This is a genomic window from Paraburkholderia sp. J94 (assembly GCF_905220285.1).
Lineage (GTDB): Bacteria > Pseudomonadota > Gammaproteobacteria > Burkholderiales > Burkholderiaceae > Paraburkholderia > Paraburkholderia tropica_A.
In genome coordinates, this window is sequence record NZ_CAJMZH010000005.1 from 228,591 (window position 1) to 459,276 (window position 230,686).

At 64.8% G+C, this 230,686-nt stretch carries 196 protein-coding genes, 2 pseudogenes and 1 riboswitch (2 of these 199 only partly in view); of the genes and pseudogenes, 77 read left to right on the forward strand and 121 right to left on the reverse strand.

Going from position 1 to position 230,686, the window contains the following annotated elements:
- Window positions 1–449, reverse strand: partial view of an MFS transporter gene (locus U4Y88_RS12255; RefSeq protein WP_321784171.1) — the 5' portion only. It extends 790 nt beyond the left edge of the window; 449 of the gene's 1,239 nt are visible here — the first part of the coding sequence; its start codon is at window positions 447–449; its stop codon lies off the left edge, out of view.
- Between the two features lie 2 nt (window positions 450–451).
- On the reverse strand, window positions 452–1,648 hold the full coding sequence (locus U4Y88_RS12260; protein ID WP_321784173.1) for a serine hydrolase domain-containing protein: 1,197 nt from the start codon (window positions 1,646–1,648) through the stop codon (window positions 452–454).
- A 127-nt stretch (window positions 1,649–1,775) separates the two neighbouring features.
- Between U4Y88_RS12260 and U4Y88_RS12265 the strand changes: the two genes are divergently transcribed.
- The 7 genes from U4Y88_RS12265 to U4Y88_RS12295 all read left to right on the forward strand — a co-directional run bounded on the left by U4Y88_RS12265 (window position 1,776) and on the right by U4Y88_RS12295 (window position 10,919).
- Window positions 1,776–2,684, forward strand: coding sequence for a LysR family transcriptional regulator (locus tag U4Y88_RS12265; RefSeq protein ID WP_224013464.1), 909 nt, complete (start codon window positions 1,776–1,778; stop codon window positions 2,682–2,684).
- Window positions 2,685–2,831: 147 nt separating this feature from the next.
- Window positions 2,832–5,048, forward strand: a complete 2,217-nt coding sequence (locus U4Y88_RS12270; RefSeq protein WP_321784175.1) for an FUSC family protein — start codon at window positions 2,832–2,834, stop codon at window positions 5,046–5,048.
- A gap of 77 nt (window positions 5,049–5,125) precedes the next feature.
- Complete coding sequence (locus U4Y88_RS12275; protein ID WP_321784177.1) at window positions 5,126–6,613, forward strand: efflux transporter outer membrane subunit; 1,488 nt, start codon at window positions 5,126–5,128, stop codon at window positions 6,611–6,613.
- Window positions 6,597–6,797: a DUF1656 domain-containing protein gene (locus tag U4Y88_RS12280; RefSeq protein ID WP_224013467.1), complete on the forward strand. Its 201-nt coding sequence runs from the start codon at window positions 6,597–6,599 to the stop codon at window positions 6,795–6,797. The genes U4Y88_RS12275 and U4Y88_RS12280 overlap by 17 nt, the downstream gene beginning before the upstream one ends.
- Window positions 6,798–6,853: 56 nt before the next feature.
- Window positions 6,854–7,816 carry a biotin/lipoyl-binding protein gene (locus U4Y88_RS12285; protein WP_415774427.1) on the forward strand — a complete coding sequence of 321 codons (963 nt, stop codon included), beginning with the start codon at window positions 6,854–6,856 and terminating at the stop codon, window positions 7,814–7,816.
- A gap of 195 nt (window positions 7,817–8,011) precedes the next feature.
- A complete protein-coding gene (locus U4Y88_RS12290) occupies window positions 8,012–9,613 on the forward strand; it encodes a Na+/H+ antiporter (RefSeq protein ID WP_321784178.1) in 1,602 nt (533 codons plus the stop codon).
- Window positions 9,614–9,785: 172 nt separating this feature from the next.
- Window positions 9,786–10,919: an NADH:flavin oxidoreductase/NADH oxidase gene (locus U4Y88_RS12295; protein WP_321784180.1), complete on the forward strand. Its 1,134-nt coding sequence runs from the start codon at window positions 9,786–9,788 to the stop codon at window positions 10,917–10,919.
- A 76-nt stretch (window positions 10,920–10,995) separates the two neighbouring features.
- On the opposite strand, the gene U4Y88_RS12300 is transcribed toward U4Y88_RS12295, so the two are convergent.
- Window positions 10,996–12,042: a LacI family DNA-binding transcriptional regulator gene (locus U4Y88_RS12300; protein ID WP_321784182.1), complete on the reverse strand. Its 1,047-nt coding sequence runs from the start codon at window positions 12,040–12,042 to the stop codon at window positions 10,996–10,998.
- A gap of 209 nt (window positions 12,043–12,251) precedes the next feature.
- On the opposite strand from U4Y88_RS12300, the gene hisD reads away from it, so the two are divergent.
- Both hisD and U4Y88_RS12310 read left to right on the forward strand, forming a co-directional pair.
- Window positions 12,252–13,565, forward strand: coding sequence for a histidinol dehydrogenase (gene hisD / locus U4Y88_RS12305; protein ID WP_321784184.1), 1,314 nt, complete (start codon window positions 12,252–12,254; stop codon window positions 13,563–13,565).
- 226 nt (window positions 13,566–13,791) lie between these two features.
- On the forward strand, window positions 13,792–15,183 hold the full coding sequence (locus U4Y88_RS12310) for a GntP family permease (protein WP_321784186.1): 1,392 nt from the start codon (window positions 13,792–13,794) through the stop codon (window positions 15,181–15,183).
- 88 nt (window positions 15,184–15,271) lie between these two features.
- Here U4Y88_RS12310 and flhC (U4Y88_RS12315) read toward each other — a convergent pair whose 3' ends face one another.
- Entirely contained in the window at window positions 15,272–15,877 is a 606-nt protein-coding gene (gene flhC, locus U4Y88_RS12315) for a flagellar transcriptional regulator FlhC (protein WP_321784518.1), read from the reverse strand.
- A 21-nt stretch (window positions 15,878–15,898) separates the two neighbouring features.
- Window positions 15,899–16,216 (reverse strand): flagellar transcriptional regulator FlhD, encoded by a 318-nt coding sequence (gene flhD, locus U4Y88_RS12320; protein WP_224013473.1) that lies wholly within the window; start codon window positions 16,214–16,216, stop codon window positions 15,899–15,901.
- A gap of 375 nt (window positions 16,217–16,591) precedes the next feature.
- Between flhD and U4Y88_RS12325 the strand changes: the two genes are divergently transcribed.
- Together U4Y88_RS12325 and U4Y88_RS12330 are read left to right on the forward strand one after the other, a co-directional pair.
- Window positions 16,592–17,173, forward strand: a complete 582-nt coding sequence (locus U4Y88_RS12325) for a GNAT family N-acetyltransferase (RefSeq protein WP_321784188.1) — start codon at window positions 16,592–16,594, stop codon at window positions 17,171–17,173.
- Between the two features lie 27 nt (window positions 17,174–17,200).
- Window positions 17,201–17,722, forward strand: coding sequence for a GNAT family N-acetyltransferase (locus U4Y88_RS12330; RefSeq protein ID WP_321784190.1), 522 nt, complete (start codon window positions 17,201–17,203; stop codon window positions 17,720–17,722).
- Between the two features lie 25 nt (window positions 17,723–17,747).
- On the opposite strand, the gene U4Y88_RS12335 is transcribed toward U4Y88_RS12330, so the two are convergent.
- On the reverse strand, window positions 17,748–18,590 hold the full coding sequence (locus tag U4Y88_RS12335; protein WP_321784192.1) for a helix-turn-helix transcriptional regulator: 843 nt from the start codon (window positions 18,588–18,590) through the stop codon (window positions 17,748–17,750).
- Between the two features lie 258 nt (window positions 18,591–18,848).
- Here U4Y88_RS12335 and U4Y88_RS12340 point away from each other — a divergent pair, with 258 nt between their 5' ends.
- From U4Y88_RS12340 to U4Y88_RS12370, 7 genes are all read left to right on the forward strand, one after another.
- On the forward strand, window positions 18,849–21,056 hold the full coding sequence (locus U4Y88_RS12340) for a TonB-dependent siderophore receptor (protein ID WP_310631909.1): 2,208 nt from the start codon (window positions 18,849–18,851) through the stop codon (window positions 21,054–21,056).
- A gap of 26 nt (window positions 21,057–21,082) precedes the next feature.
- Window positions 21,083–21,946: an ATP-binding cassette domain-containing protein gene (locus U4Y88_RS12345; protein WP_415774436.1), complete on the forward strand. Its 864-nt coding sequence runs from the start codon at window positions 21,083–21,085 to the stop codon at window positions 21,944–21,946.
- 1 nt (window position 21,947) lies between these two features.
- A complete protein-coding gene (locus U4Y88_RS12350) occupies window positions 21,948–22,940 on the forward strand; it encodes an ABC transporter substrate-binding protein (RefSeq protein ID WP_321784195.1) in 993 nt (330 codons plus the stop codon).
- Window positions 22,937–25,000 (forward strand): Fe(3+)-hydroxamate ABC transporter permease FhuB, encoded by a 2,064-nt coding sequence (gene fhuB / locus U4Y88_RS12355; RefSeq protein ID WP_321784197.1) that lies wholly within the window; start codon window positions 22,937–22,939, stop codon window positions 24,998–25,000. Before U4Y88_RS12350 ends, fhuB begins: the two co-directional genes overlap by 4 nt.
- 49 nt (window positions 25,001–25,049) lie before the next feature.
- Entirely contained in the window at window positions 25,050–26,789 is a 1,740-nt protein-coding gene (locus tag U4Y88_RS12360) for a cyclic peptide export ABC transporter (RefSeq protein ID WP_321784199.1), read from the forward strand.
- A gap of 75 nt (window positions 26,790–26,864) precedes the next feature.
- Window positions 26,865–27,749 carry a hypothetical protein gene (locus U4Y88_RS12365; RefSeq protein WP_321784201.1) on the forward strand — a complete coding sequence of 295 codons (885 nt, stop codon included), beginning with the start codon at window positions 26,865–26,867 and terminating at the stop codon, window positions 27,747–27,749.
- A gap of 295 nt (window positions 27,750–28,044) precedes the next feature.
- Window positions 28,045–28,332: a hypothetical protein gene (locus U4Y88_RS12370; protein WP_321784203.1), complete on the forward strand. Its 288-nt coding sequence runs from the start codon at window positions 28,045–28,047 to the stop codon at window positions 28,330–28,332.
- Between the two features lie 101 nt (window positions 28,333–28,433).
- On the opposite strand, the gene U4Y88_RS12375 is transcribed toward U4Y88_RS12370, so the two are convergent.
- The 6 genes from U4Y88_RS12375 to U4Y88_RS12400 all read right to left on the reverse strand — a co-directional run bounded on the left by U4Y88_RS12375 (window position 28,434) and on the right by U4Y88_RS12400 (window position 33,469).
- The gene (locus U4Y88_RS12375) at window positions 28,434–28,769 is read right to left on the reverse strand and encodes a ribbon-helix-helix domain-containing protein (protein WP_310631902.1); all 336 of its coding nucleotides are present in this window, start codon (window positions 28,767–28,769) and stop codon (window positions 28,434–28,436) included.
- A 134-nt stretch (window positions 28,770–28,903) separates the two neighbouring features.
- A complete protein-coding gene (locus U4Y88_RS12380) occupies window positions 28,904–29,482 on the reverse strand; it encodes a DJ-1/PfpI family protein (RefSeq protein WP_310631901.1) in 579 nt (192 codons plus the stop codon).
- Between the two features lie 132 nt (window positions 29,483–29,614).
- The gene (locus tag U4Y88_RS12385) at window positions 29,615–31,150 is read right to left on the reverse strand and encodes a glycosyltransferase family 39 protein (protein WP_321784205.1); all 1,536 of its coding nucleotides are present in this window, start codon (window positions 31,148–31,150) and stop codon (window positions 29,615–29,617) included.
- Between the two features lie 47 nt (window positions 31,151–31,197).
- Window positions 31,198–31,497 (reverse strand): GtrA family protein, encoded by a 300-nt coding sequence (locus tag U4Y88_RS12390; RefSeq protein WP_321784207.1) that lies wholly within the window; start codon window positions 31,495–31,497, stop codon window positions 31,198–31,200.
- A gap of 89 nt (window positions 31,498–31,586) precedes the next feature.
- Complete coding sequence (locus U4Y88_RS12395) at window positions 31,587–32,576, reverse strand: glycosyltransferase family 2 protein (protein WP_321784209.1); 990 nt, start codon at window positions 32,574–32,576, stop codon at window positions 31,587–31,589.
- 569 nt (window positions 32,577–33,145) lie between these two features.
- Window positions 33,146–33,469 carry a hypothetical protein gene (locus tag U4Y88_RS12400; RefSeq protein WP_321784211.1) on the reverse strand — a complete coding sequence of 108 codons (324 nt, stop codon included), beginning with the start codon at window positions 33,467–33,469 and terminating at the stop codon, window positions 33,146–33,148.
- A gap of 276 nt (window positions 33,470–33,745) precedes the next feature.
- Here U4Y88_RS12400 and U4Y88_RS12405 point away from each other — a divergent pair, with 276 nt between their 5' ends.
- The 6 genes from U4Y88_RS12405 to U4Y88_RS12430 all read left to right on the forward strand — a co-directional run bounded on the left by U4Y88_RS12405 (window position 33,746) and on the right by U4Y88_RS12430 (window position 40,483).
- A complete protein-coding gene (locus U4Y88_RS12405; RefSeq protein ID WP_224013585.1) occupies window positions 33,746–34,828 on the forward strand; it encodes an ABC transporter ATP-binding protein in 1,083 nt (360 codons plus the stop codon).
- The gene (locus U4Y88_RS12410; protein WP_321784213.1) at window positions 34,818–35,744 is read left to right on the forward strand and encodes a sugar ABC transporter permease; all 927 of its coding nucleotides are present in this window, start codon (window positions 34,818–34,820) and stop codon (window positions 35,742–35,744) included. Before U4Y88_RS12405 ends, U4Y88_RS12410 begins: the two co-directional genes overlap by 11 nt.
- A complete protein-coding gene (locus tag U4Y88_RS12415; protein WP_224013494.1) occupies window positions 35,741–36,604 on the forward strand; it encodes a carbohydrate ABC transporter permease in 864 nt (287 codons plus the stop codon). Before U4Y88_RS12410 ends, U4Y88_RS12415 begins: the two co-directional genes overlap by 4 nt.
- A gap of 137 nt (window positions 36,605–36,741) precedes the next feature.
- On the forward strand, window positions 36,742–38,073 hold the full coding sequence (locus U4Y88_RS12420; protein WP_224013495.1) for an extracellular solute-binding protein: 1,332 nt from the start codon (window positions 36,742–36,744) through the stop codon (window positions 38,071–38,073).
- A 107-nt stretch (window positions 38,074–38,180) separates the two neighbouring features.
- Window positions 38,181–39,692 (forward strand): alpha-N-arabinofuranosidase, encoded by a 1,512-nt coding sequence (locus U4Y88_RS12425; RefSeq protein ID WP_224013496.1) that lies wholly within the window; start codon window positions 38,181–38,183, stop codon window positions 39,690–39,692.
- Between the two features lie 17 nt (window positions 39,693–39,709).
- Window positions 39,710–40,483 (forward strand): FadR/GntR family transcriptional regulator, encoded by a 774-nt coding sequence (locus tag U4Y88_RS12430; protein WP_224013497.1) that lies wholly within the window; start codon window positions 39,710–39,712, stop codon window positions 40,481–40,483.
- A 58-nt stretch (window positions 40,484–40,541) separates the two neighbouring features.
- Here the strand turns inward: U4Y88_RS12430 and U4Y88_RS12435 are convergent, their stop codons facing one another.
- Together U4Y88_RS12435 and U4Y88_RS12440 are read right to left on the reverse strand one after the other, a co-directional pair.
- Window positions 40,542–41,468: a hypothetical protein gene (locus U4Y88_RS12435; RefSeq protein WP_321784216.1), complete on the reverse strand. Its 927-nt coding sequence runs from the start codon at window positions 41,466–41,468 to the stop codon at window positions 40,542–40,544.
- 219 nt (window positions 41,469–41,687) lie between these two features.
- The gene (locus U4Y88_RS12440) at window positions 41,688–41,870 is read right to left on the reverse strand and encodes a helix-turn-helix domain-containing protein (protein ID WP_224013499.1); all 183 of its coding nucleotides are present in this window, start codon (window positions 41,868–41,870) and stop codon (window positions 41,688–41,690) included.
- 334 nt (window positions 41,871–42,204) lie between these two features.
- Between U4Y88_RS12440 and U4Y88_RS12445 the strand changes: the two genes are divergently transcribed.
- Entirely contained in the window at window positions 42,205–42,519 is a 315-nt protein-coding gene (locus tag U4Y88_RS12445; protein ID WP_065060806.1) for a DUF4148 domain-containing protein, read from the forward strand.
- Window positions 42,520–42,629: 110 nt separating this feature from the next.
- Here U4Y88_RS12445 and U4Y88_RS12450 read toward each other — a convergent pair whose 3' ends face one another.
- Window positions 42,630–44,360 (reverse strand): DHA2 family efflux MFS transporter permease subunit, encoded by a 1,731-nt coding sequence (locus U4Y88_RS12450; protein ID WP_321784219.1) that lies wholly within the window; start codon window positions 44,358–44,360, stop codon window positions 42,630–42,632.
- A 205-nt stretch (window positions 44,361–44,565) separates the two neighbouring features.
- Between U4Y88_RS12450 and U4Y88_RS12455 the strand changes: the two genes are divergently transcribed.
- Together U4Y88_RS12455 and U4Y88_RS12460 are read left to right on the forward strand one after the other, a co-directional pair.
- The gene (locus U4Y88_RS12455) at window positions 44,566–45,006 is read left to right on the forward strand and encodes a hypothetical protein (protein WP_224013501.1); all 441 of its coding nucleotides are present in this window, start codon (window positions 44,566–44,568) and stop codon (window positions 45,004–45,006) included.
- 63 nt (window positions 45,007–45,069) lie between these two features.
- Window positions 45,070–45,567 carry a GNAT family N-acetyltransferase gene (locus tag U4Y88_RS12460; protein ID WP_321784220.1) on the forward strand — a complete coding sequence of 166 codons (498 nt, stop codon included), beginning with the start codon at window positions 45,070–45,072 and terminating at the stop codon, window positions 45,565–45,567.
- Window positions 45,568–45,575: 8 nt separating this feature from the next.
- On the opposite strand, the gene U4Y88_RS12465 is transcribed toward U4Y88_RS12460, so the two are convergent.
- A complete protein-coding gene (locus U4Y88_RS12465) occupies window positions 45,576–46,463 on the reverse strand; it encodes a LysR family transcriptional regulator (RefSeq protein WP_321784222.1) in 888 nt (295 codons plus the stop codon).
- 117 nt (window positions 46,464–46,580) lie between these two features.
- Between U4Y88_RS12465 and U4Y88_RS12470 the strand changes: the two genes are divergently transcribed.
- Together U4Y88_RS12470 and U4Y88_RS12475 are read left to right on the forward strand one after the other, a co-directional pair.
- Window positions 46,581–47,192, forward strand: a complete 612-nt coding sequence (locus tag U4Y88_RS12470; protein WP_321784224.1) for an NIPSNAP family protein — start codon at window positions 46,581–46,583, stop codon at window positions 47,190–47,192.
- A 325-nt stretch (window positions 47,193–47,517) separates the two neighbouring features.
- Entirely contained in the window at window positions 47,518–48,474 is a 957-nt protein-coding gene (locus U4Y88_RS12475) for a dienelactone hydrolase (RefSeq protein WP_321784226.1), read from the forward strand.
- A 92-nt stretch (window positions 48,475–48,566) separates the two neighbouring features.
- Here U4Y88_RS12475 and U4Y88_RS12480 read toward each other — a convergent pair whose 3' ends face one another.
- Both U4Y88_RS12480 and U4Y88_RS12485 read right to left on the reverse strand, forming a co-directional pair.
- The gene (locus tag U4Y88_RS12480) at window positions 48,567–49,022 is read right to left on the reverse strand and encodes a GNAT family N-acetyltransferase (protein ID WP_321784228.1); all 456 of its coding nucleotides are present in this window, start codon (window positions 49,020–49,022) and stop codon (window positions 48,567–48,569) included.
- A gap of 146 nt (window positions 49,023–49,168) precedes the next feature.
- Window positions 49,169–50,038, reverse strand: coding sequence for a LysR family transcriptional regulator (locus U4Y88_RS12485; protein WP_321784230.1), 870 nt, complete (start codon window positions 50,036–50,038; stop codon window positions 49,169–49,171).
- Window positions 50,039–50,177: 139 nt separating this feature from the next.
- Here U4Y88_RS12485 and U4Y88_RS12490 point away from each other — a divergent pair, with 139 nt between their 5' ends.
- A complete protein-coding gene (locus U4Y88_RS12490) occupies window positions 50,178–51,359 on the forward strand; it encodes a multidrug effflux MFS transporter (RefSeq protein ID WP_321784232.1) in 1,182 nt (393 codons plus the stop codon).
- A gap of 49 nt (window positions 51,360–51,408) precedes the next feature.
- Here the strand turns inward: U4Y88_RS12490 and U4Y88_RS12495 are convergent, their stop codons facing one another.
- On the reverse strand, window positions 51,409–51,693 hold the full coding sequence (locus U4Y88_RS12495; protein WP_224013509.1) for a DUF1330 domain-containing protein: 285 nt from the start codon (window positions 51,691–51,693) through the stop codon (window positions 51,409–51,411).
- Window positions 51,694–51,878: 185 nt separating this feature from the next.
- On the opposite strand from U4Y88_RS12495, the gene U4Y88_RS12500 reads away from it, so the two are divergent.
- From U4Y88_RS12500 to U4Y88_RS12535, 8 genes are all read left to right on the forward strand, one after another.
- Window positions 51,879–52,481: an amino acid synthesis family protein gene (locus U4Y88_RS12500; protein WP_224013510.1), complete on the forward strand. Its 603-nt coding sequence runs from the start codon at window positions 51,879–51,881 to the stop codon at window positions 52,479–52,481.
- Window positions 52,450–53,268: an alpha/beta hydrolase gene (locus tag U4Y88_RS12505; RefSeq protein WP_321784234.1), complete on the forward strand. Its 819-nt coding sequence runs from the start codon at window positions 52,450–52,452 to the stop codon at window positions 53,266–53,268. Before U4Y88_RS12500 ends, U4Y88_RS12505 begins: the two co-directional genes overlap by 32 nt.
- Window position 53,269: 1 nt before the next feature.
- Window positions 53,270–54,193: a flavin reductase gene (locus U4Y88_RS12510; protein ID WP_310631882.1), complete on the forward strand. Its 924-nt coding sequence runs from the start codon at window positions 53,270–53,272 to the stop codon at window positions 54,191–54,193.
- 11 nt (window positions 54,194–54,204) lie between these two features.
- A complete protein-coding gene (locus U4Y88_RS12515) occupies window positions 54,205–55,242 on the forward strand; it encodes an LLM class flavin-dependent oxidoreductase (RefSeq protein ID WP_321784236.1) in 1,038 nt (345 codons plus the stop codon).
- 12 nt (window positions 55,243–55,254) lie between these two features.
- Window positions 55,255–56,724 carry an aldehyde dehydrogenase gene (locus U4Y88_RS12520; protein WP_224013514.1) on the forward strand — a complete coding sequence of 490 codons (1,470 nt, stop codon included), beginning with the start codon at window positions 55,255–55,257 and terminating at the stop codon, window positions 56,722–56,724.
- Window positions 56,725–56,853: 129 nt separating this feature from the next.
- The gene (locus tag U4Y88_RS12525) at window positions 56,854–58,266 is read left to right on the forward strand and encodes a purine-cytosine permease family protein (RefSeq protein ID WP_321784238.1); all 1,413 of its coding nucleotides are present in this window, start codon (window positions 56,854–56,856) and stop codon (window positions 58,264–58,266) included.
- A gap of 313 nt (window positions 58,267–58,579) precedes the next feature.
- The gene (locus U4Y88_RS12530; RefSeq protein ID WP_321784240.1) at window positions 58,580–59,044 is read left to right on the forward strand and encodes a hypothetical protein; all 465 of its coding nucleotides are present in this window, start codon (window positions 58,580–58,582) and stop codon (window positions 59,042–59,044) included.
- Entirely contained in the window at window positions 59,041–59,892 is an 852-nt protein-coding gene (locus U4Y88_RS12535) for a DUF2145 domain-containing protein (RefSeq protein ID WP_321784242.1), read from the forward strand. The genes U4Y88_RS12530 and U4Y88_RS12535 overlap by 4 nt, the downstream gene beginning before the upstream one ends.
- Before the next feature lie 58 nt (window positions 59,893–59,950).
- Here the strand turns inward: U4Y88_RS12535 and U4Y88_RS12540 are convergent, their stop codons facing one another.
- The 9 genes from U4Y88_RS12540 to U4Y88_RS12580 all read right to left on the reverse strand — a co-directional run bounded on the left by U4Y88_RS12540 (window position 59,951) and on the right by U4Y88_RS12580 (window position 69,906).
- Window positions 59,951–61,111, reverse strand: a complete 1,161-nt coding sequence (locus U4Y88_RS12540) for a porin (RefSeq protein WP_321784244.1) — start codon at window positions 61,109–61,111, stop codon at window positions 59,951–59,953.
- A 157-nt stretch (window positions 61,112–61,268) separates the two neighbouring features.
- Window positions 61,269–61,976 carry a GntR family transcriptional regulator gene (locus tag U4Y88_RS12545; protein WP_321784246.1) on the reverse strand — a complete coding sequence of 236 codons (708 nt, stop codon included), beginning with the start codon at window positions 61,974–61,976 and terminating at the stop codon, window positions 61,269–61,271.
- A gap of 12 nt (window positions 61,977–61,988) precedes the next feature.
- Window positions 61,989–63,113, reverse strand: coding sequence for an ABC transporter ATP-binding protein (locus U4Y88_RS12550; protein ID WP_321784248.1), 1,125 nt, complete (start codon window positions 63,111–63,113; stop codon window positions 61,989–61,991).
- 31 nt (window positions 63,114–63,144) lie between these two features.
- Window positions 63,145–63,939: an ABC transporter permease gene (locus tag U4Y88_RS12555; protein ID WP_310631876.1), complete on the reverse strand. Its 795-nt coding sequence runs from the start codon at window positions 63,937–63,939 to the stop codon at window positions 63,145–63,147.
- Between the two features lies 1 nt (window position 63,940).
- Window positions 63,941–64,822: an ABC transporter permease gene (locus tag U4Y88_RS12560; protein WP_224013522.1), complete on the reverse strand. Its 882-nt coding sequence runs from the start codon at window positions 64,820–64,822 to the stop codon at window positions 63,941–63,943.
- Between the two features lie 86 nt (window positions 64,823–64,908).
- Window positions 64,909–65,940: an ABC transporter substrate-binding protein gene (locus tag U4Y88_RS12565; protein WP_415774428.1), complete on the reverse strand. Its 1,032-nt coding sequence runs from the start codon at window positions 65,938–65,940 to the stop codon at window positions 64,909–64,911.
- 172 nt (window positions 65,941–66,112) lie between these two features.
- Window positions 66,113–67,069, reverse strand: coding sequence for a flavin reductase family protein (locus U4Y88_RS12570; protein ID WP_224013523.1), 957 nt, complete (start codon window positions 67,067–67,069; stop codon window positions 66,113–66,115).
- Between the two features lie 484 nt (window positions 67,070–67,553).
- On the reverse strand, window positions 67,554–68,240 hold the full coding sequence (locus U4Y88_RS12575) for a GntR family transcriptional regulator (protein ID WP_224013524.1): 687 nt from the start codon (window positions 68,238–68,240) through the stop codon (window positions 67,554–67,556).
- Window positions 68,241–68,652: 412 nt separating this feature from the next.
- Window positions 68,653–69,906 carry an NAD(P)/FAD-dependent oxidoreductase gene (locus U4Y88_RS12580; RefSeq protein ID WP_321784250.1) on the reverse strand — a complete coding sequence of 418 codons (1,254 nt, stop codon included), beginning with the start codon at window positions 69,904–69,906 and terminating at the stop codon, window positions 68,653–68,655.
- Window positions 69,907–70,052: 146 nt separating this feature from the next.
- Here U4Y88_RS12580 and U4Y88_RS12585 point away from each other — a divergent pair, with 146 nt between their 5' ends.
- Window positions 70,053–70,841, forward strand: coding sequence for a class I SAM-dependent methyltransferase (locus tag U4Y88_RS12585; protein WP_321784252.1), 789 nt, complete (start codon window positions 70,053–70,055; stop codon window positions 70,839–70,841).
- A 66-nt stretch (window positions 70,842–70,907) separates the two neighbouring features.
- On the opposite strand, the gene U4Y88_RS12590 is transcribed toward U4Y88_RS12585, so the two are convergent.
- The 18 genes from U4Y88_RS12590 to U4Y88_RS12675 are packed head-to-tail and all read right to left on the reverse strand — an operon-like array spanning window position 70,908 to window position 88,088.
- Entirely contained in the window at window positions 70,908–71,348 is a 441-nt protein-coding gene (locus U4Y88_RS12590) for an excinuclease ABC subunit A (protein ID WP_224013527.1), read from the reverse strand.
- A 19-nt stretch (window positions 71,349–71,367) separates the two neighbouring features.
- Window positions 71,368–71,817: a signal peptidase gene (locus U4Y88_RS12595; RefSeq protein WP_321784254.1), complete on the reverse strand. Its 450-nt coding sequence runs from the start codon at window positions 71,815–71,817 to the stop codon at window positions 71,368–71,370.
- A 46-nt stretch (window positions 71,818–71,863) separates the two neighbouring features.
- Entirely contained in the window at window positions 71,864–73,108 is a 1,245-nt protein-coding gene (locus U4Y88_RS12600; RefSeq protein WP_321784256.1) for a beta-ketoacyl synthase N-terminal-like domain-containing protein, read from the reverse strand.
- A 2-nt stretch (window positions 73,109–73,110) separates the two neighbouring features.
- Window positions 73,111–74,337, reverse strand: coding sequence for a beta-ketoacyl-ACP synthase (locus U4Y88_RS12605; RefSeq protein ID WP_321784258.1), 1,227 nt, complete (start codon window positions 74,335–74,337; stop codon window positions 73,111–73,113).
- Window positions 74,337–75,086, reverse strand: a complete 750-nt coding sequence (locus U4Y88_RS12610; RefSeq protein ID WP_224013531.1) for a 3-ketoacyl-ACP reductase FabG2 — start codon at window positions 75,084–75,086, stop codon at window positions 74,337–74,339. The genes U4Y88_RS12605 and U4Y88_RS12610 overlap by 1 nt, the downstream gene beginning before the upstream one ends.
- Window positions 75,083–75,574, reverse strand: a complete 492-nt coding sequence (locus U4Y88_RS12615) for a hotdog family protein (RefSeq protein WP_321784260.1) — start codon at window positions 75,572–75,574, stop codon at window positions 75,083–75,085. Before U4Y88_RS12615 ends, U4Y88_RS12610 begins: the two co-directional genes overlap by 4 nt.
- Complete coding sequence (locus tag U4Y88_RS12620) at window positions 75,571–76,800, reverse strand: beta-ketoacyl-ACP synthase (RefSeq protein ID WP_224013533.1); 1,230 nt, start codon at window positions 76,798–76,800, stop codon at window positions 75,571–75,573. Before U4Y88_RS12620 ends, U4Y88_RS12615 begins: the two co-directional genes overlap by 4 nt.
- Window positions 76,800–79,238, reverse strand: a complete 2,439-nt coding sequence (locus U4Y88_RS12625; RefSeq protein ID WP_415774429.1) for an MMPL family transporter — start codon at window positions 79,236–79,238, stop codon at window positions 76,800–76,802. Before U4Y88_RS12625 ends, U4Y88_RS12620 begins: the two co-directional genes overlap by 1 nt.
- Window positions 79,238–79,912 carry an outer membrane lipoprotein carrier protein LolA gene (locus U4Y88_RS12630; RefSeq protein WP_321784262.1) on the reverse strand — a complete coding sequence of 225 codons (675 nt, stop codon included), beginning with the start codon at window positions 79,910–79,912 and terminating at the stop codon, window positions 79,238–79,240. Before U4Y88_RS12630 ends, U4Y88_RS12625 begins: the two co-directional genes overlap by 1 nt.
- A complete protein-coding gene (locus tag U4Y88_RS12635) occupies window positions 79,900–80,334 on the reverse strand; it encodes a thioesterase family protein (RefSeq protein ID WP_321784264.1) in 435 nt (144 codons plus the stop codon). The genes U4Y88_RS12630 and U4Y88_RS12635 overlap by 13 nt, the downstream gene beginning before the upstream one ends.
- Window positions 80,331–81,908: an aromatic amino acid ammonia-lyase gene (locus U4Y88_RS12640; protein ID WP_321784266.1), complete on the reverse strand. Its 1,578-nt coding sequence runs from the start codon at window positions 81,906–81,908 to the stop codon at window positions 80,331–80,333. Before U4Y88_RS12640 ends, U4Y88_RS12635 begins: the two co-directional genes overlap by 4 nt.
- A complete protein-coding gene (locus tag U4Y88_RS12645; RefSeq protein ID WP_321784268.1) occupies window positions 81,895–83,622 on the reverse strand; it encodes a glycosyltransferase family 2 protein in 1,728 nt (575 codons plus the stop codon). The genes U4Y88_RS12640 and U4Y88_RS12645 overlap by 14 nt, the downstream gene beginning before the upstream one ends.
- Window positions 83,619–85,385 (reverse strand): AMP-binding protein, encoded by a 1,767-nt coding sequence (locus U4Y88_RS12650; protein ID WP_321784270.1) that lies wholly within the window; start codon window positions 85,383–85,385, stop codon window positions 83,619–83,621. Before U4Y88_RS12650 ends, U4Y88_RS12645 begins: the two co-directional genes overlap by 4 nt.
- A complete protein-coding gene (locus tag U4Y88_RS12655) occupies window positions 85,382–86,020 on the reverse strand; it encodes a hypothetical protein (protein ID WP_224013539.1) in 639 nt (212 codons plus the stop codon). The genes U4Y88_RS12650 and U4Y88_RS12655 overlap by 4 nt, the downstream gene beginning before the upstream one ends.
- Window positions 86,021–86,028: 8 nt before the next feature.
- Window positions 86,029–86,280, reverse strand: a complete 252-nt coding sequence (locus U4Y88_RS12660; protein ID WP_065060839.1) for an acyl carrier protein — start codon at window positions 86,278–86,280, stop codon at window positions 86,029–86,031.
- 3 nt (window positions 86,281–86,283) lie between these two features.
- Window positions 86,284–86,583 (reverse strand): phosphopantetheine-binding protein, encoded by a 300-nt coding sequence (locus U4Y88_RS12665; protein ID WP_224013540.1) that lies wholly within the window; start codon window positions 86,581–86,583, stop codon window positions 86,284–86,286.
- Entirely contained in the window at window positions 86,558–87,352 is a 795-nt protein-coding gene (locus tag U4Y88_RS12670) for a lysophospholipid acyltransferase family protein (RefSeq protein WP_321784272.1), read from the reverse strand. Before U4Y88_RS12670 ends, U4Y88_RS12665 begins: the two co-directional genes overlap by 26 nt.
- Entirely contained in the window at window positions 87,336–88,088 is a 753-nt protein-coding gene (locus U4Y88_RS12675; RefSeq protein WP_321784275.1) for a beta-ketoacyl synthase chain length factor, read from the reverse strand. The genes U4Y88_RS12670 and U4Y88_RS12675 overlap by 17 nt, the downstream gene beginning before the upstream one ends.
- Window positions 88,089–88,368: 280 nt before the next feature.
- On the opposite strand from U4Y88_RS12675, the gene U4Y88_RS12680 reads away from it, so the two are divergent.
- On the forward strand, window positions 88,369–89,223 hold the full coding sequence (locus tag U4Y88_RS12680; protein WP_321784277.1) for a LysE family translocator: 855 nt from the start codon (window positions 88,369–88,371) through the stop codon (window positions 89,221–89,223).
- A gap of 76 nt (window positions 89,224–89,299) precedes the next feature.
- Here the strand turns inward: U4Y88_RS12680 and U4Y88_RS12685 are convergent, their stop codons facing one another.
- From U4Y88_RS12685 to U4Y88_RS12745, 13 genes are all read right to left on the reverse strand, one after another.
- Window positions 89,300–90,337: a WYL domain-containing protein gene (locus tag U4Y88_RS12685; protein WP_321784279.1), complete on the reverse strand. Its 1,038-nt coding sequence runs from the start codon at window positions 90,335–90,337 to the stop codon at window positions 89,300–89,302.
- A gap of 61 nt (window positions 90,338–90,398) precedes the next feature.
- Window positions 90,399–90,692, reverse strand: a complete 294-nt coding sequence (locus tag U4Y88_RS12690) for a YkgJ family cysteine cluster protein (RefSeq protein WP_321784281.1) — start codon at window positions 90,690–90,692, stop codon at window positions 90,399–90,401.
- A 28-nt stretch (window positions 90,693–90,720) separates the two neighbouring features.
- Window positions 90,721–91,713: a hypothetical protein gene (locus U4Y88_RS12695; RefSeq protein WP_321784283.1), complete on the reverse strand. Its 993-nt coding sequence runs from the start codon at window positions 91,711–91,713 to the stop codon at window positions 90,721–90,723.
- Window positions 91,714–91,723: 10 nt separating this feature from the next.
- Window positions 91,724–92,368: a hypothetical protein gene (locus U4Y88_RS12700; RefSeq protein WP_321784285.1), complete on the reverse strand. Its 645-nt coding sequence runs from the start codon at window positions 92,366–92,368 to the stop codon at window positions 91,724–91,726.
- A 48-nt stretch (window positions 92,369–92,416) separates the two neighbouring features.
- A complete protein-coding gene (locus U4Y88_RS12705; RefSeq protein WP_321784287.1) occupies window positions 92,417–94,021 on the reverse strand; it encodes a hypothetical protein in 1,605 nt (534 codons plus the stop codon).
- Window positions 94,022–94,134: 113 nt separating this feature from the next.
- Window positions 94,135–95,103, reverse strand: coding sequence for a helix-turn-helix transcriptional regulator (locus U4Y88_RS12710; protein WP_321784289.1), 969 nt, complete (start codon window positions 95,101–95,103; stop codon window positions 94,135–94,137).
- A gap of 398 nt (window positions 95,104–95,501) precedes the next feature.
- Window positions 95,502–95,834 (reverse strand): hypothetical protein, encoded by a 333-nt coding sequence (locus U4Y88_RS12715; RefSeq protein WP_321784291.1) that lies wholly within the window; start codon window positions 95,832–95,834, stop codon window positions 95,502–95,504.
- Window positions 95,835–95,865: 31 nt separating this feature from the next.
- Window positions 95,866–96,192: a hypothetical protein gene (locus U4Y88_RS12720; protein WP_224013550.1), complete on the reverse strand. Its 327-nt coding sequence runs from the start codon at window positions 96,190–96,192 to the stop codon at window positions 95,866–95,868.
- Window positions 96,165–96,323: a hypothetical protein gene (locus U4Y88_RS12725; RefSeq protein ID WP_224013551.1), complete on the reverse strand. Its 159-nt coding sequence runs from the start codon at window positions 96,321–96,323 to the stop codon at window positions 96,165–96,167. Before U4Y88_RS12725 ends, U4Y88_RS12720 begins: the two co-directional genes overlap by 28 nt.
- A 347-nt stretch (window positions 96,324–96,670) precedes the next feature.
- Window positions 96,671–97,552, reverse strand: a complete 882-nt coding sequence (locus tag U4Y88_RS12730) for an NAD(P)H-binding protein (RefSeq protein WP_321784293.1) — start codon at window positions 97,550–97,552, stop codon at window positions 96,671–96,673.
- Window positions 97,553–97,665: 113 nt separating this feature from the next.
- The gene (locus tag U4Y88_RS12735; RefSeq protein WP_321784295.1) at window positions 97,666–98,238 is read right to left on the reverse strand and encodes a TetR/AcrR family transcriptional regulator; all 573 of its coding nucleotides are present in this window, start codon (window positions 98,236–98,238) and stop codon (window positions 97,666–97,668) included.
- 125 nt (window positions 98,239–98,363) lie between these two features.
- Window positions 98,364–100,889 carry a response regulator gene (locus U4Y88_RS12740; protein ID WP_321784524.1) on the reverse strand — a complete coding sequence of 842 codons (2,526 nt, stop codon included), beginning with the start codon at window positions 100,887–100,889 and terminating at the stop codon, window positions 98,364–98,366.
- Between the two features lie 17 nt (window positions 100,890–100,906).
- Window positions 100,907–102,130 carry a hypothetical protein gene (locus U4Y88_RS12745; RefSeq protein WP_224013554.1) on the reverse strand — a complete coding sequence of 408 codons (1,224 nt, stop codon included), beginning with the start codon at window positions 102,128–102,130 and terminating at the stop codon, window positions 100,907–100,909.
- A gap of 392 nt (window positions 102,131–102,522) precedes the next feature.
- On the opposite strand from U4Y88_RS12745, the gene U4Y88_RS12750 reads away from it, so the two are divergent.
- On the forward strand, window positions 102,523–103,032 hold the full coding sequence (locus tag U4Y88_RS12750; RefSeq protein WP_321784297.1) for a GNAT family protein: 510 nt from the start codon (window positions 102,523–102,525) through the stop codon (window positions 103,030–103,032).
- Between the two features lie 9 nt (window positions 103,033–103,041).
- Here the strand turns inward: U4Y88_RS12750 and U4Y88_RS12755 are convergent.
- The 5 genes and pseudogenes from U4Y88_RS12755 to U4Y88_RS12775 all read right to left on the reverse strand — a co-directional run.
- Window positions 103,042–103,273: pseudogene (locus U4Y88_RS12755) on the reverse strand (LysR family transcriptional regulator); the annotation flags it as partial.
- A 39-nt stretch (window positions 103,274–103,312) separates the two neighbouring features.
- Window positions 103,313–104,500: a M20 aminoacylase family protein gene (locus U4Y88_RS12760; RefSeq protein WP_321784299.1), complete on the reverse strand. Its 1,188-nt coding sequence runs from the start codon at window positions 104,498–104,500 to the stop codon at window positions 103,313–103,315.
- Window positions 104,501–104,575: 75 nt separating this feature from the next.
- Window positions 104,576–105,910, reverse strand: coding sequence for a DUF3100 domain-containing protein (locus U4Y88_RS12765; protein ID WP_321784301.1), 1,335 nt, complete (start codon window positions 105,908–105,910; stop codon window positions 104,576–104,578).
- Between the two features lie 37 nt (window positions 105,911–105,947).
- Window positions 105,948–107,456: an aldehyde dehydrogenase family protein gene (locus U4Y88_RS12770; RefSeq protein WP_321784303.1), complete on the reverse strand. Its 1,509-nt coding sequence runs from the start codon at window positions 107,454–107,456 to the stop codon at window positions 105,948–105,950.
- Between the two features lie 48 nt (window positions 107,457–107,504).
- Window positions 107,505–108,386: an NAD(P)-dependent oxidoreductase gene (locus U4Y88_RS12775; RefSeq protein ID WP_224013559.1), complete on the reverse strand. Its 882-nt coding sequence runs from the start codon at window positions 108,384–108,386 to the stop codon at window positions 107,505–107,507.
- A 162-nt stretch (window positions 108,387–108,548) separates the two neighbouring features.
- Between U4Y88_RS12775 and U4Y88_RS12780 the strand changes: the two genes are divergently transcribed.
- Complete coding sequence (locus tag U4Y88_RS12780; RefSeq protein ID WP_224013560.1) at window positions 108,549–109,457, forward strand: LysR family transcriptional regulator; 909 nt, start codon at window positions 108,549–108,551, stop codon at window positions 109,455–109,457.
- A 4-nt stretch (window positions 109,458–109,461) separates the two neighbouring features.
- Here U4Y88_RS12780 and U4Y88_RS12785 read toward each other — a convergent pair whose 3' ends face one another.
- A complete protein-coding gene (locus U4Y88_RS12785) occupies window positions 109,462–110,673 on the reverse strand; it encodes a phytanoyl-CoA dioxygenase family protein (RefSeq protein WP_415774430.1) in 1,212 nt (403 codons plus the stop codon).
- A gap of 106 nt (window positions 110,674–110,779) precedes the next feature.
- Here U4Y88_RS12785 and U4Y88_RS12790 point away from each other — a divergent pair, with 106 nt between their 5' ends.
- The gene (locus U4Y88_RS12790; RefSeq protein WP_321784305.1) at window positions 110,780–111,835 is read left to right on the forward strand and encodes a LacI family DNA-binding transcriptional regulator; all 1,056 of its coding nucleotides are present in this window, start codon (window positions 110,780–110,782) and stop codon (window positions 111,833–111,835) included.
- Here U4Y88_RS12790 and U4Y88_RS12795 read toward each other — a convergent pair.
- From U4Y88_RS12795 to U4Y88_RS12825, 7 genes are all read right to left on the reverse strand, one after another.
- A complete protein-coding gene (locus U4Y88_RS12795) occupies window positions 111,817–112,731 on the reverse strand; it encodes an ABC transporter ATP-binding protein (RefSeq protein WP_321784307.1) in 915 nt (304 codons plus the stop codon). The two genes, U4Y88_RS12790 and U4Y88_RS12795, sit on opposite strands and share 19 nt — an antisense overlap.
- 75 nt (window positions 112,732–112,806) lie before the next feature.
- Entirely contained in the window at window positions 112,807–113,778 is a 972-nt protein-coding gene (locus U4Y88_RS12800) for an ABC transporter permease (protein WP_224013563.1), read from the reverse strand.
- Window positions 113,779–113,824: 46 nt separating this feature from the next.
- Window positions 113,825–114,823, reverse strand: a complete 999-nt coding sequence (locus tag U4Y88_RS12805) for an ABC transporter substrate-binding protein (protein WP_321784309.1) — start codon at window positions 114,821–114,823, stop codon at window positions 113,825–113,827.
- Between the two features lie 74 nt (window positions 114,824–114,897).
- The gene (gene atzF / locus U4Y88_RS12810) at window positions 114,898–116,733 is read right to left on the reverse strand and encodes an allophanate hydrolase (RefSeq protein WP_321784528.1); all 1,836 of its coding nucleotides are present in this window, start codon (window positions 116,731–116,733) and stop codon (window positions 114,898–114,900) included.
- On the reverse strand, window positions 116,730–120,341 hold the full coding sequence (locus U4Y88_RS12815) for a 5-oxoprolinase/urea amidolyase family protein (protein WP_321784311.1): 3,612 nt from the start codon (window positions 120,339–120,341) through the stop codon (window positions 116,730–116,732). Before U4Y88_RS12815 ends, atzF begins: the two co-directional genes overlap by 4 nt.
- Window positions 120,341–120,994, reverse strand: coding sequence for an urea amidolyase associated protein UAAP2 (locus U4Y88_RS12820; protein ID WP_310633959.1), 654 nt, complete (start codon window positions 120,992–120,994; stop codon window positions 120,341–120,343). Before U4Y88_RS12820 ends, U4Y88_RS12815 begins: the two co-directional genes overlap by 1 nt.
- Window positions 120,995–121,003: 9 nt before the next feature.
- Window positions 121,004–121,777, reverse strand: coding sequence for an urea amidolyase associated protein UAAP1 (locus U4Y88_RS12825; protein WP_321784313.1), 774 nt, complete (start codon window positions 121,775–121,777; stop codon window positions 121,004–121,006).
- 56 nt (window positions 121,778–121,833) lie between these two features.
- Window positions 121,834–121,974, reverse strand: a riboswitch (guanidine-I (ykkC/yxkD leader).
- 579 nt (window positions 121,975–122,553) lie between these two features.
- On the opposite strand from U4Y88_RS12825, the gene U4Y88_RS12830 reads away from it, so the two are divergent.
- Window positions 122,554–122,955, forward strand: a complete 402-nt coding sequence (locus U4Y88_RS12830) for a hypothetical protein (protein ID WP_224013570.1) — start codon at window positions 122,554–122,556, stop codon at window positions 122,953–122,955.
- 33 nt (window positions 122,956–122,988) lie between these two features.
- Here the strand turns inward: U4Y88_RS12830 and U4Y88_RS12835 are convergent, their stop codons facing one another.
- Window positions 122,989–123,201, reverse strand: coding sequence for a DUF1059 domain-containing protein (locus U4Y88_RS12835; protein ID WP_224013571.1), 213 nt, complete (start codon window positions 123,199–123,201; stop codon window positions 122,989–122,991).
- A 456-nt stretch (window positions 123,202–123,657) separates the two neighbouring features.
- Between U4Y88_RS12835 and U4Y88_RS12840 the strand changes: the two genes are divergently transcribed.
- Together U4Y88_RS12840 and U4Y88_RS12845 are read left to right on the forward strand one after the other, a co-directional pair.
- Complete coding sequence (locus U4Y88_RS12840) at window positions 123,658–125,052, forward strand: FAD-binding oxidoreductase (RefSeq protein WP_321784315.1); 1,395 nt, start codon at window positions 123,658–123,660, stop codon at window positions 125,050–125,052.
- Between the two features lie 56 nt (window positions 125,053–125,108).
- Window positions 125,109–125,402 (forward strand): GYD domain-containing protein, encoded by a 294-nt coding sequence (locus tag U4Y88_RS12845; RefSeq protein WP_224013573.1) that lies wholly within the window; start codon window positions 125,109–125,111, stop codon window positions 125,400–125,402.
- A 21-nt stretch (window positions 125,403–125,423) separates the two neighbouring features.
- Here U4Y88_RS12845 and U4Y88_RS12850 read toward each other — a convergent pair whose 3' ends face one another.
- Window positions 125,424–126,452, reverse strand: a complete 1,029-nt coding sequence (locus tag U4Y88_RS12850; RefSeq protein ID WP_321784317.1) for a hypothetical protein — start codon at window positions 126,450–126,452, stop codon at window positions 125,424–125,426.
- A gap of 225 nt (window positions 126,453–126,677) precedes the next feature.
- Here U4Y88_RS12850 and U4Y88_RS12855 point away from each other — a divergent pair, with 225 nt between their 5' ends.
- Together U4Y88_RS12855 and U4Y88_RS12860 are read left to right on the forward strand one after the other, a co-directional pair.
- Window positions 126,678–126,983 carry a hypothetical protein gene (locus U4Y88_RS12855; protein ID WP_321784319.1) on the forward strand — a complete coding sequence of 102 codons (306 nt, stop codon included), beginning with the start codon at window positions 126,678–126,680 and terminating at the stop codon, window positions 126,981–126,983.
- A 133-nt stretch (window positions 126,984–127,116) separates the two neighbouring features.
- Window positions 127,117–127,773, forward strand: coding sequence for a helix-turn-helix domain-containing protein (locus U4Y88_RS12860; RefSeq protein WP_224010649.1), 657 nt, complete (start codon window positions 127,117–127,119; stop codon window positions 127,771–127,773).
- A gap of 51 nt (window positions 127,774–127,824) precedes the next feature.
- Here the strand turns inward: U4Y88_RS12860 and U4Y88_RS12865 are convergent, their stop codons facing one another.
- The 7 genes from U4Y88_RS12865 to U4Y88_RS12895 all read right to left on the reverse strand — a co-directional run bounded on the left by U4Y88_RS12865 (window position 127,825) and on the right by U4Y88_RS12895 (window position 134,623).
- Window positions 127,825–128,850: a substrate-binding domain-containing protein gene (locus U4Y88_RS12865; RefSeq protein WP_224010510.1), complete on the reverse strand. Its 1,026-nt coding sequence runs from the start codon at window positions 128,848–128,850 to the stop codon at window positions 127,825–127,827.
- A gap of 281 nt (window positions 128,851–129,131) precedes the next feature.
- Entirely contained in the window at window positions 129,132–130,115 is a 984-nt protein-coding gene (rbsB, locus tag U4Y88_RS12870; RefSeq protein ID WP_224010511.1) for a ribose ABC transporter substrate-binding protein RbsB, read from the reverse strand.
- An 84-nt stretch (window positions 130,116–130,199) separates the two neighbouring features.
- Entirely contained in the window at window positions 130,200–131,156 is a 957-nt protein-coding gene (locus U4Y88_RS12875) for an ABC transporter permease (RefSeq protein WP_224010513.1), read from the reverse strand.
- 53 nt (window positions 131,157–131,209) lie between these two features.
- Window positions 131,210–132,727, reverse strand: a complete 1,518-nt coding sequence (locus U4Y88_RS12880) for a sugar ABC transporter ATP-binding protein (RefSeq protein WP_321784320.1) — start codon at window positions 132,725–132,727, stop codon at window positions 131,210–131,212.
- Window positions 132,728–132,734: 7 nt separating this feature from the next.
- Window positions 132,735–133,133, reverse strand: coding sequence for a D-ribose pyranase (gene rbsD / locus U4Y88_RS12885; protein ID WP_224010515.1), 399 nt, complete (start codon window positions 133,131–133,133; stop codon window positions 132,735–132,737).
- Between the two features lie 6 nt (window positions 133,134–133,139).
- Window positions 133,140–134,030, reverse strand: coding sequence for a ribokinase (rbsK, locus tag U4Y88_RS12890; protein ID WP_321784322.1), 891 nt, complete (start codon window positions 134,028–134,030; stop codon window positions 133,140–133,142).
- Between the two features lie 302 nt (window positions 134,031–134,332).
- Window positions 134,333–134,623: a hypothetical protein gene (locus U4Y88_RS12895; protein ID WP_321784324.1), complete on the reverse strand. Its 291-nt coding sequence runs from the start codon at window positions 134,621–134,623 to the stop codon at window positions 134,333–134,335.
- 111 nt (window positions 134,624–134,734) lie between these two features.
- Here U4Y88_RS12895 and U4Y88_RS12900 point away from each other — a divergent pair, with 111 nt between their 5' ends.
- On the forward strand, window positions 134,735–135,700 hold the full coding sequence (locus U4Y88_RS12900; RefSeq protein ID WP_321784326.1) for a GlxA family transcriptional regulator: 966 nt from the start codon (window positions 134,735–134,737) through the stop codon (window positions 135,698–135,700).
- Window positions 135,701–135,726: 26 nt separating this feature from the next.
- On the opposite strand, the gene U4Y88_RS12905 is transcribed toward U4Y88_RS12900, so the two are convergent.
- From U4Y88_RS12905 to U4Y88_RS12930, 6 genes are all read right to left on the reverse strand, one after another.
- Entirely contained in the window at window positions 135,727–137,127 is a 1,401-nt protein-coding gene (locus U4Y88_RS12905) for a sensor domain-containing diguanylate cyclase (protein ID WP_321784329.1), read from the reverse strand.
- Window positions 137,128–137,237: 110 nt separating this feature from the next.
- Window positions 137,238–140,183 carry an EAL domain-containing protein gene (locus tag U4Y88_RS12910; RefSeq protein ID WP_321784331.1) on the reverse strand — a complete coding sequence of 982 codons (2,946 nt, stop codon included), beginning with the start codon at window positions 140,181–140,183 and terminating at the stop codon, window positions 137,238–137,240.
- The gene (locus tag U4Y88_RS12915; protein ID WP_321784334.1) at window positions 140,180–141,469 is read right to left on the reverse strand and encodes an ABC transporter substrate-binding protein; all 1,290 of its coding nucleotides are present in this window, start codon (window positions 141,467–141,469) and stop codon (window positions 140,180–140,182) included. Before U4Y88_RS12915 ends, U4Y88_RS12910 begins: the two co-directional genes overlap by 4 nt.
- 557 nt (window positions 141,470–142,026) lie before the next feature.
- Window positions 142,027–142,536 carry a hypothetical protein gene (locus U4Y88_RS12920; RefSeq protein WP_321784336.1) on the reverse strand — a complete coding sequence of 170 codons (510 nt, stop codon included), beginning with the start codon at window positions 142,534–142,536 and terminating at the stop codon, window positions 142,027–142,029.
- A 98-nt stretch (window positions 142,537–142,634) separates the two neighbouring features.
- Window positions 142,635–147,305, reverse strand: a complete 4,671-nt coding sequence (locus U4Y88_RS12925) for an RHS repeat-associated core domain-containing protein (protein WP_321784338.1) — start codon at window positions 147,303–147,305, stop codon at window positions 142,635–142,637.
- 47 nt (window positions 147,306–147,352) lie between these two features.
- Window positions 147,353–150,514 carry a type VI secretion system Vgr family protein gene (locus tag U4Y88_RS12930; RefSeq protein WP_321784340.1) on the reverse strand — a complete coding sequence of 1,054 codons (3,162 nt, stop codon included), beginning with the start codon at window positions 150,512–150,514 and terminating at the stop codon, window positions 147,353–147,355.
- Window positions 150,515–150,742: 228 nt separating this feature from the next.
- Between U4Y88_RS12930 and U4Y88_RS12935 the strand changes: the two genes are divergently transcribed.
- Window positions 150,743–151,486, forward strand: coding sequence for a transporter substrate-binding domain-containing protein (locus U4Y88_RS12935; protein WP_321784342.1), 744 nt, complete (start codon window positions 150,743–150,745; stop codon window positions 151,484–151,486).
- 6 nt (window positions 151,487–151,492) lie between these two features.
- Here U4Y88_RS12935 and U4Y88_RS12940 read toward each other — a convergent pair whose 3' ends face one another.
- The gene (locus U4Y88_RS12940) at window positions 151,493–151,927 is read right to left on the reverse strand and encodes a cupin domain-containing protein (RefSeq protein ID WP_224010531.1); all 435 of its coding nucleotides are present in this window, start codon (window positions 151,925–151,927) and stop codon (window positions 151,493–151,495) included.
- Window positions 151,928–152,016: 89 nt separating this feature from the next.
- On the reverse strand, window positions 152,017–152,844 hold the full coding sequence (locus U4Y88_RS12945) for an AraC family transcriptional regulator (protein ID WP_310634473.1): 828 nt from the start codon (window positions 152,842–152,844) through the stop codon (window positions 152,017–152,019).
- 232 nt (window positions 152,845–153,076) lie between these two features.
- Between U4Y88_RS12945 and U4Y88_RS12950 the strand changes: the two genes are divergently transcribed.
- Together U4Y88_RS12950 and U4Y88_RS12955 are read left to right on the forward strand one after the other, a co-directional pair.
- Window positions 153,077–154,456, forward strand: a complete 1,380-nt coding sequence (locus U4Y88_RS12950; RefSeq protein ID WP_321784344.1) for a hypothetical protein — start codon at window positions 153,077–153,079, stop codon at window positions 154,454–154,456.
- A 107-nt stretch (window positions 154,457–154,563) separates the two neighbouring features.
- Window positions 154,564–156,921 (forward strand): diguanylate cyclase domain-containing protein, encoded by a 2,358-nt coding sequence (locus U4Y88_RS12955; protein ID WP_321784346.1) that lies wholly within the window; start codon window positions 154,564–154,566, stop codon window positions 156,919–156,921.
- Between the two features lie 121 nt (window positions 156,922–157,042).
- Here U4Y88_RS12955 and U4Y88_RS12960 read toward each other — a convergent pair whose 3' ends face one another.
- From U4Y88_RS12960 to bcsD, 7 genes are all read right to left on the reverse strand, one after another.
- Entirely contained in the window at window positions 157,043–161,782 is a 4,740-nt protein-coding gene (locus tag U4Y88_RS12960) for a cellulose synthase subunit BcsC-related outer membrane protein (protein WP_415774437.1), read from the reverse strand.
- A 35-nt stretch (window positions 161,783–161,817) separates the two neighbouring features.
- On the reverse strand, window positions 161,818–163,023 hold the full coding sequence (gene bcsZ, locus U4Y88_RS12965; protein ID WP_321784350.1) for a cellulose synthase complex periplasmic endoglucanase BcsZ: 1,206 nt from the start codon (window positions 163,021–163,023) through the stop codon (window positions 161,818–161,820).
- Window position 163,024: 1 nt separating this feature from the next.
- Window positions 163,025–165,601, reverse strand: coding sequence for a cellulose biosynthesis cyclic di-GMP-binding regulatory protein BcsB (gene bcsB / locus U4Y88_RS12970; protein WP_415774438.1), 2,577 nt, complete (start codon window positions 165,599–165,601; stop codon window positions 163,025–163,027).
- A gap of 125 nt (window positions 165,602–165,726) precedes the next feature.
- Window positions 165,727–167,943: a UDP-forming cellulose synthase catalytic subunit gene (gene bcsA, locus U4Y88_RS12975; RefSeq protein WP_321784354.1), complete on the reverse strand. Its 2,217-nt coding sequence runs from the start codon at window positions 167,941–167,943 to the stop codon at window positions 165,727–165,729.
- Window positions 167,940–168,731, reverse strand: coding sequence for a cellulose biosynthesis protein BcsQ (bcsQ, locus tag U4Y88_RS12980; protein WP_224010553.1), 792 nt, complete (start codon window positions 168,729–168,731; stop codon window positions 167,940–167,942). The genes bcsA and bcsQ overlap by 4 nt, the downstream gene beginning before the upstream one ends.
- Window positions 168,728–169,738, reverse strand: a complete 1,011-nt coding sequence (bcsP, locus tag U4Y88_RS12985; protein ID WP_321784356.1) for a cellulose biosynthesis protein BcsP — start codon at window positions 169,736–169,738, stop codon at window positions 168,728–168,730. The genes bcsQ and bcsP overlap by 4 nt, the downstream gene beginning before the upstream one ends.
- A gap of 166 nt (window positions 169,739–169,904) precedes the next feature.
- Window positions 169,905–170,360 carry a cellulose biosynthesis protein BcsD gene (gene bcsD, locus U4Y88_RS12990; protein WP_321784530.1) on the reverse strand — a complete coding sequence of 152 codons (456 nt, stop codon included), beginning with the start codon at window positions 170,358–170,360 and terminating at the stop codon, window positions 169,905–169,907.
- An 883-nt stretch (window positions 170,361–171,243) separates the two neighbouring features.
- Between bcsD and U4Y88_RS12995 the strand changes: the two genes are divergently transcribed.
- Entirely contained in the window at window positions 171,244–171,690 is a 447-nt protein-coding gene (locus U4Y88_RS12995; protein WP_224010558.1) for a cupin domain-containing protein, read from the forward strand.
- A 19-nt stretch (window positions 171,691–171,709) separates the two neighbouring features.
- Here U4Y88_RS12995 and U4Y88_RS13000 read toward each other — a convergent pair whose 3' ends face one another.
- On the reverse strand, window positions 171,710–173,104 hold the full coding sequence (locus U4Y88_RS13000; protein ID WP_321784358.1) for a polyhydroxyalkanoate depolymerase: 1,395 nt from the start codon (window positions 173,102–173,104) through the stop codon (window positions 171,710–171,712).
- A 368-nt stretch (window positions 173,105–173,472) separates the two neighbouring features.
- On the opposite strand from U4Y88_RS13000, the gene U4Y88_RS13005 reads away from it, so the two are divergent.
- Window positions 173,473–174,144: a glutathione S-transferase family protein gene (locus U4Y88_RS13005; protein ID WP_321784360.1), complete on the forward strand. Its 672-nt coding sequence runs from the start codon at window positions 173,473–173,475 to the stop codon at window positions 174,142–174,144.
- Between the two features lie 144 nt (window positions 174,145–174,288).
- Entirely contained in the window at window positions 174,289–175,761 is a 1,473-nt protein-coding gene (locus U4Y88_RS13010) for a circularly permuted type 2 ATP-grasp protein (RefSeq protein WP_224010565.1), read from the forward strand.
- 60 nt (window positions 175,762–175,821) lie between these two features.
- Here the strand turns inward: U4Y88_RS13010 and U4Y88_RS13015 are convergent, their stop codons facing one another.
- Entirely contained in the window at window positions 175,822–176,937 is a 1,116-nt protein-coding gene (locus U4Y88_RS13015) for a putative zinc-binding metallopeptidase (protein ID WP_321784362.1), read from the reverse strand.
- A 158-nt stretch (window positions 176,938–177,095) separates the two neighbouring features.
- Here U4Y88_RS13015 and U4Y88_RS13020 point away from each other — a divergent pair, with 158 nt between their 5' ends.
- The 3 genes from U4Y88_RS13020 to U4Y88_RS13030 all read left to right on the forward strand — a co-directional run bounded on the left by U4Y88_RS13020 (window position 177,096) and on the right by U4Y88_RS13030 (window position 184,383).
- Complete coding sequence (locus tag U4Y88_RS13020; protein ID WP_321784364.1) at window positions 177,096–180,641, forward strand: transglutaminase family protein; 3,546 nt, start codon at window positions 177,096–177,098, stop codon at window positions 180,639–180,641.
- Between the two features lie 101 nt (window positions 180,642–180,742).
- Entirely contained in the window at window positions 180,743–183,490 is a 2,748-nt protein-coding gene (locus tag U4Y88_RS13025; RefSeq protein ID WP_321784366.1) for a circularly permuted type 2 ATP-grasp protein, read from the forward strand.
- Window positions 183,487–184,383, forward strand: a complete 897-nt coding sequence (locus U4Y88_RS13030) for a transglutaminase family protein (RefSeq protein WP_321784367.1) — start codon at window positions 183,487–183,489, stop codon at window positions 184,381–184,383. The genes U4Y88_RS13025 and U4Y88_RS13030 overlap by 4 nt, the downstream gene beginning before the upstream one ends.
- 16 nt (window positions 184,384–184,399) lie before the next feature.
- On the opposite strand, the gene U4Y88_RS13035 is transcribed toward U4Y88_RS13030, so the two are convergent.
- On the reverse strand, window positions 184,400–184,687 hold the full coding sequence (locus U4Y88_RS13035; protein ID WP_224010575.1) for a PAAR domain-containing protein: 288 nt from the start codon (window positions 184,685–184,687) through the stop codon (window positions 184,400–184,402).
- 220 nt (window positions 184,688–184,907) lie between these two features.
- On the opposite strand from U4Y88_RS13035, the gene U4Y88_RS13040 reads away from it, so the two are divergent.
- Window positions 184,908–186,629 (forward strand): phospholipase D-like domain-containing protein, encoded by a 1,722-nt coding sequence (locus tag U4Y88_RS13040; protein WP_321784369.1) that lies wholly within the window; start codon window positions 184,908–184,910, stop codon window positions 186,627–186,629.
- A 20-nt stretch (window positions 186,630–186,649) separates the two neighbouring features.
- Here the strand turns inward: U4Y88_RS13040 and U4Y88_RS13045 are convergent, their stop codons facing one another.
- Window positions 186,650–187,939: a PD-(D/E)XK nuclease family protein gene (locus U4Y88_RS13045; RefSeq protein WP_321784371.1), complete on the reverse strand. Its 1,290-nt coding sequence runs from the start codon at window positions 187,937–187,939 to the stop codon at window positions 186,650–186,652.
- Between the two features lie 1,014 nt (window positions 187,940–188,953).
- Here U4Y88_RS13045 and U4Y88_RS13050 point away from each other — a divergent pair.
- The 4 genes from U4Y88_RS13050 to U4Y88_RS13065 all read left to right on the forward strand — a co-directional run bounded on the left by U4Y88_RS13050 (window position 188,954) and on the right by U4Y88_RS13065 (window position 191,070).
- A complete protein-coding gene (locus U4Y88_RS13050; RefSeq protein WP_224010577.1) occupies window positions 188,954–189,136 on the forward strand; it encodes a hypothetical protein in 183 nt (60 codons plus the stop codon).
- Entirely contained in the window at window positions 189,133–189,378 is a 246-nt protein-coding gene (locus U4Y88_RS13055; RefSeq protein WP_224010655.1) for a DUF6726 family protein, read from the forward strand. Before U4Y88_RS13050 ends, U4Y88_RS13055 begins: the two co-directional genes overlap by 4 nt.
- 223 nt (window positions 189,379–189,601) lie before the next feature.
- The gene (locus U4Y88_RS13060; protein ID WP_321784373.1) at window positions 189,602–190,291 is read left to right on the forward strand and encodes a hypothetical protein; all 690 of its coding nucleotides are present in this window, start codon (window positions 189,602–189,604) and stop codon (window positions 190,289–190,291) included.
- A gap of 53 nt (window positions 190,292–190,344) precedes the next feature.
- Window positions 190,345–191,070 (forward strand): flagellar basal body L-ring protein FlgH, encoded by a 726-nt coding sequence (locus U4Y88_RS13065; protein ID WP_224010581.1) that lies wholly within the window; start codon window positions 190,345–190,347, stop codon window positions 191,068–191,070.
- A gap of 126 nt (window positions 191,071–191,196) precedes the next feature.
- Here U4Y88_RS13065 and U4Y88_RS13070 read toward each other — a convergent pair whose 3' ends face one another.
- Together U4Y88_RS13070 and U4Y88_RS13075 are read right to left on the reverse strand one after the other, a co-directional pair.
- Complete coding sequence (locus tag U4Y88_RS13070; RefSeq protein ID WP_321784375.1) at window positions 191,197–191,967, reverse strand: response regulator; 771 nt, start codon at window positions 191,965–191,967, stop codon at window positions 191,197–191,199.
- 81 nt (window positions 191,968–192,048) lie between these two features.
- Window positions 192,049–192,636 (reverse strand): hypothetical protein, encoded by a 588-nt coding sequence (locus U4Y88_RS13075; RefSeq protein ID WP_224010585.1) that lies wholly within the window; start codon window positions 192,634–192,636, stop codon window positions 192,049–192,051.
- Between the two features lie 393 nt (window positions 192,637–193,029).
- On the opposite strand from U4Y88_RS13075, the gene U4Y88_RS13080 reads away from it, so the two are divergent.
- The 3 genes from U4Y88_RS13080 to U4Y88_RS13090 all read left to right on the forward strand — a co-directional run bounded on the left by U4Y88_RS13080 (window position 193,030) and on the right by U4Y88_RS13090 (window position 196,173).
- Complete coding sequence (locus U4Y88_RS13080) at window positions 193,030–193,929, forward strand: lysozyme inhibitor LprI family protein (protein WP_224010587.1); 900 nt, start codon at window positions 193,030–193,032, stop codon at window positions 193,927–193,929.
- Between the two features lie 210 nt (window positions 193,930–194,139).
- Window positions 194,140–194,898: a response regulator gene (locus tag U4Y88_RS13085; RefSeq protein WP_224010589.1), complete on the forward strand. Its 759-nt coding sequence runs from the start codon at window positions 194,140–194,142 to the stop codon at window positions 194,896–194,898.
- A gap of 12 nt (window positions 194,899–194,910) precedes the next feature.
- Complete coding sequence (locus U4Y88_RS13090; protein WP_321784376.1) at window positions 194,911–196,173, forward strand: ATP-binding protein; 1,263 nt, start codon at window positions 194,911–194,913, stop codon at window positions 196,171–196,173.
- 91 nt (window positions 196,174–196,264) lie between these two features.
- Here the strand turns inward: U4Y88_RS13090 and U4Y88_RS13095 are convergent, their stop codons facing one another.
- Window positions 196,265–197,197: a tyrosine-protein phosphatase gene (locus tag U4Y88_RS13095; RefSeq protein WP_321784378.1), complete on the reverse strand. Its 933-nt coding sequence runs from the start codon at window positions 197,195–197,197 to the stop codon at window positions 196,265–196,267.
- 481 nt (window positions 197,198–197,678) lie between these two features.
- On the opposite strand from U4Y88_RS13095, the pseudogene flhC (U4Y88_RS13100) reads away from it, so the two are divergent.
- Window positions 197,679–198,251: pseudogene (gene flhC / locus U4Y88_RS13100) on the forward strand (flagellar transcriptional regulator FlhC); the annotation flags it as partial.
- A 247-nt stretch (window positions 198,252–198,498) separates the two neighbouring features.
- On the opposite strand, the gene U4Y88_RS13105 reads toward flhC (U4Y88_RS13100), so the two are convergent.
- Complete coding sequence (locus U4Y88_RS13105) at window positions 198,499–198,912, reverse strand: hypothetical protein (protein WP_224010596.1); 414 nt, start codon at window positions 198,910–198,912, stop codon at window positions 198,499–198,501.
- Window positions 198,913–199,015: 103 nt separating this feature from the next.
- On the opposite strand from U4Y88_RS13105, the gene U4Y88_RS13110 reads away from it, so the two are divergent.
- Together U4Y88_RS13110 and U4Y88_RS13115 are read left to right on the forward strand one after the other, a co-directional pair.
- Complete coding sequence (locus U4Y88_RS13110) at window positions 199,016–199,540, forward strand: hypothetical protein (RefSeq protein ID WP_321784380.1); 525 nt, start codon at window positions 199,016–199,018, stop codon at window positions 199,538–199,540.
- Window positions 199,541–199,697: 157 nt separating this feature from the next.
- Window positions 199,698–200,825 (forward strand): hybrid sensor histidine kinase/response regulator, encoded by a 1,128-nt coding sequence (locus tag U4Y88_RS13115; protein ID WP_224010600.1) that lies wholly within the window; start codon window positions 199,698–199,700, stop codon window positions 200,823–200,825.
- 13 nt (window positions 200,826–200,838) lie between these two features.
- Here U4Y88_RS13115 and U4Y88_RS13120 read toward each other — a convergent pair whose 3' ends face one another.
- The 3 genes from U4Y88_RS13120 to U4Y88_RS13130 form a co-directional block, all read right to left on the reverse strand.
- Window positions 200,839–203,496, reverse strand: coding sequence for a hybrid sensor histidine kinase/response regulator (locus U4Y88_RS13120; RefSeq protein ID WP_321784381.1), 2,658 nt, complete (start codon window positions 203,494–203,496; stop codon window positions 200,839–200,841).
- A gap of 28 nt (window positions 203,497–203,524) precedes the next feature.
- Window positions 203,525–204,502: a 3-oxoacyl-ACP synthase III family protein gene (locus U4Y88_RS13125; protein ID WP_224010604.1), complete on the reverse strand. Its 978-nt coding sequence runs from the start codon at window positions 204,500–204,502 to the stop codon at window positions 203,525–203,527.
- A gap of 437 nt (window positions 204,503–204,939) precedes the next feature.
- The gene (locus tag U4Y88_RS13130; protein WP_321784383.1) at window positions 204,940–205,713 is read right to left on the reverse strand and encodes an SDR family oxidoreductase; all 774 of its coding nucleotides are present in this window, start codon (window positions 205,711–205,713) and stop codon (window positions 204,940–204,942) included.
- Window positions 205,714–205,920: 207 nt separating this feature from the next.
- Here U4Y88_RS13130 and gcvA point away from each other — a divergent pair, with 207 nt between their 5' ends.
- Window positions 205,921–206,829: a transcriptional regulator GcvA gene (gene gcvA, locus U4Y88_RS13135; protein WP_321784385.1), complete on the forward strand. Its 909-nt coding sequence runs from the start codon at window positions 205,921–205,923 to the stop codon at window positions 206,827–206,829.
- A gap of 4 nt (window positions 206,830–206,833) precedes the next feature.
- On the opposite strand, the gene U4Y88_RS13140 is transcribed toward gcvA, so the two are convergent.
- On the reverse strand, window positions 206,834–207,220 hold the full coding sequence (locus U4Y88_RS13140) for a hypothetical protein (protein ID WP_224010610.1): 387 nt from the start codon (window positions 207,218–207,220) through the stop codon (window positions 206,834–206,836).
- Between the two features lie 441 nt (window positions 207,221–207,661).
- On the opposite strand from U4Y88_RS13140, the gene U4Y88_RS13145 reads away from it, so the two are divergent.
- The 4 genes from U4Y88_RS13145 to U4Y88_RS13160 are packed head-to-tail and all read left to right on the forward strand — an operon-like array spanning window position 207,662 to window position 213,956.
- Window positions 207,662–211,228 (forward strand): response regulator, encoded by a 3,567-nt coding sequence (locus U4Y88_RS13145; protein ID WP_321784387.1) that lies wholly within the window; start codon window positions 207,662–207,664, stop codon window positions 211,226–211,228.
- A 3-nt stretch (window positions 211,229–211,231) separates the two neighbouring features.
- Window positions 211,232–212,077, forward strand: coding sequence for a CheR family methyltransferase (locus U4Y88_RS13150; protein ID WP_321784389.1), 846 nt, complete (start codon window positions 211,232–211,234; stop codon window positions 212,075–212,077).
- Window positions 212,074–212,811 (forward strand): chemotaxis protein CheB, encoded by a 738-nt coding sequence (locus tag U4Y88_RS13155; protein ID WP_321784391.1) that lies wholly within the window; start codon window positions 212,074–212,076, stop codon window positions 212,809–212,811. Before U4Y88_RS13150 ends, U4Y88_RS13155 begins: the two co-directional genes overlap by 4 nt.
- A gap of 5 nt (window positions 212,812–212,816) precedes the next feature.
- The gene (locus U4Y88_RS13160; protein WP_321784393.1) at window positions 212,817–213,956 is read left to right on the forward strand and encodes a hybrid sensor histidine kinase/response regulator; all 1,140 of its coding nucleotides are present in this window, start codon (window positions 212,817–212,819) and stop codon (window positions 213,954–213,956) included.
- A gap of 70 nt (window positions 213,957–214,026) precedes the next feature.
- On the opposite strand, the gene U4Y88_RS13165 is transcribed toward U4Y88_RS13160, so the two are convergent.
- Complete coding sequence (locus U4Y88_RS13165) at window positions 214,027–215,196, reverse strand: porin (protein ID WP_224010621.1); 1,170 nt, start codon at window positions 215,194–215,196, stop codon at window positions 214,027–214,029.
- 308 nt (window positions 215,197–215,504) lie between these two features.
- On the opposite strand from U4Y88_RS13165, the gene U4Y88_RS13170 reads away from it, so the two are divergent.
- On the forward strand, window positions 215,505–216,062 hold the full coding sequence (locus U4Y88_RS13170) for a TetR/AcrR family transcriptional regulator (RefSeq protein ID WP_321784394.1): 558 nt from the start codon (window positions 215,505–215,507) through the stop codon (window positions 216,060–216,062).
- A gap of 198 nt (window positions 216,063–216,260) precedes the next feature.
- Window positions 216,261–217,121 carry an alpha/beta fold hydrolase gene (locus tag U4Y88_RS13175; RefSeq protein WP_321784534.1) on the forward strand — a complete coding sequence of 287 codons (861 nt, stop codon included), beginning with the start codon at window positions 216,261–216,263 and terminating at the stop codon, window positions 217,119–217,121.
- A gap of 40 nt (window positions 217,122–217,161) precedes the next feature.
- Here U4Y88_RS13175 and U4Y88_RS13180 read toward each other — a convergent pair whose 3' ends face one another.
- The 5 genes from U4Y88_RS13180 to U4Y88_RS13200 form a co-directional block, all read right to left on the reverse strand.
- Complete coding sequence (locus tag U4Y88_RS13180; protein WP_224010624.1) at window positions 217,162–217,992, reverse strand: ATP-binding cassette domain-containing protein; 831 nt, start codon at window positions 217,990–217,992, stop codon at window positions 217,162–217,164.
- A gap of 8 nt (window positions 217,993–218,000) precedes the next feature.
- The gene (locus U4Y88_RS13185) at window positions 218,001–219,146 is read right to left on the reverse strand and encodes a FecCD family ABC transporter permease (RefSeq protein WP_224010625.1); all 1,146 of its coding nucleotides are present in this window, start codon (window positions 219,144–219,146) and stop codon (window positions 218,001–218,003) included.
- A 98-nt stretch (window positions 219,147–219,244) separates the two neighbouring features.
- A complete protein-coding gene (locus tag U4Y88_RS13190; protein WP_321784395.1) occupies window positions 219,245–220,162 on the reverse strand; it encodes a heme/hemin ABC transporter substrate-binding protein in 918 nt (305 codons plus the stop codon).
- Window positions 220,159–221,262, reverse strand: coding sequence for a hemin-degrading factor (locus U4Y88_RS13195; RefSeq protein WP_321784396.1), 1,104 nt, complete (start codon window positions 221,260–221,262; stop codon window positions 220,159–220,161). The genes U4Y88_RS13190 and U4Y88_RS13195 overlap by 4 nt, the downstream gene beginning before the upstream one ends.
- Window positions 221,263–221,286: 24 nt before the next feature.
- Window positions 221,287–223,641 carry a TonB-dependent hemoglobin/transferrin/lactoferrin family receptor gene (locus U4Y88_RS13200; protein WP_321784398.1) on the reverse strand — a complete coding sequence of 785 codons (2,355 nt, stop codon included), beginning with the start codon at window positions 223,639–223,641 and terminating at the stop codon, window positions 221,287–221,289.
- A 743-nt stretch (window positions 223,642–224,384) separates the two neighbouring features.
- On the opposite strand from U4Y88_RS13200, the gene U4Y88_RS13205 reads away from it, so the two are divergent.
- A complete protein-coding gene (locus U4Y88_RS13205) occupies window positions 224,385–226,172 on the forward strand; it encodes a tannase/feruloyl esterase family alpha/beta hydrolase (protein ID WP_321784400.1) in 1,788 nt (595 codons plus the stop codon).
- A 139-nt stretch (window positions 226,173–226,311) separates the two neighbouring features.
- Here the strand turns inward: U4Y88_RS13205 and U4Y88_RS13210 are convergent, their stop codons facing one another.
- The 7 genes from U4Y88_RS13210 to U4Y88_RS13240 form a co-directional block, all read right to left on the reverse strand.
- Window positions 226,312–228,084 (reverse strand): ShlB/FhaC/HecB family hemolysin secretion/activation protein, encoded by a 1,773-nt coding sequence (locus tag U4Y88_RS13210; RefSeq protein WP_321784402.1) that lies wholly within the window; start codon window positions 228,082–228,084, stop codon window positions 226,312–226,314.
- A gap of 50 nt (window positions 228,085–228,134) precedes the next feature.
- Window positions 228,135–228,275, reverse strand: coding sequence for a hypothetical protein (locus U4Y88_RS13215; protein WP_321784404.1), 141 nt, complete (start codon window positions 228,273–228,275; stop codon window positions 228,135–228,137).
- A gap of 203 nt (window positions 228,276–228,478) precedes the next feature.
- On the reverse strand, window positions 228,479–229,129 hold the full coding sequence (locus U4Y88_RS13220) for a hypothetical protein (RefSeq protein WP_321784406.1): 651 nt from the start codon (window positions 229,127–229,129) through the stop codon (window positions 228,479–228,481).
- 33 nt (window positions 229,130–229,162) lie between these two features.
- Complete coding sequence (locus tag U4Y88_RS13225; RefSeq protein WP_321784408.1) at window positions 229,163–229,492, reverse strand: DUF6572 domain-containing protein; 330 nt, start codon at window positions 229,490–229,492, stop codon at window positions 229,163–229,165.
- A gap of 23 nt (window positions 229,493–229,515) precedes the next feature.
- Window positions 229,516–229,722 carry a hypothetical protein gene (locus U4Y88_RS13230; protein WP_321784410.1) on the reverse strand — a complete coding sequence of 69 codons (207 nt, stop codon included), beginning with the start codon at window positions 229,720–229,722 and terminating at the stop codon, window positions 229,516–229,518.
- Between the two features lie 47 nt (window positions 229,723–229,769).
- Complete coding sequence (locus U4Y88_RS13235; RefSeq protein ID WP_321784412.1) at window positions 229,770–230,249, reverse strand: Imm42 family immunity protein; 480 nt, start codon at window positions 230,247–230,249, stop codon at window positions 229,770–229,772.
- On the reverse strand, window positions 230,242–230,686 hold the 3' portion of the coding sequence (locus U4Y88_RS13240; protein ID WP_321784414.1) for a suppressor of fused domain protein. It continues 110 nt past the right edge of the window; only the last 445 of its 555 coding nucleotides appear in the window; the start codon falls outside the window, past its right edge; its stop codon occupies window positions 230,242–230,244. The genes U4Y88_RS13235 and U4Y88_RS13240 overlap by 8 nt, the downstream gene beginning before the upstream one ends.

Consider the following 230,686-nt stretch of genomic DNA (forward strand, 5'->3'; position numbering starts at 1 on the left):
GCCACCGCAATCGCCGCGCCCTTGCGATGCTCGGGCACCATGCGCGCCGCGTAGCCCGCGAGCAGCGCCCAGATCAGCCCCGCCGACACCCCCGCAATGAAGCGCGCCGCCATCGTCAGCGCGTAGCTGGCCGAGAGCGCGGTGAGCGCGTTCGTGACGACGAAGCCCGCGATCGCCGCGAGCAGCAGCGGACGCCGCCTCAGCCGCTGCGTCAGGATCACCAGCGGAATCGCCGCCAGCAACGATCCGGCCGCATACGCCGTTACGGTCTGACCGACCGCGGCCTGCGATATGCCGAGCCCCGCCGACATCTGCGCGAGCAATCCGGCGGGCAAGGCCTCGGTCAGGATCGTGACGAAGGCCGCGAGCGCAAGCGGCAGCAGTTTCGCGAGCGGCAGACGTTCGCCAGGCTTGATACGTTCGATACGTTCGTCGAGGGCGCGAGTCATCGTCATGCCTCCCCGGCGCCGTAGACGGCGTCGCGCAAATCGCCGACGAAGCGGCCCGACATGCCCTCGTACAGCGTGTTCGTCAGCGCGACGACGCTGAGTGCCCGCGCCGGGTCCACGAACCACGAATGGCCGTATGCGCCGCCCCAGCGCCAGGTGCCGTTCGATTCGGGCGAGGCGGCGCGCACGCGGTCGCGCAACACGGAGAAGCCGAGTCCGAAGCCGAAGCCCGGTGCGTCGGGCGGCTCGCATCCGCCAGTCTGGTCGCGGCCCATCAGCGTGACCGATTCGGCGGGCAGCAAAGCGCCGCCGCCCGCGCGCAGCGTGTCGAGCAGACGCAGCACGTCCCCGGCTGTGCCCGCCATGCCTGCGCCGCCCGACGCGAACGCCTCGCGGTCGAACACGCGCGCCGGGCTGAAGCGGATGCCGACCGTGCCTTCGAACGGCGCAACGAGGTCGCCTTCGCGCAGCGGGCACGGCGCGGCATCGTCGCTGGCAGCGTTGACGTAGGGCGTCGCGAGGCGCGCGGCATCGCTCACGAAGAAGCCCGTCTCCGTCATGCAGAGCGGTCCGGTCACGAGATCGCGCACGGCGGCGTCGAGCGGCGCGCCGTGCACGCGCTCGATCAGTGCGCCGAGCACGTCGACGGCCAGCGAGTAGCCCCACGCCGTGCCCGGTTCGTACAGCAAAGGCACGCTCGCGAGGCGGCGCAGGTTTTCCGCGAGATCGATGCCGGATGCGTCCATGCCGTCCGAGACGCCCGCGCGCGCATACGGGCCATCGTCATCGGCTTCCAGGAAACGGTAGCCGAGTCCCGCCGTATGACTGAGCAACTGCCGCGCCGTGATGCGGGCCGCACGGCCAACGGCCAGACGCGGACGAAACTCGGGCAGCCAACGCTCGATGGCCGCATCGAGATCGAGCGCGCCTCGCGCGGCCAGCACCATCGCCGCCGTCGATACGATCGGCTTGCTGACCGACGCGAGCCGGAACAGCGTGTCCACGCGCATCGGCCGCGCGCGTTCGCGATCGGCCAGCCCCGCGGCCTCGCCATGAATCAGTTCGCCGCCCTGCGCGACGAGCACGACCGCGCCCACCAACCGCCGCTCATCGAGCGCGCGCCGGACCACCTCGTGAACGCGCGCGGACAACTGCGCCGAAGCAGCGTCCGGGTGCGCGGAAAGTACGGAAATCGTCATCGGTTCAGCCTCGTTGAATGCCTCGTTGAAAGTCCACACCCTCCACGATAGTGAGCCGGCGATTGAAGAAAAAGTGGGGTAGAGTTCCGCGTTATGCGGACATCGGTGTCCGCAATGGAGACGTGGCGTGGAAAGTCTGAATGGCTTCGTGGTGTTCGTGCAGGTCGCCGAAACGCGCAGTTTCGTGGCGGCGGGACGTGTGCTGGGCGTATCGGCTTCGGCGATCGGCAAGAGCGTCGCGCGGCTCGAGGACAAGCTCGGCGTGCGGCTCTTTCATCGCAGCACGCGCAGCATCACGCTGACGTCGGAAGGCGCGCTATTTCTCGAACGCAGCCGCCGCATCCTCGCCGAAATCGAGGCGGCGCAGATGGAAATTTCGCAGGCGACCTCGGCGCCGCGCGGGCGTCTGCGCGTGAGCCTGCCGCTCGTCAGCGCGCTGATGCTGCCGGTGCTCAGCGACTTCATGCAGGCCTATCCGCAAATCGAACTGGATCTCGATTTCACCGACCGCGTCGTCGACGTGATCGACGAAGGCTTCGATGCCGTCGTGCGCATCGGCGAGCCTGGCGATTCGCGGCTCGCGGCCCGCAAGCTCGGCACGTTCCGCTGGTGCGTGGTGGGTTCGCCCGACTATTTCGAACGGCGCGGCACGCCGAAAGCGCCCGCCGATCTGCTCGACCATACCTGTCTGCACTACCGCTATCCGAGCACGGGGCGGCTCGAATCCTGGGCGCTGCGCCGCGATGAGGACGAGCCCGAACTCGCGCTGCCGGTCTCGATGATCTGCAATAACATCGAAACGCGCGTGTGTTTCGCGCTCGAAGGACGCGGCGTGGCCTACCTGCCCGACTTTTCGATCCGTGCGCCGCTCGCCGATGGGCGCCTGCGCGCGGTGCTCACTTCGCATCTGGCGCGTCCGGGCGTCGTCCATGTGCTGTGGCCCGCTAGCAAACATCCGTCGCCGAAAGTGCGCGCGCTGGTCGATTTTCTGAGCGCGAACGTGTTTCCACCGAGCCGCAAGACGCCTGCTCGCTGACGCGTCGTCCACGCGTGGCGCGGATACCACTGCGCTTAAGCGCACGCGTTTTTTCTCTGTGCAATCCTATGCCGCGCGCCTGCACCGGCCGACGCGGATCGGCCCCGCTCGCGCGCGCCGCACAGACTCATCTCGACAAGGACACCCATGAACGTGACGCCCGCCAGCGCCACGCCGACGCGCCTGCGCGACGAATGGCTCGCTTACTGGCGAGACGACGCGCCGCGCCTGTTGCACATCGCCAAGGTCGGCCTCGCGGTCGCGCTCGCGATGGGCCTGTGCATGCGCCTCGAACTGCGCTCGCCCGCCACCGCCATGCTGTCGTGCGTGATCGTGATGATGCATCAGCAAAGCGGCATCGTGATCGCGCGCGGCGTGTATCGCGGGCTCGGCATGGTGGGCGGCAGTCTCGCGGGCCTCGTGCTGATCGCGCTGTTCTCGCAGCAGCCGTTGCCGTTCTTTCTCGCGCTCGCGGCGTGGATCGGGCTGTGCGCGTTCTGCTCGGCGTACTTCCGCAATTTCCAGTCGTACGGACTCGTGCTCGCCGGCTTTTCCACGGCGATCACGGCGATGCCCGCGCTCGCGAATCCCTACGGCGTGTTCGACAACGTGATCCACACGATCAGCGAAGTCGCGATCGGCGTGCTGAGCGCGAGCGTGGTGAGCACCGTCGTGCTGCCGCGCGCCGTCGCGCCCGCGCTCTATGCGGCGAGCCGCGCGAGCTTCACGCATCTGCTCGGCGTGCTGCGCGCGACGCTCGCGCGCAATGCCGCGACGGCGCAAAGCGGCGCACAGGCCGGTGCACAAACCAGCACGCTACTCGCGCTGATCGGAGAGCGCGCGAACGTGGAATTGCTGCGCACCGGCGCGCTGTTCGAAGATCCGTCGATGCGGCTGCGCCAGTCCGTCTTTCTCGATCTCGACCGCGGTTTTCTCGACACCGTCACGTGGCTCTACGCGCTCCAGCGCGTCAAGACGCACGCGAGCGCCGACGCGCATCCGCGCGCGCAAGCGGCCATCGCCGCGCTGACCGACGCGACGCTCGCGCTGCTGCCCGACACCGCCACCGCCTCCCCGCCCGGCATCGCCGACGACGCCGTGGCCGCCCTGCTGCCGCGTCTCGACGCCTTCGAAACGGCGCTGCCCGCGCGCATCGCCGCACAGCTTCGCGCGCTCGACGATCTACCGCTCGCGCAACGCCAGTTCGTCGAGAGCACGGGCGCGGCGCTGCTGTTCATGACCGACGATCTGCGCCTGCTGTGCCGCCGTTATCTCGAAGCGCGCGCGGCCGACCGCCAGCCGTGGACCGTCTCGGTGCTGCAAGCCATCGGCCGCATCGCACGCCAGCGCGTGGTCGGCAACCGCACGGCCGCGCTGATCGCGGGCGTGCGCGCGGCGCTCGCGGTGCTGCTCGTCGCCGCCGTGTGGATCGCCTCGGGCTGGGTGGGCGGATCGACCGCGATCGTCGCGGTGGCGATCACGAGCACGCTGTTCGCGCTCGTGCCGGACCCGCCCACGGCCGCGTGGCAGATCTTCACGGGCTGCCTCGCGGGCTGGCTCGCGGGCTTCGCGTTCAGCTTCTTCGTGCTGCCGTCGCTCGGCACCTTCGCGCTGCTCGCGGCGGTCATCGCGCTGTTCGTGATGGTCGGCGCCTACGTGAACACGTTCCCGAAAACGGCCGTGCTCGGGCTCGGCTTCAATATCTACTTCTGCTTTATCGTCGGTATTTCGAATCCGGCCGTCTATAACCCGAGCGCGTATCTCGACACCGGCTTCGCGCTGCTGAGCGGCATCGCCACCGCCGCCGTGGCCTTCTCCGTGCTCGCGCCGCGCGCGGGCGAATGGATCGCGCGCCGCTATCTCGCGGATGTGCGCGCGCTGGTCGCGGACGACGCGCGCGACGGCGAACTCGACGACGATCTGCTCTACGACTTCGAGCGCAAGCTGCGCGACTGCATCGTGCAGATCGCGGGCGCGCCCGCCGATCCGCGCGTCGATCGCGAGCGCATGATCGCGTGGGCGTTCGCGGTGCTCGAAGCGGGCCGCGCGATGATCCTGATGCGTCTCGACACGCAGCGGCTCGGCGACACGCTGCCCGCCGCGTGGACGGCGCGTTTGCAAACGTGGCTCGACGCACTCGCCGATCTGTTCGATACGCCGACGCCCGACAACGCCGATCGCGCACAGACCGCCACGCAGGCGGCGCTCGCCGCGCTGCCGCCCGGCATCGAGCCCGCCGCCGACGCGCCCGTCGGTCCCGACGCCCTCGTTCGCTGCCGCATGCACGCCCTGCTCCATTTCACCGACTTCGCCCTGCGCGACTCCACGCTCGCGCTCTGGACCCGCACGGAGCGCATGGCATGAGCGCGCGCGCCTTTTTCTCGTTTCGACGCTGGCTTCGTGGCCTGGATCGTCACTCGCATCGTGGATTGCCAGGCCGCGTGCTCGCACTCACAACCGCGACGGCCGCCGCCGTCCTGCTGAGCGCCTGCATCGACAGCGGCGGCATCCACAAGAAAGCGTCGATGCTCGACGCCGCCTCGCTCGATCCCGGCGCCGCCTTGCGCGCGACGCAAGCCGACGCGCAATGGCCGCGCGGCGACTGGTGGCGGCAATGGCACGACGCGCAGCTAGAGCGCGTGGTCGCCGACGCCACGGCGGGCAATCCCGACCTCCAGGCCTTCGCGGCGCGCGTGGACGCCGCGCGCTTCCAGACCGAGATCGCGGGCGCGAGCGCCTGGCCGCAAGCCAACGTGGACGGCGAGTTCGAGCGCCGCCGCTACGCGCGCTACACCACGCCCGCGCCGCCCGGCGGCACGACGGTGTGGAGCAACAGCATCGGCGCGACGCTGACCTACGACCTCGACCTGTGGGGCAAGCAGCGCGCGATCCGCGAAGGCGCGCTCGATCGTCTGCACGCGAGCGCCGCCGACGCGCGCTTCGCCGAAGTCGAATTGCAGACCGGCGTCGTGCGCGCCTACGTGCAGCTCTCGCTCGACTACGCGCTCGCCGACGCCTATGCGGCGATTCAAAACCAGCAGCGCCGCACCTTCGACATCGCCACGCAGCGCTGGCACGCGGGCATCGGCAGCCGCCTCGAAGCGGCTCAGGCGCAGACGCAGCTCTCGACGAGCGCGACGCGCCTGCAACGCGCGCAGCAGCAGATCGCGCTGGATCGCCTCGCGATTGCGGCGCTCGCGGGCCAGGGCCCCGGTTATGGCGACGCGCTCGCGCGGCCCACGCTCGCGCTCAGCGTGCCGCTCGCGCTGCCGCCCGCCTTGCCCGCGGAACTGGTCGGCCATCGCGCGGATGTCGTGGCGGCGCGCTGGCGCGTACTCGCGTCGGAGCAAGGCATCGACGCCGCGCACGCCGACTTCTATCCCGACATCAACCTGCTCGCGACGGCTTCGCTCGGCTCGGCGGCGACCTTCGGCGGCTTCTTCAACTTCGTCAACAGCGACGGCGTCGGGCACGGCGTGGGCGCGGCGATCTCGCTGCCGATCTTCGACGGCGGACGGCGGCGCGGCCAGTACGGCGTGGCGGTGTCCTCGCGCGACGCCGCCGTGGACGCGTACAACCGCACGGTCATCGACGCGATGCGCGACGTCGCCGCCCAGGCCATCTCGCTGCGCGCGCTCGACGAGCAGCAGGCCAGCACCGAAGCGACGCTCGACGCCGCGCGCACGGCTTATCGTCTCGCCGACGAAGGCTATCGCAGCGGCATCAGCGAATTTCTCAACGTGCTCGCCGCGCAGAACGCGCAACTGGTGCAGGAGCAAAGTCTCGCGCTGGTGCAGGCGCAGCGGCTCGACGCGTGGGCGCAGTTGATGCGCGCGCTCGGCGGCGGCTACGTTGCCGAAGCGACTGCCGCGAATGACTCGCCCGCCACGCCAACCGCGCAAGGAGCCCGCGATGCCGCGCGAAATTGAGTGGTTTTCGCTGCTCATGCCGGGCCTGCTGCCGATCCTCGCGGCCTGCGTGCTGCTGTTCGTGATCGTCGATCTCGCGTTCGCGCGGCTCGGCGTCTATCGCTATGTCTGGCATCCCGGCCTCTTTCGCGTCGCGCTGTTCGCGGCGCTGTTCAGCGGCGCGGCCCTGCTGTTGCGGCCATGACCGCGCCGCTTTCTCCCGTGTGACCGACGCATCGACGACGACCCGATGATGACCCGATGATAACTACCCGAACCCTCCTGCGCGCCGCCACCACGCTCGTGCTGCTCGCCGTCTCCATCGCGCTCGTGCGCGCGCTCTGGCTCGACTACATGGACTCGCCGTGGACGCGCGACGGCCGCGTGCGCGCCCAGGTCGTGCGGATCTCGACCGACGTGTCGGGCCTCGTGAGCGAGGTGCGCGTGCGCGACAACCAGTACGTGCACAAAGGCGACGTCCTGTTCGTGCTCGATCCGGCGCGCTTCCAGTACGCCATCGCGCAAGCCGACGCCGATCTGCTGCGCGCCCAGGCGCAACTCGCCGAAACGAAGGCGCGCATGACGGCCGCGCAAACCGAACTCACGATGAAGCGCGCCCAGGCCACGCGCCGCGCGCGTCTCGCGGGCGATGCGATCTCCGAAGAAAGCCGCGCCGACGCGGACTCGCTCGCGCGTCAATCCGAAGCGACGTACGCGGGCGCGGCGGCGGCGTTCGCCTCGGCGCAGGCGCAGGTCAAGGCGGCGGAAGTCGCGCAGCGCACCGCCACGCTCAATCTCGCGCGCAGCGAAGCGCACGCGCCCGCCGACGGCTACATCACCAATCTCGATCTCTATCCCGGCGATTTCGCGAGCGCGGGCGTCGCGCGCATGGCGCTCATCGACGCGCATTCGTTCTGGGTCTACGGCTATTTCGAGGAAACGAAGCTGCCCGCCGTGCGCGTGGGCGACCGCGCGCAGGTGCGGCTGCTCTCCGGCGGCGAGACGATCGAAGGTCATGTCGAAAGCCTCGCGAGCGGGATCGCCGATCGCGACAATCCGACCAGCAGCGGCGACCTGCTCGCCAACGTCAATCCGATCTTCACGTGGGTGCGCCTTGCGCAGCGCGTGCCGGTGCGCATCCACCTCGACCGCGTGCCCGCCGACATCAAGCTCGCGATGGGCATGACCTGCACGGTGAGCCTCACGCCTTCCGCGCGGCGGTGAGTTAGCGGCCAGGGCTGCGGATAGGTCTGCGCCTGCGCTTAAGCGCATCGCAAGCGGAAAGCCTCTATCCTTTCACCGGCCATTCAACTCGCTGACGCGCGCCCGCCGCGCGCGGCGGCCCAACCTGGAACATCTCATCATCGTGATTTCGCTTCAATCCGGCGCCCGCGCGCCGCTCGTCGAGCCCGCGCGCGCATGAGCAACGTCGAGCTTTTTCATTACCTGCTGCTGTTGATCTGCGGCGCGGGCGCACTCACGTGGCTCGCCGAACGCCTGACGATTCCGCCCGCCGTCGTGCTGCTGTTCGGCGGCTGCGTGGTCGCGGTCGCGGGCAAGCGCGTGCCGGACATGGACCCCGGCCTGCTGCTCGCCGCCGTGATGCCGCCGCTCCTGATGTCGAGTTCGTTCTACACGGCGTGGAAGGAATTTCGCAGCGAACTGGGCACGATCGTTTCGCTCGTGCTCGGCGCGGTGACGTTCACGACCGTCGCGGTCGCGTTCGCCGTGCATGCGTTCAATCCCGCCTTGCCGTGGGCCGCGTGCTTCACGCTCGGCGCCATCGTCTCGCCGCCCGACGCGGTCGCCGCGAAAGCGATCCTGCAACGCAATCCGCTGCCCGCGCGGCTCGTGGCCGTGCTCGAAGGCGAAAGCCTCGTCAACGACGCCTCGGGCCTGCTGATCTATCAGATCGCCGTGTCGGCGGCGCTGGCCGCGACCACGATCACCGTCGCGCAAGGCACCGGCCTGTTCTTCACGCTGATCCTGATCGGCATCGCGGTCGGCCTTGTGTGCGGCCAGGCGATGTGCACGGTGCTCGCGCGTCTCGTCGATCCGATGCTCGGCATCGTGCTGAGCTTCGCGATGGCGTGGGCGAGCTATGGCGTCGCCGAAGCGGTCGGCGGCTCGGGCGTGCTTTCGGTCGTGACCTGCGGGCTCGTGCTCGGCATCCGCCAGCATCGCGTGTTCAGCGCCGATATGCGCATCAAGGCCAAGGCGACGTGGGAAGCCATCGTGTTCGTGCTCGACGCGCTGGTTTTCGTGCTGATCGGCCTCGCGCTGCACGGCATTCTCGCGCGCGTGAATCACGAGGGCGCGGTCGTGATCGAAGGCCTGCGCGTGGCGCTGCCCGCGACCGCCGCGGCCATCGTCGCGCGGCTCGTGTGGGTGTTCGCGACGATCTGGCTGCCGGGGCGCTTGCGCTCACACAACGCGACCGGCGCAGGCAACGGCAACCGCCGTCCCTGGTCCTTCGGCGAAGCCGCCGTGATGGGCTGGGCGGGCATGCGCGGCGTGGTCAGCCTCGCGGCCGCGCTGGCGTTGCCGGGCAGCTTTCCGGGCCGCGACGTCATCGTGTTCAGCACCTTCCTGCTGATCATCGCCACGCTGGTCGTGCAAGGCGGCAGTCTCGCGCTGCTGATCCGTCTGCTCAAGCTGCGTCCGCCCGCGCGTCACACGATGTCCGAGCACGAAACGCGCGCGCGCACCTTCGGCGCATCGCTGAAGGCGCTCGACGAAATCGGCCAGCGCGCCGACGCCATCGAGCCCGCGATGCTCGAACGCCTGCAAGCGGAGTACCGCGTGCGCGTGAGCGCGAACGAAGACGCGCACACCGAGGGCGAGGCGCGCATCGCGCACCGCGAGCGCTTCCTGCGCGTCGAACTCGAACTCGTGGGCGTGTCGCGCCAGACGCTGCTCGGCCTGCATCGCGCGGGCAAGGTCGACGACGCAGTGCTCCATCGCATCGAGTCGGAACTCGATCTCGAAGAGTTGCGGCTGTTGCGTCTGCTGGAGCCGTAACCAAGGACAGGATGCGTTGTGTGTGGCGCGTGCGTCTTACGTTGCGCCGCGCGCAACGCCACGTTCCGCTTTGTGCTGATTCTCCACGCGAGCGCCGCCGCGTAAGCTCTGTTCCAGCGTTTCGCCACGATGCGAAGCCCCGAAAACGCAGCACTCACGCAAAGGAATCGTCATGTCCAGCCAGCTGTTCTCCCCCGTCGATATCGGCCCGGTTCGCCTGCGCAACCGCATCGCCATCGCGCCCATGTGCCAGTACAGCGCCGCGCACGGCGAGGCGAACGACTGGCACCTGATGAACCTCATGCAGTTCGGCATCTCCGACGCCGGCCTCGTGATGCTCGAAGCGACCGCGATCGAGCCGCGCGCACGCATCACGCACGGCTGCCTCGGCCTCTACGACGACGACACCGAAGCCGCGCTGCGCCGCGTGATCGAATCGGCGCGCGCGGTCGCGCCGCGAGGCACGCGCTGGGGCATTCAGCTCGGCCACGCCGGACGCAAGGCGTCGGCGCAACGGCCGTGGGAAGGACGCGGCGCGCTCGGTGAGAATGAAGATCCCTGGGATACCGAAGCACCTTCGGCCATCCCTTTCGCCGAGGGCTGGCACACGCCACGCGCGATGCAAAACGATGACCTCGCACGTGTGCGCGATCGCTTCGTCGAAGCGGCACAGCGCGCCGTGCGTCTGGGTTTCGACGTCGTCGAAATTCATGCGGCGCATGGCTATCTGCTGCATCAGTTTCTTTCGCCGCTCGCGAACCAGCGCGACGACGCGTATGGCGGCAGCCTTGAGAACCGCATGCGCTTTCCGCTGGAGATCGCGGACGCGGTGGCGGCGGTGCTGCCCGCACACGTCGCGCTCGGTTTTCGCATCACCGGCACCGACTGGCTGCCTGGCGGCATCACGGTTGAGGAAGCGGCGGTGTTCGCCAGCGCGTTGAAAGCGCGCGGCGTGAGCTATGTGTGCGTGACGTCGGGCGGCGTGGCGCATGCGTCGATCAAGGCCGTGCCCGGCTATCAGGTCGCGCTCGCCGAGCATGTGAGAAAGGCCAGCGGCATCGTCACGCGAGCGGTCGGCATGATCGTCGAGCCCGAGCTTGCGGAAGCGATCGTGGCCGACGGTCAGGCCGATATCGTCGCCATCGGTCGCGCGTTTCTCGACGATCCGCGCTGGGCCTGGCACGCGGCCGAGCGCCTCGGCGCGGTCGACGCCATCGATTACCCGCCGCAGTACGAACGCGCGGGCGCACCGCACTGGCGCGGCGCGGCGCTGCTGCGGCCGCGCGAGACGGCAACGACGGTGTGAGACGCATGCGCTGCCGCCTCGCGAAGCGAATCTTCATGCAGGCGGCAATCGCGCGCGCCGATTCACGGCGCGACGCTCACTTCACCGCCCCCGTCGACTCGCGCCTGAGCAGTTGAATCGGCAACACGTCGCGCGTGGGCGCGCCCATGCCGCCCGCGCGAATGCGCTCGACGAGGCGGCGCGCGGCCGTGCGCGCCATCGCCTCGACCGGCTGCCGGATCGACGTGAGCCCGACGAGCGGCGAGCCCGCCATCGGCATGTCGTCGAAACCGATGATCGACAGTTGCTCTGGCACTGCAAAGCCGCTGCGGCTCGCCGCTTCGAGCACGCCGAGCGCGATCGTGTCGTTGCCCGCAACGATCGCCGTGACCGGCTCCGCCTCGCCCAGTAGCGCCATCGTGCTCGAATAGCCCGCTTCGGTCGTGTAGTCGCCCCACACGATCGACAGCGCATCCGCTTCCACGCCCGCCCCCTTGAGCCATTCGAGCGCGCCGCGCGCGCGGTCGCGGCTCGTGGACGTGTTCTTCGGCCCCATCACCAGACCGATGCGCCGATGCCCGAGTTGATACAGATGCTCGGCCGCGACCGCGCCCGCATGCACGTTGTCGATCTCGACGGTATCGACCGCCACGTCGTCCACCGAACGCACCACCAGCACGAGCGGAATGCCGCGCCGCTGCATCTCGGCGACGACGGGCGAATCGAGCGTCGCCGTCGCGAACACGAGGCCGTCGAGATAACCGTCGATCAGCGGACGAAACGCGAGCAGATTCCCGGCGTCGTTCATCGGATCGATCATCAGCGTGATCTGGTAGCCGAACTCCTGCAACGCGTCGTGCAAATGCGTGAGCAGCACGGTCATGAAGCGGTTGTGCAGCGCGCCCACCACCACGCCGATCAGCTTGGTCTCCGACTTGCGCGCGCGCCGCCCTTGCGTCGGAATGCGATAGCCGAGTTCGGCCGCGACGGCCTGCACCGCGCTGCGCGTCTCCGAACTGATGGCCGGATGACCGGCGAGCGAGCGCGACACCGTCGAGACCGATACGCCGAGCCGCGCGGCCACGTCGTCGAGCTTGACCTTCGTGGTTTTCGGCCGCCCGGTTTTGCTTGCATTTTTTTGCATGAATCTCCCCTCCCAATCTTTCCGATTCTGTCCACCAATCTGCCCTTCAGACGCCTGTCGGCGCGTATACCCCAGGGTAAGTCGGGACTATTTGCACAGCATTTGCATAAAAACTTGCGCTAAATTTGCGTCCAATCGTAACGCAAAGCCGACGCAAACGGCAGCGCAAAACGGGTCCCCGCCCTTTCAGGAATCATCCAGGAACAACCATGGCAATCCACTACTTGAAGCACGGCCGCACCGCTGAAGATTCGTCGCAGGACGCCGCCAAGGTGCGCGACACGGTCACCGGCATCCTCGCCGATGTCACCGCGCGCGGCGACGAAGCCGTGCGCGAGTTGTCCGCGAAATTCGACAACTGGTCGCCCGAGCACTTCCGCCTGTCCGACGACGAGATCGCCGCCGCTGTGCGTTCGCTCTCGCAAGGCCAGCTCGACGACATCAAGTTCGCCCAGGCGCAGGTGCGCAACTTCGCGCAGGCGCAGCGCGATTCGATCCGCGATATCGAAGTCGAAACGCTGCCGGGCGTGGTGCTCGGTCACAAGAACATGCCGGTCGACAGCGTCGCGTGCTATGTGCCGGGCGGCAAGTTTCCGCTCGTTGCGTCGGCGCATATGGGCGTGGTGACGGCCAAGGTCGCGGGCGTGCCGCGCATCATCACGGCGTCGCCGCCCGTGCAGGGCCGCCCGAATCCGGCCGTGGTCGCGGCCATGCACCTGGGCGGCGCGGACGAGATCTACACCTTCGGCGGCGTGCAGGCGATCGCCGCGATGGCGCTCGGCACGCAGACCATCGACCCGGTCTCGATGGTCGTCGGCCCCGGCAATGCGTTCGTCGCCGAAGCGAAGCGCCAGCTGTTCGGCCGCATCGGCATCGACCTGATCGCCGGGCCGTCCGAAACGCTCGTGATCGCCGACGATAGTGTGGACGCCGAAATGTGCGCAACCGACCTGCTCGGCCAGGCCGAACACGGTTTCAACACGCCCGCGATCCTGCTGACGAACTCGATGCAGCTTGCGCAGGACACCATCGCCGAAGTCGAGCGCATCCTCAAGATTCTGCCGACGGCCAACACGGCGGGCGTGTCGTGGCGCGATTTCGGCGCGGTGATCGTCGCCGACAGCTACGAGGAAATGGTTCAGGAAGCCGATCGTATCGCGTCGGAGCACGTGCAGGTGATGACGCGCGACCCCGACTACTTCCTCAACAACATGAAGAACTACGGCGCGCTGTTCCTCGGCGCGCGCACCAACGTGGCGTTCGGCGACAAGGTGATCGGCACGAATCACACGCTGCCGACGGGCAAGGCCGCGCGTTACACGGGCGGCCTGTGGGTCGGCAAGTTCATCAAGACCTGCACGTATCAGAAGGTGCTCACCGACGAGGCGAGCGCGCTGATCGGCTCGTACTGCTCGCGTCTGTGCGCGATCGAAGGGATGATCGCGCACGGCGAACAGGCGAATATCCGCGTGCGCCGTTACGGCCAGAAGGACGTGCCTTACGGCTCGGCTGTGCCGGCCTAACAGACGCGATCGCATCGCAGCGTACGGCGGCGGGGCTGATGCCCCGCCTGAAGGAGACCGCCGGTTTCATCGGCGCGGCCGCCGCGCCGCGCGCATGAAAACGCACCCCCACGAAGGTCGGAACGGGACGCGGGATCGCACGATTGCGCGTCCCGCGCCTGCGCGCGCGTGGCACTCGCTGCCCCACGCCGCCACCCGACCGGCACGACAATAATCAGGAAATTCGATGAGTGTCATCATTGCGCTGGCCGCATTGTGCTTTCTCATGCTGGCGGCGTATCGCGGCTATAGCGTGATTCTGTTCGCCCCCGTCGCCGCGCTCGGCGCGGTGCTGCTGACCGACCCTTCCATGACCGCGCCCGTGTTTACCGGCCTGTTCATGGACAAGATGGTCGGCTTCATCAAGCTCTACTTCCCCGTCTTTCTGCTCGGCGCGATCTTCGGCAAGCTGGTCGAATTGTCGGGCGCGTCGCGCTCGATCGTCGCCGCCGTGATCGGCCTGCTCGGACGCGACCGCGCGATTCCGGTCATCGTGATCGTCTGCGCGCTGCTCACGTATGGCGGCGTGTCGCTGTTCGTGGTGGTGTTCGCCGTCTATCCGTTCGCCGCCGAAATGTTCCGCCAGAGCGGCATTCCCAAGCGGCTGATGCCCGCGACCATCGCGCTCGGCGCCTTCACGTTCACGATGGACGCGATGCCGGGCACGCCGCAGATCCAGAACATCATCCCGACGACGTTCTTCAAGACCACGTCCTGGGCCGCGCCCTGGCTCGGCCTGATCGGCTCGGCGTTCATCTTCATCGCGGGCGTCGTGTACCTCGAAGTGCAGTGCCGCCGCGCGCAAGCCAGGGGCGAAGGCTACGGCACGAATCTGCGCAACGAACCCGTGACCGCCGACGACGTGAAGCTGCCGCATCCGGCCGTCGCGATCCTGCCGCTCGTGATCGTCGGCGTGGTGAATCTGGTGCTGACGCATCTGATTCCGCAGTGGTATCCGGCCACGTACAGCTTCGCGCTGCCGGGCATGAGCGCGCCGATCAGCATCGAAATCGCCAAGATCAACGCGATCTGGGCCGTGCTCGGCGCGCTGTGCAGCGGCATTCTCGTGGTGCTGCTGTTCGGCTTCGCGTCGATTCGCGGCAGCTTCGCGGACGGCTCGAAAGCCGCCGTCGGCGGCGCCATGCTCGCGACGATGAACACCGCATCGGAATATGGTTTCGGCGCCGTGATCGCCGCGTTGCCGGGCTTTCTCGTGGTCGCCCACGCGCTTCAGTCGATCTCGAATCCGCTCATCAACGAAGCGGTGACGATCAATCTGCTCTCCGGTATCACGGGCTCGTCGTCGGGCGGGATGAGCATTGCGCTCGCGGCGATGGCGGACCGCTTCATCTCGGCCGCGCACGCGTCGGGCATTCCGCTGGAGGTGCTGCATCGCGTGGCGTCGATGGCGGCGGGCGGCATGGACACGCTGCCGCACAACGGCGCGGTCATCACCTTGCTGGCGGTGACGGGACTCACGCACCGCGAAGCGTATCGCGACATTTTCTTCATGACGGGGATTAAAGTCGCGGCATCGTTTCTCGTGATCGCGGTATTCCTCACGACGGGTCTGGTTTGACGCGATTCCGCATCCGGCTGCAATTGCCGCGCGGATAAAAAAACGCCAGCGTTTTGAGCGCTGGCGTTTTTCATTGAAAGCCTCAATCTCAAGCCGCTTCCGCTGCCGCCTCGTTCACGGCCGCTTCTTGCGTTTCCTCGCCGACCACCACGGCAATCGCCTCTTCGACCGCACGCACCGCTTTCCTCGTCTTGCCCGCGCGCGAAGGCGGCTGACATGCGGCACACACCACGCCCTTCTGCAAATCGTGCTTGTGCGCGACGAATTTGCCCGTGCAGCGGCAACACGGCGTCAATTGCAGCAATTCGGCTTCGAAGAAACGCACCAGCGTCCACGCGCGCGTCAGATCGAGCACGGGTTCGCCCTCGGTGCGTTTGCAGTGTTCGAGATAAAGCCGATAGCCTTTGGTAAGCGCGTCGAGATGCGAACAACTCGCCTCGCGCCTGAGAAACAGATACGTATTGAAGAACAGCGAAGCGTGAATATTCGCCAGCCACGGCATGTACCAATCGGCGGAAAACGGCAGCATGCCCTTCGGCGGCGACACGCCCCGCACCTCGCGATACAGGCGGATCAGCCGGTCGCGCGACAGATTCAACTCGCTCTCCAATACCTGCATGCGCGCGCCGAGTTCGATGAGCGCGACGGCGCGAAACACCTCTTGCGCGTCTTCGGTGACGCTTTTCCTGGGCATCGTATTCATGACGAATCGCGCCTAAATGAGCAGTTCGACCGGATGACCGGCCATCAGGATCGCCGCATGCGTCGAGACGATCTCTGCGTGCTTCGACGGCTGCGTGAGCGTCGAAAGCAGCATCTGGTCGTTGAAGCGGAACGCACACAATAAATGATCCGATGTGGCGAGCTTCACGACCTGCGCCAGTGACAGACCGGCAAGCAGGTCGGCGACCTCCGCCGACAAACCGAGCCGGAACATGCCGACGGCGCGATCCTCGCGCAACATGCGCTGCGCCAGCACGAGATAAGAGAGATTGACGTCGCGAATGCTTTCCTGAATGTCGAGTGTATTCATGGTTCTTAGCCCCGATCGCTGTTTATGAGCGGCCACGCTAAACGCCTGAATCGCTTCATCGGAAAACTTCGCGTTGATGCGGTCTTTATGCGGTCCGAGTGAAGGCCGATGAATCAAGCGCGGTGAATGTTTGCATTTCCAGATTAGTCCTGGCCCACGAGTCCGGTCAATGTTCACACGAATGAATTTAATCAATCGCTAACGGGAGGTGGTGAAGAGTCGTTATCGCGTGGGGGGTTGGGCATGGATCTTTCCTGGCGATGACTTCGTTGCGGCGGCAGGTAATTCGTACTGCGAGTGCAACGTGTAAGCGGTCATTTTGATCACTCGGCGGCGGCGCTTAAACTATGGGCAATCATCGCTCCCGGACACGCCATGAACAGCATGAGCGCAATCAGATTGCTAAAGCCGACGATCGACTTGCTTCCGCACTACGTCGCCGCGCTCGAGGCAGGCTGGTCGCCCGACAATGTCCGCAAGGAGATCGCGGCGCGCGAACAGTTGCAGGCTATCGGGATCGATGCGCAGGCGTTTGTCGATGGACTCGATGATCCGCAAGCCTCGGGCGATCCGATTGCGCTGCCCGACGGCACGACCGTCGCGCGTCTGCCCAGCATCGTGCGCTGGATCTGGGACGGCGAATTCGTCGGCTCGATCGGCTTTCGCTGGCAAGCCGGAACGGCGGCATTGCCGCCGCATGTGCTCGGGCATATCGGCTTCTCCGTCGTGCCGTGGAAGCGCGGCAACGGTTACGCGCAGCAGGCGCTCAATCTGATGCTGGGCGAAGCACGACTGCTGAACCTGCCCTACGTCGAGCTAACGGTCGGTCCGGAGAATATCGCCTCGCGAAAAACCATCGCCGCGTGCAACGGCATCCTGATTGAGCGGTTCAAAAAGACCGCCGCCTACGGCTTTGCCGAAGCGCTCAGATATCGCATCGAGTTACACGACGCCTGAAAGACTCGCACGCCCTGGAATGTCGCCATGAAAGCCAATTGGCAAACCACCCCGCACGAAACGCGTATTAGCGACGCCATTCCCATCGAATTGCTTCCCATATCCGCAGGTCAGACTGACCGGCAAGCGCTATTCGCGCTTTATCAATCGTCGCTGCGCGACTACATCGCTCAGACTTTCGGCTGGGACGACGCGTTTCAGCAAGCGCGCTTCAATACGTCGTATCGCGATGCCGATTTCGAATGGATCACTCAGGGAAAGGAAATCGCGGGCTATCTTGCGCTTGGCCATGAAGCGCAAGCCGTTCATGTGTCGCTGCTGATTGTGAAGCCCGAATTTCGCAATCGGGGCATGGGACGCGCGGTCATGCGAACGATCATGTCGCGCGCGTCGCAATCGAATCGGTCGATCACACTGTCGTGTTTCCTCTGCAATCACGATGCCGTGCGCTTCTATGAGTCGCTCGGTTTTCAGATCGAGGCGAAAGACGAACACTTCGTCACGTACCGATTTCCCGCAGACGGAAGCGGCGCGCCGTCCGCAGCATAACGGCCACCAACGTTTCAACCTCCGCTCACCCCCTGTTCAAACTCTGTCGAAACTGCTGCGGCGTACTGCCGAACGCGCGCCGGAACATCACCGTGAACGTGCGCACGTCGGCGTAACCGAGCGCCTGCGCCACATCGCCGGGCGCGTGGCCGACCGAGAGTTTCGACAAGGCGTCTTCGAGCCGCAGCCGCTCGCGCCATTGCACGAAGCTCATGCCGGTCTGCTGGCGAAACAGCCGCGCGAGCGTGCGCACGCTCGCGCCCGTGCGCTCGGCCCATTGTTCGAGTGTGTCGGCGTTCGCGGCATCGGCGATCAGGCTCTCGCAGATCGTGCGCAGACGCAGGTCGTCTGGCAGCGGCAGGCGCGGCTCGTCGGCGATATCGGGGATATCGGCGGCATCGGCATTGGCGGCATCGGCATCGGCGGCGCTCGCCAGGCGCTCCGCCAGCAAATGGAGAATCAGCGGTACGATCACGGCCGTGCGCCGTTCGGCGGCTTCGCCGTCGCCGGCCTCGCACATCGCCGCGATGCTCGCGCGCAGCAGGTCGTCGAGCGCGATCATGCGGCAGTCGCCCGCGAGCGGCGGCAGCGTGTCCGGGTCGATATAGAGCGTGCGCAGCGCGGTCTGGCCGACCATTTGCAATTCGTGCTCGATTTGCGTTCCGATCAGCAAGGCCATGCCAGGCTTGAGCGTCCACAATCCGCCCGGCGTGATCACGCGCACGATGCCGCCCGCCACGTAGATGAGTTGCGCGCGATGGTGAATGTGGGCGATTTCGTGGGCGCCGTCCGCGTAGTTGATCGCTTGCGCAATCACCTTTTTTGCAGCGGCGCTCTGTCCGAAGGTCTGGAGCCGAGGTGCGGCCATGTCCTGTTCGATGACAAAGTTGCAGCGTGATACTTCCAATACGCCAAAAATGTCCTTTTTGACGACAAAGTTGTCCTGACGTAAGTCAGGGTCTCCGATTATAGTGCCTCTGGGCGCGCTTTCGCGCCGCCTTGATCTGTCGTACTCCCCCACGGTTTTGCCCAATTAGCGCCACCAAGAGCACGCTTTTTTGTTTTTTACGATGTAACTACGAATCACTCTCATTCACATTTATCGACAGTAGCGGGTAGATCACACATGAAGACCGGGGTACGCGTTTCAAGCGCGTTGAGCAATGCCTTGCTGTTCTGCCTGTTGAGCGGCTTCCACGCCGCTCAGGCGCAGACCGCGACGACGACCAACACCACCGCCAGCACCACGACCGGCACGGACGAGCAGTTGCCCGCCGTCAAGGTGACGAGCAACCACGACAACCACGCCACCGGCACGGCGGACGGCTATGTGCCGATCACCTCCGTGTCGGCGACCAAGACCGACACGCCGCTGATCGAGACGCCGCAATCGGTCTCGGTGGTCACGAGCGACCAGATGAGCGCGCAAGGCGCGCAGACCGTGGCCGAAGCGCTGCGCTACACGGCGAGCGTGACATCGGAGATTCGCGGCGCGTCGGCGTCGGGCGCGCCTTACCTCTTCAGCCGCGGCTTCTACCTCGAACAGTTCCTCGACGGCTCGCGCATTCCGAGCGACGCGAGCTTCGGCTACGCGATCCCGAACTTCGACCCGTACGGTCTCGAACGCATCGACGTGTTGCACGGCCCGGCCTCGGTACTCTATGGCCAGGCCAATCCGGGCGGCGTGGCGAATCTCGTCAGCAAGCAGCCGACCACCACGCCGATCCACGAAGTGTTCTTCACGACCGGCAGCCACAATCTCCTGCAGGCGGGCTTCGATCTCGGCGGCGCGCTGAGCGCGGACGGCAAGCTCTCGTACCGGCTCACCGGCACGGGCCTCGACTCGACCACGCAGGTGAACGGCACGCGCCAGAAGCGCGTCTACATCGCGCCCGCCGTGACGTGGAAGCCCGACCAGAACACCACGCTCACGGTGCTCGCGAAGTATCAGCGCGACCCGGACGTCGGCTATTACAACTTCGTGCCCGCTGTCGGCACGGTGCTGTTCAATCCGGCGGGCAAGATCTCGTCGCACACAAATGTTGGCGACCCGGATTTCGATCATCACTCGCGCACGCAGCTTTCCGTGGGCTATCAGTTCGAGCATCGCTTCAACGAGACCTGGACGGTGCGCCAGAACACGCACTACACCTATGTGAAGGACGACTTCGCGAACGTGTTCCCCTACGGCTACGCGTCGGGCTCGAATACCACGCTGAACCGCTACTCGTTCTATAACCGCGAAAGCGCGAACGTCTTCACGATCGACAATCAGGCGCAGGCGAAATTCTCGACCGGCCCGGTCAAGCACACGGTGCTGGCCGGCTTCGACTTCCAGCGCGTGATCTACGGCGAAGACGTGGGCGCGGCCTTCGACGCGTCGTCGCTCAACGTGTTCGATCCGATCTACGGCAACAACACGATGCCCGCGCAAACCTCCTACGACCACATCCGCCAGAAGCAGCTCGGCGTGTATGCGCAGGACCAGATGGCGTTCGGCAAGTGGCGCTTCCTGCTCGGCGCGCGCGAGGACTGGGTCGACGCCGACGACAACAATCCCGTCACCTCGACCTACGAGTCGCAGTCGGCGCGCGCGTTCACGTGGCGCACCGGTCTCGTCTATCTGTTCGACAACGGCATCGCGCCGTATGCGAGCTTCTCGAAGTCGTTCGACCCGCAGGTGGGCGAGCTGTACGGCGGCGGCATGGCCAAGCCGACCACGGCGCAGCAGTACGAAGTGGGCGTGAAGTATCAGCCGACGGGTTACAACAGTTTCGTCACGGCGTCGCTGTTCAACCTGACCGAGCACAACGTGCTGACCGCCGACCTCGATCACTCGGGCTACTACACGCAGGCGGGCGAAGTGCGCGCGCGCGGGCTCGAACTCGAAGGCCACGCGAGCCTCACGAACGACCTGAACCTCGTGCTCTCGTACACGTATCTGAACGACGTGACGACCGAGTCCAACGACACGGCGACCACCATCGGCGGCACCAGCACGTCGCTGGAAGGCAAGAGCGTGTGGGGCATTCCGCGTCATTCGGCGTCGGCGTGGCTCGACTACACGATGCACGGCGGTCCGCTGCGCGGGCTCGGCTTCGGCGGCGGCGTGCGCTACATCGGCGCGACCTACGACGAGAGCAACACGATCCACGTCGGCGCGGTCACCGTGTTCGACGCGGCGGTTCACTACGACACCGGCAAGCACTGGCTGTTCTCGGTGAACGCGAAGAACCTGTTCAATCGCCAGTACATCGCGTCGTGCTTCAGCTCGACGACCTGTACCTATGCCGATGGCGTGGACGTGCTCGCCTCCGCGCGCTATCGCTGGTAAGCCCGAGGAAGCGTGTGTTGAACGACATGACATCGACAGCATCGACAGCATCGACTGAAGCGACTGAAGCAACCGAAGCCCGCACAGCGCGCGCGCCGCTCGCCTCGTCATCGCCCGCGCCGCTGTTCGAACTCGAAGGCGCGGCCTTCGAAGCGGACGGGCGCGTCCTGTTGCAGCCGCTCGACCTCGTCTTGCCCGCCGGCCGCATGACCGCGCTGATCGGTCATAACGGCTCGGGCAAGAGCACGCTGATCAAGCTGCTCGCGCGCCAGCAGGCCTGCACGCGCGGCGTCGCGCGTCTGCGCGGCACGGCGCTGCGCGACTGGCACGCGCGCGAGTTCGCGCGGCAGGTCGCGTATCTGCCGCAGAATCCGCCCGCCGCGACCGACATGACCGTGCGCGAGCTGGTCGCGCTCGGCCGCTATCCGTGGCATGGCGCGCTGGGCCGCCTGAGCGCCGACGATCACGCGCATATCGACGAGGCGCTGCGTCTCACCGACACCGCGCGTTTCGCCTCGCAGCTCGCCGATCATCTGTCGGGCGGCGAGCGTCAGCGCGTCTGGCTCGCGATGCTGGTGGCGCAGGCCGCGCCTTGCCTGCTGCTCGACGAACCGACTTCCGCGCTCGACATCGCGCATCAGATCGAGGTGCTGCGCCTGCTGCGCACGCTGACCGACGAACGCGCGCTCACGGTCGTGATCGTGCTGCACGACGTCAATCTCGCGGCGCGTTTCTGCGACGACATGATCGCGCTGCACAGCGGCCGCCTGCTCCAATGCGGCACGCCCGACGAGATGATGGACGCGCGCGTGCTCGAATCGATCTACGGCATTCCGATGGATATCCTCGCGCATCCGCATAGCGGCAGCCGACTGGCGGTCGCGCGCTGACATGAATCGACGGACCTTGTTGCGGCGCGCCGCGTTGTTACCTTCGTGGTTGCCTTCGTTGTTGCCGCTTTTATGCCTCGATATGCCGCGCACGTTCGCGGCGTCATCCACGCCTTCCGTGCTTTCCGTGCCCGCGCGTGCGCCGCGCGTCGTCGTGCTCGACTGGGGGCTCGTCGAGACGCTGCTCGCGATGGGCGTGATGCCCGTCGGCGTCGCCGAAGTCGACAGCTACAACGCGAGCGTGGTCGCGCCCGCCGTGCCGCCAGGCGTGACGGACGTCGGCCTGCGCCTCGCGCCGAGTCTCGAACTGCTCCAGCAACTCGCGCCCGACCTCATCCTCATCAATTCGAGCCAGGAGTCGCAGCGCGAGATGCTCGAACGCATCGCGCCGGTGCGCGCGTTCGCCGTCTATACCGATGCCGGTTCGCCGTATCGGCGCTCGTGCGAAGTGACGCTGCAACTCGGCAAGCTGTGCAACGCTGAAGCGGCGGCGCAGGCGCTGATCGACGGCACGCAACACGTCATCGATACGGCACGCGCGCGGCTCGCCGAAGCGCGCGCACGCACGCCCGCGAGTGGCACGCCGAGCCCCGCCGATCCGCTCTATCTGATCCGTTTCTTCGATGGCCGCCATGTGGGCGTCTACGGCGCGCGCAGCGTGTTTCAGGACGTGCTGGACGCGCTCGCGCTGCGCAACGCGTGGCGCGGCCCGACCGATTACTGGGGCATCGGCGTGGCCGGTCTCGAACAACTGGCCGCCGTGCCCGACGCCGCCCTGCTCTACTTCAACCCGCTGCCCGCGGGCGTCGACCGTCAGCTCGCGAGCAATCGCCTGTGGCGCGCCCTGCCGCCCGTCGCCGCCGGACGCGTGGCCGCGCTGCCGCCGTTCTGGGGCTTCGGCATGCTGCCCTCGGCGGCGCGTTTTGCCACCGTGCTCGCCGATGCGCTCAGCGGACCCGCCCGCCTCGCGACGCCAGGCACGTCACGCTCATGAATACCGCTCGCATCGCTCCACTTCGTCTTTTCCGCAGGCTTCCGCAAGGTGGCCTCGCCGCCTTGTTGACGGCCGCGCTGCTGGCCGCCGCGCTCGCGCTCAGCCTCGCCAATCTCGACGCGCTGCTGCCCGCCGCGCAATGGTGGCGCGCGCTGCGCGCGCCGCTCGGCATCCAGCAGATCGTCGTGCACGACAGCTGGCTGCCGCGTCTCGTCGTGAGCTGGTTGTGCGGCGCGATCCTCGGCCTCGCGGGCACGATCTTCCAGCAGGTGCTGCGCAATCCGCTCGCCGAACCGATGACGCTCGGCGTCTCGGCGGGCGCGCAACTCGCGCTGACCGTCGCGACACTCGCGGCCCCCGCGCTCGCCGGCGCGGCCGGTTCGTGGATCGCGCTCGGCGGCGCGTTTGTCGCCGCGCTGCTGGTGTTCGGGCTCGCATGGCGCAGCGGTCTCGCGCCGGTGCCGGTGGCCGTGGCGGGCATGGTCGTCACGCTTTATTGCGGCTCGATTGGCGTGGCGTTGCAGATGTTCTACGCGCCCTATCTGCGCGGCCTCTTCATCTGGGGCGGCGGTTCGCTCGTGCAGCAGGACTGGCAAGCCGCGACAATGCTGGCCACGCGGCTCGCGATCGGCGCGGTGGCGACGCTCCTGCTGCTGCGCCCGATGACGCTGTTCGGTCTCGCCGACGCCAACGCGCACAGCCTCGGCCTGCCGCTGCGCCGCATGCGTCTGCTGGCGCTCGCGCTGGCCGTGATGCTGAGCGCGGCCGTGGTGAGCGCGGTGGGCGTGATCGGCTTCATCGGGCTCGCTGCGCCGCCGCTCGCGCGCATGGCCGGCGCGCGTCGGCTCGGACCGCGCCTCGTGGCCGCGCCGTTGTGCGGCGCGCTGATTCTCTGGGTCGCCGATCAGGCCGTGCAGCGCTTTTCGGGCGTGATGGGCGACCTGCTGCCGACCGGCGCGGCGACCGCGCTGTACGGCGCGCCCGTCATGCTGATCCTGCTCGCGAAGATGCAGCGCGGCGCGCGGCTCGTTGCGTCGCCGTCGTCGCCATTGTCGTCGCCCTCGCTCGCCGGGCACGGCCGTCACGCCTCCTCCCCCGCCTTGCGCTGGCGTTGCGCGGCGCTGATGCTGGCGCTGCTCGGCGCGCTCGCGCTGAGCCTCGTCTGCGCGCGCGGCCCGCAAGGCTGGCACCTCAGCGGATGGAACGAACTCGCGCACGTCACGATCTGGCGTGCTCCGCGCGCGTTCGCGGCGCTGGCCGCCGGTGCGATGCTCGCCGTCGCGGGCACGCTGATGCAGCGCCTCACCGGCAATCCGCTCGCCAGTCCCGAACTGCTCGGCGTGAGCGCGGGCGCAGCGCTCGGGCTGGTCGTGCTCGTGACCGGCGCGGGCGGTTTCATGGCGTCGACCGGCGCGAGTCACACCGCGCGGCTCGCCGCCACGAGCCTCGGCGCACTGGCGGCACTGCTCGCGATCCTCGCGTTCTCGCACCGCTCGCGCTACGCGCCCGAGCGCGTGATGCTCGCGGGCGTGGCGATCGGCGCGTTGTTCCAGGCCGTGGTGGCCGTGTCGATCGCGAGCGGCGGCGAACAAGCCGCCGCGCTGCTGCAATGGCTCTCGGGCTCGACCTACACGATCACGCCCGCCGACGCCGCTTTCGCGCTCGCGCTGTGCGTCGCGCTTTGCGCATGCGTGCCGTTCACGCAGCGCTGGCTGCAAATCCTGCCGCTCGGCGACGCGCCCGCGCGCGCGCTCGGCGTGCCGATGCGCGGCGCGCGCCTCGCGCTGCTCGCCCTGATCGCGCTGCTGACGGCGGCGGCCACGCTGATCGTCGGGCCGCTCTCGTTCGCGGGACTGATCGCGCCGCACTTCGCACGCCTCTTCGGCGCGCGCCGCCCGCTCGCGCAACTCGCGCTCGCCGCGCCGACCGGCGCGCTGACGCTGGTGCTCGCCGACTGGCTGGGCCGCACGCTGCTGATGCCGCGCGAGTTGCCTGCCGGGCTCGTCGCAACGCTGATCGGCGCGCCCTATCTGATGTGGCTGCTCGGCCGACGCCGTTGAGCGGCCCGCCGCGAGAACGCATGAATCACCGATATTTCTGGGGAACACGATGCTTGTGCAACTGCTAAGACTGCTCCGCCGCCTGTGGCCGATCACCGTGCTCGCCACGCTGATGGGCGCGGCCAGCGGGATCGCCACCGCCGCGCTGCTGGCGGTCACCAACCGCACGCTGCAAAGCGGCCACGGCGCGCTGCCCACGCTGCTGTGGAGCTTCGCGGGCCTGTGCGCCATCGCGCTGATCGGCGAAGTGGCGTCGGACATCGGCAATAACATCGTCGGGCAGCGCGTGATCGCGATGCTGCGCAAGGACCTCAGCGAACGCATTCTCGCCGCGCCCATCGGCCAGATCGAACAGTTCCGCAGCCATCGCCTCGTCACCGCACTTAATCAGGACATCGATACAATCAGCGGCTTCTCGTTCCTGTTTTCGAGCCTCGCCATCGCGACCGCGACGATCGTCGGCTGCCTCGGCTATCTGCTGGTGCTCTCGCCGCTGATGCTGCTGGTCGCGCTGGCCGCGATCGCGCTCGGCTCGGTCGTGCAGACGCTCGCGCGGCGCGCCGGCATCGCGCGCTTCGGCCTCGCGCGCGCCGCCGAGGACCGCCTGCAAAAACACTATCGCTCGATCACCGACGGCGCGAAGGAACTGCGCCTGAACGGCCCGCGCCGCCGCTACGTCTACGAGCACGAACTGAGCGACACGATCGACGAAATCCGCCGCTTGCGCGTGCGCGCCGCGAACGTGTTCGTCTCCGCGAATGCGTTCGGCTCGCTGCTGTTCTTCATCGTGGTCGGCTTGATGCTCGCGCTGCAAAACGGCGTGGCGGGCGCGGATCGCGCGGTGACGACGGGCTTCGTGCTCGTGCTGCTCTACATGAAGGGGCCGATCCAGGAGATCGTCGGCGCGTTGCCGATCATCGGGCGCGCGCAGGTGGCGTTCCAGCGCATCGCCGAATTGCAGGCGCGCTTTTCGACGCGCGAGCCTGCGCTCGTGGCGGCGGATTCGCGCGATGCTAACGGGGAAAGAGGGGAAAAAACCGAAGCGGCAACGGCCGTCATCGACTGGGAAAACTTCACGACGATCTCGCTCGATCGCGTGCATTACCGCTTCGCCGCGCCGCCCGCCGCCGACGACGGCGCGAGCCGCCAGGACGCGAAAGACGCGCCCGGCGGCTTCGAACTCGGCCCGGTCGATCTCACGATCACGCGCGGCGAAACGCTCTTTATCGTCGGTGAAAACGGCTGCGGAAAAACCACGCTGATCAAGCTGCTGCTCGGCCTCTATCGGCCCGACGCGGGCCAGTTGCGCGTGAACGGCCAGCCCGTCGACGACCGCGGTCTCGACGCGTATCGCCAGCTTTTTTCGGCGCTGTTCTCGGACTATTACCTGTTCGACACGCTGATTCCCGGCGAAGCGCGCCTCGGCGCCGAAGCGCAGCGCTATCTCGAACGCCTGGAGATCGCGCACAAGGTGCAGGTGCGCGACGGCGCGTTCACCACCACCGACCTCTCGACGGGACAGCGCAAGCGCCTCGCGCTCGTGCACGCTTATCTTGAACAACGGCCGGTGATGGTGCTCGACGAATGGGCCGCCGACCAGGACCCGACTTTCCGCCGCGTGTTCTACACCGAGATTCTTCCCGACCTGAAGCGTCAGGGCAAAACGCTGATTGTGATCTCGCACGACGACCGCTATTTCGACGCATCGGACCGCTACATCCGCATGGAAAACGGCCGCATCGTCGAGGAAGTGCGCCCGCAGCACGCCGCGCGCACCGGCACGCTCTGATGACACGCACGGATTCTCGCGCATCGAAGCTCGCGCATCCGACCTGAACCGACTCTGACGTGGAGGCCTCACCGCATGTCAACCATCGTCACGCAACCGGCATCGACGCAACGACACGGCACGACGCGAACGCAACGAGCGCAGCGAACGAGCCGGACGAAGCGCACCCAAACGGCCGCCGCGCCGCATTTCGACACGCATCGGCTGACACGCAGTTTCCCCGCGCAACTCGCGGCGCCGGGCGCGGGCGTGCTGCATCTGTGGCGCTTTCGCGCGAGCTGGCTGCCCGTTCCGATCCACGAAAGCGAGCAATGGCTCTCGGACGCCGAGCGCCATCGCGCGCGTCTGCATCCGAACGCGGCGCAACGCCATCGCTACATCGCGAGCCGTGTGATGCTGCGCTGGATCGGCGCGAATCTCTCGGGGCAGGCGCCGCGCGATGTCGTCATCGCCGAGGGGTATGGCGAGCAGCGCGGCGCGCGGCTCACGGTCGGCGACCAGCATTTGAGCGTCGATATCGCGTTCGGCGGCATCTGGGTGCTGATCGCCATCGCGCAACCGGCGCTCGCGCTGGGCATCGCCATGCCGCGTCCTGGTGGCGAAGCGGCGGACATCATCGAAGCAGGCAGCACGCAGCGGCGCGCACGCGCGAACGTGTGGGACGTGATGCGGGCCCGCGCGCGGCGCTCGCAGGAAGGCGCGAGCCAACGCCGCGCGGCACGCATGACGAGCCTCGCGGGCGCGTTGCAGCGCGCGGACAGAACCTCGCCCGTGGATGAACTCGACACGCTCGACGCGCTCGACCCGCTCCACGACGACGGCCCCGCCCTCTGGCTCGATCTCGCCGACGCGGGCCGCTGGCACGTGATCGACCTGCCGATGCCCGGCGAGATTCGCGGTGCAATTTCGGTCGCGCAGCGCATCGAGCAGATTCATGCGGTGGGGTGGTTTGGGCCGTGAGAACAAGGCACTCCGGCATTGACCAGTGCGCGCGCAATTCACATCGATCGATGCGCGCGCAAAGACCCTGAGCGCATGAGTGCTTTCTATTCGGCATCAAAAATCGAAATTCACCATTGCGTACAACGTGCTTAACTATCGGCCGCTCCTTTTCTACACTTGGCATCACGTGGCGCGAACTCGACTTCGCGCCGTCGATATACGGCATGGCGCGATTTACGCCATCGGGCAATACGAAAACTTCGTTTTGCGCGGTTTATGCCGGAAATTCAGTCCAATAATGGAGGAGCACATCATGAAATCCACCACTCGCACGCTGTTCGCTAGCGCGGCCGCCGCCGCATTGATGATTTCTGGCGCCGCATTCGCGCAAAACAACACGCTGGCAACGCCGAGCGTGAAGTCGCCGGTCGCGCCGCCTGCAAGCGGCTACGGCACCCCGGGCCTCGCCAATTCGGATAGCGGCGCACGCACGCAGAATTCGACTCAGGCGAATGGCACGAACACGACGTCGATCGCCCCGGCTTACGGCACCAACAACACGCTCGCGACGCCTTCCACGAAGTCGCCGGCTGGCCAGTAAGGTTTCGCTTAAGGCCTGTGCCCAATGAAAAAGACCGTTACCCCTGTTCGGGCAACGGTCTTTTTTCTTGCTGACGCACTTAACCCGCGCTTAACTCCCGATTACCCCGCTCGCACGACTTTCGGCTGAAAGGCCGTAACGCGCGAACCGTCGCCCGCGGCTTCTTCGCGTGGCGCAAGCGTCGACAGATAACGCAGGCAGCACACGCGCAGAAACGAAGCGAAATTGAATGGCTCGTCGCCACGCAGCGCGTGCAATTCATCGTAAAGCTTGACGGCGAACTGGCTCGTCGTGAGTTGCTCGCGATGCGCGATTTCCTGCAGCACATCCCAGAACAGATTTTCGAGGCGCACGGTGGTCACCACGCCGTGAATGCGTAGCGCTCGCGTGCGCGGCTCATAGAGAATGGGATCCGCGTTGATATAGATTTCGCACATTCGATCGGCTCCTTTTTCCTGCATTCGGGACGGCGCAGGGCTAACGCGCGAATAGCACGCGTGCTCTGGCGATACGCAATACTCTCAAATCCTGCGCGGCCCTGCTACAAGAATGCACGCGCGCGCCGTCAATCTTAAAGCGTAATGCGCGTGCCGAGCAGCGCGAGGAATTGCGCGAGCCAGTTGGCGTGCGACGTCCATGCGGGCGCGGTGACGAAATTGGCGTCGGTGATCGCATCGGGCCAATCGAGCGCGACGTATTGCGCGCCCGCGAGCTTGACCTCCGGCGCGCATGCCGGATACGCGGAAATGCGCCGCCCTTCGATCACGCCCGCTGCCGCGAGCAATTGCGCGCCGTGGCACACCGCGGCAATCGGCTTGTTCGTTTCGGCGAAATGGCGCACCCAGCCGATTACCGTTTCGTTGAGCCGCAGATATTCGGGCGCACGGCCGCCGGGAATCAGCAACGCGTCGAATTGCGCGGGGTTGATCGACGCGAAATCGGCGTTCAGCGTGAAATTGTGGCCGCGCTTTTCGGTGTAGGTCTGATCGCCTTCGAAATCGTGAATCGCCGTGCGGATCACGTCGCCCACCCGTTTGTCGGGCGCGACCACCGAAACCGAATGACCGACCGCCGCGAGTGCCTGAAACGGCACCATCAGTTCGTAATCTTCCACGAAGTCGCCGGCGAGGATGAGAATGCGCTTGGACATGTTCCGTTTCCTGTCTGTGATTGGCTGGAATGCGGGAAACAATGTAGCAAGCGTGGTGGCGCATCGGGTAATAGAGGGTTAAATGCGGCGCATCTTTTTCTGCGCGGCAGGCGACGATGGAGCCCCTCCGCCTCACGAACTCGAGGCAGGCGGCAACACGAAAATCGCATACTGACGTGCGGGAAGTGTCATTCCCCACGCGCGCCTGCGAATATCAATCGGCGTCGCCAGTGCATGGCTGAACGTCTTCGCTTCGTCATGACAGGAAGCATCATCGCGGCGGCAGACAATGAGCATCCCCTCGCGTCGAACATCATCGCTTCGCAACCACGGCGTCGTTCGCGGAGCACTCAGGTCCCAATAGCGGGTTCGGCCGCCCGAATAAAACGCGACGGATTGCGCTTCGTGAACCGAGCCCGAAACCACCGGAATCGTGTCCTGACCGAATTGCCGTTTCCAGATCGCGCGAGCAGCGTCAGCCAGCTCTGCGCGCGGCTCTGCGGCATCGTCGGTATTGCGACGCGCGCCCGCATAGCCCACGGCAGCCGTGCCGATCAGCACGAGCATCCAGTAAACAATCAGCACACGCATGGAACGCTCGACCCGCAACGACACATCCATGCGGAAAAGCACGCAGACCCACATCGGCACAACGGCAAACCACTCGGCCATTCCCCATACAGAGGCCATCTGCGCTTTGGCGGCGATGGCGATGCTTCCAATCACCATGAACGGGCCGAACGTGAGCACCCACAAATCGGGGTACATCCTCGGTGAGATACAGCTTGCCAGCATCTGCTTCGCCGCCTTCACCCTCGCTCCCTTCACGAGAAGGATGACGAAGACGAAGCTCGGCAACAGATAGCCGATCTGGGCAAGCGTATAAATGGAAAATCGCGCCATTGCCACCGCCATGGGACTTCCCGATGTTCTTTGCGCGGCGTATTCAAAGGTCTGGAATTGATGCTCGACCAGCCAAACCAGATGCGGAAGCAGCACGATGAATCCCGCTGCCACAACGATCAGCGACTGCCAGCTAAACGCGCGGCTACGCCAGCGCGGACGCGCAAACGCCGCCATAAGAAGCGCAATGAGCAACACGACCGAGAAATACTTCCCGAGAACGGCGGCGGCGGCCAGCGCGCCCAACGCAAGCGCCGAATGCCATTTTCCCGATTGCATGAAGCGCACAAAAAAATAGGCCGTCCACGGCCATAGTGACAGCAGTACGGCATTCGCGTTGAATTTAATCGAGAGCGTCGAATAGAGAGGTGAGACAGCCATCGCAAGGCCAGCGACAGCAGCAAGCCGCAAGGGCAGGAACCGGCGCGCCAACGCGACGATACCGAATAGCCCGACCATTGCATTGAGCGCGGACAGTGCGAAGTACGCAAGATCCGTGTGAGGAAATATCTGGAACCAGAGCGCCGTGATCCACGCAAAGAACGGAGGATGTTTCGCATAACCCGCCTGCCACTCGATACCCCACACGTAGTTCTCGACCATATCGCCGGGTATATCGAGGTTACCGCGCGAGAGCCACGCGCCGATGGTCCACACGATCGCGTTGACGGGCAGCAGGGCCAACAACCAGGCCGCCTTGCGTTTTGCGACTGAATGGGTCGGCGAATCGATTTCAGTATTGATCGACAGATTGGATTGCATCATCAGTGGAATATTCCGAAATGCGGAATTCACGAAGCAGCCAGAGGCCGTCAGGTTTTGGAGACGCGGAAGGTCCAGACTGAACTGGCCGTATAAGTCAGCACGAGCAGGACGGCAGTCGTCACGCATTGCGCGACCATCCATGCCACATCAGCCAAATGTGTGAGCACAAGCATGAGTGCGCCGTTCAGCGCAAGTCCCGCGGCGGCGATGACAAAGAATCGGGGAGCACTTTTTGCGTGCGGAAGTGCGCTGCGAAACGTAAAGCGATGGTTGAGGTAGTAATTAATCAGCGCACCCGCAACAGCCCCGAGACACGAGGCGACCACCGGCCCGACCGTGTGTGTCATGACCAATGCAGCGAGTGTCAGGTACTGCACCAGCGTACCGGTTGCACCGACGCACGCGTACCCGACGAACCGGGTTAGCGCGACCCGCCTCACGATTTTCCGAACCGATAGGTATTGCGCACGATATAGACAGGCCGACGCTTCGACTCCATATAAATGCGACCGATATATTCGCCAACCACGCCAATTCCCACGAGCTGTATGCCACCAAGAAAAAGCACGGCGACGATGAGCGATGCGTAGCCCGGCACATCCACGCCTTTCAGCCAGGTGCGCACGATCAGATAGATTGCATAGCAGATTGCGAAGACGGCTGTGAAACCACCCATGTAGGTCCATATGCGTAAGGGCAGCGTACTAAAACTCGTGACGCCTTCCAGTGCGAGATTCCACAGCTTCCACCCCGAGAATTTCGTCTTTCCACCGACGCGCGGGCATCGGGCGTACTCGATCTGCGCGGTACGAAAGCCAACCCAGGCGAATAGCCCCTTCATATAGCGCCGGTTCTCGGGCAAACGCTTTAGCGACTCCACCACTTGTCGGGACATGAGTCTGAAATCGCCGGAGTTCTCAGGAATGGTGATATCGGCGATGGCGTTATGAATACGGTAGAACAGTGCCGCCGTTCCGCGTTTGACATAGGTGTCGCTGCGGCGCTCGACACGCTTGGCGAGCACGACATCGTAGCCCTCTCTCCATCGCTCAACCAGTTTCGCAATGACTTGCGGCGGGTCTTGAAGATCTGCGTCGAACGGAATTACGACCGAACCCGTCGCTGCATCGATGCCTGCCGTGAGCGCCGCTTCTTTCCCAAAGTTGCGCGACAAATCGACCACCTGAATATGGAAATTGTCCTTGCAGGCTGCCAGCAATTTATCGAGTGTTGAATCAGTACTGCCATCGTTGACACAAATGATTTCGTAGTCGGCGTGGGAAATTCCACGGAGAACCGGCACAACGGCATCGAAGAACGCGGCGATGATCGGCGCCTCGTTGTAGAAGGGGACCACAAGCGAGATGAGCGCGTGCGCGCAGGATTTTTTGTCTCGATACTCGATCATCGCTGTGGTGGTCTCCATTTATATTTTTTTGAACGATGTCTTGAAATGAAAGCTTTAAATGAAGCTCTAATAAAAAACAATAATCGACTATGAATCCGCAAGCACACACGCAATTCACAGCAACATAAGTGTCTACCTGCTTTCCTTGCACGGGAAAGAAGGTGTACGCATCGTGTCTCAATCTCGAAATTTAGACTACTTGAAACCGTGACAATTTGACGATTTACGGTATCGAATCACTCGAACATCCATGCGACGCGCCGTTCACTCTAGAAATTTGACATTCAACAAATTCAATCCATATTTCTGGAAAAATCGATGATTCGATACTGGCCCCATAAGTACCGTGCAGGCGAAATCCCGGCTCTTTGATTTGCCTTCCGGGAAGCGGTCGCTTCCTTTGCCGCATCGCGCAGCGGCAACGCTTGCAGATCAGCACAAAGCCTGGAAAACATGCGCAGGAAGATTTGGCTGACGATCGAAACAGGCATATCGACAGAAATTAGCTCGTCAACAAAAAAGCCGCCAACCGAAGGTCAAGCGGCTTTTCCAATCGCTGCTATTCAACAAGGCAATAAGCCCCCCTTTTAATTCCCCACCGGCGACTTCACGCTCGGCGTCGCCAGCGTGTTATTACTCTTCGGCGCGCTGGTCCCCGATGTCGTGCCGTTAGTCATACCCGGCTGTTGACCCATGTTCGCCCCTTGCCCGCTCATGCCACTGTCCGAATTGGCAGCGCCAGGCATGCCGTAACCGCTCGACGTGTCGTTCATTTGATTCGTCGCCGGGCTGGCCGTGGTGCCGTGGCTCGACGATCCGCTGCTCATTCCGCCGTTCGTCTGTGCAAAAGCGCCGCCGGACAATGCGAGTGCCGCGAATGCAGCGAGGAAAGTTCGGGTTCCCTTTTTCATGATCCGTTCCTCCGTGAATTGGACAGGAAGATCGGCGCACGCGTACGCGCACTCGACCCTGCATTTTCTTGCGCAATCACCGTGCCGCACGCGCCATTAACTCGACCCGCTCAATCCGCACTGAATTATTCGCATCGCATCAAACGATTAACTGCTCATTATTTGGGATTACGGATGATCAGTGTTTACACGAATGGGTCACGCACCCGTTCTTTTCATAATATCAACGCACTAAATCAAGAAGCGACGGTACGAGACAACCACCCAGGAGGCACCGTGACGGGCATCCGGCTGAGCGGCGTAACGAAGCGGTACGGAGACACCGAGGTCATTACCGGCCTCGACCTCGACATTCACTCCGGTGAATTCCTTGTTTTTCTCGGCCCTTCCGGCTGCGGAAAATCCACCTTGCTGCGCATGATCGCCGGGCTCGAAACCGTGAGCGACGGGCAGATCAGCATTGGCGAGCGGCGCGTGAACGAGCAGCCGCCCGGCAAACGCGGCGTGGCGATGGTGTTTCAGCATTACGCGCTCTATCCGCACATGACCGTCTACGACAACATGGCGTTCGGTCTGCGCAATACGGGCGTGAATGCGGGCGAAGTCGACAAGCGCATCAACGAAGCCGCCCGCATGCTCGAACTCGGCACCTTGCTGCAGCGCCGTCCGGCGCAGCTTTCCGGCGGGCAGCGCCAGCGTGTCGCCATCGGACGCGCCGTCGTTAAGGAACCCGAAGCGTTTCTTTTCGACGAGCCGCTGTCCAATCTCGACGCCGCACTGCGCAACCGCACCCGACTCGAGCTCGCGCGCATTCATCAGCGCCTGCACGCCACGATGGTTTTCGTCACGCACGATCAGGTGGAAGCGATGACGCTCGCGACCCGCATCGTGGTGATGAACCGGGGGCGCATCGAGCAGATCGGCGCGCCGCTCGACATTTACCGCCGGCCCGCCACGCGCTTCGTCGCGGGCTTTATCGGCGCGCCGGCGATGAACTTCATCGAGGTCGAACGCGCCGGCGACAACGGCGGCAGACTGACCGTCTCGCTGCCGTTCGATGCCGTGACGGTGCCCACCGCCGTTGCCGCGGCCAGCCTGCCTTCGGGCAAGCTCACGCTGGGCGTGCGCGCCGAACACGTCCTGCTCGATCCGCAAGGCCCGATCACCGCACGCGCCGAAGTCATCGAACGGCTTGGCGATCGCTCGCTCGCCCACGTGAGCCTGCCCAACGGGCAGTTGATCGTGGCGGAACTGCCGCGCGAGCGCGAACTCAACACCGGCGACACGGTTCGCCTGAACCTCGACGCAGCGCACCTGCATCTGTTCGACGAATCGGGCACGGCATACCATGGCCTCTGACCGCTCGCTCGCCATGCCGCTGCCGAAGACGCACGAAGGCCGCCGCCGCAAGCTGCGCGCGCCGTGGTCCAACGCGCTGTTCGTGCTGCCATTCGTGATCGTCTACGTGCTGTTGCTGGTCGTGCCGCTGGCGTTCGGCTGGTGGCTCAGCTTCCAGCGCGTGGACCTGCTCGCGGGCACGAGCGACTTCATCGGCATCCGCAATTATCTCGATCTCGCGTTCGATCCGATCTTTCGCGGCGCGATGCGCAACACGTTTTATTTCGGCATCCTGACTGTACCGGTATTCGTGCTGCTCGGCCTCGCGCTCGCGCTGGTGCTCAACCGTCCGGGCCGCTTCGGCGCGGCGCTGCGCGCGCTCTTTTTCGGCTCGTCGGTGCTGTCGGTCACCATCGTCACGCTGGTCTGGAAGCTCGTGATGATGCCCGGCAACGGCCTGCTCGCCGACGTGAGCCACGCCTTCCACTGGCCCGAATTCCTGCCGCTCATGCACGAGGCCACGGCGCTGCCGGCCATCGCGGTCGTGACGGTCTGGTGGATCGTCGGTCTGCCGATGATGCTGTTTCTCGCCGCGCTCCAGCAGATTCCGCAAGAGCTTTACGAAGCAGCGTCGCTCGACAACGCCACGCGCTGGCGCACCTTCACGAAGATCACGCTGCCCTCGATCTGGCGCACCGTCGCGCTCGTGGCCGTGATCGAAGCGGTGCTGCAATTCCAGATCTTCGGCCAGGCGCAACTGCTCACCGATGGCGGCCCCAACAATTCCACGCGTCCGCTCGTGCAATTCATCTACGAGACCGGCTTCCGTCAGTGGTCGTTCGGTTATTCCGCCGCGGCGGCGCAGGTGCTGTTCGCGTTGATGCTGATCGGCGTGGTCGCGCAAGCGTGGCTGCTGCGTAAAAAGGAGAAGGCATGAGCACGCTCGCATTCGAATCGCGGCCGCGCGGCGCGCTGGCCGGCCGCCTGGGCGACCGGCTGATGCTGGGCGCGGTGGTCGCGCTCGCGCTGCTCTGGATCACGCCGCTGGTCTGGGTGCTGTGTCTCTCGTTCAAGCCGAACGCATTTCTCGAACAGCACACCGACGTCCTGTTTTCGCCGCCGTTCACGCTGCAGAACTACACGAACATTCTGCAGACTTCGGCGGTCGGCGGTTGGCTCGTCAACAGCCTGATCGTTTCGATCGGACAGACGCTGCTCACGCTGATTATCGCGTCGCTCGCGGGTTACGGTTTTGCGCGCACGGAATTTCCCGGCAAGCGTTATGTGTACGTGATTTGCCTCTGCGGACTGGCCGTGCCCGAACAGGCACTCGTGATTCCGCTGCATCATATCTTCGCGACGCTCGACTGGCATAACACCTATGGCGCGCTGATCCTGCCGCGTCTCGCCTCGCCGTTCGGCGTCTATCTGATGACGCAGTATTTCAAGGCGGTGCCGGTCGAGATCGAAGAAGCCGCGCTGCTCGACAATGCGTCCCGATTCAAGGTGTTCTGGCGCGTCGTGCTGCCGCTTTCGCTGCCCGCGCAAGCCACGCTCGCGATCTTCACGTTCCTCAGCGCCTGGAACGATTATCTGTGGCCGCTGGTGTCCGCCTCGAAGCCCGAGATGTACACGCTGACGATCGGCCTCGCCTCTACGCAAGGCAATTTCGCGCAGTCCGAAGGCATCGGCTATCTGATGGCGCAGGCGATCTTCGCCGGCCTGCCCATCTTCGTGCTCTATCTGTTCTTCCAGAAGTACATCGTGGCGGCCGTGGCCGGCACGGCGGTACGCTAGTCCCCGGTATCGAGCAGCAGGCATGGCGTGTCGTTCGACGCGCGTCACGCGTCCGATAGAGATTAATTCGCAGTGCAAATAAGACAGCGTCCTGTGCGCAACCCAAGCGCGCCGCCGGACGCCCACAGGAGAGAGACATGAGAAGAACGTTGGTGCGCGGCGTGCTCACGCTCGCGGCGCTCGGATTCGCGGCAACCTTGACGGCGCCGGTGCAGGCCAAGACGGAAATCACGCTGTCGCGCTTTTTCGGCGCCTGTGACGCCGAATACGGCAAGGTCAACGACGTGAGCAAAGCCTCGGGCGAATGCGGCATCATCACGACGCTCGTGAACCAGTTCAATGCCACGAACAAGGAAGACATCGTCGTCAAGCCGCAGATCATCGAATGGTCGCCCTACTACACGCAGATCGACGCGCGCATTCTGAGCCGCGACGTGCCGACCATTTCGGTGATGCACGAGGCCGTGCTCGGCGACTATGTGAAGCGCAATCTCGTCGAGCCGCTCGACGACGGCTTCAAGTCGGTCGGCGTCGACAAGAACGATTTCACGCCGCAGGCGCACCGGGCCATCACGTTCGGCGACAAGACCTACGCGCTGCCGTTCGACACGCATTCGTGGCTCTGGCACATCAACGTGAATCTGTTCAAGAAGGCGGGCCTCGTGGATGCGAGCGGCAAGCCCATCCTGCCGAAGACGCCCGACGAACTGCTCGCGCAGGCCAAGCAGTTCAAGGACAAGACGGGACTGCCCTATTTCGCGGTGCCGATCGCCAATGAATCGGCGGCGCAAACGCGCACGTTCTATACGTGGGTGTATCAACAGAACGGCACGCTGTTCCCGAACGGCCCCACGAAGATCGACATGCATACGCCGGCGGCCACCAACGCGCTCACGCTCTACGACAAGCTCATGAAGGCCGGTGACATCACGCCTGGCCTCGACTACGGCGCGGCGAACCAGGCGTTCGAAAACGGCAAGGCCGGCGTGCTCATGTGCGGCACGTGGGTGATCGAGGACTTCACGAATCTGTCGAACAAACCGGGCACCGCGCTCGCAAACGGTTACGACGTCGTGCCGTTCCCGAACCTGTTCCAGAAGAAGGCCGTGTGGGCCGACGGTCACTCGTGGGTCATGCTCAAGGGCGGCGCGAAGGACGAGAAGACCCGCCACGCCGCGCTGGTGTTCCTGAAGTTCCTCTATGACCACGACGGCGACTGGGCCCGCACCGGCCATCTGCCCGCGCGTCAGTCGGTCATTACGAGCGCCGCCTTCAGCGCGCTGCCGCATCGCGATGCGATCAAGGAGATTTCGAGCACCGGCTATGCGCTGCCGAACACGGTGCCGCGCCAGTTCGCGATCCAGCAGATCGTGGGCGAGGAAATCAGCAATATGCTCTCGACCGGCAAGTCGGTCGCCGACGTGGAGAAGGAAGCGGAGCAACGCACCAACGCCCTGCTGGCGCGATAAGCCCGCCAGCCATTGATTCGTCATGCCAGGTAAATTCAGGTAATGGCGCGCGAACCCTACGAGCCGCGCGCCATCCGATAACGCTACAGGATGGATAGAGGAACACCATGATCGCTTCCCGCCTCATTGTCGACCGCGACTTTGTCGTCTCCGATCTCGACCGGCGCGTGTTCGGCGTTTTCGTCGAACACATGGGCCGCTGCGTCTACACCGGCATCTTCGAGCCCGGTCATCCGCAGGCCGACGAACGCGGTTTTCGTCAGGACGTGATGGCGCTCACGCGCGAACTCGGCCCGACGATCGTGCGCTATCCGGGCGGCAATTTTTTGTCGGGCTACAACTGGGAAGACGGCGTGGGTCCGCGCGAGAAGCGTCCGCGCCGCCTCGATCTGGCGTGGTACTCGACCGAAACGAATCAGTTCGGCACCAATGAATTCATCGAGTGGTGCCGCGAGCTCGATATCGAGCCGATGTACGGCGTGAATCTGGGCACGCGCGGCCCCGACGAAGCGCGCCGTTTCGTCGAATATTGCAATCACCCGAGCGGCACGGCGCTGTCCGATCTGCGCCGCGAACACGGTCACGAAAAACCGCACGACATCAAGTTCTGGTGTCTCGGCAACGAGATGGACGGCCCGTGGCAAATCTGCCGCAAGACGGCCGAGGAATACGGCCGCGCGGCACTCGAAACGGCCAAGCTGATGCGCTCCGTCGATCCGACGATCCAGCTCGCGGCCTGCGGTTCGTCCACGCATGAAATGCCCACGTATGGCACGTGGGAAGACCGCGTGCTCGATCATTGTTTCGAGCAGGTCGATTTCATTTCGCTACACACTTACTTTGAAAACAAGCGCGATTCGACCGCCGAATTTTTCGGCAATATCGAAGTGATGGATCTGTTCATCAAGGAAATCGTGGCGGTGGCGGACAGCGTGGCGGCGCGCAAGCATTCGTCCAAGCGCATCATGCTGTCGTTCGACGAATGGAATGTCTGGTACAAGGCGCGCACGATCAACGATCTGCGCAAGCCGGGCTGGCCCGAAGCGCCGCGTCTGATCGAAGAGGTCTATAACCACGAGGATGCGCTCGTGGTGGGCGGCGCCCTCATCACGATGATGAACAACGCCGACCGCGTGAAGACCGCGTGCCTCGCGCAGCTCGTCAACGTGATCGGCCCGATCATGACCGAGCCGGGCGGCCGCGCGTGGCGTCAAACGATTTTCCATCCGTTCTCGCAGGCCTCGAAATTCGCGCATGGCCGCGTGCTCAAATCGGTGGTGGAGTCGGCCACGTATGAAGCGGAAACGTTCCCCGAGATTCCGTATCTGTGCGCGGCGGTCGTGGACGATCGCGCCACCGGCACCACGGCCATCTTCGCGCTCAATCGCCATTTGAGCGAGGAGATGGAACTCGATATCGAATTGCGCGGTCTCGGCAGGGAACGCACGCTCGATCACGCGCTCGAGTTGTATCATGCCAACATGAAAGCGGTGAACACGGTGGAGGCGCCGTCGACGGTGGCACCCGCGATTAACGACGCCGTGTCGGTCGACGGGGAACGCGTGCGCGCGAAGCTCAAACCGGGCTCGTGGAACGTGATTGTGACGACCGCCCGATAACACGGCGCGGACACGCCGTGCACGATGTCTACGAAGGGGAAGTGATGTTCGAGCGCGAACCGATCGTCGGCAATATCACGACGCAGATCGCCAAGATTATCGGCATGCGCGTGGTCTCGGGCGAGTTCGCGCCCGGCGACGCGCTGCCGGTCGAAAGCGAACTGTGCAGCGCGTATGGCGTGAGCCGCACCACCCTGCGCGAAGCCATCAAGCAACTGGCGGGCAAGCGTTTGATTGCCGTGTCGCCGAAAATCGGCACACGCGTGCTGCCATTCTCCGACTGGAATCTGCTCGACCGCGATGTGCTCGCGTGGCGGCTCAATGCGCAATTCGATTCGAAGATCGTCGAGGACATTTTCGAAATGCGCATCTGTTTCGAGCCGCGCGCGAGTTTTCTCGCGGCGCGTCATGGCAACGAGGAAACCGTGCAGATCATCGAGCGGCGTTATCTCGAACTCGTGGCCGCCTACGATCAATCGGCGCAGCACGGCGCATCGGCGATTCGCGCGGCAGCGGACGCGAACCTGGAGTTTCACCTCGCGATCATCACGGCCTCGCAGAACGGCATGTTCATCACGATCGGCAATGCGATCAAGGCGGCGCTGCGCGTGTCGTCGGAGATGATGCAACGCGAGGCCGCGCAGCCGAGCGAGGATCTCGTGCTGCACGACGCCGTGCGCGGCCATATCGTGGCGCGCGAGGCGGACGCGGCGGCGGCGGCGATGACGCGTTTGCTGGAGACGTCGCGCGACCGCATCCTGCGTTATACGACGGCGCCGATCACGCCATGAGAACCGACGGTTTTCGCGGGGAGGGGGGTGCGCAGCACCCCGCCGTCAGGGCATCCGCTTACGGCCTGAGCGCCACCTGATCGGCCTTGATCCAGCGAAGCAAGTGACGGCCTGACGCGCCAACGTAATCCACGTACATCCAGCCCTCCGGCGCCGCCTTCACCACGCTCACCGCATCGTGCTGAACGAGATAGGCGCGGCTCGCGTGGGCGTCGTCGGGCGCGGTATAGAGCGTCGCCTTCTGCGCCGTGACCGTGGCCTCGCGACGCCCGCTATCCGCCGCGACGGGCGTGCTGTCTACGCTGCTTGCGCTGTTATCGCCGCCCACACCGGCAAGCGCAGCGTCGATCAGCCTCGCATCGCCGTGACCGCCCGCCGCCTGCAATTTGCCCGCGATGTCCCGGTACGCCTCGCGATTACCCGGCGACGGCGGATCGCAGCGCAGCAGATTGCGGACGCCCGCGTCGTCGTCCACGACCGGCCGGATCGGCTGCCCCGATTTCACGAGGCGCAGCAACCGGCTCGCCGAGGGGCGGTCGTCGCTCAGCATCAAACGCGTCTGATCGTCCGAACCCCACTGCGCGGGTTGACCGCGCTGCCAGCGCTCGCCGCAAATCTCGCCCGTTTGGTCGGCGCTGATACAGCCCGTGCGGATCTCGATGGCGGAACAGTATTCGCGGCTCGACACGACCTCGGGCTGCCCCGGTCCCGTCGACACCGTCCCTGAACTGATACGCGCAACGACCACGTATTGACCGGACGGCGAGATATCGTCGCTGGATGGGGATTCCATCTGCGTGCCCGCCGCGTTCCATTCGCCCGCCCCCGGCAGCAGACTGAAAGCCGCGCCGTTCGGGAACTGGAAGACGGCACGCTGCCACGCGCGTTCGGGCAACGCAGCCTTTGGGTTCAGGGCTTTGTCGTAGAGAATCGCCCCGCCGCCCGGCAAGGCAAACCGGTACGTGGAGGGCGGCGCAGCGGCCATTGCCTGCGCAGCGAAGCCCGCGCTCAGAACCAAGGACGAGGCGACGCGCGTGGCGCGCTGACGAAGCGTGCTCGCCACAGTCGTGTGGCGTGAATTCGCGCGGTTCAGAATGACACTCCCCGAGTCAAAAAATCGCATCATCATAACGGCGGCACTGCGCCGATTGCGCGTGAGCGACCGACGCTTTTCGCGGGGAGGGGGGTGCGCAGCACCCCGCCGTCAGGGCATCCGATCCCGAATCGCCATGAGCAAATCGATGTGCCGCTCCACGAGCAGCGGAATCGCCGACTGACCGTTGATCCATCGGCCGATGGTACGGCGGTCGTAGCCTGAATAATCGGCGAATGTGACCTGGGTCCAGCCCAGGCGCGCGAGGGCGTAGGAAAGATCTGCGGGTTTCATGGGATTTCAGCAATATCGACAAAATGTCCCGCCTCATCGGGACTCAAAGCGACATTTTGTCATGATTGCGCCCGATCTGGCACCCCGATTTCGCCCTAAAAATCGCGTCGGAACGTCATGAAACACCATCCGGCGCGGCTGCCCACCCGTTCGCCTCACGCCATTCCACCCCACTCCCATCGCCGCCGCAAGGCACTCTCCGATCTTGCTTCCAACTGGAAGAATCCCTTCGCCAAATCATGGTTAACCCCAGGGCGTGAAACTCCTAGACTCTGCTCATCGGTTGCGACAAATCAGCCCAACCGAAAACCAGAACACCAAGGAGGTTGTAATCATGAAGTCCCTGATCCAGGCCGTTGCAGTTGCCGTTGCTCTCGTTGTCCCGGTTGCTTCGTTCGCCCAGTCGAATGGCCCGCTGACCCGCGCTCAGGTTCGCGCCGAACTCGTCCAGCTCGAAAAGGCCGGCTACAGCCCGTCGCGCGGCAACGACCCGCACTACCCCGACGACATCCTCGCCGCCGAAGCCAAGGTCGCCGCGCAGAACAACGCGGTCGGCGGCGTGGCGAACGGTTCGGCTGCCTCGGGTGCGCCCGTCGCCGCGGTGCGTCCCGCCTACGACGGCATGAAGCCGGTCTACTTCGGCCAGTAATCGCAGCATCGACGTGCCGCTTCGCGCTTCACCGCCTCATTTCACCGCCTCATCGATCCACGCACTGAGCCACGCATCCCGGGCACGCAGCGACGCGCGATCTGAGGCGGTCACGCCGACGGTTTGAAGGGCCGGATGGTCGCCCGCGCCAGCCCTGCCGCCACGAAGGCGCAAGCGGCCGACACGAGCGCGACGGCGCGCAGCGCATCGGCGATCGCATCGGCCTGTGCGCGGACGATGGCGGTCGCGAGCGGCGCAAACGCCCTGCTTGTTGCCGCGCTTGTGGTGCCGCTGATGGTGCCGCTGATGGTGCCGCTTGTGCCGCTTGTTTCGCCGCTCATCGCCCCGCTCGCCGCCGTCGACACCACGCTCGATGCCGCCTCCGGCTCCAGCAATCGCCCGCTCTGCCGCGTCTCGCGCGGCACGTGCAGCGCATCGAGCCGCGTCGAGAGCGCCGCGTCGTGCGCCCACACGAACACGATCCCCAGCACCGCAATCGCCAGCAAGCTCGCCACGCGCGCCACCGCGTTGTTGATACCGGACGCGACGCCCGTGCGGTCCGCCGGCACCGCGCCCATCACGACCGTCGTCAGCGGCGCGACGGTGATCGTCATGCCGATGCCGAGCACGGCGAGCGCGGGAAACAATCCGCTCCAGTAATTGCCGCCGCGCACCCAGGGCGCCGCCAGCAACGCAAAGCCGATCCCGGCCACGCCCGGCCCCACCGTCAGCAACGCACGCGCGCCGAAGCGGCTCGTCAAGCCGCCCGTCAACCGCGACAGCAATCCGATGATCACCGGCACCGGCAGCAGCGCCGCGCCCGCTTCGGTCGCGTGATAGCCATAGGCGCGAATCAGCGTGAACGGCAGGAAAAACAGCGCGCCGCCGAGCCCGAAATACAGCAGCAATGTGACGAGATTCGCGCCGCTGAAGTCGCGCGAATGGAACACGTCGAGCGGCATCATCGGGTTCTCGCTGCGCGCCTCTATCCGCAGGAACACGGTCAGCAGCAGCGCGCCCGCGCCGATCGCGCCCAACACGCTCGCGTGCGCGAAGCCGTGCGCCGAGGCGAGCGTCAGCCCGAACGTGAGCGCCGCGAGTCCCGTGGTCACGCTCGCCGCGCCTGGCCAGTCGAGCCGCTCGGGCGCGTCGGCCTTGTGGCTGTTGGGCACCGCCGCCAGCGCGAGCGCGATCGTCAGCACGGCGAGCGGCAGGTTCAGGAAGAAGATCGCGCGCCACGACAGCGTATCGACGAGCCAGCCGCCCGCCACCGGCCCCACCGCCGACGTGATCGCGCCCACGCCCGCCCAGGTGCCGATGGCGCGTCCGCGCGCGGCGTCGTCGAACACCGCGCCGATGATCGCGAGGCTGCTGGGCACGAGCAAGGCCGCGCCGATGCCCTGCACCGCGCGCGCGCCGATCAGCGCGGCCACGTTCGGCGCGAATCCGCACGCGGCGGAAGCGAGCGTGAACAGCGCGATGCCCGCGATGAAAATCGTGCGGCGGCCGAGTTTGTCGCCCAGCGCGCCGCCGACCAGCACGAGCGAGCCGAGAAACAGCAGATACGCGTTGACGACCCACTGCATCGCCGCGACGCTCGCGCCGAGTTCGCCCTGGATCGACGGCAGCGCGACGTTGACGACCGAGCCGTCGATGAAGGCCATGCTCGACCCGAGGATCGTCGCCGCGAGCGCGAGGCGCTTGCGCCGGCACGGGCAATCGACTGCCGTGGGCTGGGCGCGGATAACGAGCTCGTCGCACGGGCTCGCCTGCGCGGCGACGACATGCGCGGCATTCGGCGCCGAGCCGGGCGGGCGCTCGATGAGATCGGGGTTGGCCAAAATCGCTCCGTGCGTGGCGGGCCCTGCATGGCGTGGAAACCGCGTGGACATTGCGTCGCATTCGCCCGAATGTTCGCAACGAATGTCCGCAACGCATGCCGCAGCAATCGACGTAACGCGAAAAATTGATGACAATGCCACGCTGAAGCGTAGGTGAATCAAGCGCCGCATTCAAATCCATCCGGCGCGCAATCTGGAAAGACAAATGAAACGACTGCTTCTCGCTGCACTCGCGGCCGCCTCCATCGCCTCAATCGCCACCGGCGCGCACGCGCAAAGCAACACGCCCGGCCCTGTGGTCACGCCCGGCGGCACGGTGCAATTCGTGCGCGACGACCGCGACTTCGTCGCCATGCTCAACAACGATATTTTCGATCGTTTCGACGCGAAGACGCTGACCCATTTCGACGAAGTCGCGCGCGACAATGAAACCGTCACGCGCATGCTCGTGCAAACCGCGTTCGGCCCCGTGCTCTACGACTTCAGCCGCCGTCCGCCGCTCGTGCAGCGCGCGAACGCGCGGCTGACCGTCAAGCGCGTGTTCTGGCAGCGCGGCGAAGTCGTGATGCAAGGCACCGATGGCTGGTATCGCATTCAGGATGGCAAGCTCACGAAGCTGCAATCGACGAAATCGATCTATCACTGATCGCGGTTCCCGCCGATCCCTAACCGGTCACACACGCACATGATGGAAACCCAACGTCTTGTCATGCGCCCGCCTGAACTGCGCGATTTCGACGATCTGTACAGCATGTGGTCGGATCCGCAAGTCGTGCGTTTTGTGACCGGCGCGCCGCTCACGCGCGAGGAGGTGTGGACGCGTCTGCTGCGCAGCATCGGGCATTGGGCGGCGCTCGGATTCGGTCACTGGATCGTCAGCGAGAAGTCCAATGCGGCCTTCGTCGGCGAAGTGGGCTTCGTGCAGCATCGGCGCGGTATCAGTCCCGCGTTCGATGCGAGCCCGGAAATCGGCTGGATGATTGCGCAGCGCGCGCAACGTTTCGGCTATGCGTCGGAGGCGATCGCCGCCGCGCTGAATTGGGCGCACACGCGCTGGCCCGGCGCGGAAACCGTCTGCATTATTTCGCCTGAGAATGCCGCATCGATGAAGGTTGCGAATCGCTTCGACTATCGGCCCGATCACGAAACGACCTATAAAAACAAGGTCGTTTCGGTTTGCAGGCGCGCGCCGGGACACGCCGGATAGCGCATGCGTCAGCGCCGCTGGCGCGCTTGCTTTTGCTCTGCGAAATGCGGTTCGTCCGCGACGCACGCCACCAGAAACGCCATCACGATTTTTACCGCCCCGGTGCGCCGCACATCGGGATACGTCACGAGCCACAGCGGCGTTTCGGGCGGCGCGGATTGCGCATCGAGCCTGATCAGTTCGCTATCGTTTTCGCCGATCAAGGTCGGCAGAAGCGCGACGCCTACGCCGTTGCGCGCCGACGCCTGCTGGCCCATCACATCGCCGGTTTCGAAAACGATGGGCCGCCCGTCGAGATAGCCGCGCAGCCAGCGCTGATGGCTCACATGATCGAGCGAGGCATCGTACGCGATGAACTCCCATTGTTTCGCGGGACGCGCGGCGTAATCGCGGTTTGCATACAAACCGAAGCGAATCGCGCCAACGCGCCGCGTCACCAGACTCGCCTCTTTCGGCTCGATCATGCGAATGGCGATATCGGCCGCGCCGCGATCGAGCGGCGCGATGCCCGCTGCGCCTTCCATGACGATCTTCACGCCCGGATTCGCCTCGCGAAACGTGCGCATGCGTGGCGCGATGCAATGGCTGCCGAGCGTGGGCGGCACGCTGATGCGCACGGTGCCCGATAACGCAGCGGACGCGCGCAACGCATAGGCCTCGACGGCCCGCGCGCCGTCCGGCATCGATGCGGCCAGCGCGGCAATCGCCTTGCCTTCGTCGGTCAAACGCACGCTGCGCGGCATGCGATAAACGAGTTTCAGCCCCAGCGCCGTCTCCAGCGAAGCGACGCGCCGCCCGATGGTCGCGTGCTCGACCGCGAGTTCATTCGCCGCGCCCGAGAGCGTGCCTACGCGCGCAAGCACGAGAAAATAGCGTAAATCCTGCCAGTCGAACATAGCGACTTCCGCACAGAGTCTGTGAATAAAGCGGGAATTCCCTTCGAACGCGCACCAGTCTAATCTGGTTTATCGAATGGCGTTGAACGCGTCGTTCATGAACACAGGAGTGTCGCGATGTTTTACGAACTGACGACCTTGTCGTCGCATATTCTGAAACTCCCGCAAGTCATCGGCCATGCGCAAACGTGGCTCGATCGGACGGATACGATGGGCCGTTTGCTCGGCATCTGGACGTCGGAAAATGGCCGGCTCGGCTGCGTGCGTATTCTGCGCAGTTTCGCGAGCGCCGATGAACTGGCGCAAGAGCGCATCCGCGAATTGCATCACGCCGATCCCTTCGGCGCGGCCAGCAGCGCGTGCACAATCGAATGCGAAAGTTATGCCGCGTTTCCCTTTCTGCCCGCCGTGGAGCCGGGCGTTTTTGGCCGGTATTACGAATTTCGCACTTACTGGCTGAATCCCGGCGGACTCCAACCGACTATCGACGCGTGGGAAGCCGCCATGCCCGAGCGTTCGAAGCGTTCGCCCTTGACCATCAATATGTTCGCGCTCGACGGCGCGCCGCGCATCACGCATATCTGGCCCTGGCATAGTCTCGACGAGCGCATTGCCATTCGCGCGCAGACCTATGCCGATGGAACCTGGCCGCCTAAAGGCGGCCCGCAGCAGTTTTATGAAGCGACGTCGACGATCTGGATTCCGAGTGAGGATTCGCCGCTGCGGTGAGTGAATCGCACATTACTACGGAATCCGTATCATATTATTTTTATGTACACCGCGCTCATTGACTCAACGTCAGGACGGAAAAATCACCACGGCGGCGGCTGGGTGCTGAGCGTGAAGCTCGAAGCCATCACGCCGCTCGACGTGTATTGCAGCGTGGGCGAACCGGCGCTGTTAAAAGGCGTGCGCATGCATGCGCGTCATTCGTAACGCCTGCGCGCGCGCAAACGGATAAGATCCGCATTTGATCGAATCTCGCCGTCACGTCATGCTTTCGTGAAAGCAAAGAAAGCAGATCGAAAGCCGGCGCATCGTCCCTCAGGATCTTATGAAAACGCTCATCCCGGCCGTTTTGTTGTTCCTGTTGTCGACCTTCGCGCACGCGGCGGGCATCAAGTTCGTGCAAATTCCCGCCGATGCCAACGGTCCCGCGCTGCGCGCGATCGTGTGGACGCCCTGCGCCGACCCCGCCGAGGACGTGCCGCTCGGCCCGTATGTGCTCAGAGGCCGCCGCGACTGTGCGACCGTCGGCGACAAGCTGCCGCTGGTGGTCATTTCGCACGGCCACACCGGATCGTTCCTCGGCCATCACGATCTCGCCGAGACGCTCGCCGACGCGGGCTTCGTCGTCGCCGCGATCAATCATCCCGGCGACTCCTTCGTCGATCCGAGCCGCGCGGGCGATTTCTCCGTGTTCGTGGAGCGGCCCACCGACATCAAGCGCCTGATCGATTACCTGCTGGGCGCCGGGCCCGATGCACGCAACATCGACGCACAACGAATCGGCTTTTTCGGCTTTTCGCGGGGCGGCTATACGGGTCTCGTGCTCGCCGGCGGCGAACCGGATTTCCTGCACGCCAACCTGACATGCCCGACGCCAAGACCGCCCATTTGCCAGCAGATCGAAAACAAGACGCTGCCCGCCGCGGCCATGACGCACGACCCTCGCATCAAGGCGCTCGTGCTCGCGGACCCGCTCAACGCCTTCCCCGCGCCGGACGATCTGAAGAACGTGCACGCGCCCATCCAGTTGTGGGCCTCGCAATTCGGCGGCGATGGCGTGATGCCGCACGACGCGCCCGCGCTCGCCCGCACACTGGCGCAGCGGCCCGACTATCACAGCGTGCCCGATTCGGCGCATTTCGCTTTTCTCGCGCCGTGCTCCGAGCGGATGAAAAACCAGGAGCCGGAAATCTGCACCGATCCAAAAGGCTTCGATCGCGCCGCGTTTCATCGGCAATTCGACGAATCGGTGCTTGCGTTTTTTAAAGCGAATCTTAATTAATTCGGAACGCGAAGTACTGCAAATGTGTGCGAGATACGCTCACCATCGATCGGCGGGCGCGGGCGTTTGAAGTCCCGCCATTGCGAAGCGGATCACGCGATCGTCAGGTTGTACGTATAGAAAACCTCGTCGCGCTTCCAGCCGAGCGACTCATACAAGGCCTGCGCTTTCAGATTGGTTTTAGCGGTGGTCAAATCCATGCGCACTTTGCCATCGCGCTTCGCGCGTGCCGCTGCTGCCTGCAACAAATGCTTTGCCACGCCCGCACGCCGCGCAGACTCCGCGACGAACAGGTCGTACAGCACATAAATCGGCGCGGCCTCGACCGAGCAAAACGAAGGATAAAGCTGACAAAATCCGGCCAGCGCGTGATCGCCGGTATCGCCCGTATCGGCGACCAGCAACACCGACTCATTCGCCTGCGTTCGTTGTGCAATGAATTGCGTGGCGAGCGGCAGATTGGACGGCTGCTCGTAAAACACGCGATAGTCGTTAAACAGACGCGCCACCGCATCGAGATCGCGCGCCGCGTATTGCCTGACTTCCATATTCGCCACTCCGCTTCAATTCATGACCGCCCAATTCGGGAAGCCGCGACTATACGAGAGCGGGCTTCACCACGAAAGAGCCACGCGACGCGCCGTCGCTGGGGCCATGCCGTGCGGCGTCGTTCTACATCGCGTACCGGCAAAATTCAGGCACCAAACCGCTCCGCAATCGCATCGACGACCACACGCACGCGCGACGTGTGCGCCAGATCCTCGTGCAACACGAGCCACGCCTCGTAGTTTTTCGCGCGCCGTTTGTGCGGCCAGATGCGCACCAGTTCCGGGTAACGCTGCTCCACATAAACCGGCAATTCGCCGAGCCCGAGACCCGCGCGCACGAATGTGCTGAGCATGAGGCTCGAATCCATTTCCGCGACCACGCGGCCTTGCGCGCGCGATTCGCCGACGAGCGTGGCCTCCTGTCTCGTCGTGACGCCAGGCTGGTATAGCGCGATATCGTGTCCCGCGAGTTGCCTGCCCGTGCGCGGCTCGCCATGCCGCGCGATATAGCTGCGCGACGCGTACAGCCCCACTTCCCAACTGCCGAGCCGCCGCACGATCAGTCCCGGCTGCTCGGGGCGCTGCGTGCGCACGGCAACGTCGGCCTCGCGACGCGACAGATCGAGCAGACGCGGCGTGGTGGTCAGGATCGCGCGGACCTCGGGATGACGCAGATGCAGCCGCTCGATCGCGGGAATCACGAAGTCGATGGCGAGCGAGTCGGTGGTCGTCACGCGCACTTCGCCCGCCACGCGCTCGTCGGCGCCTTCGCTTTTGCGCGCGAACGAAATGGCGAGGCGCTCCATCTGCTCGGCGGTTTGCAGCACGTGTTGTCCGCTTTGCGTGAGGACGAGACCGCCCGTGGTCCGCAGAAACAACCGGCTGCCGAGTGTGCTTTCGAGACCGGCGAGACGGCGGCCCGCCGTCGTCTGATCGATGTCGAGTTGCTGGGCCGCGCCGCGCAAGGTGCCCGCGCGATACACGGCGAGAAAGATTCGAACGTCGTCCCAGTTCATGTGATTGGCGAAATTTACCGAGGTTTTTCCGAGGTTTTTCGATGCTGCAAATTTGCAGCCCATAGCTGCATTCGCATGCATTTTCACATGGAAGCACGCTCGCTAGCATGACGGCTCATTCATCGGATCTTCCGTCCTTATGCCACGACTCTCTTTCATTCTGACCGCCGCGATGCTCAACGCCTTTGGGCTGATCGCCTCCGATATCTATTTGCCCGCGATGCCCGACATGGCGCGCGCATTCGCCATTGCCGACTGGCGCATGCCGCAAACGGTCTCCGTGTATCTCCTCGCGCTCGCGGTCGCGCAACTCGTTTATGGGCCGCTTTCGGATCGATACGGCCGCAAGCCCGTCGTGCTCGCGGGCATCGCGCTCTACATGGCGGGGTCGCTGGGTTGCGCGCAGGCCGCGGGCTTCGCCGCGTTTCTCGGCTGGCGCGTGGTGGAAGCCGTGGGCGCGGCGTCGGGCCTCGTGATCGGCCGCGCGATCATCGCGGACACTTGCAGCAAGCACGTGTCCGCCAAGGTCTACGCCGTGGTGTATCCGCTGGTGTCGTTGTCGCCGGCGCTCGCGCCCGCCGTGGGCGGCCACCTGGCCGCGTCGTTCGGCTGGCACGCCGACTTTCTGTTCGTCGCGGCCTTCGCCGCCGTCGCGTTCGCGCTCGTGTGCGCGGTGCTGCCGGAAACGCATCCGCACGCGTTGCGAAGCCGTGTCACGTCGCTCGCGGGTTTCGGCGATGTGCTGCGCGACGGCGCGTTCCGCCGCTATACGGTCGTGGTTTGCTGCATTTACGGCGCGTGGTTTGTCTATCTCACGCAGTCGCCGTTTCTGTTCGCGCGGCTCGGTCTCGGCGAGGCGCATCGCGGCTGGCTGTATCTGCCGCTCACGGGCGGCATCATCGTCGCGAATCTGCTGGCGCGGCGCTGGCTCGACCGCTGGCCGTACGACCGCATCGTGACGATGGGCGTGCTCTGTTTCGTGCTGGGCGGCGCGGCGTTTATCGCGGTGGCCGCGCTCGGCGTGACGGGCATTCCCGCCGTCGTGCTGCCGATGTGCCTCGTCAGTCTCGCCAATGGTTCGTCGCTGTCGCTCGCGGTGTCCGGCGCCATCGCGGCGCCGCATGGACGCGCGGCCAGCGCATCGGGACTCGTCGGGTTCTGCCAGATCGGCAGCGCCGCGTTGCTCGCAAGCGGCATCAGCGCCGTGTTCGGCACAAGCCTGCCGGTGGTGGCGGTGTCGATCGCGGCGCTCGGGCTGCTAGCGCTCGGCGCGTGCCTGAGCGGCGGGCGTTCAACGGCCGCCGCCGCGAATCGCGTCTGATTGTTCACACCAACACAAACGCGATCCTCGGGCGGCGGCTCACCCGCCCTTACAACCCTTCGACGATCGAAATCTGCGCGATGCAATGGCCGTCGCGCTTCAGTTTCGCCGACTGATATTCCGGCGAGTTGTAGCAGTCGAGCGCCGTGTCCATGTCCTTGAACTCGATCACGACATGGCGCTGAAACGCCTCGCCCTCCAGCACGCGCGACTCGCCGCCGCGCGCCAGAAACACCGCCCCGTACTTCTTGAACGCCACCGGCGCGATGTCCGTGTAGTCCTTGTATTTCACCGGGTCCAGCACGGTGACATGGGCAATCCAGTAAGCCGCCATCTCTTCCTCCTGTCTGCGAAAAGTCTCGGGCGCTCGCGCGCCAGTTGGTCGAACCCTACTCCAGCGGGCCCGTTTTTTCCCGCGATTTCGGCCTCGCGCCGGATCGATAGGGTTAACACGCATGGTACGCCGTACTATGGCATACCACAATGCCTTCCATCATCAACGGACCCAGGAACCTTGCTATGAGCCTGATTCGCAAATCCATTCTTCACGTCGAAACCGTCTATGTGGATGGCGACAAAGCCGCTGCGAAGCCGCTCAAAATGATCGGCGCGGCGGTGGTCATCAAGAACCCGTGGGCGGGCCGCGGCTACGTGGAAGACCTCTCGGCGGACATTCGCGCGATCGCGCCGCAACTGAGCGAGCACCTCACGAAGCTGATCATCGACGAGGCAGGCTCGGGCGAAGCGGTCGAGGCCTTCGGCAAGAGCGCCATCGTCGGTCTCTCGGGCGAACTGGAGCACGCGTCCGCGCTGATCCACACGCTGCATTTCGGCAACACGTACCGCTCGGCCGTCGGCGCCAAGTCGTATCTGGCGTTCAACAACACGCGCGGCCCGGCGAATGCGCCGCTGCTGATTCCGATGATGGACAAGAACGACGAAGGCCGCCGTTCGCACTATCTGACGCTGCAATTTTCGATCCCCGATGCACCCGCTGCCGACGAACTCGTGATCGCCATCGGCGGCGCGACCGGCGGCCGTCCGCACCACCGCATTGGCGACCGTTATCAAGACCTCGCAGAGCTCGGAAATGATCTCAAGAACCCTGCAGCTGTCAAATAATCGCGCCGCGCACTATCTGGAACAGGGCGCCGGCGAACCGCTGGTGCTGATTCACGGTGTGGGCATGCAGGCGCAGGCGTGGTATCCGCAGATCGACGATCTGTCGCGCGATTTCCGCGTGATTTCCGTCGATATGCCGGGCCACGGCGAAAGCGGCGCGCTCGATGAGAACGCCGGCCTGCAGCAGTTCGTGGCCTGGGCGATCGAATTCATCGAAGCGCTGAACGCGGGTCCGGTCAATCTGGCCGGCCACTCGATGGGCTCGCTGATTGCGGCAGGCGTGGCCGTCACGCGGCCCGACCTCGTCAAACGCGTGGCAGTCCTGAACGGTGTGTACCGCCGCACGCAGGAAGCGCGCGACGCCGTGCTGCAACGCGCCGCCGAACTGCGATCCGGCACCATCGACATCGATACGCCGCTCAAGCGCTGGTTCAACGCCGACGAGGCGCAGCGCCTCGCCGCGCAAAAGGTCGAAGCGTGGCTCAAGTCCGTGAATCTCGCGGGCTACGCCACGGCTTACACGGCCTTCGCCAAAGGCGACGAAGTCTATGCCGACGGCTGGCACACGATTGCCTGCCCGGCGCTCGTGCTCACGGGTTCGGACGATCCGAACTCCACGCCGGAGATGGCCCGCCAGATGGCCGCCGCGGCGCACCACGGCCAGGCCGTCGTGATCGAGGACGAACGCCATATGGTGAACCTGACGGCGCCCGAAGCCGTCAATCTCGCCCTGCGCGCCTGGTTGCAGACCGCGCCGGTTGCGGAACTCACAAAGTCGGAAGTGTGAAATGAGCCAAGAGACACTCAAACTCAACACCCGGGAATTGCGCGACGCCTTCGGCGCGTTCATGACGGGCGTGACCATCGTCACGACCGCGCGCGACGACGGCCAGCCGCTCGGCTTCACCGCGAATTCGTTTTCGTCGGTGTCGCTGGACCCCGCGCTGCTGCTCGTGAGCATCGCGAAGACGTCGAGCAATTATCAGACGTTTTCGACCACCGGCCACTTCGCGATCAACATCCTCGCGGAGAACCAGAAGGATCTGTCGAATACGTTCGCACGCCCGAGCGACGATCGTTTCGCGAACGTGAACTGGCAACTGAGCGCGAACCGCAATCCGCTGATCGATGACGTGAGCGCCTGGTTCGACTGCACCACGCACGCGATCATCGACGCGGGCGATCACGCGCTCATCGTCGGCAAGGTCGAAGCGTTCCACTCGGCGGGCTATGCGGGTCTCGGCTATTACCGCGGCGGCTATTTCACGCCCGCCAAGGTCTCGGCGGAAGTGATCGCGGGCCCGAAGGTCATCGTCAACGCGATCATCGCGCGCGACGACAAGGTGCTGCTCACGCGCACCGCCGACAACAAATGGGGTCTGCCTTCGAAGGAGATCGGCAAGGAAGGCGCGGACAAGGCGCTTGCCGCCCTCTTCAGCCAGTACCAGCCGGACGCGTCGGCGAGCTTCATTTATTCGGCGTACAACAACACCGAAACCCATTACCAGTACATCTCGTTCCTCTGCAGCGCGCCCGATGAAGCGGCCGTGGCAGGCGATTTCGTGAGCCTCGACGATATCGCGCCGGACCAGTTCGCGGACAGCGCGCTGGCCAGCATGCTCCAGCGCTATCGCAAGGAGAGCCAGCTCAAGAGCTATGGCATGTACTACGGCGACCACAGCAACGGCACGGTCCGGCCGCTTCTTTCCTGAAAGGTATCCCCATGCGTTTTTCGCTTTTCGTTCACATGGAGCGCGTCTCCGACCAGACGAGCCAGAAGCAGCTTTACGAAGAAATGGTCGAGCTGTGCCAGATCGCGGATCGCGGCGGCATGCACGCGGTCTGGACCGGCGAGCATCACGGCATGAACTTCACGATCGCGCCGAACCCGTTCCTCAATCTCGTCGATCTGGCGAGCAAGACGAGGAACGTGCGCCTCGGCACGGGCACCGTGATCGCGCCGTTCTGGCACCCGATCAAGCTCGCGGGCGAAGCCGCGATGACCGACATCATCACGAACGGCCGTCTCGATCTGGGCATTGCGCGCGGCGCCTATTCGTTCGAATATGAACGTCTGATGCCGGGCCTCGACGCCTGGAACGCGGGCCAGCGCATGCGCGAACTGATTCCCGCCGTGAAGAAGCTCTGGGAAGGCGATTACGCGCACGAGGGCGAGTTCTGGCAGTTCCCGTCCACCACGTCGTCGCCGCTGCCGCTGCAACAGCCGCATCCGCCGATCTGGGTGGCCGCGCGCGATCCGAACAGCCACGAATTCGCCGTCGCCAACGGCTGCAACGTGCAGGTCACGCCGCTGCATTTCGGCGACGATGAAGTCGAAAAACTCGTCGGCCATTTCAACGCCGCGTGCGAAAAGTTCAGCGAGATGCCGCGTCCGCAGATCATGCTGCTGCGCCACACCTACGTGGCGAGCAGCGAAGACGACGCGCAAGTGGCCGCCGACGAAGTCAACGTGTTCTACAACTACTTCGGCGCATGGTTCAAGAACGAGCGTCCGGTCAGCAAGGGCATGATCAAGACGCTGAGCCCGGAAGAAATTGCGGCGCACCCGTTCTACACGCCGGAAGCGATGCGCAAGAACAACGTGATCGGCACGCCCGAGGAAGTGATCGCGCGCCTGAAGGCTTACGAGAAACTCGGCTTCGACGAGTACTCGTTCTGGATCGATACGGGCATGAGCTTCGAGCGCAAGAAGGCGTCGCTCGAACGGATGATCAACGACGTGATGCCGGCGTTCAAGTGAGGTCGTAATTCCATGAGTGTTCATTTTCAGCTGTATATCGACGGCCAGTTCGAATCCGGCGCCGCGACGTTCGGCAGCGTGAATCCGGCCACGGGCGACGTGTGGGCGCAGATGCCCGAAGCGCGCCGCGACGAAGTCAACCGCGCCGTGAACGCAGCGAGCCGCGCGCTGAACGACGCGGCGTGGGCCGGGCTCACCGCGTCGGCGCGCGGCAAGCTGCTTTATAAACTCGCTGCGCTCGTCGAACAGGCCGCGCCGCGACTCGCTGAAATTGAAACGAACGATACCGGCAAGATCATTCGCGAGACGACGAGCCAGATTGCGTACGTCGCGGAGTATTACCGCTATTACGCCGGTATCGCCGACAAGATCGAAGGCAGCCACATTCCTGTCGACAAGCCCGACATGCAGGTCTGGCTCGAACGTCAGCCGGTGGGCGTGGTGGCCGCGATCGTGCCGTGGAATAGCCAGTTGTTTCTCTCCGCCGTGAAGCTCGGCCCGGCGCTCGCCGCGGGCTGCACGGTGGTGCTCAAGGCTTCCGAAGAAGCGCCCGGCCCGCTGCTCGAATTCGCGCGTCTCGTGCACGAAGCCGGTTTTCCGCCGGGTGTGGTGAACGTCATTACGGGCTTCGGCGCGGAATGCGGCGCGGTGCTCAGCAGCCATCCGAAGGTCGATAAAGTGGCCTTCACGGGCGGCCCGGAAACGGCGAAGCACATCGTCTCGAACACCGCGAACAATCTCGCCAAGGTCTCACTCGAACTCGGCGGTAAATCGCCGTTCATCGTGTTTGCCGACAGCGATATTCAGAGCGCGGTGAATGCGCAGGTCGCGGCGATTTTCGCGGCGAGCGGCCAAAGCTGCGTGGCGGGTTCGCGTCTTCTCATCGAAGCGTCGGTGAAGGACGAGTTTCTCGCGCGGCTGGTCGAGCGCGTCTCGCGCATTCGCGTGGGCCTGCCCAACGACATGGCGACCGAATACGGCCCGCTGTGCACCGAGCGTCAATTGCGCAACATCGAAGCGGTGGTCGAGCGTTCCGTCAAGCAAGGCGCGAAAGTGCTCGCGGGCGGCAAGGCGCTCGATCGCGCGGGCTTCTATTACGCGCCGACGATACTCGATTGCAGCAGCGTGCCCGACGCCGACAGCATCACGACCGAACTGTTCGGCCCGGTGCTCTCCGTCGACACGTTCAGCAACGAGCAGGAAGCGATCGAGAAAGCCAATAGCACCGCTTACGGTCTCGCCGCCGGTATCTTCACGACCAATCTCACGCGCGCGCATCGCGTGTCGAAGCGCGTGCGCTCGGGCATCGTGTGGATCAACACGTATCGCGCGGTGTCGCCGCTGGTGCCGTTCGGCGGCTTCGGGCTTTCGGGCCATGGCCGCGAAGGCGGTTTCGCGGCGGCGCTCGAATACACGACGACGAAATCCGTTTGGCTGCGCACCTCGGATGAACCGATCAGCGATCCGTTCGTGATGCGGTAGTGGTACATCAGGCGCGCTCAGCGCGCTTCGTGAGGCCATGCCGCCACGAAGCCGCAACGACGCCATAGAGGCCGCACGCGCCGCACGCTAACGCGCGGGCGGCGGCCAGGCAATAAAGATGGAGACATGATGACTAACCCGACGAACGACAATAGCGTTCTGACCATCGAAAGCAATTCGATCGAATACGTTTCCCCGGAACACCGGCATGGCAAACCCGTCGATCTGTTCACGCTGTGGTTCTGCACGAACGTCGCGCCGCTGGCCGTGATTTCCGGCGCCACCTCGGTGCTGATTTTCCACCTCGATCTGGTGAGCGCGATTCTCGCCATCGCGGCAGGCCAATTCTTCGGCGCGATCTTTCACGCGCTCACCTCCGCGCAAGGCCCGCTCGTGGGCGTGCCGCAAATGATTCAAAGCCGCGCGCAATTTGGCCGCTACGGCTCGCTGCTCGTGGTGGGCTTCACGACGCTGATCTATCTCGGGTTCTTCGTTTCGAACATCATTCTCGCGGGCAAGACGCTGCACACGGCGGTGCCGCCCGTACCCATTTCGCTGGCCACGGTGCTGGGCGCCGTGTTCGCCACGCTCGTGGGCGTGATCGGCTATAACTTCATTCACCGCTTCAACAAGATTGGCGCGTGGTTCATGGGCGGCGCGCTCGTGATCGGCATGATTCTGATGGTGCCGAGCCTCAACGCCAGCGTGCTCCAGCAAGGTCATTTCAATCTCTCGGGCTGGTTCGCGATGTTCGGCCTGTGCGCGGTCTGGCAAATCAGCTTCGCGCCTTATACCTCCGATTATTCGCGCTATCTGCCGGAATCGACGGGTTTCGCCAGGACCTTCGCGTTCACGTATTTCGGCACCTCGCTGGGCACGATCTTCGCCTTCATCTTCGGCGTGATCGCGGTGAGCACCGGACACGCCACCGACGCGATGCAGGCCATCCGCACGCAAACGGGCGCGTTCGGTTATGTGCTGATCTTTCTTTTCCTCGTCAACATCATTGGCCACAACGGCATGAATCTGTATGGCGGCGTGCTGTCGTGCATCACCGCCGCGCAGACGTTCCGTCCGAGCTGGACGCCCGGCCGCAATGTTCGCGTCGCCGTCTCGGCGATCCTGCTGGTGGCGTGCACGGGTACCGCGCTGTGGGCGTCGAGCAATTTCATCGCCATTTTCCTGACCGCGATCTTTGCGATGCGCATCGTGCTCGCACCGTGGATCGCGATTAATCTGGTCGACTTTTATCTCGTCAACAAGCGGCACTATCAGGTTTCGGAAATCATCAGCAGCACGGGCGGCATGTATGGCGCATTCAACGTGAAAGCGCTCGCGCTGTATGTTTTCGGTATCGTGATTCAGGTGCCGTTCATGGAAGAGAGCTTCTTCCACGGTCCGTGGGCCTCGCTGCTCGGCGGCGCGGATATTTCGTGGATGGTCGGGCTCGTCGCCACTGCCCTCGCCTATTATCTGCTTGCGCCGAATAGCGGTTCGCGTTCTCTGCGCCGTTCGACTGCCAGTGCAGGTGCTTCGGAATAAATTCCTGACACCGTTTCACTGAATTGAAAAAGCCGGCTCGTTGATAAAACGAGCCGGCTTTTTTATTGGCGATTCAATTTTCAATTGCCGTGTGCGCAGCCATATTGTGCGCCCGCGGACTACGCAAGCGTGAGGTTATGGCGACTCACGCTTCATAGTTGATGACTTGCTCTGTCCTGCTGACGGCCCCTTCTTGTCAAGCAGCAAGATCGCGGCAGTTACGCGTTGCCTCCCCAACATCGATACCGCACGATCCGCCGGCTTGCCGTGTTCATCCGTTCGAACACTTTGAATTCCATGCCCAGGAGGTGCCGTGAATTTCCAGAAAACACTTATTGTTGCCTCGGTTGTCAGTCTCGTTGCGGCGGGGTCTTTCCCCGCGTTTTCCAAAAGCGCGTCGGAAATGAGTGCTGCCGGTGCATTGTCGGTAGCGGCTTCCCCGCTGATCTCCGTCAGCGGCCATCCGTTTGAAGGGTCCGTCGTGGGCGCAACCGGTTCCGGGCTGATCGTTTCCAGTATTGTCGAAGGCACGGTCGACACCCTCACGGTGGTGTTCGCGGCGGCCGCAGACGGCAGCAAAGCAACCGTCGCGGTCTCTGCGGACGCGGCTAAAAAAGCGGGCTTGTCGGTGGGAAGCGCCGTCAAGGTGGTCTCTGAAGCCACGGGCTATGCGCTGATCGCTTCGGGCGAATTGCTGGCCTTCATTCCCAACGAGGCGGGTAAAGCGCTGCTGCACCATTCGCGCGTGGACGCGGAATCGACGGCGATGCCCGAATGAAAACGCGCCTGAAACGTCGCTCGATGCGTGGTTTGCGGCCTCGCTTACTCTCTTTCGCCGCCGCCCTGCTGCTTGCAAACTCCGCGTGGGCCGGGCAAGGTTGCAGCGACAAACCGATTGAGCCCGGCACCGTACGCACGGCCCTGCAAACCGCAGCGCAATTGCAGCAGCAACTCGATCAACTGTCGCCCAAAGTGGCGCTGGTTGCCCGCGTAGGTCAGGATTTGTCGGCCTATGGCTTGCGCTATTCCCATCTGGCCTTTGTCTCGCGCACAGCGCCGGACCAGCCCTGGCGAGTCAGTCATCTGCTCAACGATTGTGGAGCGGCGACATCGGCGCTGTGGCGCGAAGGTCTGGGGAATTTCTTCATGGACGATATGTTTTCGTTCGATTCGCTGCTGATCGTTCCCGATGCGCCGACCCAGGATCGACTGGCGCGCCTGCTGCGTAGTCCGGCGGCGCTGGAGCAAATGCATTCGAGCAGTTACAGCATGGTCGCCTATCCGTTTTCTGTTCTGCACCAGAATTCCAATCAATGGGCGCTGGAAATTCTGGCCGAAGGCTTGAGCGGGCAGCAATTCGTGAAGCGCGCCGATGCACAGGCCTGGTTAAAGACAGCGGACTATCAGCCCGACACGTTAAAGATCGGTACATTGAAACGTCTCGGCGGACGCGTGTTCAAGGCGAACGTGGCATTTGACGATCACCCCACCGATCAACGCGTGGCGGGCAATATCCAGACCATCACGGTCAACTCGATGGTTCGCTTTCTGACGAAAGCCTCGCCAGCGACGCAAGTCATTCCGGTTTCCGCACCCCGCATGTCGGACCTGCTGGCAAAACAATAAAGCCCGAATTGAAAAAGCCGGCTCGTCAATACAACGAGCCGGCTTTTTTTTCGATCGGTCAGAACTGGTGATACATGCCGATACGCACCATCGTCTGATGATTATTCGACGATGCCGACGCCACCGAGCCGTCGAAGATATCGGCATTCGAGGCGGCGCCCGCCGCCTTCTGCCACACACCCATCGCATAGAGCGACGTGCGCTTCGACAAGGCGTAAGCCGTCGTCAGACCAACCTGGTGATAAATCGGAATTGCCTGGTTGTAGCCGATATTGCCGTGCGTGTACACGTATTGCGCGCCGACGTACCACTCGGACGTGAGGTTGTAGCGGCCCCACGCTTCGTAGTTCGTGAAGATGACCGTGCCCTGCGTGCCGTTCGCTTCGTTAAACTTGGTATTCGTGTAGTCGAGACCGAGCGTGGCCGAGCCCAGCGCGTAGTTGATCGCCGCGCCGAAAATCTGCTCGTTGGCCGGATTGCCCACGTAGCTGAACGGACCGCTCGCGCCAATCTCCGCGCCCGTGGTGTTGCTCACATAGTTGCCGTCCGTGAGCAGCGCAGCCGGTTGCTTCGCATACAAATACGCACCGGCGATCGTGAAGCCGCCAAACGCGTAATTCGCGCCGACGCTCCACAAACCCGTCGTGCCGCGCCCCGCCGCGTTTGTATTCGTGAAGGAATACAACCCGCCGAAGGTCAAGCCGCCGATCTTGGGACTGGCGTATTTAACGGCATTATCGACACGAAACGAATTGTCGGTATTGTCGATATCGCCGCCATGGACGAGCGGTCCGCCGAGTTGTCCCGGCGCGGTCAGCGGCTGAAGATAATCGACCACCGAATCGTACTGCCGGCCAAGCGTAACCGTGCCGAAGCGCGTATCCGAAAGACCCACATACGCCTGGCGGCCAAACAGGCGGCCACCCTGGCGCATCTGGCCGTTCTCCGTGCTGAAGCCCGATTCGAGCCGGAACAACGCGCTCAAACCGCCACCGAGATCCTCGCTGCCTTTCAAACCCCAGCGGCTGCCATAAACGCCGTCATAGGTGCCGTCACGCATGCGCCAAAGCGAATGGCCGCCGCTGTTGCTGACGTAGTCGATCCCTTCGTCGATCACGCCATACAGCGTGACGGACGACTGGGCGTGCGCATTCAATGCGACGAATGCGCTTGCGGCCACTAGCCACGTGACAGGTAGTCTGTTGCCCCGATGTTCCATGCGTGCTTCTCTCCTCGTCAAATGCGCGCGTACCCGCCGCCGAACGGTCGGGCGCGCGGTGGGTTGTGATGCTTCGTTGAATTTCTATTTGCAGTACAAACTAAAAAGACGAGAGCGGACGCGGCTCCATCTGAAGGAGCCACATCGCTTCAAACGATCAACTCGCGTGCTTCAGCAAGACGGGGACTTGTCCGCTCGCCAGCAGTTTTTCGGCGATTTCGGCGACGCGGTTCACATGGGCGAGCGCCGCACTGCGCGCCGCGTCGATATCGGCGGCGCGAATCGCCGCGAGAATCCGCTGCATTTCCTGAACCGCCTGATCGCCGCGATCGTCGGACGCAATCGTCAGCGCGCGCAGCCGGTTGATTCTCGCGGTCAGCGACTGCACGATTTCCCATGCGACATGCTTGTGTCCCGCCGTGAACATGCGCTCATAGAACGCCGTCGTGAGCGCACGAACCGCGCGATGATCCTGCGCGTAAAAAGCCTGCTGAATCTCGTCGATACGCGTTTGCAGATCCGCGATCGTCGCCGCATCGGCGAATTGCGCACAGGCCGCGGCGGCCTCGCTTTCCAGCAGTCCGCGAATCTCGTAGATTTCACTGGCTGTGCTGAAATCGAGCACGGCCACGATCGGCCCCTGGTTCGGCAAAAGCTCGACGAGCCCTTCCGTTTCCAGATGCCGCAGCACCTCGCGCACGACGGTGCGGCTCACGCCGAGTTCCTCGCACAAGGCGCGCTCGACCAGGCGGTCGCCCGGCAGAAAACGCGCGTCGAAAATCGCGCTGCGCATTTTCTCCAGCGCGAGTTCCCGCAACGTGGTGGTCCGGCGCTCGACCTTCAGGGACGCTAGCGTGTCTTGCATCGCGGCACCCATTCAAGCCTGCGCAAACAGCCGCACGTCGCGCGCGTCCCAATCGATCCACGCATGCGTGCCGATGACGATACCGCTGTCGCGATGATCGCCCGCCGGCATGCGCACCGACATGTCCTGCTCCCACGGCGTGGTCACCGCGTAGTGCATCGCATCGCCGAGATAGGTAATGTCGCGCACCGTCACGGGCAGGCCTGCTGCGCTGTTCGTCGACTGATTTGCCGCTTGATTCGCAGCCTGATTCGCGGCCTGCGCGGCGCGAATGCGGATTTGCTCGGGACGCACCATCAGCGTGCCGTCGCCGCCCACGGGCAGCGCGATGTCGCCCGCCGCCGCCACGGCGTGACCGCTCGGGAATACCGCGCTCGCCTGCTCCGCCGCGCGACCGGTAATCCGCACGGGCAGGAAATTCGAATTGCCGATAAAGTTCGCGACGAAGCGCGAAGCCGGATTCGCATACAGTTCCTCTCCGGTCCCGCATTGCTCGATGCAGCCTTTATTGAATACGGCAATGCGATCGGAAAGCCGCAACGCTTCTTCCTGATCGTGCGTCACGTAGAGAATCGTCACGCCGGTTTCCTGATGAATGCGGCGCAATTCAAGCTGAATCTCTTCGCGCAATTTCTTGTCGAGCGCGGAAAGCGGTTCGTCCATCAGCAAGACCGGCGGATCGTAGGCGAGCGCACGCGCAATCGCCACGCGCTGCTGCTGACCGCCCGAGAGTTGCGCGGGCATACGATCGCGAAACTCCGAGAGATGCACGAGCGCGAGCATCTGCTCGACCTTCTTGTTGATTTCGGCTTCGGGACGGCGGCGAACGCGCAACGGGAAGGCCACGTTTTGACCGACCGTCAAATGCGGAAACAGCGTATAGCGTTGAAACACCATGCCGATATTGCGTTTATTCGGCGCAATCGAGAGCAGCGGCTTACCGTCGAGCAGCACGCGGCCCTCGGTCGGCTCCTGAAAGCCCGCGACAATATAGAGCGTCGTGCTCTTGCCCGAGCCCGACGGCCCGAGAAAGGTCATGAACTCGCCCTTGCGGATATCGAGCGACACCTGATCGATGGCGACGACGTCGTCGTAAGTCTTGCGCAGGCGCTGGATTTGCAGGAATGCGGAAGTCATGGCGGGTTACCTCAGTAATCGCGTGATCGGTTTAGCGCGCGCGGCGCAGCAGCGCGCCGGCCAGCATCAAAAGGGTCGTCAGTCCGACGAGCAGCGAAGACGCCGCCGCGACGACAGGCGTCAGGTCCTGACGCAGCGTCGCCCAGATGCGCACGGGCAGCGTCTGCAAGGTCGGGCTCGACATGAAGATCGACACCACCACTTCGTCCCACGAAGCGAGGAACGCAAAGATCGCGGCGGCGAACAGGCCGAGCCGGATGGCGGGCAAGGTCACGCGCAGTTTCACTTCGAGCGGCGACGCGCCGCAAATCAGCGCAGCGTCTTCGAGCGCGGTGTCGAAACTCGAAAGCGAATTACTGATCGAGATAATCGAAAACGGCAAAGCGATAATCAGATGTCCGATCACGAAGCCGACCATCGTGCCGTTCAAACCGATGCGTAAAAAGAAGGCGTAGAGCGCCACGGCCAGCACCACCACGGGCAGCACCATCGGCGTGAGAAAAAACGCCTTGACCGCATTGCGTCCGCGAAATTTTCCGCGCACGAGCGCCAGCGAAGCGAGAAAGCCAATCAGCACGGAAAGCACGGTGACGATAACCGCGAGTTTCGCGCTCGTCAGCAGCGAGTCCAGCCAGCCCGGATCGGTGAACAGCTGGCGATACCACTCCAGCGTCCAGCCCGGCGGCGGAAAAATCAGCCACTGCGAATCGCCGAACGACAGCGCGACGATAAACACAATCGGCAGCAGCAGAAACAGCGCGACGGCAGCGCCAATCGAGAGCAACGCCCAACGCAGCGCGCCCAGACGGTCGAAATCCAGCAACATGTCAGAGCCCTCCGTTGGCGCGCGCGCCGCCCGTGAAGCGCAATTGCAGCGCGTAAAGCGAGAGCGTCACGGCGAGCAGCACGAAAGCCGCCGCGCCCGCGAGTCCCCAGTTCAGCAACTCCTGCACCAGTTGCGCGACGAGTTCGGCGAGCATCATGTATTGCGCGCCGCCGAGCAGCGCCGGCGTGACGAAATAGCCGAGCGCCATCACGAACACCATCAGCGCGCCCGAAGCGATGCCCGGCATCGCCAGCGGCACGAGGATGCGCCAGAAGGCTTGCCAGCGGTTCGCGCCGCACACGGCGGCCGCGCGCAAGGTGGAAGGATCGATGCTGCGCAGCGTGGCGTGCAGCGGCATCACGAGGAACGGCAGCATAATGTAGGTCATGCCGATCGTCACGCCGACGAGATTGTTCACGAGCGCCAGCGGTTCATTGATGAGGCCGGCCGCCATCAGCATCCGATTGATCGGCCCCGTGGCCTGAAGCAGCACCATCCACGCGAACGTGCGCGCCAGCAGATTCGTCCACATCGACAGCAGCAGAATCGAAAACAGCAGCGAACTCAGCTTGCGCGGCGCGATGGCCAGCAGCCATGCCGTCGGAAAGCCGATCGCCACGGTCGCCACCGTCACGACGGTCGCCACGAGAAACGTGTTGCCGAATACGCGCAAATAGGTGGACGACCCGAGCAACTGCTCGTAGTTGTGCAGACCCGCTGTGGGCTCCAGCACGCTGCGCAGCAGCAGCGAGAGCACCGGCAGCATGAAGAAAATCACGAGGAGCACGATCCCCGGAATCAACAGGCGGATGTTGCGCCAGTCGCGGCGCGCGCGCGTCGGCGTGGCCGGCGGATGGGCAACGGTACTCAGAACGTTGGGCATGATGTCTCCTACGGGTCTCCTGCGGCGATCGTTCGCGATCAGGCGTGTGCGTTTATTTCGATGCTATTTCGGTGCTATTTCTATGCTTATTTCGATTGCCATGCGTACCAGCGCTTTGCGATGGCGTCACGATTGTCGGCCCAGTACTTCATGTCGAGATTGATCTGCGAGGTCTTGTACTGGTCGGGCAAGGTCTTCGCGACGGCCGCCGGCATCATGGCTGCCGACTTCACGTTGATCGGCGCATAACCGGTGTCCTGCGCGAATTTCGCCTGCGCCTGCGGGCTCGTCGCGACGGCGAGAAACTTCATCGCTTCGGCTTTATGCTTCGCGCCCTTGGGAATCACGAGCATGTCCGCAGCGGTCAGGTTTTGATTCCACGAGATGCCGACCGGCACGCCCGTCTGTTCGAGCGCATGCAGACGCCCGTTCCAGAACATGCCGATGGGCGCTTCGCCCGACGCCAGCAACTGTTGCGACTGCGCGCCGCCGCTCCACCAGACGATGCTGCTCTTGATGGTGTCGAGTTTCTTGAAGGCGCGGTCGAGATCGAGCGGATAGAGTTTGTTGGGCGGCACGCCGTCGGCGAGCAGCGCGATTTCGAGCACGCCGGGCGCCGACCACTTATAGAACGTGCGCTTGCCGGGGAATTTCTTCGTATCGAACAGATCGGCCCAGTTTTGCGGCTGCGCGCCCTTGTAATTCGATTTGTTATAGCCGAGGACGAACGAGTAATAGAAGCTGCCCACTGCGCTGCCACTCGAAAAGCGCGGATCGAGTTCGTCCTTTTTGACGACGCTGTAATCGATCGGCTCGATCAGACCCGCCTTCTGCGCGGCGTAAGCGAAGTCGCCTTCCACGTCCACGACGTCCCAGTTCACGTTGCCGCTGTCGACCATCGCCTTGAGCTTGCCGTAGTCGGTCGGGCCGTCCATCAGCACGTTGACGCTGCTCGATTGCGTAAAGGGCTGCGCCCAGTTCTTCTGCTGCGAGGACTGCGTGGTGCCGCCCCAACTCGTGAATACGATCGGATCGGCGGCAAGCGCGGGCGCGGCGTTGAAAGCCGACGCGCACAGCGCGATCAGCGGCGTCATCATCAGGGTGCGTGTGCTGTTCATTTCCATGTCCTTGGGAATCGATGGTGCTGAATCGTGTAACGGTCAGGCCAGCGTCGAACGTCGCGCGGGCTTCAAAATGGTTTGCTGCCTCTTCTTTACTTCGTGATACTGAATTTTTTGTCTGATTGATTGCCGGATGCGTCGATTGACTCAACCGGCCTGCGATCTGTGATCAGTGCGCGGCGGCGAGCGTCTGAACCGTGCCCGCTTCCGTATCGCCGACATAGATGCCGAAAGCGTCCTCGCTGCGTTCGCGCACATAACGCTGCAACATCGAGCGCACGGCTTCGTCGCGCAGTTCGCCCCACGGAATCCGCGCGAGCGGCACGATATGAATCGCGTTGTCCATCATCGCCGCGCCGCTGCTGTTCACGCGGCCGCGGTAATACACGTGCACGCTCGACGACGGTCCCTGTCCCGCTTCGAACACGGCGAACAGAAAATCCAGATGCGCCACCAGGCCGAGCTTTGCGAGCACGCCGCGCAGACTGGCCGCGTCGCTCGCCGGCTCGAGCTTGACGCCCGTGGGCAACGCGAAACCTTCGGGCGTTTCGAGCAGCACCAGGCCGTCGCGGTGTTCGAGAATCGCGCCCACTTGCGCACGCGCGCCCGTGGCGGCCAGCGCGTCCTGCGAGAGGCTGAAGTTGACATACGCGCCGCGACAATAGCCCAGCGGCGATGAGTTCGTGTGGACGAAATCGACGACACGCCCGATCAGAATGATGTGATCGCCCGCATCGACGACTTCATGCGTGCGGCAATCGAACGTCGCCGACGCGCCTTCCATGACAGGCGCGCCCGTCGCGCGCGCACGCCAGGCGACCTGCGCGAATTTGTCGGCGGATTTCGACGCGAAGACGCTGGAGACGTTTTTCTGGCTTTCCGCGAGCACGCTGACTGCGAAATGATCGGTGGTGGAGAACACCGCGTGGCTCGATGCAGTCTTTGCGATGCACACGAGAATCAGCGGCGGATCGAGCGACACCGACGTGAACGAATTGGCCGTGAAGCCGCGCGGCGAGCCGTCCGGCTGGATCGTGGTGACGACCGTCACGCCCGTGACGAAGGCACCCAGCGCACGACGAAATTCGGCGACGTCGAAAATCGGTTCGATGATCGGCTCAGACATGATGTTCTCCACGATTCCTGATAGTGGGCAGAGGGCTTCGACGACTTTGCGGGCCGCCGTTTCGTTGCTTCGTCGCTTCGTCGAGTTACGCAGCAATTACATAGGATGGCGAATCGTTAGCCGTGGTCATGGCGACCTCAAGTTCGCTCCAACCTCACCCGCTTCACCCGCCCCAACCGCCTGCCCGTGCTCCCGTCGATGCGGAAGATTATGGTATGCCATACTATCGACTACCATGCGGACTAAATATTATGGAATACCATAGGTAGACGACGCGCGTGGCTGGCACGAATGCCGCCTGCCGGCGGTCGTGCACAAGGGCGATCAAAGATGCGATGAATGGGGCGTCAGACGCGCCGGAGGCGGCGCTGTGAGGGCTCAGGCAGGGAAAGCGCGCTGCCCGCCGCTGCAGGCGGACGAACGCAGGCCGCCGGGCACCTGTCCGGCGGCCGCAGGCGCGTGATGCGCCAAAGGAAGATCAGGCTCAGGCGGCCTCGCCGCCTTCTCCGCGCGCCGCCAGTGCGGCCAGCGCGAGTTCGGCCGTCCGCTTGATATGCGCGATCGAAGCCGCGAAGGCCGCGTCGCCGTCGCGCCGCTCGATGGCATCGAGCATCTTGTTCATTTCGCGATTGGACTCGCCGCTGCGTCCGGGCGTGGCAATCGTCAGCGCGCGCAGGCGGTTGATGCGCGCGTTCAGCGTCTTGACCACCGCGAGCGACACCGTCTTTTGCGCGCCCTCGAACAGCGCCTCGTAGAAACGCTCCGTATGCGCGAGCACGGTCGGCAGGTCCCCGGACTTGAACGCCGCCTCGATCTCCTTGCGGATATCGCGCAACTGCTTGACGAGCTCGGGCGTGGATTGCTCGGCGCAGGCGCGCGCGGCGTTCGCCTCGAGCAGACCGCGCAATTCGTAAATCTCGCTGACCTGCGCGGGATTCAGTTGCGCGACGACCGGCCCTTGACGCGCGATCACCTCCACGAGCCCTTCCGTTTCCAGGTGCCGCAGCACCTCGCGCACGATGGTGCGGCTCACGCCCAGTTCATCGCAGAGCGTGCGTTCGACAAGGCGCGCGCCCGGCTTGAAATAGCCCTGCACGATGGCGTCGCGCAGCTTATCCAGCGTCAGTTCACGGAGGGTTTTGGTTTCGCGGACGATTTTTAGATCTGACATAGGGCGCGTAAGGTGAACGGAGAGGAAAGCCGCGCGGTGACCAATCGGCGACTTGGAATGCCATATTATCCCGCATACGGAAAGTGTGCCACTTTTGTAAGGTATTTCACTGAGAAAGGGATTCGTCTCGATGAAAACCCGGCGCTTTGGCGCGCGCGTTTCTGCAAAACAGTGGTCCAGTGACTTTTGAAGGCGGGTTGTAGCGTGGCTTGACCGTTAGTTGCGAACGGTAGATCAACGCGAATAGCCGTGGGCAATAAAAAATCGCGTTCAATGGAAATCGAAAAGGAATGAAAAGCGCGAAAGCGCTTTCGGTCTATCGGCGTCTAGCGGCAAGCAATGGCGTGGCTCCGCGCGAAAGCGAAAGCGAGACACCCATCTCGCCCGCTCCCGCACCTCTCCCTGCATCAGATCACATGCGCTTGCACGCCTCATGCAGCGTATTCAGCCGGCGCACCGGCTCCGCGACATACGGATTGCTTTCGTCCCACGCATAGCCGGCCAGCACCGAGCTAATCATGCGGCGAATCAGCGGCGTCTGACGCGGATAATAAATAATGTCCTGCAATTCGCCCGAATACCAGCGCTCGACGAAAGCGCGGAACGTATCAATACCCTTGCGCAGCGGCACATCGTATTCGTTCTGCCAATCCACCGTTTCGCCATTCAGCACACGATCCACGACCTTCGCGGCCATATGCGCGGAGCGCAGTGCAATCGTCACGCCCGACGAAAAGACCGGATCGAGAAACTCGCCCGCATTGCCGAGCAACGCATAACCCGCGCCGTGCAAACGTTCGACATTCGCCGAATAACCGCCGATCTGCCGAACCGGCATCAGGAACGGCGCATCGCCGATCAAGCGATTCAGCGTCGGCTCCTCGCGAATCAACGCGCGCAGACGCGCCTCGCGCTCGGCCTCCGGGATATCGAAGAACGCCGCCTCGGCCACGCAGCCCACCGACGAACGGCCGCCCGCGAGCGGAATCATCCAGAACCACACATCGCGATGCTCGGGGTGCGTCGCCACGCAAATCTTGTTGCGATCGAAATCGTCGAGCGCGAGACCATCGCGCACATGGCTGAAAATCGCCGCGCGCGTCGGCAGACCGGTGGGCGCTTCCAGATTCAGAAGGCGCGGCAGCACGCGTCCGAAACCGCTCGCGTCGAGCACGAAACGCGCACGCACTTCATAGCGCGTTTCGCTTTCGTCGACGACTTCGAGCACCGGCTCATCGCCCGGCTGCATCGCCAGCACCGTATGGCCGAAGCGCACTTCGGCGCCCTGTTGCGCGGCGCACTGGATCAGCAGCTCGTCGAATTTCGCGCGCTCCACCTGGTACGTGGTGCCCCAGCCCGGCGAATGCTTGTCGCGGAAGTCATACGCGGTGAACTGATCGCGCCACATAAACTGCGCGCCGTTCTTGTACTGAAAGCCGGCCTCGACAACGGCCTGCAACATGCCCGCTTCCTCGAGATATTCCATGCTCTGCGGCAGCAGGCTTTCGCCGATCGAGAAGCGCGGAAAATGCTGACGTTCGAGCACCAGCACCGAACGCCCGCTCTTGCGCAACAGCGCCGCCGCCACTGCACCCGAGGGACCGGCGCCGATGATCGCCACGTCAACGCTCTCGCTACGGCCAGCGCGTTCCGATTGCTGATTCACTGACTCCTCCCGACTCTGTTCCATACACCTTCCTGTACCTTGATTGCGCGTTGCGCATTCGTTGACGACTTCACCGCCTCGCGCAGCATGCTTGCCATTACAATGCCCGTTCTTTGTCCACGACCGAATATGCATCGGGGAAAAATATGTCGGTTTCCGAATCAAATGTTGTGCCGTTCGTGCCGGAAACGGCATTCGGCATCTGGTTTCTCCGCACCCACACGTGGGAGCATCACGTCCTGCGCGTGGCGATCAACGACCTCAAGCGACTGATCGATCAGCCGCTGCCTCAAGCGCCCACGATCGTCGACGTCGGCTGCGGCCAGGGCAAGTCGTTCCATCTGCTCGCCGAGGCCTTCCGTCCGCGCCGCATCGTCGGCATCGACTATCACGAGGCCTCGCTCGAACTCGCGACGCAAGCGGCGCGCGCGGTTCAGCAGCGCCAGCAGTCACAGGCATCGCAGACGCAAACGCAGACGCAGACGCAGACGCAGACGCAAACGCAGACGGCATTCGACGTGCTGCACGGCGACTGCGCGAACCTGCCCTTGCCTTCGGCCAGCGCCGACATCGTGTTCTGCCACCAGACCTTTCATCATCTGGTCGAGCAGGAGCGCGCGCTCGCGGAATTCCATCGCGTATTGAAGCCGGGCGGCGTGCTGCTGTTTGCCGAATCCACCGATGCCTATATTCGCTCGTGGGTTATTCGTCTGCTGTTTCGCCATCCCATGCAGGTGCAAAAAAGCGCCGATGGCTACCTCGGCATGATACGCCACGCAGGTTTCCGCTTCGCCGAGCACAATGTCTCGCTCCCTTATTTGTGGTGGAGCCGCGCGGCGGATTTCGGTCTGTTCGAGCGCCTCGGCCTGCATCATCCGAAGCCCGGCAAGCGCCGCGAAACGCTGGTGAACGTTGCCGCGGTGAAAGCGCAGTAAGCCAGGCGCGCAAACGGCGCGGCGCGTATTGTCACGCGCCGCGGCCCGAAAAAAATCGAAAAATAATTACTTCGCGCCCTTCAACGCCACCACGTCGCCCACCAGCGCCACGCCCGCGATCATCGTGCCCGCGCCGCACGTGAAGTCCGTCGGGCTCTCGGTCAGGTTGTTACGGTAATTGCTCTTGATGTTGATGACCGCGTTGCCGCCCTGCTGGCGCGCGCGCTCCTGCAACTCGCGCACCGCCGAAAGAAACACGTGCTGGCAGGCTTCTTCATCGCTCTTGTTGAGCGCGTTCGTCTTCTTGTTGGTCGCGATGGTTCCCATCGTTTTTTTCACGGCCGGATGCTTCTGGCCCGCGAAATACAGCGCAATATCGTCGCCCACTTTGCCCGGTTCGCTTTGCAGCGCGTCGGCCACCGGATAGGTGTCCACCGTATCGCGCGCCCAGGCATGCGTCGTCACGAAAGCCGCGCAGAGCGCGGTCGTCATCCACAGCTTTTTCATTGTTGCTCTCTCCGCTGGATCACTGGGCCTGCAGCACGACGAGATCGCCCTTCACGGCGATCGCCGCCGCGCTCGGGCTCACGCCGCAGGTGTATTCGGTCGCCGACTTCGATTCGTTTTCGTGGAAGCGCGTCGAGACGTTGATGACCGCGTTCGCGCCCTTGCTGCGCGCGTCGGCGCGCAGTTTGCCGACCGCGTCGGCGAGCGCCTTGTTGCACGAGACGTCGGGGCCGTCGGTCGAACGCGCGATACGCACGGAATGCGACGCTTCGCCGACACGGCGCGCGACCTCGGCATGCGGCTGCGTGCTGAAGTAGATCGCGATGTCCGCGTTGCCCGTCGTCGTCATTGCGGCCGGTGCAGCGGACAGCGCCGGCTGGATCGGCAGCGTCTTCAACTGCGTGCCGCAAGCGGCCAGCGTGAGGCTGACGAACGCGGCGGCGGTCAGCGTGAGGCTCGGTGTTCTCATAGGTTTTCCTCGTGGTTTTCAGGAGCGCCTGTCACTCACGGCGCGTTCAGTGCGCATGCAGTGCGCGAAACATCAGGCTGGCGCAACTGCCGCCAAACCCGAACGAAACCGACATCGCCGTCTCGATACGCGCGTCGCGCGTTTCGCGCACGAGCGGCAGCGTGGCGGCGAGCGCATCGAGTTCGTCGATACCCACGGCGCCCGCGATCCGGCGATCGCGCATCATCAGCAAGGTGTAGATCGCTTCATGCGCGCCGCACGCGCCGAGCGGATGGCCGCTGAGCGCTTTCGTCGACGAAAACGCCGGCACGTCCGCGCCGAACACGTCGCGCAGCGCGAGCAGTTCCTCGACGTCGCCCGAGAGCGTGGACGGCGCATGCGTGTTGATGTAGTCGGGGCGGCACGCCGCCTCGGCGAGCGCGGCGCGCATCGCGCGCGCGATGCCGCCCGCCTGCGGCGCGACCATCTGCGCGCCGTCCGTGCAATGGCCGAAGCCCGTCACTTCCGCGTGGATGCGCGCGCCGCGCGAGCGCGCGTGAGCGAGCGATTCGAGCACCAGCACGCCCGCGCCCGAGCCGATCACGAAGCCGTCGCGACGCGTGTCGTAAGGCCGCGACGCGCGCTCCGGCGTATCGTTGAAACCGCGCGAGAGCGCGCCCATGGCGTCGAACAGCAGCGTCATGTTGTCGTGCAGCGCTTCGCTGCCGCCCGCGAGCACGAGGTCCTGACGACCGGTCTGGATCAGCTGCATCGCCTGGCCGATCGCGAGCGCCGACGTCGTGCACGCCGACGACGGCGAGTACGTCACGCCTTCCATGCCGAACACGTGCGCGAGATTCGCCGATGCCGTGCTGCTCATCGCCTGCGGCACCGTATAGGGAGGCACGCGGTCCACGCCGCGCGCATTCGCGCACGCCATCGCCGCGTCGTAAGCCGACATCGTGCCCACGCCCGAGCCCACCACCGCGCCCACGCGCGGCTGGCGCAATGCGGCCTCGTCGAGTCCCGCGTCGGCGATGGCGCTGCGCGCCGCATGACACGCGAAGCGCGCCGTGTCGCCCATGAAGCGCTCGGCCTTGCGCGCGAACGGCGTCTCGTCGTCCACCGACGCGACCGCCGCCACCTGGCTCGCGAAGCCGCGCTCGCGCCACGCCGCCACGCGCGTGATGCCGCCGCGTCCGTCGCGCAGGCGCGCGGCCACGCCGTCGAGCGTGTTGCCGAGGCACGAGACGATGCCCATGCCCGTCACGACTACGCGTTGCAATCCGTTCGACGTTAAGGATTCCTGCATGCTCACCGGATGCGCTTGAAGATCAACGACGTGTTCACGCCGCCGAACGCGAAGTTATTGCTCATCACGTAGTCGGCGTCGATCTCGCGCGGCGCGCCCATGATGTAGTCGAGCGGCGCGCAGGCTGGATCGACCTCGTGCAGATTCAGCGTCGGCGCGTAGCGATTGCGCTTCATCATTTCGATCGTCCACCACGCTTCGATCGCGCCGCACGCGCCGAGCGTATGGCCGATATAGCTCTTGAGCGAACTGATCGGCATGCGCGCGCCGAAGGTTTCCGCCGTGGCGTGGCTTTCGGCGATATCGCCGCGATCGGTCGAGGTGCCGTGCGCGTTCACGTAGGCAATCGCTTCGGGCGCGAGTTGCGCGTCGGCGAGCGCCTGGCGCATCGCGACCGCCATCGTCGCCGCCGTGGGCTGCGTGATATGCGCGCCATCGGAGTTGCAGCCGAAGCCCACCACTTCCGCGTGAATGCGCGCGCCGCGCGCCAGCGCGTGCTCGTACTCTTCGAGCACGAGCGTGGCCGCACCCTCGCCCACCACGAGCCCGTCACGCGCGGCGTCGAACGGACGCGGCGTGGATTGCGGATCGTCGTTGCGCGTGCTGGTGGCGTAGAGCATGTCGAACACGGCCACGCCCGGCCCCGAGAGTTCTTCCGCGCCGCCCGCGAGCATCATCGTCTGCTTGCCGCTCGCGATCATTTCATACGCGTAGCCGATGGCCTGGCTGCCCGAGGCGCACGCGCACGACGTCGGCACGATACGGCCTTTCAGATCCCAGAAGAGGCTCACGTTCACCGCCGTCGTGTGCGGCATCATCTGCACGTAGCTGTTCGACGTGACGTCGCTCATCGAGCCGGTTTCGAGCATCTTGCCGAACGCGCGCACGGGTTCCACCGAGCCCGCCGACGAACCGTACGCCACGCCCATGCGGCCGTCCTTGATCGACGCATCGTCGAGCAGGCCCGCGTCCGCGAGCGCGTACTCGCTCGCGCGCACCGCGTAGAGCGAGACCGGTCCCATTGAGCGCGTCTTCTTGCGCGGATAGTAGTCGGGCGTTTCGAACTTCGGCAGCGGCGAGGCAAGCCGCGTATGCAGCGCCTCGATGTAATCCCAGTCGTGCACACGACGCACCGCATTCGCGCCGCGTTCGAGCGCGGCCTCCACCTGCTCCCAACGGTCGCCGAGCGCGGTCACGCCGCCCATGCCCGTCACCACGACGCGCTTCATCAGACCATGCCTCCGTTGACGCCGATGACCTGGCGCGTCACATAGGACGCCGCATCCGACATGAGAAAGCCGACCACCGAAGCGACTTCGGCGGGCTGGCCCACGCGGTTCATCGGCACGGCCTTGAGCGCGTGGTCGAGCGGCACTTCGTCGAGCATGCCCGTATCGACGAGACCCGGCGCGACGCTGTTGACCGTGATGTTGCGCGTGGCGAGTTCGACCGCGAGCGCCTTGGTCGCGCCGATCAGCCCCGCCTTCGCGGCGCTGTAGTTCACCTGGCCGCGATTGCCCGTGACGCCCGACACCGACGCCACCGTGACGATGCGCCCGCCCTTGCGCGCGCGCACCATCGGCATGACGAGCGGATGCACGACGTTGTAGAAGGCGTCGAGACCGGTTTCGAGCACGATGTCCCAGTCTTCGTCGGTCAGCGCGGGGAAGGCCGCGTCGCGCGTCACGCCCGCGCAGCAGACGATGCCGTAGTACGCGCCGTGCGCCGTCACGTCGGCTTCGAGCGCGGCGCGGCAGGCGGCGCGGTCGCGCACGTCGAATTGCAGCACGCCGGCCGAGCCGCCTTGCGCGGCGATGCCCGCCGTGACGGCTTGCGCTTCCTTCAGGCCCGTGCGGCAATGCACGGTGACGGCGAAGCCGTCGGCGGCCAGTTGATAGGCGATCGCGCGGCCAATGCCGCGGCTCGCGCCGGTCACGAGTACACGCCGGTTCGGGGTCTGGCTCGGAGTCGGGCTCATGCTCGGGAGTTTTCCTCGATGAAAGTCTGAAAATCGTGCGGCTGATACACCTTGACCGTGGCCTCGGCGCACAGCACGCCTTCCTGTTCGATGGTGCAGCCGTAGGCGCCGTGGCCTTCGTCGCTGCGCAGCAGTTCGTTCACGCTCACGCGCAGCGGCGCACCGGCCGCGAAGGTGTCGCGCAGCGCCGTGAAGCGGCGCGTGCCGAGCAGCACGCCGGGGCGCGCCGCCTTGCCCGCGCGCATCGACAGCAGGCCCACGTGGGCCGCAATCGCCTGCGCCATCAGTTCGATGCCGATCCACGCGGGCATCGCGCCCTGTGCGTCGGCGTACCACGCGTCGGCGCGCACGCTGGCTTCGGCGCTCAGCGATTCGTCGCTGCACGCGCACACCGCGTCGAGCAGCAGCATCGTGCCGCGATGCGGGATGATCGATTCGATCGGCGGGAACGCTTCGGCGCCCGGTGCGGAATTCAAGGCGACGGTCATCGTGCGAACACCAGCGAAGCGTTGCTGCCGCCGAACGCGAACGAATTGCTCATGACGTACTGGCTCCCCGTCCCCGCGCCGCGCGGCAGATAACGCTCCGACTCGACGAAATCGAGCGGCGGCAGCGACGCGTCGGCCTGACCGTCCCAGAGATGACGCGGCAGCGCGACGTCGTCGCGCGCGAGCGTCAGCCATGCGAGGCCCGCTTCGGTCGCGCCCGCCGCGCCGAGCGTGTGGCCCGTGAGCGGCTTGGTGCCGCTCGCGGCCACGCCGTCGGGGAACACGCGCGCCATCAGCTGCGCTTCCATCTGATCGTTCTTGATCGTCGCGGTGGCGTGCAGGTTGACGTAGCCGATCGCGCCCGCGCCGATGCCCGCGTCCGCGAGCGCCGCGCGCAACGCGATCTCGCCGCCCGCGCCCTGCGGATCGGGCGCGGAGATGTGATGCGCGTCGCTCGACTCGCCCGCGCCCGCGAAGCGCACCGGTCCTTCTTCGCGGCTCATCAGAAAGACCGCCGCGCCTTCGCCGATATTGATGCCGCGCCGGTTCGCGCTCATCGGGTTGGTGCGCGCGGCGCTCGTCGATTCGAGCGACGCGAAGCCTTGCAGCGTGAGTTCGCAGAGCGTGTCGACGCCGCCGACCACCACCGCATCGCACAGCCGCGCGCGCAGCAGGCGGCGCGCCGCGACGAACGCTTTCGCGCTCGACGTGCAGGCCGTCGAAATCGTGAACGCGGGGCCGCCGAGGCCGAGCGCGGCGGCAGCGAACGGGGCCGCGGTGCCGATTTCCATCTGGCGATAGTCGAAGGGCGTCACGGCGGGCGCATCGCTGTCCGCATCGCTGCCTGCCTGCGCGAACGTCGCTTCCACCGCGCCGATGCCCGATGTACTCGTGCCCAGCACCACGCCGATGCGCCCCGCGCCGAAGCGCTCGCACGCGGCATCGACGGCGGGCTGGATCTGCGCCAGCGCCGCGAGCAGCAGGCGGTTGTTGCGGCAGTCGTAGCTGGCGAGCGCGGCGGGCGGCGCAAAGCCGGGCTGCGCGAGCGGCGCGAGCACGCGGCCCGCGAACGCCTCGCCGATGCGCGTGCGGATCGTCCCCATGCCGGGCGCTTCTGCGCGTGCGAGTGCGGCGGCGATGGCGCTCACGTCGTCGCCGAGCGCGTTGACCATGCCGAGCGCGTGCAGATAAACCGGTCGGGCAGATTGAGAGGCGGGCCGCGCCATCAGTTCGTTCTCCGTGAATTCGAGGGCATGCCGACCGGCGCGAGCAGGACCGACACCATGATGCCGAGCGACAGCGTCGCGCCGAAGCTCTTGAGCGCGGGCATCGAGGTCATCGCGAGCAGGCCGAACGAGAGCAGCGTCGTGGTCGCCGAGAGCAGCACGCCGGTCCAGACCGCGCCGGTATCGGCGTTCGCGCGCATCGCGCCTTCGCGCAGGAACACCGCGTAGTTCGCGCCCACGCCGAGCACGAGCATCAGCGCCAGCAGGTTGAATAGATTGATGCGCACGTGCGCGTAGCCGAACACGGCCAGCGTCACGCCGATCGCGAGCCACACGGGCAGCGCGACCGCGAACGCCGCGCGCCAGCCGTAACGCAGCGTCAGCAGCGCGAACACCAGCACGAGCGCGCCTGAGAGCCAGAGCGCGCCGTCCTCGCGATAGACACCGAACAGATGCGAGACGCTCGCCGCCTTGTCGACGAAACTCACGCCGGGCAAGGTCGTCGCGAGCGCGCGCAAGGCGGGCTCGTTCGCGTTCGACACGCCCTGCGGAATCACGACCGTCGCGAATGCGCCCGGCGTGCTCGCGGAGCGGCCGAGCCACAGGTGGCGGAACGGCTGCGACCACGGTTCGGCCAGCCATGCGTCCACGCTCAGCGTGCTGGAACCGGATCGCGCCCACGCGCGCGGCCACGCCTGCGCAACGTCGTCGCGAAAGCCCGCCGCGCCCAGCATCGCGCGCAACGCGGCCGGATCGTTGAAGACGTGCGCGGCCAGCAAGGCGCGATCGGCGTCCTGCTGCTTGTCCGACGGCACGAACGACGTGACCGACTGCCAGCCGCTCACGGCCGCTGCGCCCGTGAGCGTGCCCAGCCGCGCGCACAGCGCTTCGGCGCGTTCGAGCACGGTTTCGGGCGACGCGCCGCGCACGACGAAGAACTGCGCGCTGTTGTCGACGCCCACCGCGTTGCTCACCACGCGCTCCTGCGCGACCAGCGACGGATCGCGCTGGATCAGCAGATGGATGTCGTCGTCGCTGCGCAGTTGCAGCCAGCCCGGCGCCGCCACCACGCCCACCGCAAGCGCGACGAGCCACGCGCGACGTCCGCCGATCAGCGCCTGCCATTTCGCGAGCGACACGGCGGCCACGGCGAACAGCGTGCGCGGACTGCGGCGCGCGGGACGCATCATGAGGCTCGGCAGCAGGCCGATCACCGAAGCAAACGCGATCAAGATGCCGACGATCGCGAAGCACGCGATCTGCTTGAGCGCCGGGAACGGCGCGAAGGTCAGGATGGCGTAGCCGAGCACGCTCGTGCCGAACGCCACCGCGAGCGCGGGCATCACTTCGCGCGCGCCGCGCCGCGCGTTCCAGTGCTCGCGCGCGCCCAGATAGACGACGAAATACTGAATCGAATAATCGACGGCCTCGCCAATCAGGCTCGCGCCGAACACCAGCGTCAGCAGATGCAGCTTGCCGAAGATCAGCATGGTCGCCGCGAGCGCGCACAGAATGCCCAGCGCCGTCGAGACAAAACCGAGCGCAATGAGGCGCGGCGAGCGGAAGATCCAGAGCATCAGCAGCGCGATGCCGACTGCCGAGACGATGCCGATCACGTGCACGTCGCGCTCCGAGGCGCGCCGCGCCGACTCGGCGTAGAACACCGCGCCCGTGCGCGCGACGCTGACGTCGGGCCATGCCGACTTCAGCGCGCTCTCGCCTTGCGCGACGGCGTGCAGCACGTTTTGCTGCACCGACGATTCATACGCCGATCCCGTCAGCGTGCCGACCACCAGCACGCTCGTGGTCGCGCCGCGATGCGCGACCAGCAAGCCGTCCTCGACGGTCAGATTCGATGCCGCCAGCGGCAGGCCCGCGAGCCAGTGCTGGAGCCAGCCGAACGGATCGTCGGCGAGCGAGGTCGAGAGGCCTACGCCGGGCAGGCCGTAAAGGCGCTCTGTGAGCGCGCTGGACAGCGCGGCCGGGCCGCCCCTGGCGTTCGTCAAGCTCGCGCGATCCTCGGACGTAAGCAGGCCGAAGCGATACGGCAGATAGAAGCGCGCGATGCGCCCGAGGTCGAACGGCGGAATGCGCGCGGTCACCGATGCGAACGCGTGACTCGCGCTCAGCGACGCGCCCAGTTGCAGCGCCGCCGCCTTCGCGTGCGCGTCGTTGTCGCTGGAAACGAGCAGCACGGCGCGATTGCCGAGCACGTTCGCGAGTTGATCGACGGCTTCTTCGGCGACGGGATCGGCCTCGGTGGCGGGCAGCAGCGCAAGCAGATTCGTCTGCAACGGCGACGGCCCCGCGAAACGCCAGCCGCAATAGAGCGCGGCGGCCACGGCGAGCAGCAGCCACGCGGCGCGCAGCGCCCAATGCCGCCACGCGCGGCGTGCGGTTCGTGTAGTGGATGCGGCACGAAGCTCCGGCGAATTCACTACGGCGTTCCGAACAGTTTCTGGTCGGCGGGCGCGAGTTCGCTCACGGGCGTGCTGCCGCTGAACGCGTACTGCGTGACGTCGCCGTTCGCGAGCGTGATGCGCAGACCTTGCAGGAACTCGCCGCCGTCCATCTCGATGCCGCGCAGCGCCTGCGCGATCTGCGGCTGACGCGGCACGAGGCGCATCTGCCAGCGCGCGGGCGTGCCGCGCGCCTGCACGTCGAACTGCGTGTAGAGCCCGCTCAGGTCGCCGCCCAGCATCGCGCGCATCATCTTCGCGATTTCAGCCGCGCCGCGTGCGCCCTGCGCGCCGCCGTTCGCCACGCGCTGACCGGTCGCGTCGAGCACGGTCATGCCGCTGTCGCTCATCACCCAGGTCTTTTTATAAGGCCTGTCGATTTGCCAGATCACGCCGCGATCGCGAAAAAACAGCAGCGATCCCGTGCTGACGAGCGGCGTCTTCAGCGCGGCGAGCGTCTGCGTCTGCGTGAAGTGCGAGCGCACGCCTTTCGTCTGCGCGAGGCGCGCGGCGATCTGCGAAACGAGTGCCGCGTCGGCGTCGCTTGCGCTTGCACTCGCGTTCGAAGCCGATGTCGCCGCCTGCACAGGCCAGCACGCAGTTTGAAGCGCGATCAACGCCGCGAACGCCGTGCCGCGTATCAACGTGCCCATGCGCGCTCCAGGTTTTCGAACACGACCGGCGGCGAGACGAACTGCAATTCCTGCGTGGCGGCGTTCACCGCGACCTGAATCGTATAGCCCTTCGTGAGCCGCGCGCGCGTGGCGCAATCGAAAATTTCGTAGCCGATTTTCAGGCGGTTTTCGTGCTCGAGCAGATGCGCGCAAACTTCGATCTGCTGTCCGTAAATCGCCGGACGCACATACTTCAGATGCGCCTCGACCACGGGCCACACATAGCCCGACGCCTGCATCTCGCGATAGTCGTAATCGAACTTGCGCAGCAGCGCCGCGCGGCCGAATTCGAAGTACTTCAGGTAGTGGCCGTGCCAGCAAACGTTCATCGCATCGACGTCGTGGAACGGCACTTCCACGGTCGCGCTCGCGCTCAGTACGGCCTTGTCCGCCACGCTCATGCCGCGTCTCCTTCCTGTGCGCCGATGAATTCGCCTGCCGCGATCCGCGCCGTCATGGCACGCAGTTCGTGTTCGAGCGCGCGGTCTTCGTCGACGAACGGCGACACCGCCGCCACGTCCGTCATGAACGCGCGCAGCGGCTCAGGAATCACGGTGCCCGCGTTGCCGCGCAGACGCAGTTGTGCGGCCTGCACGGTCGCGAGCGCATGCGCCGCCGCGACCTGCTCGGTCAGTTGCAGCACGCGCAAACAATCGCGCGCCGCGATCGTGCCCATGCTCACCTTGTCCTGGTTGTGCGCCTCGGTGGAGCGCGAAAACACGCTCGCGGGCATCGTGTGCTTGAGCGCCTCCGCCGTCCACGCCGACGACGAAATCTGCACCGCCTTGAAGCCGTGATTGATCGCCGCGCGCGCCGCGCTCGCGCCCGTGAGATTGCGCGGCAGGCCGTTGTTGAACTTGTCGTCGACGAGCAGCGCAAGCTGGCGATCCATCAGATCGGCGAGATTCGCGACGGCGTTCTTCAGCCCGTCCATCGCGAACGCGATATGGCCGCCGTAGAAGTTGCCGCCGTGCAGCACGCGTTCGCCGTCGGGGTCGATCAGCGGATTGTCGTTGGCGCTGTTGAGTTCGTTTTCGATATCGCGGCGCATCCAGGACAGTGCGTCGCCGAGCACGCCGATCACGTGCGGCGCGCAGCGGATCGAATAGCGGTCCTGCAGGCGATGGCCCGGCGTGTCGGGACGCCCGGCGAGATCGGCGCGAATCCACGCGGCGGCCTCGCCTTGCCCGGCGTGCGGCTTGGCTTCGAAGATCAGCGGGTCGAAATGCGCGGCGCGGCCGTCGAGCGCCACCGTCGCGAGCGCCGTGAGACGCGCGCTCAGGCGCGCCAGCTGCGCCGCGCGTGCGAATGCGAGACACGCGAGGCCGGTCATCACGGCCGTGCCGTTCATCAGCGCGAGCCCTTCCTTGGGCGCGAGCGTGAGCGGCGCGTGGCCGAGCGCCTGCCAGGCGTCGCGCGCCGTGCACGACGCGCCGCGAAACTGCACGTCGCGCTCGCCCGCCAGCGCCGCTGCCACGTACGACAGCGGCGTGAGGTCGCCGCTCGCGCCCACCGAGCCTTCTGCGGGAATGCGCGGCAGCACGCGATGATTGATGAGATCGGCGAGACGCTCCAGCAGCACCGGACGCACGCCCGAGAGCCCATACGCCAGCGAATTCAGACGCGCGGCGATCACCGCGAGCGCGGACGCATCGTCGAGATGCTCGCCCATGCCGCAGCCGTGATAGCGCGTGAGTTGCAGCGGCAGCGCCTCGACGAGCGCCATCGGCACGTCGACCACGCAGGCGTCGCCGTAACCCGTGTTGACGCCGTAGACGGTCGCGCCCGCGTCCAGATGGCGGCGCAGGAATTCCGCGCCGCGCGCGATGCGCGCGCGCCAGGCCGGGTCGTCGCTGAGCCGCACGGCAGCGCCTTCGCGCGCCACCGCCACCACGTCCTCGATCGTCAGACGGCGGCCGCCGATCACCACGTCGGCGGTCGCGGCCTGGACGCCGTTCAGGTCATGTTCGGCCATTCGTCTTCCTCGTATTCCCGCCTGGGCGCGCCCAGAAATCGTAAAAGTTGAACCATTGATAAGGCGCCTTGCGGCAATAGTGTTCGAGGCGGCTCGCGAAGCGCTGCGCCCAGCCCGCGATGTGTTCCGCGCGGTCGCGTCGCGGCAGTTCGATGCGCTCGGCGAAGGGCTCGAAATAGAGCCGGTAGCCGCTGCGCTCCTTCAGGCAGAACAGCAGATAGACGGGACACGCGAGCGCATGCGCGAGCACGTACGGCCCTTGCGCGAACGGCGCGGTTGCGCCGAGGAACTGCGCTTCGGTCAAGCGTCCGCTTTCGTGCGCGGGCGTGCGGTCGCCGACGATCACCAGCAGTTCGCCGCGCTCGATGCGCTCCTGCATCATCAGCGCGGTTTGCGGCCCGAAGTCGCTCACCGGCACCAGATGCTGCGTGAAATCGCGGTTCGCGCCCGCCAGCACGCTGTTGAAACGCTTCGCGTGCTCGGTGTAGACGATCGCGGTCACGCGTGTCTGCGCGCCGCGCACGGCGAGCGCGCGCGCCATTTCCAGATTGCCGAGATGCGAGCCGATCACGAGCGCGCCGCGTCCGCTCGCGAGCAGCGCGTCGAGCGCGTGGGCGTCGTCGATCTCGACATCGGAGAAGTCCACGCGGCCGGTCCACGCGGCGAGCTTGTCGAAGCCCGACTGCGCGAACGCGAGCATGTGCCGGTACGAGGTCAGCCAGCCGGGACGCGGCGTCGCGGGCTGCGGCACCGCTTGCGCGAGACGCGCGAAATAGCGCCGCGACGCCTCGCGCGCGGGGCGGCCCGTGAGCAGGAAATACGCGACGATCGGATGCAGCCAGAGCGCCGTGAAGCGCCGCCCGAACAGGCGGCAGCTCAGTGCAAGCAAACTCATGCCGAGACGGCTGCCGCGTTCGGCGCGCCGCCACCAGGGCGCGGGCGCGCCGCTCGCGGATGCGTTCTCGCGACGGCGCGGCAAGACCTTGTGCGCAAGCAGCAGCGGCAAACGCGCGAGCATGCCCGCGACGAGCCGCGTGTGGCTGCGGCTGATCCGCACGTTGTCCCAGAGCACGTCGAAATGCGAGACGCCGTCAGTGGCGTAGGTGACGGCGGTCGGGATCGACACGAACTCGACGCGCCGCCAGTACAGGCGCACCAGAATCTCGATGTCGAAGTCCATGCGCTCGGGCAGCTTCACGCTGTCGATCAGCGCGCAGGCGAGATCGAGCGGATAGAGCCGGAAACCGCACATCGAATCGCGGATCGTGAAGGACAGCGTTTCGATCCACACCCACACGTGCGTCAGATAGCGGCCGTAGAGACGCGCCTTCGGCACGCTCTCGTCGTAGACAGGCTGGCCGAGCACGACCGCGCGCGGATTCGCGGCGGCGGCGGCGAGAAAGCGCGGCACGTCGGCGGCGTCGTGCTGGCCGTCGGCGTCGATCTGCAAGGCGTGCGTGTAGCCCGCGTCGCGCGCGGCGCGCAGCCCCGCCATCACCGCCGCGCCCTTGCCGCCGTTCACGGGCAGGCGCAGCAGCGTGAGCTGGCCCGCGTGGCGCTGCGCGAGCGCGGCGAGCACCTGCTGCGTGGCCTCGTCGCTGCCATCGTCGACGACGAACAGCGGCAGGCCGTGCACGACCAGGTTCGCCACGGTGCCGCCAATCGCGTCCTTGTGGTTGTAGATCGGTATGACGATGCAGGCTGAGAGACTCACGCGGGCTCCCGGTACACGATGACGCCTGAGGCGCAGTCGCGCTCGCCGAAGCGCCAGACGAACGCGATGCGGCGGCGCGCCGCGTCGTGCTTCAGCACGAGTTTCAGCAGCACGCCCGGCGGCACCGGCGCCATGAATTTCAATTGCTCGACCGAGGCGAGCGCGCGGGCGCCCGGCACCCATTCGTCGGCGAAACGCAGCGCCCAGTCGACCTGCACGACGCCCGGCAGAATCGGCAAGCCCGGGAAGTGGCCCGCGAAATGCGCGAGCGTGTGCGGCACGCGCAATTCGAACGCGCGGGCGGGCGGCGTGGGCGCTTGTTCAGCGTGTTCAGCGCTTTCCGTCTCGTCCCATTCCGCGAGCAGTTCGAAGCCTTCCTCGCGCACTTCGAACGCCTCGGCGACGGCGCGCGCCTGAATCTTGCCGCGAGCATCGACCGGCAGCGCGCGGCGGATGCGCCAGTGGCGCGGCAGCACGACGGCGTCGAAATAGGCGGCGAGATGGCGGCGCAGCGCCTTGACGAGCGCGACGCGGCCTTCGAGGCGCAAGCGTTCGCGGCCCTGCGCCGAGAGCACGACGAGCGCGCCGATGCGCTGGCGCGTCGTGCCCGCGAGCGGCACCGTCCGCACGTCGGCGAGGTCGGGATGCAGCAGCAGGCGGCTTTCCATCTCGCCGAGCGAGACGCGCTTGCCGTCGAGCTTCAGCACGCGGTCGAGGCGGCCGCGCAGACGGAAGCGGCCCGCGTCGTCGAAGGCGGCCTGGTCGTCGGTGCGATGCCAGTCGTCGTGGCCGAGATGCGGCGAGCGCACTTCGAGCGCGCCGCCTTCCTCCGCCGCGCCCGCGCGCACGGCGATGCCGTGCAGGGGCGTCCACGCGTCGGTTTCGCTTTGGCGCCGCCACGCGATGCCGCCCGTCTCCGTGCTGCCGTAGATCTCCAGCGGCGCGGCGCCGAACGTCGCGGCATAACGCAGCGCGGCGTCGGCGGACAACGGGCCGCCCGACGAGAAGAACGCGCGCGGCGCGGGCGCAAGCGCGCTAAAGCCAGGCAGATCGGGCCAGCGCGAGAGCTGCGCGGGCGTCGAGACCACCACGGCCGCGCCGCATTGCGCGATACGCGCCTGCAATTGCGCGGGATCGGCGCAGGTCGCGCGGTCGAACGGCCGCCCCGCCGCCAGCGGCCAGAACACGCGGAACAGCAGCCCGTAGATATGGTGATGCGGCACGCTGGCGAGCACGGTCGCGTCGCCGACCCACGCGCCCCACTCGGCTTCGAGCGTGCGCACTTCGGCATCGAATTGCGCGAGCGTCTTGTGGACCGGCTTCGGCGTGCCGCTGCTGCCCGAGGTGAACAACGTGAGCGGCGCGTGGGCGTCGATAGCGTCGATGGCGGCGCTTGTGGCAAGCGTCGCGATGCCAGGCGTAACGTCATCGGCACACCTCGCGGCGCACCACGCGGCGAGTTCGCCATCGTCGAGCACGGCGTCGTAATGGTCGCGCAGATCGGCGAGATAACCGGGCGTGGCATTGGCCGGGATCACCGGCACCTTGCCCGCCGCGAGCACGCCGAACAGCGCGCACGCGAAGACGTAAGGATCGTCGCTCCAGAGCGCGATGCGCTGGGCCTCGCGCTCGCGCAAACGCGCGGCGATACCCAAAGCCTGCGCCTGAAACGTCGAAAAGCGCGTGATGCCCGCGCCGTCGAGGCAGACCACGGCCTGCGGCTCGCGGTCCGACGCCGCGAGTAATGCGTGCAGCGCGATCACAGCGCCTCCTGTCGCGCCGCGCGCGGCAGCATGATCCATTTGCGCCATGCGATTTCGCCGACGATCAGCACGCCGATGAGTCCGTACGCGAGCGCGCCGTTATAGAGCGACCACAGCTTCGGCGGCCACGCGAAGGCCGTCCACGCGGAAAACGCGCCGTTCGCGGCGAAGAACGCACACCAGAGCTGCGTGACGCGGCGCGTGTAGCGCACGATGTGCGGGGGCGGTTCGGGATAGGTCCGCTGCGCGAACTTCTCGATCATCGACGGACCTTTGACGAGCGTCGCGCCAAACGCGACGAGCAGCCCGAGATTCACACACGCCGGATACAGACGCATGATCCGTTCGCTATTGGTGAACACGATCGCCACCGACGCCACGTTGAGCGTGATCGCCACGGCCCAGTCGACCGGCGTGAGCTTGCGCAGTTGCGCCGCGATCGCGCCCGTGCCGGCCACGCGTTGCAGCCAGAGCAGCGCGAGCAGCATCAGCCCGACGAGGCGCGGCGAATCCCAGCGCCACGCGCACAGGATCACGACCGGATACGCGAGATTGGCGAGCAGGCGCAGCTTGCCCGGCGCGCGCGTGGCGGCGGGCGCGAGCGGCCCGGCGGCGTGCGCGGAACGAACCGTCACGGGATGCCTCAGGCCTGGGTTGCGAGCAGCGACTCCACGGCGGCGATGACGTCGCCGACCGTGCGCACCGACTTGAACTCTTCCGGCTTGATACGGCGGCCCGTCATTTCCTGGAGCTTGATGGCGAGATCGACGGCGTCGATGCTGTCGAGATCCAGTTCTTCGAACAGATGCGCTTCAGGCGTGACGCGCGACGGCTCGATATCGAAGTTTTCCTGAAAGATCTCGCGGATACGCCCGAGAATTTCTGCGTCGTTCATGGTTCAATCCCCCTTGCCTGCAATAGCTTCCAGCGATGCGTTTTCGTTGCGATGACTCGCGACGAGCGCCGCGAGCGTGTTGATCGAACGAAACTGGCCGCGAACGTTTTCGTCGTCGGCGGCGATGGTCAGTTGATAGTGTTGGCGCAGCACGATGCCGATCTCCAGCGCGTCGATCGAATCGAGCCCCACGCCGTCGGTATCGAACAGCGGTGCGTCGTCGTCGATATCGGCGGGCGTGAGGTGCTCCAGATCGAGCGCCTCGATCAAGAGCTGCTTAATTTCCAGTTTTAAAGAATCCATAGTCGAACAGGTACTGGGTGATGTGCGCCTCGATGGCGCGCGTGACGTTGCGTGCTGCGAGCGCCGACGGCATCTCGCGCGGCGCGAGCCGCTCCACGCCGATAGGCGCCAGCACGTTCACGGTCATGCGGAAAGGCCGCTCCGGTACGTGATACCAGCGCATCTGCTTGGTGAAGGCGGGCGGGTCGCAGTGCATCAGCACGGGCAGGATCGGCGCACCGGCCTCCAGCGCCGTGTGCGCGAAACCGCGCGAGAACGCATGCAGGCGGTTCGGTGCGGGACTGCGCGAGCCTTCGGGAAAAATGATCATGCTGTAGCCGTTCGCGAGCTGGCGCGCGCAGTCTTCCACGAAGCCTTGCGGGTCGGCGTTGCTCACGTACTCGGCGGCGCGCACGATGCCCCAGAAGCACGGATTGCTCCAGTGCGCGTTCTTGACGACGCAGCAGGCCGACGGCATGAGTGCGAGCAGCACGACCACGTCGAGATAAGTGGGATGGTTCGCGACCACGATGGCAGGCGTGCCCGAGCGCAGCGCCGCGACGCCTTCGACGTCCAGCGTCATGACGCCCACGCGTTGCAGCGCGGCCACGAGCGCGCGGAAGAACGCGTGAATGATCGCCGACACCGCGCGTTGACGCGAAGCGCGATGCGGCCAGACGCACGCAACCGGAAACGCGACGAGCGAAAACAGCAGCCCGCACACGCCGAACACCACGAAACTGAAGGCCGTGGCGAACAGGCGCCAGCCGTAGTTAAGCCGCGCCGACATGCCAGCTCCATTGCCATGTGCCGCCGCTGCCGTCCCACGCCGCGCTTTCGCGAGCGCTCAGGCAGTGATGCAGCGCTTCGCTTTGCGTCGCGAATTTGCGCACCGATGCTTGATTGGGTGCTTGATTTGCCGCTTGATTTGTCGCTTGATTTGTCGTTTGATCCTGCGTGCCGGCGTCCGGCGTGACGGAGCACGCGAGCCGGCCTTGCGCAGCCGCGCCCGCATCGAGCAGCAGCGCCAGCGCGCCGCCCTGCACTTCGTGTTCGACCGCACCGTAGCGCGCGTCGGCAGGTTCGTCGGCGTAGATCACGAGAATGGGGCCGCCCGGCTTGTCCGCGTATTGCGCGTGCGCTTCGAGCAGCGCATAGCCAAGCGTTTCGGCGCCCGCCGACAAGGCCGTGGCCGCCGATCGATCGCCGCGCGCCATGCCGAACAGCCCCGACATCGCATTGAGCACCGAAAGACTGAACGCATTCGGCGAGACCGGCTTATTGGCTTCGATGTCGCGCAGAATATCGGTCGTGCGGCGCAGCTCGCCATGCCGCGAGGCAAACACCACCCGCACCGGCGTATGCGCGTCGACGCAATCGCCCGCCACTTTCAGGGCCATCCGGGAAAGCGAACTCAGCCGGCGGCGCATCATCGGATCGACGAATTCGACAGCAGGCGGGCTTTCCGACGTGGAAGACCAGAAGGACCATCGCGCCACAGGCAAGGTCCAGGCTAAATCAGGCATAGGAGATGGTGTCGGCGACACAAGCGAGTGTGTCGCGCCCCGAACGGTGTATGTTTATTGTTCCTGGCCCGCGTAGTCATGGCTCAGGATCTCGCGCACACTTTAACGGCATCTCATGCGCTTTATTTAGGGATAACGTTGAAATATTTTTGAATCCCACGACCTTAATCAACACTCACTTTTTAAATCAATGACTTAACAATTTTTTAGCATCGCCATGAAATCGACAACAGCAACGAGTCGAATCGCCGAAACGATTCATTTCGCATAGGGAAAACTCGTGCATCACGCACGCGGTGATCTCACTTTTTCATCTCGATCGTTGCATTGGCAACGTTGCCGCTCTCCATCCGGCGCGTATTACGTTTGCGAAAGCGTTAAACCCTTCAATCCCCGTTTACCCTCTTTAAACCTGGAAGCGGCGACGAAAGTCGTAGAATGTCGGGCTCACGGCAAGGTTGCGCGTCTATGCGACCACCCTGTCCCTTTAGCCGCGCCGCTCGACCGGGCACGGCACGCTTGCATCGGCCATCTCATGCTCACCCTTTCCTCCGCCGCATTGATGGCGTCGGGCTGCGCGATCGTGCTGCTCATGCCCGGACCGACCAACACCCTGCTCGCCGCCGCCGGCCTGCGGCTGGGATTCCGTCGCGCCACGCATCTGACCGCCTTCGAACTGGCAGGCTATCTCGTCTCCATCACGCTGTGGGGCCTGTGCTTCACGCACGCTTCGCAATCGCTGAGCTGGCTGCCGAAAGTCTTGCGCATCGCCAGCAGCCTCTATCTCGCGTGGCTCGCCATTCGCCTGTGGCTCACGGCCAATACGATCGAAACATCGAGCGCCAAAGTGATCGGCCCGCGCATCTTATTCAGCGCGACGGTGCTTAATCCCAAAGCCATTTTGTTTGCCGGTTCGATTTTTCCGCCCGAAGCCTTTGCGAAATTCGCCACGTGGATGGAAGCCATGGCGTTATTCGCCATTCTGCTGATTCCGATTGGCTGCGCGTGGATTGCCATTGGCGCCGCGCCGCGTGAAGGCCGTCTGCCGCATTTGCGTCCGGCGCTGATTCAGCGCTGTGCATCGGTTGTCGTCGCACTCTTTTCCGGTTCGCTCATCTGGACGCTCGCGCATTGATGGTTTGAATAACGGGCGCGAATCTGGCACGAATCCGCGCGTAAATCCAGTACGTTCGGCTCGCGCGCGGCTGAAATCAGGCCGGTAGCGGCGCGGCGTATCGGCTGGCCGCCGCCATCAAAGTCTGCGCGATCTCCGCACGCAGATGCGCAGGCGACAGCAATTCCACCGTCGGCGCATGTTCGAGCAGCAAATTGCGCAAGGCGCGCGAAGGCGTCAGCGTCGCCTTGAGCATAAAGCCTCCCGGCGCTTCCTCGATCACCTGATCGTGCGCGAGCGGCGCCGCGCGAAACGCACTGGGAATGCCATTCACCTCGGTCACGCGCAATACGCACTGCTCGGGCATTTCCGGAAACCATTCAAACACGCGTTCGCTTCGAATGAAGGCGGCGAGATCGAAACTGGTATCGCGCTTCAGTTCGTAGCCGCGTGGCTCGACCGACACCACGCGGTCCATGCGCAATAAAAAGGGCGCGCCCTGCGCTCCGCTCGACCGGCGCAGACTCACGACCAGATACCAGAACGGCGCTTTCTCGACGATCGCATACGGCAGCACGACATAATCGCGCGTGACGCCTTCGCTCACTTCCGCGGACCGATACGTGATTCGCAGCGTTTCATCGCGATAGAGCGCGGAGCACACGGTATCGAATACGGTTTCGTCGATTTCCGGTTCAAGCACCGGATAACCGGGCGCCACGCGCGCCGTCTTGCCGATCCATGCCTGCGCGCTGCGCGTGCGTGAATCCGGCGGCGGCACGCCTAGCACACGATTCGCGCCCGCGAGATATTCGCGGAAATCGCCAATCTTGCCCGGCGGCAGATGATGCCGCGCCAATTGCCGCAATTTCAGCAGCGCCAGCGAAATATCGACGGGCGGCCGAACGGTTTCACTCGGCCCACGCACGAGCAGCATCCACGTGGTGTTGCGGCCATTGCCGTCGCGCTCGATCAACGATTCTTCTTCGAGCTTCACGAACAACCGGCGCACGGTCTTCTCGCCGAATTCCGGCAGCCGCGCCAGCACGGCTTCCTTGAGAATATTCGAAGGCCACGCGCGATCCGGCTGCGTGCCCATGATGTCGAGGACGGTTTTCTCTTCCTGAGTGAGCATGGAGACTGCTGATAGTTGTTGTTATCCGCGGCATTCATCCACGGCTGTTTTCCGCGCCATGTCAGGCCGCGTGCATTGCGGCGAGCGCGGCGCAGACTTCGAGGTTCATTTCCACGAACGTGTCCCAGCTATACAGATGGACATAGTGCGTGTCGTAGTGCAAATCCACGCGGCAAAACGCCGGCCGCGTGGCGTAAATCGAGCACGATTTTCCATCCGCATCGTAATGCCTGCAGACGCCGTCGCCACGGTCGAGATAGCGGCTTTGTTCCGCTTGATCGACATGCTGGCAACACAAGCCGCATTGGTTGCAGGGAAAGGCGCGGCGTGGGGCGCTGGCGTCTTGCTCGGACATGACTGGCGGATTCCGGTTGGCGTTTGACTCAGACCGCCAGCGCGGCGATGTCCTCGACCTGCTTCTCGGTCGACAGCACGAGATTGCCGTCCTTGTCGAGAATCGGCGTATCGATCATCGCCTTGAGCAACTGCGCGAATTTCACCGAGCGCAGCACCGTCTCGCGCGCTTCGACGGGGAACAGCGCGTAATTCTCGCTGTGCTCCTCGATGGCGCGGTTGAGATCGCGTACCGCGAGACGCAGATGCGAGCTGATTTTCGAGAACGTGCCATTCGCAAGCGACGATACGCGCTGGATCGATTCGAGTTTCGTGTGCATCAACGTGGCCGCATCGCGGAACGTCTTGGCTTGCTGAAGGTTGCTGCGCGCATTGTTCAGCGCTTCCTCACCCTTGTTGCCGACGATATGGCCAAGAATCGCCAGTGCCGGACCCACTGCCACGGCACCGAGAATCATGGTGCCGAGCGCCATGCCGCCGCCGCCCGCCGCGATCGAACCGCCGCCGAGCCATGCGAGCGTGGCATTCGTGGCGGCCGCGCCGCTCAGCGTCGAAATGGCCGTGCCCGTGCTGGCCGTGGCGAGCAGCATGGTGCCGTTATAGGCGCCGAACGCCACTGCCGCACCGCCGCCGATGCCCGATCCGAGACCCAGCCCCGAGCTTTTCAGCAGCGCGTAGTCGTTCTTCAGACCTTCGAGCGTAACCGTGGAAAAGTCGCCGAGATTGAGCTTTTCCAGTTCCGGCGAACGCAGCGTCTCCACATTCTTCAGTTTTCCGAATGCTTCGATGAATTCGGCGATCACGCCGTTGAAAGCACGCAGTTTGCGCGAGCCGTAGTCTTCGAGAACGGCATTGGTCGATTGGCGCTGCGTGTTCACGCGCGCGTTGGCGCGGTCGACGATCGACTTCGCGTCGTCGTTGATATCGCTCGCGTTGTTGTGATCGATCGCGCCGCTTACGCCCTTATAGGCGCCGTACAACGCCGTGCCCGCAGCAAATGCACCGAGAATAACGGGAACCATGCCTGCCTCCTTATTCGAGAATGATTGCGATGGTCTTCTGGGCTTCGCGATAGGTCAGTTCCGCGCGCGCCAGCAGATCGTCGAAAATATGATCTTCAATCTGATAGTGATGCTTGAATTCGTTGAGCACTTGCCACTCGATGCTCGACACGGCGCCGTCGGTCAGGGCCAGCATCATCAGTTCGAACAGCATCAGTTTGGGTACCGAGGGCAGAATCGACTTCTTTTCCTTCAGCTGATCGCGCAGTATTTCGAGCGCGGCGCTCGCGCGCGCGGCCGGGTCGTCGGCGGTTTGAAGGGGCAGTTTCTTGATTCGCGCGAGCAGCGAATACTCGATCGAATTCGCGCCCTGAGCCATCGCAGCGACTTGCTGAAACAGATTGCCCAGATTGCCCAGGTTGCCCAGGTTTCCCCAACTGCCTGACGCTGCCGGTTCCGCCTTATCTTCCGAAACCTGCAAGGCCAGATGCAGGTCCTCCAGCGCCAGCGTTTCGCGTTCGCCACGCTGAATCTTGATGTCCGAGAGATTGGTCGTCGAAGTAATCTCTTCTTTACGCTTGCCGCCCCAGAGAATGGGTTTGTCGCTCAGGCTCAGCAATTCGGCAACGCGCAGGAACAGCCGCTTATCATCATTGGAAAGCTGCTTCAGCAGCATGGTCTACTCCTCGTGCAATGCAAACAATAAACGATGTAATGGATGCGTTCACAGCCGCAGCGGTTCGTCGGAGGCCATGAAGCCGTCGAATTCCGCGAGCGTCGAAAACTGCAAATGTTTTCCCAGCAAGGTCGCATAGCGATTCACAGCCGCCGCCAGATCGTCGACCGATCCATGCCCTGCGCTCTCGACCACCACAAACAATGCCAGCGTCTCGCGATGCAATTGCGGCAGTTCGCGCTGCATGAAGCTGTCGAGCGCCGCCTGCTCTTGCGCAATACGCGCACGCGCTGCGGTCTCGAATGCCGTGATGCGCGCGAGATTGACGCGCGACGCGGCAGCGGCTCGCGCCGCGTCGAGTGCGCTTTGATAAAACATCGTCGACAACGTATAGCCCACCATGCCGCCAATCGCGGCGCCGACGAACGGAATGGGAATGGCGATCTGCCCGAGCGCGGCCATCATGCCGCTGGACAACATGCCCGCACCCTTCTCGCCCACTTCGATGAGCAATACCGTTTCGTCAATTTCGCCGCACACATAGCGCTTGACCGAGACGCCCAGCGACAGACACACGTTGACCGCCATCGCCGGCGCACTCGTTTTCGCCAATGCGCGCGCCATTTCCGAACTCGACTGCTGCAAGCCCGCCTTGATCGTCGCGCCGGCTGCCGCCGTGGCATAACCGAGCGCACCCGCCTTGGCCGTGTCCTTGCCCACTTCGACGGCGGCCTCGCGCCATGCCATTTCGCCTTGTGCCGCGGAGAACGCATTTTTCAGCAGCGAAATACAGCCGCCAATCACCGCGCCGCATTTCGCGCCATCCATACCCGCGCGATGGCTCGTGCGCGCGATATCGCGCAATGTCGCCAACTCGGGATGCTCGCGATAGAAAATGGCTTGCTTCGTCGTCAAACCACTGTCGCTGACGTTGTCGGCCAATTGATCGTAATTCGCCGCCTCACGACGCAATCTGGCCGCGATATCGGGCTTGCCATGCAGCTCTGCTTGCTGCGCGTTCTTGCGCAATTGCTCGGCTTGCTGCTGGCAGAATTCTTTTGCGCCCGCATATTGCTCGGATGGCAATTCGAGCTTCACGCCGCGATAGCGCGCGAACTTGCCGTCTTCGCCCGCAATGCGCTTGAATAGCTGATCGCGATCGCCGACGAATTTCATTTGCGCCTGCGATCCCTCGATCACCTGGCCGTCGAGAAGCTGCACACGGTCGACTACATTGTGATTCTTGCCGTATTGCGGCAGGTCGTCGGTACGCGACGTGCGCACCTTCGAACCGTTGATGATCGCCTCGGCGTTATCGTGACTGGTCGCCGCGACCTCGGCGGAAAAGCCTGCCTGCTGCTTGATATTCTTCGCCGCTTCAAGCGGATCGGCATTGACCTTGTGGCCCGCGATCTCCTTGAGGCCCTTGGCGAAAACCTGCCCCGTCTCCTGGTCGATCCCCGTGTAGCCCTTGATGTATTCCGCGTTCGCGCTGCCGAAGCGCTCGACCGTCTCGCGCGCCGACATGGCCACGCCCACACGGATGCTGTCTGCGTGGTTTGGGTCGTTCGTGCGCCGTGCGTTGCCGCTGGCGTCGTTGCCCGGTTGCGCGTCCCCGTCGGCCGTGGAAAACAACGAATCGTTCGAAGTCATGTTCGCTCTTGATAAAGACTGTCGATGGAACCGGTGCCCACTCGCGGCCGGTTCGGCTATCCCTGTTGTGTGGCTGAAAGCGATTGTCCCCAGTCACGCGACAAGATGTGTCGCTACGCGACGGGCTCCACCTCTTCGCGGCGGACGTCCCAGACCTTGTCGCCGAAACCGCGCAGCCACCAGTGCAATTGCGCCGTATCGGCGACCGTCGCGGTGATTTCATAACTGGCGCTAGATTCGTCGATCTGCTGATCCAGCGACAACGGCGATTCGCGCAAATGCAATCCTGCCTCTTTGTCGATCTGAAAGCGCAAGCGAATGCGTTTGCCATTGCCGAAACCAAAATGGCCATCGGCGTCGTATTGTTCGAGATCGAAATCGGCGGGACGCTCGAAGGTTCTCGTCGTGGCTTTCGCGGAGGCAATGCGGTGCAGCGCCAGAATGCGCTCCTCGTCGTAGCCTTCGTAGCGGCACACGAGATAAAGCCGTACGCCCTGTTGCGCGAGACCGAGCGGCATCACGCTGGCGCGTTTGCACTTGCCCGCGACGTTGCGATAGTCGATCTCCAGCCAGAGATTCGCGTAGAGCGCATTGCTCACGCTTTCGAACACGCCGTCCTCGATTTTCGGCGGCAAGAGCGGCTGCGTCGTGCTGACCACGCGCACCTTGTTCAGCCATTGCCGCGCGCGCAGATCCGGGCTGGCCGGACCCAGCTTGTCGCGTGCCTGTTGAAAGAAGCCGTGCATCGATTTCATGATGCCGCTGGGCAACAGATGGCGCAGGTGACTTTCCGCGAGCAACATCAGCAGCGCTTCCTGCTCGTTGAGCATCGGCAACGACAAGCCGCCCGATTGCTCCTTCCAGCGATAACCGTAGGGTTTGCTGCGCTCGTCGCGGTCGATGTCAAAATGCTCGCTGAGCTTGTCGAGCTGGCGCTGAATGGTGCGCAAATCGCGCTCGACGCCGGCGTGCTGAAGCTGCTCGTGCAATTCCACCGCGGTAATGCGGCGGTTGCGCGGAATGCGCCGCAGCAATTCGAGCGCGAGCCGCGTGGTTTCCAGGGTATCGGGACGCTTGGACATGAGATGGAGCGCAAGCGGGCAATCGACCGCAGCGCAATGGCATTGCCGTTGTTATCGTTGAGCGGTCGTGTGCGTGGCCCCGCCATAAGAGGCAACGCCGACGATATCGATCGAGGAATAGACGTGGGCCATGCTTTTTCAGTTTTATGAGGCGTGGTCAGGATCACGACACCGCCGCTGTGTCGTCTGTCCTTGTATTTATCGTCAGACCACGCAAAAACTTTACAGCGAGTTTAGCGAATACTCGTTGAATGACTTTTTCATTTATAGCAATGATTGATTCATAGAATGCGAATCAATCTTTTCTCGCGCGCGAAAACCCGTTAAACGCAAACGTTTGCCAATCGCGTTATGGTGTTTTAAATCGCGCCAATGAAAAGTGATGAGCCCGATGGGAATCAGGCGTGAAGAAAGAAATCGTCGACGATTTTGCGCGCGGCGCTATAGCCACCCATCAGCGCATCGACATCGCTGGCAAACGGGCGCCCGCCGCCCTCGCCGAATCTCAGCGGCGAAAACACCGAGACCACCTGGCCTCGCCAGGAAATAGTGACGACCGCCACATAGCCTGCGCGCTCCGGTGCATGGCGGACCGCCCCGATCATGACGTCGGACTCGACGGACACTTCGAACGTGTAGCCTTGATACTCGTAGTTGCGCAACATGGTCCACACCATCCAGCGGGCGAAAACAGGGTTGCGCCTGACCAGCGCATCGTCGACATGCAGCAATTTCGATTCCTGCTTGCGCCCGTCGGGCGATTCAGGCGCGAGCCGCGCAACGCCGCGAATTCTCCAGCCGATCGAGGCGTGCGAGCAGCGCTTTCGCCTGTTTCTCGATGTGTATCGGCAACAGCGGCAAGGCCAGCAAGGTGCGCACGCGCGCGCGCCAGTACTCCAGGCTGATCACCGCTCCGACCGCCGCCGCGCGGTCGTTCCCGGCCGTATGCTCCAGATGGCCGAGAATGTTCTGAATGTGCGCCAGATCTTTTTCTGCGAAGTCGTAGCCCACGATGCCCCCGTTTTCTGCGAGTCGTTGAACCCGCATCTCGATCAGGATCACTAACGACGCGCGCGCGTCCAGCGACACCAGTCATGGTGATCCAGATTGCGCAGCAGCTCGGCGCGACGGCGTTCGCGGCGATAGTGCGCCCGCGTGGACATCGCCACCATCGCCAGCAGGATTGCCCCGATAACCAGCCCGATCCAGGATTGCTCCATGTCCGCCTCCTCTGCTTCGCCGTCATCGTTGTGTACGCTCGCGCACACATCGCATTTACTTCTCGTACGCACCTCGGGCCGCGTTCCCGCCGTTATTTTCGCGGCCTAGAGATTTCATTCTAACTTTGTTAAATCCGTGTGGACGCGTTATGCGGTTTGGGATTTTCCCCAATATATGGAATGCAAACAGGCGTGAAGCCTCGTGTAGACAAGGGCCGCGAGCGCGCCATGACGGTAATTTGACTTTCGCGTGAACGATATAAGGCGGAGAAACCGTGCTGACGCCCGCTCGGCAACAAGCGGGCGAATATCACGTACCAGCACACACCAATGCGAATCCACCCACATCAACGCGAAAAAAGCTGACTATTGGCGCGCACGAAGTCTTCGACGGTTTGCGGCGCCTTGCCGGTCACGGTCTCGATAATGTGATCGGTGCCTTTAAACACACCATTGCGATAATCGACGGCGACTTCGAGGAAATGCTGGATAGCAAACTCCGGCAGATCGTAGCGTTGCAGATGCGCACGATATGCCTCCAGCGTGCCGGGGCGATAGACGATCTCCCGGCCGATCACCTCGCTGATCTTCTGCGCAATCTCGTGATGATCGAGTTCCACCGGCCCGCACAGCTCGTAGGCCTTGCCGATATGATCAGACGGTTGCGTGAGCACCGCCGTGATAAATCGCGCCTGATCCTCCGCCGCGATCGGCGCGTGACGCCCTTCGCCATACGGCAGCGTGATCTGGCCGTCCCTGACGATGGTGTCGCGCACCCACGGGAAAATCAGCCATTCCGAGAAGAAGGTCGGGCGAATATGGACCGTCGGCACGCCCGACCAGTCGAGCACGCGCTCGGCAATCCAGTGATCGCGCGCGGCGTGGCTTTTGGCGTTTTCGCGCGCGGAAATCTGCGACATTTCCACGACGACATCGAGACCGGCGCGGCGTGCGGCATCCGCGAAGTAGGCGGTGCCCTGAATGAAACCGGGACGCACGGGATAGCAGAGATACGCGCCCGACACGCCATCCGTCACGCGAATCAGGTCGTCGTGATCGAGCAGATCGCCCACCACGACTTCGGCGCCGGCTTCACGCAGCGCGGCGCTGCGCGCATCCTCGCCGTGGACCATTGCGCGAACTTCGTGGCCCGCCGCCAGCAGATTATTGACCGTGTACACGCCGGTTTTGCCGGTTGCGCCGGTAATCAGGTATTTACGCTTTTCCATGATGACTCTCCAGTTTGAGTGACTCCGACGAATCGACAATCGATCCGTTATCCTTAACAGTGCATATGCACACGTAAAGCCGAAAAAAACGAGGCGACGTGCGCCCCGCTTGTTCAAATCGTTTCAAGCTGCTGTTTGAGGGTGTCGAGCAGCAACGCGGAAGCGTCCGGGTCCGCGATCATGCGCGAGAGCGTCAAGCCGCCCACCATCGCCGAGAATGCAAACAGCGCGCGCGAGCGGTCCGCTTGTGCTTCCTCGCCGTCGCTACGGCTGGCGAGCAGATCGACAAGTTCGTTGAAGCCTCGCGCAGCCACGTCGCGCGTCGCGTCGTCGGCGCGGGCCAGTTCGCTGCCCATGCCCGCGAGCGGGCAGCCGCGCTCCGGCGCGTCGCGATGGCCGGTCGACAAATAGGCCTCGACCACGGCCTTGAATCCGTCCGCGCCTGCGCGCCCTTGCGCGGCGGCCGCCAGCGTCTCGACAATGCCGCTCAGGCCCGCCCCGCAAGCCTCCGCGACCAGTTGATCCTTCGAGTCGAAATGGCGGTAGAAGCCGCCGTGGGACAGGCCCGCTGCGCCCATCACGTCGGCGACACCGGTGGCGTGAATGCCATTTGCCCGGAATGCTTCGGCGGCGACCGCCACGATACGCTGGCGCGTTTCGGCGGTTTCGGCCCTCGATTTCCTCATGATGCGCCCTGCTCCGTGATTCGACGTTGTTTAGATGCTAGTCGTCATCTAAATCGAAGTCAAGGAACACGAGTGGTCAAACGAGGAGCACGCGATTCGTTGATGAAGTTAGCAAACAATCCATTTCACGCGTTCGACGCGCGGTCGAATTCGCGCATCGGCGAGACCGATTCGAAATAGGTTTCCAGCGCGTCCGCCGAGCGTTTGCCGAGCGCCGCGATCTGCTCGATCCAGTCGGGCTCCAGCGGCCATTGGCCGTCGACGATACGCGGATAGATCGTGCGCCCAAACGTATGCAGCGATTTCGCGCCGATATTGCCGCTCACGCCCAGCAGCCGGTGCAGCGCCGTATGCGCGGGCTCGGACTCCATCGAGCGCGCCCTGCGCACGAGTTCGTCGACGAGCACGCGAATCTGCGCCACGCCGTCGAGAAAGGTCTGGTCGATCAAGCCGAGTGCCGTCAATTCGCCCAGTTGCATTTCGTCGAGCAGTTCGCGCCCGCCCGGTTGCGCGCGATCGCGCGACTCCGCCACAGGCGCGGTCTTCGCGCCAAGCCGAGCAATCTGCGTGGATACCGACGCGCAGAGCACCGCCGCCTGAACCGGTTTCACCAGCACGTCGTCCATGCCCACGCTCAGGCATTCGCGAATCGCCTCCATGTCGGACTGCCCGGTGAGCGCGATGATCGGCACGTTCGCATAGGCGTCGGCGCGCGCGCGGATCGCCGCCGTGGTGTCGGGGCCGCCCATGCCGGGCATGTTCATGTCCATCACGATGGCGTCGATCACCGCGCCCGCGCGCAAGTGGTCCAGCACCGCGAGGCCGTGCTCGGCCTCGATCACGTGCGCGCCGCTGCGTTCCAGCCAGGCCTTCGCGATCGAGCGGCTATAGGTGTCGTCGTCGGCGACGAGAATCGACTTGCCCGACAGCCGCTCGACGCCGTGGCGCGCCACGCGCCGGTCGCCGCTCTCGAACAGCGCTTGCAGCGCGCCGATCAACTCCAGCACGCTGCCCGACCTGCCGAGCAGGACGTCCATGCCGGCGCGGCGCGCGAGCACCTGCGCCACGCCGCCCGGTTGCGGCGCAAACCCCGCGACGAGGATGTTCTGGATCGCCGGGATATTCGACGCGCGAATGCGCTCCGTGACCGCATAGCCGTCCAGCACCGGCATGTTCACGTCGATCAGCACGAGGTCGTCACGCTCGCCGCCGCGCTCGCGCAGCATGGCCAGCGCGAGTTGACCGTTATCGGCCTCGCTGACGAGCGCGCCCATGCCCGCGAGCACGCGGCGCGTTTTCGCACGCTGATACACGTCTTCGTCGACGAGCAGAATGCGCTTGCCTTCAAAAACAGGCCGTGCGCGATCGAGTATTTCGCGCTCGTATTCGGCCACTTCCCGATCGGGAATCGCCGGAAAACTCAGCGCGAATTCCGTGAATTGCCCGACTTCGGAACGGCACGCGATCGTGCCGCCGAATGCCTGCATCGCGCGCTGACAATACGCGAGACCGAGCCCCGTTCCCGCCGCATTACCCGACGTGCGAAACGGCTCGAACAAATGCGCGAGCATCTCGGGCGCCATGCCGGAACCCGTGTCGCGCACGGTGATGCTTTGCCGCTCGACCGTGAGCGTCAACGTGGACGAAGCGCGCGCCGCCATATGATGCAGCGCGTTTTTCATGAGGTTGAACAGAATGAACAGATAAACCGTTTCGTCGACCTTGAAGGTGAAATCTTCGCGCACGAGCAGTTTGACTTTGCCGCGTTCGTCGTCGTCGTCGAAACCGTATTCGTCGAGCGCCTTGCGCGTGGTGGCGGCCGCGCTCAGATACGCGAGCCGGTCCGAGCAAATGGGCTTGGCGCTCACTTCGTCGAGCGTCATGGCGATGATGCGCAGGCCGCGCTCGATCGAGGTTTTGCCCTGCGCGAGATGCCGGTACAGCGACGCCGCCTTGTCATGCGAAAGCACCGCCGGACGATTCGGCTCGGTGGCGGCGGGCAGATTTTCCTCGACGTTTTCGAGCACGTGTTTCAACTGGCTCAGCGGATTACGCATTTCATGCGCAATAGATCCCGCGAGCGCCTGCAATACGCGATTCTTTTCAACGAAAATCCGCCCAATGCTGATTGCATGGCTAAATGCCATGCTGCACAACATCACCACGGGCAGCAATGCGAGATCGGATTGATTGGCCGTGCTCAACACGATAGGCACCGGCGACGTGACGAATGCCGCCACCGAACTGGTTGCCACGCCCACGCCAATACAGGCCATCAGTAAAAGCGGACTGTCGATGCAGAGCGCCATGATAAAAATCATCATGACTTCCGTCATCATCCACATCGTCGAAAATCCATTACGGATAGCCAGAAACGTGCAGACGAACGGCAGAACGTAAATCAGGCAGGCGTGCCAGTAGAGCAGCAAATAGTGATTGAAGCGGCGCGGCCAGTACGCCTGGAAGATCAGCGGCACGCAAACGAGCGCCGCGCTTAGACGCAGGGTGAGATTATCGTAGGGCTGCGGCAGGACATAGGTCCAGACCACGTAATAGATGGGGTGGCACAGGAGGCCCAATATGCCTCCCCATCGGATAGCCAGCCGGCTACGTTCCAGCATCTCCCCCATGCGCTCGCGCGACATCACGATTGGGCCTCCGTTAATCGTTATGGTCCTACCAGTTCCGGCTTACCGTCATGGCGCATTTCCATTTCAATCGGCAAACCGTTCTTGCCGTGAAATGGACCGACTGAAAAACCGTATTTCTTTACCAATCCATGCGTATAGGATACGGACCACACAGGCGGACTGCCGATAATGAAATCGGACGCAATCCCCTCTTGCCACGCGGCATAACCTTCGGCGAAACAGGTATAGCAGTCGCGAGTGGACGGCAGCCGGAACGGGAATGCCGTGTCGAGCCCAACAGGGCCACGAGCAAAGCACTCAATATATAGCGTATGGCCACGCGAAGCGAGTTCCGCTTCAACGCTCGCCGCGCGCGGATGCGAATCGTCAATCCAGAACTGCGCGCGCTTGAGATCGGCCGCCGTCAAATACGGCACGCTGGTGCTGCTCGCGAGAATGGCGCCATCGAAATGTGGCAGCGGTGTGTCGGGGCTGAACGTATGCACCGAGACGCGCGTCTTGCCGAGCAGATCCGCCGCCAGCAATTCCTTCGCTTGCTCGTGCAGCAGATTCACCTTGTCGGGCAGGTCGATCAGGATGAGTTCCTTCGGCGCATCCTTGTAGGTCGCGTAGCGCGCGACCGTCGTGCCCAGTCGTCCGGCGGCGCCGAACAGCGCGAGCCGCGTCTTGCCGAAATCGAGCCCGACTTCATTGCAGCAGTGCATGGCCCACTCCTTGAGCATCGCCGCCGTGGCCGCGTGACCGGTGGTGATATGCGGCGGCTTGATCGGACGCGGCAGCGCGCCGTAATTGCACGCATACGGCGTAGACGCGCCCATCGCCACCATGTTCAGGCCCGCGCGCCGCGCCAGTTCGAGCGCCGGAAAAAATTGTGTCTCGCGAAAGCGCTTGATGCCGCGCGGACTGCCGAGCCACATTTCCAGCGGCACCGGACACGCGATGTTCGCGCCGATCATCTGCGATCCCGAATAGATCGGCGATGCAATGAAAGGCGGCGTACGCCACAACTCCTCCTCGAACGCCTCATTGCGCGTCTTGACGTTGTGGAATGAGAATGAAAGCGTCTCCCAGTCGGTGGCGTGAAAGAGAAAACCAATGCCGCCCTGACCGGCCGGCAGGTTGTCGCGAATCGATTCGGGATGAATCGTGCGTTTGAGTGCTAACGGCGCGTGGACATCGCCCAGGTTGACGTCGGCAAGCTTGAACTCCGCAGCGAGTTCGTGGTGATAAGTCGTGCTCATCTAATTTTCCTTGGGTTGAAGTTGCGCCGGACTTCGGCGCGGCATCGCCGGTCACGGATGACCGGCGATCCTTCAACTCTAGAGAAAACCCATAGCGCGTGGCCGTCTGTTCGGGCCCATGGGGCTCAAGCCATGCAAATCGAATCGCATAGCTGACGGTACTCGTCGGTTCGAATACCGGCTCCAATTCACCCACACTCATTTTTTATGCAATTTGGATTGCGCCGAGAAGGCCCGCAATTGACACCGCATTGCCGATTTATGTGCGATTTTTTATTGAACGCTGGGTGAATTTGCTATCTTTCGCTCCCCCGCTGCTTACTGCTGTCATAAGTGCGGTCATTACTGCGGTCATTACCGCGCCCCTTATTCCGTCCATTGCCCGGATTGCCATGAACGCCATACTGCTCAATCGCGTCACGCGCGCCGACGCGCCCGACCTGATCGCCGCGAATCTCGAAAGCCAGGCGCATCATCTGCCGTGGGTCGCGTCCTTCACGGATCAGGCGGGTTTCGACGCCTGGTTCGGGCGCGGCCTGAGCGGCCCGAACGTGAGCCTGATCGCGCGCGAATCGGCGAGCGGCGGGATTGTCGGCGTCATCAATCTCAACGAGATCGTCGCCGGGGTGTTTCAGAGCGCGTATCTGGGCTACTACGGCATGGCGCGTTTCGCGCGCCGGGGCTTGATGACCGAGGCGCTGCGCGCCGCCGTGGCGCACGCCTTCGACGACCTCGGCCTGCATCGGCTCGAAGCGAACATTCAGCCTGAAAACGTGGCGCCGATTGCACTGGTGCGGCGCGTAGGCTTCAGCAAGGAGGGGTTTTCGCCGCGCTATCTGCGCATCGGCGGCGTCTGGCGCGATCACGAACGCTGGGCGCTCGTCTCGGATCGCGAGGCGTGAGCGCGTGAATCACGCCTCGCGGAACAGGTGCTCGCACATGAAATCGACGAACACGCGCAGCTTCGGCATCCACTGCCGGTTCGACGGCCAGAGAATCGAAAACTGACCGGGCGCGATCGTGTGCTCGCGGCGACGAGCGAGCCGCCGATACCGAAGCCCGCGTTCACGGCTGCAACTTGCCCGTGGTCGGAAAGCGGTGGCGCACGCAACGATGCTGCGCCAGTTCCGCGAGCGTGCGCGGCCGCACCGTAAGCGGCGCGCACGTCAAGCAACGCCAACTTCAACCAAGAAACCGCTCGACCAGCCTCACGAAATAACTCGCACCCACCGGCAGCAGCGCATCGTTGAAGTCGTAACTCGCGTTGTGCAGCAGGCACGGACCCGCGCCATGCCCCACCGCGCGATGATCGCCGCTGCCATTGCCGATGAACGCATAGCAGCCCGGCTTCGCGCGCAGCATGAACGAGAAGTCCTCGGCGGCCATCGTCGGTTCGGCGGTGGCGTTCACGTGATCGTCGCCGACCAGTTCGCGCATCACCTCGACCGCCAGCGCGGTCTGCGCGGGATCGTTGATCGTCGCCGGATACTGGCGTTCGAAATCGACCTCGCTCTCGCAGTCGAATGCCGATGCGGTCGCCGCCACCACGGCCTTCATGCGCCGCTCGATCAGATCGAGCGTCTCGTCGGAGAACGTGCGCACGGTGCCGCCGAGCCACGCGTCGGTCGGCACTACGTTGAGCGCCTCGCCCGCGTGAATCTGCGTGACGGACAGCACCGCGCCGTCGATCGGATTGCGGTTGCGCGTGACGATACCCTGCAATGCGCTCAGCACCTGCCCCGCCGCGAACACGGGATCGCGGCCCAGATGCGGCATCGCCGCGTGGCAGCCCGCGCCGCGCAGCGTGATGCGAAAGAGGCTCGTCGACGCCATCAGCGCGCCCGGACGCACCGCGAAATCGCCCTCGGGAATGCCGGGCCAGTTGTGCAGTCCGAACACGGCATCGCACGGAAAGCGCTCGAACAGGCCGTCGTCGATCATCGCGCGCGCGCCGCCGCCCGCCTCTTCGGCGGGCTGGAAAATCACGTTCACGGTGCCGTCGAATGCGCCGTGCGCGGCCAGGTGCTGCGCCGCGCCGAGCAGCATCGCCGTGTGGCCGTCGTGGCCGCACGCGTGCATCGCGCCCGCCACGGTCGAGCGGTGCGCGAAGGTGTTCGCCTCCTGCACCGGCAGCGCGTCCATGTCGGCGCGCAGGCCGATGGCGCGGCCGCTCGTGCCGCGCGTGAGCGTGCCCACCACGCCCGTCTTGCCGACTTCGCGCGTGACCGCGAAGCCCCATTGTTCAAGCCGCTCGGCCACCAGCGCGGCGGTGCGCTGCACGTCGTAGCCGATCTCGGGATGAGCGTGAATATCGCGGCGGATCGCCTGGAGCGCACCAGCGTTCGCCTGAATGGAATCGATCAGTTTCATGCGGAAGGAATGCGGTAGAAAGCGCCGCGCGCCCGCCGCCGCATAAGGGCGGCGCGGGCGCGCAAGCGCGTGAGATCAGATGTGGAAAAGCTGGGCGACGAGCGTCGCGCCGATGAACGTCCCCGCGTTGGCGACGAACGACACCAGCACGATGCGCCAGCCGAGACGGCGGAACGCCGGAATGTCCTTGGCGATCGAAAGGCCCGCGAAGGCAAGCATCGGGGTCGTCACGCCGAGGAAGTCGTTGTGCGAGCTGAGCGCGGCGATCTGCGAACCCCACGGGCACCACGGCGAGGTCAGGAACATCGCCACCACCGAGACCCAGCAGACGGCCGGAATCTTGCTGCCGGTCGCGCGCGCCAGCGCCTCGCCGACGATCGTCGCGCCCACCATGATCGCGATGCCGGGCAGCCCGACCAGCGGCGTGGTGCCGTGGGCCATCCAGTCGCAGACGAGCGCCATCGCGGCGGTCACGACCCACGCGAGCAGCTTGCCGCGGTAGCCGAGCACGGGCGCTTCGGTCTGCACGTCGCCGAGCGACGGACGCGACGTGTCGTCCTGCGTCGAGGCCTTCGTGGTGCGCCCGATCAGCGGTTCGAGCACGCGATAGCCCCAGACGGCGAGCGGCAGCGAGATGAACAGCGTGAAATAGGTGCCGATGGTGGTCGTGATCAGATTGCTGGCCGCCGCGAACGCGAGCACCGACTTCGCGGTTTCGGCGTCCTGCTGCGCGGCGATCGCGCCCGACGCCGCCGCCATCATGCTGCCCGAGCCGACGCCCGAACCCATCGCCATCGCGAGCGGATCGAAGATGCCGAGGCTCGCGATGAAGCCCGCGAAGATCGCGATGAACACCGCGCCGAACACGGTGCCGGTCAGGTATTCGGCCAGCACGCCGCGCCCTTCGGCGGAATCCATGCCGTACTTCTCGCCGATGATCGCAAGGCTCGGCTCGCGGCCCACCGAGAAGGTCGCGCCGATCGCTTCGCGCTTGATGCCCAGCAGCAGCGCGAGCGGCAGACCGAGCAGAATCGTGCCGACGAAATGCCCGAACTCCTGGAACGCGAGCGCCCAGCCCGCCGCCGCGAGCTTCGGCAGCGCGCTGCCGACCATCAGCCCGAGCTTCGAGACGAACAGCAGCAGCGCCGGTTGCAGAATGGCCGCCGCGAGAAACTGATTCGACGTGTCGAGACGCGCGGCGCTTTTCCAGCGCTCGCTCGCAAGCCCGAGCGCCGCGCCCAGCAGCAGCGCCCAGATCATCGGCAGCAGCACGACCTTGCCGGGCCCGATCTTGAACGTGAACGAGCCGATTGCTTCCGCGATCAGCAGAATGCCCGCCGCGTACAGCATGACCTTGGCCGTGCCGCTGCCACCGGCGTGTTGCCGTTCGATCCCCATGGTGTGCTCCATCTCAGTCTCCTTCGTCCAGGCCGCTCACGCAACCGTATTACAGATAGCCGAATGCGGTCGGCGGCGCCTCGGCCGTCTCGACCCAGACGCTCTTGGTCTGCGTGTACTCGTACAGCGCCTCGACGCCGCTCGAACGGCCATAACCGCTCAGGCCGTAGCCGCCGAACGGCGACGCCACGTTGATCGTCTTGTAGCCGTTCACCCAGAAGGTGCCCGCGTTGACCTGCGCGGCCACGCGATGCGCGCGCGCCACGTCGGTCGTCCAGGCCGCGCCCGCGAGACCGAAGTCGGTGTCGTTGGCGATCGCCACGGCTTCTTCCTCGGTGTCGAACGGAATCGCCGCGACCACCGGCCCGAAAATCTCCGTGCGCGCCACGTCCATGTCGTTCGTCACGCCCGCCAGCACGGTCGGCGCGACGAAATAGCCGCCGTCGCCGCGCTCGGCCGAACCGGCTGCGAGCGTCGCGCCGTCCGCCACGCCGCGCGCGATCATCGACATCACGTGATCGTATTGCTTGCGATTATTGATCGGGCCGACTTCGGTCGCGTCGTCGAGCGGCGCGCCCACGCGGATCTGCTTCGCGCCCGACGCCACCATCGCGACGAATTCGTCATACACGGCGCGCTGCACCAGCAGACGCGAGCCCGCCACGCAGCTCTGGCCCGCGCCCGCGAAGATCGCGGCCTGCGCGGTGAGCGCGGCGCGCTTGAGGTCCGCATCCGCGAACACGATATTCGCCGATTTGCCGCCCAGTTCGAGCACGCAGGGCACCACGCGGCGCGCGGCCGCTTCGGCGATACGCGCGCCAGTCGCGGGCGAGCCGACGAACACGACCTTGCTGACCGTGCGATGCGCGATGGCCGCCTGGCCGACCGTGTGGCCGAAGCCCGCCAGCACGTTCACGAGACCGCGCGGCAGACCCGCCTGCTCGGCGATGCTTGCGAGCGCGAGCGAGGTGAACGGCGTCAGTTCCGAGGGCTTGAGCAGCACGCCGTTACCCATCGCGATAGCGGGCGCGACCTGCCAGCCGCAGGTGAACACGGGCGCGTTCCAGGGCGTGATCTGCAGCACCACGCCCGCCGGTTCGCGGCGCGTGTAGTTGAGGTGCGAAGTCGGCACCGGAATCACGCTGCCGTAGAACTTGTCGGTCCAGCCTGCGTAGTACTCGAACATCTCCGCGACCTTGGCGACTTCGCCGCGGCAATCGCGGATCGGCTTGCCCGAGCCCAGCGATTCGAGCCGCGCCATCGGTTCCACCTGGGCGCGGATCGCACGCGCGACGTCGTGCATCACGCGTCCGCGCGCCATGTGCGTGAGCGCCCACCATTCGCGCTGCGCGCGGCGCGCGCTCGACGCGGCGTGATCGACCAGCGCCGCGCCCGCGTCGCGATACGCGAGCGAGGCGAGGCCGGTGGCCGCATCGTAAAGCTGAACCGGTTCGCCCTGGCCTTCGACCAGTTCACCGTCGATATACGAGCCGAGCGTCGTCGCGCCGGGGAAGAAGTGCGCGAACGCGGCGAGCAAGAGGTCTGCGTGCTGGGTCATGTGCGTGATTCCGTGCTGAAGTAGGTACGTAGTAACGATGCGGCGCGCTCAGTCCTGCGCGACCGTTTCGACGAATTCGACGATGCGGTTGAAATCCTCCGCGTCGCCGATCGACGCCGCGCTTTCGGCCCACAGGCGGCCCGCTTCGCGCGCGATCGGCGCATGGCTGTCCATCTTGTCGAGCAGCGCCATCGCGAGGCGCACGTCCTTGCGCATGAGCTTCATCGTGAAGCCGGAATCGAACGCGCCGTTGAAAATCCACGTCGGGTAGTTCGTGAGCGTCGCGCTGTTGCGGCCCGAGCCGCCGTTGAGCGCGTCGACGAGCTTCTCGGGATCGACGCCCGCCGCGCGCGCCGTGCGCACAGCTTCGCTCGCGACCAGCAGATGCACGCCCGTCAGCAGGTTGTTGAGCAGCTTGGTCACGTGACCCGCGCCGACCGGCCCGACGTGCACGCGCTTCGCGCTGATGGTTTCGAGGATCGGCGTGACGGCTTCGATATGCGCGTCCGCGCCGCCGAGCACCATCGTCATGGTCGCGGTGGCCGCGCCCTTCGGGCCGCCGCTCACGGGGCCGTCGATGAAGCCGATCTCGCGCCCGGCCAATTCGGCCGCCACGCGGCGCGTGCTGTCCGGGTCGGCCGTCGTCGTGTCGATCACGATCGTGCCGGGGCGCGCATTCGCGAGCACGCCGTCTGCGCCGAGCACCACTTGTTCGACGATGGCCGAAGTGGGCAGCGAGAGCAGCAGCACGTCGGCGTCGCGGGCAATATCGGCGATCGATTCGCGCGCGCTCACCACGCCTTGCTCCGCCAGCGCGGCCGCGACGCCCGGCGCCGCGTCGTAACCCAGCACGTCGAAGCCGCCGCGTTGCAGCGAACCGGCCATGCCGCGGCCCATATTACCCAGACCAATCACGCCTACCGTTTTCATGCGCGTCTCCAGAAAAACCCTTGGTTTGCCCGGCGGCAAAGGCCCGCCAGCGCTCGATTGATCTCATGTTCGGCGACACGAGCCGTATAATCAATCTCATCCAATATTGAATTTGTTCTAATTTTTAGAACACTCCGCCGACACCTCACTCCAGGCACGACGATGAGCGACACCCTGACCGACAGCCGAATCGTCTATTTTTACGAGGCCGTGCGCTGCGGCACGATCCGCGCGGCCGCCGACTGGCTGGACGTTGCGCCGTCCGCCGTGAGCCGCCAGATCGGCCTGCTGGAACAGGAACTCGACGCCGCGCTGATCGAGCGCCACGCGCGCGGCGTCACGCCCACCGAGGCCGGGCGCTGCGTGATCGAATATTTCCGCGAGCAGCTCGCGCACCGCGACGACCTGCTCTCGCGGCTCGAAGAATTGCGCGGCATGAAGACGGGGCAAGTGAACGTGGTGCTCGGCGAAGGCTTCGTCTCCGACGTGCTCGCCGGGCCGATGCAGCAGTTCTGCCGCCAGTTTCCGGGCATCCGCGTGAATCTCGACGTGGGCGGCACGAACGACGTGATCCGCAAGATTTCGAACGACGAAGGCGAGATCGGCCTCGTCTACAATCCGCCGACCGAGCCCAAGCTCGTCTCGCGCGCCTCGAAGCGGCAGCCGATGATGGCGATCGTCGGCCCGGCGTTTCCGCGCCGCACGCACAAGGTGTTGACGGTGCAGCAGCTCACGGCGTATCCGCTGGCCGCCACGCATCCGTCCTATGGCACGCGGCAAATGCTCGAAGCCGTGGAGTACGCGGAACGCGTCAAGCTCGCGCCCACCGTCACCACCAATTCGTTCGCCATCCTGAAGGAATTCGTGCGCTCGGGTCTGGGTATCGCGGTGATGCCGTCATTCGCGGTGGCCGCCGAATTGCAGGCGAAGGAACTCTACGCGATCGATATCGCGCATCCGATTCTGGAGAACGCCGAAGCGCATCTGGTCACGCGCGTGGGCCGCAAGCTCTCGGTCGCCGCGAACAAGATGCTGCAATTGATGACGGCGCAGATGCGGGCGTTTCGTTGACGCGTTATTGCTCTGATGCGCCGCGTTTCGCGTCGTAAGCGCGCAATGCGTCATGAAGCGCGGCATCGGTCCAGTTTTCCTGAAGTGCCTGTCGGACGATCGCCTGCTGGCTCGGCGGCGCGAGTCCGCCCAAAGGCGGATCGCGGTCGAGATCGGTGGGAAACGGATAGCCCTCGGCGCACGACGCAATCACCGCTTCGATTTCCGCCGACGACAACGCGCCGCTCGCGCGCGCCTCGCGCAACACCGGAAACACCGCCTCGCTCATGCGCCGCCGGTTCAAGGTTTCCATCGCGCGCCCGAACGGCGACGACACCTGCAACAGATTCGCCATGCGCTGCACGTCGGCGGTATGGTTTGCGCCCGCCGCGTGAAAGAGCGCCGGATTGAAAAACAGCGCGTCGCCTTTCGCGAGCGGCAATTGCACGCAATGCGCCTCGAAATACGCGCGAAAATCCTCGCGCCGCCACGCGACGTAACCGGGCGCATAACGCTGCGAAAACGGCAGCAGTTTGGTCGGCCCGCTTTCGACCGGCATGTCGCTGTGCGCGACCGCGCCCTGTAACGTGAGATACGCCGACATGCGATGGACATGCGCGGGATAGCGCTGCGCCGCGTCCACGCTCAGAAAGCCGAGGTGATAGTCGCGATGCGCGCGCTGCGCCTCGCCGCCGGGCCGCACGACGTTGACCTGCGAAGTCATCTGATAGCACGGACCGAGCCACGCTTCGGCGGCCGCCGCGAGCATCGGATTGGCGAAATAGCGAGCGAATACGTCGGGCGCGCGCACGCAGAGTTTTTCCTGCGCGTTCCAGATGCGGTCGTTCGCGCCCGCCTTCGCGAAGTGATCGCCCGCGCCACCGCCCTGTGCGCGTTCGCTGGCGATGATGGATTCGAACACGGCGGTCGCGGCGTCGACGGGCTCAAGGTCGGCATACGCGCCGCGCAGCACGAAGACGCCCGCGCCCTCGTCGAGCACGCTCGCCCACTCCGCCAGCAGCGCGGCGCGGCGGTCCGGATCGGCAAGAATTTCTGCCAGCGCGGCGCAATCGTAAAGCGGAATCTTCTGCTGAATCTCGCTCGCGTGGCGCGTCGCGTTCGCGCCTTGCGGCGCTTGCTCGATCAGCGCGGCAAAGTCCTCCAGCGAACACGCCTGCTCCGTGTACGCGCTCGCCGCGCGCGCGGCCTCGGCCATTTCGATGCCTCGATGATTCATCGCGTCTCCTGCGGTTTTTATCGTGCTGAAATCCAGCATAGCGGCTCGCAGCGGCGCTGGGCTATCATGAATCCATCAAAAAACCATCAAGGCCGAGGTGAGGTTCGTGGCGCACCGCTTTCTGGTCAAGGAGATCGCGCTTCAAGCCGGCGTGGGCCCGGCAACCGTCGACCGCGTGCTCAACGGGCGCGCGCACGTGCGCGAACACACGCGGCGGCGCGTCGAGCAGGCCATTCGCGAGCTTGAAGATCAGCAATTGCAGATGGCTCGCACGGGCCGCAAGCTCGTCGTCGATGTGGTGGTGGAAGCGCCGTCGCGTTTCGCGCACGAAATCCGCGACGCGCTCGATGCCGAATTGCCCGGTCTGCAACCCGCCGTGTTCCGGCCGCGTTTCGATCTGCGCGAGACGATCGGCACCGGCGAACTTGTGGCGACGCTCGAAGCCATCGCGCGGCGCGGCAGCCACGGCGTGCTGCTCAAGGCGCGCAACGTGCCCGCCATTGCCACCGCCATCGGCGATCTGCAACAGCGCGGCATTCCGGTCATCACGCTATTCACCGATCTGCCGGACTCGGGCCGCGTGGCTTATGCGGGTCTGGACAATCGCGTGGCGGGCGCGACGGCCGCGTATCTGATCGGACAGTGGACGCGCGCGCAGCCGGGCCGCGTGCTCGTCACGATGAGCGACGAACGTTTTCGCGGCGAAGAGGAGCGCGAAATCAGCTTCCGTCACGCGCTGCACGCGCGCTATCCGCATCTGAGCATCGTCGATGCGAGCGGCGGCCACGGACTCGACGCGCCCACCGAAGCACGCGTGCACGCGGCGCTCGCTCAGCACGGCGAGATCGCCGCCGTCTATTCGATGGGCGGCGGCAATCCCGCGATCCTGCGCGCGCTCGCGCAGCGGCAAGCGCGGCCCGTCTGCTTCGTCGGCCACGATCTCGACCGCGACAACGTGCGTCTGCTGCGCGAGGGCCAGATTCACGCTGTCCTGCATCACGAATTGCGCCAGGACCTGCGCTCGGCCTGCCATCACGTCATGGCCTTCCACAAGCTGCTGCCGGTGTCGGCCGTGTCGTCTTCGTCGTCGGTGGTCGTGGTGACGCCGGAAAACATTCCGGCGTCGGTCATCGCCCGACTCGGTTATTCAACCGAGTCGTGAATATCGGTGAGACGGATCATGTGCGGCTTCACGCTCGCGTCGTCGTCGGATTCGGCTTGCGCGGGCGGATGAATCAGCGCGTCGAGCCGCGCGCGCGTCGCGAGAAATTCCGGCGAGTTGAACTGCGCATAGCTGCGCGGACGCGGCACCGGCACTTCGATCAGCTCCTGCACTTCGCCGGGATTCGCCTTGAGCACCAGAATGCGGTCGGCGAGGAAGATCGCTTCGTCGAGATCGTGCGTGATGAAGAAAATCGTGATGTCGACATTGCGCCAGATATCGAGCAGATGCGCCTGCATTTTGGCGCGCGTCTGCGCGTCGAGCGCGCCGAACGGCTCGTCCATCAGCAGAATGCCGGGGCGGTTGGCGAGCGCGCGCGCAATCGCCACACGCTGCTTCATGCCGCCCGAAAGCTGATGCGGATACGCATTGGCGAACTTCTCCAGCCCCACCAGATCGAGCCATTGCAGCGCTTCGCGCTCGGCCTGCGCCGCGCCCTGCCCGTTCATACGGAGTCCGAACATCACGTTCTTCTTCACCGTGAGCCACGGAAACAACGTGTAGCCCTGAAACACCATGCCGCGATCGGCGCCGGGTCCGCGCACGGCCTTGCCGTTCACGCGCACTTCGCCCGAGGTCTGCGTTTCGAGGCCCGCGAGCATGCGGATCAGCGTGGACTTTCCGCAGCCCGACGGCCCGATCACGCAGACGAATTCGCGCCGGTGCGTGGTGAAGCTGACGTTGGACAGCGCCGTATGCTCGCCTTGCGGCGTCGAAAAGCGCTTGGTGAGATTGCGCACTTCGAGAATCGGCTCGCGGGCTTTGAGGCGCGCGAAGCGCTCGCGCACGGCCTCGGACTGGAGGAGATAGTCGGGAACGGGCTGCGGATTGAACATGGCGGCGTCCTGTGATGTGAAAGCGTGATGCGTGCGCAAACGACAAACGACAAACGAAGCTTTTAGCCCTGAAAATCAGGCCTTCAGCGTGCGATCCCACGGAAACAGCTTGCGTCCGAGAAAGCCGAGCACGATATCGGTGCCCAGGCCGATGATGCCGATCATCATGATCGCGGCATAGACGTTGTCGAAATGCTGGTAACGCGCCTGCTGCGTGATGTACCACGTGATGCCCGAACTCGTGCCGACGAGTTCCGCCACGATCAGATAAGTCCACGCCCAGCCGAGCAGAATCCGCTGGTCGCGATACAGGTCCGGCAGAATGCCCGGCACCACCACGTGCGTGAGCAGCTTCAGGCGCGAGGTGCCGAGCGTCATGGCCGCTTCGAGCAGGCCGAATTCGAGCTTGCGCGTGGTGTTCGCGATGATCAGCACCTGCTGGAACAGCGTGCCGATCACGATGATGGCGATCTTCGGCGCGTCGTAAATGCCGAGCACGGCCACCATCAGCGCGCCGAATGCGGGCGCGGGCAAATAGCGGAAGAATTCGAAGAACGGTTCCTGCAAGCGCGCGAGCACGCTATAGGTGCCGCACACGATGCCGACCGGCACGCCGATCAACGACGAAACGAGAAAGCCCCAGAAAATGATCTGGATGCTGTGCCACAGGCTCTGATGCAGCCACACGCCGTCCACCGAAGCGGGCGGCGTCGTGAACGCGGTATAGAACGCGCGCAGCACTTCATGCGGCGCGGGCAGATACACAGGATTGGCGGCGACGCCGGTTGGCAGCGCCGTGTGCGCCTCGCGTGCGTGCGCCAGTTCGTCGGCGAATATCGCCTTGTCGACACGCATGCCCGGCTGGAAATAATCCACGCTGCCGGGCTGCGTAATCAACATCTGCGGATGCCAGACGAACGGCACGTAACTCACCACGCACCACACCAGCAGCGGCAGCAGAAACGAGCCGAGGCCCAACATCCATTTGCCGCGCGGCGTCAGCTCGCGGCGCACTGCAAACACTCCGGTCTGGCTGATCTCTGCCATGAGTTTCTCCTGCTGGTGGGGGCGGGCGCGTTACACGCCGATACGCTTACTTCAAGCTGCTCGTGAGCGACGGATCGACATAGGCGCTCACGTCCTGCGGCGCCTTGTAGACCTGATACTTCACGTTGAACGCATCGGCGGCGCGGCTCGAACCGTACAGCGACTTGAAGCCATCGGCATTCACGTAAGCCTGTTGCGCTTCCGGCAGCGTGAGCAGCCTGGTGCCCTTGAGCAGCGGCAGATATTGCGCGGGCGTGAGACCCACGCGCGCCGACATGATCTTCACGGCGTCGCCCTGCGTGGCCGGATCTTCGATGTAATGCACCACGCGATACCAGACCTTCGCGAGCTTCGCGTAATCGGCCTTGTGCGCGGCGAGGCTCACGGGATTCACGGCGAGCACGTCATAGATCAGGCCCGGTTCATCGGCGGACGTGAACACCGGACGCGCGCCCGGCACCGCACGCTGCGCCTCGCCCGCGTTCGGCTGCCAGGCTGCAATGGCCGCGACATCCGACGACGCGAGCACTTGCGGCGTCTCGGTCGTCTTCGCGTTCACGAGCGTCACGTCGGTTTCCTTCATGCCCGCGCGTTGCAGCGCGTCGAGCAGCAGCAGGTGATCGACCACGCCGAACTCCACGCCGATCTTCTTGCCCTTGAGGTCCTGCATCTTGCGCGCGGGCGGCTTGGCGATGACCATGTCGTTGCCGTTCGAATAATCGGTGATGAGCGCCATCACGTTCTTCGCGCCGTTCGCGCCCATCGTGAGCGCGTCGCCGTTGGTCACGAGCACGGCGTCGAGCTTGTTGGCCGCGAACGCGTCCATCGACGCGGCGTAGTCGAACCAGTCGAACTTGACGTCGAGGCCCGCTTCCTTGAGCCAGCCCTTGTCGATGGCGACCTGCCAGGCCACCCAGCCCGGCCAGTCGCTATAGCCGATGCGCAGCGGCGCGGCGTTCGCGGCTTGCGCACCGGCGGCGAAAAGGCCCGCCGCGAGCGCGAGCCCCGACGCGATGCGTGCGAACGTGAAGTGCTTGGTCTTCATTGCGGTTCTCCAGGTGTAAAAGTGCAGCGTGTGTTCGGTTGAATCATGTCGTTGTCGATAGACGTAAAGCGCGTTCAGGCCGCCTGCATCGCCGCGCGCCGATAAGCGCGCCAGCCGCCAAGCGCGCTGATATCTTCAGCGCCTTCGAGTGCCAGGCCTTCGCACAAAAAGCCCTGTACGAAGGCACCATCCGCCAGTTCGAGCGTGCCGATGCCGAGCGGTGACGGGATCAGCGCGACGAACGAACCGTAGTGCTCGACGGGCATCTCCCAGACCTCGACTTCGATCGCATGGCCGTCTTGCGCCACGCGCACGAGACCCGGTTTTTCGATGCCTTGCGAAGCGGCCTTCGGCAGCGCGTAGAGGCGATAATTTTTCGATGTCGTAGTCGCGGCAACGAGTTTCGCATCGCGCGATGTCAACTGTGCGTTCAGCGGTTCGCCGCCCAGATGCGCGCCCACTACAGCCACGCGCACCGTTGCGGGCGCGGCGGAAGCGGCCTTCGTGTTCGATGCCGCTTCGCCCAGCCACGCACGCGCGATATCGAGCAGCTTCGCGTCTTCGTGCGCGCGTGCGACGAAGGTGATGCCGAACGGCTTGCCCGCGTGCGGCCCGCTTTCGCACGTGCCAGCAGGCACTGCGAGCGCGGACAGGTCGAGCAGATTCACGAAGTTCGTGTAATAGCCGAAGCGCGCGTTCACGCCGATGGGATCGGCTTCGAGTTCCGCCACCGTGGACGTGGTCGGCGAAGTCGGCGTGACGATGGCATCGAGATCGGGCCACACGCGTTCGGCCTGCATGCGCAGCGCGGCGAGCGTGTCTTGCGCGGCGAACGCATCGGCCGCGCTCCAGCGCGTCGCGCCGCCGATGATCGCGCGCGTGACCGGATGCAGCGCATCGGGATTCGCTTCATAGAACGGACGAATCGCGGCCAGCCGTTCAGCGACGAACGGCCCTTCGTACAGCAGACGCGCCGTCGCGAGAAACGGCTCGAAGTCGATCTCAACGAGTTGCGCGCCCGCCGCGCGCAGTGCTGCCAGCGCGGCGTCGAAGGCTTGCGCATACGACGCATCGCCATAGAACTCCAGTTGCGAAGCGCGCGGCACGCCCAGACGCAAACCCTTCAACGCAGCTTGCGCGCTCACCACATCGCCTTGCCATTCGCGCGCATACGGATCGTCCTCGGCCACGCCGTGCGCGCTCTCGAACACGCGTTGCGCGTCATCGGCCGTGTGCGCGAAGATCGAGACGCAATCGAGCGAGCGGCACGCGGGCACCACGCCGAGCGTGCTGAGCACGCCCTTGGTCGGCTTGAGCCCGACGAGCCCATGAAACGCCGCCGGCACGCGGCCCGAACCGGCCGTATCGGTGCCGAGCGAGAACGCGGCGAGCCCCATCGCCACCGACACCGCCGAGCCTGAGCTCGACCCGCCCGACGCATACTCGGGATCGAGCGCATTGCGGCACGCGCCATGCGGCGAACGCTGACCCGACAAGCCCGTGGCGAACTGATCGAGATTGGTCTTGCCGATCGGAATCGCACCCGCCGCGATCAGGCGCTCGACCACAGGCGCGCTTGTTTCAGGCTGATACGCGTAGTCGGGACACGCCGCCGTGGTCGGCACGCCCGCGAGATCGATGTTGTCCTTGATCGCGAACGGAATGCCGTAGAGCGGCAGCGTGGCCGGATCGCGGCCCGCGAGCGCATCGGCGTAACGCATCATCTCGTCGCGTGTGAGCGCGCGAATCCAGATGCGATGCGGATCGTCGCCCGACGTATGCGCCGCGATCCGCTCGACGAGTTGCGCGGGCGTGAGGCTGCCATCGAGATAACGCGCGCGCAAGGCGGCGATCGTCATCGGCGTATGCGCCGTATCGGACGTGTCCGGGGTCGTGGAAAGCAGATTCATTGGCATGCGGCCTCCTCGCCGCTCGGGCTGGTCGTCGTGTCGGTTGTCGTTGCGCTCACGCGGATCGCCATCAAGCGCTGGCCCGCGGTCACGGCGTCGCCTTCATGACAGGCGAGCGCTTCAATCACGCCGCTCGCGGGCGCGGCCACCGTCACTTCCATCTTCATCGATTCGAGGATCGCCACGTCCTGGCCTTCCTCCACAGCGTCGCCTTCCGCGACGAGCAGCTTCCACACGCTGCCCGACACGTCGGCGCCGATCGCGCGGCAATCGTCGTCGAGGTCGCTCAGCGATTGCGCGTTCGCGCCGCTATCCGCGCCCGGCTCGCCCACGTATTCGGCCTGGCCCGCCTCGCGCCAGCGCTCGCGTTCCGCTTCGAAAGAGGCTTGTTGCGTGGACTTGAACGCGGCAATCGATTCGGCTTCGTCGCGCAGGAATCGCTCGTATTCACCGAGGTCGAACACCGATTCTTCGATACGCAAGCTGCGCCGTCCCGCGATGAATTCGCTGCGCCATTGCGCGAGTTCGCTTTCGCTGACTTCGTAGAAGCGGATCTCGTCGAAGAATCGCAGCAGCCACGGCTTGCCCGCTTCGAACTCCTTCGTGGTGCGATAGCGATTCCACATCTGCACCGTGCGGCCGACGAACTGATAACCGCCGGGGCCTTCCATGCCGTACACGCACAGATACGCGCCGCCGATGCCGACGGCGTTTTCAGGCGTCCACGTGCGCGCCGGGTTGTACTTCGTGGTGACGAGCCGATGGCGCGGATCGACGGGCGTCGCGACCGGCGCGCCGAGATAGACATCGCCGAGACCGAGCACGAGATAGCGCGCGTCGAACAGAATGCGCTTCACGTCGTCGATGCTGCCGAGACCGTTGATGCGGCGAATGAACTCGATATTGCTCGGACACCAGGGCGCATCGGGCCGCACGCTCTGCATGTAGCGCTCGATCGCCACGCGCGTCGACGGATCGTCCCAGGACAGCGGCAGATGCACGATGCGGTTCGGCACGCGCATCGCATCGACGGCGGGCAGTTGCGTTTCGGCGAGCTTGAGATGCGCGAGCAGCGCGTCGAGCGCGAGCGTGTCGGGATCGAAATGCACCTGAAGCGAACGGATGCCCGGCGTGAGATCGACGATGCCGGGCAGGCGATGTTCCGCGAGCCAGTTCATCAACGCATGCACGCGAAAACGCAGCTTGAGGTCGAGCACGGGCGGCCCGTATTCGATCAGCAGATTGCGGTCGCCCGAACGGCGGTAGACCACGGCCACGCTTTTTTCATCGGCGCTTTCATCGTCGGTATTTTCGCTGCGATAAAGCACGCACTCGTGCGTCGCGTTCGCCTTCGCGGGGACGAAGCGCACCGTATCGCCGGGACGCAACTGGCCGAGCTTCCACAACTCCTCGCCGATCACCGTCACCGGGCAGACGAAGCCACCGAGACTCGGGCCATCGGGACCGAGAATCACGGGCATGTCGCCCGTGAAATCGACCGCGCCGATCGCGTAGGCGTTGTCGTGGATATTCGACGGATGCAGGCCCGCTTCGCCGCCGTCCGTGCGCGCCCATTGCGGCTTCGGGCCGATCAGACGCACGCCCGTACGGCTCGAGTTGTAGTGCACGGTCCAGCGCGCCTCGTAGAGCATGGCGATGTCGTCGCGCGTGAGGAAATCGGGCGCGCCGTGCGGGCCGTCGAGCACCGCGAGTTCCCATTCATGCGTGAGTTCGGGCACGCGCCCGGTCGGCAGCGTCGCGCCCGCCTCGCCCTTGCCCGCGCCCGGCGCGAGATGCAGCACGTCGCCCTTGCGCAATGCGCGACCCGCGTGGCCGCCGAACTGGCCGAGCGTAAACGTGGCCTTGCTGCCGAGATAATCGGGCACCTGCAAGCCGCCGCGCACCGCGAGGCACGCGCGCACGCCCGCGCCCGTCACGCCGCCGAGCTTGAGCACGCTGCCCGCACGTGCGCGCACGACTTGCCAGAACGGCACCGCCACGCCGTCGAGCGCCGCCGCGAGCGGCGCGCCGCCGAGCACGAACAGCGTCTCGCAGTTGAAGCGCAGCGTCGCGCCGACCATCGTGAATTCGAGGCCCGCCGCGTCCGCTGCGTTGCCGAGCAGCGCGTTGGCGAGCGTGAACGAGCGGTCGTCCATCGGGCCCGAGGGCGGCACGCCCACGTCCCAGTAACCCAGACGCCCCGGCGTCTGCTGCACGGTCGTCTGCACGCCGCCGTCGAGCACGTCGATGGTGTGCGGCGCGAACACGAAACGGCCGAGAAAAGCCGTGGTCTGCTCGCCCGCCGCAAAGGTCGCCGATCCGACCACCGCGCGCAGATAGTCGAGATTGGTTTCGATGCCGTAAAGCTGCGTGCGGTCGAGCGCATTGGCGAGCGTCGCCAGCGCGGCTTCGCGCGTCTCAGCGCTCGCGATGATCTTGGCGATCAGCGGATCGTAGAACGCGCTGACTTCCGTGCCCGCGTCGACCCAGGTGTCCACGCGCACATCGTCGGGGAAACTCACGTGCGTGAGCAGGCCCGAACTCGGCTGGAACTGGCGATTCGGATCTTCGGCGTAGACGCGCACCTGCACGCTCGCGCCGCGCGGACCATCGCTCAGCGACTGCGCGAGCGCGGGCAGCGGCGCGAGTGTGCCTTCGGCCTGGCGAATCATCCACTCGACGAGATCCACGCCGTAGACCTGTTCGGTCACGCCGTGCTCCACCTGCAAACGCGTATTCACCTCGAGGAAATAAAACGCGCGCGCGTGCGCGTCGAACACGAATTCCACCGTGCCCGCATTCGCGTACTGCACGGCGCGTGCGAGACGCACGGCGGTGTCGTGCAGCGTGTTGCGCTCCGCCTCGCTCAGACCCGGCGCGGGCGTTTCCTCGATGACCTTCTGGTTGCGCCGCTGCACCGAGCAATCGCGTTCGCCGAGCGCGATCACCTCGCCCTTGCCATCGCCGAAAATCTGCACTTCGATATGGCGCGCGTGCTCGACGAATTTTTCGAGGTACACGCCCGCATTCGCGAAGTTGCTCTGGCCGAGCCGCGCGACCGAAGCGAATGCCGCGTCGAGTTGCGCGGCGTCGCGGCACAGCGACATGCCGATGCCGCCGCCGCCCGCCGTGCTCTTGAGCATGACCGGATACCCAAGCGACGACGCCGCGTCGAGCGCGGCCTGCACGTCGGCGAGCAAGCCGGTGCCGGGCAGCAATGCCACGCCGTTTTGCCGCGCGATCTCGCGCGCCGTGTGCTTGAGGCCGAACGCCGTCATCTGCTCCGCGCGCGGACCGATGAAGGCGATGCCCTCCGCTTCGCAATCGCGTGCGAATGCTGCGTTCTCCGAAAGAAATCCGTAACCGGGATGCACGGCCTGCGCGCCGGTTTGGCGCGCCGCGTCGAGAATGGCGGCGGCGTTCAGATAGCTCTGCGCGACCGGTGCCGGGCCGATGCAGACGGCCTCATCGGCGAGCATGACATGCATCGCGTGACGGTCCGCTTCCGAGTACACCGCGACGGACGCGATGCCGAGCCGCTTGAGCGTGCGGATCACGCGGCACGCAATCTCGCCGCGATTGGCAATCAGGATTTTGTCGAACGCCATCATGCCTCCCACACGAGCAGGCGCACGGGCGTCGGGTTATAGCCGTTGCACGGATTGTTCAGTTGCGGGCAGTTCGAGATCAGCACCGTCACGTCTTCTTCGGCGCGCACTTCCACGTATTTGCCGGGCGCGGAAATGCCGTCCTCGAACGTGAGCTTGCCGAGCGGCGTGACCGGCACGTTCATGAAGAAGTTGATATTGCTGACGAGATCGCGCTTGCCCAGTTGCGAAGCCGCACCGCAGGTGCAATGCGCGAGCGCGTTCAGATAGCTGTCGCGGCAGCTGTGCATATGGCGCTTGTCGAGCGCGTAACGCACCGTGTTGCTTTCCGCCGCGCACGCGCCGCCGAGCGTGTCGTGACGCCCGCAGGTATCGGCGGTGATGGTGAGCATCGGGCGGCCGAGATTCGACATCAGCACGCTGCCCGCGCTCAAGTACAGATTGCCTTGCGCGCGAATGGTGTCTTGCGCGCTATAGCGTTCGGCGGGATCGTCGCTGCGATAGAACAGCGTATCGACGGCCTGATTGCCTTCGAGGTCGACGATACGCAGCGTTTCGCCGCGCTTGATGTCGTATAGCCAGGGCTCGCCGGCGGGCAGCGTGAAGTCATAACGGGCGGTGCGCGCTTCAAGCGCGCTTTCGATGATCGGCATGGCGGCTCCTCAGGCGAACAGGCGGTCGGTGTTGGTGAAGGCGCGGCCGTTTTCGGCGCACGCGTTGCGGCACAAATCGTCGGCGGGCGCGGCGGCATCGGCGGGATACGCGCGCCACGCGATCAGCTTCACCGGCTTCGGCGCGTACTCGCGCTGCGGATCGAGCGGATGCGGCGCGGTGGAAAACGCCGCCAGCGTGTTCATGTCGAAGCGCAGATCGAGCGAAGCACCCGCGCGCGAATGGCCGCTCACGTAGCTGAGCGCGCCGTCGTCGCCCACGGCGACCTTGCTGAAGAAGTTCACGTTCGCCGCGAGATCGCGCGGTCCCAGACCGTACTTCGCGAGTTCGAGCACGAGGCTGTCGCGGCCATTGCGGATCATGTCGTTGCGATGCGCCTGATAGCGCCGCTCGCCGTACTTGCGCGCGAACAGCGCCGCGTCGCCGACCCCGCCGAGCGGATCGTGCCAGCCGAGCGTGTCGCCCGTGATCGACGCGATCACGCGGCCCATGTCGGTATGCAGCGCGTGGCCGCGCGTGAGGTGAGCCGTGTGCTGCGCCTTCAGCGTGTCGGCCATGTTGTAGCGTTCGAGCGGATCTTCCTGGCGATGAAACACGGCGGCGAGATTCGCGCCGCCTTCGAGATCGACGATGCGCAGCGCGAGGCCGCGCCGCAGGATGCCAGACCAGTGCGTGCCCGCGGGAATCACGGCTTCCCAAAGCGGCGCGGCGACCGGCGCGAGGTCGTTGAAATCGTCGAGTTCAGTGAGGAGGCTGGACGGCATGGAGGCTCCGGGTGGCGAAGGGAATAAGCGTGAGAGGGCGACCGAACGACATCGCAACCTCCCGGGCTTTTATCCCTCCGTGGAGCCTCATCGCCGCCTTGCATGCAAGGTGGGAGACGAGACCGGATTGCTCTCGGACCAGGCATCGGCCACACAACTGAAGCTGCGCGCCGACCGGAACCCTAGCGATCCTAAGATGATGCAAATTGCTTCGCACCTCTCGCAGGCTGATGTAGCGAGATCCGTGCCAATGCGCGGCGAATTGCATGAAGCGCCTTGAATCACGGGGTTTCGCGCGGGTTGGGAACGCAAGCGACGCGCTGTGCGTTGCACCGCGAAGCGGCATCGGTTTGCCCCAACATGGTGATCGGCATGGCGCCGATTCGCGTGCGGCACATTTTCAGGGCGGCGCTTTCCACGCGATGACGGGATTGATGCGCTTTCGATTGGCTTATCCGCGCTTTACATGCTCGCTGCTGATTGGCATGGCTGTTGCGTGTAGCACCGCATCAATTCCCATCCCTCCGAATCATCGACGGAAACCAGCATGAGCCGAGCAACGCGACTTCGACAATTTCTTTACGCGCTTTTCGCCGCGCGTTTCATCGAATTGCAACGCGGCGACGCGCAAAACGCACGGCACTGACGCCACGACCGTTTAATCGCGCGTTGATATTCCGACTCTCCAAATAGCGTTTCCCCGCACCGGACGCCTTGCGCGCGCGGTGTACCATGCGAATGAGCCGCATGTCGCGGCCTCGCCCGGAGAGCGCGCCATGAAAGTGTCGTGGCAACGCCGCATCACCTTGTTCGTCCAGCGTTTCTGGCAGCCGACCAGCGCGTGCATGACCTGCATGCCGGGAAGCTGGGGCAACATCATGAGCCTCGCGCACTGGGCGATCGCCTTCAAGACCGGTCTGCTCACCGGCGGGCTGGCGCTGCTGCTGACCTTCACGCCGGCGGCGAGACTCTACGCGAATCGATATGGCAACGCCTTGCTGGTCGGCTGCCTGACCGCGATAGGCGACGCGTATTCGCACACGAGCCACTACCGCATTCATTTTCTGGAGCACCTCGTCACGGGCGCGATGGCGGGATTGTTCGCGCTCGCGGCGTCGTATCTGTTCGAAGACCGCGCGCGCCGCATCCGCACGGTCTGGGTGCGTTTGTTCGGATGATTGAGACGATCCGGTTGTTTCGATTCGCTGCGCTCACGCCGGGCGCGGCGACGCAACGGGTGGCGAGCCTTCATGGAACAGACCCGCGATTTGCGTACGCAACTCCGGCGAATCGGTGTGATGATGGACGCTGACCGCGTGTTGCACGGCCGCTTCGAGCAGTTCCTGATCGGAATCCGCCGAGATGGCCACGGAGCAGTTCATTTCGCTGGGAAACTCCCTGCAATCGATGTATTTGCGAGTCATGACAAGACTCCTCGTTAATCAATTAACTTCAGTCCGATGCATGCCCGCACAACGCGTAAAGCATGCGACAAAATTATAGGACCCCCGCATTTCACTTGCTAAAATAAGCAGGAGACGACGCTGCGCGCGCACTTTAAAACAACCGCAACGCGCGTTTTCAAACGGACACCCGAAATAATTAGTCAGGTTATCTAATCATTCAGGAAACGTGTCCGGCAATCTGAATTCAGCCCGGCCACGTTCACAAACGCACATCGGCCGGGTTGCGCGGCCTCGCCTCCTTCATGCGCCTGCTGCCTTCCCGAAAGCACGGCATTTCCGGCTTTCCCTACGGGACGCACACTGCGTCTCGCGTACGACCCCTTCCGCATTCATCGCCGCGCGCCGGCCCTCGCATGGGTTCGCCGCGCCCGGCGCGCCATGCGGATTCGCGAACTGCCGAATGAGAGGTGTGCGATGTCCAGCCTGTCGAGCGATTCCATCGAAACATTCAAACGCGCGCTGCGCGGTCAGGTGCTGCAACCGGACGACACGGGCTACAACGAAGCCCGCCAGCTCTGGAACGCCATGATCGACCGGCGTCCCGCCTTGATCGTGCGTTGCCGGGGCTGCGCCGACGTGCGCCAGGCCGTGTCGTTCGCGCGCGACAACGGCCTCGCGCTCGCCGTGCGCGGCGGGGCGCACAACATCGCGGGCAGCGCGATGTGCGACGGCGGCCTCGTGATCGACCTGTCGTCGATGAAGTCGGTGCGCGTCGAACCCGCCACGCGCCGCGCCTATGTCGAGCCGGGCGCAACGCTCGGCGACTTCGACCACGAAGCGCAGGCCTTCGGCCTCGCGACGCCGCTCGGCATCAACTCCACCACGGGCGTGGCCGGGCTCACGCTGGGCGGCGGCTTTGGCTGGCTGAGCCGGCGCTTCGGCATGACGGTCGACAATCTCGTGGCCGCCGACGTGGTGACCGCCGACGGCAATCTGCTGCGCGCGAGCGCCGACAGCCACCCCGACCTGTTCTGGGCGATTCGCGGCGGCGGCGGCAATTTCGGCGTGGTGACGATGTTCGAATTCGCGCTGCACGCCGTGGGCCCCGAAGTCTATGGCGGACTCGTGGTGCTGCCCATCGCCGCCGCGAAGGAAGCGCTGCAACGCTATCGCGAAGCCTCCGCGTCGATGCCCGATGATCTCACCGTCTGGAGCGTGCTGCGCTTCGCCCCGCCGCTGCCCTTCCTGCCCGCCGACGTGCACGGCAAGCCCGTGATCGTGTTCGCGATCTGCTATTCGGGACCGCCCGAACGCGCGGCGGCGGCCGTCGAACCGGTCCGGCAATTCGGCACGCCGTGCGGCGAGCATCTCGGGCCGATGCCCTACGCGGCGTGGCAGCAAGCCTTCGATCCGCTGCTCACGCCGGGCGCGCGCAATTACTGGAAGTCGCACAATCTCGCGCAATTGCCGGACGGTCTCATCGATACGCTCACCGCCGCGATCGGCAATCTGCCTTCGCCGGAGTGCGAAATTTTCTTCGGGCAGATCGGCGGCGCGACCACGCGCGTCGCGCCCGACGCCACCGCGTATCCGAATCGCGATGCGCTCTATGTGATGAACGTGCATGGCCGCTGGAGCGAGCCCGGCGACGACGCCCGCTGCATCGGCTGGGCGCGCGACTTTTTCGACGCCTCGGCGCCTTATGCGCTCGGCAGCGTCTACGTGAATTTCCTCACCGACGACGAACGCGCGCGCGTGACCGCCGCCTATGGTCCGAACATGGACCGGCTGATCGCCGTGAAGACGCGCTACGACCCGCACAACCTGTTCAACCGCAATCAGAACATCGCACCCGCAGCCAACACGTAGTGCCCGTGCCGTTATCGCCAGGCGGCCATCGCCTGGCAATCCTCAGGAGAATCGTCATGCAGACTTATGTGGTGCTTGCGCAATTCACCGATCAGGGCATCCGCACGATCAAGGACAGCGCGAAACGCGCCGGCCACGCCGCGGAACTGGCCCGCACGTTCAAGTGCGAAATGAAGCAGATTTACTGGACGCTCGGTCAATACGATCTGGTCACGATCGTCGAGGCCGAAGACGAAGCGGGCTTCATGGCGTTCGGCCTCGCGCTCGGCTCGGCGGGCAATATCCGCACGCAAACGCTGCGCGCGTTCGACAAGGACGCGTTCAGCGCAATGCTCGGCAAGCTCGGTTGAGCGGATGACCGGCCGCGCCGGTCAATGGTGGCTCCATACCGGCAGTTCGCGCGACAGCACGGCGGCGTCCTGCTCATCGCCACTCGATGACTTGCCCGCGTAGCGCGTGCCCGAGCCATGTTCGAGCGAGGCACGCGCGATCCACCATTTGGCTTCGCGGCTCGATGCATCGACGGCCAGCGCGCGTGCCGCGTCGTGACGCACGCAGCCCCACTGGCCTTCGCGTCCGCAGCGGTGCGCGGACGCGAGCCAGGCGTCGCGGTCCTGCTCGCGTGACGAGAGGTCGGCGCGCATGCGCTGGGCGTCGGCGTTGCCCGGTTGCGCGGCGAGCGCGCTGGCGAGCGACGCGTGCGCCGCCGCGAGACGGTTCTTGTCGAGATTCGCGCGTGCGCTGGCGAGATTCGCGGTGACGTCGCTGCGCGCGGCGGGCGGGCGCGCGGCGGGTGCCGGTTTCGGCGACACCGCGCGCGCCGGGACTGCGGACTTCGGATTCGCGGCGATCGGCTGAACGTTGTTCGCGCGCGGCGCGAGCGAGGCGACCGTGGTGCGCGGCGCGGGCGTGGGCGCGGCGACGTTCGCGCCGCGATGCGCGTGCAGCGCGGCTTGCGGCGCCGCCGCCACGGGCGGCACGGTGACAGGCCGCACGGCGGGCGCAACGCGTGACGGCTCGTGCCCGCTCACAGCACCCTCGGCGACCTGGGCCGCCGACGCCGGCCCGCCTTCCTCACCGCGATGCCCGATCAGATACGCGCCCACCGCCACGGCGAGCGCCGCCAGACTCCCGCACGCCAGACGCGGCAAACGCGAACGGCGCGTCAGGTCGGCTTCGTCGCACGATTCGTATTCAAACGTGCGGAAACGGCCGTCGGCTTGCGGCGCGCGTGCGAGCGCGGCGGGCAACTGCGTGGGTAACGGCGGGGACAACTGGGGTGACAACTGCGGAGACAACTGCGGTGACAACTGCGTGGGCGATGTCTCGAACGACGGCGCGGCCGCTTGCTCGGGCAGCGGCACGATCGGCCCAATCGCCCGCATCGACGCCGACGACAACGTTTGCGTCCTGCGATCGCGCGTCGCCGGAGCAGGCGCAGCCAGTTGATTCGCGCCGCAGCGAGGGCAGAAAATCAACGGTGCATCGAATGTGGCGGCGCAGTTCACACAGTGCTGCGCGGCGGTGTCGCTTCGACCAGGTTCGTTGAACATGCGAAGTGCTAATCGATTGAACGGCAATCGGCGATCGGCAATCAGCAGCAAGGATTCGCAAGGAGCGCAAACGTGCGGAAACAAGCGCAAGCCATCGCAAGCCATCGCCAAAAGGGCCGCTTCAATATGGGCCACTTCTTTATGAAGATCAATCGGCGGATTCCGCCAGCGTGGCGGATGGAGACAGGCGGCTGGCGCGCGAAGCCCGAATGCCCCCATACAGGTGCACAAACCGGCGTAACGGCAGCAAAAATGCCGGACAAACGCACTCAGGTATTTGGGACAACGTCTCAAAAAACCCACGCTGATAAGCCGCAAACGCCGATGTGGCGAATGCGCGTCATTTTGCCGCCACGGGCCATCCGTCCCCCGGTGTGACAATGCTCGAAACGAACCAAGGAGTCATCCGATGCTGTCACCCGCCGCGGTATCCGACATCGTTGTACGTCGTATCGGACGTACGCCCACGGCCCCGGCCGTCTCGGCATCCGCGCGCTGCTCGGGATGCGCGATGCGCCACCTCTGCGTGCCGCAAGGCGTCGCATCGGACGATCTGCCCAAGCTCGAAGCGCTCATTTGCAGCGCGCGCCGCGTGCGCCGCGGCGAGGCGCTCTACCGTTCGGGCGAACGCTTCGACAGTCTCTACGCCGTTCGCTCCGGTTCGCTCAAGACGACCATCGTGCATCGCGACGGCCGCGAGCAGATCACCGGTCTGCGTCTCGCGGGCGAAGCGCTCGGCCTCGACGGCATCGCCAGCGACGTGCACGCCTTCAGCGCGGTCGCGCTCGAAGACAGCTCCATCTGCATCATTCCCTACGACGCGCTCAAGACGCTGTGCCGCGAAATCGGCGCCATGCAGGACCGCATGAACCGCCTGATGGGCGACCAGTTCAACCGTGAAGCCTCGCAGATGATGGTACTCGGTTCGCTGTCCGCCGAAGAACGCGTGGCTGCCTTCCTGCTCGACGTGTCCGATCGCAACGCGCAGCGCGGCTACTCGCACGCCGAGTTCCATCTGCGCATGTCGCGCGAAGATATGGGCAGCTATCTCGGCATCACGCTCGAAACGGTGAGCCGCATTCTGTCGCGCTTCCAGAAGCGCGGCCTGATCGAAACGCAGGGCAAGTTCATCCGTATCGACGACCTCGAAGGTCTGCGCGCACTGTAAGTATCACGCCGGGCTTCGCGCCCGGGGTTCACGCCGAATTCACGCAGAAACTCAGGCGTTCGCCGCGCGCCGCTGCCGATAGTGAATCTGCGCGGGCACGCGCAGCGACTCGGGGGCCGCCTTGCCTTCGAGCAGCGCAAACACGCAGCGCAGGCTGTGCTCGGCGAGCTGCCCGCTGTCCTGCACGATGGCGTCGATCTGCAGCGGCAGGCAATCGAGCAACTGATGATCGTCGAAGGTCATCAGGCGGCCAGGCGCCTGCGCCAGCCGGTGCGCTTCGTTAATAAACTCCAGCACGCCCTCGAGCAGCGTAATCGAGCCCGCGAACAGCGCCTCGGGATACCGCCCGTGCGTCTCGAACCACGCTTTCATCAGCGCATAGCCGGACTCGCGCTGATAGTCGCGCTGGAACACCCAGTCGTCCTGTTCGGCCACGCCTTGCGTCGCGAGCGCGTGCCGGTAGCCAGCCAGACGGTCGCGGCTCGCGGAAAGCTCGGGCTGGCCGCCGAAATACACCACTTCGCGCGCGCCCTTCGCGAGCGCCTCGCCCACCAGGGTCGCCACGGTTTCAGCCGCGTCGGTCACCACGTAAGGAATCGCGCTGGTTTCCACGCGGCGGTCGGCGAACACCAGCGGCAGACGCTTGACCCATTGCTCGTAGCGCGGCGCGTCGGCCGTGCACGGCACCACCACCACGCCATCCACCTGATGCGAAACCAGATGCGCGATGCCTTCGGTCTCGCGCACGGGGTCTTCGTCGCTCGTCACGATCACGAGCTGATAGCGATACTGCTCGCGGCACTGCGATTCGAGCGCCTGCGCGAGCGCGGCGTGCGCGGAGTTGGTGAGATCGGGGATCACGAGACCGAGCGTGTTGCTGCGCCGCGAACGCAGCGCGCGCGCCGACTGCGACGGCGTGAAATGGTGATCCCGCGCCACCTGGAGCACGCGCTCGACCGTGGCCGCCGAAATGCGGTAACGCTCGGCGTTGCCGTTCAGCACCATGCTGGCCGTGGTGCGCGAGACTTCCGCAAGGCGGGCGATGTCGTCGATGGTCAGACGCTCGAACTGGGACACGCGGGCTTCCTGCTGGATTGTGGGTGGATTCGATACGGCGGCGCGCTTTGCAACGTCTGCGGCAACGTCATGAGGCAACTCGTTCGGCAACTCGTTCGGCAACTGCGTGCGGCAACTGCGAGCAACGGCTTGCGGCAAACATCATGAGGCCAACGGCGTGCAGCGAAAGAACCGGCGCGGCTCGCGCGCGAGGGGACGGCGTGAGAGGTGCGCCCCGATCGTGTCGGGGCGCATGAAGCGCATCGTGCGCGGGTCCACGCGCACGATGGTACTACGGAAGATTACTGCTTGTAGAGATTCAGCGGCACCGGAATAAACTTGTCGACCGGCTGGCCGTCGACGAGCTTCTTCGCGGTCTGCACGCCGTACTGGCCGATCAGTTCCGGCTGCTGCTGCACGGTCGCGGCCATCTGGCCGGCCTTCACGGCGGCGATCGCGTCGTCGGTCGCGTCGAAGCCCACCACCGCCACGTCCTTGAGGCCCGCAGCCTGCAGCGCCTTGACCGCGCCCAGCGCCATTTCGTCGTTCTGCGCGAACACGCCCTGGATGTCCTTGTTGCTCTGGATGATGTTCTCCATCACCGAGAGACCCTTGGCGCGGTCGAAGTCGGCCGGCTGCTTCGTGGCGATCTTCACGCCGCCCTTGGCAGCGATTTCATCGTCGAAGCCCGCGCCGCGCTCGTTGGCCGCCGAGGAACCCGGAATGCCTTGCAGCTCGACGATGTTGCCCTTGCCGCCCAGCTTCTCCGCGAGGAAGTCGGCCGCCATCTTGCCGCCCGCCTTGTTGTCCGAAGCGATATGCGAGCTGACTTCGGCGCCGTTCACGCTGCGGTCGAGCGAGATCACCTTGATGCCCTTGCTGGTCGCTTCCTTCACCACGTTCGCCACCGCCGACGAATCGGTTGGGTTGATCAGGATGACGTTGACCTTCTTCTCGATCAGATCTTCGACGCTGGCCTGCTGCTTGGCCGGGTCGTTCTGCGCATCGACGGTAATCAGGTTCACGCCGTCTTTCTTCGCTTCGTCTTCCGCGCCCTTCTTGAGCGAGACGAAGAACGGATTGTTCAGCGTCGAGATCGACAGGCCGATCGTGACCGCGCCGCCCGAAGCGGGCGCCGCTGCCGAGGCGCCGCTCGCGCCCGCGTCCGACGAGCCCGGACCTTCCTTCGAGCAGGCCGCGAGGCCCAGCGCGAGCGAACCGGCGACGAGCGCCGCAAACAGTTTCGAGAACGTCGGCGATTTCAGGGTGTAGTTCGATTGCTGCATAGTCATCCTCCTCGTATTTATGTGTGGAGTTGCATCGATGGTGAATCAGTTATTCAGGATTGCTACCAGACTCAAACTGTTGGCTTACGACTTCTTGTTGCCGCGGTCGATCAGCACGGCGAGCAGGATCACGCCGCCCTTGATGACCTGCTGATAGAACGACGACACGTCGAGCAGATTCAGGCCGTTGTTCAGCACGCCGATCAGCAGCGCGCCCACCAGCGTGCCGAAGATCCAGCCGCGTCCGCCCGTGAGGCTCGTGCCGCCCAGCACGACGGCGGCGATGGCGTCCAGCTCGTAGCCCGTACCCGCCGTCGGCTGCGCCGAATTCAGCCGCGACGTGAGCACCACGCCCGCAAGCGCCGACATCACGCCCGAGATCGTGTACACCCACAGTTGAATGCGATCGACCTTCACGCCCGAGAGCTTGGCCGATTCCGCGTTGCCGCCCGTCGCGTAGACATGGCGGCCGAACACGGTCTTGCGCAGCACGACCCAGAACACGCCGAACATCACGAGCATCAGCACGACGGGAATCGGAATCAGGCGCGCGACATAGCCGCCGCCGAGCAGCGAGAAGAAGTCGCTGTTGAAGCTGCTGATCGGGCTGCCGTTCGAGACCACCAGCGCGAGACCGCGCAGCACCGTCATCGAACCGAGCGTGGCGATGAACGGCGCGACCTTGCCCTTGCTGATGACGATGCCGTTGGCGAGGCCCATCAGGCCGCCCGCCGCGAGACCCGCGACGGTCGCGACCAGCGCGTTGGTGCCCGAGCTGAGCAGCGTCGCGATGATCACCGATGACAGCGCGAGCACCGAGCCCGCGGAGAGATCGATGCCGCCGAGCAGAATCACGAGCGTCATGCCGAACGCGATCAGCGCGTTGATCGACGCCTGCCGCATCACGTTGAGCAGGTTGTCGACCGTGAGGAAGTCGCGGCTCACGATGGAGAGCGCGACCGCTATGATCAGCAGCGCGATAAAAGGTCCGAGCTTTTGCAGCGTCGCCCTGCTGCTGGGGGTCATCGTCAGTTGCGCCATGTCGAGTCTCGCGAATGTGCCTTGAATGCAGTGTTAAAGTGCGCGGCCTGAGCTCAGGCCGCTGCTTGCGGCGCGTCGTGCTGCGCCGCATGGCCGCCTGCAGCGGCCGTCATGATCTGTTCCTGGGTGGCGCCCGCCGCCTCGAAAATGCCGGCCTGGCGGCCCTGATGCATCACGAGAATGCGGTCGCTCATCGCCAGCACCTCGGGCAGTTCGGACGACACCATCACGATCGCCACACCTTGCTCCGCGAGCTGGTTGACGATCGTGTAGATCTCGGCCTTGCCGCCCACGTCCACGCCGCGCGTGGGTTCGTCGAGCAGCAGCACCTTGGGCGGCTTCGCGAGCCACTTGGCGAACACCACCTTCTGCTGGTTGCCGCCGGAGAGCGACTTCACGTCGAGTTCCGCGTCGCGCGTGCGCACGCGCAGTTGCTTGATGAGGCCGTCGACCGCGCCGCGTTCGGCCTTGTCGTTGACGAAGCCGAGCTTCGCGTAGCGATCCAGATGCACGAGCGTGGCGTTCTCGCGCACCGACATGCCGAGCACGAGACCTTGCCGCTTGCGGTCTTCGGTGACGAAGCCGATGCCCGCCGCAATCGCGCTCGATGCGTCGCGCACGTCGAGCGGCTTGCCGTCGAGCTTCACCGTGCCCGCGCGCTTGCGGTTCGCGCCGAACAGCGTGCGCAGAATCTCGCTGCGGCCCGCGCCCATCAGCCCCGCGATGCCGAGCACTTCGCCCGCGCGGACCTCGAAGCTCACGCCTTCGATATGGCCGTCGTCGGCGAGATTCTCGACCTGCATGCGCACCGCACCGGGCGTGTGATTGCGCTTCGGAAAACGCTCGCCGATTTCGCGGCCCACCATCAGGCGCACGATCTCGTCGAAGTTCGTCTCGGGAATCGCGCGCTCGCCCACGAAGTGGCCGTCGCGCAGCACGCTGATCTTGTCGCAGATGCGGAAGATTTCTTCCATGCGATGCGAGACGTAGACGATCGCCACGCCGCGCGCCTTCAGCTGCTGCATGATCTCGAACAGCGTGTCGATTTCGCGGTTCGTGAGCGCGGCCGTGGGCTCGTCCATGATCAGCACTTGCGCGTTCAGCGAGAGCGCCTTGGCGATTTCCACGAGCTGCTGCTGCCCGATCGACAGCAGACCGGCTTCGGTTTGCGGATCGATGCGCTGCGCGCCCACCATGTCGAGCCACGTGCGCGCCGCTTTGCGCATTGCGGCCGTATCGACCATGCCGAAGCGGCTCGGCTCGCGGCCGAGAAACAGGTTCTCCATCACCGTGAGCTGCGGAATCAGATTCAGCTCCTGGTGGATGATGGCGATGCCCGCGCGTTCGGCGTCCACGGTGCTGCGGATCTGTACGGCTTTACCGTCGATCAGCACGGCGCCCGCGTCGGCCTGATACACGCCGCTCAGGATCTTCATGAGCGTGGATTTACCGGCGCCGTTCTCGCCCATCAGCGCGTGAATCTCACCCGCCTCGATGTGGAAATCGACGCCTTCGAGCACCCGCACGGGGCCGAACGCCTTGCCGATTCCCTGCATCTTCACTTGCATCATCGACCTCCTAGAAGATCACGCCCGAATGCAGGATCACATTCGCGTAAGGACTGCATTCGCCGGTGCGGATCACCGCTTTCGCCTCGCGGCAGCGGCGCTTGAATTCCTCGTGCGGCACTTCCTCGATGGCGACCTGCGCGCCGGCCAGCTCGCGTTCGCGCGCGACCACGGCGGCGTTATGCGTCTGCGCTTCGCTCGCGAACACCGCGCGCTCGGCCTTGAAGTCGGCGAGCACGCTGTCGAGCACATCGAAGAAACCCGGCACGCCGAGCGACATCGACAGGTCGATGCATTCGACGCCTTCAGGAATCGGCAGACCGCAATCGGCGATCACGAGGCTGTCGGTATGGCCCATGCCGGCCAGCACGCGCGCGATGTCGCGATTCAGATGTCCGTGTTTTTTCACTGCGTATTACGCCTGCTGATTCAGAAATGCTTCGAGTTCGGCGAGCGTGGGCATGCCGCCCTGCGCGCCCGCGCGCGTGACCGAGAGCGCGCCCGCCGCGTTCGCGCGGCGCACGGCTTCGCTCATGCCCAGATGCCAGAAGGCCGCCAGCGCGCCGTTGAAGGTGTCGCCCGCGCCGGTGCTGTCCACGGCCTCGACCGTGAAGCCCGGCTGATGCGCGAGCGTGCCGTCGGCCTGCGTGAAGTACGCGCCGTCCTTGCCGTGCGTCATCGCGATGCGGCCCGGACGGGTCGCGAGCGTGCGCGCCCAGTCGGCTTCGGGCTGTTGCAGCGCGGTCGCGAGTTCGTGTTCGTTCGGCGTGAGCAGCGTGGCGAGTTCGATGAGTTCGTCGCTGAGCGCCACGGCGGGCGCGGGATTCAGGAAGAACGGCTTGCCGTGTTCCTTCGCGCGGCGCGCCGCGTGCAGCACGGTCGCCATCGGCACTTCGAGCTGGGCGAGCACGACGTCGGCTTGCGCGAAAGCGTCGCTCGCCGCGTCGATATGCGCGGGCGTCAGTTCATCGTTTGCACCCGCCACGACGATGATCGCGTTGTCGCCGCCCGAAACCGTGATCGAGGCGATGCCGGTGGCCTCGCGACCCGTGCTCACGTGGCGGATGTCCACGCCGGCGCGCGTGAGCGTCGCCTTCATTTCGTTGCCGAAGGCGTCGTCGCCCACGCAACCGATCATCGTCACGTCGGCGCCCAGACGCGCCGCGGCCACGGCCTGGTTTGCGCCCTTGCCACCCGGATGGGTCGAGAAACGCGTGCCGAACAGCGTCTCGCCCAGACGGGGAAACGTGTCGGTCGCGACGACCATGTCCATGTTGATACTGCCCACCACTACGACGCGCGCCATGGCACTCCTTTCGACGGCTTTCGGCGCGTTATCCGCGCCTGCGATTTTTCACCGTGCTAAAACGTAATCAGCTTGGGAGCGCATTTATAGCAGAGTTCTGGCGGTCGAGAAATAGCCCTAGGGTAATTGCGGATACGTTGTCCGAAATGAGGGAACGGACACACGCAATATGGAGAAAAACTACATGATTTACGTAGAAAAACTACGCGCGTTCGATAGACTCGAACGCGCGCGAATTTCACTTCAATCATTCGGAATACTGATGATTATTTTGCGCCCGCTTCAGGCGCACATCGTCAGCCTTATTTCGGAATCAGACGGCCGAGCGGCGCGAGCGGACCCACCGGCGTGAGATCGAACGACATCAAGCCGTTTTCGACCAGCGGCAGCGTGTCGAGCACCGCCTTCGCTTCTTCCACGGTCGCGGCGTTCATCAGGAAGATCACGCCGGGCGTGTCGTGACGAAACCAGAACTGGTCGATCTTGCCGTCGAGATAAAGCTGGAGCGTGTGCGGCACTTCCTTCGGCATGATGCGCTGCTGCTGTTCATCGGTGAGCGGCTTGATGATCGATCCGACTGCGAAAACCTTCATGGGAAATCTCCTGTATTCGAGCGTCGTTGCGACGTGCAACGGAGATCACTGTAGCGCTCGGGCCGGAAAAGCAGTATCGTCGCAAATGACAACTTTAGGGTCATTTACGCCATGCGCATCGCCGTGCTCGCCCTCGACGGGCTTTTCGATACCGGACTCGCCGTGGTGCTCGACACGCTGCGCGCCGCCAACAATCTCGGCGCGCGCGTGACGGGCGGCGCGCCGCATTTCGAAGTGAGCGTGGTGGGCGTGCGCAAGCGCGTGCGTTCGGGCCACGGCTTCACGATTCCCGTGCAGCCCGTCACCGCCGATCTGAAACCCGACTGGGTGGTCGTGCCCGCGCTCGCGGCCGTCACGCCCGAGACCTTGCTGCCCGCACTCGCGCGCGCGGACGTGCGCGACGCCCAGGCGCAATTGCGCGCGTGGCGCGCGCAAGGCGTGTTCGTGGCGGCGTCGTGCATCGGCACCTTCGTGCTGGCCGAAGCGGGGCTGCTCGACGATCGCGAAGCCACCACCACGTGGTCGCTCGCGCCGTTATTCCGGCAGCGTTATCCGCGCGTGCGGCTCGACGAATCGCGCATGCTCGTGGCGACCGACGCGGGCGCGACGGCGGGCGCGGCGATGGGGCATCTCGATCTCGCGCTCTGGCTGGTCCGCAAGCAGAGCCCCGAACTCGCGACGGTGGTCTCGCGTTATCTGCTGGCCGATATTCGCAGCTCGCAGGCGCCGTACATCATCCCGAATCATCTGGCGCAGGCCGACCCGCTGATCCAGCGTTTCGAGCAATGGTCGCGCACGCACCTCAAGCACGGCTTCTCATTGCAGGAAGCCGCGGGCGCGCTGGCCACGAGCCCGCGTTCGCTGCAACGGCGTTGTCAGGAGGTGCTGGGGAAATCGCCGCTGGCGTACTTTCAGGATCTGCGCGTCGAACGCGCGCAATCGCTGCTGCACGGCAGCGGACTCGACATCGACGCGATTGCCGCCGAAGTGGGATACGAAGATGGGGCGACGCTGCGCACCTTATTGCGTCAGCGTCTCGGGCGCGGCGTGCGCGATTTGCGCGCCGCGCTGCGGTGATTGTGCCGTGATCGCGCGATGCCCGATCAGCCCGGCATGCTCGCCACCGACGAGGCGAGCGGCACGATGGCAGGCAGCGCGTTCGCCATGACCTTGTCGCGGCCCGCGGCTTTCGCGCGATAGAGATTTTCGTCGGCAGCCCTAAGCGGGTCGACGGCGAACTCGTCGCCGAAATCGCTCGTGAACGCGCCAATCGACACCGTCACGCGCTTCGCCTGAGTGCGCGCGCGAATGTCGAGACTGCGCACTGCCACGCGCATCGCCTCGCCAATCGCGATGGCTCCATCGCGCGCGCAACCAGGCAACAGCACGACGAATTCCTCGCCGCCGTAGCGGCATACGGCATCGTCCTGACGACGCAAGCAGGATTGCAGCGCATCGGCGATCAGACGCAGGCAGACGTCGCCCGCGCCGTGCCCGTAGGCGTCGTTGTATTGCTTGAAGTGATCGACGTCGACCATCAGCACCGACAACGGGCTCGCGCGATGGCGCGCCGAAAGATGCTCGCGCGCGTACGCGGCGTCGAACCAGCCGCGATTGTAGAGGCCCGTCAAGGCGTCGCGATTGGCCTTTTCTTCGAGGTCTTCGTTCAGCTTCGCGAGCCGCGAATAGAGCATCGCGATCTCGACCAGCAGCGCCGCCAGCAACGCCGACGAGGCGATCATCGACGCCAGGCGCGCGCCATACCAGCCGAGCGTAAAGCGCGCGGAACCGGCGAGCGTGAGCACCACATCGGCGAAAAAGGCGAGCAGCGCAATCGTCAACCAGATATCGAGCACCGTGCGCAAACGGCCCGAGATGAGTTGCGCGACGAGCGCCGTCACGCTCACGAACACGACGAACACCGTGACGGGGCTGTGCTGAAGCGCGGCATACGAACCGTCGCGGATCAGCACGGGCAGCCAGTCGCTCGCGCGCACCGCGATCAGGCAGCCGAGCGCGCTGCCGCCGAGCGCGAGCCACACCATCCAGCGCGCCGGCCCGAGGCGCAGCGCCGCTTTTTTGCCCGCGAACCGGCGCAACGCGAAACCGATGAGGATGAGCGAGGGAAAGCCGCCGTGCCAGAGCACCCAGATCCAGACCGCCGTCTGCCTGCCCGCGCCGAGCAGGCCGGTGGGCGAGAACACGCCCGGGAAAATCAGCAATTGCACCGCGCAGGTCAGGCTGCTGAACGCATAAGCCGCCGACAAGGCCGCATCGAGCGGCGACTTGCCCATGCGGTAACGCACCCACATCAGCAGCGCGGTAATCGATTCGGTCACGACGACCGCCGTGCAAAAAACCGGCACGAAAGGCAGACACGCGGACAAAGGCGTGGCGGCACGCGGCAGAATCGCCGCAACCAGCAGTCCGATGCACAGCGCCATGCCCACGGCAATCCAGCGATGCAGGCGCGTCGGACGCCGGGAAGTAATCAACTTATTCATTCTTTTTACAAACGGCTTGCGAAAGGAGGCGCGGCAGCGGGTCTGAATTCGACACCTGGATAACGACCGCCGCACCGCGCACCTTTAACACGAATACGGCATGTTCGCGATCAGTTTCGCATGGGCTCCACGCCTTCCTCGATCAACGGCCAGACCAGCGCTTCGAATTGCTCGGGCGGCACCGGCGCGGAATAGTAGAAACCTTGCGCGAAATCGCAGCCCACGGCCTTGAGAAAATCGCGCTGCTCGGCCGTTTCCACGCCTTCCGCAATGACATGCAGCCCGAGTTTGTGCGCGAGCACGACCATCGCTTCGCAGAGCGCCTGGTTATCTTCGTTGACGCTGAGATCCTTGACGAACGAGCGATCGATTTTCAGGTAATCGATATCGAAACGCTGCAAATACGCGAGCGACGAATAACCAGTACCGAAGTCGTCGATCGAAATACCGATGCCCGCGCGCCGGAAACTCATGAGCTTCTCGTCGATTTTCGATTCGGCTTGCAGCAGCAAACCTTCCGTGATTTCCACCACGACGCTCTGCCCCGGCATGCCTTCGAGCGCGAGATATTCGGACCAGCGCGAACACACGAGGCTGTCCTGGCGCACCTGAACCGGCGACATATTCACGCCGATCTGAAAACACGACTGATATTGATCGCGCCATTGGCGAACCTGCTGCACCGCCTGCCTGAAGACCCAGTCGCCAATCGGCACGATCAGGCCGGTATCTTCCGCCAACGGAATGAAATCGAGCGGACTGATCATGCCGCGTTCGGGATGCAGCCAGCGCAGCAGCGCTTCCGCCTTGCAGACCTTCCCCGTCGCGAGATCGACAATCGGCTGATAAAACACCTGAAACTGATTGCCGGGCAGCGCGACACGCAAATCGTTGGTGAGCCGCAAGCGCTTTTCAGCTTCCACCTGCATGTCGGGCGTGAAATAACTGAAGCGATTGCGGCCCGCGCTTTTCGCGGCGTACATCGCCTGATCGGCGTTCTTGAACAGCACGTCGAGTTCGCGCGCGTCGTCGGGATAAAACGTGATGCCGATGCTCGCGGAAATAAAGGCTTCGTCCGCGCCCAGTTTAAAAGGCTCGGCAAGCTGGCCGATGATGGCTTTTGCAATACGCTCGATGCTTTCGGGGTCGTCGAGATTCGGCAGAATGACGGTGAATTCGTCGCCGCCCAGACGCGCCACCGTGTCGATATCGCGCACGCAGTCGCCGATGCGCTTGCCCGCTTCGATCAGCAGCACGTCGCCCGTGTCGTGACCGAGCGAATCGTTCACTTCCTTGAAACGGTCGAGATCGATCAGCATCAGCGCAATGCGCTGGCCGGTATGGCGCGATTGCATCGCTTCGCGATCGAGACGATCGAGAAACATTTGACGATTGGGCAAACCGGTTAGCGCGTCGAAATTCGCCTGCTTCCAGATCGTGGCCTCGAACGCCATCCGGTCGGACAGATCGCGGCCCACGGCCAGCACGGAATTCACCACGCCGGAACGATCGATTTCCGGCGTGATGCGAATATGCGTGCATTGCTCCTCGCCGTCCTTGCCGACCCAGCGCAATTCGAATTGCGTGCTCTTTCCGCTCACAAGGACTTCAGCGATTTTCTTTTCATAGACCAGCGCGTTCGGACCGCCCGGCAATTCCGAAGGCCGCTTGCCGAGCGAATCGGCCAGCGTGCAACCCGCCGACGCGCAAAACGCGGGATTGGCGTAAATGCGCCGCGTCTCGCGGTCGTAGCGCGTGATCGTATCGGGCGAATTCTCGATCAGCGTGCGCGATTCGCGTTCGCGCGTGACGAGTTCCGCCGTGCGCTCGACCACCGTTTGTTCGAGCGATGCGTTGATTTCGTTGATCTTTTGAATCTTCTGCTGAATCGCATCGCGCATGCGCTCGAAACGCAGCGCCAATCTGCCGAGTTCGTCCTGACCGCTGGCTTCGTCGCCCGCGTGATGCGCGTCGTCGAGATTCGCGCCCGCGTCGTCGCCCGTGTCGTGCATCTTGCGCACGAGTTGGCGCAGCGGCGCGGAAATACTGTGAGAAATGAAATACGCCAGAAAGATCGACAACAGGAAACCCGAAATGCCGACGAGCACGATCTGATTGCGCACGGTCTGCGCCTCGACGGTCAGTTTCTTCTCCGCGATCGTGCTCACCACGTACCACGTCGTGCCGGGAATCTTCGAGAATGCCGCCAGATAGCGGCCGCCCTGCTTCGTCGCCAGCATCACGACGCTGTTTGCCTCGCCCGATTGCGCACTGTGCGCGATGGTGTCGGCGAGGCCGGCGTCGGCGGTCGTGCCCGCAGCCACGGAGGCGTTATCGGCACGCAGGATGATCTTGTTGTCGCTGGCGTCGAAAATGTCGATCTCGGTGCCGCTGCCCGTGGCGACATCGTTGAAGATCGTCGAGAAGTAATCGGGCCGCACGATCAGCACCAGATTGCCGATCTTCTGATTATTGGTCTTGTCGAAAATGACCCGCACCATGCCCAGATTCTGCTGGCCGACGCCGTTGTCGTAACTGCCCCAGTACGTTCGTTCGTTAATACCCTGCGCCTGCCCGACGAGATTCGTCACGCCCTGCGTGAGTTGCGCGAATGCCTGTGTGTCGAGCACCTGGTTATTGCGGTCGAGCAGATACTTTTGATTGATGTAATCGACCGAACCGTAATGGTCTAACAAAAGCCGCGTCATATCCTGGCGCGCTTCGCTCTGCTCCTTGAGGCTGCCGCTCGCGGCACGCGCCAGCGCGCCCTGCACGCGATCCGAGAGCACCAGCAGATTGCTTTCGGTCTCGATCTGCTGCATGCGAAGCTGAATATTGCGCGAAACCTGCTTCACCACTTCCTTCGAAAAGATCTCGGCGTTTTCCTTGATGGCCGCGACCGACTTCACATAGGAAATGCAGCCCGACACGAAAATGGGCAGCAGCGACAGCAGAATGAATGCCGCAATCAGCCGATAACGAATCTCGACACGGCGCAACAGGTCCTGAGAGAGATAGTCGAAAGCGCGTCGTAGCGAAACGGGGATGGCGTTCATTTGTAGTGCATCTTCGCTTCGTTCTTGACCGATGCATCCAGCCGCTGAGCGGCCTGACCGGGCGTCATTTTCTTGAGCAGCACATCCTGCATCAGTTCATGCAGCAATTCGATCGTATTCGACGGCAACGTCGAATAGTACGGGCTGGCCGTGACAGCATAGCGGCTCACCGCATTCGTGTAATCGACGACGACCGCATCGCTCACGGCCGTACCCGCGCCGTGCTGAAACGGCGAAATGTTGTGACGCTTCGCCTGCAAAACCGGGAAGCCCTTTCCCGCGATGAACTCGAGGAATCGCATGGCGGCCGCCTTGTTGCGCGTTTCGCAAACAGCGAAACCCGTTTCGCTGCCGAGCACCGGCACGACAGCCTTGCCGCGTGCGTTCCAGGGCGGAACAAACAGGCCCACCGGAAACGCATTGCCGTGCAACATCGGCCCCGCGGCCCAGCTGCCCTGAAACGCCATCGCGACCTTGCCCTGTTTGAACAGCCGCATGCCGTCGTCGTAACCCGTCGACATATAGCCCGGCTGCGCGTAGCCCAGCGCGGGAATCAGCGCCATCTTCGCGAAGATATCGGCGACTTCGGGCGTGTTCAGATCGAGCGAACCGTCGGCCATCTTGCTGCGCCACGCCGGCTCGTGCGCCACGACGTTATTAGCGAAGCCCGAACTGAACGGCCCATTGCCCAGCATGTTTGGAAACCCGCCATTCCAGACGATGGGCGTGAGGCCCGCGCGTTTGAGTTTCGCACAGTCCTGAAGAAATTCGTCGAAATTCGCGGGCGGCGCGGTAATGCCCGCTTTGGCGAACATATCGCGGTTGTAATAGATCATCGTGGTCGCGACGCCGCCGGAAATGCCGAAGCCTTTGCCGCGATGGCTCGTCCAGTCGCGCTTGAGCGGTTCGAGCATGCGCTTCCACGCGGCTGTCTGGCTGACGTCGGCGAGAATGCCCTGATCGGCCAGTTCGCCCGCATAGGCGTTCGGATTGACGCTCACGAGATCGGGCAAGGTGCCGGCCGCGACGCGCGGCTTGATGTTCTCCTCGACCGAATTGCCGACCATGAACTGAACGTCGACGTGCACGTCCGGGTTCTGCTGGCTGAAGTCGGAGGCGATGCGCAGCATTTCTTCGGGCCAGTCCGGCGCCCAGACGAGTGCCGTGATGCTCGTGCGCGGCGGCGTCGACGTGGCGACGGACGCTGCGTCGCGCTGATGGCAGGCGCCCAGAAACGTCGTGCAGATCAAACCGGACAGCAGGCAGGCAAACTTGATTCGTCCCACGTCATGCTCGCTTTCGAGTTCGAATTGAACCGCCGTGGCGCGGCAAGCGTGTGGACGACACGGCCCGCCCCTCGATCGGCGCGCCAGACAGCGTTGCCTTCAAATGGCATACGGAATTAGCTGGACGCTGGAATACCGTATCTGCATATCGGCAGGTTGGGTGAAAGCTTTAGTGGGGCGTCGAGCTTGATGACGCGTATGGCTTAGGGGCGTGCGGAGTTTGAGCGCTCGTGTCGAGCGGAAGCGGTGATGCAGCGTTTCTGGGGATGGCGTGGTGGAAACGTTTCCTTTCTTTGGTGAATTTTGACCAGCAGGATTTAAAACTGAGGAGCCCGTGGGTACGCGGGATGTGTGAGAGGTCGCAGGCTGCACCGTTCTGGAACACGTCGACGGCATGTGTTCCTGTCACGCGTTCCATCAGCCATCAGTTAGCTCAATGCTTCGGACGGCAGTCCGCTCAAGACTTCGCCATTGCTAATGAACGTGCGCAGCACGGCCAAGTACCCCGCGCAAGTACTTGGCCTTCGACGCCTTTATGCGTTCGCGTTTTCCAGGCGTCAACCCAATTGCAGAAAAAAGCGACCGCCGCCACAAGATCCCGACTCAGTGACTTTCTCGGGTAGAAAGAGATAACCCATCCCGTCTGAAAGAATACCCGGCGTGGAAGGAACGGCCTGGTCTAAATCCCCGCCATAGATGGAGAGACGGCGCTTAAATCCATCAATAGCAATCCGTGACTGCAGCCATGCGTCGATACCATCGATTTTAGAAGCGAGATTTTCGTCATCGTCAGCTTCTTGCACAACGGATCTTTCCATGCGACCTCGCTCTAATGCCCGGCCGCCGCTCTCTTCACGTTCTGCACTCGCACGAATATACGCCAGCACAACGGCATCTGAATGACTATCTTTCGCTCGCAAGCGCCGATAGTGCGAGACTTCGCGTGCTGTATAGGGAATAAAAACTGACACCCAGCGATCCGATGTCTCGTCCAACCAGAACCAATGCGCCGGAACGCTAAACAGATGAACCAATCGTTCACCATCGGCTGTCTGCGGCCAGTTCATCTCCGGCGGCAAACAAGCACCTCCTCCGACATGCCCACATCCGTCGGTTGGACTACCTCTGCTGAAAACAACTTCTGTATACATTCTTGCCCCCACAATCATTCATCGCAACAACACTTGAGCGATCTAAGGTACTGGCCGGACTGCTTACGTAGCCTCCTCGATTGCGCCGCCGAAAGCCCAGCTTGCCGAACTGCACCTTGCCAGACGTCCATTTGTCGCTTCGATGGACCGCCACTATCTGGATCGAAGCTAAACTTGTTGGGCGCAAGTCCTAGGTGTGTTTCGGCCAATGCGTTCTCATTGGCGTGTATGTCATCATGCGTTCCAGCATCCACCGCAATTGACGGATTGGCCCTGTTGCGGCGACGTTTGTTCGCACACCCCATTTGCACTAGTGCTTCGTGTCGCAGAAGCTCATGGACCTCTAAATCATCGCCTACGTGGTCACCACCATTGAGACTGCCGTAAGTTCCCAATTGCCCCAGCGCTGCAAGGCCCAATGGGTCGACCCACTGTGAAGGATTACGCGCATACGCATAAACATTAACCCCACCCGCCAACCCAATCGGATCTTTGCTGACGAACCGTCCGATGTTCGGATCATAGTACCGATGCCGATTGTAGTGCAGCCCTGTTTCTTCATCGACGAACTGCCCCTGGAACCGCAGCGGATTCTTCACCGCTTCGTCGCCACCAATCGAGGACGCACGCTCGATCACTTCCCGCGCTTCGCCCCAAGCCTTATACGTCGCCTCCCACACCACCTCACCGGCTTCGTCCGTCATCATCAACGGCGTGCCGATCTGATCGCAGTGATAGAACATCACGCGCGTATCACCACTCGCAACCGGCACACGCTGTAACGGATCATCCTCCGGCGTATAGCGGTCACCCTCACGACGCACCGGCGTCTCTATCCCCGCAACCGGCGCCCCCACATACTGCGCCATCGGCACGAAACTCCGCGCCTCATACACATAATGCGTGCTGTGCTCAGTGCCAGACTCATACGCCAGCGTATCGCCGTCCCAACCAAACACCGTTTCCACACCATCGACGACCTTCGCAATACGCCGTCCAAACGGATCGTAGAAATAGCTCGACACACTATGCCGCGACGGCGCATCGACACTCGCGCTACTCATCCGGTCATACGCATCCCACTCGAAACGCTGCGTGCCCGTCGACGAACGCTTCTGCACGAGGTTGCCCTGTGCGTCGTAATCTAAATGCGTGCCCGCATAGTCCTTGAGCAGATTGCCGAGCACTTTCGGCACCGAAGCCGGCAGCGTGCTTTCACTACGCGCTGCAAACGAATAACCGAGCGAGCGATCAGGCTGCACAGGATCGACGATATTGCTCGCGGGATCAAACGCAAAGCGCTCCGTTCCGCCCGGCCCGATCGCTTCCAGCAGACGCCCAACCGGATCGTAACGATAATCCGTCACGCCTTTGCGGCTGTCCTCGATCTGCGTGAGCTGCCCCGCCGTGTCATAGCGATAGCGCCGCGCACTCAACGGCGCTGGCGCTTTCTCGCGCTGCACCGTCTGTCTTTCGATACGTCCTGCCGGGTCATATAGCGTGCTCTGACCAATACGGCTCGACAGCGTGCGTCGAATCTCGCGATGCAAGTCGTCGCGCTCGATCTCCAGGCGTTCTTCACCGTCCACGAGCAGACCGTGCACGTGCCCCGACCCATACATCAGCCAGTCGATCGCATGACCATCGGGCCGCACCGTGCGCGTGCGATTGCCGAGTTCGTCATAGGTGTGATGCCAGACGTAACTGCGCATCACGCCAAATACGTCGTACGCGTGATGCTCGCGTACGAGATTGCCCACCGGATCGAAGAAACGTTGAATGCGGCTATAACCATTGCTCGCGTCGATCAAGCGGCCATTTGCATCGTAGGCAAAACGCTCGGTCTGCCCCTGCGCTTCGCGGCTTGCCAAACGGCCGCCGCGATCGAACGCGTATTGCGTGACGCGTTCGGCGCTTTCGGTCGAGAGCAGTCGTCCGCTCGCTTCGTCGTACGCGTATCGCGTGACCTTGCCGTCGAATCCCACCTCTTCGAGTTGGCGTCCAACAGAATCGTATTGAAACGCGTACGTGGCATCGTTCGCATCGGTGAGGCGCACGAGTCGACCGAGACGATCGTAGCCGTAGCTGAGCCGCTGACCGAGCGCATCCACACGCTGCGAGATGCGGCCCGCGCCGTCATACGCGTAGTGAGTGGCGCGCTCCATGGGATCGATGGCCGTCAGCAGTCGCCCTTCCGCGTCGTACTGCACACGCTCGACGCCGCCCGGCGAAACAATCTCGCTCAACTCGCCATTCGCGCCATAGCGATACGTTTTCGTGCCGCCCGCCGCGTCCTTCGCGGCAATCAATCGACCCGCTGCATCGTAGGTCCACTGCGTCGTTTTCCCCGAGCAATCGCGATACGACAGCAAATGGCCCGCTGCATCATAGGTCAGCTTTTTCGTACCGCCTTTTGCGTCCGTGACCTCGACGGGCAAACCTTGTTCGTCGTACTGATATTTCGTTTCATTGCCCAGCGGATCTTTCGCTGACACGACATTGCCCGCGTCGTCGTACGCCTGCTCCCAGACGTGCCCTTCGGCATCGGTCGTGCGAACGCGTTGATCCTTCGCGTCATACTCCATCGTGACGATGCTGCCGTCGACGCGCTGGTGGCGCACGAAATTGCCACGCTCGTCGTAGTCGAGATATTCAGCGCCGCCATCGCGATGAATGTATTGCACGAGCTTGTCGTGCTGGTTGCGGTAAAGCCATTCCTCGCTGCCGTCCGGGTGAATCACGCGGAACGTATAGCCGTTGATGTCGTAATAGTGCTGCGTGACATTGCCGAGCGCGTCGGTCACGCTCACCTTGCGGAAATTCGGATGCCACGCGAGCGTCACTTCATCGCTGCCGTCGTCGCGATACTCGCGGAAGCAGCGCGCCTTCGCATGCGTGCCGTCCCATTCGAGATTCACGCCGCGTCCCGTGCGATCCGTATAACGCGTCACGAGGTGATGGCGATAGCGATATTCGCGTCGATTACCGTAGCGATCGACCGCGCCCACGAGGTCGCCGTATTCGTCGTATTCGTAGGCTGCCAGTCGCGCCACGCGCACGCCTTCCGCATCATGCTCGAACGCTTCGAGAATGCGTCCGCGCGTATCGAGCTTGAACGCGACCTGCACGTGCGGCGCAATCAGGCGATAGAGTCGTCCGTGTGAATCGTAATCGAGCGTGATCTGATTGCCCGCGCGATCCTTGAGGAACGCAAGGCGGAAGCGTTCGCCGTGCTTCTCGTACGCTTCGAGCGAATCATGGCCGCGTGTAAGCGTGAGCCAGCGATCATCCACGCGCAGCAGCGTGAGATTCTCGGTCAGGTCGTCGTGCGCGGCGCCCGCGTCGAGCAGCGGATAATCGAGGCTCCGTCCTTCCGCGTCGTGATAAACCAGCTTCGATGTGTGAATGTCGAAGCGCGTCGTATAAGACGTGATCCAGCGCGCGCCGAGTTCACCCCTTGTATCGTTGGCATCGAAAAACGAACGGTAGGTGCGAACCCAGGCAATCGGCAGCGGACCGTCGACGACGAAATCATCGTGATCGATACGTTCGTCGCCCAGCGCGAAGCCGATCGAATTCGCCGTCGCGACGGGCGGCGTTTTTGCCGCGCTGCAATTGTTGCAACTCGATCCGCCCGGATGCTTTGCATGGGCCGTGTGCGCGAGCGATTCGGTCGCGCCTTGCGGACGCTTTTCAACCGCTTTGGCGCGGCCGCGTTGCGGAATGCCGATGCGCTGCGATTGCGGATGCACATGACGCCAGCGTTTGATCCCGTCTTCTCCGACCGAAATCAGCCAGCCGATCTTGCCGAAATCGTTGCCGTCGAGTGCGCGCACGGCTTTCTGCACCGCTGGCACGCGCTGGCGAAGATCGTGCGACACCGCCATCAAATGCGCGCTCGCATGCGAGTCGACCATCTTCGCCACGGCCGTCGTGGTATTCACGCCTTGCTTCGCCACGATCTTGACCGCATCGTGCAGCAGCAGGCCAATACTCGAAAGCGTTTCGCCCGGCTTATAAAGCAGATTGTGACCGGCCTGCTTCAAATGCGCATTCGCGGCATCGAGATCCTTGCTCACGCTGAGCGGTTTGCCCGCCGCGTGCGCAAAGAGATCCGCGAGTCCGTTCATCAATTCGCCGATATATGCCGCCGCCTTTGCGAGCGCGGCGGTCAATTCCTTGCGCAACTCCGTGAGGAAGGTTTCAATTTCGCCCGCGTAACGCGCCTGCACGGATGAGACCATCGCGGCAATGATGCCGTCGCGCAACGCGGTTGCCGCCGCTTCGCCCACCGCGCGGCCATTCTTTGCCACTTCCTCGCGCAACAGTTTCAGCATCGGCCGCGCGCCCATGCGGATTTGCGCGGTGCCCGCCGGAATGGGAACGATGCCGATGAGGTCGAGCCCGAGATTGAGCCAGTCGAACAGATCGAGCGGCCGGTTGCCGTGCTCGATCATCGCCTTGATATCGACGATCAAATCCACCGCCGCGAAAATATTCGCGATCACCGGCATGTTCTGCGCGACGGTTTCCACGCGCTCCAGCGTGACGACACCGCCGCTCATATCCATCAACCACTTGTTCAGGAGTGCGACGTTGGCGTTGATGTCGTCGGGATGGAATTTGCTGAGCGGCCCGGTATAGGAATCGGTCGACTTGGCTTGCGTAGCGGCCGGTGTAGTCATGATCTTGTTTGTGCGCGCAACGCGCTTGCGAGATTCGATAATGGGCGTCAGACGACTTTCAGCGCGGCGGCCGCGCTGCGTGCGCTCTGCGCAAGTCCGCCGAGCTGTTGCGCGGTGCCTTGCAGCGCGCTCGCTTGCGACAACACAGTTTGCGCGCTCGAGGGCAACGCGCTGGTCAGCGCCTGTTTGGCTGAGCCCAGTGCCTGCGAGGTCAGCGCGCTGCCCGACCCCGAGAGCGCGCTCGACGCCATCGAGCTGGCCGATCCGGCGACGCTGCTCACGTTGCTGAGACTGCTCAATCCGCTCAAGCTACTCAAGCTACTCAAGCTGCTCAATCCACTCGCGCCCGTGCTCGCGAGCCCGCTCGTAACACTGCTCGCCGCAGTGCTGGCCGCCTTCGACGCCCCCGACAGCAACGAACCCAATTGCGATTGCGCGGTGCTCGTCGCGCTCGTGCTTGCAAGATCATCCGACGAAGGCCAGGTCGGCACGGTGAATTCGCTCGCGACATCGGACTGCACGCGCGGATCCTTGCCGAACTTCACCTCGGCGGCACCGGCGGGCAATCCGCTCACGATCGTATGGCCGCTCGCGTCGAGCGCGCCCTGGCGCAGCACGCCGCCGTTCGCATCGAGCACGGTGTACTGCCCCGTCTTCACGCCCGCGCCGTTCGCGTAGGTGTGCAGCAGTTCGAGCTGCCCCGGCTGATCGGGACGCGGGCTCGGCAGCGGATAACCCATGCTCGCCGGTCCCGCGAGCACGTGCGACGCGCCCTTGATATCGACGAGACCCGGCGCGTGAATTTCCACGTTGCCACCCGCGAGCCGAATGTACGCGCCGCCGCTCGTCAGCAGCATGCCCTGATCGGCGGCGATCTCGATGCGATCTGTCGCGGACACCAGCTTGAGCGTCTTTTGCGCCGTCACTTCGATACTGTCCGACTGCGACTGAATCTCGACCTTGCCTTTTCCCGCAAACAGCTTCATCCCAGCGGTCTGCGCAAAGAGACTGAGCTTTTCGCCGATGCTCGCGAGCAGCGATTTGCCCGTCGCCACATGCGTGCTTTGCTTGCTGACGAACGTGATCTGCTCTTTCGCAGCAATATGCGCGGAATCCTGCGTCGAAAACGCAATCCCCGAAGGACTCGCCATCAACATCACCGGATCGGTGAACGCATTCGCGCTGCCTGTGCCGCCGCCCGCGGTATTGCCGCCGCTCGCGCTCGCGCCCTGCGTCGTCGATTGCGTGGCGCTCGTAAAGGTCTTGAGCGCTTGCGTGCCGTCCTGCAACGACTCGGCTTGATGCTTTTCGCTCGCCTGCGATTGCGCATCGATCGTTTCCTGCGCGCTCTCCAATTGCGTTTTCGCTTCGCTCACGTCGAGTTGCTGACTCGTCGCGCTTTTCGCGTAGGTGCTCACATAGAGCCCCTGGCCCGCATTGACCGCGCCAAACGCATCCGATTTCAGATCGAAGCCGCTGCCCAGATACGCGCCGCGCGAATTGGCGCTCTGCGCAACCAGATAACCCAGATGCAATTGCGAATTCGCACTCGTGCTGTAAAGCTGCATGCGGTTCTGGCCGGTGGCGTCGTCCATCACCATCTGGTTGTAGCCGCTGCCGCCGAATTCCTTCGACTTGTAGCCCGAGAGAATGCCGTTCGAATGCCAGTTCGGATTCGTGTCGCCGTTATAGACGCGCGCCGTCGCAATCGGCCGGTCGCAATCGCCATCGAGCCAGTTCACGACCACTTCTTCGCCGACGCGCGGCACATGCACGCCGCCATAGCTGCTGCCCGAATCGGACATCGCCACGCGTATCCAGCACGACGCGGCTTCATCGCCCGCATTCAGCCGATCCCAATGGAAATGAACCTTGATGCGGTTCTGCGAATCGGTATAGACCTCTTCGTTTTCCGGCCCGACCACCAGCGCCGTCTGCATGCGCATCTTCGGCTTGTGATGCTCGAGCGGGCTGCGATACGGCACGGCCTTGCGCTGCGCTTCGATCTGCACGAGCAAAAAGCCTTCGCTGCTGTCCGTGCCTGCGATGGTGAACGCGGCGCTGTCGCCCTGATTCGCGGCCTTGATCGCGGCGAGTTCGCCTTGCAGGCTGTGCGGAAACGACGGCGCTTGCGTGGTCGAAGCAGGCAGATTGTTTTCGATGAACCAGCGCGCCTCGATCACTGCAAACTGCCGGTCCTGCTCGCTGTCCGTGTCGTGGACCGGATGACCGTCGAGTTCGAACCAGCGTCCGGCGTCGAGATTGCGCACCGCGCCCGCGCCTTCGAAACGCTTCGAGCGCGACTCCCACTCTTCCATGCGCGTTTCGCTGAGCGTGTCGCCGCGCGACTGATCGCCGTAGGTGTACGCGCCGGTGTACTCGTACACCTCGGCCTGCGCCGGCAGATCGCCCTGATTCGCGTGCGTGGGCACCGAGGTACCCTTCGGGTTGGCCGCCGTGCCGGGCGACTTGTAGTCGAACGTGCGCGTCGTGAGCGTCACGCTTTGCAAGGTGCGTGTGCCGCTCCATTGCACCACCGCATGGGTTTCGGCATTCACGCCCGACCGGTAAAAATTAACCGATTGCGGATTTAAAGCGGGCAATGCATCGATATTGTCGGTAATAACGACCGTGTGCGATTGACCGTCTGCGGCCTGTTCGAAATAACTGAATAGGCCTTCGGATTCCATAATCCGTTGGCAGAAATGCCAGTCGCTCTCGTATTGCACGCAAAACGAGCGCGCGGACAAGGCTTTCTGAATGGCGAAACGAAATGCCCCGCGCGCCTGAGGATGCGTATTGAATACGTCGGTGAGGATCGCGTCGGCGCTTTTATCCTGCCAGATGCGGGCGTCCGAGCGGTAGCGCAGGAAGTGCTGCCATGAGGCGAATTCAAGCTGATAGCTCGTCAAACCGCCGTCCGCGCCCAGCCGGCGGGCCGTGTGGACGTAGCCGTGATGCGGCAGATACGTCTGGTCGGCTTGTTGCAGCCACAACGTCACGGGCTGCGCGATCAGCTTCTTGAGTTCGACGTTTTCGTTCGTGGAAACGACATCGAGCGTAAAGCCGTAATCGCGGCCCATACGCGCATGGCCCACCGCGCGCTGCGGTAGAAGCACATTATCGCCGAGTGGGGTATCGAGCTTGATTAGCCGATCGGTTTGCGCCACGCCCCCGGTAATGGCCGCAATGAGATCCTGCGCCCCCATTCCTGTCCTTTTCTGGTCGCCATTTAAACGCTCAGCATTATCTTACAAAATTTTTCAGAGAATACATTCAGCCCTTTATATTTTCGATTTATTTCGATTGATGCGTAATGAATCGACAACAGACTCATTGCTGTCACGAACGCCTGGAACGGGCAAAGGACAATGCGCGCTGCGTAAAATAGCGGCACGCCACTGCCGCTTTCCCTTCACGCTTTTCGCGAGTCCTTCATGAAAATCACGATCGCGTATATCGAAGAACCGCCGTTCGGCTGGACCGATGCCGCCAGCGGCCACGCCACGGGCGCCGACATCGAGCTTGCGCAATGCGTGCTCGCCGCGATTGGCGTCACGCAGATCGCGTATCGCGCGACCACGTTCAGCGCGTTGCTGCCCGGCGTTCAGCGCGGCGAATGGGACATGAACGTGCCACTGTTCGTCACGCCGCAACGCGCGCAAACGGTGGCGTTCAGCGCGCCGGTCTGGGCGATCGGCGATGGCTTTCTGCTGCGCGCGGGCAATCCGAAGTCGCTCACGAATTACGCGAGTGTCGCGCAGCGCGACGATGCGCGGCTCGGCCTGATCGCGGGGCAGGTGCAGCACGATTCGGCGCTTGCTGCGGGCGTACGCGATTCACAGATCACGCTATTCGATCAACAGTCCGAAGCAATTTCTGCGCTGCGTGAAGGCAGCATCGACGCTTATGCGAGCACGGCGCTGGGCAATCGCATTCTCGCCTCGCGCATGGCCGATGCGCATCTCGAAGCGGTGGATCACGAAAACGAAAGCGCCAACGCGCGCAGCACACCAGTCGGCGCGTTTTCCTTCAACCGCAACGACACGCGTTTGCTCGCCGCCGTGAACGCGCAATTGCACGCGTATCTCGGCAGCGCCGATCATCGCTCACGCATGGCGCGATACGGCTTATCGAGCAAGGAGCTCGACGCCGTCGTCGCGCCACCCCACGCGTCGTGACGCCATTCAAATCCACTGGTCGTTCGCCACGGTGCGTTCGCTTTGCGCGCCGTCGCCGGTATTCACCACGCCGCGCGGTTCGATCAGCAGCATCCTGACTTCGCCGTTCGCGCAAGGCCGATGCTCGACGCCCTTAGGCACCACGCCCATCTGGCCCGCGCGCAGCACGATCGCGCCGTCGCCATCCGGGCCCGCGCGATAGTCGATACGCAATTCGCCTTCGAGCACGATGAAGGTTTCGTCGGTATCGGCATGGCGATGCCAGACGAAATCGCCCTGCACTTTCACGACCTTGAACTGGTAGTCGTTCATTTCGGCGACCACGCGCGGCTGCCAGTGGCCGTCGATCTGCGCAATCTTGCCGAGCAGGTCGATGGACGCGCATTGTCCGCGCGCGGCAGGCGCGTTGGCGTGGGAATGGGAAGGGTTCGACGAGGTCATGCTGCGCTCCGCTGAGTTAGTCATGCGTCGAGACTACGCCCCCGCGCGGCCGCCGTATTGAACGATTGTGCGCGCGTTCCCGCGGACGTTCAGCCGCGCCGAGCGCCGCCCGCGACCTGCAGCCAGCGCCCCGGCGTGAGGCCGAAGGTCTTCACGAAATGGCGCGTCATATGGCTTTGATCGGCGAAACCGGCTTGCGCCGCCGCGCCCGCGAGCGGCACGCCTTCGAGCAGGCTGCGCCGCACGGCGTCGAGCCGCCGCATCGTCAGATAGCGATACGGGCTCGTGCCGTAGAACGTGCGGAAATCGCGCGAGACGCTCCAGCGGTCGCGGCCCGCGGCGGCTTCCACTTCGTCGAGCGTCACCATGCGTGCGCTGTTCGCGTGCAGAAAATCGCGCGCGCGTTGGGCGGCGCGAAAGTCGCCCTTCGCGGGCCGCGCGGGCGTGCCGGACACGTCGGCGAGCGCGTGCGCGAGTTCGGCCAGCGCATCGCTCTGTTCGAGCGGTTCGAAGCGGTAGTCGAGGCGTTGCAGCAAGGTTTCGGTCGCCGCCGCGAGTCGCGGATCGGTGCTCACGCCGCCTTCGAGAAACGGCAGCGCGCGGCCGCCGAGCACGTCCTGGAACAGTGCGGGCTCGACGTAAATCATGCGGTAGCGGAAGCCTTCGCGCGTGCCCGCCTGGCCGTCGTGCGGTTCGTCCGGGTGCAGCACGATGGTGTTGCCGGGCAGGCTGTTGCTCACGCCGCGCCGGTAGTTGAAGCTCTGCACGCCCGCGAGCGTGCGGCCGATCGCGTAGGTATCGTGGCGATGCATCGCGTAGGCCTTGCCGTGGAACCAGGCTTCGATGCGCTCGACGCCGGCGAGCGGTTCGGCGCGCTTCACCCAGTCGGGGCGCGCGTGCGGGGCGGGTCGATTCATGGTGAAAAGTTGGGCAGCGACTGGCGGGAATTCTCGCACGCGCAAGCCATCGGCGTATTTATCTAAAGAATTCCCGCGCGCTGCCGATATCTGGTGCGGTTCGCCGTGCAAGCGCCGCTCAGCAGGCGCGCGCGGCGTGGGTTCCGCATGACGGTGGTGAGCATTGAACAACAAAACTAAAAAACGCGCAGTCGGGATCGTGCTGTCGCTCGGGGCATCGGCGGCATTCGCCATGAACACACAGAGCGCGCCGCTCGTGCCGGTTTCGGCACCGGCCGTCGCGCATCAGACCGACACGGCCGCCACGGCGGAAAAATCGGCGCCCATCGTCCCCTCCACGTCGATCCCGCCGACGCTCGGCTATTTCGCCTCGCTGTCGCCAGACGACGTGCGCCAGACGCTCGCCGCGAACGGCATCGATCCCGATTCCGAACGCGGCCGCACGGTCGCCCGATGGGTCGTCAAATACGCGCGCGATCCCGAGATGCGGGCCGCGCGCATGGGCCAGTTGCCGACCATGGCGACGCTCTGGGCCGTGCCGTTCCCGGCCGCCGACCGGCTCAGGATCGCCGCGCTGCTGAAGGACATTTCCAGCGATCCGGCCAATTCAGCCAACAACTGCCGCACGCCGGCGTTCCTCGGCAGCGACCTCATGGCCTTCGCGAAAGCCGCTTCGGCGCGCACGTTCGACGACCTGATGACGCTGCTCGAAATCGCCTCGGCGAATCTCCAGGCGCAGCCCGCCGTCGAGCGCTACACGACCGCCGAACTGCTCGATGCCGACGCGTCCATGGCCGCCGTCCCCGTGCTGCCCGCCGGCACGCCCGGCTATCCGGCGGGCGCCTGCGGCAATCTCGTCTACACGCTCGACACGCTCGCAGCAATGCCCGAGCCCACGCGCCAACGCACGTCCTGGGAGTTCTTCCGCGCGCTCAACCGGCGTCCGCAAGCGTTCCAGACCGTGCTCGCCAACCCCGCCGCGTGGCTCGACGCGACCTTCGACGAACGCGCGCTGCCCGCACCGTTGCGCCAGCAACTGCCCGCCGACGGCAGCCGCCCGCTGCCCTTCACGCGCATCGTCGTGGATGCGCAATGGATCAACAAGGACACGCCCAGCGAGAGCGCGCCGTTCCAGGACGTCCTCCTCAACCGCCGCGACAACGGCGTGATCGCGGAGCTGAACCGGTCGAAACAGTGGGCCGAATTCACGCTGAACTACGGCCTCGCGACGCTGCGCGAGCAGGTGGTCGACGCGGGTTCGGCGACCACGCGGCTCGCCACCTTGCAGACGCCTTCGACACTCGATTTCGCGGACCGCGCGCCCGCGCCGGGCGAACAGATCGACATCGTGGAGCCGCAGCCGAGCGCGTCCGGCGCGGTGCGCCATTGCGTGGCGCAAGCCCCGCAGCCCGCCGCGCGCGTCTTCCCTTCGTTCGAAGGCGAAGCGATCGGCCTGCAATGTTCGCGTACGAATGCGCACGGCGGCATCGACAACTGGCACACCACGTGGCTGCGCAACTATGGCATCTTCTGGACCGATACGATCGACGACGCCGATGGCCATACCGTCGCCGTGATCCGCAAGGTCACGATCGAACCCGCACCGCATTGAATTGCGCGGGCCTCGCGGCCCGCACGATTTCCCTCACGTTCCATTAACGGACGCCCGCTATACTGGGCGCCATCTCATTCGTCAGACAAGTCGCCGGAGCGCGCGCCATGTGGTCTTCCGTATTCACCTTGCCGGTTGCACCCATCGAACGAAAGCGTTTCCATCTGCGCTCGCTTCAGCTTCAGCGTCCGCTCTCGTTCGTGACGATGGCGCTGTCGATCGGCGCTTATGTGCTGTTCGCTTTCGCGCGAGCGCATCTGATCGACACGCCCTTTCCGTTCTGGATCCCCGCGCTTGCGGGCATCGGCCTCGTGATGCTCGTGCTCGCGATTCCACGCACGCGCACGACCGCCGAGTTCGGATTCATCGGCGTGGCCTATGTGGTGATCATGCAGTGCGCGGCCAACGTGGTCGTGCGCGGCACCGGCGATCCGCTCGTGTGGATGCTGCCGGCCGTGGTCGCGATCACGCTGTGCGCCGCGCCGCTGTGGCTCACGCCGCGTCATTTCGTGATCGGCAACGTGCTCTATTACCTCGCGACGCTGCCGTTCGCGCTGACGCTCTCGCCCGAGCAGCTCGCGATTTTCGGCGTCTGGGTGACGATCTCGCTCACCACGGCCGTGGTGTTTCATTTCGGCTTCTATCACTTCCGCTTCCGCCATTTCCGGCTCGAAGAAGAACTGACGACGCTCGCGGCCACCGACGCGCTCACCGGCGTGCAAAACCGCCGCGCGTTTCTCGAAGCGGCGGCGCAGACGATCGAAAGCCGCGCGGCCGATAGCCAACCGCTCGTACTCCTCTTTATCGACATCGACCAGTTCAAGTCGATCAACGATCAGTTCGGCCACGGCGCGGGCGACAAGGTGCTCAGGAACGTCGCGCAGACCCTCGTCGCGCTCGCGCCCGCCGGGACGCTGATCGCGCGCATCGGCGGCGAGGAATTCGTCGCGCTGATGAACGAGCAGCCCGGCTGTCCGATTGAACGCTTCGCAGAATCGCTCCGCGCCGAGATCGCGCGTGTGCCGCGTCCTGAAGGTTTCGTGACCGCCAGCATCGGCGTGGCGCGGCTCGCGCACGGCGACACCATCGCCTCGCTGCTCGAACGCGCCGACGAAGCGCTGTTCCGCGCCAAGCAGGCCGGCCGCAATCAGGTCGCGTTCGAGCGCGGCGCGCTGCGCGTGCCCGTACGCAACACGGCCAGCGACGCGCCCGCGCCGCTGCGTGCGCGCGATCTCGCGAGCCACGCGATGCCGCGCCTGCGCTGGCGCGACGTGACGCTGGTCTCGCATTTCCAGCCGCTCTGGAGCCTGCCGCGCGAACAGCTGATCGGCGTGGAAGCGCTGCTGCGCGGCGAGGACGACGACCACAATCTGGTCGCGCCCGTGGTGCTGTTCGGCGGTCTCACACCTGATGAGTTGATGGCGCTCGACGTGCTCGCGCACGAATGCCATTTGCGCAGCGTCGGCGCGCAACTGCCCGAGGGCGCGCGCCTGTTCCTGAATGTGCTGCCGTCGACGTTCGTGCAGCCCGGCTACGAGTTGACGCTCGCGAGCGTCGTGCACGACGCGGGCCTCGACACCGGCGACATCGTGCTCGAACTGCTCGAAACCGACGACGCCGATCCGCACGAGCTCTCGCTCGCCGCGAACCGTTATCGCGATTGCGGCTTCCTGATCGCTGTCGACGACTTCGGCGCGCGCTATTCGAATCTCGACCGCCTGCTGCGCATCCAGCCCGACCTCGTGAAACTCGACGGCGAATTGATCCGCGCGCGCAACCGGCGTTCGGGCCGCCCGCTGCTGCGCGACCTCGTCACGCTGCTGCATCAGGCCGATATCGTGGTGGTGGTCGAAGGCGTCGAAACCACCGAGGAACTGGTGCTGGCCGTGGAGGCCAAGGTCGATATCGCGCAGGGTTATCTGCTCGGACGGCCGAGCGCCTCGCTCGCGCCCGGCGGCGCGGCGCCCACGCGCATCGATCACGCGTTCGACGTGGTCGCGCTCGCGCGCTCGACGCGCATGGGCCAGTTCGATTCGACGATCCGCCCGTATCTCGACGCGATCACCGACGCGGCCAAGCAGGTCGAATCGGGCATGCCGTATCCGGCTTCGCTCGCCACGCTGCTTGCGCGGCCGCTGTGCCTGCGCGTGTTCGCGCTCGGGCCGACCGGACGCGCGACGCTGTTCGAGGCGCGCGGACCCGCCGAAGCGCCGCCCGTCAACCATCTTTATGGCGACACGCGCGCGAACACGGTCGTCGCCGGCCGCTGGGATCATCGCGCGTTCTTCTGGAAGGCCGTGCGCGAGAGCGGCAGCGCGGTCTATTCCGGGCCGATGCTGTCGCCGATCACGAGCAATCTGTGCATCATCGTGTCGATCGCGCTGAGCGTGGACGGCATGCAGGTGCTGCTCGCCGTCGAACTCGACTGGGCCACGCCGGGGTTGCCGTGGCCGGAGGCGGCTTGAAGATGGCTTGAGCGCAGATCGAGCGCGCAATGACAACGGCCCGATGCGTGATGCGCATCGGGCCGTTTTTTTGGTGCCAGGTGTCAGGCTTCAGGCTTCAGTCAAGACGCAACCGCCAGCCTCAATCCGACGTCGCGAGGAACGGCGACGAGAACGCGCGCGGCGGGAACGGCTGCGAGCCCGACTGCGGCGAGAAGCTGTAGCGCAGATACACGGCCGCCAGCCACTCGCGATACTGATACGCGTTGCCGAGCGAAGCCATCGCGCCGACCGCGAGCTGCGGCCCGAGCTGATACTCGCCGCTCGCGTAGAGCGAATACGCGAAGCCGGTCTTGCTCTGCCCCGGATAGGTGGCGTCCGGGTCAAGGTTGGCGGTAGTCGAATTGTTCATGTTGTACTTGGCCGTGCCTTGCATGCCCGCATCGAGCGGGAAGTACGCCACCGCGTCCTCGCGATAATGCTGCACGCCGATCGAGCCCTTCAGGTCGAACGTGAACGGCCCGTTGCGGCCCGCGTATTCCACCGGCAAATTCAGGATCACGTACTGCTGCGGGCTGAAGTAGCCGCCCTGGCCGTAGGTGTAGTACGACTGGTTCTTGTCGAACATCATCCACGTGGTGTTCACGCCGACCGTGAAGGTCTGGTCGGCGTCCTTGTAGACGCGCGTGTAGAAACCGCCGCCCGCCTTGCCGCCGACGTTGTCCTCCACATGGTGGCCGTTGTAGAACATGGCTTCGCCGTTCACGTAGAGGCCGTTGGTGCCGTCGTCCCATGAAAGCGCGGCGCGGCCGCCCGATTTCATCACGCCGCCCCATTCGAGATTCTCGTTCTGGTCGCGCGCGCCTGCGTACGACAAGAGGCTGTCGGTGACCGCGCGGCGCGTGATCGCGAGCGAGTACGAGACCTTGTCGGTGATGCCACCGTCGTACTCCGCGCCCGCCGTGACGTTCTGATAGCGGAAGCCCACCGGCGTCGCGCCGATGTCGGCCTTGATCGACTTCGTTTCATAGCCGACCGAGAGGCCCACGCCGCTCGCCGTCTGCGAGCCGAAGCCGCTGCTGCCGGTCGCGCTGATGCCGAGGCCCGAGCCGAAACGCGCGAGCGTCGGCACGTCGGTGGCTGCCGTGCCCGCGTCGAGCGTGACGGGCGTCGCGGTCACGACGATGTGGCCGTTGCCCGCCTTGATGCGGCCTTCGATCGGCGCTTCGATATCGGTGAGATTCGAGAGGCCGTCCTCGCCCGTGCGGTTGCGGAAGATCACGCCGCCCGAGATCGTGCTCGACTGCTCGCGGTTGATCTGCGCGAGTTCGTCGGCGACACCGAGCGTCTGCGAGTTCGCGATCTGCTGCGGCGTGGGCGCGGCGTTCGCGGCGGCAGCGGCGGGCGGCGCGTACGGCTGCGCGTAGCCTGCGGGCGGCTGCGGAATGTAGGCGGGCGCGGCGTATTGCTGCTGCGCGTAGGGCGGTTGCGGCACGTAGCCGCCTTGTTGCGGATAGCCCTGCTGCGGATAGCCGTTCTGCGCATAACCTTGCTGCGGATACGCCTGCTGCGGATAACCACCCTGTTGATACGGCTGCTGCGGATAGCCGCCCTGCGCGTAACCCTGCTGCGGATATTGCGGATATTGCGGGTAGCCGCCCTGCGGATACGGCTGCGCATAACCCTGTTGCTGGGCATACGCGGCGCGATTGTTCGCCTGCTTGTTCTTCGACGTGCGCTTTTGCGTGCGCGTCGGCGCGGCGGGCTGCGCATAACCGCCTTGCGCGGCCTGGGCGGCGGGCGACATCGGCCAGGGCTGCGCGGCATACGGCTGCTGCGGATAGCCTTGCGGATAGGCCTGTTGCTGCGGATACGGTTGCTGCGGATAAGGCTGCGCCTGCTGCGGATAGCCACCCGGAGCGTACTGCGCATACGGCTGCAACGGCTGCGCCGTCGCGGGACCGCCCGACGCGCTGGAGCCGTAGGTATCCGGCCCATAGCCGTCCGTCGATCCGGCGGGCGCCTGATAGCCCGAGGTCGAACCGGCGGGCGGCGCCACATAAGGTGCAACATACGGCGCGGGCTGCGCCGGAGGCAGGGAAATAGGCACGGTCGGTACAGGTGACGAAAGTTTGGACCACGACGGCGAACTCGGCGCGGGCGTCGCATAGCCGCTCGCCGCGCTGTTCGCGCCCGCCGTGTTCGCGTCGCTGGCGGTATCGACCGCCGTCTTGCCCTCGAAGGGATTGGTGCCCGGCAACGGGTTCGCGCCCAGCGGACGGCTGAGCGCTTCCCAGCCGCGCGGCACGTTGGCGGCGCGCCCGGCAGCCGCCGGATGCGCGCCCACGGGCGTCGTGCTCGCGACGAGCGACTGCTTCAGATACTGCGCGGCCAGCGTGAGCTTGCCCTGCGCGCGATACATGCGGCCGACGGCGGCGAGCGTGTCGGGATCGTCGGGCGCGGCGCTCAAGGCGGTATTCGCGAGTTGCTCGGCGTAGCGCCAGGCCTTCGCGCCCGACGCCGCGTAGAGCGCCGCCAGTTGCAGACCGTGGTCGTCGGGACGGCGCGCCAGCGCGATCCGATAGCACTTGAGCGCATTGGCCGAATCGCCCGCCGACGAATAGAGCCGCGCGAGCGCCGCCTGCAGGTCGGGGTTGTCGGGCATCGCCGCGAGCCACGGCGCGATCACCGAGTACGCGCCGGCGAGATCGCCGCTCGTGCGCACGGCGTCGGCGCGGCGCACCACGATCGCGAGATTGAGATTGTCGAAATCGGTGCGCTGATCGGGCGTGAGCTGCATCGTCTGCAAACGCTGCATGACCTGGCCGAGCATCACGTCCTGATGGCTCGCGAGCAGGATGCCCGCGTACTGCAATTGCAGGCCCGCATCGCCGGGCGCCGCCGACATCGCGCCTTGCACGAGCCACAGCGCGCGATCCGGGTCGCCCGCGGCCACGTAGCCGCCCGCCAGTTCGCCGATCAGCGCCGGGCTCGCCTGCGCGACCGGTTCCGCGCCGCGCAGCAGCGCGAGCGCCTGCTGACGCTGGCCGTGCTTCGACATCTGCGTCGCGAGATCGACTTGCTGACCGAGCCACAGACGATGCTGCAATTCGGCCATCGCCGTCGTGCGCTTGTCGGCGGGAATGCGGTCGAGCATCTGCAGGCCGTTGCCGTAGTCGCGCGTCTGCTCGGCGAGCAGCGCGCTCGCGTACAGCGCGTCGACCATGTCGGGATGCGCGGCGAGCAGGCCGTCCATCATGCTGCGCGCGGTGCCCACCGCGCCCTGGCGCACGTAGATGCGCGCGAGGTCGAGGCGCAGCCACGGATCGTCAGGATTGCTGACGAGCGCGCTCTCGAACAGGCTGCGCGCGCGGCCCAGATCGCCCTGCGCTTCGGCGGCGCGCGCCTGGGCCGCTTCGGCCGTGCCGCGCAGACGGTCGAGACCGCCCGCCTTGCCCTGCTGCTCGGTCGTGAGCTGATTCGCGAATTGCAGGGCTTCGTCGCCGCGCCCTTGCGCCGCGAGCGCGCCGACGAGGCCGCGAATCGCGTCGGGGTTGTCGGCCTGACGGCGCAGCGCCATGCGATAGGCCTGCTCCGCGCCCTGCGGATCGTGATTGGCCAGCAGCAGTTCGCCGAGCATCACCTGGGCCGTCACCTCCGAGGGATTGAGCGCGATGGCGCGCTCGAACAGCGACTTCGCCTTCGCGACCTCGCCATTGCTCTGCGCGCCGAGCGCCTCGCTCGTGTAGGTCCAGTACGAGGCGCTCGCGAGCGCCTCGCGCCAGCGCGCGGGATTGCCCGCGCGCGACGCGCGTTCGAGATAGTTGCGCGCCTCGGGAAAGTGCTCCTGCTTGAGCTCGACCACGCCCATGCCGCCGAGCGCGTCGGCGTCGTTGGGCGAGTTCGCGAGGATCGCCGAAAAACGCGCGCGCGCCGTCGCCAGATCGTTGCGGTCGAGCGCGGCGAAACCGTCCGCGACCGCGCGGCCGCGCGCGTCGTTGGCCTGATCCTGGGCGGAGCGCTCGCGCGTGGCCTGATCCTGCACGACCATGCTTTCGTAGCGCGCCTTCACGGCGGGATCGTCGGGCGAGAGCTTCAGATAGGCGTCGAAACTCGCCTGATCCGAGGGCCGCGCCGCCAGCCACAGCAGCGCCTGACGCCAGCTTTGACGCGCCTGCGGCCCGACCTTGCTGTCGTTAGCGAGCACCTGCAGACGCGCGATGCCGTCGCGGCGCGTGGTGTCGCGATACGTGAGGTGCTGCGCGTAGGCGAGCGCATAACGCGGATCGTCGGGATTGTCGCGCGCGAGCTGTTCGAGGCCCTTGCGCGCCTCGTCCCAGCCGTTGGGCGTGGCCGCGAGCGCCTGGTAATACTCCAGGCGCAGTTGCGGCGTGGCGGGCACGCCATTGAGCGCCTTCTGATACTGCTCGACCGCCGACGCGCTCTTGCCCATCTGCGCGAGACGCCGCGCATCGTTCACGGTCTGATCGCGCGGACTCGATTGCCCGAGACGGCGCCCCAGATCGTCGATGCCGGGATAATTCGGCGCGACCTGGCGCAGTTGTTCGAGATAGGACTCGGCGCGGCCGCCGTCCTTGCGGTCGGCCATCACCATGCCCATGCCGAGCAGCGCGTCGGGCTGCTTCGCGTCGAGGCGCAGCACCTTCTCCCACGCCTGCTCCGCGAGGTCGCCGCGACCATGCGCCTGCCAGTACTTGCCCTGATCGATGAGCGCCTTGAGCGCATCGTCGGCGGCATGCGCGAGCGGCGCGTGCGCCAACGCGACCACACCCGCGAGCGCGAGCGTCAGCGCCAGCGCGCCGAGCGGTTTGCGCTTCGCGCGCTTCTCATGCTGTTCGTGCTTCACTTGCTTCGTCTGCATCGGGTCCTGCGAATTCTGCTGATCCAGCCACGCGCTCATCGGCATGCGCCCTCCCACGCGGGCACGAGCCGCCCGCTCGCGTCGAAGCGATAGCGGCCTTCCACCGCGCCCGCGCCGAACAGGCCGAGCACGCGGTCGTAATAGACGGGCTCGCGGCCCGGCGTGACGCTGTCGAGCGCGGCGAGGCGCGAGCGCGCGAGCGCGAGACTCTTCGTGTCGCCGAGCGCCGCGAAATACGGCGCGAGCGCGCCCCAATAGCTGAGCGGCCCTTCGCCGCTGCCGTCGCCGGTCGCGGCCGCCACCTTCTCGGGCGGCACGCCGGTTTGCGCGACGCGCTCGGCCATGCCGCGCACGGCGTTCAGCCAGGGCTTCGCGAGCGGGTCGGCGGCATTCGCGAGACCGGCCCAGAGATAGACGCGGATCGCGTCATAGCTGCCGACATCGCCCGTTTTCGGATCGACGACGAACTGCCCCGCGTGCCACGCCGCCCAGTCGGGCGCGAAGCCGCGCGGCGCGGTGCCCGCGACGAGCTTGTAGCCGTTCTGCGCGAGCGCGCTCCACGGCCCGCCCTTGAGCGCCGACGCGAGACCGCGCAGCACCGGCAGCGGCGAATAGCTCGGATTCAGGCGCGTAACGTCGCCGTTGACGAAACCTTGCGGCCCCGGCAGCAGCATCGGCCCGATCCCCGCGAGATCGGTCACTTCGCGTTTGGCGATCTGCGCCGCCAGCGCGGTGCCGAGCGCCGTGTACTCGGGCGCGCGCCACAGACGGCCCGCTTCGAGCAGGTCGTAGGCGATCCACACATCGGAATCGGAGGCCGGATTCGGATCGATCACGCCCCAGCTGCCGTCGGGTTTATGGCCCCACTGCCACGCGGGCAGATGCAGATTGCTCGCGTCGAACTGACCGCCCGCGAGATTGGCGCGCAGCCAGCCGAGCATGCGGTCGAAGCCCGCGCGGTCGTTCGCGACGAGCGCGAAAAACAGGCCGTAGGACTGGCCTTCCGAGGTGCTCTGCTGCACCGGCGTGGTGGCGTCGAGCACGCGTCCGTCGGCTTGCACCGTGCGCGTCATGAAGGCGCGGTAAGCGGGCCAGTCGCCGCACGCGGCAGCCGGCGCCGGCGACGACTGCGCGCGGGCCGCGCCCGCCGCCGTGGCGCACAGCAGCGCGGCGGCCAGCGTGACCGACGCGGCCAGCGATGAACGCGGATTGCCTCGGGGACGACGTTGGGTCGGCATCATGTCAATCCTTGAGCCGGCGCGCGGCGATGCCGCGCAGCACGCGATAGAACAGCGCGGCGATCACGATGGCCGCGAGCACGCCGCCGAGCAGCAGCAACAGCGGATGCGACGACAGCACCCAGCGCGCGTATTCGAGCGGCGAGAGCTTGCCGACGTAGTACGTATCGCCGTTCGACGTCACCGTGACCGAGCGGCCGTGGACCACGGCCATCGCGCCCTGGAGCTGCGGCAGCACGTCGGCGTCGAGCAGCGCCGAGGTCATGTCGGCTTCCGACTCGCCCGGCGAGCTGATCAGCGCGACCACGCTGCGCCCCGACTGGAGCGGCGACTCGAAGCCCGCGATCAGCGCGCTGCCGCCGTTGCTCACGAGCGAGAGATCGGCGCGCGCGGGCGTGCGTTCCGCGCCGTGCGAGCCGTGCCACCAGTCTTCGACCTTGAAGCCGAGGTCGGAGAGCGTGAAGGTGGTGGTGTCGCCGTCGCTCGAAAACGGCATCGACTTCGCCCAGCGTTGCAGCAGCGGTTGACGGCCGGGGCCGCCGAGCAGCAGCAGATCCTTGTCGGCGAGACGGTCGATGTCGCCGGGACCGGCCACCGTCACGCCCGTGACCGGATAGCCCGTCGATTCGCCCATGCGGCCCATCGCCAGCAGGAACAGGCTGTAGTCGCCCGAGGTGGGATCGTCGGGCAGAATCGCGGCCGTCTGCGAGAGGTCGGCCATGCGCGTGAACGGGAAGCCGCTGTTCGCGAACGCGGCCAGATCGGGCAGCGCCATGTAATGCGGGAACGACGACAGATCGATGGTCGAATCGGGATCGATCGAGCCTTCGACGTTCGGCATCAGACGGCCCGAGCATTCGCCCGTGTTCGGGATGTCGTAGAAGTAGTGCATGCGCAACTGCGAGCGCGGCGTGAGCAGCAGCGGCGGCACGTAGACGATGCGGCGCGTCACGCCCGTCGTGTACGCCTGCGCGCCGAAGCGGCCGAGGAAATGGCCGAGGCTGAAGCGCGACGGATCGACGGCCGGAATTTCCAGCGCCTGCACGAAGCTGTTGTTGACGCTGATATTCAGCGACGAGCGGTCCGGGCGCGGGCGCACCGTGTAGCGATAGCGCAGATCGAGCGGCGCGCCCTTCGTGTTCCACATGAACATGTCGGGCGGCACGTGCAGATTGATCGCGATCGCACCGGCGTCGTAGCCCGTGACCGAGAGCGCGCGCTCGTCGGCCAGTTCGCCGAAGCGCACGGGACGGTTCGACGGCAGCCAGTTCGGCGCGTCGTACGGCGTGCGCGGCTTGAGCGTCACGAGCTGGCCGATCGTCACGTTGGTGCCGGACAGCGTGTTCTGGCCGAGCGCGAGCGCGCTGGCCGCCGTCTTCAGTTCCGAGCCGTTGCGGCCGAGCACGAGCAGCAGTTCGCCGCGCGCGGGCGCGGCGCGCTCGACCACGGCGATGGTCGGGCCGCTGATCGCGGGCAGCGTCACGCCGTCGAGATGCGAGTCGGCGAGCGCGAACACGACGGCGTTGCCCGAAAGCGGCGCGTTGCCCACTTGCGCCGGGAAGACCGCGCCGCGATAACCCGCCAGCGAGCCGAACCACGAGGCGAGCGTGCCCGCGGCTTCGAGCGTGGCGGCGTCGGGCTTCGTGGCGAACACCATCGGCAGTTCGAGGCGGCGCACGTCGCGGCGGTCGAAGAACGGCTGCGGCAGCGCGCCGAGATCGGGCTTCGTCGGCAGCGAGGCGTAGGTCAGATCGAGCGAACTCGCGTTGCTGACCGTGGCCCAGAGCGCGGAATTCGCGGGATCTTCGCAGCGGCGCGTGTAATGGCCGATCAGCTGCACGTTCAGGTGATTGAACTCGGTGATGAAGCGCGGATCGAGCGGCACGTCGCGCGCGACCGTGGTGCCTCCCTGCGATTGCGGCACGGGCAGCGTCGCGGCCACTTCGCCATTGATCAGCACCTTGAGCTGCGAAAGTTCGGGCAGCAGCGCGGGCGAGTAGCTGTAGATCAGATGCAGCGTGGCGCCGGTCACGACTTCGTCGTTGCGCACGGAGAACGGCACGCCGTTCTGGCCGTCGGTGCCGCGCAGTTGCAGCGGATCGAGCGCGCCGAGATCGGCGAACGTGAGCGTCTGGCGGCGGCCGCCGGGCACCAGCGTGCCGGGATTCGCGGTCGTGGGCGGACGCATGCCCAGCAGCTTCTGCTGCTCGCGCGGCAGCGGCGGCGACGGCAGCGCGAACGCGGGCTGCGCGCCCGCCTGCGGATCGAAGGTCTGCGCGGGACCGGGCGGCGGCGCGGAGCCGACCGAGGTCGCGCCGTCGGCGGCGCTGTGGTTCGCGCCCGGCAGCGGCGGCGGTGCGTCGCCCGGTGCGGCGGATTTCGTCGCGGCGTTCGTGGCGTTCGTGGCGTTTGCGGCGTTCGTAGCATTCGTCGCGTTGGTGGACGCCGCCGCCGATGCCGCCATCGCCAGCGGCGCGAACGTCATGAACGGCGCGGCGCACAACTGCACCGCGAGGCCGCAGACGAGCGCGCGCGCGAGGCGCGGCAAACGCTGCGCGCCGATCGCGTCCGCCGCGTTCATCGCATCCACCTCGCCCGCGTCCTGCGCACGTCGCCCATCGATCCGAGCCGCCGCGAGACGCGCGCTCTCCTGCTCGCCCGAACGCGCGTGCGGGCGTGACAAACCGCTCCCTTTCTTCATGTGTCTTAGCTGTCTTGTTGTCCGGTCCGCTTGCCGCCGCGCTTTCCCCAGGCGCGCAAGTCTGCGTAGAGATGCTGGAACAGGCCGCCGATGCCGCCCACGCCCGCTCCCAGCACGTTCGAGAGCGCGCGCAGCGGGGCGTCGGCCTGACGGCCCTCGGCCCAGCCGGTCCACGCATCGGCGCGCGAGAAAGTCGTCTTCACGAAGTCGAATTCCTGCGCCTTCGTCATTTCGAGGAACTGAAGGCCCGCGCGTCCCGGCGCCGAAAAGCTCACGGTCGCGCGAAACGCGTATTCCTCGTCGCCGCGAAACAGCGACACCGTCACGTTCTCGTGCAGCGGAATCGCAATGTTCTGCGGCAGCGCCACGCCCACGCCGCCCTCGGAGTAGTCGAGCGTCTCGCACGCGAGCGTGCGGCCCGTGCCGAAACGCAGCATCACCGGCATCTTCATGGCGACGCGGTGCACCGAGCGCACCTGCTTGTGTTCGTTGGCGGCGGCCACGCTCGCGCCGAGAATCAGCATGTTGTAGGCGGTCCACGCGAGGTTCAGCAGCGTCGTGTTGACCACGCTCTTGACGTGCCAGTACGCGTGGATATGCCAGAGCCCGACCAGGAAGCCGATCAGGTTCAGCATCAGCAGGATCAGATACGGCCGCGAGATCGCCCAGTCGAAATAGTTCTCGGCGATCTTGCCGCCCTTGGCCGTCACGTTGAACTTGCCGAGCTTCGGGTTGATCAGCGCGAGCAGCGTCGGCGCGGTGATGTACGACGCGAGCACCGACTCGTAGACCTCGGCCCAGAACGAATGGCGGAACTGGCTCTGCATGCGCGAGTTCGTGACGTTCGCATGGAACATGTGCGGCAGCGCGAACAGCGCAATGGTGGCCGCCGACGCCTGGATCACGTGCGCGCCGAAGAACAGGAACGAGAGCGGCGCGGTGAGAAACACGAGACGCGGGATGCCGTAGAAGAAGTGCATCATCGCGTTCAGATAGCAGAGGCGCTGGCCGAACGAGAGGCCCTTGCCCATCAGCGGATTGTCGACGCGGAAAATCTGCGTCATGCCGCGCGCCCAGCGAATCCGTTGGCCGATGTGGCCCGAGAGACTTTCGGTCGCGAGACCGGCGGCCTGCGGAATCGCCAGATACGCCGTGGTGTAGCCGAGCCGATGCAGCTTGAGCGCGGTGTGCGCGTCCTCGGTCACGGTTTCCACGGCAATGCCGCCGATCTCCTCGACCATCGAGCGGCGCAGCAGCGCGCACGAGCCGCAGAAGAACGTGGCGTTCCAGAGATCGTTGCCGTCCTGCACGAGGCCGTAGAACAGCTCGCCTTCGTTCGGCACCTTGCGGAAGGTGCCGAGGTTGCGCTCGAACGGATCGGCGGAAAAGAAGTGGTGCGGCGTTTGCAGCATCGAGAGCTTCTTGTCGCGCAGAAACCAGCCGAGGCAGACCTGCAGAAACGAACGCGTGGGAATGTGGTCGCAGTCGAAGATCGCGAAGTATTCGCCGTCGGTGATCTTGAGCGCTTCGTTGATGTTGCCCGCCTTCGCGTGGCGGTTGTGCGCGCGGATCGTCCAGTTCACGCCCACTTCTTCGCAGAAGGCCTTGAAGTCGGGACGGCGGCCGTCGTCGAGCACGTGGATCGAGAGCTTGTCGGACGGATAGTCCAGCGCGAGCGCCGCGTAGATCGTCGGCTTCACGACCGAGAGCGGCTCGTTGTAGGTCGGAATGAAGATGTCGACGGTCGGCCAGTCCGTGCGCGAGGCGGGCAGCGGCACCGGCTTGCGCTTGAGCGGCCAGGCGGTCTGGAAGTAGCCGAGCATCAGCACGAGTGCGGCATAGACTTCGGCGGACACGAGCAGCAGGCCCCAGACGGCGTCGAGCGGGCGCGACCAGTAGGTGGTTTCCGTGAGCCGCCAGTACATGTAGCGGCCCGACGCCATCACCGACAGCATGATCATCACGAGCGTGGCGTAGTGGCCCGCGAAGCGGCGGAAGAACAGCGCGCAGACGAAGCAGCAGATCGCGAAGATCAGTTGCTCGCGGTCGGGCAGCGGCACCGTGAAGACGAAAAACAGCGCGCACAGCGAGAAGAGCGTGAGCACCGCCATCACGGGCAGGCTGCTCCAGATGCGCGAATCGGCGAAACGCTCCAGACGCGAGGTGCCCTTGCCGCCCTCTTCCCGCGCTCCCGCGCCGGGTCCCGACTGAACCGTGCTCATGCCACGCTCCTGCGCGACGACGCGCGATCGGATTCGAGCGCCGCGAGCAGCCATGCGCCGAACGCGCGCATGTCGGCGGCGGCCTGGCACAGCGGGTCGTAGCGCACGACCGTGGTGTTGCAGGCGAGCGATTCGCTCACGCCTTCGTCGTCGTGCACGACGCCCGGAAACATGTGGTCGCCGAGCATGTCGCGCAGCACGCGCAACACGTCCTTGTTGAGCTGGCGCGATTGATCGACCTGATTCACCACGTAGCCCTCGCCGCGAAACTCGGGGCGCGGCGCGGCGTAGGCGTCGATCATGCGCTGCATCTGCGGGATCGCGGCATACGAGGCGGCGTCGGCGAGCACGACGTTGACGGCGAAATCGGCGGCGCTGAGCGCGGCGCGCGTGTACGCGGACGAGCCCGGCGGCGTGTCGATCACGACGATATCGGGCGCGTCGAGACGCAGCGACTCCAGACCGCGCAGCAGCCATTGCGGGTTTTCGTCGAGATGGCGTTCGAACAGATGCTGCTCTTCTTCGATCAGCGCGCCGAACGCGAGCACGACCACGCCGTCGCTGCCGTCGACCATCGCGCTCTGCCAGGGCGCGCCCGTGAGCGCGGCGCGCGAGAGGCCGTCGACGCTGTCGAGCGGCACGCCGAAGTAAAGTCGCAGCGAGTTCTGCGGATCGAGGTCGAGCGCCACCACATGGCGGCCCTGCGCCGCGAGCACCGAGGCGAGATTCGCCGCGACGGTCGTCTTGCCGACGCCGCCTTTCGCCGACACCACACTCACCACTTTCATGGCCCGCTCACTCCCTTGAGAAACCACGGACGGCGCGATGCCGCTTCGCTGCCGCCATTCTTGCCGCTATTGCCGGTATGGCTGGCATTGCCGCTGCGCAGGCGGTCGAACAGATTGTCGAGCCGTGCGGGAGCCGCTTCGGGCGCCGGTGCATCGGCACGCGTGCCGTTGTCGCTCGCGGCGACACGGCCAAAGAGTTTTTTCAGCGGCGCGACCACGGCGGATGCCGGGCGCGACGCCGTGCTGATCGCGCTGGTCGCGCCCAGTGCACGCGGCGTGCCCGCGAGGTTCGCGGCCTTGGCGGCGATCGCGGGTGCGGGTGCAGGCGTTGGCGATTGGGTTTGCATTTGCGCTTGCGTTCGCGCGAAACCCGGCACCGCCGACGCGCCCAGCACAGACGCCGGTTGCGCGAAACGCGGAGCGAGCGGCGGCAAGGCGCGCGCCGTGTCGGCGCTTGCGGCTTCATTCGCGGCGGCATTCGCGCGATTCACATCAGACGAAACGCCCGCATCGGCCGCAGACGCAGCATCACCCGTCGCGGGCATCGCGAAAGCGAGCGGCGCGGGATTCGGCTGCGTACCGGCGACCGATTGCGTGAGCGCGTTCGCCACGTCCTGCGCATCGCCCGCCGCCGCGTCGACGCGCGCGGCCGGGATCGGCGAAAAACGGAATGCGCTGCTCGCGGGCGCCGCGGGCTTTTCCTTGCGGATCACCGGCGGCACATCGCGTCGCGGCGAACGCGTGAACAGCGGCGCCGACTGGCGCAACGCGGCCTGGGTGTCGTCGCGCTGGGCGCGCGGCACCTTCACGCGCAGCTCGGGCGCCTGCGGGGCGCCAGGCCTCGCTTCCGCCGCCGACAGATCGACCTCACGCGGATCGATCATGCCGAGCAACGGCCAGCGCCCGCGTGCATCGCGGGCCTCGTTTTCCATACGGATTTCCCGATAACTGCTCGCGTCTCCGCCGAACCGGTCGAAGAGCGCTTTGACATCGCGCGAGGTGCTCATGAGACGACTCACTGGCCGTAGCCATAATCAAGGACTGACAAAACGGTAAAACCTGCCGATCACCACCGGACACTGCTGACACGCGCCGCACGCAAATCTCAGGGCGGCGCGAGCAAGACACACGCGCGGGTCGATGGATCTATAACGGCACGCGCGCCGTCCGTCTTCAGGCTGTTGCGCGCGCGAGACGGAATTCGACGACGTAACCCTCGTCGGGCACGTCCGCCTGCGCCACCACCAGCTCGGCCGCGCCCATCGCGTCGAGCCAGGCCTGATAGCAGCCTTGCAGGAAGGCAGGCGTCCAGGCGAGCGCCGCGTTGCCGAACGCCGCGAGCGGCGCGCCGTAATGGAGGATGCGCAGGTACTCGCCTTCGTCGGCGAGTTCCACATAGCCCCACTGGATGCCCGACCAGTGCGCATTCAACGCATCGGCGAGGTCATCGGTGGACTCGCACGGCGGCAGCGCGTGGCTGGCGGCGAAGCGCGCGCCGACGCGGAACATCAATTGACGCAACTCGTCGGGGCTCAACTGAGACTCGAACTCCGCGGCGAGGGCGCTCAACAGGCCGCGCCACTGAGGGGAAAGATGTTGCTCAAGCAGGAAATCGACGACGGTCGGCATGGGCAGGCTGGTCCAGTTCAGGTCGAAACACCAGGTTTTGCACTTCTCAACTGCACGGCGTTCGTGACACAGACGTGACGTGTCACAGGCCCCCGCCTGACTACCGCGCGCGATGAAAGCTATTTGAAATATCGAGTAAAGTCTGATAAGCGAACGAAACATTTCAGACTAAGCCTTGAAATATTTCATACGGAATCAGCACCGCATTCTCGGAAGCCGAAGTATAACGCACGCATTTATTGTTAATCCGACGATATTTCTGCCGGGCCACGGTTCGATCCCTTTTTACAGGTACGCCGCATTACCAATTCTTTCGGACGATTGTCATGATTTTGTAATGTGAAAATGCCGCACGACCGTTCGGGGCGGACCTGCTGATGCCGCATTCCGGTCCGCGCACCGCGCGAAATCGACACACGCCAATGTGCCGCATCAAAGCACAATTCCTCCGCCTGGCGGAAATAATGGCGCGCAATGGCGAACAGTTTTTGAATGCGTCGAATAATTCTCGACGGACAGGCAAGGTTCGAAAAGGAATGAGAACATCTCCATCGCACGGCGGCAGAGATGCAGCCTGAGTAAGAAGCACTCTCGACTCGACAGATCACCACTCGCCCGCCGATGCGAAATGCATTTCGAGACGGCCATGCGATGTCCGCCGCTTATCCGCCCGCTTTAATGCCTCAACGCCCCGAATGCGGGATTTTATTAATGAAAACAAGGAAAATCCGCACTGAATTGGCGCGCGACTTTTTTCGATTTAATTTCGTAAATCGTTTGCGCGCCCTTTTGAAGCGGCTTTAACGCCGGATTACCTGTTTTCAGCCTGCTGGAACGGAGCGTGCTTGAATCTGCACTCGCGTTTTTCACTGGGAGACCTGCCATGCAAAGCGGATTCGCCACGGGTTTTTCGCACGTCAAACCGCAGGACACCGCCTTCACCGGCGGCGGACTGCGCGACTTCTTCGTCTATCGCGATCTCGGCATCAGCGAGGCCACGCACGGCAAGGTGGTCGCGCAACTGGTGCGCGCCAACGAGGCGCCGGAAGCGGGCACGGGCTGGCATCGGCATGAGGCGGATTTTCATATCGTCATCATGCTCAAGGGCTGGGCGCGCTTCATGTACGGCGAGCGCGAAACGCTCGTCGAGGCCGGCGACTGCGTGCATCAGGCGCCGGGCATCGCGCACTTTCTGTTCGATTACTCGCCCGACATGGAGTATCTGGAGATCGTGAGTCCCGCCGACTTCAAGTCGATCGACGTGGCCGCGCCCTGCGAGGTCCCCGCGCCCACGCCCTGGCAGGAGAGCGCCGCACCCGCGGCGCCATGACGCACCCGGCGCGCCGTCACTAGGGCTGGGCTTCGGCGGCCCGCGCGATGGCCGCCGCCGCGTGCGCCTCGGCGGCGAGCAGCGCGCCCAGCGTGACCTGACCCGCGCCGGCTGCGTCCGCCGCATCGGCCGAAGCCAGCGCGATCGACGAAGCCGAGGCGGCGACGCGCCGCGCGCGCGGCTCGTGATCGTGGATCGTCGAGCGCACCAGCGGATAGATCTGCGTGTCCCAGCGCCGTCCGTTGAACACGCCGTAATGCCCGACGCCGGTCTGCACGTGATGCGTCTTCATATAGGGGCGCAGGCCGGAGCACAACTCCTGCGCGGCCACCGTCTGCCCGACGGCGCAGATATCGTCCTTTTCGCCTTCGATCGTCAGCAGCGCGGTGCGCCGGATCGCGTGCGGCTCGACGAGGCGCTCGCCCACCTTGAGCTTGCCGAGCGGCAGCGCGTACTGCTGGAACACGGAGCTGACCGTTTCCAGATAGAACTCGGCGGTCAGGTCCGTGGTGGCGAAGTACTCGCGATAGAACACGCGGATCGCGTCCGCCTTCCCGGCGTCGCCCTTCGCGCGTTCGTGGCGCATCTCCTCGAACGAGGCCAGATGGCGCTCCAGATTCATCGACATGAACGCGCTCAACTGCACGAAGCCCGGATAGACGCGCCGTTGCGCGCCGGGAAAACCGCCCGGCACCGCGCTGATCAGATTGCGCTCGAACCACTCGATCGGCTTGCTGTTGGCGAGGTCGTTGACCTTGGTCGGATTCACGCGGCAGTCGATCGGCCCCGCCATCAGCGTCATGCTCGCGGGCTGCGCGGGATCGTTGTCGGCGGCCATCAGCGAGACGGCGGCGAGCGCGGCCACGGTCGGCTGGCAGATCGCGACCAGATGCGCGTCGGGGCCGATGCGGCGGATGAACGCCATCACGTGCTCGACGTATTCGTCGAAACCGAAGCGCCCCGCCGCCAGCGGCACGTCGCGCGGATTGTGCCAGTCGGTGATGTAGACGTCGTGATCGGCGAGCATCGTGCGCACGGTGCCGCGCAGCAGCGTCGCGAAGTGGCCCGACATCGGCGCGACCAGCAGCACGCGCGGCTGCGGCGCGGGCGTGTCCTTGCGAAAGTGCAGCAGCGAGCCGAACGGCGTGCGCTTGACCACTTCCTCGATCACCGGCGTGCGCACGCCGTCCACCTGCACGGCGTCGATGCCGAACGGCGGACGCGCATGCGTGAGCCCGGCCATTTCGATCTGTTCCCAGCAGGCGTCGAGATAACGCGCATCGAAGCCGGCGGTGAGTGTGGGCCAGGCGGTGGGCCACGCGGCGAGCGCCGCGCGCGCGAACGAGGCGGCGGCGCGCCACGGGCGCATGACATCCGCGAACGCCTGATAGGCCGGATAAGCAAGCAAATTCATGGGCGCAAGCTCCAGGCCGCCGATGGGCGGCAATGCGAGCAAGAGAGGCAATAGCTATGCCACTCGCTCTGGCACCCGGCGGCTCGCACGCGTTCACTGGCACGGTGCTTGCACTTTTTCGGGGACGGTCGAGCGAGTGAACGGCGGAACAATCGCCGATGAACAGCGGCACGCACGGCGCATGCGAGCGCGCCGCGCGTTCACATCCGCGTTACATCCGCGTGATATTCGTACGACCGGCGCGTGACGCCGCGCACCGCGAACGCCAGGCGCGAGCGGCGCGGCGTTCCTTCGCGGTGCATCGCGCCCGAACGCTGTGCGCCGCGCCGCAGATTGGTGTGATGAGTCTGAAGCCCGAGGAGGCCCGCATGACAAGTCAGTCAAATCAGACGAATACGACCTTGACGATCAGCAGCCGCAACTATTCGTCGTGGTCGATGCGCGGCTGGCTGCTCGCGAAACTCGCCGGACTCGACTTCGAGACGCTCGCCGTGCCGATCGACGACGCCGCCGCGCGCGCCGAACTGCTGCTGCTTTCGCCGTCGATCCTCGTGCCCTGCCTGCGCCACGACGGCAACGAGATCTGGGACACGCTCGCGATCTGCGAATACCTCAACGAAATCCGCCCGCAGGCGCATCTGCTGCCCGCCGACCGCAAGGCGCGCGCGCATTGCCGCTCGGTGTGCGGCGAAATGCACTCGGGCTTCGGCGCGCTGCGCTCCGCATTGCCGATGAATCTGCGCGGCCACTTTCCGTCGTTTCGCATCTGGTCGCGCGCCCACGACGACATCGATCGCATCGTGACGATCTGGCGCGACTGCCTCCAGCAGTACGGCGGTCCCTGGCTGTTCGGCGAGATCAGCGCCGCCGACGCCATGTACGCGCCCGTCGTCACGCGTCTGCTCACTTACGACGTGCCGATCGACCCCGACATCGGCGAGTACTGCATGCGCGTGCTCAAGCAGCCCTATGTGGCCGAATGGATTGCCGCCGCGAAGGCGGAAACGGAGGACATCGACGAACTCGACATGGAGTTCTGAGCGGCGCGCTTGGCCATGCTCGCGTCGGCATGGAAGTTGCATCGGGCGTTCTGGCCCGACAGGTAATCGCGCGACCGCACAAGAACGTATCTAGAACGAACCAGCACGCATCAGCACGCACAAGCAGCGGACGGAAGAACAACTATGACGCAAGCTTTCTTCAACGAGATGTTCGAGCAAGGGCAATTCGACGTTCGGGGCGTGGCCGCCACGGCGTTCGCGCAGGCGGGCGAACCGCGCGCGCATTACCGCGAGTTTTTCTCGTGGATGCGCGGCCAGAGCGAGCAGCAGATGCACAAGAAGCGCGCGGAAGCCGACACGATCTTCCGCCGCGTGGGCATCACCTTCGCCGTCTATGGCGAGAAGGACGTCACGGGCGCGGGCACCGAGCGCACGATTCCCTTCGACGTGATTCCGCGCATTTTCCAGCGCGACGAATGGAACAAGCTGGAGCGCGGCCTGCGCCAGCGCGTGAACGCGCTGAACCGCTTTATCCACGACATCTATCACGATCAGGAGATCGTCAAGCGCGGCATCGTGCCCGCCGACCAGATCCTGAACAACGCGCAATATCGCCCGGAAATGCAGGGCGTGAACGTGGCGCGCGACATCTACGCGCATATCGCGGGCATCGATATCGTGCGCGCCGACGAGGGCGAGTTCTACGTGCTGGAGGACAACCTGCGCGTGCCGTCGGGCGTCTCGTACATGCTCGAAAACCGCAAGATGATGATGCGGCTCTTTCCCGATCTGTTCGTGCGCAACCGCATCGCGCCCGTCGCGCATTACCCCGACCTGCTGCTCGACACGCTGCGCGCCGCCGCGCCCTCGGGCGCCGACAATCCCACCGTGGTCGTGCTCACGCCGGGCATGTACAACTCGGCGTATTTCGAGCACGCGTTCCTCGCGCAGCAGATGGGCTGCGAACTGGTCGAAGGCCAGGATCTGTTCGTCGATAACGACTATCTCTACATGCGCACGACGCAGGGACCGCAGCGCATCGACGTGATCTATCGCCGCGTCGACGACGACTTTCTCGATCCGCTCGTCTTCCGCTCCGACTCCACGCTCGGCGCGGCGGGACTGATGAACGTCTATCGCAAGGGCAACGTCACGCTGTGCAACGCGGTGGGCACGGGCGTCGCCGACGACAAGTCGATCTATCCGTATGTGCCCGACATGGTGCGCTTCTATCTGGGCGAGGAACCGCTGCTCAACAACGTGCCCACGTGGATGTGCCGCAAGCCCGACGACCTTCAGTACGTGCTCGATCATCTCGGCGATCTGGTCGTGAAGGAAACGCACGGCGCGGGCGGCTACGGCATGTTGATCGGCCCGGCGTCGACGAAAGCCGAAATCGAGGCGTTCCGTGCGGCGCTGCTCGCGAATCCCGACAAATACATCGCGCAGCCGACGCTCTCGCTTTCGACCTGCCCGACGTGGGTGGAATCGGGCATCGCGCCGCGCCATATCGATCTGCGGCCGTTCGTGCTCTCGGGCAAGGAAGTGCGCATGGTGCCGGGCGGCCTCACGCGCGTGGCGCTGCGCGAGGGCTCGCTCGTCGTCAATTCCTCGCAGGGCGGCGGCACCAAGGATACGTGGGTGCTCGAACGCTGAGCGCGCCGGCGTACCGTCGCGCCGCCATTCGCGAACGCTCAGGAACCCGAACCAACCGCATCACGCACGCGCCAACGAAGTCGAAGCCGCCGCCGAAACCACGCGATGAACGAACCGCAATTTGTCGATGACCGGCGGGGCCAGCGCGAACGGATAGCCGTCCGGCATGCCGAGGCTGCGGTTCAGGCTGTTGAGCACGTACGTGAGCGGAAACCAGCGCGCCATCAGGTTGTCGAAGCTCGCTTCGTCGACGGGCGTCTGGTCGAGCAGCACCGGTTCGTCGCGGCGTTCGGGCAGCAGCGCGAGCCCGCAGGCGGTAGCGGTGTCGAGCGTATCGACGATATGCAGATAATGCGCCCACGTCTCGGCCCAGTCCTCCCACGGATGCACGGACGCATACGCGCTCACGTAGCGCCCGGCCCAGTCGGGCGCGGGGCCGTTGGAGTAGTGCGCGGCGAGAGCTTCGGCGTAGTCGGCGCGCTCGTCGCCGAACAGCGTGCGAAACGGCTCGATGCGGCGCGTCTCCATCACGAGGCGGTCGAAATAGTAATGGCCGACTTCGTGGCGGAAATGGCCGAGCAGCGTGCGATACGGCTCGTGCAGCGAGACGCGCGTGCGTTCGCGATGGGCGTCGTCGGCTTCGGCGATGTTCATCGTGATCAGGCCGTGGTCGTGGCCGGTGAGCACGCGCTGGCCGTCGCCGGTGTCTTCGAGGAACTCGAATTGCAGGCCGTGTTCGGGGTCGTCCGCGCGCGTGGCGAGCGGCAGGCCCAGCGACGCGAGCGTGGCGAGCAGACGCCGCTTGGCGGTTTCGAGCCGATACCAGTAGACGCGGTTTTCAGGCCGCGAGAGGTCGGGAATCGTGCGCGTGAACTGGCAGGCGCGGCACAGCGTGTCGGGGGAATCGGACGAACCGGCAGCGATCATGCCGTTGCAGACGTTTTCCACCGCGTAGTTGTGGCATTGGCGGAACAGCGCGGCTTCGTTCGCTTCGTTCGCTTCATTCGCCGGGTTCCCGGCAGTGCGCCGGACGCGCCACAAGCCGTCGCCCGCTTCCTCGAACGCGTGCATCTCGCCGCTCTGCGGCACGTAGCCGAGCCGGGCGTCGCAGCGTTCGCAGCGCTCGTTTTCGAAGAACACCAGTTGGTTGCAGTGATCGCAGTGAAAGGTTTTCATCGCCGCTGTCCAGGAGTGAATGCGCCGCGCGCGCAGCCTCGCGAAGCACGCGGCGTGCCGCGCGCCGCTGTCACATCGCGCACTCGTTGCCCCGGCATCATAGCCACGCGCCGCGCGCGCGCCCTATTTCATCGTCCACGTCGATCGAGGAGTCGGATGTGTCCATCCGTGTCGCGTTAAACCATGTCACGCAGTACCGCTATGACCGGCTCGTGCATCTCGCGCCCCACATCGTGCGGCTGCGGCCCGCGCCGCACTGCCGCACGCCCATCGTCTCGTACTCGATGCGCGTGGAGCCCGCCGACCACTTCGTGAACTGGCAGCAGGACCCGTTCTCCAACTACCAGGCGCGGCTGGCGTTCCCCGAGCCGATGCGCGAGTTCCGCGTGACCATCGATCTGGTCGCGGAAATGGCGGTCTACAACCCGTTCGACTTCTTCCTCGAACCGGGCGCCGAGCACTTCCCGTTCGCCTACACGCCCGAACTGGCCGCCGAACTCGCGCCCTATCTGGTGTGCAGCGAGCCGACGCCGCGCTTCGCCGCCTTCGTCGAATCGATCGACCGCTCGCCCGCCGCCGAGATCCGCACCATCGATTTCCTCGTCGGGTTGAATCAGCGCCTGCAAAGCGAGATCGGCTATCTGATCCGCATGGAGCCCGGCGTGCAGACGCCCGAGGAAACGCTAGAAAAAGGCTCGGGTTCGTGCCGCGACACCGGCTGGCTGCTGGTGCAGACGCTGCGCCAGTTGGGGCTCGCGGCGCGTTTCGTGTCCGGTTATCTGCTGCAACTGAAGCCCGACGTGAAGGCGATCGACGGCCCCGTGGGCGCCGAATGCGACTTCACCGACCTGCACGCGTGGTGCGAGGTCTATCTGCCGGGCGCGGGCTGGATCGGCTTCGATCCGACCTCGGGCCTGCTCGCGGGCGAAGGCCATATTCCGGTCGCCTGCACGCCGGAGCCGGGCAGCGCCGCGCCCATTTCGGGCGCGCTCGACGACTGCGAAGTCGAATTCGAGCATTCGATGACGATCGAGCGCGTGCTCGAAACGCCGCGCGTCACCAAGCCGTACACCGACGAGCAATGGGCGCAGATGCAGGCGATGGGCGCGCAGGTGGACGCCGCGCTGACCAGCCAGGACGTGCGCCTGACGATGGGCGGCGAGCCGACTTTCGTGGCCGAGCGCGACCGCGATGCACCGGAATGGAACACGGATGCGCTCGGGCCGACCAAGCGCCGCTACGCCATCGCGCTGATGGACAAGCTGCGCGCGCAGTACGGCGCGAGCGGCTTTCTGCACATCGGCCAGGGCAAGTGGTATCCGGGCGAACAGCTGCCGCGCTGGGCGCTCTCGCTGTTCTGGCGCGCCGACGGCGAGCCGTGCTGGCACGATCCGTCCTTGTTCGCCGACGAACGCACGCCCACGCATCACACGGCCGCCGACGCGCAGCGCTTCATCGCGCATCTGGCGGGCAAGCTGGGCGTCGAATCGAAATACGTGCAGCCCGGTTACGAGGACACCTGGTATTACCTGTGGCGCGAGCGCCGCTTGCCCGTGAACGTCGATCCCTTCGATTCGCGTCTCGACGACGAGCTGGAACGCCTGCGCCTGCGCCGCGTGTTCGACGCGGGACTCGACGCCGTGACCGGCTACGTGCTGCCGCTGGTGCGCGAGCGCGTGGGTGCTTCGCTGCCCGCGCTTCAGCCGCCGCGTTGGGTCAGCGGGCCGTGGTTCTTCCGCGACGAGCGCATGTATCTGATGCCGGGCGATTCGCCGATGGGGTATCGCCTGCCGCTCGACTCGCTGCCGTGGGTGGCGGCGGGCGATTATCCGTGGCAGCACGCGCACGATCCGTTCGCAACCGCCGAGCCGCTGCGCAGCGCCGCCGAATTGCGCATGCAGTATCGCGAAGGGTTCGAACTGGGCGCGCAGGCCTATGGCGAGGAAAGCGCGGCGTTCGGCGCGCAAGGCGTTGAAGGTTCCGGCAACGGCAATGGCGAAGACAAGGACGAAGGCAAAGGCGAAGGCGAAAGCGCACGCGCCGCCGCCCGCGCTGAAATCGCCAACCGGTACCCGCAACGCGGCGAATCGGCGGCCTGGATCCGCCGCACCGCGCTGTGCGTCGAAGCGCGCGACCCGGCGCGCGCCGCCGGTCCGAAGGCCGAAGCCGACGCGTTCGGCAGCGGGCAAGGCCAGTTGCACGTCTTCATGCCGCCGCTCGCCGAACTCGACGACTATCTCGATCTGCTCGCCGCCGTCGAAGCCACCGCGCGCGAGCTCGCGCTGCCCGTCGTCATCGAGGGCTATCCGCCGCCGCGCGACGCGCGCCTCAAGATGCTCCAGGTCACGCCCGACCCCGGCGTGATCGAGGTGAACATCCACCCGTCGTCGAACTGGGACGAACTCGTCGAGCGCACCGAATTCCTCTACCGCGCCGCGCACGAAACCGCGCTCTCGACCGAGAAGTTCATGCTCGACGGCCGCCACACCGGCACCGGCGGCGGCAATCACCTCGTGCTCGGCGGCGCCACGCCCGCCGACAGCCCGTTCCTGCGCCGCCCCGATCTGCTCGCGAGCCTGATCGCGTACTGGCACAACCATCCGTCGCTGTCGTATCTGTTCTCGGGCCTGTTCATCGGGCCGACGAGCCAGGCGCCGCGCGTCGACGAGGCGCGCAACGACCAGGTCTACGAACTCGAAATCGCCTTCGCCGAGATCCAGCGGCAAGTCGATCTGCTGCGCGGCTTCGGCGAGGCCGGCGCGAACGGCAAAGGCACACCGGTTCCGCCCTGGCTGATCGACCGCGCGCTGCGCAACATCCTGATCGACGTGACCGGCAACACGCACCGCGCCGAGTTCTGCATCGACAAGCTCTATTCGCCCGACGGCCCGACCGGCCGCCTCGGCCTGCTGGAACTGCGCGGTTTCGAAATGCCGCCGCACGCGCGCATGAGCCTCGCGCAGCAACTGCTGCTGCGCGCGCTGGTGGCGCGCTTCTGGCGCACGCCGTACACGCAGCGCCTCACGCGCTGGGGCACCGAGCTGCACGACCGCTTCATGCTCTCGACCTTTGTGCAGATGGATTTCGACGACGTGCTGGCCGAGCTGCGCGACGCGGATTTCGCGCTCGACGCCGCCTGGTTCGCGCCGCATTTCGAATTCCGCTTCCCGCTGGTGGGCGAATTGCAGACGAGCGGCATCGCGCTCACGCTGCGCAACGCGCTCGAACCGTGGCACGTGATGGGCGAGGAAGGCTCGCAAGGCGGCACGGTGCGTTACGTGGATTCGTCGGTGGAGCGGCTAGAGGTGCGCGTGCTGGGCCTGAACGAAAGCCGCCATCTCGTGACCGTGAATGGCCACGCGCTGCCGCTGCAACCGACCGGGCGCGTCAGCGAAAGCGTCGCGGGCGTGCGCTTTCGCGCGTGGCGCCAGGCGTCCTCGCTGCATCCGACCATCGGCGCGCATGCGCCGCTCACGATCGATATCGTCGATACGTGGAGCGGCCGCGCCATCGGCGGATGCCAGTATCATGTTGCGCATCCGGGCGGCCGCAATTATCAGACGTTTCCGGTCAACGCGTACGAGGCGGAAAGCCGGCGGCGCGCGCGCTTCTTCACGACCGGGCACACGCCCGGCCCGTTCGAGGCCGCGCCGCCCGCGCGCAGCCTGGAGTTTCCGTTTACGCTGGATCTGCGGCGCGGCTGATTTCTGCCGATAACACGGTTGACGTAATACGTCAGCCAGCCCCAACCGAAGACGCGCCCCGCTTGCCGGGGCGCGCCGCCATCAGCGTATAAGCGACGATCTTGCCGACTCAATCCACCCTGCCGTTCGACTCCGCCGCCGACGAGACTCTCGCGCTCGCGCCGCTACGCTCGCTGCCCGTGCGCGACGGCCACTGGGACGAGCTGCGCGCGCCCGACGGCGCGCTGCGCGAACCGTGGCGCCAGTTCTTCGCGCTGCTCGGCAAGGCGGGCGCGGCGGGACTCGACGGCGCGGCGGCCTCGGTCGCGCGCCAGGTGCGCGAGAACGACATCACCTATAACGTCTACGCCGATGGCGGCGGGCCGCGTCCGTGGTCGCTCGACCTGCTGCCGCTGCTGATCGACGAAGACGAATGGGCGCTGATCGAGCGCGGCGTGGCGCAGCGCGCGCGGCTGCTCAACGAGATCGTCGCCGATATCTACGGGCCGCAGACGCTGCTCGCGCGCGGCCTGCTGCCGGGCGCGCTGGTGTTCGGCCATCCAGGCTATCTGCGCGCAGTGAAGGGCTTCACGCCGCCCGGACGCCAGTATTTGCAGATCGTCGCGCTCGACCTCGCGCGCGCGCCCGACGGCCAGTGGACCGTCGTCTCGCATCGCACCGAGGCGCCGTCCGGGCTCGGCTATCTGCTCGAAAACCGCCTGATCGTTTCCAGCCTGTTCGCCGAGCCGTTTCGCGCGATGCGCGTGCACCGTCTCGCGCCCTCGTATTCGCAGCTGATCGCCACGCTCGCGGACTCGGCGCGCGCGATCATGCGCGCCGACGAGCACAGCGCGCGCGGCGGCTCGCCCCATATCGTGCTGCTCACGCCGGGGCCGTTCAGCGAGACCTATTTCGAGCACGTGTTTCTGGCGCGCTATCTCGGCCTCACGCTGGTCGAGGGCAAGGACCTCACGGTGCGCGACGACATGCTGTATCTGAAGACGCTCGGCGGGCTGGAGCGCGTGCACGCGGTGCTGCGCCGTCTCGACGACACGTTCTGCGATCCTGTCGAGCTGCGCGCCGATTCGACCATCGGCGTGCCGGGACTGCTCCAGGTGATGCGCGCGGGCAACGTGATGGTCTCGAACGTGCCGGGCGCGGGCTTCGTGGAATCGCCCGCGCTGCACGGCTTCATGCCCGGCATCGCGCAGGCGCTGCTCGACGAGCCGCTCGTGCTGCCCAGCGTGCCGACCTGGTGGTGCGGCGAGGACGCCGCGCGGCGCGACGCGCTCGCGCAACTGCCCGAAGCGCTGCTGGTGCCGACCTGGCCTGGCGGCGCGCACGCGGCCTCGGCGAAGCACGGCAAGGACGCCCGCAGCGCCGTGCCGCCCGGCCTCGCGGCAGGCCCGCAAACGCTCGCCGACTGGCGCGAGCGCATCGAGCAACTGCCCGACGCCTTCACGGTCCAGCAGCCGCTGCACTACAGCTACACGCCGCGCTACGAACACGCCGCCGACGCCACAAACGACGTAGCCCACGACACAGCCATGCTCGGCGCGCGCCCCGCGGTGCTGCGCGTCTACGCGATCGCCGATCAGGAATGCGGCTGGCGCGTGCTGCCGGGCGGCTTCACGCGCCTGGCAGCAGAACATCAGGAATCCGTATCGATGCAGGTTGGCGGCAGCAGCGTCGATACCTGGGTGCTGTCGAGCCAGCCCGGCACGGCGTTCACGCTGCTGCCGAGCCCGATGAAGCCCGCCGATCTGCGCCGCGAGCATCGACGCGTGTCGAGCCGCGCCGCCGAAAACCTCTTCTGGGCCGGCCGATACGGCGAGCGCGCCGAAAACGCCGTGCGCCTGTGCCGACTGATTCTCGGTTCGCTCGAAGGCAGCGACGCCGAGGAATTGTTCAGCACCTTCACCGAACTGGCTGCTGCGAGCGGTCTCGTGACGGGCACGAACGCAGCGGCCAGCGCCAAGCCCACACCGAACGCACCGAGCACAGAAGAATCCCTCGCCGCCCCCCGCCGCGGCCTCGACAGCTTCGAGCGCGAACTCGTCGCCAACCTGCACGAAAGCGCCCGCGCGCCCAGCATCGGCCAGATGCTCGCGAGCCAGGCCTACGCGTGCGGCGAAATTCGCGGCCGTCTGTCGAGCGATCACTGGCGCACCGTGCTCGCCGCGCGCAACGATTTCCGCGACGCGCTCCAGGCCCTCTCGCTCGCCCCCGCGCCCGCGCGCCAGGGCGTGCTGCTCGAATTCCGCCAGCCCACGCCGTACGACCGCATGGCGCTGATCCGCGCGCTCGACGCGCTCGCCACGCAGCTGAGCGCGATCAGCGGCTGCCAGGGCGACCGCATGACGCGCGACGAAGCCTGGCGTCTGCTGTTCGCGGGCCGTCATATCGAACGCGTGGCGGCGATGGCCGGCGTGCTGCGCATCGCCGCGCACGAACGCACGCTCGCCACGCCCGCCGGTTTCGACGTGCTGCTGCAACTGTTCGACAGCACGCTGACCTATCGCACGCTCTATCCGGGACGGCTCGAAGTGCCCGCGCTGCTCGATCTGATCGTCACCGATCCGACCAATCCGCGCGGCCTCTACGGCGTCTACGACCGGCTGCGCACGCGTCTCGACGAAATCGCCCAGGCGGCGGGCGGCCCGCGCCGCGAACCGTTCGCCGCGCAGCTCGCGCCCGTCGACGCGCTACCCGATCTCGAAGCGATCTGCGACCCCGGCGAGGACGGCCGCTATCCGGCGCTCACCGCGCTGTGCGACGCGCTCGCCGCGCGCATGGCCGCCGCCTCGAACGAAATCAGCGCACGCTGGTTCAGCCACGCGATGCCGCTCGCCGCGCAGGTGTGGTCATGAGCGGCACGCGTCTGTCCGTCACGCATCGCACGACCTATCGCTATTCGACGCTGGTCGAAACGGCGCAGCATCTCGCGACCATCCGCCCGCTCGAACTGCCGTGGCAGCGCGTGCTCGAACACCGCGAGCGCATCGAGCCCGCGCCCTCGTATCAGACGAGCCGCCGCGACGCCTTCGGCAACGACGTCCTGTATTTTTCGTTCGACGCGCCGCACGACTATCTGCAGATGACGATGGAAACCAGCGTGCTGCTCGCGCCGCGCTATGCAACGCTCGACGCCGACGCCACGCCCGCGTGGGAAGACGTGGCGCGCGCGCTGCGCTACACGGCGGGCGGTGAGTTTCATGCGGAGTCGGAGTTTTGCTGCGCGTCGCCGAATATCGCGCTGTCGCCCGCGTTGCGCGCGTATGCGCTCGAAAGCTTCACGCCGGGCGCGCCGGTGCTCGCGGCGGCCATCGACCTGATGCAGCGAATTCATCGCGACTTCGCCTATCGCCCGGCGGCGACGGCCTTCGACACGCCCGCCGCGCGCGCCTTCGAATTGCGCCACGGCGTGTGTCAGGACTTCGCACAGGTGATGATCGGCGGGCTGCGCTCGCTCGGTTTGGCGGCGCGCTATGTGAGCGGCTATCTGCGCAACGATCCGCCCGAGGGCGTCACGCCGATGATCGGCGCGGATGCCTCGCACGCGTGGGTGTCGCTGCACGTGCCGCAGGCGGGCTGGGTCGATCTCGATCCGACCAACGACGTGCTCGCCGATCAGGGCCACGTGACGCTCGCGGTCGGGCGCGATTACAGCGACGTGTCGCTGCTGCGCGGGGTCATTCTGGGCGGGGGCGCGCATCGCGTCGACGTGGCCGTCGATGTGCGGGCCGAGCCGGACGGCGAATAAAGCGATTGCGTGTGCTTTAGCTGCCCGCCAGCGTGCCCGTATCCATCGACGCCACGAGCTTCGGCTGCGGCTGGCACTCGCACTGGCAAAGGTCGTTTTCGAGCGCGACCGTCTTGCCCATCACGGTCATCGTGTGCGGCCCGCCATCGGAGACGATCACGCCCTGCTTCGAGCAGGTCTGGCACATCACCGGCGCGCCGATATAGGCGAGCGGACGGCCGTGATACGACGATCCTTCGATACCGTCCATCACGACGCCGTTGTGATCGGTCTTGTCGTCTTTGAGGATGAATTTACGGGTCATCTCCAGGGCCTCGGGAATGGGGTTCCGGCGTTGCGCCGATGGGACGGGAAATATACCAGCGTTTTCCTTTCGCTTCCTTTCCAGTCATCGCGCATAGGCTCGATGCGGGCAACCCGTCAGTTTCGCGCGTGAAAATGACACGCGCGGGTTCAGGTCGAGCAAACGTCGCGCGGGCGCCGCGTGCCGCATAGTCCGGGGCACACCCGCCCCGGAGCCGCCCATGCCAAGCCGCCACACGACGACGCCCAAGGAGATCGACCGTCTCATCCGCAGCCATCTCGCGGCGCTGACGAAGCCCGGCGCGCTGTTCGTGCGCCCCGGCTTCGAGATCGCGGGCGATCAGCTCACGGGGCGGCAGGCGATCGTCGTGACGGTGCAGACCAAGCTCGCCGTGCTGCCCGCGAAGCGCCGCCTGCCCGATTCGATCGAACGCGTGCCCGTGGACGTGCGCGAAGCCACCGCGCTCCAGCGCCTGCGCGCGCAGGACCCGGCGGCGGCCTCGCTCGCCGCCGCCTACGCACGTCCCGAAGACGCCGCGCCCGACTGGCCCGACGAGCGCGAACTGCCCAGCGGACGCCTGCTCACCGACAAGCGCAGCGTGCTGCAAAAAACCTTCGCAAAACAGCTTGCGGCGCAGCCTTTCGTCGCGCACGCGCTCGCGGCGCATGCGAAGAAACGAGCGCTGCCCTACGTGCCCGCGCCCGGTGCGCCGCTCGAACCGCTCGCCATCACGAAGGCAACCATCACCGCGCACGTAAGCCCCGACGCGGGCCTGAAAACGCTCGAAGCCTTTCTTGCGGGCACGCGCAAGTCATTGGTGGTCGGCATGTACGATTTCACGTCGGCGCACATTTTGAAGGCCTTCGAGTCGGCGCTCGCGGGCAAACGCACCTTGCAGATGGTGCTCGACAACCCCGCGCCGAATCCCACCCGCGACCAGACCGACGGGCAGACCGTCGAGCAGCTGAATCAGACGCTGGGCGGGCGCGCGAAGATTGCGTGGGCGCTGGAGCGGCAGGACGTGTACGCGGCGGCGTGGATCTTCCCGTACGCATATCACATCAAGGTCATGGTCCGCGACGGCGACACGGTCTGGCTGTCGAGCGGCAATCTCAACAACAGCAATCAGCCCGATCTGAGCGCGCCGCCGCGCACCGAGGATCGCGACTGGCACGTCATCATCGAGAACATGCCGCTCGCCGCGCTGTTCGGCGCGTATCTGAATCAGGACTATGCGAGCGCCCAGGCGCACCAGGCCGCGTCCGTCGGTGCCGAACCGGAGCGCGCCATCGTCAACGCCCACGCGAAGCTGGCCGCGCAGGCGAATCCGCCGGTCGCGGCGTCCGCACTCGTGCCGTTCGCGGCCACGAAACCCAGGTACGTGAGCGCGAAGGTGTTCCGCAACATCGATACCACCGTCACGCCGCTGCTCACGCCCGACACCCTGCCCGGTTCACCCGCGCGCGGCCAATACATCACGCAGATCCGGCAACTGATCGAAAGCGCGCGGACATCGCTCTATATCCAGCTTCAATACATCGAGTCGTCGAACGGCAAAGGCGATTACGACGCCCTGCTCGCGACGATTGCCGCGCGCGTGGCGGCGAGCGTGGACGTGCGGCTCATCGAAAGCGCGGAATACGGCGTGAAATGGGCCGAGAAGATGAAAGCGGCGGGCGTCGATCTCACGGCCAATATCCGGCTGCAGTCGAACGTGCACAACAAAGGCTTCGTGGTGGACTCGAAGATCGTGGTGGTCAGCAGCCAGAATTTCTCGCCCGCAGGCATCGAGCAGAATCGCGACGCGGGCGTGATGATTGAATCGGCACAGATCGCGGCCTGGTATGAAGCGGTGTTCGTTTCCGACTGGAACGAGCGCGCGAAACCGTTCGTGGCGGCGGTGAAGAAGAAGGTGCGGGTGAGGGGCGGTACGCGTGGGTAACGCGTGTCGCCCCGTTCGCATTAGCGCACCCTGGAAAGACGCTGACGCAGCAATTCCATCTGAGAAACCGCATCTTCGATTGCTTTTTCCTTACTCAAATCGGAACGGCTACGGAGCGCCACGAAAGATGCTTCGGCGGCTGCAGAACCCCGCATACGATTTTCGGCGCGGATCTCCTGAGCAAAGCTCCTGAGTTCATCACGGCGTTCGACTTTCACGTCGTGAAACTGAAGGAACGTGACGACGCGATACGTTTCGCCAGTTTGCCGCACAGTCACACCAGCGGGTGAATAAAATCCCTCGTACGAGTCAATACTGTCGGGATCGACAAAACGCTCCCACTCTCCGAGCGTGAATCCCGTGCGCACACGCTTCGGAAATGCCATCACATCGGAAAAATTCTTGCGCATGACAGACACGAAGGGAGCGAACTGTGCTTGCCGAATGCATTGATCCCAAATTGCGGGTCTGCGCCAATAAAGTTGGAAGAGACGCAACAACGCCTTGCCCTCCAGCGTATTGGTGCCCGACATGAGATCGACCAGTGTCTGAGCACGCGTCGACTTGTTGCCGTTGCGCTGCCATTCCGCCATCAGTTTGAAGATGTCCTGGTAATCGCCGGCAACTTCCGTAATGAGCGATCCCAAGGCGCTGCGCGAAAAGGTGTCCTCAGACTCTTCCTCAATCACATTGCGGAATTGCCGGAGCGCATCTCGCACGTGCGGAGCGGTAGCATCGCGTTTTTCAGCTTCGAGCAGGAATTCCGCCAGCCAGTCATAGCCCACAGGAATCCAGCCATCGTGGTCGGGTTCCGCTTGATTCGAATCCAGCAGAATATGAACGCCGGTGAAGCCCTCAAATACCTTCTCCAACTGCTTACGATAGTGCTTGAGCTGGTTCTTCGATTGTGCGGAGCCAAACTTGTTTTCGATCGCAATGTAGCGTCGGCGGCCCGGATCCACTACGAGCACATCGAGCGAACGCCCCGCAAGTTCGACCTCCGTAGTGACCACGGCAGCCGAAAATCCCTCGGTTTGCACATTCGACGGCGCAAGAAAGCGGCGCGTCTGAATATCAAGGTCGACCTCACCGCTTTCCCACCACGCTCGCACGAGCAAAGATTGGATCGCGCGATCACTCAGTCCGTGTCCCTCGCTCGGATCGAGCAGCCATGCGATGAAGCGCGACACATTGACTTCCTTGGGGTAGCAGATCCTCAGCGGTTCCCATGTTGCCGATGACGTCACGAGACGCATGACGTTCGTATCCCCGAAAAAAGCGTCAATCAGTGATTCGGTTGTATTAGCCATTATTATGTTTGAACGGTGTTGTTTATCGCGCCGGAGCGTCGCGAGCGCGTCGCTCCGGCGACGCCCATTGTATGACGCGTTCGGCTCGCGCCTGTCGGCCTGGCACTCGCCCTTATGCAAAACTCACAGCAAGCAGATCGGATGGCGTGTCCGTGACGACTTCTTCGTCCGGCGCCCCACCCCGGAGCGATCGCCAACAGAGCGCTCGACCGGAACCAAAAAGCCGCTCCCTATCTTTCATTTTTCACCTCCCTGTCACCGTGCGCGACCGAGGCAATTTGATGTGCGGCTCGGCGCAAGATAGTCCATTACAAACCTTCCTCGTCGGTAAGACTTAACACGGAAAATCGCGAAAAATTTCATTCTCACGGATTGCTACGCCGCGTTTCGCGTTAACCGGAAGCCGCTTCCGGCCGATCAAACATCGCCGCCCCGCTCACCTGCGCGACCTCGCGATTTTCGCTGAAATCCCCTGATTGACGGGCTTTCTCGCCAGCAAGCGCACCTCGGAATGCCACTCGATCTCGCGACTTCCAACGCCATGTCGCGCAGAATTTTCCAGCGCCGAAATACCTCGAATCCCCAATCATTACCGTGAAAGGCCGCCTTCATCGACCTTCCACGCGCCAAACACGTCTCGAAAAACACCCGCATCACGCCTCCTCGCGCGCCCGCTTGCGCCCCCCCGTCGCTGCGCACAACACGAGGCCAGACAAGGCTTGCACGGAACGCGCCTTTTTCTCGCGACCGCCTTCGCCGCCACGATTCCAGGCAGCGTTTTTTCGGTCCGCGCGCGCCCTTTTTCCTTCCCTGTCTTGCGCATTTGTATACCCCCGGAAGGACTCGTAAGGCATAAGCCAATGCCCCCGTTGATTCTTGCTTCACGCAACAGACTCAGACGCGAAGATGCTATCGCCGCTCGTCGACTACTTCCCCTATCGACGTAACGCGGGGGCGCGCACCCCTCTCCGTGCGCCCCCTCCTTTTTGTGTCAATCCGCCCAGGAGGCCCATCATGACCAGCCCTATCGGCTCCAGCAGCGTCGGCCACTCGTCGCCCTTGACGACGTTCGACCCTAACCGCAACAAGAACTCCGGCTCGGCAGGCTACGCCGGTAACAATTCCGCCCAACCGGAAACCGTGCATCCCGGCACGCCGGTCGGTCCGCTCGGCCACAACATCAATACCACCGCATGACGAATTCGCTGTCGCAAGAGGCGCCGCTGAAGGCTAAGCGCGCACATCATCTGTCGCGTGTGGCATTGCATGGGCTGCGCGCCGCTGCGGTGATTGCACTCGCCAGCCTCACCCTGCCGCTCGAAGGTTGCGCGGTGGCGGCATTACCTTGCCGGCTCGTCTCGGCGACGGTGAAGATCGTGCCGGTGGTTGGCCATCCCGCTGCTGTGCCGTTCGACGCGTGCGCGGCGGCTATCGACTGATCGAGGCCACTCGATGAAACGGGCGTCATTGACCGCTTTCCTGACCTGCGCTGCCGCTGCGGCGCTTGCCGGCGCGCTGGCCGCTCCGGCTTGCGCGCACACGAGCTTCGAAGGGCGCATCACGCCGCTCCCGACGCCCGCGGTCAGCGCATCGGCCGGTGCATCTGCCAGTGCAACTGTCAGCGCACCTGCCAGCGCGCCTGCCGTCGTGCAGGCGAACGCCGTGGCAGCACACGCTGCCTCCGCGCCTGCGCCCGCGCCGCAAAAGACGGCCAGCGCACAGGCGCCACGCAGCACGGTCAAGAAGCGTCGCCCGACGCCTGTTGTCGCGACGGCGCGCAGCCGCGCCGTCGCGCAAGACGACACGCCCTTCTCGTTTCGCGGCATTCCGCTCGGCATCACGCTGACCGATCTGCGCGAGGCGAACACGGTGCGCGCGACGCCGCACGAAAGCGCGCTCGTCTGCGAAACCGACGTGGCCGGCGGCGACATCGGCATGCCGTTCAAGAGCTATGCGAGCCTGACGATCGCGTGCCGCTGGGCACATCGCACGCCGCAAGGCTGGACGCCTTCCCACGCCGTCGTGGACGGCGTGCCCGCCAGCGAACACGTGCTGCGTTTCGCGCACGACAGCGCGGGCGGCCCGCTGCGTCTCTATGAAATGTCGTTCGTCGTGGATGCCGCAACCGCCTTCGATCTGCGCGATCTGCTGGCCGCGCGTTACGGCGCACCGCATATGCGCGGCGACCCGGAACTGCCGCTGCTGGAATGGGACAACGCATCGAGCACGATCACGATCTGCCTGATGCCCAACGGCGGCCACGCCACGCTTACTTACCTGCTCAAACCCGTCAGCCCGCGCGCGAAAGGCATCGAACGCGCGCTCAAGATCAGCCAGTTCGACGAAGGCTGATCCCCAGCACGTGACCTGACCCGACGACTCCCTCACGCGAGCGCTTCTTACCTATGCTTTCCAATCAATCGCACTCCTTACCTTACCGCAAGCACTTCGCGCGCTGCTCTTTCGCGCTGCCGCGTGTGCTGCTGTGCGCAACGGCATTCGCTGCGTTCTCGGGGTGCGCCGTCTCGCCCGACTCGATCGTCAACACGCCGATGACGCCGCCGCTCGCGGAGCCGCCGCTGAACGTGAACACCAGCGGCTCGATCTATCAGCAAGGCACCGCGCTCGCGCTGTATGAAACGCCGCGTGCGCAGCGTATCGGCGACGTGCTGACCATCCGCCTCTCCGAAACTTACACCGGCGCCGACAACGCAGCCGCGTCCGCCAAGCGCGACAGCACCATCACCGCCACTGCCGCCGATCAGTCGACGGGCGCGGCGGCGCGTCTGGCGCACCTGTTCAATATCGGTTCGGCGTCGACGACGTTCAACGGCACGGGCAGCCACACGCTGTCGAGCGACATGTCGGGCACGCTGGCCGTCACGGTCATCAGCAAGACGCCGACGGGCAATCTCGTGGTGTCGGGCGAGAAGATCATTGCGATGAGCGGCGAGCATCAGCGCCTGCGTCTCTCGGGCATCGTCAATCCGAACGACGTCGAGTCGGACAACTACGTGGATTCGAGCAAGATCGCCAACGCGCGCATCGAGCAGGTGGGTCGCGGCATGCTCAACGACGCAACCACGGTGGGCTGGCTGCAGCGCATGTTCCTGAGCGTGCTCACGTTCTGATGCCGCTTTGACGGGTCCGCAAATGCGGACTCAGCAAGCAAAAACGGCGCGCCTCGATGGCGCGCCGTTTTGCATTTCATCGCGAGCTTTCAGGCGGCCCGAACCGCGCCGCCTGAATCAGGCGGCTCACTCTTCCTGGGCCGCGTCGGGCATCTCACCCGCGTATTCGCTGTAACGTTCGGCAAAACCCACTTCGCCATCCGGCACGAACACATAGCCGTGACCCCAGACGGTTTGCAGATAACGCGGCTCGGACGGATCGGTTTCGATCAGCCGGCGCAGGCGCCAGATCGCCACGTCGAGACTGCGGTTGCGATAACGCCCCGCCTCGCCGTAGACGATTTCGATGATGCGCTCGCGCGACAGAATCGTCATCGCGTGATTGACGAACAGCTTCAGGAACGCGAATTCGCTCGAACGCAGCGGAATGCGTTCTTCGTCGCGATAGAGTTCGCGCGAGCGGAAATCGAGTTCGTACGGGCCGAAGCGGAACGACGCGCGGCTTTCCGGCGCGCCCGTCGAGTTGGCCACGCTGCGTCGGCGCATGACCGTGCGGATACGCGCGGCCAGCTCGCCCGGATCGAAGGGCTTGCCCACGTAATCGTCGGCGCCGAATTCGAGGCCGAGCACGCGGTCGATCACCTCGTTGCGCGCGGTGAGCAGGATCACGGGCAGATCGTCGCCGCTTTCGCGCAGCGCGCGCAAGGCGCTGATGCCATCCAGCTCCGGCATCATGATGTCGAGCACCACGACCTGCGGCCGTTCGGTGCGCAACTGCTGCTGCAAGGCGCGCGCGGACGGCAGCTTCGTCACGGTGAAGCCGCGCATTTGCAGATATTCGGCGGTAACGTCGCGTACGACGGGATCGTCGTCGACGAGAAAGATATTATTTGCCATGCACAAATCGTAAGGGACGCAAACGGACCGGCATAGGCCCGCCGCCTTTCCATTCCTTTCCTGAATATGCGGCGTGAAAGACTAGAAGCCGCGCGAAGCCGACTCGAACGTCGAACCCAGTTGCGTCTGATCCACCACCATCGCGTCGAGCAGGCCCTTGAGCTTCACGGCCGCGCTCGAATAGCGGTCGGTGCCGAGCCCGCGCACTTCGTAGCGCGCCGTCACCGCAATATGGTTATGCATGAAGATCGTCAGATTGATGGTGGACAGGTAGGCGCGGCTGTCGTCGCTGAAGGTCGGCTTGCCGAACTCGATCGACGCGTTATAGACCAGCCGCCCTTCGCACGTGACCGGCTCGGTGCCCGGACTGTAGACATCCGAACGCACGCCGCGCTGCGACAGCACGAGTTGCAGCGACGGCACGAAATCGGCGGACGTGACCATCGGATTGTTCTCGATGCAGATCGAGGCGAGATTCACCGGACGGCCGGTCACGAACTTCGGCGACGAGTAATTCGACGCCACCGCATAACCGGCCTGGATCACGGAGCCGGTCGCATCGGCGGCGGTAATCAGCGTCCAGGCGCAGCCATTGAGCGCGAGCGCAGCGCCGAGCGCGGCGGCCAGGCGGACCGCGCGGCGGACGTTGGAGCGGATTTCGTGTGGCATGAGAACGATGACATGACGCGTCGATGGGCTGCGTGCGCGACGCGACTTAGCGCGGGCGGCAGGGCTCGTCATGCATCATCGCGGCAAAGCGCGCCACACGATGGGCTGGACATCGGCCATTGTTGGCAAGCGCTTTCCACTTCTTCGCAAATCTCCCATCAGGTAAGGACATGAAAGCAGGCGCAGCGCTCGGAGGCCGTTAAAATGGCCGAACAGCTTACCGCACGAGTAATGGATGAAATGTTTCGTAAGCGGTGGACGCAATCGACCCGTTGAGCGCCGCTTTGCGTCAGAGGCGCTGAGCTATTGTTCTCATCGCGGCGCCTGGCGCCGTGGCGACGCCGGACTAGCCGCCCGTCGTCCCCCGCTATTTCAAACAACATCGTGCCTGCCATGAATCGAGAACAGAAAATCCGTCGCGCTCACTCCCTTCGCCGCGGCCTGAACGTCGCTGCGCTCGCGCTATTCGCGTCGCTCGCCGGTTCGCCGTTCGCTCAGGCGGCGAGTTTTCATTGCCCGCACAACGCCTCGGCGTCCGAGCGCCTCGTGTGCAACGACCCGACGCTGTCCGCGCTCGACGACAAACTCGCCGCGCTCTATCACAGCGCAATCGACGCGACGCCCGACTCGACGGCGCTCGAAGCCGACCGCGTGAGCCAGTGGCAATGGCGCCAGCACAACTGCAAGGACAAGGCTTGCGTGACGGACTGGTATAACCGCCGCATCGCCGAACTCCAGGGCGATCTGCAACACGGCAAGCAGGCCACCGTGCAGCGCGTGAAGGACGGCGTGGCCGATCAGCATCTGGCACCGTCCGCACAGGACGCCGTGCTGGAAATGAAGGGCATCGACGCTGCGCCGAAGGGCCAGAACGACAAGCCGGCGCCGACGGCCGACGGCTCGAAGCCTGCCGCGAAGACGGGCGCGAAGCTCGCCGGCGCGCACACCGACGCCTCGCTGCATCTGGAAAAAATGCCGAGCGGCGTTGCTGCCGACGCGCGCCAGAAGCATCTCGCCGACTCGCACACGCACGCTATCCCGGCTGACGAAGTCGCCCCGGTCAAGTCGGCCAAGCCGGCCGCCACCGCGGAAACCTCGGCCAAGGCCGCCAGCATGGCAGGTTCGGGCACGGCCTTCGCGAAGGCCGCGGGCATCGCTTCGCTCGACGCGCCCGCCGCTGCAAAGCCGGCCGCCGCGCATTCGTCGGAAGAAAAGCCGGCGGACGCCGCCGCGACCGACGCGACGCACGCCGCCCAGGCATCGGCGCAGGAAAGCTCGCTCGCCGCGAAGTAAGTCACGCCGCGGTGATGCAGCAGTGACGCAGCCGTCACGAAGCCAGCGCGGCGAAACCCGCCGCGCGATTCAATCTGGGGATTCAGGCGTGATTCAAGCGCGCCCCCCCCCATCGCGACCCCGTCGCAATCCAATCGCAAGTAAGCCGGAGTAAGAAATAGAAAGAACGCCGCTATTCTGTAAGCCGTCGATACGAATTAAAATTTCACGATGAGTCCACACGTTCTCATCGTCGACGACGATCCGGTCGTGCGCGATCTTCTCTCCCGCTTCCTGCGGGCCAACGGCTTCGAGGCCTCGGTCCTGCACGACGGCACGCATCTCGGTCAGCGTCTCGAACGCGAGCGGCCTGCTGTCGTCGTGCTGGATGTCATGATGCCCGGCACCGACGGCCTGCGCGCCCTCGCCGCCCTGCGCGCGAAAGGCGACGACATTCCCGTGATCTTCGCTTCGGCGCGCGGCGCGGTCGCCGACCGCATCGCGGGCCTGACGCTCGGCGCGGACGACTATGTCGCCAAGCCGTTCGATCCGCAGGAATTGTTGCTGCGCATCCAGACCGTGCTGCGCCGTCGCGGCGCGGTGCCCGCGGGTGCGCCGGAAGCGCGCGAACGCTGCCGTTTCGGCCCCTTCGAACTCGACTTCGCCACGCGCACGCTGCTGCGCGACGGCGAGCGCGTGGCGTTGCGGGACGGCGAATTCGCCTTGTTGAAGGTCTTCACACGACACCCCTACCGCGTGCTCTCGCGCGTGCTCATTCACGATCTGCTGCATGCCGACGGCCTCGAATTCCACGAGCGCAGTCTCGACGTGCCGATCTGGCGCCTGCGCCGCGTGATCGAAGACGATCCCTCGCAACCGCGTTTCGTGCAAACGGTACGCGGCAAGGGCTATGTCTTCGTGCCGCTGCGCGAAGGCGAAGTCGCCGATCCGGGCGCCCACGACGCCCAGGATGCCGAACCCGGCGCATGATCGCCTGAATGCATGAACAATCCGTTGAATACGCTGTTCGGGCGCATGGCGCTGATGTCGGCGCTCGTGCTGTTCGCGATTCAGGCGTGCTGGTTCGTCGTGTTCGCGCCGCAGCCGCGCCGCCATGAAGTCGAGGGCTTCGAGCGCGGCCTGCTGCTGATGCTGCACGCCACCACCGGGGCGGCGCCCAACGAGCTCGAACTCGCGCCCGCGCTGCGCGTGCACCTCGTGCCGACCTGGAACATGCCCGCCGACGTGAAGCTCGAAGTGCCGAAGCGCGAGCCGCTTTCCGATCTGCGCCGCCAGTTGCTGCGCGATCTGCCCGCGGGCACCGAAATTCTCGCCGACACGCGCCATCGCGCGACGCTCTGGGTGCGCTTCCCCGGCCACCCCACGTGGATCGTCGCGCCCATCGACCTGCCGCCGCCGCCGAATCTGGTCCCGCAATTCGCGTCGATGCTCGCGGTCTCGCTGCTGCTCGCGCTGCTCGCGGTGTGGCAGATGCAGCGTCCGCTGTCGATCGTCGCGCAGACCGCGCGCGCGTTCGGCTCGGGCAATCGTCCGCCGCCTGTCGACGAACTCGGTCCGCGCGAACTGCGCGAATTGATCGGCTCGTTCAACGGCATGATGAAGCAGCTCAACGAAGCCGATGACGATCAGGCCATCATGCTCGCGGGCGTGGCGCACGACCTGAAGTCGCCGCTCACGCGCCTGAAGCTGCGCGCGAGCATGCTGGGTTCCGAGCGCGAGCGCGAACAGTTCACGCGTGAAGTCGATTCGCTCAACGACATCGTGCAGCAGTTTCTGGAATTCGCGCGGCAACGGCCGGAATCCGGTCCCGAAGTGGAAGTGGATGAGCTATTGCGCGAGCAGTTTTCGTCCGATACGGCCGAAGAAGAAGACACGCTGTTCCGTCTCGATCTGCGCGCCGGTTCGAGCTTCCGCATGCCGCGTACGCTGCTCGACCGGCTCGTGTCGAATCTCGTCGACAACGCGCTCGAACACGGCGAGCCGCCGGTGGAAATCGGCACGCGCCGCGAAGGCACGAACTGGATCATCGAAGTGCGCGATCACGGTCCCGGCATTCCTGCCGAGCGCGTGGCGGCGGCGCTCAAGCCCTTCGTGCGTCTGGACGAAGCACGCGGCGGCGAAGGGCATTGCGGACTCGGCCTCGCCATCGTGACGCGCCTCGTGCGCAATCAGGGCGGGCGCTGCGAAGTGTCGAACCATCCCAAAGGCGGTCTGCGCATCAAGATCGCGTTTCCTGCCGCCTGAGAAACCTGAGAAGCCAGAGATTGCCAGCCAGTGCTAGCGCGTGCCGGATATCGCCTGATATCCGTCGATATCGCTCGATGCCGCGCGCCGCTTACACCACGAGGCGGCCGCGCAGCAGATCCACGGTCGTCGACGACAGACCGAGACCCGCACCGAGATAACGGTTCAGATCGCCGAAGCCCTTTTGCAGCGCATCGAACGCGGTCTGCAGATAAGCGGCTTGCACGGGCGGTGAGAGATTGGCTTCGTCGACGCCCGTCGAGCGCCACGCATTCGTCAGCAGAAAATCCTTCACGACGATTTCCAGCGGCACGTTCGCGATCAGCAGCAAGAGCGCGCTCGCCCATCCCGCCACGTCCACGCCCATTCCGCCCACCACCACGACCGGCCCGCCCGCCTGCGCGATCTGTTCGAGCAGCGCGCCGTAAGCCATGCATTGCGTGCGGCCCATCACGAACTCGCGCCAGTGCGCCTGCATGGCCGAATCGAGTTCGGGACCAGTGAGGCCCGCGAACGACGGCGGCGCGTGCGTGCCGAGCACGTTCAGCGAGACATAGCTCGCGGTGCTGACCGACGTGTCGGGCGTGGTGTCGGATTCGACCGGCGTGCGCAGATCGTAGACAGCCGCGAGCCCGATGCCTTCGAGCGTGGGCGTGTCGGCCGTGCTCACGGTGAGCGCATCGGAGCGGTAAATGATGGCGCGGCGAAAGTGCGCGCCGTCGCTGGTCGAGTAACCGGGCGCCGCGCCGCCCACGTCGCGGAAATTCGCCACCGAATTCATGACCGGGCTGGGTGCGTCCTGCGGCCCGTCTCCGCCCGTGTAATCGCCACCGCACGCGCTCAGCAACGTGCTGCTGCAACCGCCCAGCGCCAGCACGCTCATGGTGCCCTTGAGCAGCCGGCGGCGCGGCGGACTGGCCGGCCCAGCGCCGCGCCGGCACGCGAAGTCGCCGGACAAGGGCGCGGGAACGCCCTTGTGCGCTTCCTTGCGCGACGAAGAACTGGCGGAAAAACGAAGAATCATCGGTTAGCAGCTAATGGGTGAGGCGCGCGTGGCAAGCGGGCCGCTGCAACGTCGGTGCGTCGCATGCATTCGGAGAGACGAAGTTTACCGGCAGATGACCCTGAAAGGGTTACGACGCAAGACTCGGTAATAATTCGTAGGACACCGTGACGGGGCGTGAGCGTCGAGATGACGCGCCTCACGCGCGCGGCCGAATGATAAATCGCCATAAAAAACGGGGTCGAGAAGATTTTTGCGGCAAATTCTTTCCAGAACTTACTTATTCCCAAAAATTAGAAAGCATTACATGAAGCGCCGTCCATTCCAGTGGCCGATTCGCCCGATAATGCCCGTCGCAGCCCGCAATTTCTTATTAAATCCTGTAAATTCTTTCTAAATATTATTCTTGACGCTCGTTTGCGCGCTCCTATAATCGCCCGTGAATTCAGGCATTTAGGCCTGATTGTCGCGGCAGTACTCACTGCCCATGGAGTTCTAAGTCATGTACAAAGGCAGTGTGACCGAGGAAGCGCGCGAGGTATTGCGTGCAATCGAGCTGATCCAGCTTGGCGCTCGCATGCCGGTGCTCGAAAAGGAACTGACGCTCTCGAGAAATCGCCTGATTCGTCTTTATCGCGAACTCAAGAGCGCTTCGCCGCCCAAAGGCATGCTTCCGTTTTCGGCCGACTGGTATTTCACGTGGTTACCGAATATTCACGCTTCGCTTTTTTACAACATCTTCCTGTTCCTGAAAGACGAAGCGAAATGCAGCCGGCTCGACGCGCTCACGCGTGCGTATCGGCTCTATATCGAGCACTGCGAATGCGCTGAGACCGAGCGCGTGCTCAGCTTCACACGCGCCTGGACGCTGCTGCGCTTCTTCGAAGGCGGCCTGCTCGCGCTCACGCGCTGCACGGTCTGCTCGGGCCGCTTCGTGCGCCATGCGCGCGATGCGATGAAACCGGCGACCTGCTGCATCTGCCAGCCGCCTTCGCGCGCCGGCGTCACGCGCGCGATGCTCGCGAGCCGCGAACTCGCGCAGGGCACGCAAGAGGCAAGCGATGCCGCCGATGCGGGCACCGCAGCCGACAAGTCAAAGTCGACCAGCAAGCGCAAGGCGGCCTCACCGTTGAGCGAGATCTCCGACGCGATGCGCGACACCATCGCCGAAGTCAAACGCGCCGTCGATCCCAACCGCAGCGCGAGGAATGGCGCCATCGGCGGTCCGTCGAGCGGCCCATCGGGCAAGATGCCGGGCAACCCGTTCCTGCCGGCCTCGGTTCCCGCCTGACGTTCAAGCGAAAGCGCGCCGCCCGCGCGCTTTACAGATCTTCCTTTTCCGCAGCGGCCAGCAAGGCGCGAATGTCGCTCGCGCACAGACGGCACACTGCTTTGCCATCCTGACTAATGTGCTGCGCCTGGCGGCTCTCGCACAACTGCGCGGCCACTTCGATCGCATGCGCATGGGCGGCCTGCCAGATCTCCCAGGCGATCTGCGCGCCGCTTTGGGCGTATTCGTCGTTGGGCGCGCGTTCGAGCGCGTCGGGCTGTTGTGCATGCGCACGCACATAATGCGCGCGGTAGAGCGCCTCGAAAACCTTGCGTCGCGAAGGCCGCGTCACACGGGGCTCCCCATCGGGGTTGCCGATATTCCGCTGCGCGAGGGCTTCGTCCACATTCGCCTCAAAGGAGTGCTGTTTCATGCAAACGACATTGTGACAGGCCATGCTGGACAAGGGGTCTCGGAATACCGCGAATTTCTTCGCGTTATTCGTTGACCGCTCGAAGCGGACAACGTGGGATTATGGTTGTTGTGTAAAAAAATAGAAGGAACCGACCATGCAACTCGGGGGTACGACGGCGTTTTCCGGCGGGGGTGCCGCAACGCACAAGTTCAACGACGACGCGGCGGCAGTTCAGGCTGCCCAGGCAGCGCAGGCGACGACGGACACGAAGTCCTCCTCGTCGACCGATGCCGCGCCCGACGCCGTCAAGTCGCAGGACGACGCCGTGCGGATTTCGCCGCAAGGCTATGCCGCGGCGGCCAACGACGACAGCATCGACGACGACGGCAACGAGCTGAACGTGGACGACAGCGGCGATAGCGCCACGACCGACGCGAGCGCCGATGGCACCGACGGCGGCACCGCCATCGCCGACTCCTCGGACAGCGGGCAGACCGACGCGTCCGCGGACGGCAACGGCGACGCCGCGGCGAACGCGCAGCCCATGAAATCGCTCGTCTACGGCGCATTCGGCCTCGAACGCCCCGACCAGGAGCCCGATCCGAACCAGGCTTACAGCACCGGCCGATGGATCGCGGCAGCCATTACCGTGGGCGGCATCGTTTCGCTGTTCATCTAGGCGGAACGCCGTAAAAAACGGGGTAAAGACGCCAGAATGGCGTCGAATAGCAATCTGTTATGCATAAGAGGAAAGAAAGGCGCTGCGTCGGGTGACCCGGCTCGACTACAATCGCATTTCACCCGAATCACCGCCCGATTCATTTGCCGGGATTGCGATGACCAGCGCCCTCCATCCGTCGTTCTCCATTCTCTTCGTCGACGACGATGAGATTTCGCGCGTGCATTTCGCGCGCGCCATGCACGGCCTCTACCCGGTGCACATCGCGCGCGGCGCGGAAGAAGCCATGAGCGTGCTCGCGCAGCACGGCGCGGAGATCGCGGTGCTGGTGACCGACTTCCGCATGCCCGAGCGTGACGGCGACCAGCTGCTCCACGAAGTCGCGCAGAAATATCCGCAGATCGTGCGCATTCTGGTGACGGCCTATGCCGACAAGGACATGCTGCTGAACACGGTGAATACGGGCAACGTGTTTCGCATCCTCGAAAAGCCGCTGCGCATGGAAGCCGTGCGCGACGTGCTGCAACAGGCGGTCTCGCGCTATACCGAACGCGAGACGCGCCAGCAGCGCCTGTTGGCGATGGACGAAACGCTCGCGTTTCTCGCGCACGAACTGAACACGCCGTTGGCGACCATCGCGCTGTTCGCGCGCACCATCGAAAACGACGTATCGGGCGAATTCGACCCGCAATCGCAGACGCGCATCGCGAACGCCGCTTCGTCGATGCTCAACAACACGCAGTATTGCCTCTCGCTGATTTCGTCGTTCTGGGCCACGCTGCACAAGAACGGCGGATCGCAATCGCTCTCGCGCGACGGCACGCGCGAAGTGAGCGCCACGCGCCTGATCGCCACGCTGCTCGACACCTATCCGTTCGCGGCCGCGCAGCGCGACTGGATCACCGTGGACGTGCAGCAGGATTTCGTCGTGCGCGCGATGCCCAATTGCGTCGCGCTCGTGCTCTCCTCGCTGCTGTCGAACGCGCTGCGCGCGCTCTCGAACGCCGCCACGCCCGCGCTGCATATCGAGGTGCTCAGGAACAGCGAGCATGAGATCCGCGTGCGCGACAACGGCACGGGCATCGCGCCCGACGTGAAGGCGCGGCTGCTGCAAGACCCCGTCACCACGCACGCCGAGGACGGCGGCCACGGCATGGGCATGATCTTCTGCAATCGCATCATGCGCTCGTTCGGCGGCAGCCTGCGCATCGACTCGGACTGGGGCGCGGGCACCACCGTCACGATGGGTTTCGGCAACCCGCACAAGCCCAGCGAAATGCACTGAGCCCGCTGGCGCCTCACTCGTCGTTCAACGCATCGCGATAACCGCTCGCCGCCGACGACGCCACGAAATAGCGCTGCAACGCATCGGCGGAACGATTGCCGAGCGCCGTGACCTGCGCGAGCCAGTCGTCTTCCGTGGGCCACTGACCGTCGAGCACACGCGGATAAATCTGCCGCACGTACAGGTGCAGCGCCTTCGCACCGATATTCCCGCTAATGCCCAGCAGCAGATGCAGCGTGAAATGCGCCGCCTTCACGTCGCTGGCCTGCGCGCTGTTCGCCAGTTGCGCGAGCAACGTGCGGATCTGCGCGATGCCTTTGAGGAAGGTCTGGTCGAGCATGTCGAGCGATGCGAGTTCTTCCAGATGCGTGTCGTCGAGCAGGTCGGTATCGACGCGGGCGATCTGGCTGACCGCGTGGGCCACACCTGCCTCGGCGGTCGCACTCGCAACACTTGCGACACTCGCCGCGCTCGCTACGCGGCTCACGCTGGTCGCGCGCACGAGCGGCCTGCGCGGCGTCTCCGCCGGCTCCGGCGCACTCGCGACAGGCGTCTGCGCGAACTGGCGCGCGAGGCACGCGTAGAGCGCGCCCACGCGCACCGGCTTGATCATCACCTCGTTCATGCCCGCGTCGAGACACGCGCGCAGCGCTTCCATATCCGACTGGCCCGTCAACGCGACGATGGGTGCCTTCGCATAGGCGTCGTCGCGCGCGCGGATCGTCGCCGCCGTTTCCACGCCGCCCATGCCCGGCATGTTCACGTCGATCACCAGCGCATCGATCGCGAGCCCTTGATTCAGGCGCTCCAGCACGCCCAGGCCGTTCTCGGCCTCGATCACGCTCGCGCCGCAGCGTTCGAGATAGCTCTTGGCGACCATGCGGCTATAGGTGTCGTCGTCGGCGACGAGAATGCGCTTGCCCGCGAAGCCGTCGAAGCGCCGGTTGCGGCGGCTGCGATCGACGTTCTCCATCAGCGTTTGCAGCGCGCTGATCAGCTCGACCATGCTGATCGACTTGCCGATCGTTTCGTCCATGCCCGCGCCCTGCGCGAGTACGCGCGCGACGCTATGCGGCTCCGACGTATAGCCCACGATCAGCGCATTCCAGTTCGCGTGCGCGCGGTCGGCGCGAATGCGTTCCGTGGTCGTGTAGCCGTCGAGCCCCGGCATGTTGATGTCCATGAGGATCAGGTCGAACGGCGCGGCGTCCTGCAACAGCGCGAGCGCCTTCACGCCGCTTTCCGCCTCGCTGACCTGCGCGCTCACGCCGGACAGCGCCTGGCTCACGCGTGCGCGCTGGCCCGCGTCGTCGTCGACGAGCAGGATATGTTTGTGCGCGAAGAATTGCGTGGCGCGCGCGAGCGCCTGTTGACGATGCGCCGCGACTTCGGTTTCCGACACCGCCGGAAAATCCAGCGTGAACTGCGTGAACTTGCCCACCTCCGAACGGCAGCCGATGCTGCCGCCGAACGAACGCATGGCGCGCTGGCAATACGCAAGACCGAGGCCGGTTCCGGCCAGGTTGCCGTGCGTGCGGAACGGCACGAACAGATGCGACATGACCTCGGCCGCGATGCCCGGCCCCGTATCGTGGACGATGACCTTTTGCCGTTCGACGGTCAGCGTTAACGTCGCCGACGGATGCGCGGCCATGTGATGCAGCGCGTTGCGAATCAGGTTGAACAGCGTGAACAGATAAACGGTTTCGTCGACCTTGAACGTGAAATCCTCCAGCACCACGAGGCGCACCTTGCTGCGCTCCTTGCGGTCGCTGAAGCCGTATTCGTCGAGCGCCTTGCGCGTGGCGGCGGCCGCGCTCGCGTAGGTGAGATTGTCGGAACGCACGGGCTTGGCGCTCACTTCGTCGAGCGTCATGGCGATGATGCGCAGGCCGCGATCGATCGCGAGCTGGCCGTGTTCGAGATGCTGCGAAAGCGAGCCCACGCCGCTCGACGACGACACCGCCGACGGCCGCGTTTCGGTCATCGTGGGCAGCGCTTCTTCCATGCGGTCGAGCACGTAGCGCAACTGGCTCAGCGGATTGCGCATCTCGTGCGCGATGGTGCCCGCGAGCGCGCGCAGCGCTTCGTCTTTCGCCTGCGCGGCGATGCCCTTCATGTTGCTGTGACTGAACGTGACTCCCGCGCAAATGCCGAACGCGAACACCGGCAGATACACGAACAGCAGCACGTGCGAATCGACATCGAGCAGACGCGGATCGGCGATCCACGCGCACAGAATGGCCATGCCGACACCGATCGCCAGATTCGTCGCCAATGCCACGAACGACGGAAAAATCGCGATCAGGAAAAACACCATGCCCAGTTCGGCCATCGACCACAGCATCGAATAATGGCCGGAGAGCAGATACCAGGTGAAGAAAAACGGTAGCGTGTACGCTACCGTCGCAAAGTAATACCACGGCAGGAAACGCGCGGCGCCAGAGGGCCAGAAGCGGCGCAGCAACAGCAGCAGACACGCGATCGAACCCACCACGCGCATCGGCAGATTCTCGTTGGGCTGCGGGTCGACGAACGTCCACCAGAACCAGTACAACGGATGGCCGAGCGCGCCAATCACGCCAACGGCCAGCACGCTGTAATCGGACACGTGGTAGGCGTCAACCACCCGCTGCTTCAACACGCGGATGCCTCCTGCAATGGCTCTCATATTATTCTCGATATGCGCTCGCCCAGCCTCAGAACAGGAAGCTGCTGACGTTGAATGACATGCCCGCGCTGCCTACCCAGCAGAGCGCCCGGTCGCCGCGCTTGAGCGCGCCGCTCTCCTTCGCCAGCGCAATGGCCGCGGGAATGGAGGCGGAAACCAGATTACCCGTGTCGGGATAGACGTGATACATCTTGTCCTCGATGCCCGCCTTCGACCCGTAGCCGTGCCACGCCGTCTTCGAGGACGCATGCGTAAACACGATGTCGATGTCCTTGCGCGGGACCGCCAGCTTCGCGAAGACGTCGACCAGTTCGTCCGAGTTCTTGTGCAGATCGTGACCGTACGATGTAAAACGCATGTCGCCGTTCCTGCCGATCCGCTCGGTCGGGTGACAGTACCCTTCGTAGCCGTGGATGGGAATCGTGCACAAGTCGGAAACCTCGGGCTTGCCGCGGAATTCAAAGCGGAAATTATCCGGCTCTTTTGCCACGACCAGCGTTGCGGTGGCGGCTTCGCCGATCGTGAACGATGGTAATGTATATTCGACCTGCGCGTGGTTCTTCAGTGCGAAATTACCGGGATAAAGCGGGCCGCCGTCGAGCATGTTGAACTCGGCGTTCACGATCATTGCGTTGCGATATTGACCCGCCTTGAACAGGCTGTCCACGATCGACATGGCGCGCGTCCAGCTCATGCAGGCATCCACCACGTCGAAGCATTCCGCATTCACGAAGCCCAGCGCGCTCGCCATCATGTGGCTGTTGCCCGGCTCCAGAAAGCCGCGCCCGATGCCCACGAAAATGAACAGCTCGACCTGCTCGGGCCGCAGATACGACTCCGAGAGCGCCTGGCGCGTGGCCATCGCCACATGATCGATCGGCGATTCGTGCTTGCCGCACCAGCGCCGGTTCACGAGGCCGCTGCGGTCGAGCAGCGTCTTGATGGTCCGCAGCGTTCTATCGACATCGCCTTCGAATTCCGAGGAATGAAAGCGGATCAAGTCCACGACTTCTTCGTTTGAAACGACCCGTGTCGGAAGGCTCACTGCCACATTCTTGATAAGCATAGAAAATCCGTGAAAACGTAGATGGATGAACAAGAAAGATTGCGCACGCAATGCACGCACAACACACGCAACACAGACGCACCTCAGTCGCGGCGTTCACGGCCTTGCGGCCCTCGTACATTAGCGCTTCCATCGTTATTCACGAATTGCCGACCCTGCTTGCCTGTCGATTTTCGACAGGGCGATCTATTCGGTCGCGGCACTCACGCTCGGCGCCGAATTCTATTATTTCATTGCATTACAGCTAAACCGGATATCGGCATGCGGCGCTTCGAACTTGAGCGCGGCATCCATAAAAAAAGCGCGCTTCGATAACGCGCCAAATGCGTCATCGAAGCGCGCGTTCACTGCACGCCAGCCTTTCTGAAGCGGCTGCTTCAGTTACGGCCCGCCATCACGCCGCCGTCCACGTCCCAGATCGCGCCCGTCACCCAGGCGGCCTTGTCGGACAGCAGGAAGGCGATCACTTCGGCCACGTCCTGGGGCGTGCCCACGCGGCCGATCGGATGGAAGCCGTTGAAGCCTTGCAGCGCGCTCGCGACCTCGGCCTTGGGAATGAAGCCTTCGTAGATCGGCGTTTGCACCACTGCCGGCGACACCGCGTTGACGCGAATCCCGCTGCCCGCCAGCTCCATCGCCAGATGCTGCGTGAGCGCATGCAAACCGGCCTTGGCCATCGAATACGCCGACGACGGCGTGGCCGCAATTGCCTGGCGCGCCCACATCGAGCCGATATTGACGATCGCGCCCGGCCGCCCCGCCGCCACCAGATTCGCCGCCACCTTCTGCGTAATGAAGAAGGTCGCGCGGTTCAGCTGCATGTAGCGGTCGTAGTCGGCATCGCGATGGTCGAGAAAGGGCTTCGGGAAAAACACGCCCGCCGCGTTGACCAGCAGGTCGATGTCCGCGTGCTGTTCGTCGAGCGTCTTGAGCAGCGCGGTCAGGCCGGCTTCGCTGCCGAGATCCGCCGTCATCGCCGCGACCGGACCGAGCGCGGCCAGTTCCTGGCGCGCCGCCTCGGCCTTTTCCTCGCGATGCCCGACGATCACCGCGCTGCCGCCTTCGGCCAGCACCAGCCGCGCCGTTTCCAGCCCCATGCCGCTCGTGCCGCCGACGACCAGCAGCTTCCTGCCCTTGAAGATTTCGCTCATGTTCCACCTCGTAGTGAGTCGATGCGCGCATGCAGGGCGTGGGGGCTTCCCGTAGAAAATCTATCCATGATGGAAAGCGGCCCGGCGTTCGGTTCGGCCCTGATTCGCGCGAATGAATTCGCTTAAAACAAGCCCTATTCTTCGCCTGTTTGCGCACCGCGCCAAACCAGATAAAGTGTTCCTTATCGAAAGAAAAACTTGGTCGCCATGAAGTCGCCCGTGTATCTGAACGCCTTGCGCGCCTTCGAAGCCAGCGCGCGCCACCAGAGCTTTTCCGCCGCCGCGGCCGAGCTTCACGTCACGCCCGCCGCGGTCGGCCAGCTCGTGCGCACGCTGGAGGAATGGCTGGGCGCGCCGCTGTTTCATCGCGGCACCGGCGGACGCGCCCGCCTCGTCGCGACCGAGGCGGCCGAGCGCGCGCTGCCCGATATCCGCGCGGGCTTCGACCGGCTCTCGCTCGGGCTCGAACGGCTCAAGGAAGGATCGGCGAGCGGCGTGCTCACGGTGACCGTGAGTCCGGCCTTTGCCGCCAAGTGGCTGCTGCCGCGCCTCGAACGCTTCCAGCACGCGTGGCCCGACACCGACGTGCGCCTCGACACGAGCCTGAAGCCCGTCGATTTCGTCGCGCAACGCATCGATATCGGCGTGCGTTACGGCGCGGGAAGCTGGCCCGGTCTCACAGCGCAAAAGCTGATGGACGAAGAGGTCTATCCGGTCTGTTCGGCGGCGCTGGCCGGCGAGCGCCGCTTGCGCAAGCCCGCCGATCTGGCGCGCGAGACCCTGATTCACGACCTGTCGATGGACGGCCACGCGGGCTTTCCCAGCTGGAACGCGTGGCTGCGCGAAGCCGGCGTGAGCGGCGTGGCCGCGCTGCGCGGCCTGCGCATCAACAATTCCGCGGCGGTCTTGCAGGCAGCCGTCGACGGACAGGGCATCGCGCTCGCGCGCAGCGTGATGGCGCGCGACGACCTCGCGGCGGGGCGGCTCGTGCGGCTGTTTCCGCAGATCGCGTTCGCGTCGCCGCTGGCGTACTACGCGGTGTACCGGCCGGAATGCGCGAGCCTGCCGAAACTGGCGGCGTTCCGCGACTGGCTGATCGCCGAAGCGAAGGCCTAGCGCCTCAGCACGAAGGCGCGGGGCCGGCCGTGCAATACCCCATCGGCGCGCGCGTGGTGTCGACCACCGGCAGCACGGGCCGCGGCACGGCCACCGCGATCGCACCGCACCATGCGGTATGGCTCTGCCCGGCGTGGCACGGCATGGACGCTTCGAGGCGCGCCTCCGAGTCCAGTTCGCGGGCCTCGCGCGCGACCACGGCGGGCCGCAATTGCGCGTCGAGCCACGACGCAAAACCGATGATGCAACCGGCCACCACCATCAGCACGATCACGCGCGGCTTGTTGGCGCGCAGCGTCGCGAGCAGGCGCGCGGCCCTGGTGTCGCCCGGATTGGCTTGTTTGTGGAGAGCGGCCCTCTCGCCCGCTCCTTCGATCATTCTTGTTGCCACGCTTTCTTCGTCTTGCTGGGGTTCTTGCTGGAGTTTTTTTCTTTGCGTTCCGGGGCGCGCAGCGATGCGCCGCCCCACCTGGTTATCGGCACAGCGGCGCATTAGGAAAGGGCCAGACGCAAATATATTTTCTACAACGGCAGGCGCGCTTTCGGTGCGCTTTATTACGCAGCGCATTCAGCCAATTGAAAGGTTTTGCCATTTAAAACCCGCAATTACAGCGCGCCCCGCCGGGCATTCAAATTGCTCCAGCGCGCGAGCCGCGTGCGCGCGGTTTTCCCGAGACTTTCACGCAATCCGCATCCTTTTTGTATGATTGCGTTTGCATCGATTTGACTTTCTCTTATCCACGATGGGGCGGGGCTCCCACGCGCGGAATACGCATCAAAGCCGGTCGATATGCCCGCCGGCCGCGCTTTCGCCCATAAAAATCGGAAAAAAATGCAAGCCGTGAACGCGATCGATCCACTGCGCTTCAGACGCATCATTCAAAGAAACGTCGCGCTGCCGCTATTGGCCGGCCTGGCGACCGCCGTGGCCTTCGTGGCGCTGATCGTCTACCTCGTTTCGACGATGAGCTGGGCCGAGCACTCCGAACGCGTAATCGGCGACGCTTACGAGCTGCTGCGCATTCAGGCCGACCGCGAATCGAGCGTGCGCGGCTTTCTGCTCAATGGCGACGAACGCACGCTGTCCACCTACGAGGTTGGCAAGCCGCGTTTCGCGGCGCAACTGCAAACGCTGAACGGACTCGTCACCGACAACCCGCCGCAGATCGAGCGGCTCTCGCGCGTGCACGCCATCGCCGCGCAATGGGACGCGTCCACCGCCGACGCGATCCGCTTGCGCCGCGATCACGACAGCGTACTCGCCACCGTGGAAAACGAACGCGGCAACGCCAGCGCCGACGCCATCCGCCGCGAATTCAGCGACTTTCTCGCCGAGGAACTGCGTCTGCGCCAGGAGCGCACCGCCGCCGCGCGCCAGTTGACCGTGGTGACCGTCGCCGTCTTTCTCGCGCTCACGCTGCTCGTGAACGGCCTGCTCGCCTGGCTCGGGCGGCGTGAAATGACCTCGCTGTCCACGACCTACGACGACGCGCTGCGCGGCCAGGCCGATCAGGCCCAGGCGCTCGCGGAACAGGTCTGGCTGCGTTCGGGCCAGCGCCTGCTCGCAGAAAGCGGCATGGGCAAGGAAGCGCTCGCCGACGTGGGCGGCGCGATGCTCGACTGCCTCGCGGGCTATCTGAGCGCGAGCGTCGCCACGCTCTATGTGCGCGACGCGCGCGACGGCGCGCTGCGCCGCGTGGCGACCTTCGGTTTCGGCGACGAAAGCGCGTACAACGTGCCGCAATTGCAGGACGGCCAAACGCTCGTCGGCCAGGCCGCCGCGTCGCGCCGCGTGATCGAACTGAAAGAAGCGCCGGCCGGCTATCTGAAGGTCGAATCGGGACTCGGCTCGGCCTCGCCCGCCTCGCTGCTGATCGCGCCCATCGACGCCTCGGGCCGCATCAACGGCGTGGTCGAACTCGGCTTCATGCGCGCGCTGCTGCCGCGCGACAACGAGTTTCTTTCGCGCGTGAGCAGCACGATGGGCGACCTCGTGGAAGGCGCGGTCTCGCGCGAGCGACTGCAGGAATCGTATTCGCAATCGCAGCAACTGAATCACGAATTGCAGGTGCAGCAGGAGGAATTGCGCGTCGCGAACGAAGGTCTGGAAGAACGCGGCCGCGCGCTGATGGATTCGCAATCGCGCCTCGAAGCGCAACAGGTCGAACTCGAACAGACCAACGTGCAGCTGGAGGAATACGCGCGCCGCCTCGAAATGCAGAAGAGCGAACTCGAACGCGCGCAAGGCGACCTCAAGCGCAACGCCGACCGCCTCGCGCAAGCGAGCCGCTACAAGTCGGAATTCCTCGCCAACATGTCGCACGAATTGCGCACGCCGCTCAATAGCTCGCTGATTCTCGCGAAGCTGTTGCAGCAGAATCGCAGCGGCAATCTGAGCGACGAACAGGTGCGTTATGCGGCCACGATCCACGCGTCGAATACCGATCTGCTCGCGCTCATCAACGATATTCTCGATCTGTCGAAAGTCGAGGCCGGGCAGATTCAGCTCATGCTGGAAACCGTGCCGCTCGACGACATGCTCACTTCGCTGCGCGAAACCTTCACGCCGCTCGCGCGCGAAAAGCGCGTGGCGCTCACGATCGACCGTCTGCCTGGCGTGGCCGAGCAATTCACCACCGACGGCCAGCGCGTGCTGCAAATCCTGCGCAACCTGCTCTCGAACGCGCTGAAATTCACATCGCAAGGCGAGGTCTCGCTGACGGTCTCGCCGGTCGATGCGAGCGTCGTGCGCATCGACGTGCGCGACACCGGCATCGGCATCGCCGAAGACAAGCTCGACATGATCTTCGAAGCGTTCCAGCAGGCCGATGGTTCGACGAGCCGTCAATATGGCGGCAGCGGTCTCGGCCTGTCGATCTCGCGCGAACTCGCGCGTCTGCTCGGCGGCCGCATCGCGGTGGCGAGCGAACCCGGCGTGGGCAGCGTCTTCACGCTGTGGCTGCCGATCGACAGCACCGCGGCCGTCGACAGCGAAGCGCAAGCCGCGAAGGCGCTGGCGAACGCAAGCGCCTCGGCGGCGCACGCCGACGAACATGCGCGCCGCGACAGCGCCCGCATCGCGACCGCCGAAACGCTCGCCACGGCGGCGCGCGCGGAAACGGCCCCGCAGCCCGCCAGCACGCGCGCGACGGCAACTGGAGCGTCCACCACCGAAGCCACGCAGCCGATCGCCGACGACCGCCATCAGCGCACGCACGGCAGCCGCGCGATCCTCGTGATCGAAGACGACCTGCCGTTCGCGGAGATCCTGCGCGATCTCGTGCACGAACTGCAATTCGATTTCCTGCATGCCGCCGACGCGGCGACCGGCTTCGCGATGGTCAAGGACCAGGCGCCCGTGGCCGTGCTGCTCGACGTGGGCCTGCCCGACCGCTCGGGGCTTTCGGTGCTCGAATGGCTCAAGAGCGAGCCGCTCACGCGCCATATTCCGGTGCACATCGTCTCGGCCACCGATCATGCCGACAAGGCGCTGCATCTGGGCGCGATCGGCTACACGCTCAAGCCCACCGCGCGCAGCACGCTCGAAGCGGCGATCCGCCGGCTGGAGTCGCGCCTCGAACAGCGCGTGAAGCGCGTGCTCGTGATCGAAGACGATCACGCGATGCGCGAGAGCATCCGCGCGCTGCTGGTCGGCGACGGCGTGGAGATCGTCGCCGTGGGCACGCTCGCCGACGCGCACGCGCAGATCGCGCAAGGCGCGTTCGACTGCATCGTCACCGACCTCACGCTGCCCGACGGCACCGGCTACGACCTGCTCGAAACGCTCGCGGGCGACGCGGGCGTGGCGCCGCTGCCCGTGATCGTCTACACGGGCCGCATGCTCTCCGACGACGACGAGCAACGCCTGCGCCGCTATTCGAAGTCGATCATCATCAAGGGCGCGCGTTCGCCCGAGCGCCTGCTCGACGAAGTGACGCTGTTCCTGCACAGCGTGGAGTCGTCGCTCGCGCCGGAACAGCAGCGTATGCTGCGCGCCGTGCGCCAGCGCGACGACACCTTCGAAGGCAAGACCATCCTGCTCGCCGAAGACGACGTGCGCAATATCTTCGCGCTCTCGCACGTGATCGAGCCGCTCGGCGCGAAGCTGCTGATCGCGCGCAACGGCCGCGAGGCGCTCGAACTGCTCGATGGCAAGGATGACGTCGATCTCGTGCTGATGGACGTGATGATGCCGGAGATGGACGGCCTCGCCGCCATGCGCGCGCTGCGCGCCAATCCCAATCCGCGCTTCGCGCGCCTGCCCGTGATCGCGCTCACCGCGAAGGCGATGGCCGACGACCGCATGCGCTGCCTCGAAGCAGGCGCCGACGACTACGTTTCCAAACCCATCGACGTGGACAAGCTGGTGTCGCTGTGCCGCGTCTGGCTGCGCAAATAGCCCATGAGCGAACCCACGACCAGCGGCGCCCGGCAGACCAGCGTATTCGACATCGAATTGCGCCTGCTGCTCGAAGCGATCTATCTGCGCTATCAGCACGATTTTCGGCACTATTCGCTGCCTTCGCTGCGGCGGCGGCTCGAACAGGCGCGTCAGGATTTCGGCGTGGCGTCGCTGAGCCAGTTGCAGGACCGCGTGCTGCGCAGCGCCGACGACTTCTCGCGCCTGTTCGGCTACATGACGATCCAGGTCAGCGATATGTTTCGCGATCCTGAGTATTTTCTGGCGCTGCGCCAGCATGTGCTGCCGGTTCTGCAAACCTATCCGTCGCTCAAGGTCTGGGTTGCGGGCTGCAGTTCGGGCGAGGAATTGTGGTCGCTGAAAATTCTCTTCGAGGAAGAAGGGCTCGCCGAACGCACGCTGTTCTACGCCACCGACATCAGCCCCGAAGCGCTCGAACGCGCCGAAGCCGCGATCTATCCAGTGGACCGCTTCGCGGGCTTCAGCCAGAACTATCTCGCGGCAGGCGGCAAGCGCACGCTCTCGGACTACTATCACGCGGCCTACGGCAGCGCGCGGCTGTCGAGCGCGCTCAAGGAACGCGTGGTGTTCGCCGATCACAGCCTCGCGACCGACGAAGTGTTTCTCGAAGCGCATCTGGTGTCATGCCGCAACGTGCTGATCTATTTCGACCGCCCGCTGCAGGACCGCGCCATCGGCCTGTTCGAACACGCGCTCGTGCGGCGCGGCTTTCTCGGTCTGGGCAGCAAGGAGAATCTGCGTTTCTCGAAACGTCACGAGGCGTTCGAGGAATTCCGCGCCGCCGAGCGCATTTACCAGAAGCGTTGAGCGCCATCGACATCATGCCCGCGTCACTCGCCCGCTCCGCCCTGCTCGCCGCCGCTCACGCCGCGCGCCGCGTCACGCGCGGCGGGAAGGCGCGCGTGACGCCAACGCCGGACGCGTCGGCGTCCCTATCGGTGTCTGCGGCCGCCGATGCGCCCTTCGACGCCGTGGTGATCGGCGCATCGGCGGGCGGCGTGGACGTGCTCGGCCAGTTGCTGCCCATGCTGCCCGCGAACTTCGGCGCGGCCGTGCTGATCGTGCTGCATCTGCCGCCCGCGTCGCCGAGCTTTCTCGTCGAAGCGCTCGCCGACCGCTGCGCCTTGCCCGTGAGCGAGCCCGACGCGGGCGAACCGATCCTCGCCGGCCGCGTCTATATCGCGCCGCCCGACTACCATCTGCTCGTGGACAGCGACGCGAGCATCGCGTTGTCGATCGAAGGCCCGGTGCGTTTCTCGCGCCCCTCGATCGACGTGCTGATGGAATCCGCCGCCGCAGTCTATGGCGCGCGTCTGCTCGGCGTGCTGCTTTCGGGCGCGAACGACGACGGCGCACGCGGACTCGCCGCGATCCGCGCGGCAGGCGGCACGGCCTGGGCGCAAGCGCCCGAGACCGCCTACGCGCCGCAAATGCCGGAGGCGGCCATCGCCGCCGGCGCGGTCAACGAAACGCTGACACCCACCGCCCTCGGCGCGCGCCTTGCCGCGTGGCCGAGGCTGTTACCCGCTTCACCCGGATGAATCGCATGTCCCTGCCTACCGTAAATGTTCTGATCGTCGACGACATCGAGCACAATCTCACGGCGCTCTCGGCCCTGCTCGCGCGTCCCGAAGTGCATCTGCTCGTCGCCCGCTCGGGCGTCGAAGCGCTCGAACTGCTGCTCGAACACGACGTCGCAGTGGCGATTCTCGACGTCAACATGCCGGGCATGAGCGGCTTCGAACTGGCCTCGCTGATACGCGGCAGCCCGCGCACCTCGCACGTGCCGATCATCTTCCTGACCGCCACCTCGCAGGACGCGATCCGCACGTTCCAGGGTTACGAAGCGGGCGCGGTGGACTTTCTCTACAAGCCGATCGAGCCGCGCATCGTGCAGTCGAAAGTCGGCATTTTCGTGCAGCTCGAATTGCAGAAGCGTCAACTCGCCGATCAGCTCGCGGCCACGCGCCAGATGCTCGAAGCGAATGAAATGCTGATGGCCGTGCTGAGCCACGATCTGCGCACGCCTTTGTCGGCGGTGATGAGTTCGGCGGAGTATTTGATGCGCGCGTCGAGCGACGAGAAGATCGTGTCGGTGGGCAAGCGTATCGAGCATTGCGGACGGCGCATGTCGCGCATGGTCGAGCAGTTGCTCAATCTCGCGCGGCTGCAAGGCGGCCGGCTGCCGCTACGGCGCACGAACGTGCAGCTCGATGCGCTTTGCCAGGCCGTGATCGAGGAATTTTCCGCCAACGCCACGAGCGGGCGTCTCGCCTATGCGCCGCACGGCGAACTCGGCGGACAGTGGGACGCGGATCTGATTGCGCAGGCCGTGTCGAATCTCGTCAGCAATGCGCTCACGCACGGCGAGCCGGGCATGCCGGTGCAGGTGCGCGTGGACGGCGCGTCGCCGCATGAAGTGCTCGTGAGCGTGCACAATCGCGGCGCGATTCCCGCCGACGTCGTGCCGCTGCTGTTCTGCGCGTTCAGCACGGCCACGCGCGCGGGGCATCAAGGTTCGGGGCTCGGCCTTGGGCTGCATATCGTGCGCCTGATTGCGCGCACGCATGGTGGTGACGTGAACGTGGTCTCGAACGAGCAGGACGGCACCGCGTTCACGATGCGTCTGCCGCGCGCGGCGCGTCGTAGCGTCGAGCACGACGAGAACGAAGACGCGCGCGCGTGAAGGTGCTGAGGTGGCTTGAGATGGCTTGAGCTTGTGTTCGCGCGGCACACTGCGCCGCGCGAATCCCACCTTAGAAGCGGTGACGCAAACCGGCGGCCACCACCACCTGATTGCTGTTCGACGACGGCGTGAGCGTATAGACCGACGCGTCGAACGCCGCATTGCCGCGACCGCCGCTCACGCTCTGGAACACGCCTTCGAGATAGATATCGGTGCGCGGCGAGACAACCTCGTCGATCTGCGCCACGACCTGATTCCACTTCGGACGCGCCGAACGCGAACCCGCATCGAAACGCGCCTGCGTGTACGTATACGCCGCCGAGAGGTAGAGCGAGTGCGTGACCGCATAGCGGCCGTCGATCGAGAAGTTATCGAAAATCAGCGTATCGCCCTTGAGCGCCGTGGTCGAGCCGCCCTGCCACACGCCCGTGACGTTGTCGGTGGCCGAGTGCGTCCAGCTCGCGCCGACCGAGTGCGGGCCGAACGCGTAGCGCGCGCCCAGCGCCCAGATCAGCTGGTCGCCGCCCGTGATCGTCGCCGAACCGTCGGTGCTGCTGACCGCGCCGTCGGCGTTCGCCACGTTGCCGTCGCGATTGATCTTGAGGAACGCCGCGCCCGCCTTGAACGGCCCGTTCGCATACGAGAGACCCGCGCTGTACGCCGCGTTGTTGCCGAAGCTGCCCGCCGTGTTCGAGAAGCCGTACATCGCGCCCGCCGTGAAACCGCGATACGTTTCGCTCGTATAACGCACCGCGTTATTGATGCGGATGTTCTGGATCGAGTCGTCGTTGTCGTACGGATGCATCGCGAGATTGCCGCCCCAGCCCGAGCCCGCTGCGCCCAGCGGCGTCACGAAGGTCAGGATGAAGTCGTACTGGCGGCCCATCGTGAACGTGCCGTAACCGTTGGCGCGCAAGCCCACATAGGACTGGCGGCCGAACAGCTTGCCGCCGTTGCTGGTCTTGCCGTTGACCGACGAAAAACCGCCTTCCAGCATGAAGATCGCCGACATACCGCCGCCGAGATCCTCCGCGCCGCGCAGGCCCCAGCGCGACGCGCTGAGATTGCCGCTGTTCATCTGCACGCCGCCGCTGCCCGGCGAATTCGCGCCATTGGTGCGCTGATTGCTTACGTAGGATATCGAAGTATCCACGAGGCCATAGAGGGTGACGCTGCTCTGCGCATGGGCCGCGCCCGCGCTGAGGCCGCCGAGACAGGCGATAAGGATTTTCTTGTTCATCGTTTGCTGGTCTGCTTGCGTTCGGACGCCACGCGAACCTGCCGCGCGGTCAACCGGGGAACTCGTTGTAGTTGGAGACGCACGAGCGCTCGTGCATCGGCGCCGATTGTCGACGCTCACGCGCCGCGAATTAATAGGGCCATCGCGAAAGCACCGTTCCACAAAATGTAAGGAATCGATGTTCACCGCACGCCGCAGAACGCCCACGCTTGATTTGGAAACGAACATTTCCTATACTCTGGCGCATGACTTCTCATCCGTCCTCCCGCGCCCAGGCCCGCAGCCCGGGGCGCCCGCGCGAATTCGACATGGACAGCGTCGTGGATGGCGCTGTGCGCGTGTTTCGCGAACGCGGCTACCACGCGACCTCCGTCGGCGATCTCAGCGACGCCACCGGCCTGACCGCCGGCAGCCTGTATAAAGCGTTCGGCGACAAGCGCGGCGTGTTCCTCGCGGCCTTCGAGCGCTACGTGCAAACGCGCAACACCGATCTGCGCCAACAGATGGATCGGCAATCGAACGGATACGAGAAGATCCGCACCGTGCTGCACTTTTACGCCGAGTCCTCGCATGGCCTCGAAGGACGGCGCGGCTGCCTCGTCATTTCCAGCGCGACGGCCCTCGCCACGCTCGACGAGGAAATGGCCGCACAGGTCGAATCGACTATCCGCCAGACCGAAGCGCTGCTGCGGCGGCTCTTGCAGCAAGGTCAGGAAGACGGCTCGATCAGCCGCGATCTGCACGCAGCGGCGATGGCGCGCACGCTGCTCGCGCTGTTGCAGGGCTTCCGTCTGCTCGGGAAATCGGGACGCTCGGCGCACGACATGCATTCGGCTGCGGACGAAGCGCTTCGTCTGTTGACCTGAACTCACCTGAACGGGTCCGGGAACACCGGGCCCGAAAATTTTTTCGCCAATTAGGAAACGATTATTTCCAATATGGACGATGCGAGGCATCGCCCTTCACTTCACTGCTGCAAAAGGAATCACAACATCATGACTTCGCCTTCGCCCGCCAACGCGCCGCGCATCGTCGATCACGGCCCCGCCTCACTGCCGGACACCATGCTCGCCGGATTCGAGCATCGCTATGCCACCGTCGACGGCATTCGTCTGCACTACGTCACCGGCGGCAAGGCCGATGGCGAAACGCTCGTCCTGCTCGCCGGATTTCCTGAAAGCTGGTACGCGTGGCGCAAGATCATGCCGATCCTCGGCGAGCGCTATCGCATCATCGCGCCGGATCTGCCGGGTCAGGGCGACTCCGATCGTCCGCTCGACGGCTACGACACGCAGTCGCTCGCCACGGTGCTGCATGCGTTGCTCGGCCAGCTCGGCGCATCGCGCTATTACCTCGCGGCGCACGATGTGGGCGCGTGGGTCGCGTATCCGTATGCCGCGCTGTTCGGCAACGAAGTGAAGCGGCTCGCGCTGCTCGACGCGGGCATTCCCGGCATTACGCTGCCCGATGCGTTGCCCGTCGCCGCCGATCGCGCGTGGCGCACCTGGCATTTCGCCTTTCACGCCGTTGCGGATTTGCCTGAAGTGCTCATCACCGGCAAGGAGCGCGCGTATCTCGACTGGTTTTTGCGCCGCAAGACCGCGAATCCGCTGACGTTCACCGACGCCGATCTCGACGAATACGAGCGCGTGTTCAGGAAGGATGGCGGCTTGCGCGCGGGGCTGGCCTACTATCGCGCCGCCGCCGAATCGGCGCGCCAGAACCGCGCGTTGAGCGCGCAAGGCAAGCTCGCGATGCCCGTGCTCGCGCTCAGCGCCGATCACGGTTCGATCGCCGATATGGCTGCGCCGCTGCGTCCGTATGCGGAGTCCGTGGAAGGCACGCTGATCGCGCATTGCGGCCACTTTCTGCCCGAGGAACAGCCTTCGGCAGTCGCGGCGGAATTCGCGCGCTTCTTCGTTTGATGCGGCGATCAGCGCGCGGCGCGCAGCGGGTGTTGGCCCGTCACGCCGGAAAGATCCCCGCCACCGAGCCGTCGAACGTGCCAAATACCTGCATCGGTGCGCCGTAGCAGCGTTCGAGCAGATCGGTGCGCATCACGTCGCGCGGCGGGCCGTCGGCGATGGCGCGTCCATCGGCGATCAGCACGAGGCGATCGGCGTGACGCGCCGCGAGATTGCAGTCGTGCGCGATCGCGAGCGCGCCGATATTCCACTCGCGCGTGAGCCGGCGCGCCGTCGCGAACAGGCGATGCTGCTGCACGAGATCGAGCGCGGCAGTCGGCTCGTCCATCAGCAGATAACGCGGCGGCATCCAGTGGCTGTCGAGCGTCCACAACTGCGCGAGCGCACGCGCGAATTGCACGCGCGCGTACTCGCCGCCCGAAAGCGTGGTGACGAGGCGCTGCGCGAGCGGCGCGACGCCCGCGAGCGCGAGCATGTCGTAAGCCAGCACCTCGGGCGAGTACGGCAGCGCGGGGCCGTCGAGATGCGGATAACGGCCGAGCTGCACCACGTCGCTGACCGGCACGGGATACGTATTCGGCACGCTCTGCGCGAGCACCGCGCGCAGTTGCGCGAGACGGCGCGGCCCGATGCGGCGCACGTCCTCGCCATTGAGCGTGAGCGTCGCGCGGCTGTGCGCGTCGGGAAAGCCGTGCAGCGTGAAGTCGCCCGCGAGCGCCTTGAGCAGCGTGCTCTTGCCGACGCCATTCTGTCCGAGCACCACCACGAACTCGCCCGGCGCGACCGTCAGCGAAAAGTCGTCGAACAGGGGCTTGCCGCCATTGCTTCCCTTGCCGCGATAGCCGATATGCAGGTTCTGAATCGAAAGCATCGCGTCCCTCACGCGCCGAACTGACGGCGGCTGCGCACGATCAGCAGAATGAAGAACGGTGCGCCGAGCAAGGCCGTCAACACGCCGAGCGGAATTTCCGCGGGCGCGACCAGCGTGCGCGCCGCGAGATCGGCGGCCACGGTCAGCAGCGCGCCGAGCAGCATCGAGCCCGGCAGCACCACGCGCTGATCGGGTCCGCACGCGAGGCGGATGCAATGCGGCGCAACGAGGCCGATAAAACCGATCTGCCCCGTCGTCGAGACGAGCGCGCCGACCGCGAGCGCGCTCGCGAGCAGCACGACGTGCTTCACGCGGCGCACGGGCACGCCGAGATAATGCGCCTCCAGTTCGCCGAGCTGCATCGCGTTGAGCGCGCGCGTCTGCGCCGCGATCATCGCCACGCCCGCGAGCACGAATGGCGCGATGGTCGCGAGCGTCGACCACTTCGCATCGGCGAGACTGCCGAGACTCCAGAAGGTCAGCGAACGCAGTTGCGCGTCGGTGGCGAGATAGGACAGCATGCCGATCACCGCGCCCGCCAGCGCGTTGGCCGCGACACCCGCGAGCAGCAGGATCGGCAGCACGATGCGTCCGTTCGACGAAGCGAGCCGATACACCGCGAGCGTCACGACGAGCGCGCCCGCGAACGCGGCGCATGCGGTGAGACGATCGGCGCCGAACAGCGCGGCGACGGCGGGCGGCAGCGCGAGATGCGCCGCGAGATGCGGCATCAGCACCGCGCCGAACACGATCAGCAGCGAAGCGCCGAGCGCCGCGCCGCTCGACACGCCGATCAGACCCGGATCGGCGAGCGGGTTGCGCAACAGCGCCTGCAACGCGCTGCCCGCCGCGCCGAAACCCGCGCCGACGATCAGCGCGAGCACGACGCGCGGCAAGCGCAATTCGAACAGCACGAGCGCGGCGCGGTCGGTCTGCGCGTTCGACGGCACGTCGGCGCTCACGAACGCGTGCCAGAGCGCTTGCGGCGCGATCGGATAAGCGCCCATGCACACGCCGCCGAGCACGGCGAGCGCGAGCAGCGCCGCGAGCGCGCCCAGCACGTAGGGCGTGCGCGTGCGCGGAGCGGGCGCGGGAAGATGCGCGCCCGCAACGGGCGGCGCGACGCGGAGCGTCTGGAAGGTCTGCCTGGACATGGTGAATCGGGTGAATCGGTTCAATCAGTTCAATCGGGTCAATCGGATCAGTCGGTTGATTCAGGTGATGCGGTGCGTAACGCAATGCGCGATGGCGATCACGCCTGCGCGAGGCTGCGGTTGAGCGCGTCGACGGCTTCGGGCAAACGCGGGCCGAAACCGAGCAGGAACAGCGCGTCGAGCGCGACCACGCGCGTCGCGCGTCCGGCCGGCGTGAGCGCGAAACCCGCGGAATCGAGCAACTGGCGCTTGCTGCCGGCGGCCTTCACGGCGTCGTCGGTGGTCAGCACGATGTCGGGCTGCGCGGCGACGAGCGCTTCGGGCGTCAGCGCGCGATAGCCGGAAAAGCCCTGCATCGCGTTGCGCGCGCCCGCGTAGGCGAGCATCGCGTCGGCGGCCGTGTGCTGGCCCGCGACCATCGGCTGGTTGCCCGTGGGGCTCAGCAGGAACAGCACGCGCGGCGGCGTTTTTGCGTCGCGCTGCGCGGCGGCCTGAGCGGATTCGATCCGCGCCGTGGTCGCCGTCCATGCGCGGTCGAAGCGCGCGAGCAAGGTCTGCCCCGCGTTCTCCGCGTCGAGCGCGCGCGCCACGCCGAGAATCTTCTCGCGCACCGAGGCGACGTCGTGGCCTTCGTCGAAGCTCACGAGCTTGACGCCCGCGCCCGCCACGCGTTGCAGCACGGAGGGCGGCCCCGCTTCCGCCGATGCGAGGATCAGCGTGGGTTCGAGCGAGAGCAGGCCTTCGGCGGACAGCGCACGCTGATAACCGACCTTCGGCAGCGACAGCGCCTCGCGCGGATAGGTGCAGGTCGTGTCGCTGCCCACTAGCGCGTCGGCGCGGCCGAGCGCGTAGACGATCTCCGCGAGCGCGCCGCCGATCACGACGACGCGCTGCTTCGCGGGCGTGGCGGCCTTCGCCAGCGTGACGCCCTGCGTCGCGCCCGCCGCCGCGAGCAACAGGCCGCCGGTGCCGATCAGCAGACGCCGACGTTGCAAATCGAAGCGATCGTTACTCATGCTGCACCGCCTTGCGCATCGGCATCATGGCGTTCAACGCGCGCGAGCGCAGCCACCGCATCGCGCCAGCCCGCGAGTTCCGGCTTGCCGGGCTTGCGCGCGCCGAACAGCATCGCGACGTTCTCGCCATCCGCGTCGAACAGTTCGACCGACGTCACGACGCCGTCGCTCGTGGGCTTGCGCACGATCCACGCATGCTCGACAAGATTCGTGCGCAGATGCAGGCTGAAATCGGGATCGAGCACGTTGAGCCACGGCCCCATCTTGCGGATCGTGTGCACGGCTCCGGTGTGAATCTGGATCATGCCGGGATTGCCGACGAACACCATGATCGGCAATTGCGTGCGCGCGGCGCTTTCGAGCAGCGCTTCGAGTGCGTCGGGCGCGATGGGCTCGGCGTATTGCGGATCGGCGAGACGCATGGCCTGCAATCTCGCCACGCCGAATTTCTTCAGGATATCGAAGAATTCGTGCGTGTCCTGCATCGCGGCCCACGCGGCGCGAAAACCCGCCTCGTCGATTTGCGCGTCGGCGCGCGGCGGCACGCGCGCGGGCGCGGCCTCGATGCTCAGTCCCGCCGTTTGCGGTTGCGCCGCGTGCCGCTCGATCAGCGCGTCGAAGGCGGCGTGATCGCTCGCGTCGCGCAGATAGACCTTGGTGATCGCCACGCCGTGCGCGTCGAAAAATTGCAGGCTCTTGCGCACGCCGTCGTCGTAAGTCTCGCGCACCGCAAACGCCGACGCCCACTTCGCATAGAAGATGCGCAGATCGATCGCGCGGCCCACGGTGAGCCCGACCGCGCCGCTGTGCGTCATCTTCTCGAACGTGCCGGTTTTCTCGTGCACGGCCGCTTCGTTACGCGTGAGCACCATCACTTCGCCGAGCAGGGGCATCGCTTCGAATAGCTCGATAAAACGGTCGTCGAGACGCACGACGTGTTCGCCGACGAAAGCGGCGAGCGCTTCGGCCTCGCTCACGCCGAGTTCCGCCGCCGCTTCGCGGTGACGCAGCTTGCGCGTCGTGCGCAGTTCGGTGAAGGCGTCGCGCAGCAGCGCGAGCGACGCGGGATGCGGCACGCTCTGTGGAGTCGCTTGAGTCATGTTATCGGTTGCCTTGTGCGGTTATCAGAAGTCGATCTTCATCGCCACATTGAAATTGCGGCCCGGCGCGGTATAAGCGTCGATCTTGGCGGCGCCGTCGCTGTCGGCCAGACCGCGCACGTCGTTCCAGATCCAGTATTTGCGGTCGAACACGTTGTCGATGCCCGCCGTCACGCTCACATGGCGCGTGATGTTGACACCCGCGTGCAGGTCGAGAATCGTGTACGACGGCGTCGAGAAATACGACGACGAGGACATCTGCGACTTGTTCTTGCGCGAGTTATAGGTGAGGTCCGCGCTCGCGAACCAGCGCTCGGTCGGCGCGTACTTCACGCCGAGCACGACCGCCAGCGGCGGCACGGTGTCGAGGCCGCTCGTCACGCCGTCCTTGGTCTCCGTGCCGTGAATCCACGCGAAGCCGCCCTTCACTTCGAGCGCATCGTTCACGTACCAGTCGGCCTTGCCTTCGAGGCCCTGGATCGACGCCTTCGAGTAGTTCACGTACTGCACGGTGTACGGATTGGTCGCCGAAGTCAGGCTGCCGCCCACCACCTTGCTGTCGATGAAGTTGCTGTAGCGGCCCGCGAACGCAGCGGCGCTGTAGTTCACCTGACCGTGACCCACGCCGAGCTTGCCGCGCAGGCCCACTTCGACCGAGTTGCTGGTTTCCGGCTTCAGGTTCGGATTGCCGACCTGCTGGTAATAGAGACCGTAGGAACCCGCCGGGTTATAGAAGCTGTTGACCTGATACGCGGACGGCGCGCGGAATCCATGCGCGTACTGCACGTAGGGCACGAACGCGGGCGAGACTTCATAAAGGATCGCAAGACGCGGCGACACGGCGTTGCCGGTCGAAGTCGATGTCGGCTTCGTCGAGCTTGCGGACATCGCCTCGTAGGTCGCATCGGGATGCGGCGTCATGTCGTAATAGTCGAAGCGCACGCCCGGCACCACGCTCAGCTTGTTCCAGCGGATCTCGTCCTGAATGAACGCGCCCAGCGCCGTTTGCGTGGTCTTCGGGAACGCCTCGGGATAGCCGTCCGCGCTGCTGGTCCACTCGCCGCCCGCCGAACTGGCGGTGCTGTAGTGCGAGACGCTCGCGTCGAAACCGTAGGTCAGCTTGTGTTGCAGCACGCCGGTGCTGAACGCGCTGTCGGCCACGACGCTGCCGCCGAGAATGTTGTCGCCGTAATCGTTGATACGCGAGCGCGCGGACGTCGCGCCGCTCGCATTCGCGCCGGAAATATCGAGCGTCTGACGTGTGGACGCGTTGCGGTAATAGAGCGACGCGTGCAGTTGCTGGAAGTACGGATTGGTCGCGTCGCGATGGTCGTAATCGAGCTGCACGCGATTGCTGTTCACCTCGTTGCCGGTGACGTAACCATTCGCCGTGTAGCCGCTCCACGTATACGCGCCGCCCAGTTGCGAGAGGCCATCGCTAGAGTTCGCATTACTAAGCGTCTCGGCAGTCATTTTGAGCGTGTCACGCGGCGTCAGTTTGAAAACGAGTTTGCCGAGCGCGCTGCGGTTGTTGTACGTGAGCGGGTCCGGCGTGGAGCGCGACGCGCCCAGCGTGTTGCTCTCGCCCTTGTTGTCGGTCTCGTGGCCGTGACGGCCCGAGAGCGCGATCATGCCCTGCACGACGTCGCCGCCGAACGCGGCCGTCGCCGTCGAGCCCCAGCTGCGGTCGGTCGAATCGTAACCGGCCTTCAGCGAGAAATAGGTCGGCTTGTTATAGATCGCGAGCAGATCGCTCGGGTCCTTGGTCACGAAGTTGACCGCGCCCGTGAGACCGTCACTGCCGTACAGCGCCGAGGTCGGACCGCGCAGTACTTCGATGCGCTGATAGAGATCGGTATTCAGATAATCGCCGCGGCCCGCCGAACCCGAACCGAACGCATAGGACTGCGGCAGCGGCACGCCGTCTTCGAGCAGCAGCACCTGGTTGCCTTCGAGGCCGCGAATATTGATGCCTTCATTGCCCGCGCGTCCCGACGAACCCGTGATGCCCGAAGGACGATAGGCCGCGCGGCGTACTTCCACGCCCGGCTCGTACTTGAGCGCGTCCTTGACGTCCTTCGCGTTGTTCTCGTCGATATCGTCGCTCGTGATCACCGAAACGGTGGCCGCCGTGCGGTTCGGGTCAGCCGTGCCGCCGCGCGTGGCGGTCACGGAAACGGCCTTGAGCGCCTCTTCGCGGCGCGCGCGCTGCGGGTTCACGCTCTCGGCGGCGGTGCTGGACTGCGTATCTGCGGACTGCTGCTGAACCGACTCGGCGGCTTGCGGCTCGGCGGCGAGCGCGTGGCCGGCGTGCATCGCACAGATCTCGGCGATGAGTGCCGGCAGCAGGCGCCGCGCCAGGCGTTGCTTGAAATGCATCGTTCTTCCCCGTGGTCAAAATCGAGGCTTTCGTTGTTCTTTACGGCTCGAAAGCGGGCTCAATCGTAACCTGGATGCGAATACTTCTCATTTACTTTTTAAGACTTTCGATACCGTAATGGGGCAAAACGCATGACGACGCAGGCCTTGGCGGCCCGGATTCCGGTGTCGATATCGTCGAAATATCAAGGATTTAGCTTGCGATACGCGGTCATCAACGAGCGCGGTTAAAGCGATTCGAATGGCAGTCGAAAGCTCGCCGAAATGACCTTGTATGCGTTGTGGGTATGTCCGGTACCCATTCCCACCGCTTCTTGCGAGTTCTTTCTTTTTCTATCCGCTTTTCTTATCGTGCCGCGCGCGCGTCCCGGCATCGCGCGCGTCTTCGCACCGCTGCACGACCCGCGCCGCGCATCGACCGCACGCGTGTTTTTTTGCGTCGGCGCAGCGCCGCGCATCGTCGCGGCCTTCGCGACCGCGTCGATCGAGGGTCGGGCTCTATGGTTTACCCACCCTTTTTGGCGAGCCGCGCTTCTCGATATCGTTCGGCCCACAGCGCACGCTCACGCGCCGTCTTTATCCACGAAGAAGCGATGCATCGCGCAACAACCGGCTACAACAACCGGCAACACCCCGTCCGTCCCTTCAGACGATTTAAACAGGATGACTAACGAATAGAACGCGCCTCCAGCCCGATCAACCGAACACGGCTATCCAACGACGACAACACCAGGAGACGAAGCATGAGAGCACTACACCGGGAGCGTCCGCTCCACGACCTTCACCCCACACGCACACGCGTCACGTCATGGCTCGCGTTAGTCGCGGTCGGCCTCGCCACGGCCGTGCTCGCCGCCTGCGGTAGCGGCGGCAATGTCGACAGCGGCGCGAGCGCCACGGCCAACGCACCGCTCGCGGTCGTCGCGCCGGTCACGGATTGCTCGAAACTCGCGGCGGTCGATATCACCGATATCGGCGGCGCGGGCAGCACGATTACGTCCGCGACCGTGACCACCGCCACCGTCAACGGCGTGCAGGTCAACTTTTGCACCGTGAAGGGCACGCTCGCGCCGTCGAACACCTTCGAAGTCGCGCTGCCGGTCAGCAGCTGGACGCAGCGCTTCGCGCAACTCGGTTGCGGCGGCCTCTGCGGCACGCTCAGCGATCCCACCCAGCAAAGCTCGTTCAGCTTCAGCTACACCTGCCCGCTCGTGCAGGAAGCCGGCTTCGTGACAGCAGCCACCGACATGGGCCATTCGGGCAACAGCACGGCGTGGACGCAGAACGCGCAGCAACGCGCCGACTTCGCCTATCGCGGCCAGCACATCACGACGCTCACCGCCGAAAAGCTGATCAAGGCCTACTACGGTCAGGCGCAGAAGTACGCCTATTTCATCGGCTGCTCGGACGGCGGACGTGAAGCGCTGATGGCCGCGCAACGTTATCCGACCGACTACAACGGCATCGTCGCGGGCGCACCGGCGGCGCACTTCCAGATCCAGAATTCGCTCTATCACGGCTGGAGCGTGGAGTCGCAAAGCACGACCGGCGACAGCACCGGCAACGCCACGCTTTACGCCGACAAGGCGCTCGTGCTGCACAAGGCCGTCGTGGCCGCGTGCGGCGGACAAGCGGGCGTGCCCGACGGCCTGATCGCCGATCCGCGCACCTGCAACTTCGACCCCGCATCGATTCAATGCGCGAACGGCGCGACCAACACCAGCAACTGCCTGACCGCGGCCGAAGTGAGCACCGCGAGCAAGATTTACGGCGGCCCGGTGGACGCCACGACGGGACTGCGAATGCTGGCCGGCTCGCCGCAATTCGGCTCGGAGGAAAACTGGGTGGGCGTCGAAGTGCCGACCACGAATTCGACGGATGCGCCCGTTCCCGTGACGAGCCTCTTCAGCTACATGATCGTTTCGGGTGCGTATAACCTGATCTTCACCGGCTCGCCGACGATGCCGACCGTCGATACCTTCGGTTATAAGGACGCGAGTTTCTACACGAACTATCTGCAGGCGAATCACCCGCTCAACGACGCGACGAATCCCGATCTTTCGGCCTTCAACAAAGCGGGCGGCAAGCTGATTCTGTGGCACGGCTGGGCCGATCAGCATATCTCGCCGCTGTTCACGATCCAGTATTACGAGGCGATGCAGAACACCATGGGCGCGACGACGGTGAATGATTTCGCGCGTCTCTATCTGGTGCCGGGCGTGGGTCATTGCGGCGGCGGCGAAGGCTTCCCGAACATCGACCTCGTTTCGCAGATCACGGCCTGGGCCGAGCACGGCACGGCGCCGAACGCGGTGATGACGTATCAGACCGATTCGTCGGATGCGGTGACGGCGAGCCGTCCGGTCTATCCGTATCCGGCCGTCGCGCAGTATGCGGGCAGCGGCGACTGGCATAACGGCGCGAACTGGACGCAAGGCGCCGCGCTCTATAACCAGCCGACGCATAGCTGGGCGGGTTCGAGCTTCTATGCTTCGTACACGCCGACGATGCTGGGGGTTGCGGCGCCGTAAATCTGCCGTGATGTTGGTGTGAGTCGAATCGCCGGATCGGTGTTGGTGCGCTGTTCCGGCGATTGGGCGTTTACGTCTTCTTCTGCCTCCATGATGGCCATCGCGATACTCACGGGCGGCCGGTGGGTAAAGCTGTCGATCAGAACTGCAACGTCGCCTGCAAGCCGGTCGTGAATCGCGCCGTCGGAAATCCTGCGGGTTTATAGATCGGCGTGCCGACAAACACGTCGTACGAGAACCCGACGTACTTCGCCGGGACGCCGCCGCGCAGACCGATCACCGCGCCCGCGAGCTGCGTCCCGGGTAGGACTCTCGTTCCCGGCCCGTAGACGTGGCCGTAGTCGATACCCGCATAGAGCGTCTGCCCGGTCTGGAGAACCGGCCATTGCAATTCATTGCGCCAATAGAAGCCACGCTCGGCAGCGAGCATCGTTTCGCCGTCGAAGCCGCGCACGGTATAGCGGCTGCCGATGGTCAGATCGTCGATATAGAAAAGCGTGTCGTTCGTGAACTGCCCGTGAATCGTCCCGACGTACGCGAATCGCTGCCCCGCGATGGCGAACGGGATCGAGAGGTTCGCGTCGAGCGTTGCCATGTGGAAGCGGTACGTCGCGTCGAGTTTCGTGCCGTCGTCGGCGACCGGATCGGGCGTCGCGCCGAGACCGCCGATCCCCTGGCGGTAAGCGAGCGTGCCGTCGAACTGCGCCGCGCCGAAGTAATGACGGTTCGTGACGCCGAGTTCGAGGAACGTGTTGTTGCGCGCCTGGTTCGGGATGCTCGTATCCTCGATAAAACTCTCGCCAAAGCGTTTCGCGAGCTGCGCGTAGGCTCCGGTAACGTCCGCCTGCCCGCGCAGGAGTACGCGCGCGATACGCAGCGCGACGCTCTGCGAATTGCCGCTCGATACAAACGTTTGCCCGCCCGTTCCGGCAATCTGCTGGTAGTAGGTGTTCGTGTTGCCCGAGAGCGTCCCGGTCCAGTAGCCCCAGGGGATCGAATACGAGCCGTTAAAGCCGTGCGAGCCGAGGCTCTTGTTACCGAACGAGAGATCCTGATTCGCGCCGAGCGCGAGCACGTCGTTCAGGCCAAGCGGGTTGTTCAGGCCGAGGCTGACGTTGCCCTGCCATTTGCCGGTGGCGTCGGTGCCCGAGTTATCGACCGAAGCGACGAAGGTCCAGGGCTTCGAGCGCTTGACCGTGACGACGACGTCGCTCTCGCCGGGCGTCTCTGTCGGTTCGATCTCCATGGCGGCGTCCTGGTTCGAGACGCGCTTCATCTGCTCAAGGCCCTGCTCAAGATCGCGCAGGTTGAGGACGTCGCCGTTACTCACGGGAAAGGCCGTTTTCCACGTTCCCCACATCGCAGGATCGGCGAGCCGGACCTGACGCACGACGCCGGGGACGAGCGAGAGTTTGAGCGTCCCGCCCGAGAGATCCTGCGGCGGGACGAGCACGCGCGTCGTCACGTAACCCCGCCCGAGAATCGCCTGCTGTAGCCCTTTGGTGAGGACGTCGATGCCCGCCTTGCCGACGCATTGCCCCTTGTAGTGGTCGAGCCAATCGCGCGCGAAGGCGAAGCGATCGAGCGGCAGCGCTGACGCGCCCGCCGTGCGTGCCGCATCGGGCAGCGTCGGCGGCACTTCGAGCGAGAACGTCGCAATCGGGAAACACGGCGTTTCTTTCGGGAGCGCCGGATAGATTGCTTTGTTCGGCACCTCGGAGCGCACGGTCGGCGCTTCGACAACGGCCTGACGGTGTTGCGCCTCGCGCTGCCGTTCGAGCTGCTGTTGCTGCTCGGCGTTCGCACGCGCGGCGGCTGCGGCGTCGGCAGGCGTCGGGTTTTGTTGCGCGTTCGACGCGAGCGTCACCAGGGCCGTAAGCGGCAGCGCCGCCAGCCTTTTTCTGATTTTCATTGCGTGGTCGTGGTTATTGCTGTTAGGGCGCACTGATGCCGCCCGGTGGGTCACAACTCGAAGTTCTGACCGTTCTCGTCGATGAGGACGGGCATCTCGGACAGGGGGTTCACGACGAAGTTGATGCCGTCGAGTAGTTCGGGCTCGTCCCACTGCTCGTCGGATGGAGGATGAGCGCGAAGGGTTTGCACTTGCGCTGCTTCACGTACTCCCTGACACCGTGTTCGACAAGTTTCGATATTCCGCACGCCATTTGTATTCGATCCATACTTCGTTCCCCGTGATTTATGGTGTCCTTATCTTTTAATACAAACCCGGTCGTCGCCGGGTCGGTCTGCTTGTTACCGCTGATCGCTAAATTTCATACTTCCACATCAACTTGCGCCGCACCTCGTCATGCGATCAAGTCGCTTGTTTCCAAACGCCTCAAGAACTCATTCGATTCGGACCTGATCGTTCTATCGCCCAAGCTCACTTCTACGTTTCCGTTTTTCCGCGTAACGGACGAATCGGGGGGAAGTGCTAGGAATGGGATGATCTCCGGCCTCTTGCAAGCAGCTTCGAAGAGAGAGATGAGCCGACCGTTTTCGGATTCGTTTTCCTCTGTCGTGAACAACCATCCTGAGTCGGTTCCGGCAGGCGACTCCCGAAGCATCTGAAAATTCACGGATGTCATAAAGTCAGGCAAGACAACTGCTGACTGATCTAGAGAAGGAAACCTTGGCTCAACCTCCAACTCTTCAGCAACGCTCTTTTGAACAATAAGTTGCCGGTACGTCCTCTTCGCCCCGCGCTCCCACACAATCGGAATCTCGCTGAATCTGGGTTCCCATACTTCAAGCTCTCCGGCTTCGTTTTCCTTGAGCATCAAAAGCATCCAACCTACCTGGACCGTTTCACCAGCTTTGAACACAGTGCCTCGGCGAACTTCGTCCTCAAAGTAAGAAAGTATGTTGGTTGCACCGAATTCCAGCCCTGACGGCATAGTCACCACTATCTCGGGGTGCTGAAATGTTCCATACAAATCCGATGTGATTTCTGGCATGAAATTATTTCCCAAGCATCGCATTAATACGATTTAGTCAACTAAAACCCGGTACCCAGGGTCAAATCCTGCACCTCGCACAATCATCTTCGCTTGCTTGAAAAAATCTAGTGCTCCCTGCGAGAGTTCGTATTTAGCCACAAGCTCGATCTCAAATTTGCAGCCCTTCGTGTTAGGGTTGTTCTCGTAGACTTGCCCGCTCTCCAGATAGACCAGATAGGTGTTGATCTTGTCTTGAAGCAGAATAAGGTGTCCGTTTTCGTCCTCATCCCATGCAAGGTGATCGGAAATACCCAAGCGCACGATGCCATTGGGTACGTCGATGCCGATTACATCAATGATGTTCGTGTCAAGAATGGACATCGCTCATTTGGCGGGATGCGTTACTACACAATGCCAAGGTTAGCGGGCAAATCTGCAACAAAATCGCCACGCTCTCCATAGCTGCTGGCGAGGTTACTCATACAGGCAGCGACCGAGGCTTTCTCTGCATCGGACATTGCGCGTAGCACGTCAGCGATCTGCTCCATTGCCTCAACTGCTGCGTCTGGATTCATAACATCCTCGCCCGAAAATTCGAGAAATATCGCCATATCAACGACGATTCTTACGAGATACTCATTTACCACATTTCTAACTATCACTGACAAGCATCTAGCAGGTTATCGAGTTCAGTGTAAATGCTAGATGCGATGGCATCGAATTCACCAGTCGCTAACTCGACAATCTTGACGTTGTTTCCGCTGTCGGGCGAATAGACAAGCTTCGATAGATCTTGGGAATCCACCAAATAGACTTGCCACGCGCCGAAAATATCGACGTGGCGGCAAACGTCAAAGCATGCCGGCATGAAGTCCGTAGGAGTCAGCTTTGCTAGATCGTTGCCGCTTTCGCTCAGTGATTCTTGAATAACGCGGAAAATCTCATTTTTATCGCAATACGCCAAAAGCGGGGCGGTACGCTTCCCTGAGTCGCCGATGATGTATTGCATCGAAAACAGGACATCGCGCAAGGAGACTCCTTCGTCAAAGGCCCCAACTTGTTCGCCTCCGATCCAATAACAAAATCTACCAAACATCCAGCTTCCGCCAGAATGTTCGTTTAACTCAGCCTTAAACAATCGATGCCCGGTTTAGGTCAAGCAAATCGGGGTTGGCAGCCTCAAGTAGATCCTCGAATTTATTCCATCCCACCGATCGAACAAATTCAGCTTCGTTTGGAACGAGCGGTATCAACCAAGCAACAACCACCTTTTGTCGCTGCTGATTTGAAAACGTTGCCAACTCATCAGGAAAAATCACGGGTATCGCCGCGTACACAGAATTTGCCCGTACGTCACTAACCAACGGTAGTCCCGGCCCGACTACGTCGCCTCTTTCTAACGCCTGCTTTCTGCCGTGCAACGATTCTGCAAACGTAAGCAAGAACGAAGCAATCTGACCGGCAGGGTATTCGTCACGAGCTGCAAACAATAATTCTTGCGCGCAGGGTCGGCCATCACTAAGGGGCGCTACATCCCTACTCAGCCCCAAGGTCGAGTATGTGCTGGCTCCCTCG

Excerpts from the sequence above, each read along its gene's own strand:
- U4Y88_RS12555 (WP_310631876.1), bottom strand. The coding sequence starts at position 63,939 with ATGTTGCTGGATTTCGACCGTCTGGGCGCGCTGCGTTGGGCGTTGCTC.
- U4Y88_RS12505 (WP_321784234.1), top strand. The coding sequence starts at position 52,450 with ATGATCTCAAGAACCCTGCAGCTGTCAAATAATCGCGCCGCGCACTAT.
- U4Y88_RS12665 (WP_224013540.1), bottom strand. The coding sequence starts at position 86,583 with ATGGATTCTTTAAAACTGGAAATTAAGCAGCTCTTGATCGAGGCGCTC.
- U4Y88_RS12875 (WP_224010513.1), bottom strand. The coding sequence starts at position 131,156 with ATGGCGCAACTGACGATGACCCCCAGCAGCAGGGCGACGCTGCAAAAG.
- U4Y88_RS13015 (WP_321784362.1), bottom strand. The coding sequence starts at position 176,937 with ATGAAAACCTTTCACTGCGATCACTGCAACCAACTGGTGTTCTTCGAA.
- U4Y88_RS12795 (WP_321784307.1), bottom strand. The coding sequence starts at position 112,731 with ATGTTCAATCCGCAGCCCGTTCCCGACTATCTCCTCCAGTCCGAGGCC.
- U4Y88_RS12675 (WP_321784275.1), bottom strand. The coding sequence starts at position 88,088 with ATGCCTGATTTAGCCTGGACCTTGCCTGTGGCGCGATGGTCCTTCTGG.
- U4Y88_RS12950 (WP_321784344.1), top strand. The coding sequence starts at position 153,077 with ATGAACACACAGAGCGCGCCGCTCGTGCCGGTTTCGGCACCGGCCGTC.
- U4Y88_RS12420 (WP_224013495.1), top strand. The coding sequence starts at position 36,742 with ATGAGAAGAACGTTGGTGCGCGGCGTGCTCACGCTCGCGGCGCTCGGA.
- U4Y88_RS12860 (WP_224010649.1), top strand. The coding sequence starts at position 127,117 with ATGCGCCACCTCTGCGTGCCGCAAGGCGTCGCATCGGACGATCTGCCC.
- U4Y88_RS12880 (WP_321784320.1), bottom strand. The coding sequence starts at position 132,727 with ATGATGCAAGTGAAGATGCAGGGAATCGGCAAGGCGTTCGGCCCCGTG.
- U4Y88_RS12930 (WP_321784340.1), bottom strand. The coding sequence starts at position 150,514 with ATGGGGGCGCAGGATCTCATTGCGGCCATTACCGGGGGCGTGGCGCAA.
- U4Y88_RS12290 (WP_321784178.1), top strand. The coding sequence starts at position 8,012 with ATGAGCAACGTCGAGCTTTTTCATTACCTGCTGCTGTTGATCTGCGGC.
- U4Y88_RS12385 (WP_321784205.1), bottom strand. The coding sequence starts at position 31,150 with ATGATGCAATCCAATCTGTCGATCAATACTGAAATCGATTCGCCGACC.
- U4Y88_RS12495 (WP_224013509.1), bottom strand. The coding sequence starts at position 51,693 with ATGGCGGCTTACTGGATTGCCCATGTCACCGTGCTGGACCCGGTGAAA.
- U4Y88_RS13050 (WP_224010577.1), top strand. The coding sequence starts at position 188,954 with ATGACCAGCCCTATCGGCTCCAGCAGCGTCGGCCACTCGTCGCCCTTG.
- U4Y88_RS12525 (WP_321784238.1), top strand. The coding sequence starts at position 56,854 with ATGACTAACCCGACGAACGACAATAGCGTTCTGACCATCGAAAGCAAT.
- U4Y88_RS12390 (WP_321784207.1), bottom strand. The coding sequence starts at position 31,497 with ATGACACACACGGTCGGGCCGGTGGTCGCCTCGTGTCTCGGGGCTGTT.
- U4Y88_RS12270 (WP_321784175.1), top strand. The coding sequence starts at position 2,832 with ATGAACGTGACGCCCGCCAGCGCCACGCCGACGCGCCTGCGCGACGAA.
- U4Y88_RS12610 (WP_224013531.1), bottom strand. The coding sequence starts at position 75,086 with ATGAGCCCGACTCCGAGCCAGACCCCGAACCGGCGTGTACTCGTGACC.
- U4Y88_RS13180 (WP_224010624.1), bottom strand. The coding sequence starts at position 217,992 with ATGCTTTCGATTCAGAACCTGCATATCGGCTATCGCGGCAAGGGAAGC.
- rbsB (WP_224010511.1), bottom strand. The coding sequence starts at position 130,115 with ATGCAGCAATCGAACTACACCCTGAAATCGCCGACGTTCTCGAAACTG.
- U4Y88_RS12670 (WP_321784272.1), bottom strand. The coding sequence starts at position 87,352 with ATGTCGGCGCGGCTTAACTACGGCTGGCGCCTGTTCGCCACGGCCTTC.
- U4Y88_RS12615 (WP_321784260.1), bottom strand. The coding sequence starts at position 75,574 with ATGACCGTCGCCTTGAATTCCGCACCGGGCGCCGAAGCGTTCCCGCCG.
- U4Y88_RS13170 (WP_321784394.1), top strand. The coding sequence starts at position 215,505 with ATGGACAGCGTCGTGGATGGCGCTGTGCGCGTGTTTCGCGAACGCGGC.
- U4Y88_RS12805 (WP_321784309.1), bottom strand. The coding sequence starts at position 114,823 with ATGAAGACCAAGCACTTCACGTTCGCACGCATCGCGTCGGGGCTCGCG.
- U4Y88_RS13220 (WP_321784406.1), bottom strand. The coding sequence starts at position 229,129 with ATGCCAGAAATCACATCGGATTTGTATGGAACATTTCAGCACCCCGAG.
- U4Y88_RS13210 (WP_321784402.1), bottom strand. The coding sequence starts at position 228,084 with ATGAAAATCAGAAAAAGGCTGGCGGCGCTGCCGCTTACGGCCCTGGTG.
- U4Y88_RS12725 (WP_224013551.1), bottom strand. The coding sequence starts at position 96,323 with ATGGAGCAATCCTGGATCGGGCTGGTTATCGGGGCAATCCTGCTGGCG.
- U4Y88_RS12785 (WP_415774430.1), bottom strand. The coding sequence starts at position 110,673 with ATGAATCATCGAGGCATCGAAATGGCCGAGGCCGCGCGCGCGGCGAGC.
- bcsQ (WP_224010553.1), bottom strand. The coding sequence starts at position 168,731 with ATGAAAGTGGTGAGTGTGGTGTCGGCGAAAGGCGGCGTCGGCAAGACG.
- U4Y88_RS12515 (WP_321784236.1), top strand. The coding sequence starts at position 54,205 with ATGCGTTTTTCGCTTTTCGTTCACATGGAGCGCGTCTCCGACCAGACG.
- U4Y88_RS13065 (WP_224010581.1), top strand. The coding sequence starts at position 190,345 with ATGCTTTCCAATCAATCGCACTCCTTACCTTACCGCAAGCACTTCGCG.
- U4Y88_RS12955 (WP_321784346.1), top strand. The coding sequence starts at position 154,564 with ATGTGGTCTTCCGTATTCACCTTGCCGGTTGCACCCATCGAACGAAAG.
- U4Y88_RS12895 (WP_321784324.1), bottom strand. The coding sequence starts at position 134,623 with ATGAAGGTTTTCGCAGTCGGATCGATCATCAAGCCGCTCACCGATGAA.
- U4Y88_RS13185 (WP_224010625.1), bottom strand. The coding sequence starts at position 219,146 with ATGTCCAGGCAGACCTTCCAGACGCTCCGCGTCGCGCCGCCCGTTGCG.
- U4Y88_RS12765 (WP_321784301.1), bottom strand. The coding sequence starts at position 105,910 with ATGGAGCACACCATGGGGATCGAACGGCAACACGCCGGTGGCAGCGGC.
- U4Y88_RS12605 (WP_321784258.1), bottom strand. The coding sequence starts at position 74,337 with ATGAAGCGCGTCGTGGTGACGGGCATGGGCGGCGTGACCGCGCTCGGC.
- U4Y88_RS12545 (WP_321784246.1), bottom strand. The coding sequence starts at position 61,976 with ATGCAAGACACGCTAGCGTCCCTGAAGGTCGAGCGCCGGACCACCACG.
- rbsK (WP_321784322.1), bottom strand. The coding sequence starts at position 134,030 with ATGGCGCGCGTCGTAGTGGTGGGCAGTATCAACATGGACATGGTCGTC.
- U4Y88_RS12730 (WP_321784293.1), bottom strand. The coding sequence starts at position 97,552 with ATGGAAAAGCGTAAATACCTGATTACCGGCGCAACCGGCAAAACCGGC.
- U4Y88_RS13190 (WP_321784395.1), bottom strand. The coding sequence starts at position 220,162 with ATGAGTAACGATCGCTTCGATTTGCAACGTCGGCGTCTGCTGATCGGC.
- U4Y88_RS12770 (WP_321784303.1), bottom strand. The coding sequence starts at position 107,456 with ATGACCCAGCACGCAGACCTCTTGCTCGCCGCGTTCGCGCACTTCTTC.
- U4Y88_RS13160 (WP_321784393.1), top strand. The coding sequence starts at position 212,817 with ATGTCCCTGCCTACCGTAAATGTTCTGATCGTCGACGACATCGAGCAC.
- U4Y88_RS12900 (WP_321784326.1), top strand. The coding sequence starts at position 134,735 with ATGCGCATCGCCGTGCTCGCCCTCGACGGGCTTTTCGATACCGGACTC.
- U4Y88_RS13075 (WP_224010585.1), bottom strand. The coding sequence starts at position 192,636 with ATGCCACACGAAATCCGCTCCAACGTCCGCCGCGCGGTCCGCCTGGCC.
- U4Y88_RS13055 (WP_224010655.1), top strand. The coding sequence starts at position 189,133 with ATGACGAATTCGCTGTCGCAAGAGGCGCCGCTGAAGGCTAAGCGCGCA.
- U4Y88_RS12835 (WP_224013571.1), bottom strand. The coding sequence starts at position 123,201 with ATGACTCGCAAATACATCGATTGCAGGGAGTTTCCCAGCGAAATGAAC.
- U4Y88_RS12685 (WP_321784279.1), bottom strand. The coding sequence starts at position 90,337 with ATGCTCACTCAGGAAGAGAAAACCGTCCTCGACATCATGGGCACGCAG.
- U4Y88_RS12465 (WP_321784222.1), bottom strand. The coding sequence starts at position 46,463 with ATGTTCGACTGGCAGGATTTACGCTATTTTCTCGTGCTTGCGCGCGTA.
- U4Y88_RS12570 (WP_224013523.1), bottom strand. The coding sequence starts at position 67,069 with ATGTCTGAGCCGATCATCGAACCGATTTTCGACGTCGCCGAATTTCGT.
- U4Y88_RS12775 (WP_224013559.1), bottom strand. The coding sequence starts at position 108,386 with ATGAAAACGGTAGGCGTGATTGGTCTGGGTAATATGGGCCGCGGCATG.
- U4Y88_RS12300 (WP_321784182.1), bottom strand. The coding sequence starts at position 12,042 with ATGCAAAAAAATGCAAGCAAAACCGGGCGGCCGAAAACCACGAAGGTC.
- U4Y88_RS13230 (WP_321784410.1), bottom strand. The coding sequence starts at position 229,722 with ATGGCGATATTTCTCGAATTTTCGGGCGAGGATGTTATGAATCCAGAC.
- U4Y88_RS12490 (WP_321784232.1), top strand. The coding sequence starts at position 50,178 with ATGCCACGACTCTCTTTCATTCTGACCGCCGCGATGCTCAACGCCTTT.
- fhuB (WP_321784197.1), top strand. The coding sequence starts at position 22,937 with ATGAATACCGCTCGCATCGCTCCACTTCGTCTTTTCCGCAGGCTTCCG.
- U4Y88_RS13045 (WP_321784371.1), bottom strand. The coding sequence starts at position 187,939 with ATGGCTAATACAACCGAATCACTGATTGACGCTTTTTTCGGGGATACG.
- U4Y88_RS12260 (WP_321784173.1), bottom strand. The coding sequence starts at position 1,648 with ATGACGATTTCCGTACTTTCCGCGCACCCGGACGCTGCTTCGGCGCAG.
- U4Y88_RS13085 (WP_224010589.1), top strand. The coding sequence starts at position 194,140 with ATGAGTCCACACGTTCTCATCGTCGACGACGATCCGGTCGTGCGCGAT.
- U4Y88_RS12445 (WP_065060806.1), top strand. The coding sequence starts at position 42,205 with ATGAAGTCCCTGATCCAGGCCGTTGCAGTTGCCGTTGCTCTCGTTGTC.
- U4Y88_RS12845 (WP_224013573.1), top strand. The coding sequence starts at position 125,109 with ATGCAGACTTATGTGGTGCTTGCGCAATTCACCGATCAGGGCATCCGC.
- U4Y88_RS13225 (WP_321784408.1), bottom strand. The coding sequence starts at position 229,492 with ATGTCCATTCTTGACACGAACATCATTGATGTAATCGGCATCGACGTA.
- U4Y88_RS12440 (WP_224013499.1), bottom strand. The coding sequence starts at position 41,870 with ATGAAACCCGCAGATCTTTCCTACGCCCTCGCGCGCCTGGGCTGGACC.
- U4Y88_RS12535 (WP_321784242.1), top strand. The coding sequence starts at position 59,041 with ATGAAAACGCGCCTGAAACGTCGCTCGATGCGTGGTTTGCGGCCTCGC.
- U4Y88_RS12510 (WP_310631882.1), top strand. The coding sequence starts at position 53,270 with ATGAGCCAAGAGACACTCAAACTCAACACCCGGGAATTGCGCGACGCC.
- U4Y88_RS12470 (WP_321784224.1), top strand. The coding sequence starts at position 46,581 with ATGTTTTACGAACTGACGACCTTGTCGTCGCATATTCTGAAACTCCCG.
- bcsA (WP_321784354.1), bottom strand. The coding sequence starts at position 167,943 with ATGAGCACGGTTCAGTCGGGACCCGGCGCGGGAGCGCGGGAAGAGGGC.
- U4Y88_RS12700 (WP_321784285.1), bottom strand. The coding sequence starts at position 92,368 with ATGCTGCTGAAGCAGCTTTCCAATGATGATAAGCGGCTGTTCCTGCGC.
- U4Y88_RS12815 (WP_321784311.1), bottom strand. The coding sequence starts at position 120,341 with ATGGCGTTCGACAAAATCCTGATTGCCAATCGCGGCGAGATTGCGTGC.
- U4Y88_RS13095 (WP_321784378.1), bottom strand. The coding sequence starts at position 197,197 with ATGATTCTTCGTTTTTCCGCCAGTTCTTCGTCGCGCAAGGAAGCGCAC.
- U4Y88_RS12760 (WP_321784299.1), bottom strand. The coding sequence starts at position 104,500 with ATGAAACTGATCGATTCCATTCAGGCGAACGCTGGTGCGCTCCAGGCG.
- U4Y88_RS12330 (WP_321784190.1), top strand. The coding sequence starts at position 17,201 with ATGAAAGCCAATTGGCAAACCACCCCGCACGAAACGCGTATTAGCGAC.
- U4Y88_RS13035 (WP_224010575.1), bottom strand. The coding sequence starts at position 184,687 with ATGACCCGTAAATTCATCCTCAAAGACGACAAGACCGATCACAACGGC.
- U4Y88_RS13175 (WP_321784534.1), top strand. The coding sequence starts at position 216,261 with ATGCTCGCCGGATTCGAGCATCGCTATGCCACCGTCGACGGCATTCGT.
- U4Y88_RS12295 (WP_321784180.1), top strand. The coding sequence starts at position 9,786 with ATGTCCAGCCAGCTGTTCTCCCCCGTCGATATCGGCCCGGTTCGCCTG.
- U4Y88_RS12995 (WP_224010558.1), top strand. The coding sequence starts at position 171,244 with ATGCAAAGCGGATTCGCCACGGGTTTTTCGCACGTCAAACCGCAGGAC.
- U4Y88_RS12335 (WP_321784192.1), bottom strand. The coding sequence starts at position 18,590 with ATGGCCGCACCTCGGCTCCAGACCTTCGGACAGAGCGCCGCTGCAAAA.
- U4Y88_RS13200 (WP_321784398.1), bottom strand. The coding sequence starts at position 223,641 with ATGCATTTCAAGCAACGCCTGGCGCGGCGCCTGCTGCCGGCACTCATC.
- bcsD (WP_321784530.1), bottom strand. The coding sequence starts at position 170,360 with ATGCCGACCGTCGTCGATTTCCTGCTTGAGCAACATCTTTCCCCTCAG.
- U4Y88_RS12705 (WP_321784287.1), bottom strand. The coding sequence starts at position 94,021 with ATGACTTCGAACGATTCGTTGTTTTCCACGGCCGACGGGGACGCGCAA.
- U4Y88_RS12540 (WP_321784244.1), bottom strand. The coding sequence starts at position 61,111 with ATGGAACATCGGGGCAACAGACTACCTGTCACGTGGCTAGTGGCCGCA.
- U4Y88_RS12920 (WP_321784336.1), bottom strand. The coding sequence starts at position 142,536 with ATGAACTGGCCGCAGACAGCCGATGGTGAACGATTGGTTCATCTGTTT.
- U4Y88_RS12840 (WP_321784315.1), top strand. The coding sequence starts at position 123,658 with ATGTCCAGCCTGTCGAGCGATTCCATCGAAACATTCAAACGCGCGCTG.
- U4Y88_RS13130 (WP_321784383.1), bottom strand. The coding sequence starts at position 205,713 with ATGAGCGAAATCTTCAAGGGCAGGAAGCTGCTGGTCGTCGGCGGCACG.
- U4Y88_RS12935 (WP_321784342.1), top strand. The coding sequence starts at position 150,743 with ATGAAAATCACGATCGCGTATATCGAAGAACCGCCGTTCGGCTGGACC.
- gcvA (WP_321784385.1), top strand. The coding sequence starts at position 205,921 with ATGAAGTCGCCCGTGTATCTGAACGCCTTGCGCGCCTTCGAAGCCAGC.
- U4Y88_RS13150 (WP_321784389.1), top strand. The coding sequence starts at position 211,232 with ATGAGCGAACCCACGACCAGCGGCGCCCGGCAGACCAGCGTATTCGAC.
- U4Y88_RS12560 (WP_224013522.1), bottom strand. The coding sequence starts at position 64,822 with ATGCCCAACGTTCTGAGTACCGTTGCCCATCCGCCGGCCACGCCGACG.
- U4Y88_RS12575 (WP_224013524.1), bottom strand. The coding sequence starts at position 68,240 with ATGTCAGATCTAAAAATCGTCCGCGAAACCAAAACCCTCCGTGAACTG.
- U4Y88_RS12480 (WP_321784228.1), bottom strand. The coding sequence starts at position 49,022 with ATGGAAGTCAGGCAATACGCGGCGCGCGATCTCGATGCGGTGGCGCGT.
- U4Y88_RS12945 (WP_310634473.1), bottom strand. The coding sequence starts at position 152,844 with ATGAATCGACCCGCCCCGCACGCGCGCCCCGACTGGGTGAAGCGCGCC.
- U4Y88_RS13080 (WP_224010587.1), top strand. The coding sequence starts at position 193,030 with ATGAATCGAGAACAGAAAATCCGTCGCGCTCACTCCCTTCGCCGCGGC.
- U4Y88_RS12350 (WP_321784195.1), top strand. The coding sequence starts at position 21,948 with ATGAATCGACGGACCTTGTTGCGGCGCGCCGCGTTGTTACCTTCGTGG.
- U4Y88_RS12590 (WP_224013527.1), bottom strand. The coding sequence starts at position 71,348 with ATGAAAAAGCTGTGGATGACGACCGCGCTCTGCGCGGCTTTCGTGACG.
- U4Y88_RS12380 (WP_310631901.1), bottom strand. The coding sequence starts at position 29,482 with ATGTCCAAGCGCATTCTCATCCTCGCCGGCGACTTCGTGGAAGATTAC.
- U4Y88_RS12940 (WP_224010531.1), bottom strand. The coding sequence starts at position 151,927 with ATGACCTCGTCGAACCCTTCCCATTCCCACGCCAACGCGCCTGCCGCG.
- U4Y88_RS13005 (WP_321784360.1), top strand. The coding sequence starts at position 173,473 with ATGACAAGTCAGTCAAATCAGACGAATACGACCTTGACGATCAGCAGC.
- U4Y88_RS12365 (WP_321784201.1), top strand. The coding sequence starts at position 26,865 with ATGTCAACCATCGTCACGCAACCGGCATCGACGCAACGACACGGCACG.
- U4Y88_RS12825 (WP_321784313.1), bottom strand. The coding sequence starts at position 121,777 with ATGCCGTCCAGCCTCCTCACTGAACTCGACGATTTCAACGACCTCGCG.
- U4Y88_RS12565 (WP_415774428.1), bottom strand. The coding sequence starts at position 65,940 with ATGAACAGCACACGCACCCTGATGATGACGCCGCTGATCGCGCTGTGC.
- U4Y88_RS12690 (WP_321784281.1), bottom strand. The coding sequence starts at position 90,692 with ATGTCCGAGCAAGACGCCAGCGCCCCACGCCGCGCCTTTCCCTGCAAC.
- U4Y88_RS12280 (WP_224013467.1), top strand. The coding sequence starts at position 6,597 with ATGCCGCGCGAAATTGAGTGGTTTTCGCTGCTCATGCCGGGCCTGCTG.
- U4Y88_RS13145 (WP_321784387.1), top strand. The coding sequence starts at position 207,662 with ATGCAAGCCGTGAACGCGATCGATCCACTGCGCTTCAGACGCATCATT.
- U4Y88_RS12905 (WP_321784329.1), bottom strand. The coding sequence starts at position 137,127 with ATGAATAAGTTGATTACTTCCCGGCGTCCGACGCGCCTGCATCGCTGG.
- U4Y88_RS13090 (WP_321784376.1), top strand. The coding sequence starts at position 194,911 with ATGAACAATCCGTTGAATACGCTGTTCGGGCGCATGGCGCTGATGTCG.
- U4Y88_RS13030 (WP_321784367.1), top strand. The coding sequence starts at position 183,487 with ATGAGCGGCACGCGTCTGTCCGTCACGCATCGCACGACCTATCGCTAT.
- hisD (WP_321784184.1), top strand. The coding sequence starts at position 12,252 with ATGGCAATCCACTACTTGAAGCACGGCCGCACCGCTGAAGATTCGTCG.
- U4Y88_RS13195 (WP_321784396.1), bottom strand. The coding sequence starts at position 221,262 with ATGACTCAAGCGACTCCACAGAGCGTGCCGCATCCCGCGTCGCTCGCG.
- flhD (WP_224013473.1), bottom strand. The coding sequence starts at position 16,216 with ATGAATACACTCGACATTCAGGAAAGCATTCGCGACGTCAATCTCTCT.
- U4Y88_RS12375 (WP_310631902.1), bottom strand. The coding sequence starts at position 28,769 with ATGTGCGAAATCTATATCAACGCGGATCCCATTCTCTATGAGCCGCGC.
- U4Y88_RS12750 (WP_321784297.1), top strand. The coding sequence starts at position 102,523 with ATGAACGCCATACTGCTCAATCGCGTCACGCGCGCCGACGCGCCCGAC.
- U4Y88_RS12325 (WP_321784188.1), top strand. The coding sequence starts at position 16,592 with ATGAACAGCATGAGCGCAATCAGATTGCTAAAGCCGACGATCGACTTG.
- U4Y88_RS12340 (WP_310631909.1), top strand. The coding sequence starts at position 18,849 with ATGAAGACCGGGGTACGCGTTTCAAGCGCGTTGAGCAATGCCTTGCTG.
- U4Y88_RS13070 (WP_321784375.1), bottom strand. The coding sequence starts at position 191,967 with ATGGCAAATAATATCTTTCTCGTCGACGACGATCCCGTCGTACGCGAC.
- U4Y88_RS12600 (WP_321784256.1), bottom strand. The coding sequence starts at position 73,108 with ATGCAGGAATCCTTAACGTCGAACGGATTGCAACGCGTAGTCGTGACG.
- U4Y88_RS12400 (WP_321784211.1), bottom strand. The coding sequence starts at position 33,469 with ATGAAAAAGGGAACCCGAACTTTCCTCGCTGCATTCGCGGCACTCGCA.
- U4Y88_RS12550 (WP_321784248.1), bottom strand. The coding sequence starts at position 63,113 with ATGACTTCCGCATTCCTGCAAATCCAGCGCCTGCGCAAGACTTACGAC.
- U4Y88_RS12415 (WP_224013494.1), top strand. The coding sequence starts at position 35,741 with ATGAGCACGCTCGCATTCGAATCGCGGCCGCGCGGCGCGCTGGCCGGC.
- U4Y88_RS12360 (WP_321784199.1), top strand. The coding sequence starts at position 25,050 with ATGCTTGTGCAACTGCTAAGACTGCTCCGCCGCCTGTGGCCGATCACC.
- U4Y88_RS12485 (WP_321784230.1), bottom strand. The coding sequence starts at position 50,038 with ATGAACTGGGACGACGTTCGAATCTTTCTCGCCGTGTATCGCGCGGGC.
- U4Y88_RS12425 (WP_224013496.1), top strand. The coding sequence starts at position 38,181 with ATGATCGCTTCCCGCCTCATTGTCGACCGCGACTTTGTCGTCTCCGAT.
- U4Y88_RS12520 (WP_224013514.1), top strand. The coding sequence starts at position 55,255 with ATGAGTGTTCATTTTCAGCTGTATATCGACGGCCAGTTCGAATCCGGC.
- U4Y88_RS12435 (WP_321784216.1), bottom strand. The coding sequence starts at position 41,468 with ATGGCCGCTGCGCCGCCCTCCACGTACCGGTTTGCCTTGCCGGGCGGC.
- U4Y88_RS12910 (WP_321784331.1), bottom strand. The coding sequence starts at position 140,183 with ATGAACGCCATCCCCGTTTCGCTACGACGCGCTTTCGACTATCTCTCT.
- U4Y88_RS12595 (WP_321784254.1), bottom strand. The coding sequence starts at position 71,817 with ATGAGAACACCGAGCCTCACGCTGACCGCCGCCGCGTTCGTCAGCCTC.
- U4Y88_RS12585 (WP_321784252.1), top strand. The coding sequence starts at position 70,053 with ATGTCGGTTTCCGAATCAAATGTTGTGCCGTTCGTGCCGGAAACGGCA.
- U4Y88_RS12745 (WP_224013554.1), bottom strand. The coding sequence starts at position 102,130 with ATGAGCACGACTTATCACCACGAACTCGCTGCGGAGTTCAAGCTTGCC.
- U4Y88_RS12710 (WP_321784289.1), bottom strand. The coding sequence starts at position 95,103 with ATGTCCAAGCGTCCCGATACCCTGGAAACCACGCGGCTCGCGCTCGAA.
- U4Y88_RS12800 (WP_224013563.1), bottom strand. The coding sequence starts at position 113,778 with ATGGCAGAGATCAGCCAGACCGGAGTGTTTGCAGTGCGCCGCGAGCTG.
- U4Y88_RS12370 (WP_321784203.1), top strand. The coding sequence starts at position 28,045 with ATGAAATCCACCACTCGCACGCTGTTCGCTAGCGCGGCCGCCGCCGCA.
- U4Y88_RS12820 (WP_310633959.1), bottom strand. The coding sequence starts at position 120,994 with ATGCCGATCATCGAAAGCGCGCTTGAAGCGCGCACCGCCCGTTATGAC.
- U4Y88_RS12630 (WP_321784262.1), bottom strand. The coding sequence starts at position 79,912 with ATGGGCACGTTGATACGCGGCACGGCGTTCGCGGCGTTGATCGCGCTT.
- U4Y88_RS12285 (WP_415774427.1), top strand. The coding sequence starts at position 6,854 with ATGATAACTACCCGAACCCTCCTGCGCGCCGCCACCACGCTCGTGCTG.
- U4Y88_RS12780 (WP_224013560.1), top strand. The coding sequence starts at position 108,549 with ATGAGCGACACCCTGACCGACAGCCGAATCGTCTATTTTTACGAGGCC.
- U4Y88_RS12395 (WP_321784209.1), bottom strand. The coding sequence starts at position 32,576 with ATGGAGACCACCACAGCGATGATCGAGTATCGAGACAAAAAATCCTGC.
- U4Y88_RS13000 (WP_321784358.1), bottom strand. The coding sequence starts at position 173,104 with ATGAATTTGCTTGCTTATCCGGCCTATCAGGCGTTCGCGGATGTCATG.
- bcsZ (WP_321784350.1), bottom strand. The coding sequence starts at position 163,023 with ATGATGCCGACCCAACGTCGTCCCCGAGGCAATCCGCGTTCATCGCTG.
- U4Y88_RS12960 (WP_415774437.1), bottom strand. The coding sequence starts at position 161,782 with ATGCAGACGAAGCAAGTGAAGCACGAACAGCATGAGAAGCGCGCGAAG.
- U4Y88_RS13115 (WP_224010600.1), top strand. The coding sequence starts at position 199,698 with ATGACCAGCGCCCTCCATCCGTCGTTCTCCATTCTCTTCGTCGACGAC.
- U4Y88_RS12735 (WP_321784295.1), bottom strand. The coding sequence starts at position 98,238 with ATGAGGAAATCGAGGGCCGAAACCGCCGAAACGCGCCAGCGTATCGTG.
- flhC (WP_321784518.1), bottom strand. The coding sequence starts at position 15,877 with ATGCCCAGGAAAAGCGTCACCGAAGACGCGCAAGAGGTGTTTCGCGCC.
- U4Y88_RS12460 (WP_321784220.1), top strand. The coding sequence starts at position 45,070 with ATGCGCCCGCCTGAACTGCGCGATTTCGACGATCTGTACAGCATGTGG.
- U4Y88_RS12410 (WP_321784213.1), top strand. The coding sequence starts at position 34,818 with ATGGCCTCTGACCGCTCGCTCGCCATGCCGCTGCCGAAGACGCACGAA.
- bcsB (WP_415774438.1), bottom strand. The coding sequence starts at position 165,601 with ATGAACGCGGCGGACGCGATCGGCGCGCAGCGTTTGCCGCGCCTCGCG.
- atzF (WP_321784528.1), bottom strand. The coding sequence starts at position 116,733 with ATGAATCTGCTTTCCACGACCCCGGACACGTCCGATACGGCGCATACG.
- U4Y88_RS12310 (WP_321784186.1), top strand. The coding sequence starts at position 13,792 with ATGAGTGTCATCATTGCGCTGGCCGCATTGTGCTTTCTCATGCTGGCG.
- U4Y88_RS13120 (WP_321784381.1), bottom strand. The coding sequence starts at position 203,496 with ATGAGAGCCATTGCAGGAGGCATCCGCGTGTTGAAGCAGCGGGTGGTT.
- U4Y88_RS12345 (WP_415774436.1), top strand. The coding sequence starts at position 21,083 with ATGACATCGACAGCATCGACAGCATCGACTGAAGCGACTGAAGCAACC.
- U4Y88_RS12830 (WP_224013570.1), top strand. The coding sequence starts at position 122,554 with ATGAAAGTGTCGTGGCAACGCCGCATCACCTTGTTCGTCCAGCGTTTC.
- U4Y88_RS13205 (WP_321784400.1), top strand. The coding sequence starts at position 224,385 with ATGAGAGCACTACACCGGGAGCGTCCGCTCCACGACCTTCACCCCACA.
- U4Y88_RS12695 (WP_321784283.1), bottom strand. The coding sequence starts at position 91,713 with ATGGTTCCCGTTATTCTCGGTGCATTTGCTGCGGGCACGGCGTTGTAC.
- bcsP (WP_321784356.1), bottom strand. The coding sequence starts at position 169,738 with ATGAGCACCTCGCGCGATGTCAAAGCGCTCTTCGACCGGTTCGGCGGA.
- U4Y88_RS13165 (WP_224010621.1), bottom strand. The coding sequence starts at position 215,196 with ATGAACAAGAAAATCCTTATCGCCTGTCTCGGCGGCCTCAGCGCGGGC.
- U4Y88_RS13110 (WP_321784380.1), top strand. The coding sequence starts at position 199,016 with ATGCAACTCGGGGGTACGACGGCGTTTTCCGGCGGGGGTGCCGCAACG.
- U4Y88_RS12475 (WP_321784226.1), top strand. The coding sequence starts at position 47,518 with ATGAAAACGCTCATCCCGGCCGTTTTGTTGTTCCTGTTGTCGACCTTC.
- U4Y88_RS13010 (WP_224010565.1), top strand. The coding sequence starts at position 174,289 with ATGACGCAAGCTTTCTTCAACGAGATGTTCGAGCAAGGGCAATTCGAC.
- U4Y88_RS12455 (WP_224013501.1), top strand. The coding sequence starts at position 44,566 with ATGAAACGACTGCTTCTCGCTGCACTCGCGGCCGCCTCCATCGCCTCA.
- U4Y88_RS12660 (WP_065060839.1), bottom strand. The coding sequence starts at position 86,280 with ATGAACGACGCAGAAATTCTCGGGCGTATCCGCGAGATCTTTCAGGAA.
- U4Y88_RS12500 (WP_224013510.1), top strand. The coding sequence starts at position 51,879 with ATGAGCCTGATTCGCAAATCCATTCTTCACGTCGAAACCGTCTATGTG.
- U4Y88_RS12635 (WP_321784264.1), bottom strand. The coding sequence starts at position 80,334 with ATGAGCGTGGCGGACAAGGCCGTACTGAGCGCGAGCGCGACCGTGGAA.
- U4Y88_RS12925 (WP_321784338.1), bottom strand. The coding sequence starts at position 147,305 with ATGACTACACCGGCCGCTACGCAAGCCAAGTCGACCGATTCCTATACC.
- U4Y88_RS13040 (WP_321784369.1), top strand. The coding sequence starts at position 184,908 with ATGCCAAGCCGCCACACGACGACGCCCAAGGAGATCGACCGTCTCATC.
- U4Y88_RS12620 (WP_224013533.1), bottom strand. The coding sequence starts at position 76,800 with ATGGCGCGGCCCGCCTCTCAATCTGCCCGACCGGTTTATCTGCACGCG.
- U4Y88_RS12640 (WP_321784266.1), bottom strand. The coding sequence starts at position 81,908 with ATGGCCGAACATGACCTGAACGGCGTCCAGGCCGCGACCGCCGACGTG.